This is a genomic window from Pedobacter sp. NO84 (genome assembly GCF_059703915.1).
Genome location: NZ_AP046575.1, coordinates 2,537,329 through 2,768,014, shown reverse-complemented (window position 1 = coordinate 2,768,014; position 230,686 = coordinate 2,537,329). Strand labels below are relative to the sequence as shown.

The 230,686-nt window shown below is 38.5% G+C and carries 213 protein-coding genes and 1 tRNA gene (2 of these 214 running past the window's edge); 130 read left to right on the top strand and 84 right to left on the bottom strand.

Annotation, left to right across the window (positions count from 1 at the left end):
* Nucleotides 1–360: the 3' portion of a hypothetical protein gene (locus tag AC6H0V_RS12120; protein ID WP_497560447.1), read on the top strand. It extends 888 nt beyond the left edge of the window; the window shows 360 of its 1,248 coding nt (coding positions 889–1,248); its start codon lies beyond the left edge, outside the window; its stop codon occupies nucleotides 358–360.
* A 123-nt stretch (nucleotides 361–483) separates the two neighbouring features.
* On the opposite strand, the gene AC6H0V_RS12115 is transcribed toward AC6H0V_RS12120, so the two are convergent.
* Nucleotides 484–981, bottom strand: a complete 498-nt coding sequence (locus AC6H0V_RS12115; protein ID WP_497560446.1) for a PRC-barrel domain-containing protein — start codon at nucleotides 979–981, stop codon at nucleotides 484–486.
* Between the two features lie 28 nt (nucleotides 982–1,009).
* Complete coding sequence (locus tag AC6H0V_RS12110; protein ID WP_497560445.1) at nucleotides 1,010–1,636, bottom strand: OmpA family protein; 627 nt, start codon at nucleotides 1,634–1,636, stop codon at nucleotides 1,010–1,012.
* Between the two features lie 171 nt (nucleotides 1,637–1,807).
* On the opposite strand from AC6H0V_RS12110, the gene AC6H0V_RS12105 reads away from it, so the two are divergent.
* Nucleotides 1,808–2,215, top strand: coding sequence for a hypothetical protein (locus tag AC6H0V_RS12105; RefSeq protein WP_497560444.1), 408 nt, complete (start codon nucleotides 1,808–1,810; stop codon nucleotides 2,213–2,215).
* 107 nt (nucleotides 2,216–2,322) lie between these two features.
* On the opposite strand, the gene AC6H0V_RS12100 is transcribed toward AC6H0V_RS12105, so the two are convergent.
* Nucleotides 2,323–3,141: a tetratricopeptide repeat protein gene (locus AC6H0V_RS12100; protein ID WP_497560443.1), complete on the bottom strand. Its 819-nt coding sequence runs from the start codon at nucleotides 3,139–3,141 to the stop codon at nucleotides 2,323–2,325.
* Nucleotides 3,142–3,437: 296 nt separating this feature from the next.
* Between AC6H0V_RS12100 and AC6H0V_RS12095 the strand changes: the two genes are divergently transcribed.
* The 11 genes from AC6H0V_RS12095 (at nucleotide 3,438) to AC6H0V_RS12045 (ending at nucleotide 17,477) form a co-directional block, all read left to right on the top strand.
* Nucleotides 3,438–4,685: an efflux RND transporter periplasmic adaptor subunit gene (locus AC6H0V_RS12095; protein WP_497560442.1), complete on the top strand. Its 1,248-nt coding sequence runs from the start codon at nucleotides 3,438–3,440 to the stop codon at nucleotides 4,683–4,685.
* A 108-nt stretch (nucleotides 4,686–4,793) separates the two neighbouring features.
* Entirely contained in the window at nucleotides 4,794–6,251 is a 1,458-nt protein-coding gene (locus AC6H0V_RS12090) for a TolC family protein (protein WP_497560441.1), read from the top strand.
* A 22-nt stretch (nucleotides 6,252–6,273) separates the two neighbouring features.
* Nucleotides 6,274–6,939: an ABC transporter ATP-binding protein gene (locus AC6H0V_RS12085; RefSeq protein ID WP_497560440.1), complete on the top strand. Its 666-nt coding sequence runs from the start codon at nucleotides 6,274–6,276 to the stop codon at nucleotides 6,937–6,939.
* Between the two features lie 8 nt (nucleotides 6,940–6,947).
* Nucleotides 6,948–8,183 carry an ABC transporter permease gene (locus AC6H0V_RS12080; RefSeq protein WP_497560439.1) on the top strand — a complete coding sequence of 412 codons (1,236 nt, stop codon included), beginning with the start codon at nucleotides 6,948–6,950 and terminating at the stop codon, nucleotides 8,181–8,183.
* Between the two features lie 24 nt (nucleotides 8,184–8,207).
* Nucleotides 8,208–9,392 (top strand): ABC transporter permease, encoded by a 1,185-nt coding sequence (locus tag AC6H0V_RS12075; protein ID WP_497560438.1) that lies wholly within the window; start codon nucleotides 8,208–8,210, stop codon nucleotides 9,390–9,392.
* 20 nt (nucleotides 9,393–9,412) lie between these two features.
* Nucleotides 9,413–10,786: a sigma-54-dependent transcriptional regulator gene (locus AC6H0V_RS12070; RefSeq protein ID WP_497560437.1), complete on the top strand. Its 1,374-nt coding sequence runs from the start codon at nucleotides 9,413–9,415 to the stop codon at nucleotides 10,784–10,786.
* Entirely contained in the window at nucleotides 10,770–12,047 is a 1,278-nt protein-coding gene (locus AC6H0V_RS12065) for a sensor histidine kinase (protein ID WP_497560436.1), read from the top strand. The genes AC6H0V_RS12070 and AC6H0V_RS12065 overlap by 17 nt, the downstream gene beginning before the upstream one ends.
* 248 nt (nucleotides 12,048–12,295) lie before the next feature.
* Nucleotides 12,296–12,811 carry a DUF2975 domain-containing protein gene (locus AC6H0V_RS12060; RefSeq protein WP_497560435.1) on the top strand — a complete coding sequence of 172 codons (516 nt, stop codon included), beginning with the start codon at nucleotides 12,296–12,298 and terminating at the stop codon, nucleotides 12,809–12,811.
* A 2-nt stretch (nucleotides 12,812–12,813) separates the two neighbouring features.
* The gene (locus AC6H0V_RS12055) at nucleotides 12,814–13,017 is read left to right on the top strand and encodes a helix-turn-helix domain-containing protein (RefSeq protein WP_497560434.1); all 204 of its coding nucleotides are present in this window, start codon (nucleotides 12,814–12,816) and stop codon (nucleotides 13,015–13,017) included.
* A 73-nt stretch (nucleotides 13,018–13,090) separates the two neighbouring features.
* Nucleotides 13,091–13,978 carry an ABC transporter ATP-binding protein gene (locus AC6H0V_RS12050; RefSeq protein ID WP_497560433.1) on the top strand — a complete coding sequence of 296 codons (888 nt, stop codon included), beginning with the start codon at nucleotides 13,091–13,093 and terminating at the stop codon, nucleotides 13,976–13,978.
* On the top strand, nucleotides 13,965–17,477 hold the full coding sequence (locus tag AC6H0V_RS12045; protein WP_497560432.1) for an ABC transporter permease/M1 family aminopeptidase: 3,513 nt from the start codon (nucleotides 13,965–13,967) through the stop codon (nucleotides 17,475–17,477). The genes AC6H0V_RS12050 and AC6H0V_RS12045 overlap by 14 nt, the downstream gene beginning before the upstream one ends.
* Before the next feature lie 37 nt (nucleotides 17,478–17,514).
* Here the strand turns inward: AC6H0V_RS12045 and AC6H0V_RS12040 are convergent, their stop codons facing one another.
* Together AC6H0V_RS12040 and AC6H0V_RS12035 are read right to left on the bottom strand one after the other, a co-directional pair.
* Nucleotides 17,515–18,348 carry a CE1 family esterase gene (locus AC6H0V_RS12040; RefSeq protein ID WP_497560431.1) on the bottom strand — a complete coding sequence of 278 codons (834 nt, stop codon included), beginning with the start codon at nucleotides 18,346–18,348 and terminating at the stop codon, nucleotides 17,515–17,517.
* 223 nt (nucleotides 18,349–18,571) lie between these two features.
* Nucleotides 18,572–19,657, bottom strand: coding sequence for a serine hydrolase domain-containing protein (locus AC6H0V_RS12035; protein WP_497560430.1), 1,086 nt, complete (start codon nucleotides 19,655–19,657; stop codon nucleotides 18,572–18,574).
* Nucleotides 19,658–19,795: 138 nt separating this feature from the next.
* On the opposite strand from AC6H0V_RS12035, the gene AC6H0V_RS12030 reads away from it, so the two are divergent.
* The gene (locus tag AC6H0V_RS12030; protein ID WP_497560429.1) at nucleotides 19,796–21,307 is read left to right on the top strand and encodes a sulfatase family protein; all 1,512 of its coding nucleotides are present in this window, start codon (nucleotides 19,796–19,798) and stop codon (nucleotides 21,305–21,307) included.
* Here the strand turns inward: AC6H0V_RS12030 and AC6H0V_RS12025 are convergent.
* Both AC6H0V_RS12025 and AC6H0V_RS12020 read right to left on the bottom strand, forming a co-directional pair.
* Nucleotides 21,304–21,852: a cupin domain-containing protein gene (locus AC6H0V_RS12025; RefSeq protein ID WP_497560428.1), complete on the bottom strand. Its 549-nt coding sequence runs from the start codon at nucleotides 21,850–21,852 to the stop codon at nucleotides 21,304–21,306. The genes AC6H0V_RS12030 and AC6H0V_RS12025 overlap by 4 nt on opposite strands.
* A complete protein-coding gene (locus AC6H0V_RS12020; RefSeq protein ID WP_497560427.1) occupies nucleotides 21,852–22,340 on the bottom strand; it encodes a hypothetical protein in 489 nt (162 codons plus the stop codon). The genes AC6H0V_RS12025 and AC6H0V_RS12020 overlap by 1 nt, the downstream gene beginning before the upstream one ends.
* A gap of 90 nt (nucleotides 22,341–22,430) precedes the next feature.
* Between AC6H0V_RS12020 and AC6H0V_RS12015 the strand changes: the two genes are divergently transcribed.
* The gene (locus AC6H0V_RS12015) at nucleotides 22,431–23,051 is read left to right on the top strand and encodes a TetR/AcrR family transcriptional regulator (protein WP_497560426.1); all 621 of its coding nucleotides are present in this window, start codon (nucleotides 22,431–22,433) and stop codon (nucleotides 23,049–23,051) included.
* 60 nt (nucleotides 23,052–23,111) lie between these two features.
* Nucleotides 23,112–23,888 carry an exodeoxyribonuclease III gene (xth, locus tag AC6H0V_RS12010; protein WP_497560425.1) on the top strand — a complete coding sequence of 259 codons (777 nt, stop codon included), beginning with the start codon at nucleotides 23,112–23,114 and terminating at the stop codon, nucleotides 23,886–23,888.
* A gap of 3 nt (nucleotides 23,889–23,891) precedes the next feature.
* On the opposite strand, the gene AC6H0V_RS12005 is transcribed toward xth, so the two are convergent.
* The 3 genes from AC6H0V_RS12005 to AC6H0V_RS11995 all read right to left on the bottom strand — a co-directional run bounded on the left by AC6H0V_RS12005 (nucleotide 23,892) and on the right by AC6H0V_RS11995 (nucleotide 28,466).
* Entirely contained in the window at nucleotides 23,892–27,269 is a 3,378-nt protein-coding gene (locus AC6H0V_RS12005; RefSeq protein WP_497560424.1) for a patatin-like phospholipase family protein, read from the bottom strand.
* Nucleotides 27,257–27,436 (bottom strand): hypothetical protein, encoded by a 180-nt coding sequence (locus AC6H0V_RS12000; protein WP_497560423.1) that lies wholly within the window; start codon nucleotides 27,434–27,436, stop codon nucleotides 27,257–27,259. Before AC6H0V_RS12000 ends, AC6H0V_RS12005 begins: the two co-directional genes overlap by 13 nt.
* A gap of 154 nt (nucleotides 27,437–27,590) precedes the next feature.
* Nucleotides 27,591–28,466 (bottom strand): helix-turn-helix domain-containing protein, encoded by an 876-nt coding sequence (locus AC6H0V_RS11995; RefSeq protein WP_497560422.1) that lies wholly within the window; start codon nucleotides 28,464–28,466, stop codon nucleotides 27,591–27,593.
* A gap of 101 nt (nucleotides 28,467–28,567) precedes the next feature.
* Here AC6H0V_RS11995 and AC6H0V_RS11990 point away from each other — a divergent pair, with 101 nt between their 5' ends.
* The 3 genes from AC6H0V_RS11990 to AC6H0V_RS11980 are packed head-to-tail and all read left to right on the top strand — an operon-like array spanning nucleotide 28,568 to nucleotide 33,093.
* Nucleotides 28,568–29,383 carry a phytanoyl-CoA dioxygenase family protein gene (locus AC6H0V_RS11990; RefSeq protein WP_497560421.1) on the top strand — a complete coding sequence of 272 codons (816 nt, stop codon included), beginning with the start codon at nucleotides 28,568–28,570 and terminating at the stop codon, nucleotides 29,381–29,383.
* A gap of 3 nt (nucleotides 29,384–29,386) precedes the next feature.
* Nucleotides 29,387–30,223, top strand: coding sequence for a sugar phosphate isomerase/epimerase family protein (locus AC6H0V_RS11985; protein WP_497560420.1), 837 nt, complete (start codon nucleotides 29,387–29,389; stop codon nucleotides 30,221–30,223).
* A 17-nt stretch (nucleotides 30,224–30,240) separates the two neighbouring features.
* Complete coding sequence (locus AC6H0V_RS11980) at nucleotides 30,241–33,093, top strand: glycosyl hydrolase (protein WP_497560419.1); 2,853 nt, start codon at nucleotides 30,241–30,243, stop codon at nucleotides 33,091–33,093.
* 54 nt (nucleotides 33,094–33,147) lie between these two features.
* Here the strand turns inward: AC6H0V_RS11980 and AC6H0V_RS11975 are convergent, their stop codons facing one another.
* Nucleotides 33,148–33,780 (bottom strand): 2'-5' RNA ligase family protein, encoded by a 633-nt coding sequence (locus AC6H0V_RS11975; RefSeq protein ID WP_497560418.1) that lies wholly within the window; start codon nucleotides 33,778–33,780, stop codon nucleotides 33,148–33,150.
* 191 nt (nucleotides 33,781–33,971) lie between these two features.
* Here AC6H0V_RS11975 and AC6H0V_RS11970 point away from each other — a divergent pair, with 191 nt between their 5' ends.
* Nucleotides 33,972–34,532 (top strand): arylesterase, encoded by a 561-nt coding sequence (locus tag AC6H0V_RS11970; protein WP_497560417.1) that lies wholly within the window; start codon nucleotides 33,972–33,974, stop codon nucleotides 34,530–34,532.
* A gap of 38 nt (nucleotides 34,533–34,570) precedes the next feature.
* Here AC6H0V_RS11970 and AC6H0V_RS11965 read toward each other — a convergent pair whose 3' ends face one another.
* On the bottom strand, nucleotides 34,571–35,203 hold the full coding sequence (locus tag AC6H0V_RS11965) for a hypothetical protein (RefSeq protein WP_497560416.1): 633 nt from the start codon (nucleotides 35,201–35,203) through the stop codon (nucleotides 34,571–34,573).
* 244 nt (nucleotides 35,204–35,447) lie between these two features.
* Nucleotides 35,448–35,861, bottom strand: a complete 414-nt coding sequence (locus AC6H0V_RS11960; RefSeq protein ID WP_497560415.1) for a hypothetical protein — start codon at nucleotides 35,859–35,861, stop codon at nucleotides 35,448–35,450.
* A gap of 184 nt (nucleotides 35,862–36,045) precedes the next feature.
* Between AC6H0V_RS11960 and AC6H0V_RS11955 the strand changes: the two genes are divergently transcribed.
* From AC6H0V_RS11955 to AC6H0V_RS11900, 12 genes are all read left to right on the top strand, one after another.
* The gene (locus AC6H0V_RS11955) at nucleotides 36,046–37,347 is read left to right on the top strand and encodes a peptidoglycan DD-metalloendopeptidase family protein (protein ID WP_497560414.1); all 1,302 of its coding nucleotides are present in this window, start codon (nucleotides 36,046–36,048) and stop codon (nucleotides 37,345–37,347) included.
* A 66-nt stretch (nucleotides 37,348–37,413) separates the two neighbouring features.
* Nucleotides 37,414–38,004, top strand: a complete 591-nt coding sequence (locus AC6H0V_RS11950; protein ID WP_497560413.1) for a TetR/AcrR family transcriptional regulator — start codon at nucleotides 37,414–37,416, stop codon at nucleotides 38,002–38,004.
* A 5-nt stretch (nucleotides 38,005–38,009) separates the two neighbouring features.
* Complete coding sequence (locus tag AC6H0V_RS11945) at nucleotides 38,010–38,234, top strand: hypothetical protein (protein WP_497560412.1); 225 nt, start codon at nucleotides 38,010–38,012, stop codon at nucleotides 38,232–38,234.
* A gap of 5 nt (nucleotides 38,235–38,239) precedes the next feature.
* Nucleotides 38,240–39,472, top strand: coding sequence for an MFS transporter (locus tag AC6H0V_RS11940; protein ID WP_497560411.1), 1,233 nt, complete (start codon nucleotides 38,240–38,242; stop codon nucleotides 39,470–39,472).
* A 155-nt stretch (nucleotides 39,473–39,627) separates the two neighbouring features.
* Complete coding sequence (locus AC6H0V_RS11935) at nucleotides 39,628–41,085, top strand: glycoside hydrolase family 30 protein (RefSeq protein ID WP_497560410.1); 1,458 nt, start codon at nucleotides 39,628–39,630, stop codon at nucleotides 41,083–41,085.
* 433 nt (nucleotides 41,086–41,518) lie between these two features.
* On the top strand, nucleotides 41,519–42,607 hold the full coding sequence (locus AC6H0V_RS11930; protein WP_497560409.1) for a sensor histidine kinase: 1,089 nt from the start codon (nucleotides 41,519–41,521) through the stop codon (nucleotides 42,605–42,607).
* A gap of 77 nt (nucleotides 42,608–42,684) precedes the next feature.
* A complete protein-coding gene (locus tag AC6H0V_RS11925) occupies nucleotides 42,685–44,655 on the top strand; it encodes a DUF1800 domain-containing protein (protein ID WP_497560408.1) in 1,971 nt (656 codons plus the stop codon).
* Nucleotides 44,656–44,660: 5 nt separating this feature from the next.
* Nucleotides 44,661–45,932 carry a DUF1501 domain-containing protein gene (locus AC6H0V_RS11920; RefSeq protein WP_497560407.1) on the top strand — a complete coding sequence of 424 codons (1,272 nt, stop codon included), beginning with the start codon at nucleotides 44,661–44,663 and terminating at the stop codon, nucleotides 45,930–45,932.
* A 145-nt stretch (nucleotides 45,933–46,077) separates the two neighbouring features.
* Nucleotides 46,078–46,995, top strand: a complete 918-nt coding sequence (locus AC6H0V_RS11915; RefSeq protein ID WP_497560405.1) for a hypothetical protein — start codon at nucleotides 46,078–46,080, stop codon at nucleotides 46,993–46,995.
* A gap of 619 nt (nucleotides 46,996–47,614) precedes the next feature.
* Complete coding sequence (locus AC6H0V_RS11910; RefSeq protein WP_497560404.1) at nucleotides 47,615–49,204, top strand: M20/M25/M40 family metallo-hydrolase; 1,590 nt, start codon at nucleotides 47,615–47,617, stop codon at nucleotides 49,202–49,204.
* A gap of 128 nt (nucleotides 49,205–49,332) precedes the next feature.
* A complete protein-coding gene (locus tag AC6H0V_RS11905) occupies nucleotides 49,333–50,850 on the top strand; it encodes a glycoside hydrolase family 10-like protein (protein WP_497560403.1) in 1,518 nt (505 codons plus the stop codon).
* A 2-nt stretch (nucleotides 50,851–50,852) separates the two neighbouring features.
* A complete protein-coding gene (locus tag AC6H0V_RS11900; RefSeq protein WP_497560402.1) occupies nucleotides 50,853–51,059 on the top strand; it encodes a hypothetical protein in 207 nt (68 codons plus the stop codon).
* Nucleotides 51,060–51,270: 211 nt separating this feature from the next.
* On the opposite strand, the gene AC6H0V_RS11895 is transcribed toward AC6H0V_RS11900, so the two are convergent.
* The 4 genes from AC6H0V_RS11895 to AC6H0V_RS11880 are packed head-to-tail and all read right to left on the bottom strand — an operon-like array spanning nucleotide 51,271 to nucleotide 57,734.
* Nucleotides 51,271–52,155, bottom strand: coding sequence for an N-acetylglucosamine kinase (locus AC6H0V_RS11895; protein ID WP_497560400.1), 885 nt, complete (start codon nucleotides 52,153–52,155; stop codon nucleotides 51,271–51,273).
* Between the two features lie 17 nt (nucleotides 52,156–52,172).
* Nucleotides 52,173–53,486: a TolC family protein gene (locus tag AC6H0V_RS11890; RefSeq protein WP_497560399.1), complete on the bottom strand. Its 1,314-nt coding sequence runs from the start codon at nucleotides 53,484–53,486 to the stop codon at nucleotides 52,173–52,175.
* Nucleotide 53,487: 1 nt separating this feature from the next.
* On the bottom strand, nucleotides 53,488–56,613 hold the full coding sequence (locus AC6H0V_RS11885; RefSeq protein ID WP_497560397.1) for an efflux RND transporter permease subunit: 3,126 nt from the start codon (nucleotides 56,611–56,613) through the stop codon (nucleotides 53,488–53,490).
* Entirely contained in the window at nucleotides 56,610–57,734 is a 1,125-nt protein-coding gene (locus tag AC6H0V_RS11880; RefSeq protein WP_497560396.1) for an efflux RND transporter periplasmic adaptor subunit, read from the bottom strand. The genes AC6H0V_RS11885 and AC6H0V_RS11880 overlap by 4 nt, the downstream gene beginning before the upstream one ends.
* 239 nt (nucleotides 57,735–57,973) lie before the next feature.
* Here AC6H0V_RS11880 and AC6H0V_RS11875 point away from each other — a divergent pair, with 239 nt between their 5' ends.
* From AC6H0V_RS11875 to AC6H0V_RS11815, 13 genes are all read left to right on the top strand, one after another.
* Nucleotides 57,974–59,806 (top strand): M61 family metallopeptidase, encoded by a 1,833-nt coding sequence (locus AC6H0V_RS11875; protein WP_497560395.1) that lies wholly within the window; start codon nucleotides 57,974–57,976, stop codon nucleotides 59,804–59,806.
* Nucleotides 59,807–59,987: 181 nt separating this feature from the next.
* Nucleotides 59,988–60,713, top strand: a complete 726-nt coding sequence (locus AC6H0V_RS11870) for a LytR/AlgR family response regulator transcription factor (protein WP_497560394.1) — start codon at nucleotides 59,988–59,990, stop codon at nucleotides 60,711–60,713.
* 296 nt (nucleotides 60,714–61,009) lie between these two features.
* On the top strand, nucleotides 61,010–62,779 hold the full coding sequence (locus AC6H0V_RS11865; protein ID WP_497560392.1) for an AMP-dependent synthetase/ligase: 1,770 nt from the start codon (nucleotides 61,010–61,012) through the stop codon (nucleotides 62,777–62,779).
* Nucleotides 62,757–64,469, top strand: a complete 1,713-nt coding sequence (gene ggt, locus AC6H0V_RS11860; protein ID WP_497560390.1) for a gamma-glutamyltransferase — start codon at nucleotides 62,757–62,759, stop codon at nucleotides 64,467–64,469. Before AC6H0V_RS11865 ends, ggt begins: the two co-directional genes overlap by 23 nt.
* A gap of 197 nt (nucleotides 64,470–64,666) precedes the next feature.
* Complete coding sequence (locus tag AC6H0V_RS11855) at nucleotides 64,667–66,373, top strand: DUF885 family protein (protein ID WP_497560389.1); 1,707 nt, start codon at nucleotides 64,667–64,669, stop codon at nucleotides 66,371–66,373.
* Nucleotides 66,374–66,725: 352 nt separating this feature from the next.
* Nucleotides 66,726–68,048 carry an OmpA family protein gene (locus tag AC6H0V_RS11850; RefSeq protein ID WP_497560388.1) on the top strand — a complete coding sequence of 441 codons (1,323 nt, stop codon included), beginning with the start codon at nucleotides 66,726–66,728 and terminating at the stop codon, nucleotides 68,046–68,048.
* 166 nt (nucleotides 68,049–68,214) lie between these two features.
* On the top strand, nucleotides 68,215–68,649 hold the full coding sequence (locus AC6H0V_RS11845; RefSeq protein WP_497560387.1) for a MarR family winged helix-turn-helix transcriptional regulator: 435 nt from the start codon (nucleotides 68,215–68,217) through the stop codon (nucleotides 68,647–68,649).
* On the top strand, nucleotides 68,649–71,054 hold the full coding sequence (locus AC6H0V_RS11840) for a 3-hydroxyacyl-CoA dehydrogenase/enoyl-CoA hydratase family protein (protein ID WP_497563378.1): 2,406 nt from the start codon (nucleotides 68,649–68,651) through the stop codon (nucleotides 71,052–71,054). The genes AC6H0V_RS11845 and AC6H0V_RS11840 overlap by 1 nt, the downstream gene beginning before the upstream one ends.
* A 91-nt stretch (nucleotides 71,055–71,145) precedes the next feature.
* Entirely contained in the window at nucleotides 71,146–71,496 is a 351-nt protein-coding gene (locus tag AC6H0V_RS11835; RefSeq protein ID WP_497560386.1) for a four helix bundle protein, read from the top strand.
* 58 nt (nucleotides 71,497–71,554) lie between these two features.
* On the top strand, nucleotides 71,555–72,733 hold the full coding sequence (locus AC6H0V_RS11830) for an acetyl-CoA C-acyltransferase (protein ID WP_497560385.1): 1,179 nt from the start codon (nucleotides 71,555–71,557) through the stop codon (nucleotides 72,731–72,733).
* A 182-nt stretch (nucleotides 72,734–72,915) separates the two neighbouring features.
* A complete protein-coding gene (locus AC6H0V_RS11825) occupies nucleotides 72,916–74,706 on the top strand; it encodes an acyl-CoA dehydrogenase FadE (RefSeq protein WP_497560384.1) in 1,791 nt (596 codons plus the stop codon).
* Between the two features lie 114 nt (nucleotides 74,707–74,820).
* Entirely contained in the window at nucleotides 74,821–75,291 is a 471-nt protein-coding gene (locus AC6H0V_RS11820; protein WP_497560383.1) for an FKBP-type peptidyl-prolyl cis-trans isomerase, read from the top strand.
* Nucleotides 75,292–75,298: 7 nt separating this feature from the next.
* Nucleotides 75,299–76,153 (top strand): FKBP-type peptidyl-prolyl cis-trans isomerase, encoded by an 855-nt coding sequence (locus AC6H0V_RS11815; protein WP_497560382.1) that lies wholly within the window; start codon nucleotides 75,299–75,301, stop codon nucleotides 76,151–76,153.
* Between the two features lie 45 nt (nucleotides 76,154–76,198).
* Here the strand turns inward: AC6H0V_RS11815 and AC6H0V_RS11810 are convergent, their stop codons facing one another.
* Complete coding sequence (locus tag AC6H0V_RS11810; RefSeq protein WP_497560381.1) at nucleotides 76,199–77,524, bottom strand: cryptochrome/photolyase family protein; 1,326 nt, start codon at nucleotides 77,522–77,524, stop codon at nucleotides 76,199–76,201.
* Nucleotides 77,525–77,542: 18 nt separating this feature from the next.
* Nucleotides 77,543–78,460: a TIGR01777 family oxidoreductase gene (locus tag AC6H0V_RS11805; RefSeq protein WP_497560380.1), complete on the bottom strand. Its 918-nt coding sequence runs from the start codon at nucleotides 78,458–78,460 to the stop codon at nucleotides 77,543–77,545.
* 256 nt (nucleotides 78,461–78,716) lie between these two features.
* Here AC6H0V_RS11805 and AC6H0V_RS11800 point away from each other — a divergent pair, with 256 nt between their 5' ends.
* The 4 genes from AC6H0V_RS11800 (at nucleotide 78,717) to AC6H0V_RS11785 (ending at nucleotide 85,150) form a co-directional block, all read left to right on the top strand.
* Nucleotides 78,717–80,000 carry a DASH family cryptochrome gene (locus AC6H0V_RS11800; protein ID WP_497560379.1) on the top strand — a complete coding sequence of 428 codons (1,284 nt, stop codon included), beginning with the start codon at nucleotides 78,717–78,719 and terminating at the stop codon, nucleotides 79,998–80,000.
* Between the two features lie 206 nt (nucleotides 80,001–80,206).
* On the top strand, nucleotides 80,207–83,005 hold the full coding sequence (locus AC6H0V_RS11795) for a 2-oxoglutarate dehydrogenase E1 component (RefSeq protein WP_497560378.1): 2,799 nt from the start codon (nucleotides 80,207–80,209) through the stop codon (nucleotides 83,003–83,005).
* Between the two features lie 76 nt (nucleotides 83,006–83,081).
* Nucleotides 83,082–84,329, top strand: coding sequence for a 2-oxoglutarate dehydrogenase complex dihydrolipoyllysine-residue succinyltransferase (gene odhB, locus AC6H0V_RS11790; RefSeq protein WP_497560377.1), 1,248 nt, complete (start codon nucleotides 83,082–83,084; stop codon nucleotides 84,327–84,329).
* A gap of 119 nt (nucleotides 84,330–84,448) precedes the next feature.
* The gene (locus AC6H0V_RS11785; protein ID WP_497560376.1) at nucleotides 84,449–85,150 is read left to right on the top strand and encodes a DUF2490 domain-containing protein; all 702 of its coding nucleotides are present in this window, start codon (nucleotides 84,449–84,451) and stop codon (nucleotides 85,148–85,150) included.
* 123 nt (nucleotides 85,151–85,273) lie between these two features.
* Here AC6H0V_RS11785 and AC6H0V_RS11780 read toward each other — a convergent pair whose 3' ends face one another.
* From AC6H0V_RS11780 to AC6H0V_RS11760, 5 genes are all read right to left on the bottom strand, one after another.
* Nucleotides 85,274–85,915, bottom strand: a complete 642-nt coding sequence (locus tag AC6H0V_RS11780; RefSeq protein ID WP_497560375.1) for a hypothetical protein — start codon at nucleotides 85,913–85,915, stop codon at nucleotides 85,274–85,276.
* Nucleotides 85,916–85,963: 48 nt separating this feature from the next.
* Nucleotides 85,964–86,587 carry a tetratricopeptide repeat protein gene (locus AC6H0V_RS11775; RefSeq protein WP_497560374.1) on the bottom strand — a complete coding sequence of 208 codons (624 nt, stop codon included), beginning with the start codon at nucleotides 86,585–86,587 and terminating at the stop codon, nucleotides 85,964–85,966.
* A 111-nt stretch (nucleotides 86,588–86,698) separates the two neighbouring features.
* Nucleotides 86,699–87,436, bottom strand: a complete 738-nt coding sequence (locus AC6H0V_RS11770) for a head GIN domain-containing protein (RefSeq protein ID WP_497560373.1) — start codon at nucleotides 87,434–87,436, stop codon at nucleotides 86,699–86,701.
* Between the two features lie 154 nt (nucleotides 87,437–87,590).
* Entirely contained in the window at nucleotides 87,591–89,249 is a 1,659-nt protein-coding gene (locus AC6H0V_RS11765; RefSeq protein WP_497560372.1) for a M1 family metallopeptidase, read from the bottom strand.
* 33 nt (nucleotides 89,250–89,282) lie between these two features.
* Nucleotides 89,283–91,160 (bottom strand): CocE/NonD family hydrolase, encoded by a 1,878-nt coding sequence (locus AC6H0V_RS11760; protein ID WP_497560371.1) that lies wholly within the window; start codon nucleotides 91,158–91,160, stop codon nucleotides 89,283–89,285.
* A gap of 155 nt (nucleotides 91,161–91,315) precedes the next feature.
* On the opposite strand from AC6H0V_RS11760, the gene lpdA reads away from it, so the two are divergent.
* Both lpdA and AC6H0V_RS11750 read left to right on the top strand, forming a co-directional pair.
* Nucleotides 91,316–92,722 carry a dihydrolipoyl dehydrogenase gene (gene lpdA, locus AC6H0V_RS11755; protein ID WP_497560370.1) on the top strand — a complete coding sequence of 469 codons (1,407 nt, stop codon included), beginning with the start codon at nucleotides 91,316–91,318 and terminating at the stop codon, nucleotides 92,720–92,722.
* A 123-nt stretch (nucleotides 92,723–92,845) separates the two neighbouring features.
* A complete protein-coding gene (locus tag AC6H0V_RS11750) occupies nucleotides 92,846–94,030 on the top strand; it encodes an MFS transporter (RefSeq protein WP_497560369.1) in 1,185 nt (394 codons plus the stop codon).
* Between the two features lie 132 nt (nucleotides 94,031–94,162).
* On the opposite strand, the gene AC6H0V_RS11745 is transcribed toward AC6H0V_RS11750, so the two are convergent.
* From AC6H0V_RS11745 to AC6H0V_RS11730, 4 genes are read right to left on the bottom strand one after another with little or no spacing between them, the layout of a single operon-like run.
* Nucleotides 94,163–97,573: an efflux RND transporter permease subunit gene (locus AC6H0V_RS11745; protein WP_497560368.1), complete on the bottom strand. Its 3,411-nt coding sequence runs from the start codon at nucleotides 97,571–97,573 to the stop codon at nucleotides 94,163–94,165.
* A gap of 40 nt (nucleotides 97,574–97,613) precedes the next feature.
* A complete protein-coding gene (locus tag AC6H0V_RS11740; protein WP_497560367.1) occupies nucleotides 97,614–98,705 on the bottom strand; it encodes an efflux RND transporter periplasmic adaptor subunit in 1,092 nt (363 codons plus the stop codon).
* A 20-nt stretch (nucleotides 98,706–98,725) separates the two neighbouring features.
* Complete coding sequence (locus tag AC6H0V_RS11735; RefSeq protein WP_497560366.1) at nucleotides 98,726–100,063, bottom strand: TolC family protein; 1,338 nt, start codon at nucleotides 100,061–100,063, stop codon at nucleotides 98,726–98,728.
* A gap of 8 nt (nucleotides 100,064–100,071) precedes the next feature.
* On the bottom strand, nucleotides 100,072–100,695 hold the full coding sequence (locus AC6H0V_RS11730; protein WP_497560365.1) for a TetR/AcrR family transcriptional regulator: 624 nt from the start codon (nucleotides 100,693–100,695) through the stop codon (nucleotides 100,072–100,074).
* A 332-nt stretch (nucleotides 100,696–101,027) separates the two neighbouring features.
* Between AC6H0V_RS11730 and AC6H0V_RS11725 the strand changes: the two genes are divergently transcribed.
* The 6 genes from AC6H0V_RS11725 to AC6H0V_RS11700 all read left to right on the top strand — a co-directional run bounded on the left by AC6H0V_RS11725 (nucleotide 101,028) and on the right by AC6H0V_RS11700 (nucleotide 105,214).
* The gene (locus AC6H0V_RS11725) at nucleotides 101,028–101,615 is read left to right on the top strand and encodes a TMEM175 family protein (RefSeq protein ID WP_497560364.1); all 588 of its coding nucleotides are present in this window, start codon (nucleotides 101,028–101,030) and stop codon (nucleotides 101,613–101,615) included.
* Nucleotides 101,616–101,683: 68 nt separating this feature from the next.
* Entirely contained in the window at nucleotides 101,684–102,700 is a 1,017-nt protein-coding gene (gene murB, locus AC6H0V_RS11720) for a UDP-N-acetylmuramate dehydrogenase (RefSeq protein WP_497560363.1), read from the top strand.
* Between the two features lie 156 nt (nucleotides 102,701–102,856).
* A complete protein-coding gene (locus tag AC6H0V_RS11715; protein ID WP_497560362.1) occupies nucleotides 102,857–103,381 on the top strand; it encodes an RNA polymerase sigma factor in 525 nt (174 codons plus the stop codon).
* Nucleotides 103,382–103,651: 270 nt separating this feature from the next.
* The gene (locus AC6H0V_RS11710; RefSeq protein WP_497560361.1) at nucleotides 103,652–104,329 is read left to right on the top strand and encodes a lycopene cyclase domain-containing protein; all 678 of its coding nucleotides are present in this window, start codon (nucleotides 103,652–103,654) and stop codon (nucleotides 104,327–104,329) included.
* Entirely contained in the window at nucleotides 104,329–104,562 is a 234-nt protein-coding gene (locus AC6H0V_RS11705) for a cytochrome b5 domain-containing protein (protein WP_497560360.1), read from the top strand. The genes AC6H0V_RS11710 and AC6H0V_RS11705 overlap by 1 nt, the downstream gene beginning before the upstream one ends.
* 214 nt (nucleotides 104,563–104,776) lie before the next feature.
* Complete coding sequence (locus AC6H0V_RS11700; protein WP_497560359.1) at nucleotides 104,777–105,214, top strand: SRPBCC domain-containing protein; 438 nt, start codon at nucleotides 104,777–104,779, stop codon at nucleotides 105,212–105,214.
* A gap of 242 nt (nucleotides 105,215–105,456) precedes the next feature.
* Here the strand turns inward: AC6H0V_RS11700 and AC6H0V_RS11695 are convergent.
* Nucleotides 105,457–105,533, bottom strand: a tRNA-Asn gene (locus AC6H0V_RS11695).
* Nucleotides 105,534–105,676: 143 nt separating this feature from the next.
* Between AC6H0V_RS11695 and AC6H0V_RS11690 the strand changes: the two genes are divergently transcribed.
* Nucleotides 105,677–106,600, top strand: coding sequence for a PfkB family carbohydrate kinase (locus AC6H0V_RS11690; RefSeq protein WP_497560358.1), 924 nt, complete (start codon nucleotides 105,677–105,679; stop codon nucleotides 106,598–106,600).
* Nucleotides 106,601–106,948: 348 nt separating this feature from the next.
* Here AC6H0V_RS11690 and AC6H0V_RS11685 read toward each other — a convergent pair whose 3' ends face one another.
* The 3 genes from AC6H0V_RS11685 to AC6H0V_RS11675 form a co-directional block, all read right to left on the bottom strand.
* On the bottom strand, nucleotides 106,949–107,881 hold the full coding sequence (locus AC6H0V_RS11685; protein ID WP_497560357.1) for a metallophosphoesterase family protein: 933 nt from the start codon (nucleotides 107,879–107,881) through the stop codon (nucleotides 106,949–106,951).
* Nucleotides 107,882–108,151: 270 nt separating this feature from the next.
* Nucleotides 108,152–109,324 carry an MFS transporter gene (locus AC6H0V_RS11680; RefSeq protein ID WP_497560356.1) on the bottom strand — a complete coding sequence of 391 codons (1,173 nt, stop codon included), beginning with the start codon at nucleotides 109,322–109,324 and terminating at the stop codon, nucleotides 108,152–108,154.
* Nucleotides 109,325–109,328: 4 nt separating this feature from the next.
* On the bottom strand, nucleotides 109,329–110,078 hold the full coding sequence (locus AC6H0V_RS11675; protein ID WP_497560355.1) for a hypothetical protein: 750 nt from the start codon (nucleotides 110,076–110,078) through the stop codon (nucleotides 109,329–109,331).
* A 201-nt stretch (nucleotides 110,079–110,279) separates the two neighbouring features.
* Here AC6H0V_RS11675 and AC6H0V_RS11670 point away from each other — a divergent pair, with 201 nt between their 5' ends.
* The 5 genes from AC6H0V_RS11670 to AC6H0V_RS11650 are packed head-to-tail and all read left to right on the top strand — an operon-like array spanning nucleotide 110,280 to nucleotide 117,926.
* Nucleotides 110,280–110,993 (top strand): hypothetical protein, encoded by a 714-nt coding sequence (locus AC6H0V_RS11670; RefSeq protein ID WP_497560354.1) that lies wholly within the window; start codon nucleotides 110,280–110,282, stop codon nucleotides 110,991–110,993.
* Nucleotide 110,994: 1 nt separating this feature from the next.
* Nucleotides 110,995–113,733 (top strand): TonB-dependent receptor, encoded by a 2,739-nt coding sequence (locus AC6H0V_RS11665; protein ID WP_497560353.1) that lies wholly within the window; start codon nucleotides 110,995–110,997, stop codon nucleotides 113,731–113,733.
* Nucleotides 113,734–113,735: 2 nt separating this feature from the next.
* Nucleotides 113,736–114,881 carry a DUF4249 domain-containing protein gene (locus AC6H0V_RS11660; protein WP_497560352.1) on the top strand — a complete coding sequence of 382 codons (1,146 nt, stop codon included), beginning with the start codon at nucleotides 113,736–113,738 and terminating at the stop codon, nucleotides 114,879–114,881.
* A 4-nt stretch (nucleotides 114,882–114,885) separates the two neighbouring features.
* A complete protein-coding gene (locus AC6H0V_RS11655) occupies nucleotides 114,886–117,243 on the top strand; it encodes a hypothetical protein (RefSeq protein WP_497560351.1) in 2,358 nt (785 codons plus the stop codon).
* 32 nt (nucleotides 117,244–117,275) lie between these two features.
* The gene (locus tag AC6H0V_RS11650; protein ID WP_497560350.1) at nucleotides 117,276–117,926 is read left to right on the top strand and encodes a GDSL-type esterase/lipase family protein; all 651 of its coding nucleotides are present in this window, start codon (nucleotides 117,276–117,278) and stop codon (nucleotides 117,924–117,926) included.
* 163 nt (nucleotides 117,927–118,089) lie between these two features.
* On the opposite strand, the gene AC6H0V_RS11645 is transcribed toward AC6H0V_RS11650, so the two are convergent.
* From AC6H0V_RS11645 to AC6H0V_RS11625, 5 genes are all read right to left on the bottom strand, one after another.
* Nucleotides 118,090–118,671: a hypothetical protein gene (locus AC6H0V_RS11645; RefSeq protein WP_497560349.1), complete on the bottom strand. Its 582-nt coding sequence runs from the start codon at nucleotides 118,669–118,671 to the stop codon at nucleotides 118,090–118,092.
* 138 nt (nucleotides 118,672–118,809) lie between these two features.
* Nucleotides 118,810–119,553 carry a LytR/AlgR family response regulator transcription factor gene (locus AC6H0V_RS11640; protein ID WP_497560348.1) on the bottom strand — a complete coding sequence of 248 codons (744 nt, stop codon included), beginning with the start codon at nucleotides 119,551–119,553 and terminating at the stop codon, nucleotides 118,810–118,812.
* Nucleotides 119,554–119,558: 5 nt separating this feature from the next.
* Nucleotides 119,559–120,623 (bottom strand): sensor histidine kinase, encoded by a 1,065-nt coding sequence (locus tag AC6H0V_RS11635; protein ID WP_497560347.1) that lies wholly within the window; start codon nucleotides 120,621–120,623, stop codon nucleotides 119,559–119,561.
* 264 nt (nucleotides 120,624–120,887) lie between these two features.
* Nucleotides 120,888–121,247 carry a response regulator gene (locus AC6H0V_RS11630; RefSeq protein WP_497560346.1) on the bottom strand — a complete coding sequence of 120 codons (360 nt, stop codon included), beginning with the start codon at nucleotides 121,245–121,247 and terminating at the stop codon, nucleotides 120,888–120,890.
* A 103-nt stretch (nucleotides 121,248–121,350) separates the two neighbouring features.
* Nucleotides 121,351–122,499 (bottom strand): fatty acid desaturase family protein, encoded by a 1,149-nt coding sequence (locus AC6H0V_RS11625; RefSeq protein WP_497560345.1) that lies wholly within the window; start codon nucleotides 122,497–122,499, stop codon nucleotides 121,351–121,353.
* Between the two features lie 359 nt (nucleotides 122,500–122,858).
* Here AC6H0V_RS11625 and AC6H0V_RS11620 point away from each other — a divergent pair, with 359 nt between their 5' ends.
* From AC6H0V_RS11620 to AC6H0V_RS11580, 9 genes are all read left to right on the top strand, one after another.
* Nucleotides 122,859–124,124 (top strand): alkaline phosphatase family protein, encoded by a 1,266-nt coding sequence (locus AC6H0V_RS11620; RefSeq protein ID WP_497560344.1) that lies wholly within the window; start codon nucleotides 122,859–122,861, stop codon nucleotides 124,122–124,124.
* Nucleotides 124,125–124,366: 242 nt separating this feature from the next.
* A complete protein-coding gene (locus AC6H0V_RS11615; protein WP_497560343.1) occupies nucleotides 124,367–125,959 on the top strand; it encodes a S10 family peptidase in 1,593 nt (530 codons plus the stop codon).
* 183 nt (nucleotides 125,960–126,142) lie between these two features.
* Nucleotides 126,143–126,316, top strand: a complete 174-nt coding sequence (locus tag AC6H0V_RS11610; protein ID WP_497560342.1) for a hypothetical protein — start codon at nucleotides 126,143–126,145, stop codon at nucleotides 126,314–126,316.
* Between the two features lie 5 nt (nucleotides 126,317–126,321).
* The gene (locus AC6H0V_RS11605) at nucleotides 126,322–127,185 is read left to right on the top strand and encodes an SPFH domain-containing protein (protein WP_497560341.1); all 864 of its coding nucleotides are present in this window, start codon (nucleotides 126,322–126,324) and stop codon (nucleotides 127,183–127,185) included.
* A gap of 109 nt (nucleotides 127,186–127,294) precedes the next feature.
* Nucleotides 127,295–127,861 (top strand): RNA polymerase sigma factor, encoded by a 567-nt coding sequence (locus tag AC6H0V_RS11600; protein WP_497560340.1) that lies wholly within the window; start codon nucleotides 127,295–127,297, stop codon nucleotides 127,859–127,861.
* 94 nt (nucleotides 127,862–127,955) lie between these two features.
* Nucleotides 127,956–129,014: a FecR family protein gene (locus AC6H0V_RS11595; RefSeq protein ID WP_497560339.1), complete on the top strand. Its 1,059-nt coding sequence runs from the start codon at nucleotides 127,956–127,958 to the stop codon at nucleotides 129,012–129,014.
* Nucleotides 129,015–129,188: 174 nt separating this feature from the next.
* A complete protein-coding gene (locus AC6H0V_RS11590; protein ID WP_497560338.1) occupies nucleotides 129,189–132,461 on the top strand; it encodes a SusC/RagA family TonB-linked outer membrane protein in 3,273 nt (1,090 codons plus the stop codon).
* 18 nt (nucleotides 132,462–132,479) lie between these two features.
* Nucleotides 132,480–134,057, top strand: a complete 1,578-nt coding sequence (locus AC6H0V_RS11585; protein WP_497560337.1) for a SusD/RagB family nutrient-binding outer membrane lipoprotein — start codon at nucleotides 132,480–132,482, stop codon at nucleotides 134,055–134,057.
* Between the two features lie 180 nt (nucleotides 134,058–134,237).
* The gene (locus AC6H0V_RS11580) at nucleotides 134,238–135,203 is read left to right on the top strand and encodes an acetyl-CoA carboxylase carboxyltransferase subunit alpha (protein ID WP_497560336.1); all 966 of its coding nucleotides are present in this window, start codon (nucleotides 134,238–134,240) and stop codon (nucleotides 135,201–135,203) included.
* A 134-nt stretch (nucleotides 135,204–135,337) separates the two neighbouring features.
* On the opposite strand, the gene AC6H0V_RS11575 is transcribed toward AC6H0V_RS11580, so the two are convergent.
* Nucleotides 135,338–138,478, bottom strand: coding sequence for a protein O-mannosyl-transferase family (locus tag AC6H0V_RS11575; RefSeq protein ID WP_497560335.1), 3,141 nt, complete (start codon nucleotides 138,476–138,478; stop codon nucleotides 135,338–135,340).
* A gap of 370 nt (nucleotides 138,479–138,848) precedes the next feature.
* Here AC6H0V_RS11575 and AC6H0V_RS11570 point away from each other — a divergent pair, with 370 nt between their 5' ends.
* Both AC6H0V_RS11570 and AC6H0V_RS11565 read left to right on the top strand, forming a co-directional pair.
* Nucleotides 138,849–139,790: a ribose-phosphate pyrophosphokinase gene (locus tag AC6H0V_RS11570; protein WP_497560334.1), complete on the top strand. Its 942-nt coding sequence runs from the start codon at nucleotides 138,849–138,851 to the stop codon at nucleotides 139,788–139,790.
* A gap of 86 nt (nucleotides 139,791–139,876) precedes the next feature.
* Nucleotides 139,877–140,458, top strand: a complete 582-nt coding sequence (locus AC6H0V_RS11565) for a 50S ribosomal protein L25/general stress protein Ctc (protein ID WP_497560333.1) — start codon at nucleotides 139,877–139,879, stop codon at nucleotides 140,456–140,458.
* 473 nt (nucleotides 140,459–140,931) lie between these two features.
* Here the strand turns inward: AC6H0V_RS11565 and AC6H0V_RS11560 are convergent, their stop codons facing one another.
* The 4 genes from AC6H0V_RS11560 to AC6H0V_RS11545 form a co-directional block, all read right to left on the bottom strand.
* Nucleotides 140,932–141,378 (bottom strand): VOC family protein, encoded by a 447-nt coding sequence (locus AC6H0V_RS11560; protein WP_497560332.1) that lies wholly within the window; start codon nucleotides 141,376–141,378, stop codon nucleotides 140,932–140,934.
* A 146-nt stretch (nucleotides 141,379–141,524) separates the two neighbouring features.
* Nucleotides 141,525–141,857, bottom strand: coding sequence for a hypothetical protein (locus AC6H0V_RS11555; protein WP_497560331.1), 333 nt, complete (start codon nucleotides 141,855–141,857; stop codon nucleotides 141,525–141,527).
* A 211-nt stretch (nucleotides 141,858–142,068) separates the two neighbouring features.
* Nucleotides 142,069–142,359 carry a helix-turn-helix domain-containing protein gene (locus tag AC6H0V_RS11550; protein ID WP_339580856.1) on the bottom strand — a complete coding sequence of 97 codons (291 nt, stop codon included), beginning with the start codon at nucleotides 142,357–142,359 and terminating at the stop codon, nucleotides 142,069–142,071.
* Nucleotides 142,349–142,702 carry a type II toxin-antitoxin system RelE/ParE family toxin gene (locus AC6H0V_RS11545; RefSeq protein ID WP_497560330.1) on the bottom strand — a complete coding sequence of 118 codons (354 nt, stop codon included), beginning with the start codon at nucleotides 142,700–142,702 and terminating at the stop codon, nucleotides 142,349–142,351. The genes AC6H0V_RS11550 and AC6H0V_RS11545 overlap by 11 nt, the downstream gene beginning before the upstream one ends.
* A 379-nt stretch (nucleotides 142,703–143,081) precedes the next feature.
* Between AC6H0V_RS11545 and pth the strand changes: the two genes are divergently transcribed.
* Complete coding sequence (pth, locus tag AC6H0V_RS11540) at nucleotides 143,082–143,642, top strand: aminoacyl-tRNA hydrolase (RefSeq protein ID WP_497560329.1); 561 nt, start codon at nucleotides 143,082–143,084, stop codon at nucleotides 143,640–143,642.
* Here pth and AC6H0V_RS11535 read toward each other — a convergent pair whose 3' ends face one another.
* The 5 genes from AC6H0V_RS11535 to AC6H0V_RS11515 all read right to left on the bottom strand — a co-directional run bounded on the left by AC6H0V_RS11535 (nucleotide 143,643) and on the right by AC6H0V_RS11515 (nucleotide 151,924).
* Nucleotides 143,643–145,229: a hybrid sensor histidine kinase/response regulator gene (locus AC6H0V_RS11535; protein ID WP_497560328.1), complete on the bottom strand. Its 1,587-nt coding sequence runs from the start codon at nucleotides 145,227–145,229 to the stop codon at nucleotides 143,643–143,645. It lies immediately after the preceding gene.
* A 15-nt stretch (nucleotides 145,230–145,244) separates the two neighbouring features.
* Nucleotides 145,245–146,099, bottom strand: a complete 855-nt coding sequence (locus AC6H0V_RS11530) for a CheR family methyltransferase (protein ID WP_497560327.1) — start codon at nucleotides 146,097–146,099, stop codon at nucleotides 145,245–145,247.
* Nucleotides 146,087–149,551: a hybrid sensor histidine kinase/response regulator gene (locus tag AC6H0V_RS11525; protein ID WP_497560326.1), complete on the bottom strand. Its 3,465-nt coding sequence runs from the start codon at nucleotides 149,549–149,551 to the stop codon at nucleotides 146,087–146,089. Before AC6H0V_RS11525 ends, AC6H0V_RS11530 begins: the two co-directional genes overlap by 13 nt.
* Nucleotides 149,552–149,639: 88 nt before the next feature.
* A complete protein-coding gene (locus AC6H0V_RS11520) occupies nucleotides 149,640–150,317 on the bottom strand; it encodes a LytR/AlgR family response regulator transcription factor (protein WP_497560325.1) in 678 nt (225 codons plus the stop codon).
* Nucleotides 150,318–150,406: 89 nt separating this feature from the next.
* The gene (locus AC6H0V_RS11515; protein ID WP_497560324.1) at nucleotides 150,407–151,924 is read right to left on the bottom strand and encodes a sensor histidine kinase; all 1,518 of its coding nucleotides are present in this window, start codon (nucleotides 151,922–151,924) and stop codon (nucleotides 150,407–150,409) included.
* A gap of 254 nt (nucleotides 151,925–152,178) precedes the next feature.
* On the opposite strand from AC6H0V_RS11515, the gene AC6H0V_RS11510 reads away from it, so the two are divergent.
* Nucleotides 152,179–152,526 (top strand): Spx/MgsR family RNA polymerase-binding regulatory protein, encoded by a 348-nt coding sequence (locus tag AC6H0V_RS11510; protein WP_497560323.1) that lies wholly within the window; start codon nucleotides 152,179–152,181, stop codon nucleotides 152,524–152,526.
* 59 nt (nucleotides 152,527–152,585) lie between these two features.
* On the opposite strand, the gene AC6H0V_RS11505 is transcribed toward AC6H0V_RS11510, so the two are convergent.
* The gene (locus AC6H0V_RS11505) at nucleotides 152,586–152,954 is read right to left on the bottom strand and encodes a response regulator transcription factor (protein ID WP_497560322.1); all 369 of its coding nucleotides are present in this window, start codon (nucleotides 152,952–152,954) and stop codon (nucleotides 152,586–152,588) included.
* A gap of 148 nt (nucleotides 152,955–153,102) precedes the next feature.
* Between AC6H0V_RS11505 and AC6H0V_RS11500 the strand changes: the two genes are divergently transcribed.
* The 5 genes from AC6H0V_RS11500 to AC6H0V_RS11480 all read left to right on the top strand — a co-directional run bounded on the left by AC6H0V_RS11500 (nucleotide 153,103) and on the right by AC6H0V_RS11480 (nucleotide 158,193).
* Nucleotides 153,103–153,816, top strand: a complete 714-nt coding sequence (locus AC6H0V_RS11500; RefSeq protein WP_497560321.1) for a hypothetical protein — start codon at nucleotides 153,103–153,105, stop codon at nucleotides 153,814–153,816.
* Nucleotides 153,817–153,956: 140 nt separating this feature from the next.
* Entirely contained in the window at nucleotides 153,957–156,209 is a 2,253-nt protein-coding gene (locus AC6H0V_RS11495; protein WP_497560320.1) for a M1 family metallopeptidase, read from the top strand.
* 188 nt (nucleotides 156,210–156,397) lie between these two features.
* Nucleotides 156,398–156,619 (top strand): VF530 family protein, encoded by a 222-nt coding sequence (locus AC6H0V_RS11490; RefSeq protein WP_497560319.1) that lies wholly within the window; start codon nucleotides 156,398–156,400, stop codon nucleotides 156,617–156,619.
* 56 nt (nucleotides 156,620–156,675) lie between these two features.
* The gene (locus AC6H0V_RS11485) at nucleotides 156,676–157,380 is read left to right on the top strand and encodes a carboxypeptidase-like regulatory domain-containing protein (protein ID WP_497560318.1); all 705 of its coding nucleotides are present in this window, start codon (nucleotides 156,676–156,678) and stop codon (nucleotides 157,378–157,380) included.
* Nucleotides 157,381–157,455: 75 nt separating this feature from the next.
* Nucleotides 157,456–158,193, top strand: a complete 738-nt coding sequence (locus tag AC6H0V_RS11480; protein ID WP_497560317.1) for a ThuA domain-containing protein — start codon at nucleotides 157,456–157,458, stop codon at nucleotides 158,191–158,193.
* Between the two features lie 19 nt (nucleotides 158,194–158,212).
* On the opposite strand, the gene AC6H0V_RS11475 is transcribed toward AC6H0V_RS11480, so the two are convergent.
* From AC6H0V_RS11475 to AC6H0V_RS11460, 4 genes are all read right to left on the bottom strand, one after another.
* Nucleotides 158,213–159,154, bottom strand: coding sequence for a hypothetical protein (locus tag AC6H0V_RS11475; protein WP_497560316.1), 942 nt, complete (start codon nucleotides 159,152–159,154; stop codon nucleotides 158,213–158,215).
* 5 nt (nucleotides 159,155–159,159) lie between these two features.
* Complete coding sequence (locus tag AC6H0V_RS11470) at nucleotides 159,160–159,471, bottom strand: MmcQ/YjbR family DNA-binding protein (RefSeq protein WP_497560315.1); 312 nt, start codon at nucleotides 159,469–159,471, stop codon at nucleotides 159,160–159,162.
* A 78-nt stretch (nucleotides 159,472–159,549) separates the two neighbouring features.
* Entirely contained in the window at nucleotides 159,550–160,455 is a 906-nt protein-coding gene (locus tag AC6H0V_RS11465) for a prohibitin family protein (protein WP_497560314.1), read from the bottom strand.
* 271 nt (nucleotides 160,456–160,726) lie between these two features.
* Nucleotides 160,727–162,223, bottom strand: a complete 1,497-nt coding sequence (locus AC6H0V_RS11460) for a hypothetical protein (protein WP_497560313.1) — start codon at nucleotides 162,221–162,223, stop codon at nucleotides 160,727–160,729.
* Between the two features lie 137 nt (nucleotides 162,224–162,360).
* Here AC6H0V_RS11460 and AC6H0V_RS11455 point away from each other — a divergent pair, with 137 nt between their 5' ends.
* Entirely contained in the window at nucleotides 162,361–162,543 is a 183-nt protein-coding gene (locus AC6H0V_RS11455) for a hypothetical protein (protein ID WP_497560312.1), read from the top strand.
* Nucleotides 162,544–162,691: 148 nt separating this feature from the next.
* Here the strand turns inward: AC6H0V_RS11455 and AC6H0V_RS11450 are convergent, their stop codons facing one another.
* A complete protein-coding gene (locus AC6H0V_RS11450) occupies nucleotides 162,692–163,867 on the bottom strand; it encodes a threonine aldolase family protein (protein ID WP_497560311.1) in 1,176 nt (391 codons plus the stop codon).
* Between the two features lie 551 nt (nucleotides 163,868–164,418).
* A complete protein-coding gene (locus AC6H0V_RS11445) occupies nucleotides 164,419–164,808 on the bottom strand; it encodes an RDD family protein (protein WP_497560310.1) in 390 nt (129 codons plus the stop codon).
* Between the two features lie 445 nt (nucleotides 164,809–165,253).
* Between AC6H0V_RS11445 and rpsL the strand changes: the two genes are divergently transcribed.
* The 4 genes from rpsL to rpsJ all read left to right on the top strand — a co-directional run bounded on the left by rpsL (nucleotide 165,254) and on the right by rpsJ (nucleotide 168,736).
* Entirely contained in the window at nucleotides 165,254–165,667 is a 414-nt protein-coding gene (gene rpsL / locus AC6H0V_RS11440) for a 30S ribosomal protein S12 (protein ID WP_012780770.1), read from the top strand.
* 16 nt (nucleotides 165,668–165,683) lie between these two features.
* Nucleotides 165,684–166,151, top strand: a complete 468-nt coding sequence (gene rpsG, locus AC6H0V_RS11435) for a 30S ribosomal protein S7 (protein WP_339577450.1) — start codon at nucleotides 165,684–165,686, stop codon at nucleotides 166,149–166,151.
* A gap of 18 nt (nucleotides 166,152–166,169) precedes the next feature.
* Nucleotides 166,170–168,284 carry an elongation factor G gene (gene fusA / locus AC6H0V_RS11430; RefSeq protein WP_497560309.1) on the top strand — a complete coding sequence of 705 codons (2,115 nt, stop codon included), beginning with the start codon at nucleotides 166,170–166,172 and terminating at the stop codon, nucleotides 168,282–168,284.
* Nucleotides 168,285–168,430: 146 nt separating this feature from the next.
* Nucleotides 168,431–168,736, top strand: coding sequence for a 30S ribosomal protein S10 (gene rpsJ / locus AC6H0V_RS11425; RefSeq protein WP_008244591.1), 306 nt, complete (start codon nucleotides 168,431–168,433; stop codon nucleotides 168,734–168,736).
* 384 nt (nucleotides 168,737–169,120) lie between these two features.
* Here the strand turns inward: rpsJ and AC6H0V_RS11420 are convergent, their stop codons facing one another.
* Together AC6H0V_RS11420 and AC6H0V_RS11415 are read right to left on the bottom strand one after the other, a co-directional pair.
* Nucleotides 169,121–169,882, bottom strand: coding sequence for a hypothetical protein (locus AC6H0V_RS11420; RefSeq protein WP_497560308.1), 762 nt, complete (start codon nucleotides 169,880–169,882; stop codon nucleotides 169,121–169,123).
* A gap of 41 nt (nucleotides 169,883–169,923) precedes the next feature.
* Entirely contained in the window at nucleotides 169,924–170,082 is a 159-nt protein-coding gene (locus AC6H0V_RS11415; protein WP_497560307.1) for a hypothetical protein, read from the bottom strand.
* Between the two features lie 82 nt (nucleotides 170,083–170,164).
* Here AC6H0V_RS11415 and AC6H0V_RS11410 point away from each other — a divergent pair, with 82 nt between their 5' ends.
* The 31 genes from AC6H0V_RS11410 (at nucleotide 170,165) to rplQ (ending at nucleotide 187,017) form a co-directional block, all read left to right on the top strand.
* Nucleotides 170,165–170,998: a sulfite exporter TauE/SafE family protein gene (locus AC6H0V_RS11410; protein ID WP_497560306.1), complete on the top strand. Its 834-nt coding sequence runs from the start codon at nucleotides 170,165–170,167 to the stop codon at nucleotides 170,996–170,998.
* Complete coding sequence (locus AC6H0V_RS11405; RefSeq protein WP_497560305.1) at nucleotides 170,998–171,393, top strand: DUF1634 domain-containing protein; 396 nt, start codon at nucleotides 170,998–171,000, stop codon at nucleotides 171,391–171,393. The genes AC6H0V_RS11410 and AC6H0V_RS11405 overlap by 1 nt, the downstream gene beginning before the upstream one ends.
* Nucleotides 171,394–171,575: 182 nt before the next feature.
* A complete protein-coding gene (gene rplC, locus AC6H0V_RS11400; protein WP_497560304.1) occupies nucleotides 171,576–172,193 on the top strand; it encodes a 50S ribosomal protein L3 in 618 nt (205 codons plus the stop codon).
* Between the two features lie 4 nt (nucleotides 172,194–172,197).
* Nucleotides 172,198–172,827 (top strand): 50S ribosomal protein L4, encoded by a 630-nt coding sequence (gene rplD / locus AC6H0V_RS11395; protein ID WP_497560303.1) that lies wholly within the window; start codon nucleotides 172,198–172,200, stop codon nucleotides 172,825–172,827.
* Between the two features lies 1 nt (nucleotide 172,828).
* Nucleotides 172,829–173,119: a 50S ribosomal protein L23 gene (gene rplW, locus AC6H0V_RS11390; RefSeq protein ID WP_131555068.1), complete on the top strand. Its 291-nt coding sequence runs from the start codon at nucleotides 172,829–172,831 to the stop codon at nucleotides 173,117–173,119.
* Nucleotides 173,120–173,139: 20 nt separating this feature from the next.
* Nucleotides 173,140–173,964 carry a 50S ribosomal protein L2 gene (gene rplB / locus AC6H0V_RS11385; protein ID WP_497560302.1) on the top strand — a complete coding sequence of 275 codons (825 nt, stop codon included), beginning with the start codon at nucleotides 173,140–173,142 and terminating at the stop codon, nucleotides 173,962–173,964.
* The gene (gene rpsS / locus AC6H0V_RS11380; RefSeq protein ID WP_055130480.1) at nucleotides 173,964–174,230 is read left to right on the top strand and encodes a 30S ribosomal protein S19; all 267 of its coding nucleotides are present in this window, start codon (nucleotides 173,964–173,966) and stop codon (nucleotides 174,228–174,230) included. The genes rplB and rpsS overlap by 1 nt, the downstream gene beginning before the upstream one ends.
* 7 nt (nucleotides 174,231–174,237) lie before the next feature.
* Nucleotides 174,238–174,600 (top strand): 50S ribosomal protein L22, encoded by a 363-nt coding sequence (gene rplV / locus AC6H0V_RS11375; RefSeq protein WP_497560301.1) that lies wholly within the window; start codon nucleotides 174,238–174,240, stop codon nucleotides 174,598–174,600.
* Between the two features lie 5 nt (nucleotides 174,601–174,605).
* Entirely contained in the window at nucleotides 174,606–175,460 is an 855-nt protein-coding gene (gene rpsC / locus AC6H0V_RS11370) for a 30S ribosomal protein S3 (RefSeq protein ID WP_497560300.1), read from the top strand.
* A 34-nt stretch (nucleotides 175,461–175,494) separates the two neighbouring features.
* A complete protein-coding gene (gene rplP / locus AC6H0V_RS11365; protein WP_090992924.1) occupies nucleotides 175,495–175,917 on the top strand; it encodes a 50S ribosomal protein L16 in 423 nt (140 codons plus the stop codon).
* A gap of 72 nt (nucleotides 175,918–175,989) precedes the next feature.
* On the top strand, nucleotides 175,990–176,202 hold the full coding sequence (gene rpmC, locus AC6H0V_RS11360; protein ID WP_497560299.1) for a 50S ribosomal protein L29: 213 nt from the start codon (nucleotides 175,990–175,992) through the stop codon (nucleotides 176,200–176,202).
* 13 nt (nucleotides 176,203–176,215) lie between these two features.
* On the top strand, nucleotides 176,216–176,470 hold the full coding sequence (gene rpsQ, locus AC6H0V_RS11355; RefSeq protein ID WP_497560298.1) for a 30S ribosomal protein S17: 255 nt from the start codon (nucleotides 176,216–176,218) through the stop codon (nucleotides 176,468–176,470).
* Nucleotide 176,471: 1 nt separating this feature from the next.
* Entirely contained in the window at nucleotides 176,472–176,840 is a 369-nt protein-coding gene (rplN, locus tag AC6H0V_RS11350; RefSeq protein WP_041878524.1) for a 50S ribosomal protein L14, read from the top strand.
* Between the two features lies 1 nt (nucleotide 176,841).
* Nucleotides 176,842–177,180, top strand: a complete 339-nt coding sequence (rplX, locus tag AC6H0V_RS11345) for a 50S ribosomal protein L24 (RefSeq protein ID WP_497560297.1) — start codon at nucleotides 176,842–176,844, stop codon at nucleotides 177,178–177,180.
* Nucleotides 177,180–177,746 (top strand): 50S ribosomal protein L5, encoded by a 567-nt coding sequence (gene rplE / locus AC6H0V_RS11340; protein ID WP_497560296.1) that lies wholly within the window; start codon nucleotides 177,180–177,182, stop codon nucleotides 177,744–177,746. The genes rplX and rplE overlap by 1 nt, the downstream gene beginning before the upstream one ends.
* Nucleotides 177,746–178,015, top strand: coding sequence for a 30S ribosomal protein S14 (gene rpsN, locus AC6H0V_RS11335; protein ID WP_497560295.1), 270 nt, complete (start codon nucleotides 177,746–177,748; stop codon nucleotides 178,013–178,015). The genes rplE and rpsN overlap by 1 nt, the downstream gene beginning before the upstream one ends.
* A gap of 157 nt (nucleotides 178,016–178,172) precedes the next feature.
* Nucleotides 178,173–178,571: a 30S ribosomal protein S8 gene (rpsH, locus tag AC6H0V_RS11330; RefSeq protein WP_131555078.1), complete on the top strand. Its 399-nt coding sequence runs from the start codon at nucleotides 178,173–178,175 to the stop codon at nucleotides 178,569–178,571.
* Nucleotides 178,572–178,589: 18 nt separating this feature from the next.
* Entirely contained in the window at nucleotides 178,590–179,147 is a 558-nt protein-coding gene (rplF, locus tag AC6H0V_RS11325) for a 50S ribosomal protein L6 (RefSeq protein ID WP_497560294.1), read from the top strand.
* A 5-nt stretch (nucleotides 179,148–179,152) separates the two neighbouring features.
* Nucleotides 179,153–179,506, top strand: a complete 354-nt coding sequence (gene rplR / locus AC6H0V_RS11320; protein WP_497560293.1) for a 50S ribosomal protein L18 — start codon at nucleotides 179,153–179,155, stop codon at nucleotides 179,504–179,506.
* Between the two features lie 18 nt (nucleotides 179,507–179,524).
* On the top strand, nucleotides 179,525–180,043 hold the full coding sequence (rpsE, locus tag AC6H0V_RS11315; protein ID WP_497560292.1) for a 30S ribosomal protein S5: 519 nt from the start codon (nucleotides 179,525–179,527) through the stop codon (nucleotides 180,041–180,043).
* A gap of 4 nt (nucleotides 180,044–180,047) precedes the next feature.
* Nucleotides 180,048–180,227 carry a 50S ribosomal protein L30 gene (rpmD, locus tag AC6H0V_RS11310; RefSeq protein ID WP_497560291.1) on the top strand — a complete coding sequence of 60 codons (180 nt, stop codon included), beginning with the start codon at nucleotides 180,048–180,050 and terminating at the stop codon, nucleotides 180,225–180,227.
* Nucleotides 180,228–180,330: 103 nt separating this feature from the next.
* Nucleotides 180,331–180,777: a 50S ribosomal protein L15 gene (gene rplO, locus AC6H0V_RS11305; protein WP_497560290.1), complete on the top strand. Its 447-nt coding sequence runs from the start codon at nucleotides 180,331–180,333 to the stop codon at nucleotides 180,775–180,777.
* Nucleotides 180,778–180,781: 4 nt separating this feature from the next.
* On the top strand, nucleotides 180,782–182,134 hold the full coding sequence (gene secY, locus AC6H0V_RS11300; RefSeq protein ID WP_497560289.1) for a preprotein translocase subunit SecY: 1,353 nt from the start codon (nucleotides 180,782–180,784) through the stop codon (nucleotides 182,132–182,134).
* A 54-nt stretch (nucleotides 182,135–182,188) separates the two neighbouring features.
* Nucleotides 182,189–182,974 carry a type I methionyl aminopeptidase gene (map, locus tag AC6H0V_RS11295; protein WP_497560288.1) on the top strand — a complete coding sequence of 262 codons (786 nt, stop codon included), beginning with the start codon at nucleotides 182,189–182,191 and terminating at the stop codon, nucleotides 182,972–182,974.
* Nucleotides 182,975–183,045: 71 nt separating this feature from the next.
* Nucleotides 183,046–183,264 (top strand): translation initiation factor IF-1, encoded by a 219-nt coding sequence (infA, locus tag AC6H0V_RS11290; RefSeq protein WP_008244555.1) that lies wholly within the window; start codon nucleotides 183,046–183,048, stop codon nucleotides 183,262–183,264.
* A gap of 84 nt (nucleotides 183,265–183,348) precedes the next feature.
* Nucleotides 183,349–183,465: a 50S ribosomal protein L36 gene (rpmJ, locus tag AC6H0V_RS11285; protein WP_010599887.1), complete on the top strand. Its 117-nt coding sequence runs from the start codon at nucleotides 183,349–183,351 to the stop codon at nucleotides 183,463–183,465.
* Nucleotides 183,466–183,536: 71 nt separating this feature from the next.
* The gene (gene rpsM / locus AC6H0V_RS11280; protein ID WP_497560287.1) at nucleotides 183,537–183,914 is read left to right on the top strand and encodes a 30S ribosomal protein S13; all 378 of its coding nucleotides are present in this window, start codon (nucleotides 183,537–183,539) and stop codon (nucleotides 183,912–183,914) included.
* A gap of 151 nt (nucleotides 183,915–184,065) precedes the next feature.
* Nucleotides 184,066–184,455, top strand: a complete 390-nt coding sequence (gene rpsK / locus AC6H0V_RS11275) for a 30S ribosomal protein S11 (protein ID WP_025145207.1) — start codon at nucleotides 184,066–184,068, stop codon at nucleotides 184,453–184,455.
* Between the two features lie 67 nt (nucleotides 184,456–184,522).
* On the top strand, nucleotides 184,523–185,131 hold the full coding sequence (gene rpsD, locus AC6H0V_RS11270; protein WP_497560286.1) for a 30S ribosomal protein S4: 609 nt from the start codon (nucleotides 184,523–184,525) through the stop codon (nucleotides 185,129–185,131).
* Between the two features lie 78 nt (nucleotides 185,132–185,209).
* The gene (locus AC6H0V_RS11265; RefSeq protein WP_090992908.1) at nucleotides 185,210–186,202 is read left to right on the top strand and encodes a DNA-directed RNA polymerase subunit alpha; all 993 of its coding nucleotides are present in this window, start codon (nucleotides 185,210–185,212) and stop codon (nucleotides 186,200–186,202) included.
* A 116-nt stretch (nucleotides 186,203–186,318) separates the two neighbouring features.
* Nucleotides 186,319–187,017 carry a 50S ribosomal protein L17 gene (gene rplQ, locus AC6H0V_RS11260; RefSeq protein ID WP_497560285.1) on the top strand — a complete coding sequence of 233 codons (699 nt, stop codon included), beginning with the start codon at nucleotides 186,319–186,321 and terminating at the stop codon, nucleotides 187,015–187,017.
* Nucleotides 187,018–187,080: 63 nt separating this feature from the next.
* On the opposite strand, the gene AC6H0V_RS11255 is transcribed toward rplQ, so the two are convergent.
* Genes AC6H0V_RS11255 through AC6H0V_RS11245 form a run of 3 tightly spaced genes read right to left on the bottom strand, consistent with a single transcriptional unit; the run spans nucleotide 187,081 to nucleotide 190,268 of the window.
* Nucleotides 187,081–187,872 carry a TIGR00266 family protein gene (locus tag AC6H0V_RS11255; protein ID WP_497560284.1) on the bottom strand — a complete coding sequence of 264 codons (792 nt, stop codon included), beginning with the start codon at nucleotides 187,870–187,872 and terminating at the stop codon, nucleotides 187,081–187,083.
* 23 nt (nucleotides 187,873–187,895) lie between these two features.
* Nucleotides 187,896–188,522: a gluconate 2-dehydrogenase subunit 3 family protein gene (locus AC6H0V_RS11250; protein WP_497560283.1), complete on the bottom strand. Its 627-nt coding sequence runs from the start codon at nucleotides 188,520–188,522 to the stop codon at nucleotides 187,896–187,898.
* Nucleotides 188,523–188,531: 9 nt separating this feature from the next.
* Nucleotides 188,532–190,268 carry a GMC oxidoreductase gene (locus AC6H0V_RS11245; RefSeq protein WP_497560282.1) on the bottom strand — a complete coding sequence of 579 codons (1,737 nt, stop codon included), beginning with the start codon at nucleotides 190,266–190,268 and terminating at the stop codon, nucleotides 188,532–188,534.
* Between the two features lie 139 nt (nucleotides 190,269–190,407).
* Between AC6H0V_RS11245 and AC6H0V_RS11240 the strand changes: the two genes are divergently transcribed.
* A complete protein-coding gene (locus tag AC6H0V_RS11240; protein WP_497560281.1) occupies nucleotides 190,408–191,595 on the top strand; it encodes a class I SAM-dependent methyltransferase in 1,188 nt (395 codons plus the stop codon).
* A 184-nt stretch (nucleotides 191,596–191,779) separates the two neighbouring features.
* Here AC6H0V_RS11240 and AC6H0V_RS11235 read toward each other — a convergent pair whose 3' ends face one another.
* Both AC6H0V_RS11235 and AC6H0V_RS11230 read right to left on the bottom strand, forming a co-directional pair.
* On the bottom strand, nucleotides 191,780–192,307 hold the full coding sequence (locus AC6H0V_RS11235; RefSeq protein WP_497560280.1) for a hypothetical protein: 528 nt from the start codon (nucleotides 192,305–192,307) through the stop codon (nucleotides 191,780–191,782).
* Nucleotides 192,308–192,341: 34 nt separating this feature from the next.
* Nucleotides 192,342–192,920: a murein L,D-transpeptidase catalytic domain-containing protein gene (locus tag AC6H0V_RS11230; protein WP_497560279.1), complete on the bottom strand. Its 579-nt coding sequence runs from the start codon at nucleotides 192,918–192,920 to the stop codon at nucleotides 192,342–192,344.
* Between the two features lie 586 nt (nucleotides 192,921–193,506).
* Between AC6H0V_RS11230 and dnaK the strand changes: the two genes are divergently transcribed.
* Nucleotides 193,507–195,414 (top strand): molecular chaperone DnaK, encoded by a 1,908-nt coding sequence (gene dnaK / locus AC6H0V_RS11225; protein ID WP_497560278.1) that lies wholly within the window; start codon nucleotides 193,507–193,509, stop codon nucleotides 195,412–195,414.
* 91 nt (nucleotides 195,415–195,505) lie between these two features.
* Here dnaK and AC6H0V_RS11220 read toward each other — a convergent pair whose 3' ends face one another.
* From AC6H0V_RS11220 to AC6H0V_RS11210, 3 genes are all read right to left on the bottom strand, one after another.
* A complete protein-coding gene (locus tag AC6H0V_RS11220) occupies nucleotides 195,506–195,985 on the bottom strand; it encodes a TlpA family protein disulfide reductase (RefSeq protein ID WP_497560277.1) in 480 nt (159 codons plus the stop codon).
* Nucleotides 195,982–197,076 (bottom strand): hypothetical protein, encoded by a 1,095-nt coding sequence (locus tag AC6H0V_RS11215; protein WP_497560276.1) that lies wholly within the window; start codon nucleotides 197,074–197,076, stop codon nucleotides 195,982–195,984. The genes AC6H0V_RS11220 and AC6H0V_RS11215 overlap by 4 nt, the downstream gene beginning before the upstream one ends.
* An 81-nt stretch (nucleotides 197,077–197,157) precedes the next feature.
* The gene (locus tag AC6H0V_RS11210; protein WP_497560275.1) at nucleotides 197,158–197,403 is read right to left on the bottom strand and encodes a hypothetical protein; all 246 of its coding nucleotides are present in this window, start codon (nucleotides 197,401–197,403) and stop codon (nucleotides 197,158–197,160) included.
* 207 nt (nucleotides 197,404–197,610) lie between these two features.
* On the opposite strand from AC6H0V_RS11210, the gene AC6H0V_RS11205 reads away from it, so the two are divergent.
* Complete coding sequence (locus tag AC6H0V_RS11205) at nucleotides 197,611–197,994, top strand: helix-turn-helix domain-containing protein (protein ID WP_497560274.1); 384 nt, start codon at nucleotides 197,611–197,613, stop codon at nucleotides 197,992–197,994.
* Nucleotides 197,995–198,003: 9 nt separating this feature from the next.
* On the opposite strand, the gene AC6H0V_RS11200 is transcribed toward AC6H0V_RS11205, so the two are convergent.
* From AC6H0V_RS11200 to AC6H0V_RS11145, 12 genes are all read right to left on the bottom strand, one after another.
* Nucleotides 198,004–198,726 carry a TMEM175 family protein gene (locus AC6H0V_RS11200; RefSeq protein WP_497560273.1) on the bottom strand — a complete coding sequence of 241 codons (723 nt, stop codon included), beginning with the start codon at nucleotides 198,724–198,726 and terminating at the stop codon, nucleotides 198,004–198,006.
* 20 nt (nucleotides 198,727–198,746) lie between these two features.
* Nucleotides 198,747–199,844, bottom strand: a complete 1,098-nt coding sequence (locus AC6H0V_RS11195; RefSeq protein ID WP_497560272.1) for a phosphotransferase enzyme family protein — start codon at nucleotides 199,842–199,844, stop codon at nucleotides 198,747–198,749.
* Nucleotides 199,835–200,734, bottom strand: coding sequence for a nucleotidyltransferase family protein (locus tag AC6H0V_RS11190; protein ID WP_497560271.1), 900 nt, complete (start codon nucleotides 200,732–200,734; stop codon nucleotides 199,835–199,837). The genes AC6H0V_RS11195 and AC6H0V_RS11190 overlap by 10 nt, the downstream gene beginning before the upstream one ends.
* A gap of 48 nt (nucleotides 200,735–200,782) precedes the next feature.
* Nucleotides 200,783–202,354, bottom strand: coding sequence for a helicase HerA-like domain-containing protein (locus tag AC6H0V_RS11185; RefSeq protein WP_497560270.1), 1,572 nt, complete (start codon nucleotides 202,352–202,354; stop codon nucleotides 200,783–200,785).
* Nucleotides 202,355–202,440: 86 nt separating this feature from the next.
* Nucleotides 202,441–202,950 carry a flavodoxin family protein gene (locus AC6H0V_RS11180; protein WP_497560269.1) on the bottom strand — a complete coding sequence of 170 codons (510 nt, stop codon included), beginning with the start codon at nucleotides 202,948–202,950 and terminating at the stop codon, nucleotides 202,441–202,443.
* Nucleotides 202,951–203,060: 110 nt separating this feature from the next.
* On the bottom strand, nucleotides 203,061–203,687 hold the full coding sequence (locus AC6H0V_RS11175) for a CatA-like O-acetyltransferase (protein ID WP_497560268.1): 627 nt from the start codon (nucleotides 203,685–203,687) through the stop codon (nucleotides 203,061–203,063).
* On the bottom strand, nucleotides 203,684–204,376 hold the full coding sequence (locus AC6H0V_RS11170) for an HAD family hydrolase (RefSeq protein ID WP_497560267.1): 693 nt from the start codon (nucleotides 204,374–204,376) through the stop codon (nucleotides 203,684–203,686). Before AC6H0V_RS11170 ends, AC6H0V_RS11175 begins: the two co-directional genes overlap by 4 nt.
* 150 nt (nucleotides 204,377–204,526) lie before the next feature.
* Nucleotides 204,527–204,913: a hypothetical protein gene (locus AC6H0V_RS11165; protein WP_497560266.1), complete on the bottom strand. Its 387-nt coding sequence runs from the start codon at nucleotides 204,911–204,913 to the stop codon at nucleotides 204,527–204,529.
* 179 nt (nucleotides 204,914–205,092) lie between these two features.
* Complete coding sequence (locus AC6H0V_RS11160; protein WP_497560265.1) at nucleotides 205,093–206,208, bottom strand: M42 family metallopeptidase; 1,116 nt, start codon at nucleotides 206,206–206,208, stop codon at nucleotides 205,093–205,095.
* Between the two features lie 167 nt (nucleotides 206,209–206,375).
* Nucleotides 206,376–206,795 (bottom strand): GNAT family N-acetyltransferase, encoded by a 420-nt coding sequence (locus tag AC6H0V_RS11155; protein ID WP_497560264.1) that lies wholly within the window; start codon nucleotides 206,793–206,795, stop codon nucleotides 206,376–206,378.
* Nucleotides 206,796–206,808: 13 nt separating this feature from the next.
* Complete coding sequence (locus AC6H0V_RS11150; RefSeq protein ID WP_497560263.1) at nucleotides 206,809–207,939, bottom strand: MFS transporter; 1,131 nt, start codon at nucleotides 207,937–207,939, stop codon at nucleotides 206,809–206,811.
* Nucleotides 207,940–208,122: 183 nt separating this feature from the next.
* Nucleotides 208,123–209,664 carry an acyl-CoA carboxylase subunit beta gene (locus tag AC6H0V_RS11145; RefSeq protein ID WP_497560262.1) on the bottom strand — a complete coding sequence of 514 codons (1,542 nt, stop codon included), beginning with the start codon at nucleotides 209,662–209,664 and terminating at the stop codon, nucleotides 208,123–208,125.
* A 309-nt stretch (nucleotides 209,665–209,973) separates the two neighbouring features.
* Here AC6H0V_RS11145 and AC6H0V_RS11140 point away from each other — a divergent pair, with 309 nt between their 5' ends.
* The 3 genes from AC6H0V_RS11140 (at nucleotide 209,974) to AC6H0V_RS11130 (ending at nucleotide 212,682) form a co-directional block, all read left to right on the top strand.
* Nucleotides 209,974–210,312 (top strand): hypothetical protein, encoded by a 339-nt coding sequence (locus tag AC6H0V_RS11140; protein WP_497560261.1) that lies wholly within the window; start codon nucleotides 209,974–209,976, stop codon nucleotides 210,310–210,312.
* Nucleotides 210,313–210,396: 84 nt separating this feature from the next.
* Complete coding sequence (locus AC6H0V_RS11135) at nucleotides 210,397–212,001, top strand: SulP family inorganic anion transporter (protein WP_497560260.1); 1,605 nt, start codon at nucleotides 210,397–210,399, stop codon at nucleotides 211,999–212,001.
* Nucleotides 212,002–212,007: 6 nt separating this feature from the next.
* On the top strand, nucleotides 212,008–212,682 hold the full coding sequence (locus AC6H0V_RS11130; RefSeq protein ID WP_497560259.1) for a carbonic anhydrase: 675 nt from the start codon (nucleotides 212,008–212,010) through the stop codon (nucleotides 212,680–212,682).
* Nucleotides 212,683–212,866: 184 nt separating this feature from the next.
* Here the strand turns inward: AC6H0V_RS11130 and pruA are convergent, their stop codons facing one another.
* Complete coding sequence (pruA, locus tag AC6H0V_RS11125) at nucleotides 212,867–214,501, bottom strand: L-glutamate gamma-semialdehyde dehydrogenase (RefSeq protein WP_497560258.1); 1,635 nt, start codon at nucleotides 214,499–214,501, stop codon at nucleotides 212,867–212,869.
* A gap of 96 nt (nucleotides 214,502–214,597) precedes the next feature.
* On the opposite strand from pruA, the gene lpxK reads away from it, so the two are divergent.
* The 3 genes from lpxK to AC6H0V_RS11110 are packed head-to-tail and all read left to right on the top strand — an operon-like array spanning nucleotide 214,598 to nucleotide 218,449.
* A complete protein-coding gene (lpxK, locus tag AC6H0V_RS11120) occupies nucleotides 214,598–215,665 on the top strand; it encodes a tetraacyldisaccharide 4'-kinase (protein ID WP_497560257.1) in 1,068 nt (355 codons plus the stop codon).
* A complete protein-coding gene (locus tag AC6H0V_RS11115; protein WP_497560256.1) occupies nucleotides 215,628–216,443 on the top strand; it encodes a purine-nucleoside phosphorylase in 816 nt (271 codons plus the stop codon). Before lpxK ends, AC6H0V_RS11115 begins: the two co-directional genes overlap by 38 nt.
* A complete protein-coding gene (locus AC6H0V_RS11110) occupies nucleotides 216,443–218,449 on the top strand; it encodes a putative porin (RefSeq protein ID WP_497560255.1) in 2,007 nt (668 codons plus the stop codon). Before AC6H0V_RS11115 ends, AC6H0V_RS11110 begins: the two co-directional genes overlap by 1 nt.
* Before the next feature lie 28 nt (nucleotides 218,450–218,477).
* Here the strand turns inward: AC6H0V_RS11110 and AC6H0V_RS11105 are convergent, their stop codons facing one another.
* Nucleotides 218,478–219,737: an asparagine synthetase B gene (locus tag AC6H0V_RS11105; RefSeq protein WP_497560254.1), complete on the bottom strand. Its 1,260-nt coding sequence runs from the start codon at nucleotides 219,735–219,737 to the stop codon at nucleotides 218,478–218,480.
* Nucleotides 219,738–220,036: 299 nt separating this feature from the next.
* Between AC6H0V_RS11105 and AC6H0V_RS11100 the strand changes: the two genes are divergently transcribed.
* A complete protein-coding gene (locus tag AC6H0V_RS11100; protein ID WP_497560253.1) occupies nucleotides 220,037–220,492 on the top strand; it encodes a peptidylprolyl isomerase in 456 nt (151 codons plus the stop codon).
* A gap of 66 nt (nucleotides 220,493–220,558) precedes the next feature.
* The gene (locus AC6H0V_RS11095) at nucleotides 220,559–221,116 is read left to right on the top strand and encodes a DUF5606 family protein (protein WP_497560252.1); all 558 of its coding nucleotides are present in this window, start codon (nucleotides 220,559–220,561) and stop codon (nucleotides 221,114–221,116) included.
* Between the two features lie 116 nt (nucleotides 221,117–221,232).
* Here AC6H0V_RS11095 and AC6H0V_RS11090 read toward each other — a convergent pair whose 3' ends face one another.
* The 3 genes from AC6H0V_RS11090 to AC6H0V_RS11080 form a co-directional block, all read right to left on the bottom strand.
* On the bottom strand, nucleotides 221,233–221,733 hold the full coding sequence (locus AC6H0V_RS11090; RefSeq protein WP_497560251.1) for a hypothetical protein: 501 nt from the start codon (nucleotides 221,731–221,733) through the stop codon (nucleotides 221,233–221,235).
* 184 nt (nucleotides 221,734–221,917) lie between these two features.
* The gene (gene rlmH, locus AC6H0V_RS11085) at nucleotides 221,918–222,391 is read right to left on the bottom strand and encodes a 23S rRNA (pseudouridine(1915)-N(3))-methyltransferase RlmH (RefSeq protein ID WP_497560250.1); all 474 of its coding nucleotides are present in this window, start codon (nucleotides 222,389–222,391) and stop codon (nucleotides 221,918–221,920) included.
* Between the two features lie 47 nt (nucleotides 222,392–222,438).
* Nucleotides 222,439–225,462, bottom strand: a complete 3,024-nt coding sequence (locus AC6H0V_RS11080) for a PKD domain-containing protein (RefSeq protein ID WP_497560249.1) — start codon at nucleotides 225,460–225,462, stop codon at nucleotides 222,439–222,441.
* A gap of 139 nt (nucleotides 225,463–225,601) precedes the next feature.
* On the opposite strand from AC6H0V_RS11080, the gene AC6H0V_RS11075 reads away from it, so the two are divergent.
* Nucleotides 225,602–225,838 carry a putative signal transducing protein gene (locus tag AC6H0V_RS11075; RefSeq protein ID WP_497560248.1) on the top strand — a complete coding sequence of 79 codons (237 nt, stop codon included), beginning with the start codon at nucleotides 225,602–225,604 and terminating at the stop codon, nucleotides 225,836–225,838.
* A 75-nt stretch (nucleotides 225,839–225,913) separates the two neighbouring features.
* On the opposite strand, the gene AC6H0V_RS11070 is transcribed toward AC6H0V_RS11075, so the two are convergent.
* From AC6H0V_RS11070 to AC6H0V_RS11060, 3 genes are all read right to left on the bottom strand, one after another.
* The gene (locus AC6H0V_RS11070; protein WP_497560247.1) at nucleotides 225,914–228,196 is read right to left on the bottom strand and encodes an aconitate hydratase; all 2,283 of its coding nucleotides are present in this window, start codon (nucleotides 228,194–228,196) and stop codon (nucleotides 225,914–225,916) included.
* A gap of 216 nt (nucleotides 228,197–228,412) precedes the next feature.
* On the bottom strand, nucleotides 228,413–229,342 hold the full coding sequence (locus AC6H0V_RS11065; RefSeq protein WP_497560246.1) for a hypothetical protein: 930 nt from the start codon (nucleotides 229,340–229,342) through the stop codon (nucleotides 228,413–228,415).
* 210 nt (nucleotides 229,343–229,552) lie between these two features.
* Nucleotides 229,553–230,230: a polysaccharide deacetylase family protein gene (locus AC6H0V_RS11060; protein ID WP_497560245.1), complete on the bottom strand. Its 678-nt coding sequence runs from the start codon at nucleotides 230,228–230,230 to the stop codon at nucleotides 229,553–229,555.
* Nucleotides 230,231–230,315: 85 nt separating this feature from the next.
* On the opposite strand from AC6H0V_RS11060, the gene AC6H0V_RS11055 reads away from it, so the two are divergent.
* Nucleotides 230,316–230,686, top strand: the 5' portion of a protein-coding gene (locus tag AC6H0V_RS11055) for a TolC family protein (RefSeq protein ID WP_497560244.1). Its footprint extends 1,000 nt past the window's final position; only the first 371 of its 1,371 coding nucleotides appear in the window; the start codon lies at nucleotides 230,316–230,318; its stop codon lies off the right edge, out of view.

Sequence of the window (230,686 nt, the reverse complement as noted above, 5' to 3'; positions counted from 1 at the left end):
GTAATGGCCATTATTTTCTTTTCTGTTGCCGAAACAGCAAAGAGCGCTAAAAATGACCTCCAGATCTGGGTACTTTTTTTATTATCTGTGGTAACTATAATAGTTAACGGCGTTGCACTTTCAGCCATCCTATTTAGGATTTCCGAACTGGGAATAACCCCAAATAGAGCTGCGGTTTTGGGGGGTAATATTTTAATTTTGGGCAATCTCCTTTTGGTAATGCTTAAGCTATTAAAGGTCCTTTCTAAAAAGGCAGGCATCATCGAAGTTGGAAAAGCAATTACTTCCTATTTGCCACTTTATGTGGTTTGGACATTCATCGTAACCTTTTTATTTCCTTTGATTTTCGGAGTTAAATAATATCCCTACACGTTTAATAGTTTTTTAATAGAAAAGCCGCCAATTTATATTAGCGGCTTTTCGTTTACTAGGTCTTTACAATTTAACGCACTGGCAAATAAGGAGGTGAAATATGATTATCCCTTAGTCGATAGTGTTTTCATCTGAACGATCACGCTTATAAAAACGATCCTTATTAAAATTTTGATGGGTGTAAAAATTGTTCTGATCAAATTCGTTGATCGATTCTTGAGAATCAATATCTGGATTTCCGAAGATGGATCTAATTTGCAGTTCTGTTTCTGCTCTAACCTCGCCGCGTTGATAGCTTGGAAGGGCACTAAACTGATCGATCAGAAAATTTTGAAAGACAACTTCATCTTCGCTGGTATGCAGATGGGCTAAGCCAATTGGGATCATAACCTTCTTCCGCTCATCTAGTTCGTTCTCTTCCAGATCTACGATTAAATAACGAACCGATCTGGTTTCAGGATCAAATAAGAGCTCATCTATTTTCCCCAGATAAGTGTCATTTTCACTTTTAACTTTCCAGCCAATGATATTTGGCTCTCCGTCTACGATCTTAAAATCGCTTTTAGATAGCTCTTGGAGCGATCTATATGTATTTTTTTGTTGTTCCATGTTTTTTAGGTTGATGTAGGGTTGCTTATTAACTTTTTGGAAAAACAACAATAGAAACATTGCGATTTTGTTGCCTTCCTTCTTTGGTTTGATTAGTGGCAACGGGCTCAGCTTCTCCGAGAGACTGCACCGAAATGGTTTCACCAGCAATATTTCCGCTTGTAGTTAGCCAATTTTTAACGGCTTCTGCACGTTCCTTACCAAGTTCTTTATTTTCATCTGCTGGTCCGGTTGAATCGGTACTTCCAAACACACCAATTGTTGCTCCAGGAAAGCGTTTGGCGATCACGTCACTGATCATTTTAAGTTTGTTCTGCCCTGTGGCCGATACATCATTTCCCGCTGTAGGGAACAAAATGTTTTCTCCTAGAGTGTAGATGGTATAGGTTCCGTTACCCCTGGTTACAATATCGCTATCGGTAATGTCTGCGTCTGTGGTGGCTGCAGAATTAAAATCAACACTGTTCCAATCGGGCATGGTTGCTGCAATCGCTTTTCCTGTCGAATCACTGGCGGTTGAGTCTGGCCCACTGCCTGTAGTTTCACTACCACATTTTTTAAACAATAATGCCGCGAGTGCGATGAGTACGAGTAATAATAAGAGCCATACCCACCAAGGGCGCGATGGCTTTGGTTCAACTTCTAGATGTGCCATTTTTAAATTAAGGTTAATGATTTTGAGTGCTTAATTGCAGTCTTTAAATACAACAGCAATACCGAACAATAGTTTTGAGTATTAATCTGGAAGCGGCCTAAAAAAAGACAAACAATCTATTTTTTGAGATGTTAGCTAGCTGCTTAATGATTAACATTTAATTAAACCCATATGTTTGAACAAATCTTAGATTTAGTAAAGGAGAAAATTGGCGGGAGTATTATCCCGGTTGAAAACGAAGAAGAAGTACACCAGGAAATTGCCGGACAGATTAAAACTGGACTGCAACAACATGCCGTAGAACAAGGGGGAGTAGGTGGGCTCTTGTCTTCGTTATCTGGCAGTCTTTCTGGCAGTCCTATTACCGGCGCAATTGCTGGAGGTATTGTATCTTCACTCGGAACAAAATTTGGCTTATCACCAGCAATTACGGGAGCCATAGCAGGTGCGATCCCAGGTATTTTAGAGAAATTTGCCCACAAAGCAAATGACCCAAATGATAACAGCATTACCCCAGATTCGATAACAAGTTCGCTAGCAAAGAGTGGCGGCTTGGGAGGTCTCATTAATGGGCTGTAAACTAGAACGGGATAAGCTTTAAAAGCTGGATATTGCCCAGCTTTTAACTAACCCAATACTAACAAGCGAGGTAACATTTCCTACTAAAGCCCTCGGCTTCCTCTCCTCTACTTAGCTATAAGTTTTTCCAAGGTCGATCTCAGGTCAAGTTTACTATCTGCCACTAGCATTGCACCCGCTCTTTCATGGGCAGGATTGTTAAGGCCTGCTATTACTGGCGCTGTTAGCGCTGTTTTTCCACCAAAGTACTTAGCCATGTCCCAGTTAATTTTAAACTTTACTTTGATGGGCGTTTTGCTTTTAGCTGATTCGCAAGAAAACACATCATAAGGTGCATTTTTTTCTTGCGTTAGTGCTTGGTTAATAACGAGAAGCGGTTCATCGTTTATGCGAATGGTTCTCAATATTAAATATTCTTCGGATATAGAATTTACTACATAATCTTCTCTAAGATTAGGGGATAGATAGCTTGGATCAAGTTGGTTATATTTGGTATAAAAGGACCAAAGGCACGCATCTTTTAATTTAGTGGCAATTTCCCTATTTTCTGGATAGGCTACTATAGCATCATATCCCGTTAAAAACGCTGCATCATAATTTTTCTGGTAAGTATAAGCGCTCATGATGCGGGATATTGCCATCTCTTTAGTATGGTTAACATTGTCAGTATTAAGCGAAATCGATTTCTTGAAATAAACTATAGCAGAATCAAGTTTATTGTCGGTAGAAGCAATTACCCCCAGAAAATGATAGGTGCCATAAAATGTCGAATCTTTCTGCAGCGCAATTAAAAATTGCTGCTTGGCGGTGGGATTGTTAGCACCCATGAGATTAAGACCTTTAAAGAACTCCTCGGGGGGACGTTGAGCATATACACTCGTGGTGATAAATGCCGAAAGAAGCAATAGATAAAAATTTTTGTACATAGCACCTAATTTAATTAAATCTAGTATTTTATTTTGAAAAATTAAATTATCCCTTACGCTATCATTACAAAGCACCTCACCTGCTCATTTCCAACCATAATGTTCGATATCGGGCATTTTTTACTTTTAAAATATCGGTAACTAACTTAAATATAGATAGTTAACAATGGCATCGCTCTTGCAAGGCTAGGATGACAAGAAGGATAGGATTGAAGGATAACTAAGTTTAACCGATCAATAGGATTACGTCAGGACTAAACCATAACGCTAAACACCAAACGCCAAACCCCGAACAAATGGATACACTTATTGAAGACGAAGTCATCAGCCAAAAAAGAAAAAAACGATTGTTGATCGCTGGTCTTATCATTATTTTACTTATCGCAACAATCTGGTTGTTCCGAACTTACTTTAAACCTTCATTAACTGCAGCAGATTTTACTACCGCGAAAGTTGAAGTTGGTCTTATAGAAAACACGATTAATGCTACCGGAGAAGTATTGCCAGAATTTGAAGAAATAATAGCAAGTCCCATTAATGCCTCAATAAAAAATGTATTAATGGATGCAGGTAACAAAGTAAACAAAGGCCAATCTATCCTTACATTGGATAAATCCGTTACTCAAACAGATTATGAGAAGTTGCGGTTCCAGATGGAATCAAAGGAAAATGAGATCCGCAAGCTAAAACTCGATCTTGAAAAGAGCTTTTTTGATATTAAATCTAATAATAGTATTAAGCAATTGCGCATCAGCAATCTAAAAGATGCGGTTTCTTCAGCTAAAAGATTACTCAAAGCTGGAGGAGGAACAAAAGAGGATGTAGAACGTGCCGAGCTCGATCTAAAAGTGGCAGAACTGGAAAAACTGCAGTTGGAAAACGAAATTAAGAGCAAGCAACAAACTATGAAGATCGAAATCAGGGAAGCAGAGATTGCTTTGGCCATTCAGGGCAATGATCTTAACGCACTCAAAAGAAAACTCGATCTGGCAGAAGTGGTTGCCACTAGAGCAGGGGTAATTACCTGGGTAAACAAAAATATCGGCGCCAGCATCCACGAAGGAGAAGCATTGGTACGCATTGCGGATCTGAGCGGATTTAAAGTGGCAGGAAGCATGTCTGATAATATGTTAGACAAAATTAGCAACCGAATGCCGGCCCTTGTAAGGATTGGGGATAAACTGTTGAGGGGCGCGATCGTTAATATCTCGCCAGCGGTAAACAATGGTATTGTTTCCTTTGATATCCAACTTAATGATAAGAGCAGCAAAGAATTAAGGCCAAACCAAAAGGTAGATGTGTTCTTGATTACCGAAACCCGAAATGAGGTTTTACGCGTAGCCAACGGACCCACCTTCAATGGATCCAATCTACAGGATGTATTTGTGATAAAGGACGGAATTGCAGAGCGAAGAACGGTAAAAACCGGCCTTAGCAATTTTGATTATGTAGAGATTCTGAGCGGTCTTAAAGCGGGGGAAGAGATCATCACCTCGGATATGAGTGCCTACAAGAACACTAAAACGATCACCATTGGACAGTAATAAATGATGGAAAATGGAAGATGGAAAATGGAAGATGGAAGATGGAAGATGCGCCGACTCAAAATGAAAAGGATGAACATATATTTTAAACGAGAATTATTAACTATAATGAAGAAATTTTTAGTTTTTGGTTTAGTAGTGCTAGGGGTTATAAACGTGCATGCCGCATCCATAGATACCTTAAAACTAACGTTACCAGAAGTGGTTGCCATGGCCAAATCAAATTCTATTGCAGCCAAACAAGCCATTACGGTTAAGGAAACCAAATATTGGGAATGGCGAACGTTTCGCTCTAATTATCAGCCACAATTGTCGCTACAGGGGATTTTGCCAGGTTATTCTAAAACCTATACCCAGGTGCAACAACCCAATGGTACCATACTTTTTCAACCTGTTCATAACGACAATTCATCGCTTACCCTCAACTTTAGCCAAAGTATTTCCGCTACAGGAGGCACCATTTACGGTACCACCCAACTGCAACGCTTTGATGATTTTGACCGAAATAATGTGCTTTATAACGGAATTCCGTATGGCATAGGCTATACCCAACCTTTATTGCAATTTAATGCGCTGAAATGGGATAAGAAAATTGAACCCTTAAAATACGATGAAAGCAAACAGGCATTTATAGAAACACAGGAAAAAATTGCCATTACTGTAACGGAGTACTTTTTTGATCTTCTCCTTGCGCAGGTAAACCTGAACATTTCTGAAACCAATTTTGCCAATACACAACGGATCCTGACCATTGCAAATACAAAGTTCGAATTGGGTAAAATCTCTAAAAATGAAATCCTACAATTGCAACTGGAAGTATTAAATGCCCAAAAAGCAGTAGGCACCGCAAAGCGTGATGTAGAGATTGCCACCTTAAATCTTCGTAGTTACGCGGGGATTGAAGGCGATGACAAAATTAAACTTACCATGCCCGAGGTAGTTAAACAAATGAATGTTGCTGCAGATAAAGTGCTACAGGAAGCTTTCGAAAACCGTTCAGATGCCATTGCATTTGTTCGCCGTTTGGCAGAAGCTAAAAGAGATGTGGCCAAAGCCAAAGGCGAAAATGGATTAACGGCTACATTAAGGGCAAACTTGGGTTACTCTAGTGCTGGTCCGAATATTTTTGATGTTTACCGATCGCCAAAAAATCAGCAGGCTGTTGAGCTTCAGCTTTCCATTCCGATTATGGATTGGGGAAGATCAAAATCAAGAACCAAAACTGCCTTAGCAAACGAGCAGTTTACCACCTATGCTGTAGAACAGGATAAACAGACCTTTAAGCAACAGATTATTACGCAGGTTACGCTCTTTAATATGATGAAAGAACAGATCCAGCTCACTGATGCTGCCGAAAGAATAGCTGCAGAAAAGTATAAGATTGCGAGCGAACGCTACGTGCTGGGCAACCTAAGCATTACCGACTTGAGCATTGCGTTTCAAGAAAATGACCGAGCAAAGCGCGATTATGTTTCTTCGCTCCGGGATTTTTGGGCGGCTTATTATCAGCTGCGCTATTTGTCGCTCTACGATTTTGAAAACAATAAAAAAATAACCTATTCATAACACTTAAATTAAAATTGCACAAATGATACGCTTACAGAACATAGAAAAAGTTTACCGAACAGATACGGTAGAAACGCTGGCCATAAACGGCATTAATTTAGACATTGCCAAAGGCGAATTCCTGTCGATCATGGGACCCTCAGGCTGCGGAAAAAGTACGCTGCTAAATATTATGGGACTTTTAGACGAGCCTTCTAAAGGTAAGATCAGCATTGATGAACAGGATCTCAGCAAGTACTCAGACCAGCAGTTAGCAAAATTCAGGAACCAAAAACTGGGTTTCATTTTTCAAAGCTACCACCTTATCAACGACCTTCGAGTATTGGATAATGTTGAGCTTCCGCTATTGTACCGTAACTCGTCGGCAAAAGAACGTAAAATGCTTGCTTCAGCTGCGCTAGAGAAAGTTGGATTAAGCAATAGGTTAAAACATTTTCCTACTCAATTATCAGGAGGACAGCGACAAAGGGTAGCAATAGCCCGAGCAATTGTGGGAAATCCACAGATTATACTTGCTGATGAGCCCACTGGCAACTTAGATAGCGGAATGGGAAATGAAATTATGGAAATCCTGATCAACCTAAACCGAAATGAAGGCACTACCATCGTAATGGTTACCCACGACGAAAACATGGCCAATAAAACCCACCGATTGGTTCGTCTTTTTGATGGTTCACAAGTTCAATAAGCACGATTATGTTAAAAAACTATTTTAAAATTGCTATTGCTGTATTGAAGCGAAGAAAGTTCTTCACGTTCATCAGCCTGTTCGGGATCAGTTTTACACTAACTATCTTAATGGTAGTTACCGCTTTTTTCGATAAAATACTAAGTGCCGATTATCCTGATTATAAACGAGACCGCTCATTATACGTGAGTACGATGGAATTAAAAAACACGAAGGAAAATTGGCTCAACAGAAGTGATGTTTCCTACTACTTTCTAAGCCATTATGTATCTAAGCTCAAAACTGTTGAGAAAATGGCTATTTCTTCGGGCGCCATCTCATCAAATGCCTATGTAAACAACAAAAAGATTGTGATCGGCTATAAATACACTAATGCAGATTATTGGAATGTGCTAGAATATAAGTTTTTAGAGGGAAAACCCTACAATCAATCCCAGATCTCAAATGCAGAACGTGTTGCAGTAATTTCTGAGCATACCAAAAAGGCTTACTTTGGGGATAAGGCAAATGTTGTGGGCGAATATATTTCGGCCGATAATGTAAACTACCGCGTAATTGGCGTAGTGGCAAACGTAGCCGAAAGCAGCGATAAACTATTTGGCGATATGTATGTGCCCTACACCCTTTCAAAAGAGAACTATGATAAGGTAGAACTAATGGGTTCATTTAATGCGGTACTTTTGGCTCGCACTAAAGGAGATGTGCCCAAAATGAAGAAGGAGTTTGATCAGATGATGCGTAAAGTGCCTTCTCCAAGCAAAGATTTTGATAAGGTGTACTGCAATGCAGATTACTATGCAGAAAGCATGAGCCGAAGAATTGCTGGTAGTGGCGAGGATTCTGGGCTGAAAGGTATTATTATGATTATCAGCGGTATGGTATTGCTTTTCCTTCTCTTACCCACCATTAACCTGGTAAACATTAACATCACGCGGATTATGGAGCGTTCATCAGAAATTGGCGTGAGAAAAGCCTTTGGTGCATCCTCGAAAACATTGGTGTACCAGTTTATTGTAGAGAATATCATCCTTACTTTACTAGGTGGGGTAATTGGACTTATTTTTACCGCCGTGGCCATTTATTTTCTAAATGAAGCCAATTTTATTTCCGATCTGCATTTAGAAATCAATCTTAAAGTTTTGGGCTATTGTTTACTCACCTGTTTATTCTTCGGTCTGTTTTCTGGAGTTTATCCGGCTTGGCGAATGTCTAGATTAAATGTAGTAAAAGCATTGAAAGCCTAATCAATTACTATTAAAAAAACTATTATGTTAAAACATTTATTTAAACTGATCTGGAACAAAAAGAAGCAAAACTTCCTGCTCCTTTCAGAAATCTTCGTTTCATTCCTAGTGATATTTGCGGTATTTTCTTTTCTGGTTTTTTATTACCAGAACTATAACTCGCCACTTGGTTTCGATTATAAACAGGTTTGGTCTATCAGTTATGATAATAGCCAACAAACAAGTAACACAGATACGCTGGATATCTTTTATACCAATCTTCGCAAATCTTTAAAGGCCATGCCAGAAATAGAGGAAGTAAGCTTTTCGAGCTCAAATTTCGCCTACTCAAATAGCATGTCGAGTACAGGATTAACCATGAAAGGCAAAAAGTACAATCGGGTACTTAGCTTTGTTGTTGATGAGGATTATCCAAAAGTTTGGGGGATGCAACTAATTGCAGGACGCTGGTTTAATGCCGAAGATGCAGCTTCAAAAGATAAACCAGTGGTGATTAACGTTAAACTAAAGGAGGCGATGTTTGGAAAACAAGATGCAGTGGGTAAGGAAATAGGAGATTATGATGCCAAACAAAAAATGAAAATAATCGGTGTGGTACAGGATATCAGAACCGATGGCGATTATTGGCCCGCAGAGAATAACTTGTTCAATCGCTTAGATACAGGTTATCTTGCCAGTACCAGTACCATTTTGTTAAAGGTAAAACCAAATACGAGTGCCACTTTCGAAAGCCAATTGTACAAGTTTATGACCAATAGTATCAAGGAGGCGAATATAAAAATAGAACATGTGGATGAAATGCGTGTTGCTAAAAACAAAGTAACCATCATTCCCCTCTTAATTTTCACCATTATTGCAAGTTTCCTGATCATTAATGTGGCGCTTGGCTTATTTGGGGTGCTGTGGTATAACATTAACAAAAGGAGAGGAGAAATTGGTTTGCGCAGGGCGATTGGTGCAAGTGGAAGTGCGGTATCCTTTCAACTGGTGTCTGAGGCATTGATCTTAGCAACTTTATCGCTGATCGTGGGCTGTTTCTTTGCCGTTCAGTTCCCATTGCTCAGCGTTTTTGATGTACCCACAAGTGTGTACCTTATCGCCATGCTGCTGGCCATTGTTTTTATTTACCTCTTGGTTTTTGCGTGCTCATTGTATCCTGGCAAGCAGGCCGCAGCAATTCATCCAGCAGTTGCATTGCATGAAGAATAATACTTATCTTAACTTCGCATATGATACTACTAGTTGATGATGATATCGCAGTAAGAACCTCCCTAACGCTACTTTTAAAAGGCGCTGGAAATGAGGTGGTCACGGCAAGTAATGCTGTTCAGGCTTTTGAGATTGTACAGTCTCAAAAGCCTGAACTTGTTATATTGGATCTCAATTTTTCTATCGATACCTCCGGGAAAGAGGGCATGAGCCTGCTTCAACAGATTAGGGCCATCCATGCAGTTTTGCCAATCATCCTGATTACAGGCTGGGCCAGCATAGACCTTGCTGTACAGGGCATGAAACTAGGAGCAAATGATTTTATCCATAAGCCCTGGAATAACGACTATGTACTTCAATCTGTGGCCACTCTCCTGCAATTGAACGGTAAGAAACCCTCTTCAAAAAACAGAAAAGAACTTGATCAAAAATATCAGTTTAAACAGATCATCGGAGAGGATGCAGGCTTATTAAGCATTCTGGAAATCATCGGCCGGGTGGCCAGTACCAACGCCTCAATTTTAATTACCGGAGAAAGCGGAACAGGAAAAGAGCTGATTGCAGAAGCGATCCACGAAAATAGTATGCGTGCAGCCAAGCCTTTCGTGAAGGTTAATTTGGGCGGTATTTCTACTTCATTGTTCGAAAGCGAAATGTTCGGTCATGCCAAAGGCGCTTTTACCGATGCCCGCTTTGATAGGATGGGCCGTTTTGAAATGGCGCATAAAGGGACCATTTTTTTAGATGAAATTGGCGACTTGGAAGCGAGCAGTCAGGTTAAATTGTTGCGTGTACTACAGGATAGAACCTATGAGGTCTTGGGCAGTAGCCGAACCAAGGTGGTTGATGCCAGGGTAATCTGTGCAACCAATAAAAACCTTAATGAAATGGTTGCCCTCGGCACATTTAGGGAAGATCTGCTCTATCGGATCAACCTGATTTCCATTCATTTGCCGGCATTAAGAGAACGTTCGGAAGATATCCCTTTATTGGTTAATTTTTTTATTGATAACCTTAAAGAAATATATAACAGACCTCACTTGGCGGTTTCAGCATCCGCCATGCGCTGGTTAAAAGCGTTGCCTCTGCCCGGAAATATCCGCCAGTTAAAAAACCTAGTAGAACGTACAGTGCTGATCACTGGAAAAGAAGAGCTGGGAATTGACGATTTTCACGGGCAAATGCATCTTTCGCCCTTAAAGAACGATAAAGTTAAACTCCCCGGAGTAGGAACCATTACCCTAGATCAGATGGAGGCCGAAATGGTAAAACAGGCCATGAGTTTCCATAAAAACAGGATCACTAAAGCTGCAGCCTCACTTGGCATAACCAGAAATGCACTTTATCGCAGACTGGAAAAGTATCAAATCCCATTTAATGAGACTGAAGACTAAGTATATCGCCTTTGTGGTGGGAATTCACCTGGTTTGTCTGCTGATGAGCTATCTGATTTTCGAACATGAAAAGATCTTTTTCATCCTTGCCGAAGCGGTTATCGTTGTCTCTATCGTTATTTCACTTAGTTTATACAAACAATTGATCAAGCCGTTGCTTTATTTAAAACAGGGGGTTAATGCCATAAAAGACCAGGATTTTAACATCAAGTTTTTAGCTACCGGACAAAAGGAGGTTGATGAGCTGGTAGATGTTTATAATCGGATGATAGATGAGCTGAGAACAGAACGTACCAAACAGCAAGAGCAGCATTTTTTTCTCGAAAAACTGATCCAAACCTCTCCTACTGGAATAATTGTTTTGGATTATGATGGAGAGATTAAACAGATTAATCCCAAGGCAAAGGAAATAATAGACGCTGATCCCGATTTTTTAACGGAGCAGGTTAACCCTATAAAGGTTGGAAGGGCCAAGATGATCAGGAGTGGCGGATTGCGCACTTATAAAGTTCAAAAGTCTAAGTTTATCGATCGTGGTTTTGAACGGATTTTTATTATGATAGAAGAGGTAACCGCCGAAATTTTTGAAGCGGAAAAGAATGTTTACAGCAAGGTGATCCGCATGATGGCGCACGAGGTAAACAATACCGTCGGACCAGTAAATTCTATCATCAGCTCTGCACTGGTTCATAAAGAGGCATGGATTAATGAAAATGATCAGCTTTTGAAAGGCGCCCTTCAAATAGCGATGGATAGAAACCAGAACCTGAATATTTTTATGCGAAATTTCGCGGATCTTGTTAAACTCCCAGAAGCCAATAAAAAACGGATCGATCTAGTTTCTTTATTAAATTCTGTGGCCGACCTGATGCGTTTTGCTGCACAAAATAAACAGATCCATTTTGAGTTAAGCCTGCCAAACGAACCTTATTATATCTTAGCAGACGCACAACAATTGGAGCAGGCCTTTATCAATATCGTAAAAAATGCGCTGGAAGCCATAGATCATACCGGAACAATTACGATTGTTTTAGATCCAATTAAGCGTAAGCTTATTTTCATCGATAACGGAAAAGGGATTGCCAAAGGCGATGCCGAACAATTGTTCAGTCCATTTTATAGTACCAAAAAGGATGGGCAGGGCATAGGATTAACCTTAGTTAGAGAAATTTTATTGAACCATGGGTTTGAGTTTTCTTTAGTAACAGAGGATCAGTTTACCAGGTTTGGGATTGGCTTAGGGAACAAGGTTATGGTATAAAATTCTGTAATTACCGCACTGTATGGTACAAATAGATCTTCACTAATCTTATCGAATACCATCAGGAATCCCAACAAAAAATGCCGTCTAGAGAAAATTAACACCATTTTAAGTATTAGATAAATTAAATTAATTGTCTCTCCAATGGGCCGATCAGGGGGGCATATTCGTAATTAATAAATAAATATTAATATTTTATTATCGTTATTCGATAATTAATTATACATTTGTTTATAAATTATTTAATTATGAAGACTGTACGATTAATTTCAACTATTTTCTATTATATAGTAACCGTAGCTGGCTTGCTATATTTGATCGTTGGATTTTATGCCACTCTTGCCGTTCTTGTACCTAGTTTAGGTCTGTATCGGGAGTTGGCCAATAAAACCTTTGAGATTTATTATCCATTTACCCATCAGCCTTTTCTCTTGGGGGATAGCACTGCTTTGTATCTAAGTGGCATGATGGGAGCGATTTTCCTCTATGGGATATTCTTAATCTTATTAGGAGAGGTATTTAATGCTTTTCGGAAGAAAAAATTATTTACACCTAAAAATGTAGCGCGGTTATCGTGGTTTTATAGAACAAATCTTATCATTCCGGGAATAGTTTTGCTGATCACTATTTCTTTAAAGGGAGAGGTTAAAGATGTGGCTATTCTTGCCACGTTGCATTTTATCATCGGTCTATTTGCCTATTTCATGACTGCTATTTTTAAAGAAGGAACTGTTTTACAAGAAGAACAAGATCTAACCCTATAATTATGCCAATTATTGTAAATCTAGATGTAATGTTGGCTAAACGTAAAATGCGCTCTAATGAGCTGGCAGAACGTATTGGCCTAACCACCGTAAATCTATCTGTGCTTAAAACAGGAAAGATCAAGGCCATCCGACTTTCGAGTCTCGAGGCCATCTGTAGGGAACTGGATTGCCAGCCTGGGGATATCCTCGAATACAAAAAATAGGTTATGAAATCTTAATCCTAACGGGACGAAAATCGTGCCGTATGGAATGCTATTGCTTAAAAAAAAATAAATTATGAACACATTAATCATCCAAAATCTAACTAAAAGATATCCAAATGGCGTAAAGGCGATGAATGGGATATCGTTGGAACTTACAAACGGCATGTTTGGATTATTAGGCCCAAATGGTGCTGGTAAATCCTCACTTATGCGCTCTCTGGCCACATTGCAACAACCTGATTCGGGCAGCATAACTTTCAACGGGATTGATATCCTTCGTAACCCAGTATTTATGCGGCAGAATCTAGGCTACCTTCCACAAGAATTTGGAGTTTATCCCGCTGTTTCGGCTCTTCGATTATTGGAACATTTGGCTGTTTTGAAAGGTATAACCAACACAAAACTACGTGATGCCCAAATTATGGGTTTGCTAGAACAAACAAACTTGGTTGAACACAGAAATAAGGCTGTTCACACCTTTTCTGGGGGTATGCGCCAACGTTTTGGGATCGCCCAAGCCTTACTAGGCGATCCCAAAATAATTATTGTAGATGAACCCACCGCTGGTTTGGATCCCGAAGAGCGCAATCGTTTTAACACTATGCTCTGTGAAATAGGCGAGCAACGAATAGTTATTCTTTCTACACACCTTGTTGAAGATGTGAGCGATTTATGCACTAACATGGCGATTATGGATAGTGGAAACGTATTATCGCATGGAAAACCTTCGGAACTTATATCGCAGATCCATGGAATGGTATGGGCTAAAGAAGTTTCAAAAAGTGAGGCAGCAACATATGCCGGTAAACATCAGGTGATTTCGCAAAAACTTCATTCCGGTAAAATCAAAATTCACATTATTGCCACTCAGAAGCCTGATGTGGGGTTCGAAACTAGGAGTCCGCAACTTGAGGATGTTTATTTTAAAACCTTATTAAATTATGGAAATGAAACAGTTTAACTATTTGCTGGCTTTTGAATTTCGTTACCAAACTCACAAACGCCTTTTTTATCTCATGCCCCTCGCATTTGCGGCACTTGGATTTTTGATGGGACAGGGCAGTGGAATTCTGTTTCCCAACGTATTCATCAACTCTCCATATAGCATCAGCTATTTAACAGGATTGCTTTCATTGGCGGTAGTTTTACCGATTACCATAATTGTGGCACAAAGTATCTTACGTGAAACTGATACAAAATTTGATGCCTTAATTTATGCTACCCCTGTATCAAAATTCAATTATTTATCTAGCAGGTTCCTAGCATTGGTTGCGCTTCCGATTCTAATACTTAGTGCAGCCACACTAGGTATGTGTTGTGGAAACCTTACCAATACTTTGCCCGCCGATAAAATCGGAGCGTTTAGGATGATCAATTACCTTTGGCCATTTTTAGTACTTGGAATCCCGAATATCCTATTATGCGTGTCGGTACTTTGTAGTGTAGGTTGGCTCACAAAAAATAAACTCATTATCTATATATCAGGATTGTTGATCTATATCCTTTATTTTCTTGCTTCCATGTTCTCTAACTCCCCATTAATTGCGGGATCTACTCCTGTAAGTAATGAAACCATGTCTCTTTTTTCTAAAGTTGACCCATTTGGGATGGCAGCATATTTTGAACAAACCCGGTTTTTTACCGCAATGCAAAGAAATACACTTCAATTAGAATTAAGGGATAATTTTTTATTGAATAGATTGATTTGGCTGGTATTTTCAATTGGTTTAGTAAGCTATGCTTACCTGCGGTTTTCTTTCAGAAAGATAAAACGGCGTATTAAACGTGAAAAAATAGAAATTGGTTACTACGTTGGGCCTATATCATACCATCCTGTAGTAACTAATGCAGGTTCCTTAACGCATAATCTCCAGGCCTTATCAAGTTTTATCAACCTCGAAATTTCTACAATTTTGAGAGGAATTCCATTGAAACTAATCGTAATCATATGGACAGCCTTATTGGGGATTGAGCTTTCTAATGAAATTAAGGGAGATATTAGAATTGGAGAAAATTTTGCAAACACAGGCTTGATCATTTCTACCATTTCTGGTTTGTTGCCAACCTTTTCGCTTCTCGTTATTCTGTTCTACAGCTCCGAACTGATATGGCGGAGTAGGGTTGTAAAATTTGATTCGGTTGAGCAGGCTACCCCAATAAATAGTTTAATCTCCTCTGGTGCTAAATTTATCTCGTTAGCCTTTATCCCTTTTTTACTTATCCTATTAAGTTGCTTTATTGGATTGGTCTTCCAGACCTTTAATCAGCCCGCAACCGTTGATATAAAGTTTTACTTAATGCTTTTTTATAGCATCGGAATACCTTTGTTGTGCTGTACCGCATTATCCGTTATGATCCAAAATGGGGTTAAAGGTAAATACAGTGGACTATTTGTTGCCAGTATCTTTTTACTGATCTCTAGTACTGCGGTTGGAAAGATGATAGGAATCAATCACCCACTACTTAGGTTTGGTAGCCCGATCGGAATTGAATATTTTGATATGAATGGGTTTGGTGCTTACCTCACTTCTTTTAACTGGTACAATTGCTATTATGCTGCAGCCATATTATTTTTTGTTATTGTATTTAACTACAAAAATTTTCGCCTCAAGAAATCCTATTTTAAAGCTGTTACCTTCTCTGCGGTGGTTTGGCTTGCGCTGGGCGGATATATTTTTTATCAAACTAATATCAAGTACGAATACCTCATTAGTGAAGAAGTAAATAATAGGAAGCAGGCCTACGAAAACAAGTACAAAAAATATGAAAGCATCAGTTCGCCTGTGGTTGCAACAGTTAAAATGAACGTTGATCTATTTCCGGGGACAAACCGTTATAAAGTTAATGGATCATATCTGATCGTAAACCATAGCAGCAAACCGATGGATAGTATGTTAATATACATTCATCCCTTAACACAGCTTTATCATTTAACCATTGAAAATGCCACCATTCATCTTAATGATAAGGAAAATCACCATGCTTGGTATGTTTTTAAGCAGCCATTACAGCCTGGAGATTCAACTCACATGAACTTCAGTTTTGGATCTGGTTGGTCGCCTTTTAAAGGACACACTCCTTTTAATTCGATCATAGAAAATGGCTCGTTTATGCGATTAAGTAATTATTTTCCTTCTTTCGGTTATAAGAACGAAAATGAAATAGGCAATACTATTGAGCGTAAAAAGAGGGGAATGAAGCCCCAAAATCCTATTCCAAGTTTAGAAGCTCCACTGCCTGATCCTTACGATGCAGAATTTATAAACTTTGATGCCGTGATTTCAACTTCTAATGATCAAACTGTTATCACCTCTGGAGACTTGATAGGTAAATGGACAAAAGCTGAGCGCAATTATTTTCATTACCGCACATCAGCGCCCATTCCTTTCAGATTTGCGGTTTCATCGGCCGATTATCAGATTAAAAAAACGAAATACGGGAATATTCCGATTGAGGTATATTATGATGTTAGGCATGGGGCTAATGTAAATGAACTATTAAATGAAGCAAAGCGGACATTGGCCTATTGCGAGGCAAATTTTGGTGCGTACCCTCATCATAGTGTCCGTTTTGCAGAGGTATCAGCATTTGCTGAAGGATTTGCCGCTACTGCGTATCCTGGAGTAATTTATATGAAAGAGAATGCAAGCTTTTATACCAAATTGCACGATAAGGAAATAAACGGTATTACCATGTTAGCCGGTCACGAACTTTCCCATCAATGGTGGGGCGCTGCTACTTTGGTGCCCGCGTATAAACAGGGTGGATGGATCTTAACAGAAACGCTTGCCAATTACACTGAACTTATGCTATATCGAGCCAAGTGTGGTAACGACATGGCAATAGCCGAAGTAAGAAAACATTTAAACCAATATTTAAGCTTGCGCAGTTTTTCTAAAGAGATGCCTTTATATAAAACCGGATACGATACACCCCATCTACCTTATGATAAAGGAATTGCAGTTATGCACCAACTGGTAACCCTTATTGGAGAAAAAAGACTTAATCATGCGCTAAAAAATCTTCTCTTACATCATTCTTATCCGTTCATTGCACCAACTTCGCTCAATTTATTGAACGAACTGTACGATATTTGTTCTACCAGCGAAAAAGTTAAGATAGATGAGCTATTTAAACAGATCATCACCTATGATTCGAAATTAACCAAAGTAAACTATCAGAAATTAAAAGACAAAAAATACGAGATTTACTTTGAGGGAACTTGTGATAAGTTTAGTGAAAATGGATTTGGTAAACGAACGCGGATTAAGATAGACCAAACCATCGAAGTAGCGGTGTATACCTCTGATCAAAAAAGGGTTATACAATCATTTCCAGTAATAAATTCTAAAATAAGCGGTAAAATAGTAATGCTACGCAAACCTGTTCGTGTTGTTATAGATCCTGATTTGAACACTATTGATTCATTTCCGGAGGATAACGAAAAGGAAATAAATTAAGGCGATCGGCGGTTGGCGGTTAAGCATTTTTTCACTGTTAGCGCCAACCGCTATACTTCTTAAAGAAATTTATAATTGCCACATTAGCTTCTGTAGGATAGGTATGCCCTCCTGGATGTATAAATAGAACCACTGGATTTCCACTTTCTGATTTGTACAATGTAGAGAAGTTATCTAGCTTTTCGCCCAGGGGAACACACTTGTTGATTTTAAGCACTGCGTTATAGGTGAGCCTTTGCCATTCGGGTTTTACTAAAGGATCGGTTTCTCCCATTAAATGAAACACGGGTTTTGGTTTTAATTTCCGTATTAATTTTGCCGCTGTAGTAGCTGTGGGGGCAACGGCGGCAAACACATCACCTCTGGTTGCCCAAAGTAAATAGGTAAAGCCACCTCCGTTTGAATGTCCGGTAACGAAAATTTGCTTAGGATCAATCTTATAATCAGTTTGAAAGGTTTTGAGCATGGCATCAAAAAAAAGAAGGTCTTGGTTTGAGTCTTCATCCGCCATTTGCCATCCTGATTTCTTTCCTTCAGGATCTGTTAGCATTCCTGGGGTGGCTAATCCTTGCGGACAAATAAAAATCGCCTCTGGCCAAAGTTGATCGAACCTCCTTGTATTGTACATGTTATTCATCGTACCTCCATGTCCATGAAAAGCAAAAATAACTGGCGTGGGCTTAATTTTTGCGGATTCAGGAATATATACTAGCGCTTTTCTTAATACCCCATTAACCGTCCACTCCATTACAATGGGCGCATTTTGCTTTCTTGCTAAAATATTTTTTGCAGAAATGAGGCTTATGGTAAGCACAACCAGAAAAATTAAGCTGGTTTTGAACTTTGTTGAGGAGATTAATTTTGTAAGCATTACGTATAGATGGTTAATTTGTGTTTTGGTTTAATTTTGAAAGAAGTTGGGCGTTTGGCGTAAAGCGTTTTTGGGTCTGGATGCAGATAGCATGATGCATAAAGATAAACCACAGATTAACACAGATTAATTTTTAATTGGTCAATTATTTTTCCCGCGGTTGCGCAGACTTTGGATCTGTGTTCATCCCCCTTATCTGTGGTTAACCTAGTAAAAATTAAAACTACTCCTTCAATACCGCCTCCACAATCTGATCTCCCACTTTATAAGGATCAAAATCGCCGGTTCGGTTGGTCAGGAAAATCATACCTAATTGCAGTTTGGGGATAAAAACGTGGTAGGTTAAGAAGCCTCTTGAACCCCCGGTGTGGCTGTAGATCTCTACATTATGCTTACGTGTTATCCGCCAGCCACAGGCATATCTATTAGTTGAATTAATATCAAATCCGTACCGATTTGCTTGTTCCAAAGGGTTTCCTTTGATCAGTTTATTTTTTAGCAGGGCATTTTCCCATTTTATCATATCATTTACCGAGCTATAAATCCCCCCATCACCAAGCACAAAGCTCGTTGAACTTTGGTCAGTTCTTTCAAATCGATTTCCTTTTTTAGTGTATCCATAGGCACGATTAGCGATTTCCATTTCGCGAATATTAAAAGAACTCTGATCCATTTTTAGGGGTTTAAAAATATGGGTCCTAATGTATTGTGCATAAGTTACACCACTTACCTTTTCGATAATTGATGCCAATAAACTGTATCCGCTATTGCTGTAGCTGTATTTTGTGCCGGGCACAAATTTGGTAGTGTCCTGTTTGGAGAGTAATTTTAACACATCTGCATCTACAACTGTTCCCTGATATCCCTCTACCAGGTCCTCATAATCTACCAAGCCAGAAATATGGTCCAATACCTGTTTAATTTTGATGTTTTTTGCATATGCGGGCAGACTTGGCAGGTATTTTTGAATATCATCTTCTACAGATAGTTTCTTGGCCTCGTTCAATTGCAATATGGCAAGCGCCGTAAACTGCTTCGTAACCGATGCCAATCTATAATTGGTAAAACGGCTTGCACGTTGCCCTGTTTCGGGATCACTGTAACCTGCAGCTTTTTCATAAATTACGCGTTTATTGCTGATCAGCGCCATGCTATAGCCCGGGCCCTCAGTAACCGCAAGTGCATTTAACAGACTATCAACCCTGTTTTTAGCGGTTATTGAAATTTGTTGTCCTAAAACAAACGTAGGTATAATCAAAACGCCCAATACGATAAATAAAAATTGTTGCAAATACCTTAATCTAACCATCGTTAAAATTGTTTATAAAATAAATTTAACTAATTGTTGCTATCGATATTAGTTTTAATAAAATAAATCGTTAAAATATAAAATCTACTGTAAATTAGAGTTGAGATCTTTCCCATATCCTATCTCTGATTCTTGCCCATGACCATTAAAAATAAACACCTTCTCTTTTTGTGCTGCGCGATGGTATGCTGTGCCACCTTAATGGCATTAACTACACGTAAATCAACATTTTATCCTTCGTCTCCACTCGTTGATGAAGTGCAAAAACCCAACATCGTCTATGTGCTGGTTGACGAATGGCGTGCTCAAGCCACAGGCTATGCTGGCGATTCAAACGTGAGGACACCAAATTTAGATCAGCTTGCCAAAGAGAGTTTTAATTTTTCGAATGCAGTTTCGATATTGCCGGTTTGCACACCTCATAGGGCGGCATTGCTTACCGGGCGTTACCCACAGCATACAGGTATGTTTTTAAATGATGCAGCCTTGCCGGAAAGTGAGATCACAATGGCAGAGATATATAAAAAGGCAGGCTACCAAACGGCTTACATCGGCAAATGGCACTTGGATGGTAATGGGAGGCAAAGTTACATACCAAAAGAACGCCGACAGGGATTTGACTATTGGAAGGTATTAGAATGTACCCACAATTATAATAGATCCAAATATTTTGCCAACGATGATACTACCGCACGCTTCTGGAAAGGGTATGATGCCTATGCCCAAACTGAGGATGCAAGCGCCTATATTAAAGCAAACTCACAAAATAAATCGCCTTTTATTCTTGTATTAGCGATAGGGGCGCCACATTTTCCACATGATACTGCTCCAGAAAATATAAAGAAAACCTATCCTGAGGCCTCAATTAAACTAAGGCCAAATGTGCCAGACAGTATGGCGAGCGAGGCAAGAAAAGAGGCCGTTGGTTATTATGCGCACTGTACCGCGATTGATTCGTGTATAGGCGTATTAAGAAAGGCAATTCAAGCTGCCGGAGTAGAAAAGAATACGATCTTTGTGTTTACATCCGATCATGGAGAGATGCTGGGATCCCATGGAGTACATCCCGAAGCAAAACAACGTCCATGGGATGAATCGATAAAGGTGCCTTTTCTGTTGTACTACCCATTGAATGGGACTAATGGGAAAAGGCAGATTACAATGCCGATCAATACGCCCGATATACTCCCTACATTATTATCCCTTTCTAAAATAGAAAAACCCTCATCAGTTGAGGGGGATGATTTATCGGCGGTGATTTTAAAAAAGACACAGGAATTTGACCGGGCTGCACTGATCATGAATATGGCACCTTTTGCAGAGAATTATGCAGGTAAAGAATTCCGCGGTGTCCGTACATCAAGGTATACCTATGTGAGAAATCTTGAAGGTCCCTGGCTTCTGTTTGACAATCAAACTGATCCCTATCAGCTCAAAAATCTTGTTAATTTGCCCAATTATGCTTCTTTGCAAGCGGATTTAGAGGCTAAGTTACAATCAAAATTAACAGCACTTAACGACGAGTTTAAGCCTCGGGCATACTATCTTAAAAAATGGGGCTTTAAAGTGAAGGCGAAAAATGGAGAATTACCCTATGGTCCAGGTCCATATAAAGGACAATATCCAGTATGGAATGGATTGAAAGACTAACCAATTAAGCCCCTCGGTGCGTCAGCAAATTTTAAGTGCTTTTTTCGAAGCTTTCCTAACCATCTTGCTAGTGGAAAAATTATTTTCTTAACGAGAGCAGGTATGCCTACCATGTCAAATTCGTTCCGGTAGCGGTGTAGCAGATAGGCTGTATCAAATAACTGCGGTCTGCCTTTTCCTTCGGCGGTAGATTGATAGATCTTTGACAAAAAGTATGCTACATTATTTGCGGGCGAAATATAGCCTGAGCATTTTAATAGGCTATCGCCCGCATTCCAAAAACGATGCGGAATGTTCCTGGCAAATTGAATGCTTTGGCCCGGATGTAATAAACAAGACTCTTGGCCAGCCACTTGCGCCCCTGCAAGGCCGCTAACAATGGTAATGCTTTCGTCCTGTAGAAAGTGTACATGCATCGGCGGTCCGCAATTGGGCTCGATGCTGTTTTCTACAAAGAGATATTCGATGCCAGCCCGTATCTCTAGGCCAAGAAACGTGAGCTGCTCTCCATGGCCGTTATCAATGGTGTAAGGGAAGCTGTCCATCAGCGATTTGAACTATTATGTTGCTCAGATTTGGTTAAGGCTATTAATAACACTACTGCCGTACCGATTAAAATAATAGCCCTAACGATATTCAAAATTTCCCAAGTATGTGCCTTCGCTGTTACGACCGCATCTGCATGGTCTTGATAAGGCATTTTTGTAATAGCCATTAGCTCAGGTACAAAATAGGTTGCAGTAATTACCAACATGCCGATATAAATACAGAAAGGCCACAAAATAAACTTTTTTCTAGGAGTTTTCCAGTTGGAAATTAGCGCAGAAATAAGGAGAATAATGGTTACGGGATGGATAGACATCCAGTAAAGTGCCGCATTGATGCCGTATTGCCCTTGGAACATCGTTAAGGAAGCTGGAGGAGCTGCACTCCATCTAGGCACCATCGCTATCGTTTCGTAAACGCCTGCACCTATCATCCCTATAAAAGCTATAGAGGCAACTATTAAAGTGTAATTTTTTAAATGTTTCATTATGCTAATTTTTTAAATGAGTTTGCTAATTTTGGTCACTGACCAAAAGTAAATAATTTAGGTCATTGACCAAAATATTTTTAAAAAAAAATGATCGACACTAAGGAGAAGATAGTGGTTAAAGCTATAGAACTATTTAATAATCAAGGTATTGAGTATGTAGGGATGCGAGAATTGGCAGCAGGCCTAGGAATGCGCATTGGCAATATTACTTATTATTTTCCGACAAAGGATCATCTGGTATATCATATCTCCGAGCAATATTCCTCATCTAACGCTGCCATACATCAAACATTTGCCATTACTAATTTGTATGATTTCTTGAAAAAGGACGAAGCCCTGTTCAAAAACGCGGTCAATTACAAATGTTTAATGTTAAGTATGGTGCATTTGATGCAACAAAACCCCATCATAGCAGAAAAATATAAAACGGTTGAAAGCACGAGAAGGAGCAAATTGGAGGCTGACTTTAAAAGCCTGGTTGCAAAGCGTTTGCTGAAACCACAAACACTAGAAGAACAATGGTTTCTGGTTTCGATAAACAGTTTGGTAAACCGGTTCTGGATGTCGGAAGCTGCCCTTACGGGTAAAAGAATAGACGTTGACGGCAAAGTAGGGCATTATTTAAAGATGCTCGCATTTTTGTTCAAGCCATACGCCACAAAAAAAGGCATGGCAGATATTTCGTTATTTTTAAATGAGATGTGCTAGCAAGACTAGTCTTTGGTGGTAATTTTGTAATTTGTAACAAAGAAAATTAAGAAAGAAACGATGAAAATAGCTACATATAATGTAAATGGTGTAAATGGCCGATTGCCTGTATTACTTCGATGGCTAGAAGAAACAAGGCCCGATGTTGTTTGCCTTCAAGAGCTGAAAGCACCTCAAGAAAAATTTCCGGAGCAAGCCATTAAGGATGCAGGATATAATGCTATTTGGCACGGACAAAAGAGCTGGAATGGAGTAGCTATCCTGGCTCGAAATAAAGAGATTAAAGAATTAAGGCGAGGTCTTGATGGCGATCCGGATGATTTACATAGCCGATACATCGAAGCCATAGTTGATGGAATTGTGATTGGGTGTTTGTATTTGCCCAATGGAAACCCCGCCCCAGGACCGAAATTGGATTATAAAATGCTTTGGTTCGAACGTTTAACTGCGCATGCCGCAAAATTGCTTTCTTTTGGTTTGCCAACTGTTTTGGTTGGCGATTATAATGTGATGCCAACAGAATTGGATGTTTATAAACCTGAACGTTGGGTAGATGATGCACTTTTTAGGCCCGAGGTTCGAGCTGCGTTTAAAAATTTGGTTGATCAAGGATGGACAGATGCCATTAGGAAATTATATCCCGATCAAAAAATCTATACATTCTATGATTATTTCCGCAATGCCTACGGTAGGGATGCAGGATTACGTATTGATCATTTCTTGTTGAGCAATGAATTGGATAAAAGACTAGTAAGCGGAGCGGTTGATCGCCACGTAAGGGGATGGGAAAAAACCAGCGATCATTGCCCCGTTTGGATAGAGCTAAAAGAAGAGTAATCGTTAAAGCTCCTTTTTATTTTCTATTGAATGATAACCAAGTTTTCGGTAACTCTCGAATTGTGTCTCATCAAAAAACTGATCACCAGTAGATTGCTGCGGAAAGTCTTCGTTATTCATTTGGTATTGACGGATATCCACATCTTCATTTCCTGTAAGATTGGCTTTGATATAGGTTATTTTTCCTGACGGCTTGATATCACCAGGATAATAAATCTTTCCATTATTAACAATGTGTTTTTGAGAATTAGAAGGAAGGTCTTTATCAATTATTGCATCAATATTTATATCAATCTCTACTCCAAAATCAATTCTGCACCTTCTAATTGCATTTGCCAAACCCTCGCAACTTGCATTATGGTCTTCTTCGGCATCACATAATAAAATATAGCTGCATTTTCTCCGTATTAGTTCATAGAGACCCATGTTATCAAAATGACCTCCATCAGAAAGGCATACAAAATCGCTATCGATATCAGAAGTGCCCACCAGGTCTCCAATTAGATAACCTATCCCCAATTCTGGATCTGATTTCTTCCATTGGTCTAAACGCGGATTTCCAATCCATCTTCCCAATCTCACATTAAAAATGGTTAGCATAAAGGCAGTAGGTGATGATGAGTGGTATCCCATATTTGGGTTTACTGCCGCCCCTGAAACGGCCATTGCAGTACCTAAAGATGGCCCTCCAATTTCTGAATACTCCTTGGTTGGTCGATATCCGTATTGGAATATGCCATTTTGCGCTTCCGAGGCAGACCTTACCGAACTAAAATCAAATCCGCAGTAGAGGGGAGAAAGGATAAAAGATTCTGCTTTCCGATCCTGCCTATCAAGTGCCGAAACGGTAGTAGCATTAAGGCAGGTGTTGATAATTGGATAAGGACCATTATAGTTTGGAGAGCAGAACTGATTGAGCTTAATGTCGTCCTTGCTATCAAAACCAGTAAATTTATTGGAAGTTTGGTCGCGGTCTGTTCTTCTTCTTGTTGCACCGAGATAGGCTCTTGTTAATCTATTCCGATAAAAATGATGTAATGAAAACTCATTTACGCCCACCCTCCAACTAATGATACATGTAGAGAATCCAAGTACAATAAACAGAAGGATGTAATTGGCGATCTGGTAGTACGTGCCGCCTAAATAATTAAGCAAGCTCCTAAAAATCATGGATCCCAATAACAGAAAACCCACCATAAAAAGATATGGGGCGAAACGGATAAATATTTCTTTGTAATTAATCGTTTGTTTTTTAGTGACACTAGTTTCATCTTTGGACGAGAAAGCAAACTTAATAGCAAGCCCGATTATTGCCGTCCAGCTTGCTGCAGCAGGGAGCAATACTTTAATTTTTTGGCTCCAATTTATCGATCTAAATAAATCGGGGAGTACTAAAGCACAAAAGCAAATAACCATCCAGATTAAAATGGTTCGATGTACAAGTCCCCCAATTCTTCCCCACCATTCTCTCCTTTCATCTGAAAAGAATTTGCCCATCAGTGCCATTCGGATCACCACACAAAAACTGATCGTTTCCAGAACCAATGGAACTCCGAACATAAAAGCACATTCTTCTCTGTATTTAACCAATACGGTATTATTGTACACCAAAGCCAAAACATACCACGCTACACCTAAAATAACAGCTCCAAATCCAGATGCTACAATAGACGAAAGTACCACAGTGAGTATTTTTTCAAAAAAAGTGGCTGATCCTTTTTGAAAAAAGTAACCTCCAAATGAAGCAATAATTATCATCGCAATAAACGTTGATGCAGTAAATGGAACGAAGGTGATAGTGATGTACTGACTCACTTCATGCATTTCCGAAATGTTTTTTGAAAGCCATAGGCTGATCAGAAATGAGGTTATTATCCCCCATATAATTAGCAAAAACGGGAGTTTTGGACTAGCTCCAAATCTTATTCTTGTAGATGGGTGTTGATCGCTATCGAAAACACTCATTCCTGCCGCAGTTAAAGCAGCTCCAACGCTAAACAATATCAAACTATAAAGAAACATATTGCTACAGCAAATAGAGGTGGGGATGAAACCAATATTTCTGAGTTCATAAAAGCATGTTATGCCAACTAATAATGTGCATAACAACAGAAAAAGTACAGATAAATTTACAATTGTATTTCTAACCCAGGTCATGCCTACGGTCCATGCATCACCAGACATGATCCCATTATTTGGTGAAAGATAGTTGCTGTACATCCTTAACCACCGTATTGGTCTAACTTCCTCGCCCATCGGTTCGGCAGAGATCTTGGGATTTAATCTTAGATTTACTTTTGAGAAAGATGAGCGATGGAACCAGGAAATGAGCCATGAACCAATATATCCCCCTCCTGATACTGTAGAGATGTAATCAAAACGTTTGAGCACATCCATTTCGGCAAGTTTTTGGATTACTCCCAAATTAAAAGTCGCCGATCTTATTCCTCCCCCCGAAAAAGCAAGTCCGTAGAGATTCATCTTTTCTGCTCGCTTTAGTGGATCTAGGATTTCGGGATAATTAGCTTTGGGAATAGACCATACGCTTTCTTCTTCAACATCTTTTAACTCTATTATCCTGCTTTCCCTACTTTTCTCTATTTCATTCAACTCCTCAACAAATAGCGTTTCAAAAGGTAATGAGATTTCGTTGATGTTGAGCCGGTTAATCAGTGCCTGATCATTGGTTAAAAAAAACTCTACATTATTCTTTCGTTTATAGGGCTCTAAATTTTGCGCATTTCTTTTTGCTTTACCGCCTACAACCAAAGTCAATTCATTGTCGTGGAGAAAAGGGGTATCCCACCATTTATCATATTTATTCCTTTCACTGGTGTATTGCGCAGCGGCAGATAGATTTCTTTTATCGCTACCATTTAATCTTTCCTTTCCTTCGCCCCATACTTGATACAAGCGTTTATTATATGCTTTTTCCTTTTTTCGCCCCATTGCCATAATTACCTGTATGGGCATATATTCGAGTGCATTGGCCAATGTCATTCTGTGCTCAGGCTTATCGTAGAACACATATTTCAAGCATCTGCGCCAATGGTAAGGACTGTCTTCATTAAATCGGCTTACTTCACAACCTTTCCTTCCTTCATGCATTACAGCGGCCAGAACTTTAATTTTTTCACCAAAATTTCCTAATAAAGCGTTATCTGCCGAGCCACATTTCCAGATCAGTTCGCCGATTAATCGATCAATGGTATCTTTACTATCGCTACTTAGTTCGTCTAAATTCAGATTCTTGAAATAATCGGTATTTTTGGTTACTATTTCAATACTTAGCTCCGTATCTTTTCCTGTAATTTTACAGATATCCTGATAAACAGATAAAAAAGAAATGGCATGAGCAGAAAGGTCGGTTACAACATCCATGGCTGATCTATTAAAGGGTGATGGGTCTGAAACAGAACGCTCATCGTAAAACCTTTAAAGATTTTTTTTGAAGAATGGAAATCTAAGCTGGCAGCATTTCGAATTTGAACCACAGCTTTTCCAGTCCACAGCAGTGGTACAGGGAGATTGTTTTGAGAGCGTTTCATAAATCCTTAATTGCCTAAGGTTAAGCAACTAACGTAAATATAATAAAAGAAATTAATATACAAATTATCAGTTGGCAGTTATCAGTTGGGAGTTGGCAGTCAACAGTTAAACAGTTAACCAATCAAACAGTTAACCTCCCGATAGTCAACCCCTCTACTCTAAAATCTCACTGCGGTAAATCTTGGGGCAAACCTTATTTTTCTTTTTAAAGATTTTTGAGAGATAGGAAACGGATTCGAAACCGGTTTGATAGGCTATTTCGCTAATACTTAGGCTGGTATTATTGAGGAGCTCTTTAACCTTGTCGAGCCTTAGGTTAAGCAAATATTGATTGGGCGATAGACCTGTGATTCTCTTGAAATCTTTCCGCAGCTTCGAGTAACCTGCGGGTAAGCTGTTCACAATCTGCTCTATCTTTGCAGTGCTTGATACGGATTCTCTCAATAGGAATTTAGCTTCTTCAACCAATTTCACATCGGCATTAACGTTAATTTCGTGGTATTGTACTACCGACTGTATCAAGCCAAGGATCTGAAGTGTTGTTCCGCTTATCATTTGATGATACCCAGGGGCAGCCTGTTGGATCTGCTCTATCAGGGTATGAAAAAGTTTGAGCAATTGATCGCTTCGGCCGGTTTTGATAAAGGGATTTGCTGGATCAAAGTTCTTCATCAATAGATCTGGATAATAGCCCTTAAACCCTACCCAGTATTCTTCCCATCCGCTTTTGCGATGCGGCTTATACCGATGCCAAACCTCTGGAAACAGTATAAAACAAGTTCCTTCTTTAACTGTGCAGGATGGGGTTTTGGCCGATTCGAAAACCCCTTCCCCCATGGAAATGAAAACGAGATAATAGCCATCTAAAATCCTTCCGCTATCCCAATTAAATTTATGCGTGTCTGGATGTTGGTTATTGAGTGGATAAGATTGGTTGCTGTCTGTTTTAGTGTAGCCAACCGTAGTAATGTAGAAGCCCCAATCTTCTTCAAGTTTGCCAGATAAAAGGTATTTACTGTAATTGTTCATTGAATACACAAATATATCAAAAAGTACAAATATTTAAACAGATATTCTACGTTTTTCAATGGGAGTGTTTATAAATTTAATTTACCAAATAATAAATACCTATGAACGCTGAACTTTCCCAAGAGCAGATCCAATTTTACCGAGAAAATGGTTTTGTAGTGATCGAAGATTTTTTAAGTGCCGAAGAGCTAGAGATCTGGCGAGAGGCCGTAATGGAATCCATCGCAGAGCGAAAAGGGTTGAAAATGCCCGGTAAAGACATCAACATTAATGAAGATGATGGAATAAACAAGGATGCTGCCTATTTTAATAATGTATTTGATCAATTGCTAAATCTTTGGCAAACCAATGATAAAGTTAAAGCGATTATGTTGGATGAGCGGATCGGAAAGATGATTTCGGAATTGGCAGGGGTAGATGGGGTGAGGATTTGGCACGACCAAGCACTTATCAAAAGGCCATGGGCCAATCCAACTTCATGGCATTTGGACACTCCATTTTGGTCGTTCTCTGATCGGAGGGCAATGTCTATATGGGTAGCGCTAGATGATGCCACGTACGAGAATGGCTGTCTGTTTTTTATCCCCAAATCATACAAAGAAACGACGTTCGAAAATCCAGGAATTGGTAAAAATATGGGCGAAATATTTAATTTTTATCCCCAGTTCAAAAACTCTAAATCTGTGGCTGCGCCTATGAAAGCCGGAAGTTGCTCTTTTCATAACGGATTAACGATACATGGTGCGCACGCCAATATGACTGCCGGTTTTCGCAGAGCGATGACCTGTGCTTATATGCCTGATGGCAATACTTTTAACGGTGAACCTAATATTTTGCCTGATCCTTATTTAAAAACTTTAGCTGTTGGTGACCTTTTAAATAATGAGGAGCAAAATCCGCTTATCTACAAGAAATAAGCAATGGAACTCGACATCAATTTCTATTATCCACGATGGGGGTCTGAAATCATACCTTGGAACCTGTTTTTAGATCAAGTGCAAGCGGCTGGCTTCGACGGTATCGAGGTGTATCCCTTGCAGAGCCCTCAAGACAAACCAGAAATGTTAGCCCTTCTGGCGGATAAAGGAATGGAATTTTCGCTATTACATGCCGAAATGGAAGAGGGCAAAAATGTTGAACGGTACCTAAAGGCGCTAGAACGAAATCTATATGAACTGGTTAACTACCAGACAAATCAGATTAAACCACAGTTTATTACTACGCAAACAGGCCGAGAGTATTATACCCAAGCGCAAATGGAAGAATGTTTCGTAATATGCGACCGGATCAGCAACGAAACAGGGATTCCTATTATTCAAGAAACACACCGCAATAAATGGTCTTTTGCCGCACATGTTGTAAAAACCTACTTAGAAAAGTACCCGACGCTTAAATTAGCATTGGATATTTCACATTGGATCTGTGTGTCTGAAAGTTTTTTAACCGACCAGCAAGAGGCAATGGACTTGGCCATTAGGCATACTGTGCATCTTCATGCCAGGGTAGGGCATACCCAAGGTCCGCAGGTTAGCGACCCTAGAACACCAGAAAATGAAGAAGCACTACGCTATCATTTGCAATATTGGGATCAATGGATAGCCCATCTTAAAGCTAGCAACATATCAAAATGTACAATAACTCCAGAGTTTGGGCCATACCCTTACATGAGCTATAAAAATAATACTATTGAACCTGTTGCAAGTCAATGGGAAATTAATTGCTATATGAAAAACCTGCTTAAAACCAGGTATTGTTAAAATCAAACCAACCAATTATGAAACTGCACAGAAGAAGATTTCTACAATTAGGATCCATCACACTTGCCGGAATTCCGTTTAGCAAGCTTACTTCTAACCCATCTTGGTACCGGGATTTGGATGTAATTCCAGCTCCCTCTAATTTATATGAGGCCTTTAAAAACCCCAGCGGCCAGGCCAGACCTTATGTAAGATGGTGGTGGAATGGTAACCGTGTGGTTAAGGCAGAACTTTTACGCGAACTCGACATGTTGAAGGCTGCGGGTATTGGTGGTGTAGAAATTAATTCGATCAGATTTCCCGATACTTCAAATCCGCTTAACTATAAAGAGATGGATTGGCTAAGCGACGAATGGGTTGATATGATCAAAACCGCAGTACAAGGTGCGAAAGAGCGGGGCATTGTTTGTGATATCATTATGGGTTCTGGGTGGCCTTTCGGTGCCGAATTCCTTAAAAAAGATGAGCAGACGCAGATGATGGCTCTAGGAACAAAAAACTTTACCGGGCCTCAAAACCTTCAAATCAAAAGGAGCGAGCTGCTTGAGCTGGTTGATCCCGCATTGGCCTCAAAAAATAAAACACCATTTAAGGAACTTAGCTTTTTAAGATTGGCACCGGCCGAGCTCTCTGATCCAAGTACTGCCATAGATCTAGACAGTAAGATTAATGAAGAAACCATAACTATTGAAATCCCGGCAGGGAACCATGTTTTATATTTTTTGGTGAAAATTACGGGTTACATGAACGTAATTTATGGTGCACCCGGCGCAAATGGTCCTGTATTGAACCATTATAACAAAAAAGCGGTAGAAATGTACCTTAATAAACTGTCTGATGCCATTAAGGCCAAACTTGGGCCTATGGGTAATTTGTTCAGATCGGTATTTGTAGATAGTTTAGAATTGCAGGGTGCCAATTGGTGCGATGATATGGAAGCTGAATTTGCTAAAAGAAGAGGGTATGCATTGAGACCTCATATTCCATTTATTCTTTTTAAAACGGGCACCCACGGCAGGCCGATCAATGAAGTATATGGTTCAACATATTCGCCTGTTTTGCAAGAAGCCGTAGAACGGATCCGCTTCGATTTTGAAACCACCAAAATGGAACTGTTTAAAGAGCGTTTTTTGGATTCGTTTTTAACCTGGTGCAAGCAGAATGGGGTACTGTCTAGGGTGCAGGCCTATGGCCGAGAATATCATCCTTCTGATTCGAGCATGAGTATCGATATCCCAGAATGCGAAACCTGGATGCGCAAATATATAGGCGAAGAACTAAAAGATTATGATTATACCCAAGGCAGAGCCTATTCGCCCGTAAATAAGTTTGTAGCTTCTGGCGCCAAATTAAGTGGGAAGAAACTAGTTTCTTGCGAAGAAATTACAAATACTGAAGTAGTGTTTAATGCCACTATGGAAATGATCAAATTAACTGGTGATCAAAGCAATATATCAGGGGTAAATCATAGCATTATCCATGGATTTAACTATAGCCCGCCTGATGCTCCATTTCCAGGCTGGGTGCGCTATGGCACTTTTGTGAATGAGGGTAATCCGATCTACCCGTTCTTTAAGTTATGGATTGCTTATAAGGCCAGACTGTCTACCGTATTCCAAGAAGCAGAAATGCGTTCAGATATTGCCGTAATGCATCCCTTGGCCGACCTATGGAGCAAATACAGCGTGCAGTGGGATCCTTTTCCCGAACGGGCTCATCCAAATTATGCCCATAATGTATGGGAAGCCATTCATCAAAATGGGGGAGGCTGCGATTATGTGAGTGAGCATGTGCTCCAAAATGCAAAGTTTGCAAGCGGCAAGATGACCTATGGGCCAAGGAGCTATAAAACATTGATTGTGGTAGAGGTAGAAACCATGGAAGCCATTACAGCCAGAGCTATAAGTGATTTTGCCGCCGCAGGAGGTAAAGTGGTATTTATAGGTAAACAACCGCACCAAGCTCCTGGCTTAAAAGGCAAAGCGATGGATAAAATGGTGTTCGATACCATAAACTTGGCTAAACAAAAATATCCCGCTAATGCGCTAACCTACCCGGCACCAACAGGCGAAATATTAACTTGGTTCAAAAACCTGCAGAATGAACTAAATATCAAGCCCTTTATTAAGATGGATAAATTGAGTTCGTCGGTAAGTCAGGTTTATTATAAGCAAGGAACAACAGATTGCTACTTTATCTCCAATTACAGCAAAGATAAGCCCCATGAATTTAATGCAGAATTTGATGTGCCCATAACCAAAACTGCATGGCTATGGAATCCCGAAAATGGATCGCGTTTGCTGTACCCAATCAACGGAGCGAAAAATAAACTGCACATTAAACTAGGGCCTGCAGAGTCAAAATTGATAGTTTTTGATACCAATACCAAAGGTGAAAGGTATCAGATTGCGAAGCCAGATCAAAAAAGTGCAATTACGCTCACCAATCCTTGGAAACTATCGTTAAATCACATGGACGGTTCGAAAAAGGAAATGAAACTGGATACTTTGGTTGATTTCAAGAGCGATGCTGATCTAAGCGTGTTTGGAGGTGTGGCAATTTACGAAAGCACACTGGCAGTAAAAGACGCAAGCAAGGCCAATTATTTAGACCTGGGCAAGGTGCATGGAGTTAGCGAACTGATCATTAATGGTAAAAGTTTGGGCGTAAAGTGGTATGGGGATAGGTTGTATCCCATTGCGGGGAAGGTTAAAAACGGAAATAATTCCATCATCATTAAAGTAACAACTACCATGGGTAATTATATCGGCTCCTTAAAAACGAACAAGGATTCCATTAAATGGATCAAGAACAAGAATCAGCCGGTATATTCTAATGGAATGTTGGGGCCAGTGAAGGTGATGGCTTAGAGAATGAAAGAATTAGAAAATAGGTTAATTAGCAAATGTGAGATACAATTCGACTTAGCTCAGATCTAATATTAGTTGTTCCTCCTTATACCCATTAAAAATAAAATCCTGAACGGGCTTGTAATTTCCTATAGGTTTTAGATCCATTGGGTCTAATTCCCTTTTAATTAAGTGTATCTTACTTACTTCAAAAGAGGCCAAAAATTCTTCTTTTTGCCATCTTTTCCAGGCCAGTTCATATTGGTTTTGGGTCATTCCCCGTGCAATGGTAAGATGAGGTTTGGTAATGAAACTAGGTTTTAATATTGCTGAAATCTCAAGTAGATTTTTAAATTTTGTTCTCATATCCTTTACAATTGCCACGACATCCATTGTAGAATCCAGTTTTGAATAAATGGTGTGCGGCTCAAAACTTCCAAAGCCATTTAATGCAATTGCGAAAGGGGTAACATTTTTCACGAACTTTTCAAAACAGTTTACAATCCTGAATTCTGCACTTTCATAGTGAAGAAATTTAATCATGGTTACATGCGGCTTTAGATGTGCAGCGTTTTTACAGCCGTATTCTTCACTAAAATAGGTCTTGATCTGGATGATTTTATTTCTAACTATTTCATCGGGCGAAATTATAAGTAGGTATTCAAATAATTTCTGTCCCTCAAAATGTTGATTTATCTTTTTTTTCATACTAAATATCTTAAGATTAACAAATTATGTAATTCAATATTACTAATATTTTTAGTAATACGCAATTAAAATTAACTGTAAATTAATTTGCAATCAGTTACGCAGAAAACTTTTTTCGGATAAATAAGCAGCCTGAATAGCTTTATTTAAGGACTATACAAACCTTTTTACGAATAATAGGTTGTGTAGGCATGAAGAAAATTCTTTTTTTTGGTGATAGTTTAACGGCGGGTTATGGGTTAAGAAATGCTCATCTTGATTCTTTTCCGGCATTGATCCAGGGCTTTATCAATGAGAGCGGTGCAGATTATCAGATTATTAATGCGGGGATTAGTGGAGATACCTCTGCAAGCGGGTTAGCACGCATAAACAAAACGATAGATCAGCCTATTGATGTATTTGTATTGGCTTTAGGTGCTAATGATTTGCTTCGGGGAATTTCTCCAGAAACTACTTTTACTAACCTAAAAGCAATTATTGACCGAGTTATAGCTAAATATCCACACGTTAAACTGCTCTTATTGGGAATGGAACTTCCAACCTGGGTGCCTGGAAAACGGGTAGATGATTTTAGAAATCTGTTCAAGAAGTTAGCAGAGGAATACCACATGGCATTCCTTCCGTTTCTATTAGAAGGCGTTGCTGGTTCAAAACAATTAAATTTACCGGATGGGTTGCACCCTTTGGCAGAAGGCTATCAGCTTATCGCAAAAAATGTATGGGCTGTGCTTAAAGATGTAATAAATAGCTAAGGGCATAGCGCATGGCGCAAGGAACAGTGGTTTCTAATCTATTTTGAGAGAGAGTTTATCAGTTTTATTACATCATCAGCCTTATTAAAATCTATTTTATTTTCGATTACAAATTGCTTAATTTCTTTGGTCTTACCCGGGTAGAATGCCGATACTGAATTCACATTTGATAAGATTACAAATTGGCTCCCTTTTTTCAGATATAGGATGTTTTTAGGAATAAACCGGTATCCGGGCAGATCAAAACTGTACATTCTATTCTCCACTTTAATAGCCGTAGTGGAGTGGACACTGGTTTGGGTAGTGCCTAATCCGGTATCAACTGGCGGTGGGATGGCTTTTGTGGTACGACGGATATAGAGCTGCCTATCGTTTAGATTTACAACTTGGTAAAAAACATTCTCAATGGGGATAAACTTAAGCTCCTTAATGTAAATGGTATCAATGCTTCCTGTTTCGGCAATAGCCAATGCGGTATTGCCACGGAGATAAATCATTTCTTCGGTAGCAATGTTATAGTTTAATTTGACGTTAACATTCGGACCAGTCTTAAACTTTACCAAAGCATCTTCATAAGTAGCAAAAAGATAATTGCTATTCTTCTCGTCCTGTGCTTCAGCACTAGTACCTACGGAAGCAAAAATTATAATTGCCAGTATTGCCTTTTTCATCAGAAAAAATTAAAATGATAAATGAAGATACTAAATTTAAGGCTTATCCCGATAATCTCACAGCGATTCCTATGGAGCTATCGGAGATTACTAATGACATCACGCTGTGACGAAATACTGCAAAAATCTACTAAACCATGATTTTAGCTAGATTATGGATTAACATAAGCTTATGCCAATAAAAAAAGCACCAACTATTGCTAATTGATGCTTTTCATTTGATAGGGATAAAAATATAGGCGATCTAACTATCCCTCTTGACAAGAGATGGAGATCTGTCTCTATCCTGAATTTTCTTTCTAAGATCATTCAATAATTTTTGGGGTGCCTTTGATATCAGTATGAATGCAGCAAGCGTTAAAATAATCTGTACAACAATGAGATAAGTGGCCAATGAATTCATGCCAATACTTTCGTGTGCATGAATTAATCTGTAAATATTTCTGAAAATTAATATCACCAGCAAATATTTTCCAAACTCAAAACGACGTCTAATCAAAATAACTGAAAAATAACGTAGCGATAAAATTAGTGCTGAAATTATCAAATCCGCAACTTCGTCTAACCCACGGATAAAAATAACTGCAATACCAATCACAAAGGTGATAAACACCAAATTGGACGCAAGTGCATGGTAATCGATAAATTTAACTTTCATGAGCACTATAAATCAGAGCATTACGATAATTGCAAATATCGCAATTTCTTTTTCTTTTTCAAAAAGAAAACACATAGAATGATAATTTGTTTAATTTATTAGAAGTTTCCATTAATTATTAAATCAAATTGGACACAAACATCCTCTTCTTTTATTTTGTTTAACTAAAATAAGTAGAGGTTAAATGAAACGTACAACTAGATCTTCCTGCTCTATCTTCGTCACACCGTTAATTTTTGGGTTGTTATTAAGCTGTAAAAGCGGACCATTTAATCTAATCAAACTTAGCTCTCCTCACCAACAATACGAACGAAAGATAACTGCCTCAGGGCTAGACCAAACAGCCATGGGCGCAACATGGATCAATAATGCGCAACAAAGTCTTCAAAAAGCACTCCCTATCAAGCTTCCCTATAAAGAAACCGGATACTTTGCGGCCGAGAAAGTAGAAGCAATCGCCTATAGGTTTAAATTAACCAGAGGCGAAAGGGTGCTCATAAAGCTGAATAGAACTCCAATCAAAGGTTTCAAAATCTACATGGATCTTTGGCAGTTAAACGATGGGAGCGATTTCAAATTTTTAGCTGCCGCTGATACCTTAAATGATGTGATCCAGCTTGATGCTGAATTAACAGGCGATTACATCATGAGGTTACAACCAGAATTATTAGGAAGCGGACAATACACCGTATCCTTAACTATAGGCCCTTCTTTAAGCTATCCTTTAAAAACAATGAACCATAACCAAATCCAAAGTTTATTCGGGGATGGGAGGGATGAATATACTAGAAAACATGAGGGGATAGATATCTTTGCCCCATTTAGAACTCCCGTTGTGGCTGTATCGGCAGGTACTGTTACCAGTGTAACTAACAATAATTTAGGGGGCAAGGTGGTTTGGTTTAGACCAGAAGGGAAAAATTATACGTTATACTATGCACATTTGGATGAGCAAACAGTGAGTCAAGGTCAGGTCGTATCCCTAGGCGATACCCTCGGTAGAATGGGAAATACAGGAAATGCAGCTAGTACACCTCCGCATTTACACTTTGGGGTTTATACCAGCAATGGAGCAATAGATCCCTTGCCTTTTATCAATCCAAAAATAGCAGAACCACCTAAAATAAATGCATTAACAACTAAGCTTAACACCACAATGCGCACAATTGGTCAAGTTTCAATTAATAAAAAACCGTTAAACATCCATACCATTGTAAGAATTACCGGAGCAACCGGTAACGAATATAGAATTGAACTGCCAAATGGTGATATTGGGTTTTTATCGGATAAACAGCTTTCTACAACAATAAAGCCCTTATCTAAACTGAAATTAAAAACCATACAGCCCATATTTGATAAACCTGATAGCTTAGCTGCCATAAAATCAAACCTCCAAATAGGCCAAACCGTAGAGTTGCTTGGCATTTACGGCGATTATCAATTGGTAATCAGTGCTGATCAGCAAACCGGATGGATCAAGCGTTAATCTCGATCACTTTTAAAAAATAAAAACTAATTTTTAAATGAATGAATATTCACTTATATTTGTTGCATGCGTGCTAGGGATGAGGATAAAGTAAAATTAGTTAAGCAAAAAGCGATAGAGAGCATCGTAAAAGATGGTTTTGAAGGATTTAGCATGAACCGACTTGCTAAGATCTGCGGAATTTCTGTGGCTACTCTTTACATTTACTATCAGGATAAAGACGATTTAATCATCAGTATCGCCAAAGAGGAAGGAGACCGGATGGGGGATATTTTCATTCAAGATTTTGATCCTAATCTCTCATTTGAAGAAGGTATGAGGGTACAGTGGATAAACAGGTATAACTATATCAAAGAAAATCCACTTTCCTATTTGTTTTTCGAGCAGCTGCGAATTTCTAGCTACCAAGTTAGGTTTTTGGAAAGCTTCATGCTCAAATTCCGTACAATAATTAGTGAGTTTATGCAGAACATAGTTGATAAGGGCGAAGTAAATCCAATGCCATTAGAGGTTTTCTGGTCTGTAGCCTATGCTCCACTCTATGCACTGGTTCGGTTTGATAAGGAGGGGCAGAGCATAGGGGGTAAACCATTTAAATTGTCTGATGAGGTTTTATGGCAAACTTTCGCAGTGGTAATAAAGGCATTAAAGAATTAGCGATAATGGAAAGTTTAGATCATATTTTAATATTCAAAACAGATATCAGTACTGAAGCCTATAGAAATAAATTACAGGCTCTCCTTGATGATCATGATGGAATTTTACAATGGAATATTGCCTTGGATGATCCAGATTGTATCTTAAGAGTGATATCCTATACGTTAAACCCTCAAGAAATTATAGAACTAATTACTCATCACGGTCACTTTTGCTGTGAGTTAATCTAAAATTAATGAAGCCACAACAAGAAATAATCCCTTTTACTGGATACCAGAAACTAGTTATCTTTTTACTGGCCATTACCCAGTTTACGGTAATTCTAGATTTTATGGTCATGTCGCCATTAGGCGATATGCTGATGAAATCACTTTCGTTAAAACCCTCTTCTTTTGGAGTAGCTGTTTCGGCATATGCGTTTAGTGCGGGCATATCTGGATTGCTTACTGCGGGATTTGCGGATCGGTTTGACCGTAAAAAGCTCTTGATGTTCTTTTATATCGGATTTATTGCCGGCACTATTTTCTGCGGCTTGGCCGATACGTTTATAGAATTAGTGGCCGCTAGGATTATCACAGGTCTATTTGGTGGGGTTATCGGATCTATCTCTTTGGCCATCATCACCGATATCTTTAGCTTGCAACAACGCGGCAGGGTGATGGGATTTGTACAGATGGGCTTTGGTGCAAGTCAGGTTTTAGGGGTGCCAATTGGACTTTACATCGCCAATTTATGGAATTGGGAGGCTACTTTTTGGATGGTTGCTTCGCTAGCTATTGTCATCGCTGTAATGATCACGCTGATGCTCAGGCCAGTTATATCACATCTTAGTGTGCAACGTGACAAATCTGCTTTTATGCATCTTTATCACACTGTGGCAAAAAAGAAACACCGTATTGGTTTCACGGCCACCGCTTTATTATCTATCGGTGGCTTCATGATGATGCCCTTTGGAAGTGCCTTTGCTATAAACAATCTCAAAATTACCTATTCCCAACTCCCTACGCTATTTATGATCTCTGGGTTAAGTTCTTTGGTAGTAATGCCCTTAATAGGGAGATTGAGCGATAGAATTAGCAAATTTAAAATATTTGCTGTTGCTTCAGTTTGGATGATGATCATGTGTCTAGTTTATACCAACCTTTCAGTAACTTCTTTCTGGATTGTTGTGTGTTTGAATATTCTAATGATGATGGGGATCATGAGCAGAATGGTTCCTTCATCTGCATTAACCAGTGCCATTCCTGATTTAGAAGATCGCGGTGCATTTATGAGCATCAATTCCTCTTTACAGCAGATTGCAGGTGGAGTTGCAGCTGCGGTGGCCGGATTAATAGTGGTACAAAAAGACAAATTCAGTCCGCTCGAAAATTATAACATCGTGGGCTACGTAATCATTGTAATTTCTGTAATCAGCATTTTTTTAATGTATAGAGTTAGTAAAGTGGTTGAAAGTAAAACCAATTAAAAGATTTTTTTAGATGTATAGTCGTAAATGTTGCAGGCATGCATCCAAGACTGACAATTGCAAACTGATATAAGGCAAACCTTTGCGTAGAAATAACCAAAGGTTGTTGCATTACGCAATTAAAATAAACAACTTGCATAACCAAATTCTTTAGAATGATGAACAGATATTCGAAAGCACTAATTTTTAGCCTAGTTCTACTTCAAATAAGCGCAGTTGCACAACAAAAAAAGCCGGTATCTTTTGCCTCCAAAAGAGTTACCGTTTTTACTACGGCTAAAGGAACCGATAAGCCTATTGAAGAAACGGGTGTGCTCACATTCAAAACGTTAAAACAGCCAACAGAAACACAAACCTTGGTATTTATAGACCCCACTAAAACCTTTCAAACATTTATCGGAATTGGGGGGGCAATAACGGATGCAAGTGCCGAAGTCTTTGCGAAGATGCCAAAAGCTGCACAACAAGAACTTTTGGATGCATATTACGATAAAAATAAAGGAATAGGTTACACAATAGCTCGCACCAACATTAACAGTTGCGATTTCTCGAGCGATACATACACCTATGTTGCAGATCATGATAAGACGTTAAAGACCTTCAATATCGATCATGACCGTAAATTTAAAATCCCATTAATTAAACAGGCAACTGCTGCGGCAGGAGGCAAGATAAATTTATTTGTTAGTCCGTGGAGCCCCCCAGCCTGGATGAAATCAAATAATAGTATGATAAGAGGAGGCACTCTAATGCCTGCTTTCATGCAGAGTTGGGCCAATTACTATGTTAAATTTATTCAGGCCTATGAGAAGGAAGGATTACCTGTTTGGGGTCTAACTGTCCAGAATGAGCCCATGGCAACCCAGCGATGGGAGTCATGTATCTATACTGCTGAAGAAGAAAGAGATTTCATCAAGAATTTTTTAGGCCCTACGTTACAAAAGAATAAGCTGGGCACTAAGAAGTTAATTGCATGGGACCATAACCGGGATCTTATTTTTCAAAGAGCATCAACGTTGTTAAATGATCCACTAGCCGCAAAATACATTTGGGGCATCGGCTTCCATTGGTATGAAACATGGACGGGAAGCTTACAGAACTTCGAAAATCTAAAACGGGTAAATGAGGCCTTCCCCTCTAAACAGCTCATTTTTACTGAAGGCTGTGTAGAAAAGTTTGATTTTGATAGGATTAACGATTGGACATTGGGCGAACGCTATGGTCTATCTATGATCAATGATTTTAATGCAGGCACAACCGCATGGACGGATTGGAATATTCTTTTAGATGAAAACGGGGCCCCAAACCATGTAGGCAATTTCTGCTTTGCACCCATACATGCCGACACCAGAACCGGCAAATTGCGTTATACCAACTCTTATTTTTATATCGGCCATTTTTCTAAGTTTATTAAGCCAGGGGCGAAAAGAATTAGCAGTGCTCCTAGTCGCACAATGCTTATCAGCACGGCCTTTAAAAATCCAGATGGTTCTATTGCCGTGGTTGTGATGAATAATACCGATCAGAAATTGCCCTACCTATTGTGGGTAGAAGGAAACGCCGCCGAAACCGTGAGTTTGCCCCATTCTATTAGTACATTGGTGATAAGATAATTAGCTGATTATCCAATTATCGAATGTGATAATGGCGAGGTGCCTATGCCCACATCGATCAACTAATTAGCTGATTATCCAATTAGCGAATGTGATAATGGCGAGGTGCCTGTGCTCCCCACTCATCAGCTAATTAGCTCATTATCCATTTAGCGAATGTGATATTGGCGAGGCGCCCTATGCTCCCAACTCATCAGCTAATTATCAAATCCACTAATTAGCTAATTATCAAATCAACTACTTCTCACCCCAAATCCCCATAAAACAAAACAAGCTGGTTTGTAATTTTTTAAGAATTTATGAATAAATAAAATTTCATTTATTTCGATTAACTATTTGATTTTTAAATAACTAAAAATGAACAAGATTTTTTAAACAGGCATAAGGCAATACTAATATCTTAGAAATAAGATTAAAAAATTAAGCAAAGCCTATGATAAAATCGATTAACGTCCTCCTCATCCCATTTCTCCTAATTTTTAACTTTTACGTTCATTTTACAACTTTAGTTAAAAATAATTACCGTGTCATTAAGTATTGTGCTTTTATCGAAAAAGCTAATTTTTGCTTTTCACACGTTGGAACTTCCAGACAAATTGGTTATTCAACTCCTAGCGTAGAAATTAAGTATAAAAATGACAAGAAAAATGACCTTGTATTTTCGAAAAAAAACGAACAGCTAAATGATAGTTATTTCATTTTTACTTTTGCCCTTGCGTTGATGGCAATTGGCCTTGAATTTAGGATGGCCAAAAGCGCTCGGATTATTAAGAAAAAAAATGAAGCACTGAGTATAAACAACAAAGTGATCCTTCAGCAAAATACTTTTCTTCAGAATGCATTGACAGCACTTGAAGAAAGCAATGTAGAAAATACAAGAATGCTTCAGATTATTGCGCATGATCTGAGAAGTCCGATGGCAGCAATTGTTGGCCTATCGAGCTTTATTATGGATGAAAAAAGGTTGCCCTCCGAAGATATGGAAGTGATCAGCCTAATACACACCTCCGGAATAGACTCTCTAAAATTTATAAACGAGATTTTAGATAAGGAAACCTCTGAAATCGAAATAAAACAGGTAGATATCTATCAGCTCTTAAGCTACTGTGTTACTCAACTCCAGTTTAAAGCAAATGAGAAACAGCAAAAAATCACTCTAGAAGGTAACTCCTTTATCTCAAGGGTAAACCGCGAAAAAATATGGCGTGTCATTACCAATTTACTGTCGAACGCTATCAAATTTAGTCCACCCCAAAGCCAAATAGCCGTTGCGTTGCAAGCTTTCGAAACAAAAATAGTGATCAGCATTAAGGATAGTGGGATTGGAATTCCAGGAAGTATAAGCGATAAAATTTTTACGCTAAATGCCCAGCGAAAGAGAACTGGAACGGCGGGAGAAAAATCTTTTGGAATGGGTCTAGCCATTGCAAAACAAAATGTTGAGGCCCACGGTGGATCGCTCTATTTCAAAAGTATAGAAGGAAAAGGAACAACTTTTTTTATCGAACTCCCAGCAACTTGACCCAATAAGTAAAGATTTTTTTGCTATGATTAATCCTTCTTTAGTTTAGCGTGTCATACAATTGTAATCACAAGCATATGAAAAGAATTCATCATTTTTATTTTTGCCTAATCGCCTTTTGTTGTGCACTAATTTTTTCTTCTTTCGTAAGAAATGAGATACCAAAAGAAAAATTTGTTCTGCCTTATAAACAAGCAGGCTTAACGAAGGAGCAAGCAGCAGCACATCTATTGAGTCGTTTTACTTATGGCGCTAAAACTGGTGATGTTGAACTGGTTGTGAAAATGGGACTAGAAAAGTGGTTCGAACAACAGTTGGAAGGTAATCAAGCAGATGCAAATCTTGATCAGATGCTTAGTCAGTATGATGCATTAAACCTAACAAATACTGAAGTTGAGAATATTTATCCTAGAAATGCGCAATTGATACGTTTTGCAGTTAAAGATGGAATCATCAATAAGGATTCTGTAAACAAAGCAAATGGTAAAGAATACCGTAACCAAATACAGGCTTACATGCAGCAAAAGGGATATAAGCCCCAACAAGAGCTGTACCGTCAATTTTTCAATCAAAAAATATTAAGAGCTGCATATACCAACAATCAGTTTAAAGAGTTAATGACTGATTTTTGGTTCAATCATTTTAATGTTTCTCTAAGCAAAAACCAATGTGCAACATATGTGCCTGCCTATGAACGTGATGTAATTAGGCCCAATGTTTTTGGCAAATTCGAAACCTTATTGGTAAGTACCGCAAAATCTCCAGCAATGCTGATGTACCTGGATAACTTTAGCAGTGCGGGCGATAATACGGCAATGGACAAACCTGGTGACGAAATGGCCATGGATAAAAAAGGAGGAAGGGGCGGCAATAGGAAGGGCCAGCTCGCTAAATTACAAGCTGCAAAAAACCAGGCGAAAAAGGGGAAAGCAGGTTTAAACGAAAATTATGCCCGTGAAGTTATGGAACTACACACCTTAGGAGTTGATGGTGGGTATACACAGAGTGATGTAACCCAAGCCGCAAGGGTATTAACTGGATGGACCTTGGCCCCGATGGGCGATAATGGATATGGGGCACCTATTAAAAAAATCATAGAAAAAGTAGGCGAAGATAATTTGCGGAAGCGGGGATTTGTTCACGAGGGCGACTTTCTTTTTGCAGTAAATCGTCATGATAATGGAGAGAAGGTTGTACTAGGTAAAAAATTTCCTGCCGGTGGTGGTTATGAAGAAGGTCTAGAGCTTTTGCATATCTTGGCCCAGCATAAATCTACCGCTAAGTTTATTTCGAAAAAACTTGCTGTACGTTTTGTGAGTGATAATCCACCACAAAGTTTAATAGATAAAATGGCAAAAACTTTTACCAATACCGATGGAGATATTAAAAGTGTGCTAATCACGATGGCAAGTTCGCCAGAATTTTGGACCACCAATGCATTAAGGGAGAAAACAAAATCTCCTTTTGAGTTGGCAATTAGTGCGGTAAGAAGTTTGGATGCCACTATTAAACAGCCGTATCAATTATACACATGGATAAATAAAATGGGACAGCAGATGTATTATTATCAAGCACCCACCGGCTTTCCGGATCGTGGTCAGTATTGGATTAATACTGGTTCACTGCTTAACCGGATGAATTTTGGACTCGCCTTGGCATCACAACGTATTCCTGGCATCACCTTTAATTTGGCGGCCATGAACAACAACCATGAACCTGAAAGTGCAGAGGCAGCACTTTTAATATATAGTAAATTAATTATGCCCGAGAGGGAATTGGATGCTACCATTGCTCGGTTAAAGCCCATGCTCAAAGATCCAGATCTTGAGGCGAATGTGGCCCGGGCTGCAGAGCAGAGTGCCCCTCCTAAACAGATGAATACCATGGCAAACGAAGATGCAAATCTTATGGATGGAGGAGCAGATGCCAAAGTTAAAGGCAAAAAAGCATTGTTAAATGCCGTTCCGCAACAAAAAACAGGCAATAATACCATGCTGGCACAAGTAGTAGGCGTAATTATAGGTTCACCAGAGTTTCAACGTAAATAGAAATCATGACATCAAGAAGAGGTTTTATCAAAGCTGGAGGATTGGCTTTATTCGGAATTGGTTTAGGCGGCATACCAGGCTTTTTAGCGGATGCTGTTGCAGGTACAACAACACCAGGTTTATTTAAAAAGAAAAAGATACTGGTATGTATCTTCCAACGAGGTGCGATGGATGGATTAATGGCGGTTACCCCGTTTACCGATGAGTATTTAAAATCTGCTCGCCCCACCTTATTTATGTCGGCAGCGCAAGGCGGAAGAAATAAGCCCTTAATTGATTTGGACGGAAAATTTGGATTGCATCCTTCGATGAGCGCTTTTGAACCCATGTTTCGTGATAAACGCTTGGGTATTGTACATGGAATAGGTTCTCCAAACACTACGCGATCGCACTTCGATGCCCAAGATTATATGGAATCTGGTACTCCATTTAACAAGGGGACCGAAAGTGGTTGGCTAAATAGAGCAGTTGGTTTATTGGGTCATGATGCAGCTACTCCGTTCCAAGGAGTGAGTTTAACTTCTTCATTACCAAGATCGTTCTACGGGATGAATCCGGCCGTAGCCATTAGTAACCTAGCCGATTTTAATATTCAATTGAGGGGAAATCAGGCGGGTGCCAACATGGCCTCTAAAAGTTTTGAGGATCTGTATGATCAAACTACATCTGGACTGTTAAAAAATACAGGTAAGGAGAGTTTCGATGCCATTAAAATGTTGCAGAAAACAGATACCAAAAATTATAGACCTGAGGCTAATGTAGTTTATCCGCCTACAGCATTAGGCAATTCGTTAAAGCAAATCGCCCAATTAATTAAAATGGATGTAGGAATGGAAGTAGCTTTTGCCGAATCGGGAGGCTGGGACACCCACTTTAACCAAGGAACCGAGAACGGGATTTTTGCTCGGAATGTAAACGATCTAAGCAACTGCATCATGGCGTTCTGGAATGATATGGCAAAATACCAGGATGAAGTAACCGTAATGACCATGACAGAATTTGGTAGAACTGTTGCTCAAAATGGAACTGGCGGTACAGATCATGGTCGTGCATCTTGTAACTTTATCTTAGGAAATGGCGTTAATGGTGGATTGGTACACGGTTTAATCAACCCATTAAGTAGAGAAAACTTGGAGGATGGAAGAGATTTAGCGGTTACCACAGATTTTAGAAGCGTGTTTAGCGAAGTAGCAGATAAACACCTGGGCATTAATAATGACAAAGTACTGTTTCCAGATTGGAGCGGGAAAAAGATCGGTGTAATGAATATGGTATAGTGCTTATTATCCTTATAAAATCAGCTGGAAGCTTAAATTAAATTTGGTGTTGAATGGGACATTTTATGTGTGTACCACATTATACTGCAATATAGTAGTGTACTATTTGGTAAAGCCTCCTATATTTACGGGATAATCGATCCCAATGAAATTTAACTCCATTTTCGTCTTTTTGTATATTATACTCGCTGGCAGCGTCTATGCGCAAACTAAAGACTCGATAGATATAGTGCCGTATTGGAAAACCAATGAGAGTTTCTTGGTAAATATCAAGAGTACTACCTATGATACATATAATGGTAAGAAAATAAATTATTTGTCTACATTTCAGGCAAATTTTTTGATCAAGGAAGCCTCAGATACTGCCTTTAAAGTTGAATGGAGCTATACAAACGCAAAATTGGCCGCAAACGACCCGTTGATCGAAAATCAACTCGCTGCAAAACTTCTAAATACTAAGTTGCTTATTAAGCTTTCACAGAATGGTCAATTTGTAGAGCTATTAAATTCTGTGGAAGTTAAAGAAATTGCCGATAAGGCCATTGATGAGCTCATTTCCAAAACTTCAAGCGATTTATCTATGAAATTGCTATTTAAAGTAACAAAAGAACTAATTGCTTCAAAACGAGGATTGGAAGCCGTGTTACTAAAGCAGATTAAATTCTACCATTTGTTATATGGCTTTAACTACAAATCAAATTTTGTCGAAACTCATCACGGTCAGATAGCAAACCCTTTTGGAGGAGAACCTTTTGATGCCGTGGAAAAAGTTCAAGTAACAAACCTCGATCGTCCTAATTCTGTATGCACCATTACCTCTAGTAAAACAGTTGATGGTAAAGCAATTAAAGACGTAGCACTTAAGTATATAAAAAAAGTTGCAAATCCTCCAGCACAAGTGATTATCGATATGAATAAAGCTAAGATGGAAGTTGCAGAAAATACGATGCATCAAATTGATTTGTCGAAAGGCGTTGTTCAGAAATCTGCTTTTCTAAGGACTTTAAATTTCGGCTTTCAATCAAGGCTGGCAATGTTAGAAATGGAAACTATAATCAAGTAATATAGAAAAAAGAAAAATTATCTGTAATCTTGCTTAATGTGCATCTTATAACCACATGCACTACATTTATATCTTTTATACTTATTCCAAAAGATGATATTCTTATATAAAAATGTACGGGGTAAACGTTGATCCAAAGAGCCAGTGCTACATTTGGGGCATTTTGTAAAAACTTTTTCAAACATTGACAATCAGATATTAATATACACGGTTAACCAAATCGGCATATGCCTGTTGTAACGGGATGAAATTACTAAGTCTGGTTTTAAAATTAGCTTGGTTTTACTTTAATGATACTCTCACTATTAACTTTCTGATTCCAATTTTTAGGCATAGTTTATTCACTCTAATTAACAAAGATTTGAGTTATTTAGCCTTAAATAGTAGATAAAGTTTTGAATACCAATTTGTTCTAATTCAAAAATAATTAAATATTTAAGATTTTAATAAAATTTTAATCTTTTAAAGATCGATGTTCCCAAGTCTCGTTTAGCGATTTATGAGCCTAAAATCTAAAGGGTTAAAAAATTATCCAATCGTATTATCCTTCTTACACTCCGGGTTTGTTAAAATAATGGTAAAGTCTTATCTTTCAAGCTTAACCTTTAAGACAAACCCAATGAAAATTTCACTAAAATTTACAGGTCTATTGGCAAGTAAACGTGCATCTGCCCTATTTTTTATTGCAGCAATGCTGATCAGCAGTTCAACTTTTGCTCAGACCAAAGAAGCATTTGTTGCTAATGCAATGAAAGAAGCCAATGAAAACTCTCAATTAGAAAATCTGGCCCATGAGTTATTTGACGTAGTGGGACCACGATTGGTTGGCACCCCGCAAATGAAACAAGCTGGAGATTGGGCGGTAAAGAAATACAGCGATTGGGGGATATCTGCCAAAACAGAACAGTGGGGCCAATGGCGTGGATGGGAAAGAGGAATCACCCATATTGATCTCGTGAGCCCGAGGTTAAGAACCCTAGAAGGTACCCAGCTTGCTTGGAGCCCGTCAACCAAAGGAAAAGGAATTAATAGTGAGGCAATTGTTTTGCCATTAGTGACTGATTCCGTTGCTTTTCAGGCATGGTTGCCCAACGTAAAAGGTAAATTAGTGTTGATTTCAATGCCGCAAATTTCGGGCAGACCAGATAAGAACTTTGAAGATTTTGCTACGAAAGATGGATTGGTAAAATTTAAGAAAGACAAAGATGATGCCGCAAAAGCCTGGAGAGATCGATTGGCTAAAACCGGGCTAAATGCAAAAAATTTAGCTCTAGCCATAGAAAAAGCAGGAGCCACCGGAGTAATCATCAATAACTGGTCGGCCGGTTGGGGAGTAGATAAGGTTTTCGGTGCCAACACTACCAAGATCCCAACTGTGGATCTATCCGTTGAAGATTACGGACTGGTTTACCGATTAGCAGAAAGCGGCAACAAACCCATGCTTAAAATCCAATCCGAATCTAAAGAGTTGGGTGTTGTTCCTACCTTTAATACCATTGCCGAAATAAAAGGTACCGAGAAACCAAATGAATATGTGATGTTATCTGCCCATTTTGATTCTTGGGATGCCTCTAGCGGAGCTACCGATAATGGCACGGGTACGATTATGATGATGGAAGCAATGCGCATCTTGAAAAAGTTCTACCCAAACCCGAAAAGAACAATTTTGGTTGGGCATTGGAGTAGTGAAGAGCAGGGCTTGAACGGCTCAAGAGCTTTTGTTGAAGATCACCCAGAAATTGTAAATAATTTGCAGGCCCTATTTAATCAGGATAACGGAACCGGAAGAGTGGTTAATATCTCTGGTCAAGGTTTTGCTAACGCCAAAGACTTTGTGCCAAGATGGTTGGCCGCAGTTCCAGATACCATTAAAAACCAGATTAAAACCAGTTTTCCAGGCTCACCAAGCGGTGGAGGATCGGATAATGCATCTTTTGTAGCTGCTGGCGCATTAGGATTGTCTTTGGGAGCGTTACCTTGGGATTATTTCAGCTATACATGGCATACCAACCGTGATACTTACGATAAAGTAGTTTTTGATGAGGTGCGGAATAATGTGGTTTTAGCTGCAATATTGGTGTACATGGCCTCCGAAGATCCAGAAAAAACGTCAACAGAGAAAGCCCCAATGACAGTAAATCCTAGAACTAACCAACCAGGCGTTTGGCCAGCTCCGGTAAAAGCCAATCGTAAAGGTGGACTTAACTAGACAATAGTCGATGGTCCATAGTCGATAGTCAGCTTGAATTCAAATAGCGATACCATTTGAATCCAGGCCATGGTCTATGGACTATTAGCTATTGACGAAAAGATTTATTTCATTACACCCATTCCCATATGAAAAAGCTGCTCTTATTTTTGATTTTCACACTAAGCCTCAATACGTTTATTGTTGCCCAAACGCCTAATGAAGCAATGAATAGGCCGCCCAAAGTAATGCAAGAGTTTAGGGCGGCATGGATAGCAACAGTGGCCAATATTAACTGGCCCAGTAAACCTGGCCTAACTGTTGCCGAGCAGAAGCAGGAAGCCATTAACCTGCTAAATCTATTGCAACGGCTTAATTTTAACGCTGCTATTCTTCAGGTTAGGCCTCAAGCAGATGCGTTATACAAGAGCGAGCTAGAGCCTTGGTCTTACTTTTTAACAGGCACAGAAGGAGTAGCACCCGATCCTTATTACGATCCATTAGAATTTTGGGTTGAAGAGGCTCACAACCGTGGTCTAGAACTCCATGTTTGGCTAAATCCCTATCGAGCCCACTCTAAAACTGCAGGAGAGCCAAGTGCCACTTCAATTGTAAAGGCTAAGCCAGAATTAGTAGTAAAATTAAAGGATGGGCAATATTGGATGGATCCCTCTAAACAAGAAGTACAAGACCATTCGGCGGCAGTTGTGCGGGATCTGGTAAAGAGATATGATATTGATGGGGTTCATTTTGATGATTATTTTTATCCCTATGCAGAATATAACGGCGGTGCAGATTTTCCCGACGAACAAAGTTGGACAGCATACCAAAATAGTGGGGGCAAATTAACAAGGGCCGACTGGCGAAGAGCGAGCGTAAATACCTTTATCGAACGAGTGTACAAAGAAATAAAAGCAGAAAAGAAGTATGTTAAATTCGGTGTTAGTCCTTTCGGGATCTGGCGCCCAGGCTACCCCGAATCTATCGAAGGATTTGATCAGTATGATAAACTATATGCCGATGCTAAATTATGGTTAAACAAAGGCTGGATAGACTATTTTAGTCCGCAGTTGTACTGGACCGTAAATGCCCAAAAGTTAAGCTTTCCGGTATTATTGGGGTGGTGGCAGTCTGAAAATACCAAAGGCAGGCACCTTTGGCCAGGGATGAATATTAGCCAGGGTGGCGATGATAAAAATGCCGATGAAGTGATCAATCAGATTATGATTACCCGAGGCATAACGCCTCAGAGCAAAGGAGCCATCCACTGGAGTATCGCAGGGTTAATTAAACACGAAAAACTAAGGCAAGGTCTATTGGATGGGCCTTATCAAAAACAGGCCATTGTTCCGGCAAGCGATTGGTTGGATAAAAAAGCACCAGATGCGCCCAGCGTAACGGTCGTAGCAAAAGACACATTATTGCAGATTAACTGGAGCCATGCGCAAAGAAGCGATGTATTTAGATGGGTAGTCTATTTTAAATATGGGGATAAATGGAATTATAAAATCTTAAATAGAAATGATTCGAGCATGGATATCCTAGCAGCAATAAGCAGGAGCCCAAATGGAACAAGCAAAACGACACTAAATGCGTATGGAGTTACTGCCGTTGATAGAACTGGGAATGAAAGCGAGTTTATAGAACGAAAAATTGGGAATAACTAAAGATGAAAAAATCTTCGGAATTATTAATAGAAGCTACTGCTAATGCGATAAAAGATCATTTTATCCCAACAAATAAAGACGAGCAATCATTTAGTTTCCATTTTACCATTCCGCCCTCATCTAACTATAAAGCAAGCTACGAGAAGGATTCTAAAGGGAATTGGGTGCTGAAAAGTTGCGAAGTCGACCCTTCTACAAGTTCGGAGTAAATTTTAGAAAGATCCCCTGAATCCATAGTTCATTTTAAGTAATTTCCATTTGGTTGTCAGTCTGAGCGTAGTCGAAGACCTCAGCAAATCTCTAGTTTGGCCTTTTAATCTACCCTTCGACTACGCTCAGGGTGACATCAAACAAGTTCAAAAGCTCACGATTGCGAAATCTTCTATTCGTCAACAGTTAACCAATTAACCAAAATTACACTTAGCCCTCTCCTTCAGGAGTTACCGGAATAGGTACTCTAATGCCCTCCCTTTTTAAAATATATTCAAAAATGCCTTCGATGGGTTTTTGTAGTATTTTACCAACTTTAATTCCATTTTCTGCAAATACGGCCTTTAGCTCGTCCTGATAATAATAAGAGATAGACCCTACAAAATTGCACTCCAGCGTTTTATAGGCTTTATAATCCTTTACATTAGTGTCTATAAATTCTTGAAATCCATCTTTTAAAAGTTGTTGGATAAACGGATGTGCTTTACGAGCGATCATAAATCGACTAAAAGAGGCCAAATAGGAATTGGGAAATGGTTTTTGATAAATGTTGCTAATTACGGTTTCTTTTTTAGCATCATAAGTTTGAGCAAAGATCTCCTGCAACTCTTCGGGCATGGTTCCATATAAATAAGAAACTAGAACTTTACGGCCAAAATAAGTACCAGACCCTTCATCGCCAAGCACATAACCTAAACCGTGTTTGCCATGATGCACCTCTTGGCCATCATAATACGCGATATTAGAGCCTGTTCCTAGAATACAGGTTAATCCTTTTCGATCGCCACAGGTAGCATAGGCAGATCCGATCAAATCGTGGTCGACACTAATAAATGCTTTGGTAAAGAAAGAGGAGAGACCATTAGAGATAATTTCATGCTTATCTGGAGAGGAGCAGCCTGAGCCAAAAAAGTAAACTTCCTTAATTGAATTAGCATAGGCTGATAAGTCCCGGTTCTTGGTTAGGATTTTAACCACATCAAAAGCATTTACAAAATAAGGATTGATTCCCTGGGTGCTAAAGGATAAAGTTTGATTGGGGCTATACGCCATCCAATCTGTTTTAGATGAACCGCTGTCTGCTACTAAAATCATGCACTAAAAATAGGAAATTAATAAATATTTATGGTGCCGCTTAACTCTTTTAATGATATTTCTGCCAATTTAGCCTGATATTGGATCTCCACATATCTACTATTGGCATCAATCGCATTTCTTTGTGCCTCGCGCAACTCTAAGGGAGCAATACTTCCTAAGCGATATTTCTCTAATGTGATATCTAAATTCTGACGGGCAATATCAACATTTCCCTGCTCCAATTTTACAAGATCAAGGTATGTGCTATAATTTTGATACGCTGTGGTAAGCTGTGAGTTAATATCCAACCTGGTTCTCTCTATGCTTAAATCAGCAGAATTTATTCCAATTTTCGCGTTCCTTTCATTCTGTCTTTGCAAAAAACCGTTAAAAATATTGATGCTTGCCGTTACCCCGTAGGTTAGCCCACTTGCCCTAAAATTGGTATTAAACCCTGTTGGCGTGGTGCTGCGGCTAATATCGTATCCTGTATTTAAACTAATTTGGGGATAACGGCCGGCCTTAACCTGCTTTAACGTTAATTCTGCTATTTTTTTGTTGATCAGTGCATTTTGTAGATCGGGGTTCAGTTGCAGCATTTGGCCAGACAATTGGTCCTTACTTAAGGATTGATCAATGCTTAAATTGTCATCAACCCTAAATTTAATGTTTACATCCCTCGCCAATAAACGGTTTAACGTTACCTGATAATTGTCCAGTAAATTTTTCTGCTGCAAATAGCTTGATGTATCGGTGTTGTAATCCACTTTCGCGGCTAACACATCCAACTTAGATCCACGTCCAATTTCTAGTTTGTTGTTGGCAATCCTTAAACGAAGGTTAGAAATGTCAATAGAGCTATCAGCAGCAACAACTAATTTTTGTTGTTTAACCAAATTATAATAAGCGGATACCACTTCTGTAACAGTAGTTAAAATCTGTGCTTTTGAGTTGATCCTGCCCTGTTCTTCTAATGCTTTCAATCGATCTAGCGTTGCAAACATTTTAAATCCGTCGAACACCGTCCAACCTAATCCAATTCCATAAGAAAGGTTGGTGCTCCGTGCGCCATCTGTTATTTTTTGCGTACCGGCTGATTGTGTTTGAACCGTGTTCTGCCTACTTCCGCCAGTGCTAAAATTACCTACAGCTACCGGTAAGATACCCGCATTACCCAAATTCACATTGTTTTTGGCAATCAGTTCATCATTGTTCACCAATTTGATATCATAATTATTTTGCAAAGCAATGCTGATTGCATCAACTAAACTTAGTCTTTCCTGACCGAAAGTTAGCGTGCTGCTGCCTAGCCATAGGGCGATAAAAAATAGATAACGCTTCATGTTCATCTTAGTCATTTAATTTGCGTTGTTGTTCCTCTTCAGCCTCTGCTGCTACTAATGAATCTTTAAGATCTTGGTTTACCTTATGTTCTTTAGACCAGAACGAGTAAATGGCAGGTATAACAAATAAAGTTAGGATCAATGAAAATAACGTTCCACCAATAATAACGGTACCCATGCTCATCCGGCTTTTTGCCGCTGCACCCAAGGCCATCGCAATAGGAAGTGCACCAATGGCAATGGCCATACTAGTCATTAAAATTGGTCTCAGTCTAGAAACAGCCGCCTCTCTGATGGCATCATGAACAGATTTTCCTTCTCTTTCCTTTAATTGGTTAGCAAATTCTACAATCAGGATTCCATTTTTTGTAACTAGACCAATTAACATAATTGTTCCGATCTGGCTAAAGATGTTCCAACTTTGCCCGCATAACCACAACGATAAAAATGCTCCCGCAACTGCCATAGGAACGGTTAAAATAATAATTATGGGATCTTTGAAACTTTCAAATTGTGCCGAAAGAATTAGATAAACCAATAGTAATGCCAGGCCAAATGCAAATAAGGTATTAGATGAGCTTTCTTGAAAATCTCGTGATTCGCCACTTAGATCCGTAGAAAACGATTCGTCTAAAACTTTAGCGGCAATCGCGTCCATAGCTTTTATCCCATCACCAATACTTTTTCCAGGAGCCAAGCCTGCAGAGACGGTTGCCGAAATGAAACGGTTGTTTCGGTAAAGTTGTGGGGGACTGCTTTCTTCTTTGGCACTTACTACGTTGTCAAGTTGGATCAGTTCATTCTTGTTATTTCGTACATAAACAGAACTTAAATCTAAAGGATCTTTTCGATCGCTTACATCAAACTGCCCGATTACCTGATATTGTTTCCCATTCATGAAAAAATAAGAAAAGCGCTGACCGCTTAGTCCCAATTGCAAAGTCTGCGCAATATCTACGATAGAAATTCCTAAGTTATTCGCTTTGGCTCTATCAATAGTTAAATTAATTTCTGGTTTATTAAATTTAAGGTTCACATCCGAGGTCGAGAAAGTAGGATCTTTTGAAACCTCATCCATAAACAATGGCACCTTTTCTCTTAACTTATCAAAATTCTGCGCTTGGATAATGTAACTGATCGGCAAACCACCCCTACGTCCAACAGAAATTGTTGGTTGCTGGTTAACCGTTATCTTACCTTCCGAATACTTTTTAGTAATCTTGGTTAACTTATCGGCAATTTCTTTTTGGCTTCGCTCACGGTCGCCTGGATCAACCAATCCCATTCTTAAAAAACCCGAGTTGGTTGCTCCGGCACCACCAAAACCTGGCGAAGTAATGGTAATCAGTACATTTTTTTCAGGAACAGAATCCGAAACCATTTTGCTCACTTTAGACATAAATCGGTCTGTGTAGGCAAATGATGCTCCCTCTGGAGTACTTAGGTTGAGATTTATCGCACTGCGATCATCATACGGTGCAGTTTCTTTGGGTAGCAAATTCCAGAATAACACAATTAATCCAACACAAACTAATATGATAGGGGCGGCTAACCACCTTCTATCTAAAAATTTATTGAGATTACTTGTATATGACTCGTTCAGTTTTACGAAATAAGGTTCTGTCCAATTGTAAAATTTAGATGGCTTATGACCGCCTTTTTTCATTAGATAGGCATTCAACATTGGGGTTAACGTAAGCGATACAAACGCTGAAATCAAAACCGCTGCACCAATTACTACCCCAAACTCTCGAAAGAGCCGGCCCACAAAACCCTGTAAGAAAATTACGGGTAAAAATACAGCGGCCAATGTAATGGAAATTGAGATAACTGCGAAGAATATCTCATTCGACCCCTTGATTGCGGCTTCAATAGGCGAGAGCCCTTCTTCAACCTTCTTAAAGATGTTTTCGGTTACTACAATTCCATCATCAACCACTAAACCTGTAGCTAAAACGATGGCCAATAATGTAAGTACATTAATTGAAAATCCAAAAATGTACATGATAAAGAAAGTGGCTATTAAAGAAACCGGAATATCTATTAAAGGTCTAAATGCGATTGCCCAGTCTCTAAAGAACAGGTAAATGATCAAAATCACTAGGATAAGAGAGAGCAGGATCGTTTCGGCAACCTCAGTTACTGATTTTTTAATGAACAAGGTCGAATCCAATGAGACTTTCAACTTGATATCCTTAGGCATATCGCTCTCCAGCTTATCAAAGCGCTTATAAAATTCCTTGCTTATTTCTAAATAATTGGCGCCGGGCTGCGGGATAATTCCTACTGCAACCATCGGAATACCGGATTCGCGAAGTACGGTTTCTTCATTTTCTGATCCTAGCTCGATCAGCGCAACATCTTGGAGTTTAACTACATTATTACTGTCTGCTTTAATGATAAGGTTGTTAAATTCTGTAGGTGTGGTAAGTTTACCTAAGGTCTTTACTGTCAACTCTGTTGATGCGCCTGTAAGTTTTCCTGATGGAAGTTCTACATTTTCATTGCCCAATGCGGTTACGATATCAGAAGAAGTTAATCCATAAGATGAAAGTTTATTGGGATCTATTCTTATGCGCATGGCATACTTCCGCTGACCTTGTATTTGTACGCTACTTACCCCGGGGATGGTTTGGATGCGGTCGGCAATTACGTTTTCAGCAAAATCACTTAGATCGGTTACACCACGTTTATCACTCTGTACCGTCATCGAAATAATGGCATCCGAGTTGGCATCGGCTTTGGTTACTGTTGGCAAGCCATCGATATCTTTGGGAAGGTTACGGGCAGCTTGAGAAACTTTATCCCGAACGTCATTTGCAGCCTCGTCGATGTCTTTCCCCAGGTTAAACTCAATGGTGATATTGCTTGATCCTTGGTTACTGGAAGAAGAGATATTCCTGATCCCATCTATCGAATTGATCGATTTTTCTAGAGGTTCTGTAATTTGCGATTCGATAATATCGGAATTAGCACCCGGATAAGAAGTACGAACCGAAACTACCGTGGGATCAATGGAGGGGTATTCCCGAATGCCCAAGAAATTATAGCCAATTACCCCGAAAAGAATAATTACAAGGTTCATCACAATGGCAAGAACTGGCCTTTTTATACTGGTGGTTGAAATGCTCATTGCTTAATTTTAGCCAATTTTACTTTTACTGGGGCATCTGGTTTTAGCGACATGGCGCCTGTGGTTAAAACGGTATCGCCTACATTTAGGCCAGAGGTAATAACCACGCTTTCAGCAGTACGTGTTCCTGCTTCTACCTTTACCTGCTTCGCTTTTCCATCTTTACTAATGTAAACTATTTTTCCTTTTAAGACAGGGATAACGGCCTCAGTTGGAATCAGAATGGCATTATCTAAAGTGCTCAGTGCCAATTTTATTTGTGCAAAAGAACCTGGTAGTAATTCTCCACTGGCATTAGGGGCTAGGGCCTTGATCTGTAAAGTACGGGTTTGTTGGTTAATGCCTGGCTCAATAGCAAATACTTTTCCTTTGTATCTTTTAGCAGATGCATCGGTATTAAAGGTAATTTCTGATCCAATTTTAATCTGGCCAACATATTTTTCTGGCACCGAGAAACTGATCTTAACTGGGTTGGTACTCAATAAATTCGCAATTGTAGTAGATGGGGTCAGGTATTCGCCAACCGAGATTGATCTTAATCCTATCTTACCACTAAACGGAGCTACAATAGATGTTTTGGCCAATTGTGCCCTGATCAGCTGTGATTGTGCTTTAAGCGACTGCAGATCTGCAAGCGAAGTATCGTATTCTTCTTGACTTATGGCCCCTTTTTGCAGCAATTGTTTAGCCCTATTTTCGTTGGTGGCAGAAAGCTTTTCTTTGGTGCCTGCTTCGCGCAGTTGTGCTTGGATATCCCTATCATTAACTTTTACCAACAAAGCACCTTTGCTTACATTGCTGCCTTCCTTAAAATAGATACCGGTAACCAAACCAGGAACTTCACTTCTTAAAACCACTGATTCGTTGGCTTCTATACTGCCCGAAATTTCTAAATTGCTATCAAAGGCAATGGTTTTAACCACAATACCCTCTACAGACATCCCAGGGGCTCCACCTCCAGGGCCACCTTTACCATCTTTTGCGCCTTTACCGCCTTTGCCTGCAGCGCCTTTTCCGCCAGCACCCTCAGCTTCAATTTTTTTGTTTTCCGAAATTCTATGGTAAACTAAATACACAATCCCCAATAAGAGAAGCGTATAAATAATATATCTTTTTTTCATGTATGGTGTTATGCTTAGTTAACGCACAAAAATATTTAATTGTTTGTCTTATCATTTGATGTACTAAGTATGTTACGAATATATTAGGCATACGCACGGAGCATGGGGCATGGTGCGATGCGCATACTCCATGCTCTATGCCCCATGCTTGTAAAATATCTGTGAAATCACCTCATAAATCTGTGAATTCAGTGCTTAAGTAAAATTAAATTATAAATTTGCTGCAAAAGATTTCAACTATGTTTATAAATAAAAAATCAATTTTCGGATTAGTAGTACTACTAACATTTACCATGGCCGCCAAATCTCAAGTTAAAATAGACTTCGAAGTGAGCTTTATAGAGCCACAAGCACATTATGCCGAAGTGCAAATGAATATTTCGGGTATTGCTACAAAAGCATTTGTGGATGTTAAAATGCCAGTTTGGACACCAGGCTCCTATTTGGTTCGCGAATTTGCAAAAAGTGTAGAGGGTTTTACTGCAACGTCTGCCGGAAAAATGATTAAAGCAGAAAAAATAAATAAGAATACATGGAGGGTATATAATGCTAAAGGTAATGCTGTGAAAATTAATTACAGGGTATATGCATTCGAGATTTCTGTGCGTACCGCATTTATTGATGCCTCACATGCATTTTTATCATCTGCAAATATCTTTATGTATCCAGCATGGATGATCAAAACGCCTAGTACAGTAAAGATTATTCCGTTTGAAGGATGGACCCAAGTAAGTACAAGTCTAGAGCCTGTAGCTGGTAAACAATTTACCTATACGGCGCCTGATTTTGATATCTTGTTTGACAGTCCTCTAGAAGTTGGTAACCAAGATGTGTTTGAATTTAATGCTGCTGGAGTAAGACATGAAGTAGCGATGTACGGAGGGGGAAATTACGATAAAGAGCGTTTAAAAGTAGACATGGCAAAAATTGTTGAACAAGCAACAGCAGTTTATGGCGAAAACCCTAATAAGCACTACACCTTTATTGTTCATAATTTTGCACAAGGTGGAGGTGGATTAGAACACCTAAGTTCTACAGTTTTAGGGGCTTCACGTAATGGTTATGGAACCGAGAGAGGATATACTGGCTTTTTAGGCCTAGTGGCACATGAGTATCATCACCTTTGGAATGTGAAAAGACTACGTCCAATTGCATTAGGTCCATTTGATTACGATAATGAAAATTACACCACAAACTTATGGATTGCAGAAGGATTTACTTCCTACTATCAAAACAAGTTTATGTTAAGAGCAGGCCTGATCAACCAAGAAAGCTTTATCAATGGATATATTGGGGCGATAGGAAGTGTGATGAACATTCCCGGAGCAAAAATAAATTCTGCCGCACAATCAAGTTTTGATGCATGGATCAATCCTGCTTATCGCCCAAGCGAAAACGCAAACAATACCTTCGTATCTTATTATTCTAAGGGACAGGTAGTGGGAAACTTAATGGATCTCGAAATAGCAAACGCAACTAAAGGAGCGAAAAGTTTGGATGATGTAATGAAAGCGATGTACTGGCAATGCAAAACACTGAAAAGGGGCTATACCGATGCCGAGTTTAAAGCGATGGTCGAAAAAATTAGTGGAATCAGCTTTACCAGTTTCTGGGATAAATATGTGACCGGAACAACGGATGTAGAGTTTGCCAAATATTTTGGATACGCCGGAATAAATGTAACTGCCGAAAATGCCACTCCAAATGTACCCTCTGCTGGAGCGGGGATAAGCAATGGTAGGGCGGTTACCGTGGCTAGCGTAAGCAGAAATTCGGCAGCGTGGAATGCGGGTTTAAATGTGAATGATGAAATAGTGAGCATTGATGGTGTGGCAATAGCCGATCTGATGAAAGATATCAGACCAGTTCCGGGCCTTTCGATGGATAACCTATCAGCTATCAATAAAAAGCGAATTGGAGATCAGGTAGTGGTTAAAGTAAGACGTGATGGGATTGAAAAAGATATTACCTTAACATTAAAAGAGAATCCGAATATTCGTTTAAAAGCAACACTGATTGAAAATGCAACACCAACTCAGCTCGCAGTTCGTAAGAAATGGATGGGAGTGTAGGCGCTAAGCGCTAAGCGTAACAGCGATAGACAAATAAAATTAAACCCCAGTAAGAGTGATCTTATTGGGGCTTTTTATTTATGGATAATCTTACCGCTTTACGCCTGACGGTCTTCGCCCCATGCGCCTTTCTTTTTTAATTCAATTTAATAGTTTAACTTACCTTTAGTAATTTTGTGCCATGGCTTTTAAATGTGTGGTAATCGATGATGAGCAGTTCGCCGCTAATGCATTGGCAAAATATGTGGCCGATATGCCAAATTTATCCCTATTTAATGTATTTACCGATCCTTTAGTAGCATTGGCAGAAATTAGTGAAGCAGATCAACTTGATTTTATTTTTTTGGATATTGAAATGCCAAATTTATCGGGTTTAGAGTTAGCAAAAAATTTAAGAAGCAAGTGTAAGTTTCTAATTTTTATTACCAGTCATTCCAAACATGCCTTATCCGCTTTTGAGGTCCAAGCTAACCAATACTTGCTTAAACCCATTACATTTTCAAAATTTGCATTAACCATAAATAATCTATTGAGCGCTGAAATAGCACCATCTGTACTCCGTAACCAAGGTAAGAACTTGAAGTTTATAAAAGCAGACCAAAAAAATGCTTACCACTTCTTAAATTCCAATGAAATCATTTCGGTTCAGGCTGCAAAAAACTATATCATTATATCTACTGCCAACGAAAAATTTATTACTCACCTTGGCTTAAACCACATCGAAGCCGCATTGTCACCTGATGAATTTATCAGGATCGGCAAATCGTACATCATTGCTAAGAATGAAATCAGAAAAATTGAAGGTAATCTTATCAAACTTAAAAATAATGAGATTTTTCAGGTCGGAGAAACCTACAAGCCCGCGTTTTTAAGATTCGTAAAGGAAAATATGTTGTCGACTAAATAGCAGAGCGTTTGGCGTTGAGTGCAAAAGCGTTTCCAACTTATCTGCTCTAAGATGTCTTACCTGCCTACCGGCAGGCAGGGATGGTGAAAAAAGCAAAGCGTCTGCCCACTGAGGTGTCTAAGGCGCCTTAGGTGGTGAAAAGTAATGCGTTCGAGGTGTCTTAACTAATGAAAAAAGGAGGAAATTAACACAACCGAAAATATTTTATTAGAAAAGATAATTTGTTAGATTTGAGAACAACAGTTATTACAATCTTTTAACTCGTCGTTTAATAGCTAGCCAAAAAAATTGCTTTCATGTCTACATCTATAACCAGAGTATTCGACTTATTAAAATATAACCTCGATAATTTCCCTAAGCAAGAATTTATTAGTGGAAAAATTAATGGTGTATGGAAAAAATATAGTACGGTCGGATTTTGTGAAACCACAGATAATCTTAGTCGTGGATTAACTACCCTGGGTATTTCAAAAGGATCTCGTGTAGCGGTAATGTCGGCAAATAGGCCCGAATGGAATGTGTGCGATTATGCCATTATGCAATTAGGGGCGTATCAAATCCCTTTGTACCCTACACTAGCGGAGCACGATGTTAAATTTATCATAGAAAACGCCGAAATTACCATCGTTTTTGTTAGTGATGAAGCTATCTATAATAAAGTAAAATCGGTAAATGCTAGCCTTAAAAATCCTGTCCAAATTTTCACCTTTAATGAGATTGAAGGTGCAATTTATTGGGAAGACCTGGTTAATATCGGAAAAACTACACAGATAGATTTGCAACACTATAGAAATGAGGTGAAAGCGGATGATATTCTAACCATCATTTATACCTCCGGCACAACCGGAACTCCAAAAGGGGTAATGCTTACCCATGACAACTTGGTCAAAAATTTCATGAAATCGTGTATCATCTTTCCAACAGAAATTAAAACCTCCATCAGTTTTTTGCCTTTATCGCATATTTTTGAAAGATTGATTTCCTATCTCTATGCCTATGCAAATGTGAGTGTTTATTATGCAGAGAGCATGGATACCATCGTTGCTGATATCCAAGAAGTTAAGCCCAATACCTTTTCTACAGTTCCGAGGTTGCTAGAAAAAATCTATGACAAAATCATGGAGAAAGGGAAGGAGCTAAGTGGAATAAAAAAAGCCATATTTTATTGGTCCTTGGCACTCGCCGAAAAGTACGACCTTAAAAACAGCTGGTGGTATGAGTTCAAATTAGGCATCGCCCGTAAGTTGGTATTTAAAAAATGGAAAGAAGCATTAGGGGGTAATATTGTGGTAATGGCTTCTGGTGGTGCCGCTTTAAATCCACGGTTAAACCGGATATTTTGGGCCGCAGGAATGCCTATTTTTGAAGGCTACGGGCTCACCGAAACCTCTCCTGTTATAACGGTAAACCATTTTGGTGCAACAATGTTCGGTACGGTAGGCACCCCAATTGAAGGGGTAGAAATAAAAATAGCAGATGATGGTGAAATCTTGACAAGAGGACACCATGTAATGAAAGGCTATTATTTAAGGGATGATCTAACCAAAGAAAGTATCGACAAGGACGGTTGGTTTTACACTGGTGATATCGGCGAAATCCTGCCTGGAAATTTTTTAAAGATCACCGATCGTAAAAAAGAGATCTTCAAAACGGCTGGAGGCAAATATGTTGCCCCACAAATGTTAGAAAACAGGTATAAAGAATCGCCTTTGGTAGAACAGATTATGGTATTGGGCGAAAATAGAAAATTCCCTGCCGCACTCGTTGTTCCTAATTTTTCGGCACTTAAAGCCTGGTGTGAGAAAAAAGAAATCCCTTACACTACCAATGGCGAAATGATCCGAAATGAGCAGGTAAATGACAAATACAATAGAATAATTGCCACTTTAGGTGCAGATTTTGGTAAATGGGAACAGGTAAAACGCATTGCCTTGCTCTCAAAAGAATTTAGCATTGACGGGGGAGAACTGACCCCAAAATTGAGCTTCAAACGTAAAGTAATCTTAGAAAAAAATGCTACAATCATCGAAAAGATATATAAAGATGCAGACAATTATAAAAGTTAAAATTACTGGCCTTGCTGCGGTAATTATTGCCACAAGCTTGTTTTTAAGCTGCGTTAGCCATCAACTAGGTAAAAATAACAGCGGAGAATATAGAAATGGAATGGTAGTTTCTGCCAATGAGATTGCCTCAAACGTTGGAGTCGAAATCTTAAAGAAAGGGGGAAACGCTGTTGATGCAGCCGTAGCGGTGCAATTTGCACTAGCTGTTGTTCATCCCAACGCAGGTAACATTGGTGGCGGGGGTTTTATGGTATATCGTTCTGCCAAAGGCGAAATCAACTCTTTGGATTTTAGGGAAAAAGCAGCTTCATCGGCAAGCAGAGATATGTATTTAGATGCTTCTGGTAATCCGATAACTGATAAAAGCCTTTATGGACAGTTGGCTGCTGGTGTACCTGGTTCGGTAGCAGGCATGGTCGAAGCCCATCAAAAATATGGTCGCTTAAAATGGGAAGAATTGGTTGAACCCGCCGTTCGTTTGGCTGGGGAAGGGTTTAAGATTTCGGCGCGCCAAGCAAGAGAACTTAACGGACTAAAAGCAAGATTGGTAAAATTAAATCCACTTGGTACCGCATTGGTAAAAGATACAAAATGGGACGAAGGGGATGTACTGGTACAAAAAGAACTCTCAACTACTTTATCCTTAATTAAAGAAAAAGGCAGAAGTGGGTTTTATGAAGGTGCAGTGGCCGACTCTATTGTAGCCGAAATGCAAAGAGGAGGCGGCATCATTACCAAACAAGATCTTAAAGACTACAAAGCAATTTGGCGTAAACCTGTTACGGGCACTTATCGTGGCTATCAGGTAATTACCATGCCACCGCCTTCAAGTGGCGGAATTGCACTTATCCAACTTTTAAAATCGGTAGAACCTTATCCACTAAGTAAGTGGGGTTTTAATACCGATTCAACCGTCCAGTTAATGGTTGAAGCAGAGCGAAGGGTGTATGCAGACAGAGCAGCCCATCTTGGAGACCCAGATTTCTATCCAGTGCCTCAAAGGAAGTTGATTGATGATGTTTACGTGAAGCAACGTATGTCTAGTCTAAATTGGCAAAAAGCAAGCACAAGCGCTGAAGTTAGTGCGGGTGAAATAGCGCCAACCGAACACGAAGAAACTACGCACTTTTCTATTGTTGATCGCGACGGGAATGCGGTATCGATTACCACCACGCTTAATGGTTCTTATGGAGCTGCCGTTGTTGTAAAAGGCGCAGGCTTCTTGCTAAACAACGAAATGGATGATTTTTCTGTTAAGCCAGGTTCTCCTAATATGTATGGATTGGTTGGAGGAGAAGCCAATGCAATTGCACCGCAGAAGCGGATGTTAAGTTCAATGACACCAGCAATTTTAGCAAAGGATGGAGAACTATTTATGGTAGTGGGTACTCCGGGAGGATCAACGATCATTACCTCGGTTTTTCAGACCATTTTAAATGTAATTGATTTTAACCAATCTATGCAGGCAGCCGTAAATGCCAAAAAATTCCACCACCAATGGCTGCCAGATCAGGTAGATATGGAAGACAAAGCAATAGATAGCCTAACCCTGATAAAGTTAACCGAAAAAGGATATAAAATGGTTCCTCGCGGACCGATCGGCAGAGTAGACGCAATCTTAAAAACCAAATGGGGATATTATCAAGGTGGCGCGGATCCTAGAGGGGATGATAAGGCAGTTGGGTGGTAGTTAGATGTAAAATGTAAAACGGAAGATGGAAGATGGAAAGCCAAAGTCCACAAGATTTATCAATAAGCTCCACTTTTTACGTTAACCAGCCCCTCTCCTTCAGGAGAGGCGGGGGTGAGGTAATCGGTGTAATCTTTTTCCCGATAGCTATCGGGACGGTGTAATCAACCGCGAAGCGTAACTATAAACAAATTCTCATGAGAGCTCTACTTATTCTTTTATTTTTTGGTTTTCTTCAATTATCGCATGCGCAAAGCAATGAAGCAAGCCTTATCGCGCCGCTTATTAATCAGTATCAGGCTGATGAACAGATGCTCAATAGGAAGTATACGCTTAAACGTTCTGTAGAATATTACAATAGGATGGAAGATTTCTATGCTACCTGGATCGCAAAGCTGAAGGAAGTGCCGTTCACAAAACTTACCGTAAATGAAAGGGTTGATTATATCTTGCTCCAACGTGATATTAATGCCGATAATAGAGATCTACAACAAGCCTATATCGAATTTAAATCCAATAATTTTACTATTCCATTTGCAAAAGCGATCGTGGATTTCGAACAAAAGAGACGGGTTGGCAAGCAACAGGATGGTAAATTTACCTCTCAAATCTTCGACACGTTAAGGGATGATATCAGAAATACCACTAAAGCAGTTAACAACTTACAGTTGGTGGTTAGTCCGGCACAGGCAAATTGGGCTCAACAAACGGTAAATCAATACCTGAATGTTTTCATGGAAGCGTATAAGTTTTATGATGGCTACGATCCGCAGTTTACGAAGGCCACAAAAATAGCTTACCAAAACGCAGTAGACGAAATGAGGGCCTATGTTACTGAATTAAATAAAACCGCTAAACTGTCTAATGTTAAGGATGATGGAAGTGGCATTTTGGGCAACCCAATAGGGCGTAAGGCTTTTTTAGAGCTGCTTAACGACGAAATGATTGCTTACACGCCCGAACAAATTGAAGCCATAGCCAACAAGGAATTTGCTTGGTGTGATGCAGAAATGATTAAGGCATCGCAACAAATGGGTTTTGGTAACTACTGGAAAAAAGCATTGGAAAAGGTTAAAACCGACTACCCTGAATTGGGCAAACAACCTGAATTTGTTTATCAATTGGCAACAGAAGCCATTGACTTTGTAGAGCAGAATAAGTTGATTGATGTTCCCGAGCTAGCTAAAGAAGGTTGGCGAATGCGGATGCTAACTCCACAAGAACAATTATTTGCGCCCTTTTTCTTGGGTGGCGAATCAGTTCTTATTGCCTACCCAACTTCAGACATGAGCGAAGATGCAAAAATGATGACCTTAAGGGGTAACAATCGCCATTTTTCTAGAGCCGTAGTTTTTCATGAGCTTATACCTGGGCATAACCTTCAATATTTTATGCAAAATAGATATAAAACTTATCGGAAGGGTTTCGGAACTCCATTCTGGACCGAAGGATGGTCGCTGTACTGGGAAATGCTTTTGTGGGACAAGAACTTCGCCAAAACCCCAGAGGATAAAGTCGGAATGCTTTTCTGGCGCATGCATCGCTGTGCAAGGATCATTTTTTCCATGAATTATCATTTAGGTAAATGGACCCCAAAACAATGTATTGATTTTTTGGTCGAACGCGTAGGCTTTGAAAGAGCTAATGCCGAAGCGGAAGTGCGAAGGTCCTTTACGGGAGGTTATGGGCCACTCTATCAAATTGGATATATGCTAGGAGGCCTAGAATTTAGGGCTTTACATAAAGAGCTGGTTGATGGGGGCAAAATGTCGAATGTGGATTTCCATGATCGAATTTTAAAAGAAAACAATATGCCTGTAGAAATGGTACGGGCTCTTTTAACCAATCAGGTGCTTCCAGAAAACTTCACCACTAAATGGAAATTTGCAGGAGAGATTAACTAGAGCATCTTTACTTTTACCACCCCAGATCGCGCTGGCAAGGAGATATCTAAAAAACTGAAGCGAATACGCTAAGGTGTGCTTTAGATGGTTAAAAACTATAATGCCATCTTATTCAAAACAAAAGGTAGGTTTCTTTGTTTCGGGGTGCCCCAACACTTTTATATATTTCTGTATAGCAAACCACACACTTTTTTAACACTTTTTAACATTCTAAAATAGTAAAAACCCATTCAATCACTTGTAGATAAGGGTTATTGATACTAACTGTAACTCTTTTTATAGATTTTGGTATAGGTATTGCCTATAGGCATTAGATAAGTATGAAAACGCTTAACCTTATAAAAATAATATTATGAAACTGAAATTTTTAAAATGTATACCAGTTGTTTTAGCTGGTTTATTTATTGGGAATGCCGCCTCGGCGCAAACCACAACCACAACCATGGAGCCTTTTAGGACATGGTCTATCGGTCTTAACGCTGGTACAACTATTCCAATTTCACCGCTGGGTGGAAGAAATGATTATTCTCATTGGGAAACAGGCTTTTCTTATGGGCTGTATATTAAAAAACAAATTACTCCATCTTTCTCGTTACGTTTAGATGGTTTTAGGGGTGCAACCAAAGGTGATAATACCCAGCCTTTTAATAGTGGCTCAACCGTAGGAGGCCCATTTAGCTCGTTCAGAACAGATATTAACTATGCAGGTAGCTTAAGTGCTGTTGCTAATGTATTTAACTGGAGCATGTTTAAACAACAAAATAATGCGCAGTTTTTTGTATCTGCCGGTGGTGGTTTTACAAATTATACAGCAACTACAACTTCTTCAGGTGCGGGAACATTGGTAGTTGAAAATCCAACGGTTACTAAAATTAATATCCCAGTTGGTTTAGGTGTTAAATTTCGTTTAACTGAAGCCATGAACTTAGACATTGGCGCAACAATGAATTATGTTGATGCTGATAACTTCGATGGTCGTGAAGCTAATGGAAACGATAAATATACTTATGGCTATGCAGGATTAGAGTTTGCATTAGGAAAAGGAAAACAATTAGCTTTCTTTAGCCCAACAGCTGCTACATATGATCAAGCAGTAGCTGCAAAAAATGCTGCTGACGCTTTGAAATCTGATTTAGATGCACAAAGAGCCGAAAATGCTAGATTGCGTTCAGAAATGGGTGATCTATTAAAAGATAGTGATGGAGATGGTGTAGCTGATAAATTAGACAAATGTCCAGGTACTCCTAGAGGAACAGTAGTTGATGGAGGTGGATGTCCATTAAAGGTTCCTGCTCCTCAAATTACCGAAAGAGTTGTAGTTACCGAGGCAGATCGTAAAGTTGTAGCAGATGCTATTACTAACTTAGAATTTGATTTTGGTAAATCAACCATTCGTGCTAAATCTTATCCTACCTTAAATAGAGTTGCTGCTTTATTGGTTGAGAAAAACTTTAGCTTGAAATTAGCTGGTCATACTGATAATGTAGGTAGCGATGCTGCTAATTTAAAATTGTCTAAAGATAGAGCAGAGGCGATTAGATCTTACTTAGTATCCCAAGGTGCTAACGCAAGCAGAATCGAATCTGTTGGATATGGCGAAAGTCAACCAATTGCTTCAAACAATACAGACGCTGGTCGTCAAAAAAATAGAAGAGTTGAATTTACTTTGTATTAAGTCAAATTAAATCTCTTAATCAGAAAGCGTCTCGAGTAATCGAGGCGCTTTTTTGCTGTAACACCAAACCTGTAAGATTTTTTGAAAACCTTACAGGTTTTTTTTCATTTTCCCCTTGCATCCTATTTTTTTTAATTATAAATTTGTTATGCAAGCATAGTAATTAATGAAGCAGAAAGAAACAGTAGATTATTTTCTGAAGGTGGTTTGGCAAAATGTTTCCAACACCTATAACCAAATTGCCTCGGGTTTTGGGATTACTCAGGCCATTGGGTATGTACTTATTAATATTGAGGCAGAAGGAACCGCCGTTTCGGCATTAGCAGCCTTACTGGGGGTTAAAGCTACGAGTTTATCTCGAATGTTGAACAATATGGAAGAGCTCGGTCTAATTTATAGAGAAACTGCCTCTGGTGATAAGCGATCGGTAAAAGTTTTTTTAACACCATTTGGAATTGAGAAGCGGAAGCTGGCCAGAAATGTGGTGGTATCTTTTAACGAATACCTTAATGAAAAAATGACTACAAAAGAAAAAGAGCAGTTAATTGCTGCATTAGAAAAAGTTAATCAGCTAACGTTGGCCTATTCACCCAAATTATGATGAACAAAAAGATAAATAAGGTTGCAGTATTAGGCTCGGGTATCATGGGTTCTCGTATTGCGTGCCATTTCGCCAATATCGGTGTAGAGGTACTTCTTTTAGATATTGCACCAAAGGAACTAAATACTGAAGAAACCGCTAAGGGATTAGCGTTAACCCATCCAATGGTTAAAAACCGTGTGGTTAACACCGCGCTTCAAACTACGGTTAAAACCAATCCATCGCCAATTTATTCGCAATCGGTGCTTAAGCGGATAAGTACGGGCAACTTTGAGGATGATATGCCTAAAATCGCTAATTATGATTGGATAATAGAGGTGGTGGTAGAAAATTTGGACATCAAGAAGAAAATCTTCGAACAGGTTGAACAATTTCGCAAAGCCGGAACGTTGGTCACTTCAAATACTTCTGGAATTCCGATCCATATGATGGCAGAGGGTAGAAGCGATGATTTTAAAGCCAACTTTTGCGGAACGCACTTTTTCAACCCGCCACGCTATTTAAGATTATTGGAAGTTATACCTACTTCCTCAACCAAATCAGAGATTGTAGATTTTCTGATGTATTATGGAGACAAATTTTTAGGTAAAACCACTGTTCTTTGCAAGGATACTCCCGCATTTATTGCCAATAGGGTTGGTGTATATTCGATTATGTCACTTTTGCATCTGGTAGAAAAAATGGAACTTACGGTAGAGGAAGTGGACAAATTTACGGGCCCTGCTTTAGGTAGGCCAAAGTCTGCCACGTTCCGTACAACAGATGTGGTAGGTTTGGATACCATGGTTAAAGTAGCCAAAGGTTTGTATGATAACTGCCCCAATGATAAAGCGCACCACCTATTTCAACTTCCGGATTACGTAAAAAAAATGGAGGCCAATAATTGGTTGGGCGATAAGACCAATCAGGGCTTTTATAAAAAGACCAAGTCTGCCGAAGGCAAAACAGAAATTTTGGCCCTTGATCTGAAAACGTTCGAATACCGGCCTCAAGAGAAGGTTAAATCGCCAACGTTGGAGATTACCAAAAACATCGAAAATGTAAAAGACCGGATGAAGGTTTTTGCGGAAGGAAAAGATAAAGCTGGAGAATTATTCAGGGCATCATTCTATGGCTTATTTGAGTATGTCTCTGATCGCATTCCAGAAATTGCCGATGAACTTTACCGAATTGATGATGCCATGAGAGCGGGTTTTGGTTGGGATTTAGGTCCATTTGAAGTGTGGGACGCGGTTGGAATATCAGCTTCGCTTGATGGAATGAAACGCTATGGACACGCTCCAGCTGCATGGGTTACCGAAATGTTAGGGGCAGGACATACCTCATTTTACAAGGTGGAAGATGGGATTAAAAAGTATTATGATATTCCTTCAAAGAGTTATAAGGCCATTCCTGGAACCGATAGCTTTATCATCCTCGATAATTTAAGGGCAAATAAAGTGCTTTATAAAAATGCTGGTGCCTCTATCATCGATTTAGGCGATGGCATATTGAATGTAGAATTCCACTCTAAAATGAATACTATTGGAGGGGATACCTTATCAGCCATTAATAAAGCAATAGATATGGCCGAAAAAGACTATCGTGGTGTGGTAATCGGCAATGATGGGGCAAACTTCTCAGCTGGAGCCAATGTGGGCATGATCTTTATGATGGCCGTAGAACAGGAGTGGGAAGAATTGAATATGGCAGTAAGGTTATTCCAAAATACATCAATGCGCATTCGATATTCATCAATTCCGGTAGTTGTTGCGCCGCATAATTTAACACTGGGTGGGGGATGCGAGTTCAGCTTACATGCCGATTTTGTGCAACTCAATGCCGAAACCTATATGGGTCTGGTTGAATTTGGAGTTGGTGTAATTCCAGGCGGAGGCGGTACAAAAGAATTTGCTTTAAGGGCATCAGACGAATATAGAGCAGATCAAATTGTGCAGAATACCATGAAAGATCGTTTCTTAACCATTGGGATGGCCAAAGTTTCGACTTCTGCGGTTGAAGCTTTTGAATTGGGTTATCTTCAAAAAGATAAATATGCAATTAGCATGAACAGGAGTCGCTTAATTGCAGATGCAAAAGAAAAAGCAATTGAACTGGCGGATGCAGGGTATACCAAGCCCATCCAACGGAAAGACATTAAAGTATTGGGCAAGCAAGGATTAGGGATTGTTTATGCCGGAGCAAATACCATGTTCTCTGGAAATTATATTTCTGAACATGATAAAAAAATATCTGAAAAACTAGGCTGGGTGCTATGTGGTGGAGATCTTTCATCGCCAACAGAAGTAACAGAGCAATATTTACTGGATTTAGAACGGGAAGCATTTTTATCACTTTGTGGAGAAAGAAAAACGCTGGAGAGAATCCAGTCGATTGTGACTAAGGGTAAACCGTTGAGAAATTAGTATAGCGTATTGCGATGTGCGTATTGGGACATATGTATTAAGCAAAAATTGACATACAAATCCTTATTGTGCAAAATTTAAATTTAAGATTATGCATGAAATTAAAAAATTAAAAATCTGGCAAAAGGCAATTGACCTAGCAGTTAACGTTTATAAAGTGTCTAGTAACTTTCCGACGGACGAACGTTTTGGATTGATTTCTCAAACGAGGAGATGTGCTGTTTCAGTTCCTTCTAATATAGCAGAAGGAGCAGGCAGGAATACAACAGGAGAGTTTAAACAATTTTTAGGCATTGCAAATGGTTCTTCTTTCGAACTACAAACACAATTGGTAATTGCTGAAAAGTTGGGATTTATGGATGAAATTATGTGTGAAAGGCTATTAGATAATATAGACGAATTACAAAAAATGAATTATAAGCTCCAGGCAGCTTTGAAATAACAGTGAACTGTAGGCATATTGTCCCACTACGCAATACGCACTACGCAATACGAAAAATATGAATGAAGCTTATATTATAGCCGGACTTAGAACCGCAGTGGGAAAAGCCCCACGAGGAGTATTCCGTTTTACCCGTGCGGATGAACTCGCCGCTAATGTAATCCGAGAATTGGTTGCATCGGTACCAAATTTAAACAAAGAGCAGATAGACGACGTGATTGTGGGTAACGCTACACCCGAGGCTGAGCAGGGTTTAAATATTGCCCGTATGATCAGCTTGATGGGACTAGACACCGATAAAGTACCTGGCGTAACCATTAACCGTTACTGCGCATCTGGTCTGGATACCATTGCAACAGCTGTAGCCAAAATTAAGTCGGGCATGGCCGATTGTATCGTGGCCGGTGGTGTAGAAATCATGTCGGGAATGCCATTTGGCGGATGGAAATTGGTGCCAAATCCAGATGTAGCTAAAACTAATCCCGATTGGTACTGGGGGATGGGACTTACTGCAGAAGCTGTTGCAAAAGAATACAGCATTAGTAGGGAAGACCAGGATGAGTTTTCTTATCAATCGCATAAAAAAGCAGTAGAAGCCATAAAAAATGGACATTTAAAGGCAGGTGTCTTACCGATTACTGTAAATGAAAATTACTTGGATGCCAATATGAAGAGGCAAACCCGTTCGTATGTAGTGGATACAGATGAAGGACCCAGAGCGGACACTACAGTAGAAAAACTGGCGAAACTTAAACCTGTTTTTGCTGCAAATGGATGCATTACAGCTGGCAATTCTTCGCAAACCTCTGATGGTGCAGCCTTTGTTTTGGTGGTTTCAGAAAAAAAAATGAAAGAATTGGGAGCCGAGCCAATAGCTCGTTTAGTAAGTTATGGGGTTGCCGGTGTACCACCACGAATTATGGGTATAGGTCCTATTGAAGCTATTCCGAAAGCCTTAAAACAAGCCGGACTAAAACAGGAAGATATAGAACTAATAGAATTAAATGAAGCTTTTGCTTCCCAATCGTTGGCAATTATCAGAACCTTAGGACTTGACCCATCAAAAATAAACGTAAACGGGGGGGCAATAGCTTTAGGCCATCCATTGGGTTGTACCGGGGCAAAACTCTCTGTTCAACTATTTAACGAACTAAAAAGACAGAACAAGAAATACGGGATGGTAACCATGTGTGTGGGCACCGGACAAGGGGCGGCAGGGGTGTTTGAGGTCTTTTAAGATATGAGATATGGTATTGCGTATTGAGACAGGCGAACTGCATGATGCAAATTCGCAATAGCATATAAATAATTAACCTAAATGAAGATAAGTAGGCGAAATACTCATTAACACAAGATAAAATTACTAGCGTAACGTTTGAACTATGTCTCAATACGCAATACGCATTACTCAATACTAAAATGGAAACTACAAGCAAAAAAACAATCAAGGGTGGTGAATTTTTAATTACAGAAACCCAGTTTCAGGATGTATTTATTCCCGAAGAATTTGATGAAGAGCAGCAAATGATTGCGCAAACCTGCCGTGATTTTTTAGCTATCGAAATCAATCCTATTTTAGATAGAATTGATAGCCAGGAAGAGGGACTTATGCCATCACTGATGGATAAGGCCGGTGAACTTGGGATTTTGGGCGTTTCCATTCCCGAAGAATTTGGGGGTTTTGGAAAGAACTTTAATACCTCAATGTTGGTAGCAGATGTTTGCGGCGCGGGACATTCATTCGCGGTCGCCCTATCAGCCCATACCGGGATTGGAACCTTACCGATATTGTATTATGGAAGTGAGGCGCAAAAAGCGAAATATATTCCAAAATTAGGCACTGGCGAATGGAAGGCCTCCTACTGCTTAACCGAACCAAATTCTGGTTCAGATGCAAACTCCGGAAAAACAAAGGCAAGATTATCTGCGGATGGAAAGCATTATGTGATTAATGGTCAGAAGATGTGGATTACCAATGCGGGTTTTGCAGACATTTTTATCGTATTTGCAAAAATAGACGATGATAAAAATCTTACGGCCTTCATTATAGAAAAAGAATTTGGTGGGATTACAATGAACCCAGAAGAACATAAAATGGGTATTAAAGGCTCATCGACCCGACAGGTATTTTTTAACGACTGCACTGTTCCGGTTGAGAATATGCTTTCTGACCGTGAGAACGGGTTTAAAATCGCAGTAAATATCTTGAATATCGGGAGGATTAAATTGGCTGCTGCGGCGATTGGCGGTTCGAAAGAAGTTTTAAGTCAAGCGGTAAATTATGCTAATGAAAGGATCCAGTTTGAACGACCGATTTCAAAGTATGGGGCAATCCGTTTTAAAATCGCGGAAATGGCAACTAAGATCTATGCAGTTGAATCAGCTAATTACCGTGCCGGACAAAATATTGACGATGCTTATGATGAGCTAGTTGCCAAAGGCACCGACGCTGGGAAAGCAAAATTAAAATCTACAGAACAGTTCGCTGTTGAATGTGCCATCTTAAAGGTTTGGGGTTCTGAAGTATTGGATTACGTTACCGATGAGGGAGTACAGATTTATGGTGGAATGGGTTTCTCAGCAGATGCACCAATGGATAGGGCCTATCGAGATGCCCGCATTAACCGAATATTTGAAGGTACAAATGAAATCAACAGATTGTTGACCGTAGATATGATGCTAAAACGGGCAATGAAGGGCGAATTGGATTTAATGACCCCAGCAACCGCGGTGGCGGCAGAACTAATGTCGATCCCAGATTTTGGAGAGGAGGATACCACCTTATTTGCTGCAGAGAAAAAAATAATCCAAAATCTTAAGAAAGCAACGTTAATGGTTGCTGGAGCCGCGGTTCAAAAATTGATGATGAGCCTTTCTAAGGAACAGGAGATCTTAATGAACATCGCCGATATGGCCAGTTATGTATATGTGGCCGAATCAGCAATGCTAAGAACAGAAAAATTAGTGAGCATGCGGGGAGAAGAGGCCTGCAAAGGTCAACTTGATATGATGAAAATCTATTTTGTGGAAGCAGTTGATGGCGTTCAGAAAGCCGGCAAAGAAGCACTATGGGCCTTTGCCGAGGGCGATGAACAAAGAATGATGCTTGTTGGATTGCGCAGATTTACAAAAATAGAGCCTTTTAACGTAAAGCAAGCCCGACAAAATGTTGCTCAACAGATCATAGGGGCTAATAAGTACTGCTTTTAGGCATAGTGCTGAGCGCTTAGGGCTGCCCTACTCCATGCCTATGCGCTAGACTTTATTTGTTAAAAATGGTTAAAAATTGTGCTATCGGCAATAAAAGCTTATTTTTGTGCAATTATGTTAAAAACTCGAATACTTTTAGGCCTTCTTTTAATAGTTGGGGCTTTCTCATCCTGTAAAAAAGAAGATTACGATGCTGATAAACAATTAAAAATAGATGATGCGCTGATTGTAGATTTTATTGCAAAAAATAGTATTGTTGCAGTAAAGCATAGTTCTGGAATTTATTATCAAATTATTACTCCAGGTTCTGGTAATGTAACGTTTTCGCCATCAACTAATGTTTCGGTGAATTATGAAGGTAGATTATTGAATGGAAATGTTTTCGATAAATCATCAACTACGTCTACATTTGCATTAGGGAATTTAATCCAAGGATGGCAAATAGGAATTCCGTTGATCCAAAAGGGAGGGAGAATTAGATTGATTATCCCTTCGAGCTTAGCCTATAAAAATACTTCACCTGGTGCTGGAATACCTGAAAATGCTGTTCTAGACTTTACTATCGATTTATTAAATGCACAATAATATACAAATGCTAAAAAAATTAACATTATATTCTGTTGCCTTTTTGGGCATATTAGTTCTTTTTAACTCTTGTAAAAAGGAATACGAATCAATAGAAAGTATTGATGATGCTAAAATTCAAGCTTACATCAAACAAAATAATTTAACCATGACAAAAGATCCTACTGGATTTTATTATCAGGTTTTAACCGTTGGCGCTGGAGCGCCATTATTAAATAAAGATTCGGTTTTCTATAAATTAGCTATCAAATCTCTTGATGGAACAGTATATTACACATCCCCTGCCTACGGCAATGAAGGAAATTATGTAGGATATACCTCTCCAGCTTCTTATAGAATTGCACTGGCCGGCATAAATAGAGGCTCAAAGGTTAGGGTTATTTTGCCATCTTACTTGGCCTACGGCAAAAACGGGAATACATCCGTACCTTCTAACGAGGTTATTGTATCCGAACTTTCAACCTATAATGAAACAGCGCAATGGAAGATCGACGATAAAACTATAAGCGACTTCTTGGCTGCTAAAAGTATAACGGCAGTTAAAAGTCCTCTCAGGGTTTATTATAACAGAAGTGTTATAGGTATTGGCAATGCGATAGATATCGGTTCTACGGTAACTGTGAAATATACCGGCCGTTTCCTTGATGGAACTGTATTCGATACTTCTGGAGATGCTACTTTTGTTTATCAGGCAACTGGAGAAGCAATAAAAGGATGGGATATTCTGTTAGGAATGACAGAAGGAACCAAGGTAAGATTTTTTGTGCCTTCAGATTTAGCTTATGGAACAGCTGGAAGAGGAAGCGTACCCCCAAATGCAATACTTGATTTTGATGTAGAAATTGTTAGCATAGCAAAATAGGCATTCCAATATATGAAATAAGGGCTCACGTTTGTTGGGCCCTTTTTACGTTAAGGCTTTTTTGTAAGCCTTGAGTGCACGGTCCCTTGCAAAGGGATGGTCAACAATTTGGAGTGGCTGAATGGTTTTATATTCAGGGGCCCATTTTAGCACATATTCCATTTTAGGATCAAATTTTTTAAGCTGCAACTCCGGATTAAAGACTCTAAAATAAGGTGCTGCATCATTTCCTGATCCACATGCCCACTGCCATCCACCTACATTGCTAGCCTGTTCATAATCCAATAGTTTTTCTGCAAAATAGGCTTCTCCCCATCGCCAATCTATCAGTAAGTGCTTACATAAAAAACTGGCTACAACCATCCGCACACGATTATGCATAAATCCTGTTTCATTTAATTGTCGCATTCCAGCATCAACAATAGGATAACCCGTTTTACCCTCGCACCATGCCATAAATTCAACCTCATCATTACGCCATTCAATTTGATCGTACTCTGGTTTAAATGCCTGATCCGTGATATGAGGAAAAAACCATAAAATCATCATGTAAAATTCTCTCCAAACCAGTTCAGAAAGCCACTTTTCAGCTTTGCGTTCTAAGGCCTCTTTAACTACTGCCCGTATACTAACCGTACCAAAACGCAGATGAACCCCAAGGCGTGTAGTGGCATCAAGCGAAGGAAAATCACGGTTTATATCGTAACCTTTAAGCTTCGGCTCAAAATTCGGGGATGGAATTAGTTGGTTAGACTTTTCAAATCCCAACTCCTCTAAACTTGGAATCGAAAGCGCCGGAGTTTGAAATAGATTGTTGAAATATTTTTGTGTTGGATAAGGCCTAATAGAATAGGAGTCTAAATTTTTTAACCAGAGGCGATAATAGGGCGTAAAAATGCTATATGGCTTTCCATCTGATTTAATAACTTCACTTTTTTCGAAAATAACCTGGTCTTTATAGGTTGAAAACTTAATTTTTTCACTCCTTAAATATTCATAAAAGCTATCGTCTCTTTTGGTGGCGTAGGGTTCGTAATCGTGGTTTGCATATACAGCACGTACTTTATATGAAGCTAAAATTTGAGGCCATACTTCTTCTATTTTGCCATATTTTACTAGTAAGGAAGACCCGTTCAAGTTAAGTTCGGCAGTTAATTTTTCTAATGCTGAGTGTATAAATGTTACCCTAGCATCGGCCTTGTTTGATAGTTTATCTAAAATAGTTTTATCGAAAATAAAAAGAAGCAGAACTGGATATTTCCCTTTTAGGGCATGGTATAAGGCAGATTGATCATTAAGGCGAAGATCTCTCCTTAGCCAACAAATGCTGATTTCTCTCTGACTTTCAATGTTTTTTGCTTCTGTTGCCATTCATTTTGCTATGAAAAGCTAAGAAGTTTGTTTCTTATAAATAGAGTCTAATGCCGCATCCAAGTTAACATACTCATATTTATACCCTGTATCCAATAACTTTTGTACCATTGTATTGCTGCTCATTAAAGGTAAAATGCTCATTTCGCCCATTGCAGCCCGCAACACAAATTTCGGAACATGAATTGGCCATACCGGGCGATTTAATTTTCCCGCAATGGTTTTAGTAAGCAATTTATTAGTTACAGGAAATGGCGCACAGGCATTATATGCTCCAACTAGTTGCGTATTTTCAACAGCTGTTATGAATATTTTTACTACATCATCCAGATGCACCCAAGGCATCCATTGCTTACCGCTGCCTAGTGGTGCGCCTATAAAAAACTTGATTGGTTTTTGCATGGCCGCTAGTGCACCTTCCTCTTTGCTTAATATTAGGCCTATCCGTATTTTTACTACCCTTATGCCCATTTCAATACCTTCATTGGCGGCTTCTTCCCATTGCACGCAGCAATCTGGTAGAAAACCGGTGCCGCTTTCATTGGTTTCCCTTAAGATTTCATCTTTTCTATCTCCGTAAAAACCTACGGCAGAAGCAGAAATGAAGCTCGTTACAGGTGCATTTGTAGCCCTAATTGTTTCATACAATAACTTTGCGGATAATACCCTGCTATCAATAATTTCTTTTTTTCTTTCCTCAGTCCACTTTTTATCGGCTATGCCCTCGCCCGCCAAATGGATAATGGTATCTATACCATCGAAAGCTTTTTTATCAATTGTTTGTTTATATACATCCCACAAATAAACTTTCACACCATAAATAGTAGTCTGTTTCCGTGATAAAATTGAAACTTCGTAACCAAGTGCCTGTAATGCAGGAACTAACATTTTGCCAACTAATCCGGTACCCCCGGTAATGAGAATTTTTTTCGACATACTTAATAAACGCGTAGAACTTTAATATGGTTTAGGTTTACAAGATAATGATTTTAGTAAACGCTTTGTAGTTAATATTGCTTTTTGCCTCTGAAAAAGGGTTATTATACTAGAAATAACCAATAATTACCGCGATTTGTTCATTTTAACTTTTAGTTATTTTAAAAATGTTAGCGCCATGTAAAAAATACGCCATTTGGACTGTAATTTGCTTCAAATTGTGCAAATTGCAAGCCAATATAAAAAGGCTACGGATATGAGCAAAAAGATTTTGGTTTGGTTTAGGAACGACCTGCGCTTGCATGATAATGAAATGCTGGTTGAAGCCATTACCAAAGCCGATGAGATTTTGCCCGTTTATTTTTTCGATCCCAGACATTACGAAGCCACCCGTTACCATACTCTTAAAACTGGCGCCCTTAGAAGTAATTTTTTATTAGAGAGTGTAGCTGCACTTAGAATAGCTTTTCAAAATTTAGGAGGTGATCTTCTTATCTTAAAAGGAAAGCCAGAAGATCATTTACCACAGTTGGTTGCCGATAATGAAATTTCAGAAGTATATCACCATCGGGAAGTGGCCAGCGAAGAAACAGCCGTGTCTACCCGTGTCGAAGATCTATTATGGAAGCAGAAAGTAAATTTAAAGCATTTTATCGGTCATACGCTTTACAATAAAGAAGATCTACCATTTCCCATTAAAGATATTCCAGATGTTTTTGCACAGTTCAAGAAAAAAACTGAACGTGATGCCATCGTAAAACCCTGCTTTTTAACTCCAGAGAAAATAAAATTTGTTGCTGTTCAATCATGGGGAAACTTGCCCAAATTAAGTGAGCTTATTACTTTGGACGCCCTTGATATTAAAATTAATACTGATTTTAAAGGGGGCGAACAAGAGGCTCTCAAGCATTTACACGATTTTTTGCATACAGGGGAAGGGATGGCACTTGCGAACGCCGCCCTAAAGAAGAACGAGATCGTGTCAAAGCTTTCGGCATGGTTAGCAATAGGCTGTTTATCACCCCGTGAAGTGTATTGGAAAATGAAGGAAGCGGAATCATCTTATGGACTAAAACCTTATTTTAATCAAATTATACTTGGGCTTTTATGGCGTGATTATTATCGATTTATGTTTAAAAAATATGGCAACACTTTTTTTAAACCCTCAGGTTTTAATACTCAATTAAAAGTTTTTACTTTAAATGATAGCGAAAGATTGCAATTGTGGAAGACTGGAAACACCGGCCATCCTTTAGTTGACGCGTTGATGAAGGAATTAAACACCACTGGTTACATTAACCATTCGGCCAGACAATTGGTGGCCACTTATTTGGTCTACGAATTAACCATAAACTGGGTAATGGGTGCGGCCTATTTTGAAGAACGATTGCTTGATTATAGTCCCGCAAGTAATTGGGGCAATTGGGCCAATATAGCCGGAGTAGGAAATGACGAGCGATTAACAACCAGCTTTGATTTCGAAAAACAACTTAAAATTGTGGATCCTAAAGGCATTTATGCACAAGCTGTGAGAGCCTGATTTGAGCTAATCAGTTAACTGTTTGTTAATATAGCTATGGGGAGGTTAACTGTCTTAACAACCAACTGACATGTCGATTTAACGACAAAGGCATCCCTTTGCGACAATTAACCAATTCGAACAATTAACCATTTTAATTGTGAAGTTTATTGCCATTTTTCAAGGTAAAATCCTAATTTTGCAATACTTATCGTAACTAATACACAATGGATAACTTATCTTATCTCAACGGCGCCAATGCCGAATATATAGAGTCATTATATCAAAGCTATAAACAAGATCGAGATTCAATTGAATTTGGTTGGCAGAAATTTTTTGAGGGCTTTGATTTCGGGAGAGGATCGGATGCAGCAAACGTTAGTGCAGAAGCTCCTGAGCATTTTTTAAAAGAAATTAATGTTTTAAATTTAATTAATGGATACCGCCAACGCGGACATTTGTTTACTAAAACGAACCCGGTTAGAGAGCGGAGAAAACATACCCCAACACTTGATATAGAGAATTTTGGTTTAGCTCAAACTGATCTAAATACTATTTTTAATGCAGCAGTGGATACAGGTATTGGTGTACCCGCAAAGTTGAGTGATATCATTGCCTTTTTAAAGCAAACATACTGCGTTTCTATAGGAGCGGAATATAAATATATCCGTACTCCTGAGATCTTACAATGGTTAGAAACCAAAATGGAAACCGAACGGAATACGCCAAAGTTTTCTATCGACGAAAAAAAACGCATTCTAACGAAATTAAATGAGGCTGTAAGTTTCGAAAATTTCTTAGGCACAAAATTCTTAGGTCAAAAACGTTTTTCTTTGGAAGGTGCCGAAGCGGTAATCCCAGCCTTGGATTCGGTGATCGAAAAAGGGGCTGCCCTGGGGATTGAAGAATTTGTAATTGGAATGGCCCACAGGGGTCGTTTAAATGTTTTAGCCAATATCATGCAAAAAACCTATATGGATATTTTTGCTGAGTTTGAGGGCAAGGGCTATAGCGCCGAATCGCCATTTGGTGGTGATGTAAAATATCACTTGGGTTATTCTACTGATGTTACAACAAACGGCGGCAAAAGTGTTCATTTAAGCCTGTGCCCTAATCCGTCCCATCTAGAAACTGTTAATGGAGTGGTTGAAGGCATGTCGAGATCTAAAATAGATTTCAAATATGCTGGTGATAACAGTAGATTAGCACCAATCCTAATCCATGGTGATGCTTCTATTGCCGGACAGGGAATTGTATACGAAGTAATTCAGATGGCAAACCTAGAAGGTTATAAAACGGGTGGAACTATTCACCTGGTGATCAATAATCAGATTGGCTTTACCACCAATTATAAAGATGCACGTTCAAGTACCTATTGTACTGATATTGCAAAAGTTACCTTATCTCCTGTTTTCCATGTAAATGGAGATGATGTTGAAGCGTTGGTTTATGCGATTAATTTAGCTATGGAATACCGTCAAAAGTATAAGAATGATGTATTTATAGATATTTTATGTTACCGCAGATTTGGTCATAACGAAGCAGATGAACCTAAGTTTACACAGCCCTTACTTTATAAAGCAATAGAAAAGCATGCAAATCCGCGTGATATTTATATTGAAAAACTTGCCAAGAGTGGCGAATTAGAGGCGGGTTTGGCCAAAGAAATGGAGAAGCAATTTAAGGGTATTTTACAAGAGCGCTTAAATGAATCAAAAGAGATTACCTCTACTTATAGCGATGTAAAATTTGGCGGTGCATGGTCTGATATGCGTATTGCAACTGCAAAAGATTTTGATACGTCGCCAGATACATCGGTTAAAGAAAAGACATTTTTAGAAGTAGCAAAGAGGATTGCCGCCTTGCCGAGCGATAAAAAATTCTTCAAAAAAATTGAGAAATTATTTGATGAACGACTTAAAATGGCCACAACCACTCATGTTTTTGATTGGGCCATGGGCGAACAAATGGCTTATGGTACTTTATTAGCTGAAGGAAAAAGGGTTAGATTAAGTGGACAAGATGTAAAAAGAGGTACCTTTTCCCATCGCCATGCGGTGTTAACCTTAGAAGATTCTGAAGAAGAATATACTCCATTGGCCAATATCTCAGATCAACAGGCACAATTTGATATCTACAATTCTCATTTATCAGAATACGGTGTACTAGGGTTTGAATATGGTTATGCCATGGCAAATCCTAATGCGTTAACCATTTGGGAAGCCCAGTTTGGCGACTTCTTTAACGGAGCACAGATTGTTGTTGATCAATATGTTGCCAGTTCGGAAACAAAATGGCAGAGAGAAAACGGATTGGTAATGCTTTTGCCACATGGGTATGAAGGCCAGGGACCTGAACACTCATCTGCCCGTATAGAGCGTTTTATGGAACTCTGCGCAGATTACAACATGCAGGTTACTAATTGCACCACTCCGGCCAACTTTTTCCATGCGCTAAGGCGTCAATTTAAACGCGATTTCCGTAAACCTTTGGTTGTATTTAGTCCTAAGAGTTTGTTGCGCCATCCACTGTGTGTAAGTCCATTGGCAGATTTTACCAATGGTAAATTTAAAGAAGTAATAGATGATGAGAATGTAAAGGCCACACAGGTAAAACGTGTTGTTTTTTGTAGTGGTAAAATCTACTATGATCTATTGGAAGCACAAAAAGCAAACCAGAAGGGTGATGTGGCTGTGGTACGTGTAGAGCAATTGTATCCTACTCCATTGGTACAGATGGAAGCAGTTTACAAACGCTATAAAAACGCTGCAGAAGCGGTTTGGGTTCAAGAAGAACCTGAGAATATGGGTGCATGGCCTTACCTATTGCGTAAACTGAGGAAAACTTCATTCCACAAAATGGATGTAATCTCTAGAGAAGAAAGTAGTAGTACCGCAACTGGTTATGCAAAATTGCATGCAAACCAACAGGCTTCAATCGTAGCCGCTGCATTTGAGGTTCCAGTAACAGAAAAAGTTAAAGAAATTGTTGCAAAAGCAACGAAGAAATTAGTAAATATAGACTAGCATAGAGCAAATTGCATAGAGTTTCAACCGCTCCGTGCCCCCTGCTCCATGCTTAACACATATAAAAGTACAAATCATGGGTTTAGAAATAAAAGTTCCGCCTGTTGGCGAGTCGATTACAGAAGTAGTATTATCTCGTTGGGTTAAAAACGATGGTGATTTTGTAGAAATGGACGAAATTATTGCAGAGTTAGAATCTGATAAAGCCACTTTCGAATTAACAGCAGAAAAAGCAGGAACTTTAAAAATAGTAGCCGCTGAAGGAGATACCTTACCAATTGGTGCGGTAGTTTGTTCAATTGAAGAAGGACAAGGTAGTTCTAAGGCCGAAGTCGTTAGTCCTAAGTCTGATTCTTCTAATGCGCCTATTCAAGAGGCACCAAAGACTTCCGACCCAGGACTATCGACTAAGGAATCGTATGCTTCTGGCACCCCATCGCCTTCTGCTGCTAAGATTTTAGCAGAAAAAGGAGTGGATACGGGCAGCGTAAAAGGAACCGGAGTTGATGGCAGAATTACCAAAGACGACGCCTTGAAGTCGGAGAAAGCAGAAAGTCCAAAGTCCTCGATAGCTACCGGTGCTGAAAGCGCTAAACCTACAGCAACTCCTGTAGTAGCGGGCTTAAGAAATGAGCGCAGGGAAAAAATGTCGCCATTGCGTAAAACAGTAGCCAAACGTTTAGTTACCGTAAAAAATGAGACAGCTATGTTAACCACATTCAATGAGGTAAACATGAAACCGATCATGGATTTAAGGGCAAAGTATAAAGATCAATTCAAAGAAAAGTTTGGTGTGGGCTTAGGTTTTATGAGCTTCTTTACCAAAGCAGTTTGTGAGGCGGCAAAAGATTTCCCTGCAGTTAATGCCCGTATAGATGGCGAAGAAGTGGTATATAACGATTTCGTGGATGTGTCTATCGCGGTTTCAGCACCTAAAGGATTGGTGGTGCCAATTATTAGAAACGCAGAGAGCATGAGCTTGGCCCAAATCGAAAAAACAGTGGTTGAGTTGGCTACTAAAGCTAGAGATAGTAAATTAACTATCGAAGAAATGACAGGTGGTACCTTTACCATCACCAATGGGGGGGTATTTGGATCTATGATGTCTACTCCGATTATCAATGCCCCGCAATCTGCAATTTTAGGAATGCACAATATTATAGAGCGTCCAATTGCCGAAAATAAAGAAGTGGTTATCCGTCCGATGATGTATGTTGCCCTTTCTTACGACCATAGAATAATTGATGGACGGGAATCGGTTGGATTCTTGGTGCGTGTTAAACAATTACTAGAAGATCCTTCGAGATTATTATTAGGCATTTAATTATAAATTTAATGGTAAAAGCCTTAACCCAGTAGTTAAGGCTTTTTTTTGCCCCATCACTATGTGTTAAATTAAAGTTAATACTTACCAGAATAAGTAAAAAAGATAACATCTCTTTAATGAAAAATATAAAATTAACTACCCTTTTTTTATTGATATCCATTTCTGCCTCAGCTCAAACCATAGTCCAGAACTCTGGCTGGTTAACCCTGGTAAATAATACTAAGATTAAAAATAGGGTAGGATTATCTTTAGATGTTCAACTACGCTCTGCCGATAATTGGGAGTATGTGAGGAATGTTCTGATCAGACCAGGAATAACCTATAACTTAAATAGTACGAACATATTATCTGCCGGTTACCTGTGGGCTTCAACAGAAACTAGAAATGGCATTAACAGCTCAACGCTTCATGAGCAACGCACATGGGAGCAATACCTGCTTAACCACAAATTTAAAGCAAATTTTGTAAGCCATAGGTTTAGACTTGAGCAGCGTTTTATTGAGCAAGCTATGGGCGAAAATCTATTTGCACAGCGTTTTAGGTATTTTATAAGAGTACTACGGCCACTACATGGTAATGAAGAAGTGTTTAAAAAAGGAATTTTTATTGCTTTGCAGGATGAAATTTTTCTCAATATTCAGAACAAAGAGTTATTAAATAATAGCTTTTTTGATCAAAATAGGTTTTATATTGCTGTTGGATATCGTGTTTCGAAGAAATTAGATATAGAAGGCGGGTACCTGAACCAATATGTGAAAGGAACCACTAGAAATACTTCAAATAGGGTTGCACAATTGGCTGTTTATACCCGCTTCTAATAAGTGATTTTTTTGGTAGTGACACTTTAGATCTATAGACTAGACCTTTCTTAAGCACTTCGTAGGATAGCTCGAGCGAAGGTGTGGATGAAATATCATGGAATAGCTAAATGCTAATGTGATCTAAATATTCTTGATGAGGAGGTTATCTAGCATCCATGCGGTTTTTGTACAATGTTGAAACCCAATCTCATTGCCAGGGACAGGATTAATTTTATTATTGAAAATGATTACATCATTAAAATAAATTAGGCATAAACCTCCTTCTTGGATTATTTTAACTGTATTGTACCCTTCCTTTTTTACTAAGTTATCATAATGTACGGGCTCGTGTGTCCATCGGTTAGATGGGGCCTCAAAAGAAGAAAAACGGTTGAAGCGGAAAGAACCTTCTGGAGAAAAAGAAAAGTTATAAAAAAGATTTTCCTTACCTAGGGTACCCCATGAAAAATCAAATTGATTAAAATCGTCATCAGCTTTGCTTATCAGAACATCAAACTGTATAGAAAAGTTGAGGTTTGCATTAAACTTCGGGATGGTTTTATGGTACCATAAACATCCATAATACTCTTTGTTTTTCCGAAATTTCTCAACATGAAATTTGCCATCCTCAATTTTAACCTCAAATACATCGGTTTTCTTTAATTCCCATCTGTTTTTATTGTTGCTAAACTTTTCTTTTAATAAAGGAGAACAGCCACATAACATGCATGCACTAAAAAAAAGCGTTATTTTCAGTTTTTTTATAGAGAGGAACTTGTGCATAAGGTATTTCTTTCAAGTAGGATGTAATTGGCTCGGTATTTCCACAAATTAAAGATCCTCAATTCCCATCTCCCCGTTAAACAACAATTGAAGCTCGTTAATATAGTTGTATTCTTTTTCTTTAAGCTCAGCAAAAAGCTCATCTCTTTCTTTATAACTTTTATTATAATGATAAGCTAAGGCTAAATTAGCTTTCGCTGATAAGAGTGTGGGATCAAGCTCTACAGCTTTTTCGCCCAGGGCAATCGCCTCTTTGATGTTATTTTTTTTGAGCTCAATCACCAACAGGCTCATATAGGCCTGAGCATAATTTGGCTTAATCGCTATCGCTTTATGATAAAAACTGGCAGCTTTGTTATAATTTTTTTCATGTCTTGCTAGCACACCTAGGTTGGTAAGTGCTTTGTAATCCTCCGGATTTAATTTTATTGCTTTTTGTGCAGCAATACTGGCTAAGGAGTCATGTTCGAGTTCTAACTCAACTGTTCCTAAAAAACTCCAGCCCTTGCTATCTTCTGGGTACTTCGTGGTATATGCTATCAATTTTTTTTCGCACACGGTAAGTTTGCCAAGCTTATAATCCATAATTGCAATTTGAAGGTCTCCGTCATTCCCTTTAAAGCATCCTAAGCTTAGTACAATGCCTAATAAAAACACGAGTTTAATTCTCATTAATCCTAATCTATGTAGACTAATATACAAATTCTACAGCTTATCTCCCTGTCACAAATAAAGCTCCCCGATCATCTCGAGGAGCTTGCGCTTTATTGTGTGTTAAAAGCGTTATACTTTTCTAATTCTTCCAGAGCCACTTACTCTTTGCTCCACTTCGGCATTGCCGCTATAGTTTACACTACCAGAGCCGCTAATTATAGCATTGATCTTGTCTTGGGCAGTGATATTAACAGAGCCTGATCCGCTAATTACAGTAGAAAGAGTGCCAACGGTAAAACCTTTTTTAGCGAAGTTTCCAGAACCACTAATAGTTATATTTGCCTCATCGGCTGTGCCAGAAATATTCAGAATTCCAGAGCCGCTCATCACACCAGCGAAATTGCTTACATCAACTCCTGCGGTGATGCTGCCCGATCCACTCAAGGTTGTAGCAAGCGACTGGCCTTTGATTGTGCCTTTTACTGTAATGCTCCCATCACCGCTCATTACCAATGCTTTAACTGTTTTTGCTGATACATAGGCTACTATCTTTTTATTCTGATACTTTCTGGCCCAACTTGTCCAGCTAATTTCAGGTCTGATGATCAATACATTACCCTTAACTTCTGTAATTAAGGTAGAAATGGCCTCAGCATCTCCTTCAAATCGTAAACTTTCGGTATTGCCTAAGGTTACAATTACCTGAATTGGTCCACCCGCTGTAATGGCATTAAAGTTCTTTACATCCCGATCTTCATTACTCAATTTAGAAATGCCCTTTAATATAGGATTAGATGCCATTATCGGCTGGAAGCCCATTCCTGCAACCACAAAAATTAAGCTTAATGATAAAATTATTTTCTTCATTGTTTTAGGGTTTTCTTATAAGACGATTGTTTTGGGTAAAACGTTGCATCAATATGAAAATATTGTTGTACCGATTGCTATCGTAATGTTCTATTGCTATATTGTTATCCGACATAACGGTTAAGCATTGCTAACGATACAACAATATAGCAATTTATGATCCTTTCTTCATAAACACATAAAAATTAGGATCAACCTTAAAGGTATCCATATTTATACTTTCATCAATTTTTATGGTTTTCCACTCATTAGTAGGTTTAATCAATGTATAGCTATCCGTTTTGAGCGAAACTTTAACCGGCATATCAAAATCTTTCACATCGGTTATCCAATGGTATGATAATGAGCCATTCGCAATTTTATATTCTAATACAGGAATTTTCGCATAGTGGAGATACTGATCAAAAACTTTGTCCAATTTTAGCCCACTTTCTTTAGAAATATAGGCTTCAACAGCTTTTGAGGTTGTGGTAGAATGATAAAAGGTTTTATTTAATCCTCGTAAAATCTGCCTAAATTTCTCATCATTATCTATCAACTGGCGGATGGTGTGGATCATGTTTGCACCTTTAGGATACATATCCCCATCTCCTTCTTTGTTTACATTATAGGGTCCGGTAATTGGGGATTTATTTCCGATGCCCTGTCTCAATCCCATCAAGTAGGCTTCCCCTGCTTTTTTGCCTTGGGTTGATTCGGTAAACAGCACTTCTGAATAGTTGGTAAAACCTTCGTGTACCCACATATCGGCAATATCTTTGGTGGTAATGTTATTGGCAAACCATTCGTGGCCACTTTCATGAACAGTAATGTAATCCCATTTGAGCCCATAACCCGTCCCCGACATATCGTAGCCCAAATAACCCTTTTTAAATTGATTGCCGTAAGCTACTGCACTTTGGTGTTCCATCCCCAGGTGTGGTGCCTGTACGAGTTTATATCCATCATTATACCAAGGATACGGTCCAAACCAATATTCGAAGGCTTTTAACATCGGTTTTACATCTGCGTCCCAATGGGGGCGGGCTTTAGCACTATCTTCTTTTAGCGACCAGAAATCAATACTCAATGGACCTTTTTCGCCCGCGTAGGTATCCGTCCAATGCGCATATTTACCTATTTGAAAAGCAATGGTATAATTGTTAATGGGATTACCTACAAACCAATTGTGCTGGCGATAGCCATCGGGCTGATCAACGATGCTGCGTAATCGCCCATTGGACACTTCATCTAAATCTTTTGGGGCCGAAATGCTGATTAGCATACTATCAACTTCATCACTTTGGTGATCTTTATTTGGCCACCACACACTTGCGCCTAGACCTTGGCAGGCCACCGATACGAAAGGATTGCCGGCTTTATCTTTACTAAAGATGAAGCCGCCATCCCAAGGTGGTCTTTTCGCAATAGGCGGATTTCCAGCGTAAAATACAGTGAAATTATCCTTGCTGCCCTTTTTAATAGTTTTTGGGAAGGATACAAACACTGCATTAAATTCTCGAGTATAGGGCAATGTCCCAGCTCCATAAACTATCTTCTCAATTTTAAGGTTAGCAAAAAGATCAAATTGTAGCTTGTTGAAATCTTCGGTAGCTGTAAATACAAATTTATTACTGCCGCTTACAGATTTATCATCAAGGTTAATTTTCACATCCAGGTGATAATAATTGATATCGTAACAGGTGCGCAAAGGTGTGAGCATTCCGCGTAGTGTATCTGCACGTGTGAAGCCTTTTTTTGATTCACCCAACTGTGCATCGGCCTGATGACCAAGCAGGATCAAAGCTAAAATTGATAAAAATAGTTTTTTCATGTTTGTTTTGGTTTCTAAAGGATGAGCATGTTGTTATGGCTTTAAAACGCTCAGGGTAATAAATGAGCTATTAAATGTATCGTGGTAAATTTTATGTGTTGCCTTTTGAAAGTCTTTCGGCTCTGCCTGATAGATATCCATGAACTTTTGTGGATTTCGATCGGCCAATGGGAACCACGAGTTCTGGATTTGGATCATGATCCGATGGCCTTTTTTAAAGGTATGAGCTACATCCGGTAGGGGATAATTTACTTTCGTAATTGCGCCCGGTACAAATGGTTCAGGTTTTTCAAAACTATTACGGTATTTGCCACGCATAATTTCTCCGCGCACCAACATTTCATAGCCCCCCATAAGTATATTTTTTGGGTTCGGAATTGGATTTGGAGTATTTTCTGGATATACATCTATTAATTTTACTACATAATCTGCATCGGTCCCTGTAGTTGATACGACTAAGTTTGCCAACACCGGTCCTGTAACGGTAATATCTTCTGTTAGCACGTCCGTTTGATAGGTTTTAACATCCGGTCTGCGGGCCGCAAAACGTTGATCGTCTATCATGTATTCTCGTGTACGTCTAGCTTGCACCCCGTCTTGGTAAGGAACCGGACTGGCGGGATCACTAACATATTCGTCCCAACTATCGGTTCTTCCAACTTTGGTAAAGGCCAGTTTACCATTGGGCTGAAGGTATAAATTCCGGTTTTCAGTCTCTGCAGGTGGCCACGATTTAAATCTCTTCCATTCATTGCTGCCCGTAACAAAGATATTTGCTTCGGCAGGATTAAAAGTGCCTTCGCCTTTTAGGTAATATTTAAAGAATGGAAGCTCAAAATTTTCTTGGTAATAGGTGCTTGTTGGCTGCCCGAATTGGATATCTCCAAAACTACTTCCATTGCTGCGTACCCAGCCCCCGTGAAACCATGGGCCGGCAACAAGAATAGCATTGGCTCCAGGATTTTGTTTTTCTATGGCTTTATAAGTGGCAAAAGTTCCATAGGCATCTTCCGCGTCAAAAAAACCGCCAACTACCATTACCGCCGGTTTTATGTTGGTAAGATGGGGCAGGATCAATCTCGCCTTCCAAAATGTATCCAGATTAGCATGTTTGGTTAAATCATTCCAAAATTTAATGCTATCACCAAAGTATTTGTCTTTTAAATTTTTAATGGAACCGGCTTCTAGATAAAAGCGATAATTATCCTGAATGGGGAAAGTAAAACCCTTAGGGCCTTTATCTGGAGTAATTGGCTTTGGACGGGGTACCCCGAAAGAACTCATGAAACTGAAGGCATCCATTAAAAATAAGGTGCCACGATGGTGAAAATCATCTCCTACAAACCAATCTGTTACTGGTGCCTGGGGCGACACCGCTTTTAAGGCCGGGTGAGCATTTGGCAGGGAAGTAGTAGAGTAGAATCCCGGATAAGAAATCCCGGCAATTCCTGCATTCCCGTTATTGTTCTGGATATTTTTTACTAACCAATCTATAGTATCATAGGTATCTGTACTTTCATCAATTGCTTTATTGCCTTTTTTAATGGTTTGGGGCCTGATATCCTCAAAAGTCCCTTCGCTCATCCATCTGCCCCGTACATCCTGGTATACAAAAATGAAACCTTCACGCATTAAGGCCGGAAAAGTACCCAAGCTTGTTTTAAACTTGTCTTCGCCATATGGCGCAACCGTGTAAGGGGTACGCGTAATTAAAAAGGGATATTTTTTGCTTTGATCTCTGGGGATGTAAATAGACGTAAATAATTTTATACCATCACGCATTACAATTTGTCTTTCTATCTTGGTATAATGATTTCTAACATAAGCTGAATCAGTTTCTTGAGCTAATACATCTATACCTGAACAAAGAAATGCAATGCAGCATCCCGTAAAAAAAATTAAACGTTTCATATCTGAGGTTATTTAAGGTAAATATAGAAATTGCAGAGTTTAAAAATAATACTCAATAAAGAAGTTACAATTAGTTGATATGTCAACAATAATTAGCTAATTGGCTAATTTGCTAATTAGCTAATTAGGCTTACCTTTGCAACAAATTCAGAATTATGCAATACGATGTAGTTGTTATAGGCTCGGGTCCGGGCGGTTATGTAGGTGCCATTCGCTGTGCCCAATTGGGTTTAAAAACCGCGGTAGTAGAAAAATATAAAACCTTTGGTGGAACATGCTTAAATGTGGGTTGCATCCCATCTAAAGCATTATTGGATTCATCAGAGCATTTTCATAATGCGGCACATACCTTTACAACGCATGGTATCAACCTAAAAGATCTGAAGGTGGATATGAACCAGATGATTGCAAGGAAAAATGATGTGGTAGCCCAAAACACCGCAGGGATAACCTATCTTTTTAAGAAAAATAAAATCGATGCTTTTGAAGGACTTGGGTCTTTTGTAGATAAAAATACCATTTTGGTAACCAAGGGTGACGGCAGTACGGAGACCATTAGCGCTAAGAACGTAATCATCGCAACAGGCTCAAAACCTACCGCTTTACCGTTTTTGCCGATTGATAAAAAACGAATCATTACTTCTACCGAGGCTTTAAACATTACTGAGGTTCCTAAAACCATGGTGGTAATAGGAGGGGGTGTAATTGGATTAGAGCTAGGGTCTGTATATGCCCGTTTGGGTACAAAAGTTTCAGTGATTGAATTTATGCCTTCAATTATTGCTACAATGGATGCTGGATTGGGCAAGGAACTTCAACGTGTATTAAAGAAAACCTTAGGCATGGAATTTTTCATGGGCCATAAGGTTACCGGAGCAACATCCAAAGGTAAAACGGTAACGGTTACCGCAGATAATGCCAAAGGCGAAGCGGTAAAATTTGAAGCCGATTATTGCATTGTCGCAGTGGGCAGAACGGCATATAGTGAGGGTTTAGGCTTGGATAAAATTGGAATTTCTCTAGAAGAAAGAGGTAAAAAAATTCCTGTTAATGCACATTTAGAAACGCCTGTTCAAGGTGTTTATGCCATAGGCGATGTAATTACAGGCGCAATGCTGGCCCATAAAGCCGAGGATGAAGGAATCTATGTTGCCGAAACAATTGCTGGCCAAAAACCACACATTAATTATAATTTAATTCCAGGGGTAGTTTATACTTGGCCTGAAGTTGCTTCTGTAGGGTATACTGAGGAACAACTTAAAGAAAAGGGCACGAAATATAAAACGGGATCTTTCCCCTTCAAAGCTAGTGGAAGAGCTAAAGCCAGTATGGATACAGATGGTTTTGTTAAAGTATTGGCTGATGAAGCAACAGATGAGGTTTTGGGCGTACATATGATTGGCCCGCGTGCTGCGGATATGATTGCTGAGGCCGTAGTAGCAATGGAGTTCCGTGCGTCAGCCGAAGACATTGCCCGAATTTGCCACGCACACCCAACTTATACAGAGGCCCTAAAAGAAGCGGCAATGGCTGCAACCGAGAATAGAGCGATACATATTTAAGCGTTTTGCGCTAAGCGAGTGGCGTTTAGCGTATTGACAAAGGTAGGGAGTAGGAAGAATAGAAGGTGCGGTATGCATCCAAACCGCCTTACGCTCGACGCCCTCCGCTCAACTGAATCAATTATGTCCGAAACTACTGCATCTCCACTCACTTCCTTTCAAGACCATCCTTATAGCAGAAAGAGAGTACGGCTAGCGGTATCGTTATTTTATTTCGGTCAGGGAGTTTGTTTTGCCTCATGGGCAAGTAGAATTCCCGATCTAAAATCTACATTACAACTTTCAGATGCTGCGCTCGGTAGTATTTTGTTGGCATTACCTCTCGGACAGTTAGTTACCATGCCGCTTTCGGGCAGATTAACCACCATCTTTGGGAGTAGGAGGATGTTGACCATAGCAACACCCTTATATGCTTTAGCTTTAACATTTTTAGGCTTGGCTAGCGCTGGATGGCAATTGGCATTTTGCTTATTCCTATTTGGCGTTTCGGGTAATCTTTGCAACATTGCCCTAAATACACAGGGAGTGGCTGGCGAAACGTATTATGGCAAACCTATCATGACTTCATTTCATGGAGCTTGGAGTGTTGGAGGCTTCTCTGGAGCATTAATTGGGTTGTTGATGATTAATCTGCACATTCAGCCGTTTTTCCATTATTGTATCATCGCCGTCTTAGCCTGGATCCATATTTCTATTAATTATCGATTTTTATTAGAATGGAAAAAGCCCACTGATACGGCGAAACCTAAATTATTTACTAAACCGCAAGGGGTATTGGTGCAATTGGGCGTTATCGGGTTCTGCAGTATGGCAACTGAAGGCGCCATGTTTGATTGGAGCGGTGTTTATTTTAAAGATATTGTAAAAGCGCCTCACACACTTGTAATTTTAGGATACACCTCTTTTATGATTATGATGGCCGCCGGGAGATTTTTAGGCGATAAAGTAATCCTTAGCTATGGTCGAAAACGCTTGTTGCAGGTTAGCGGAGTAATCATTTCAACAGGAATGTTTATATCGGTTATTTTTCCTTTCATCATTCCGGCAGTTCTTGGCTTTATGCTAGTTGGTATTGGCGTGTCTGGCATTGTGCCGATGGTATACAGCATTGCGGGCAGCAATACAAAAGTGGCTCCCGGTATTGCACTGGCAATGGTTTCTGGAGTAAGCTATTTTGGCTTTTTAATGGGTCCACCGCTTATCGGGTATATTTCTGCCTTATCTAGCCTTCGTTATTCGTATGCTGTAATTGGCTGCTTCGGATTACTCATTACGTTTATCGTAGCCAAAATCAGTGCGATTAAGTAGAGGGTAGGCGTTAAGTGTTGGCGGTGGCCATTGCTTATGCATAAAAACCCCTCTTTAATTTTTAAGTTAAAGAGGGGTTTGAAAGCAAACTTACGAAGTTTTAAAACTTCGTAAGTTTATTTAAAAGTAAGTTTATTTATTGGTTGAAAATTTATCTACTCGCTCTGGTTTTTTCTTAAACCAACCTTTGATTAATTTAGAGTTAACATCACCAAGTAAATACATACAAGGTACTAAAATCAAGGTTAGGAAAGTGGCAAATGCTAGACCGAAAATCATAGTCCATGAGAGTGGACCCCAGAAAGCAACATTATCCCCCCCAAAATAAAGATGTGGATTAAACTCTGTAAACAATGTGGTAAAGTCTATATTTAAACCTACTGCAAGCGGAATTAAACCTAACATAGTTGCTGTTGCGGTTAACAATACTGGTGTCATCCTCGTACGTCCAGCTTCAATAACGGCTTCCTTTACGCTCGTCCCTTGTTCGATCAGTAAATCGGTAAATTCTACCAATAAAATTCCGTTTCGAACCACAATTCCGGCCAAAGCCACAATTCCAATTCCACTCATTACAATAGACATTTCCATTCTAAAGATGGTAATACCTAGCATTACACCAATAATACTGAACAATATCTCGCTCAAAATAATCATTGGTTTACTTATTGAGTTAAATTGTGTAACCAAAATAATCAAGATTAATCCTAGTGCAATTAACATCGCTTTTCCTAAAAAAGCAGCTGTTTCCAATTGTTCTTCCTGCTCGCCGGCCATAACTACATTAACTCCAGCTGGCACTTTGAACTGATTAATTTCATTTTGGATTTTCGCAACAACCTCATTTGGGTTTGCAGTTGCCAAAACGTTTGAAGATAAAATGATTACTCTCTTCTCTTGTTTTCGTTTTATGCCACCATAGGTATTTACATAATCAATAGTTGCAAAAGATGATAAGGGCACCTGCCTGATAATTCCGCCCATGCCCATATCCCTATAGGTCATTTTCATATTTCTTAAAGCGTCCAGATTGTTTCTTTGATCTGCTTGAGAACGAAGTGTAATGTCATAATCTTCATCAACATCCCTAAATTTAGAGATATCCTTTCCGAAAATGGCAGTACGTAGATCACTTCCAATCTGACCTGATGATAAACCTTCTCTATTTGCTCTTTCACGATCAAGTTCGAAAACAATTTCAGGTTTGTTGTTCAAGAAATCTGACTTCAGCTCTTCTATTCCGTCGATCTTTTTAGAAACGATATATTTCTTTAAGTTTTCAGAAGTTTTAACCAGCGAATCCAGGTTATCTCCAGTAATTTCAATACTAATTGGTTTGGATGTTGGTGGTCCGCCTTGTTCTTTGGCCACTGTGATCTCTGCGCCAGGAACTCCCTTTACAGCTTTTCTGATCTTATCTAGATAAACTGATGTTTTTTCTCCCGTACGTTTACCATATTCAACAAATGCAACTGTAATCTTGCCTTTATTGGTATATTCTCCTTGATCTTCATCTTGGGGATCGGTAACACCAACGGTAACGTTAGAGATAATCGAAGACACATCTTTATTGTTCTTGCCTACAACTTCGGTTACCTTTTTCTCAAGGCCTTTAATTACTTCATTGGTATGTGCTTGATCTGTTCCCAAGGGAAGGTTTAAGTACACGTAAATGAAATTTGGATCACCCTCTGGGAAAAACACAACCTTAGGTGGCACAACCTTCATTAACGCAATAGTGAAAACCAATAATCCAACAGTGCCCCATAGCATTGCACGTGGCCAGTTCAAAGCCTTTCTTAATAGGCGCTCATAACTTGCTTGAAAACGAGGCCATAAATTATTTTGGAAGTTGATAACAGCTCCTTCAAGATAGAAGTGATTTAAAAGATACAACAGGATCATCAATACCATGAAATTTCCAACTCCAAATCCGATTAAATAAGCTAAGATGGTAATGCCTCCCATAATCAGCAATACCTTTTTAACTTTTCTATCAAAATGGGGTTTTGGTGCCTCATGATTTTCGATCTCCATAAAATCAACCGCAAAAACGGGATTAATAATATAGGCTACTACCAATGAAGCTAACAACGTGATGATTAATGTAACTGGTAAGAAGAACATAAACTCGCCGATTATTCCAGGCCAGAACAGTAAAGGCACAAAAGGGGCCAGTGTAGTTAAGGTACCTGAAAGTACCGGCATAAATACCTCGCCAGCCGCTGCTTTCGCTGCTTTTACAATGGGCACTTTTCCATTGTTAAAAATCCGGTGTGTATTTTCAATTACTACAATCGCATCATCAACCACAATACCCAATCCTAATAAAAAGGAGAAGAGCACTATCATGTTCAAGGTAAAACTGAAGCCAAATAATCCGCCTAAAAATGGCATGGTAATAAAGGCAATAAACATGGATAATGGTACCGAAAGTGCCACAAAAAGCGCATTTTTTACACCCATGAAAAACATTAGGATAATGGTTACCAAAATGAAACCAATGATAATGGTATTAATCAAATCGTGCAAAGTAACCCTGGTCTGATCCGATTGATCACCGGTAATGGTAATTTTAAGGTTTTTAGGTAATGAAGTTTCCTTCATCTCCTTGATCAACGCATTGATCTTATTTGATGCTTCAATTAAATTTTCACCTGAGCGTTTTTTAACATTTAGCGTAATTACATTTTTGCCAAACAAGCTTGCATAGCTATTTTGTTCTTTAAAACTGTCTTTAACTTCGGCAATGTCCCTTAAATAAACAGATTGGCCAGTTGGTGTCTTCACCGTTAAGTTGGCAATCTGATCAGCGCTTGTAAATTCTTTTTTAACATTTAAAGTTCTCTTAAGGCCTTCCATTGTAATATCACCACCCGAAATGGTCATATTCTCATATTTAACAGCATTTTCGATATCAGTAAACGATATTTTAGCAGCGCTCATTTTATTGAGGTCTACATTGATCTGGATTTCTTGCTCTAGCGCGCCAATAATATCAACCCCAGAGATCTCCTTAAAGCTTTCGATCCGATCCTCAAGATCTTTCGCATATTTCTTTAGACTTTTAAGATCGTAATCGCCAGAAAGATTAACGTACATAATTGGCATATCAGCCAGATTAATATCCGACACGGTAGGCTCATTTGGCATATCATTAGGAAGGTCGTCTTTGGCCTTATCCACTGCGTCTTTAACCCGTTGTTTCGCATCAGCAACATCTACATTGGTATTAAACTCTGCGGTTATGATTGAGAAATTCTGATAAGAGTTAGAAGTAACTTTCTTTAGCCCCTTGGTAGATTTTAATTCTTTCTCAATTTGTTTGGTTACCAAAACCTCCATATTGGCAGGAGACATTCCGGGAAAAATCGTAGAAACAAATATTTTTGGAATAATTACCTCTGGAAAATTTTCTTTTGGTAGACCAACATATCCAAAATAACCCATGATGGCAATGATAACCGTTAGCACATAAACTGCTGTTTTGTTATCTATGGCCCAACTTGATGGCCCAAATTCTTTTTTAAAGTCGTCTTTCATCTATTTTAAGATTAAGCATAAATTGTTTATGGAATAATTTTTAGAACTTAACCGCGTCGTCTTCGTTCAAATTTTGTGCACCAGCAGTAATTACTTTATCGCCAATTTTAAGTCCAGATAAAACCTCTACTTTGCCTTCATAAGCTTTTCCGGTTTTAATTATTGTTTTTTTGGCCTTTCCATTTTCGGCGATATACACAAAATCTCCATTCTCTGCCTTTTGAATTGATGAAACAGGTATTACAATTGCGCTTGGGTTTTGATAATCAACAATTTTTAAAACGGCCAACATATTGGGACGATATTTTTTGTTGGATGGTAAATTGATCTGCACCTCAAAACTTCTTGATGCCTGATCGATTGTTTTGGAGGCAAAGTTGATCTTTGTCTTTATACTATCCGGAATATCCGGAAAAATAACGTTTACCTCTCCACCTTGACTTACCCTACCCGCATATGTTTCAGCTACCAATGCTTTTGCTTTAAGTTTGCTAGCATTAATTACCCTAATACCAGACATGCCCGGAGACACAGACTGACCAACTTTCAAATCCATGGCGTCAATTGTTCCGCTAATAGGCGATTTGATTTTATACATCGATATTTGAGATCGCAATGTTGCAATGCGATTTTCTGCAGCCTCTTTTTGGGTTTTGGCATTGATAAATTGAACTTCTGTGCCGATCTTCTGATCCCAAAGATTTTTTTGCCTATTATATAAACTAGTTGCCAAAGTTAATTGAGTCTGTAATTCGTTAATATTCTGACGTAAAACCTTATCATCTAGTTGTGCCACAACTTGGCCTCTCCCTACATTTTGACCAACATTTACGTAAACGGCAGTAACTACACCGGGAACTTCAGGGTTGATCTGGATATTTTCTTCCGCATCAATTTTGCCTTGAATTTCCAAGTAATTTTTAAAGCTGGTTGTTGCTACTTCATAAATGGAAATATCTTTTGCTACTACTTTATTTGTATCCTTGGCATTTAGCTCGGTTTCTAATTTTAGAATTTTTCCGTCCAATTCTGTACGTTGTTTTTTAAGATCAGCTAATTCAGCTTTGGGATCTTTTTTCTGCGAACATGCCGCTAAAAGTGCAATAGCTGAGATGAATAATAATTTCTTCATTTTATTTTGATTATGTAGGGTTAATAATTGATGTTTCCTAAAGCTTTATCCAGATTTACCTTGTTAATTAGCATATCGTATAAAGAATTGATGTAATTGTTTTGGGCTTCTTTAAGCTCTGTTTCTGCACTGGTTACCTCTAAACTTGAACCAACACCTTGATCATATTTTATTTTGGTTACCCGAAGAACTTCTTTAGCAAGGTCCATATTTCTTCTTTGGTTCTCCAAAGATTTTTGACCATTAAAATAAGAGGTTTGTGCTTGTGCAACCTCTAGATCTATGCCATTCTGCAGATTGATCAAGTCGTTGTCTGATTTTTGGACCTCAAGTTTCGCATTACGCAACTGATACAATTTTTGGCCTCCGGATATCAAAGGAACTGATAACCTTAATCCAATAACCGTGGTAGGGAAACGGGTATCGTACAAGTTAGAAAATCGATCAGATTGGAAGTTGGACGAAGTAGACCCAAATGCAGATAATGAAGGGAGGAATAAACTTTTATATCGTTTAACACTTAATTCATTTAATTTCTTCTGGGTTTGCAATAAGGAATATTCTATCCTTTTGTTATAGACCAGATTATCAGTTAAAAGGGGTGTTTTGTTTACGTTCACATCAGTAATCTTATCGGTTAGGGTAAGCGAGCTGTTAATGGTCATCCCCATCTGAAATTTAAGCAGGTTTACATTTAGAGCCAATAACCTTATGATATTTTCGCGTTCGGTAAGCAAATTGTTGTTTAGTACACTTAACCTGTCTACATCTATCTTTTCGACAAAACCATTTTTGAACATTTGCTGGGTATCATTCAATGATTTTTTTAAACGTTCGATATTTGCATCAAGTAATGAAAGTTGTTCGTTATTAACCAAAACAGAATAGTAAGCTTTAGTTACCGCTACAGTTGTTTCAATTCTTGTTCTCCCCGTGTTTTTTACCGAAAGCTCCTTATATGTTTTTGAAGCTTGAAGGCCAACAAAAAAAGAACCATCAAACAAGAGTTGGTTCAGTTCCAATCCAACTCCAGAATTGTACTTCACCCCAAATTTAACAGGGATCTGTGTGCCAGGTGCACCAAAGAACTCGCCAGGCAATAAGCTGGTTGGTACTTTTAAGTAATCTTGGAAACTGGCGTTACCATTAATCTGGGGTAATCCTATTCCGAGAGTTTGTTTAACCGTATTAATGGCGATCTGCTCATCGATCTTAGCATTTTTGATGCTTATCTGATGAGCTTGTGCATACGAAATAGCTTCTTGTAAGCTAAAACTCGCTGTAGTGTCTTTTTGTTGCGCAAGGGCTGGGATAACTGAGCTGAAACAAAAGAGCAAAATGTAAATTGTACGTTTCATATATATAATTAGAGTTGCTTGTATTTTAGTTTATATGTTTTGATTAATTCCAATCCCTTTTCGTTACAGATGCCATATAAAAAATGCTCGGTGATCTCAACCATTACCTGGGCAATGGTATACTGGTTGTTAAGGGTGTAATTGCCGTGTTGTTGACTAAAAATTACATCTATTTGTTCAAGACGTAATTGAGTAAGAATGCCTTTTTTAATTTCTGGGCGATAAACCCCTTCCTTAACCCCACGATCAAGGTTCAAGAGAATTTTTGCACCCAATATCTTTTCTTTAAATTCTTTATAGGTCAGCCATGCTTTGGGATGGTATTTCTGTAAATCATAAAAAAGCTTTGGATTCATGGTGGTTAATAATTCGTTGATATTTGCAATTGCGAAAAAGAGTTCTTGAACCGCATTTTCTGCATTTACCTCGCAATCATGCATGTTGCAATCCTGACTGTTTAATTTTTCTCTGATTAAAATATTAACCAATTCATCTTTATCACTGAAATGCTGATAAATGGTTTTCTTAGACATGCCTAAATGTTTGGCAATGTCATCCATCGTTACACTTTTAAACCCAAACTGGCAAAAAAGTTTATCCGCTTCTTCAATGATGTATTCTTTTACTTCCAATGTATAACTCCTAAATTTGGAAGCAAAACTATGGAAACTTTTTTTAATCCCAAAGTTTCCTGATTAATATTTTTATTTCTTCGATCAATGTCGACTCTTGTTGTTGTATTTCCATGGTACAAAAGAGTAAATTAATGTGTTTCAAAAACAGGTCTTATCGGTGAAATACGGAATTAAGCAGGTGAATTGTAGAGTTAAGGGTTTGGCGTCGCGCGAAAAGCGTTCATGATGCCCAACGCAAGACGTCTAACGCCAGACGAAATTCTACATTCAAATTATAATAGGATTTATTTTTATCTTAGAACCTTAACCTCCAACAACATCAAATAACAATGAAAAAAGGAAGAATCGAAGCTTTCAGTGATGGTGTAATTGCCATCATCATTACCATTATGGTTTTGGAACTTAAGGTTCCCCATGCCACTGATTTTAAGAGTCTGTACGATTTATGGCCAGTTTTTTTAAGTTATGTATTGAGTTTTATATATGTTGGGATTTATTGGAACAACCATCATCACATGTTTATGGTAGTTAACAAGGTTAATGGTGCCGTACTCTGGGCCAATTTGCATTTGCTGTTCTGGCTTTCGATAATTCCATTTGCCACAGCGTGGATGGGAGAAAACTACTTTGCCCCATTACCAATTGCACTGTACGGTTTTGTATTATTAATGAACGGGATTGCTTATACCATCTTAACCATTTCGCTTATTAAACATCACGGGCACGAATCGGTACTTTATAAAGCCATCGGGAGTGATTTTAAAGGAAAAATATCTTGTGCATGTTACATTATAGCCATTCCATGTGCATTTTTACAGGTATGGATTTCAGCCGCTATTTATGGTATAGTTGCCTTAATCTGGCTCATCCCTGATAAGCGGATTGAAAATGTGATAATTGATGATCAAAATAATTAGCTTCCCGATAGCTATCGGGATAGCAAAACCAATTAGCTAATTAGCTATCTTTGGAATTTAAACTAGTTATGTCCCTAATCAAAGAAAACGTTTCCTTAAAATCCTATAATACATTTGGCATAGCGGTAAATGCAACATATTTTGCCGAGGCCAAAAGCGAAGCTGATCTGAAAGAAATCTTTAGCAATCCGCTTGCAAAAAACCAGCAACTTTTGGTATTGGGAGGGGGAAGCAATATGCTGTTTACCAAAGATTTCAATGGATTGGTAATTAAGGTAAGTATTCCTGGTATTACATACAGGGTGATGGAGAACAATATTGAAGTTGCTGCAGGCGGAGGTGTTGTTTGGAACGATCTGGTTAATTATTGTGTTGAACATGGTTTTGCTGGAATAGAAAACTTAAGCCTGATTCCCGGCACTGTTGGGGCATCTCCCATCCAAAACATTGGCGCATATGGGGTCGAACTGAAGGATGTATTTTCATCGTGTGACGCTTTCGAAATCGCCACCGGTAAGATGAAAACTTTTACATATGCTGATTGTAGGTTTGGCTATCGCGATAGCATATTTAAAAATGAATTAAAAGATAAGTATATCATTACTCGTGTAAACTTTCATTTAAGCAAACAGGCGATCCTTCAAACCAATTATGGAGCCATTACTGCGGAGCTTGAAAATAGGTCGATCACTGAACCAACCATTGCTGATATTTCGAAAGTGGTTGCTGATATCAGAGTAAGTAAATTGCCCGATCCGAAAACAATTGGAAATGCAGGGAGTTTTTTTAAGAACCCCATAATTGACCGTATACAGTTTAAAGAATTACTAAAAAATTTTCCGGATGTAGTAAACTACCCCACCTCCGATGATAAAATCAAATTAGCCGCAGGATGGTTAATTGAGCAATGCGGCTTTAAAGGAAAAGTAGTTGGCCAAACAGGTACTTGGAAAAATCAGGCTTTGGTGTTGGTAAACCATGGCAACGCAAGTGGACAAGAGGTGTACATTTTTTCGGAACAAATTATAAATACGGTGTATACTAAATTTGGTGTTAGGCTCGAAAGAGAGGTAAACATTTTGTGACACTACCTTTTTTTACTGTTCAGCGCATATTTTCTTAAAAAAAACCAAATCATGATATTTTTGGTATCATAGTTGTATAAGTTTTAACAACTATTAAGAACAGTAGCTAGACCACATGAGCTCTGTTTCTTTTCTAAAACTTAAAACTTAAAAACTATGACACAGTTACAATTTAACCACCAATTGCACGACTATTCTGGATCATTACAGTCATTTGCTTTAAATTTTACTAAAGATGTGGAAGATGCCAACGACCTCGTACAGGATACCATGTTAAAAGCTGTAACTTATTACAGCAAATTTAAGGAAGGTACGAACTTAAAAGGGTGGTTATTTACAATTATGCGCAATACGTTCATCAACAACTACAGACGCATGGTTAAAACTAATACATTAATTACGCAGAGCGAAGATATTTCTTCTGCAAACCTACATTATAGCGCTACTCGTAATGCAGTAGAAAGCAAATTTGTAATGGGAGATATCCATAAAGCTTTGGCTACATTACAACCAGAATACTATGTTCCATTTATCAAATATTTTGAAGGTTACAAATACCATGAAATAGCTGATGAGTTAGATATTCCAATCGGAACAGTTAAAACACGCATCCACGTTGCTCGTGGCATTCTTAAAAAATATTTAAAAACCTATGCCAAAGATCTATCGGCATCAGAATAATTTAACCTAACGTTAAAAAATATAGTAAGTCTCGATAATAAATCGGGACTTTTTTTGTGGGTTAACATTTCAGATACTGGCAGATTTTATATGGTTATCAAACTCCAGGCTAAAAGGTAATTTTATTAGCCACACCTGCCCGGCAGCTAGGCAGGGATTATTTAGGTTTAACATTCAATAATCTTCTTATTCTGTGGCTTTCATTTTTGATAAGCACGTTTGCGGCTTTTTCGCTCCAAAACCCTACTTTTGGCAAAGACATAATAGCAAATGACCTATACTTATCTAATTATAACAGCTTTTCTTTTCCTTATCCCCTTTTGTTTTGCAATAGACAGTAAAGTTTTCGAGTTAACACAACTGAAAGCTGCGATTATACCATCAATTCTAGCGGCAGTGGTTTTTTCGATCGTGGCTATCTTCTTTACCATGCATAAAGTATGGGTATTTAATCCCTCTTATCTTTTAGGTATTTATTATTGGGCTTTCCCCCTAGAAGGATTCTTGTTTTTAGTTGCTTTCAGCTTCGCTGGATTAGGAACATACAGTTATCTGAATGCTAAGTTTCCAAACAATGAACTACAGAAATATAGTTTGGCATTAAGTAACCTTATCCTTGGCATTTTAGTCGCCGTTTTATTTTTCGCACATAGCAAATGGTTCCCACTAATTTCGGTCTCGATAGTATTTGTGTTATTACTAGGCATAGAGTATGTAAATAAACTAAGGTTTATGTATCAATTCTATCGGGCTTTTTTGGTGTTTTTAATTCCATCTTACATCGTTTATGGGCTGATCGGCAACCTTCCGATAATTTCCTATAGCAAGGTAGAAAGTATTGGAGTTAACCTTGTTAATATCCCTTTTGAAATCCATTTTTATATGATGGGCATCTTGTTATTAGGTGTATATCTGTTAGAATTTTTCAACTACCGGACAGCCAGATAATGGAATTACCAATTTACACAAAGCAGCAGTTGGCGCTTAGAAATGGTCAGGATAAGCCTGAAGTTTGGATAGCGTATAAAGGGAAGGTCTATGATGTAGGGAGCAGTCGATTGTGGAAAGATGGTAAACATTACGAGCATTGGGCCGGACAAGACCTCACTGGAGAGCTTCCGGATGCTCCCCATACTGATGCTGTATTTGAAAAGTTCGATGTGATAGGGGAATTGAGGTAGGTTTAACCTAAAACTTCTCAGACTGCAGAATAATTAAACCATATAAGACACATATGAAATTGAACCTTGCAACCTTTGCGGTTAATTTACTTGTCATTCACAGCCGTTACACCATATAAGCCTTTGGGGTCCTTTGGCAACCTTTGCGGTTAGTGTTGGACTTAGCAAAAACAAACAGTCATATTCATCCGTTTTAACTCTAAAATTAAGCGAAATGAAATACGTGGTTAAAAAAAGCATTGATATTGTTTCCAAACCTGCGCAGGTTTGGGATGCATTAACAAATCCAGAAAAGACCAAAAAATATTTTTTTAATGCTAGGGTAATCTCCACTTGGAAAAAGGGCAGTAAGATTACGTTTAAAGGAAAAATGTTCTTTTTTATAAAGTTTAAAATGACAGGTAAGATCTTGGAAATTGAACCGGGAAAACGATTGAAATATACACTCAGTAATACGGGCGATAAAGAGAATGGTTCGTTTTCTACAGTAACCGATCAGCTTGATTATAAAAATGGAATTACAAAGCTTACCATTACCGATGATGTTGGACAGGGTAGTGGAGCCGAGAAAAGGTTTAAACGCTCAGAAAAAGGATGGGATAAAATACTTAAAGGTCTGAAAGAACTTGTAGAAGGTTCCCCATCCTCCTGAAGGATAGTAAGATGTGGATTCCTGCCAATCAAACCATGACTAATAACTCTTATAGCTCCCTTCGCTACTGCCTTCCGAACAGGCTGTTGCTCTGGATAAACTTCTCGCCGGGGTATAAAATAAAAAAAGCCACAACTTTCATTGTGGCTTTGGCTCCCTCTGCTGGGCTTCCTTCGCTCCGCTCTGGATAAACTTCTCGCCCGGGTATAAAATAAAAAAAGCCACAACTTTCATTGTGGCTTTGGCTCCCTCTGCTGGGCTCGAACCAGCGACCCTCTGATTAACAGTCAGATGCTCTAACCAGCTGAGCTAAGAGGGAGTACTGGTTAATCCTAAAACGCCATTTTGACAATGTCAAGAACATAATGCCTTGTTCGTTTTGGGAATGCAATATTAGGGCTTTTAAATTATTTATGCAATATTTGTAGAGAAAAAATTCAAAAAAAATATAACCCAATAGATATGAGCCTGATAATCATAGGTACTGTGGCTTTTGACGCCATTGAAACCCCATTTGGTAAAACCGACAAAATCGTTGGTGGCGCCGCAACATACGCAAGTTTAGCCGCATCCTATTTTTATGACAAAACAAAAATTGTTGCCGTAGTGGGCGATGACTTTGAGAAAGAAGACATCACTATGCTAAACAACCATGGTATTGATACCGAAGGCTTACAGATTAAAGAAGGTGAAAAATCGTTCTTCTGGAGCGGTAAATATCATAATGACATGAACAGTCGTGATACTTTGGTAACAGAATTGAACGTACTGGAGCATTTTGACCCCATCATTCCCGCGAGTTACCAAGATTGCGAGTACTTAATGCTGGGCAATTTAACTCCTCAAATACAGCGAACAGTAATTGAGCGCTTAAAAACCCGTCCAAAATTAATTGTATTGGATACCATGAATTTTTGGATGGATATTATGATGGATGATTTACTGGAGACCATCAAGTTAATTGACGTACTTACGATCAATGATTCTGAAGCACGCCAACTTTCTGGCGAATATTCATTAGTTAAGGCAGCAAATAAGATTTTAACTATGGGTCCGAAATACCTGATCATTAAAAAAGGTGAACACGGAGCGTTGTTGTTCCATGAAGATAAAATTTTCTCGGCCCCTGCGCTTCCTTTGGCTGATGTTTTTGACCCTACTGGCGCCGGAGATACCTTTGCTGGTGGATTTATTGGGTATTTATCGCAAGTTGGAACAGTAAATTTCAATAATATGAAAAATGCACTGATTTATGGTTCTGCGCTTGCTTCATTCTGTGTAGAAAAATTTGGAGTAGAGCGATTATTAGAGTTAGACAAATCAACAATTGCTAAACGATTACAGGAATTTGTAAGTTTAAGCAGCTTTGAAATCACGCAAGATTAAGTAAACAAGTTGAAAAAGAATCTGTTGTAAATCTTAAACCCAACGAGCAGAAGTTAGAAGATGATGGTGTAAAAAAAAACGTACAACCACAGATTTTAAACTTTTTTATGCCGAGTGAAATCTAATCTCTATCTTAGAGCAGATTTTGATTAGCTACATAAAATTAAAGATATAAGCGCTGCAATTTCTTAAATCATCCCTACTTGTCTATAGGATATCCGAACAATATCCATCAAAATATTCAGCTAGCGGAAGAAATTGATTCTGATTGAGCACGGATTCAGTCGCTTTAACCTCTCGGCTTACACTGAGAGGTTTTTTTATGCAATACTGAATCCTAAACTACAGTTATTTCCAAGGGTAAGATACTATTTCCCGTTTACAGCTACCATCATCAAAGAAGTCGAATATCGCATATGCAGGATCAAATTCTTGAAAGGCCCCATTCCACCAATTTCCAGAAATAGCGCCATTGCAATAATAATCTACCTCGTGGTAATTAATCTCATCCTGTAAATGGATGTGGCCACTTAAACATACCTTAATATTTGGATGCTGATTAAATAAGGTTTTAAGGGTAAAGAAATCTGAATGCATTAAGTTGCGCTTGATCATCAGATCGCCATTTGCTTCCGTTTTATTAAAGAAAAGTCCCGCGCAGATAGATAAAATCGGAATATGGGATATGATGCATATGAAACCATCTGCAGGTATTTCGTTCAGTTTGTTTTTTAACCAGACCAATTGTTCTTCATCAATTTTTCCAATATAACCCCCCGCTGGATTATTCTGTGTACTGTCTAAAACAATAAAATTCCATTTGCCTTTCTTAAAATGATAATAGCGGTTAGACATTTCCAGCTCCTTAACCGCCCAGTTTTTTCCAAACAACGGATCGGTAGGATCTGGGTTTTTTTGAAACCATCCATATACATCGTGGTTGCCTATGCATGGGTAAACAGGTAATCTGTTCTCCCTTTTCATTATAGAATGATAGAGACTCCATTGGGTTTGCACTGACTCTTTTGTTGCTGCCAGTGCATCCATGATACAATCTCCTCCATTAACGATAAAGTCTACTTTGGGCGTCAAACTATTGATATGCTTTACTGCTTTTTCCATGCCAAGTTCCGGGACGGCGCCAGGTTTAACATGGATGTCGGACATAAAGGCAAAGCGAAGAGATTTTTTTGCTTGAGGATCCTTTGATAAAATCACTTCTGGTACAACAGTAAGCCCCGCTGCGATAAAACCGGATTGAAGAAATTCTTTTCTTTTCATGGATAATAAAAATGGACGTAGTTATTTCTGATGTAAGTTAACAAGTTTATAGAAAAACTGAAAGTATTTAACGGAATAGGATAAGACAGTTGGATAAACCTGATTGATGAGAAAACCACCATGGAACCCTAATTTTGTAAGGTGCAAACCATGACCTTGCAACGAAAGCACCAAAGGAGAGCCCATTTGGGGCAGGACTGGCTGGGGCAATGGAATGCTGGAACCTACATTTCTATACTGATAAGGACTTGCATACTATGGTTTATACAGCTATGAAGTTGCCTTTCCAGCGTCTCTATCCTTAACCAAAGCCATTATCCCAACAAAAGGGCCCAAGGCTAATAGCATATAGATGTAATTAGCATTTTCATTAGTCCGCAGTGCGCTTATTAATTGTATAGATGCAATGGTAATGGCAAAGCCGATGCATACCACAATGGTTAGCGCAGTTCCTTTTAGCTCGGCAACTGCGTTTTGTGCAACTAGAGAAGAAAATAGGGGAGAATCGGCTACTATTGCCATCCCCCAGATAAACAGGAAAACCAGCAGAACGGTGGGCGAACTAGTTAACAGGATCGGCGAAAGCAAACAGCAGGAACAAGAGGTGCCCAATGCAAGTGTTGCAATTTTCTTTGCGCCAAACCGTTGAGCAACCAAGCCACTTATTGCACATGCAATGGCGCCTGCAGCAATGATCAGAAAACAAAGAAGAGGCACATTAAAATCCACCTGCTGATGTTGGCTTTTATAATGCGATAAAATTAAGGGTAGAAATACCCAAAATGTATAAAGTTCCCACTGGTGTCCAAAATAGCCCATGGCAACCACATTAAATTTTTTGTGTTTAAAACAAGCCAGAAAAGAGCCCAGCTTTAATTTCTCGCCCGCCTTTCTAAAGGGTCCATCGGGTACCAAAGTTCGTATCGCCAGGCCTCCACAGAGTGATAAAATGGAAGTTGCAAAAATAACATCTCGCCAAGGTAAACCCCCAATGCTCTTTAGCAAAAACGGAAACCCCGTTCCCATCACTAATGCTCCTACTAAAAAACCCAATGATTTTCCAAGTGTTTGCGGATAGTGATCAGCTGCAATCTTCATTCCAACGGGATAAATGCCTGCCAAGAAAAAGCCAGTTAAAAATCTACAGATTACTAAAATAGGCACATCAATTCCGTTAATCGCAATTGACATATTAACGAGGGCAGCCAGTATTGCGCAGGCAAAGAAAACTTTCGATGGCGAAAATCGATCTGCTATGGCAAGTAATGAAAATACCAAGGTTCCAACAATAAATCCAAATTGAACCGTACTCGTTAATAAGGCTAAATAACTAGGGTCAAGTTTGAAACGTAGCGCAATATCGCCCATGATTGCATTACCTGCGAACCATAATGAAGTACAAAAAAACTGGGCAATGACTAGCGTAGGGAGAATTTTTTTCATCTACCTAGTTTCGCCAATGCCATGACCCGAATTTATCAGGATTAAAAAAATCTGGGTTTAAAGGTACATCGATCTTAAAATCTGAATAAGTTTCTGTTTGGACTAACTTATTGCCTACAAAGATTTTAACAAATCCCTCGTGCCAAATTTTGCCCACTTTCTCGTGATTTTCGAATTGGCATTCTAGCCGGGATTTTTCTTCTTGTTGGATCATTCTCACCAGATAATGTTCTTTAGAGTCGTACCATAATTGACTTTTAGTAGTATCTGGGACTGAGACCCCAAATACCTCAACGTCATGGCCCTTCCATGTAGTTTTAAAATTCTTACTCAAATCAAAACTTGCTGATTTTAATTTTTGTTTAACCTGTTCGATAGTTTCAAAAAACATTCCACCTAATAAATAAACCAAGATATTTGGATTTACAGCAGGTTTAAGCTTTTGGGATTTTCTGAAGTTATATGTCGAATCTCCTCTGTAAATAATAGCGTTACCATCTTTGGGATCTCCAATGTCAATTCTGAAAAGATTAGGAAATATCCCTGCCTCATACCAAGTCTGGGAGCGGAAAAGCGTATCGGCACGATAATTATTTGTTTTTTGAACGAATGTTATTGTTTTGGGCCACTTGCCATAAAACTGTTGATGGATAGCTTTAAATTTCGGATGTACATCTTGAGCTACCGCAAAAAGTGCAGTTAATACCAATAACCAACTACAGGTTAATTTTTTGATCCTAGATGATGATTTCATTTGAATTATTTTATACAATATACGGGTAGTGGGCGTAATGACAAAACAAATTATCAGGCAGCACTAATTTTTTACTCAAGTAATCGATACGAATTAATTTTCTTCTAGAAAAAGGTAAACAACAAGATAAAATTTTTTTATTATAAGATTTAACTATCGTTTTATTGACTTAATATTTTTATATTGGGATAAATTTTTTTTATGAGGATTGGTTTAAAATTATGCATAATTCTGAATTTAAGTGCAACTGCGATTTTTGCCCAAGCAACCACCGACCTTGAGGCCCATCCTTCAGAAAAGGCCGCAATTGCCACTTTTGTAAGTTTAATTAATAAACAATCCCGCATCTTCAATGGCACCACTTATTATTCTTATGGTACTAATGTTGGTGGCTCGTCTACTTTTCTTGATACGACATTAGTTAGAGGAAGATTGATCTATGAGCATGAGGTATATGATGGGGTTCCTTTGATGTATGATCTATATATTGACAGATTAGTCTCTACCAATGACCGTGTGGCATTTAGTTTTATTAACGAAAAGGTTAATGATTTCTATATCAACACCCATCATTTTATATATATGGATATGTCTCCCTATAAAACACAATTAAAAAACGGCTTTTATGAATTGGCCTACGATGGAAGGAATAAGGTTTTGGTTAAAAGGTCTAAAAAACTAAAAATTTCAACTAACCAAGAGATGCCTTATTATTTTAAATCTGCTGATGAATATTTTGTGCTAAGGGGAAATGAGATTTTCGAAATCGGTAGTGAAGGTGCATTGCTATCTTTATTTAAGGATAAGAAGGATGAAATGAAAAAATATGCGAATCGCGAAAAAATAAAGTTCAACACTGATCCTGCAAAGGCAATGGTAACCTTAATTACTTATTACGAAAGCTTATCTAATTAATATGCGGCTACTTTCACTCTTATTCTTTTTTGCTTTTTTGTTGGCCACAGCTGCTTTTGCACAAGATAAAACAGAAAAATTGTACAGTGTCGATGTTCAACAAGCTACAATTAGCAAAATTGTTGATGATTTAGAGCGTCAAAGCAACTACCATTTTTATTATGATCCACAACTGCTGGATAGCCTGACTTTTACTGCTAAAATTAATAATAAACCTTTCTCAGTCTTGTTGCAACAGCTTTTCGAAGGCTCAACTGTTAATTTTTTAGTGTATAAGAATGATGTGTTTTTAACAAAAAACAGCCAACCTTTATTGAGCTTGCCGCAGGCCTATCAAACCATTACAACAAAAGGAGATCCTGCTCCAACCAACTCAACAGTAATTATACAGGAAGCTACCACTCCAAACAAGCGTTACGAGATTGGTATTAAAACCAACGAATTAAAAAAGGGAACGGCAACTCTTTCTGGTTACGTTAAGGAACCTACCACTAACAAGCCTTTGCCCGCCAAAATCTCGGTGTATGAATTGGGCATTGAAACTAACGCAAACCAAAATGGATATTATACGCTAACCTTACCCCTGGGTATGCATATCTTATCAATTAGTAGTCCGGGAAAAGGAGAAACTACACGGCAACTGATGGTATATGGCGATGGAAGTTTAAACATCTATCTTAGAGAGCAAGTACTTACCTTAAAAGAGGTGCAAATTTTAGCTAATAAAGCTTCTAATGTAAAAAGCGTGGAGATGGGCGTTAATAAAATCGATGTTAAAACGCTTAAAAAAGTACCATCGTTATTTGGTGAGCCCGATGTGTTAAGGGTAGTTTTAACATTGCCGGGTGTGCAAACCGTAGGCGAGGCCAGTACGGGATTTAATGTTCGTGGTGGATCAACTGATCAGAACCTGATCTTGTTAAATGGTTCAACAATTTATAATCCTTCGCATTTCTTTGGATTTTTCTCTGCCTTTAATCCGGATCTGGTAAAAGATGTTCAATTGTATAAAAGTACCATTCCAGAAAAGTTTGGCGGCCGATTATCCTCTGTTCTAGAAGTAACCAATAGAGAAGGAGATAAAAAGAAATTTACTGGTTCGGCAGGTATTGGGATTATCACCAGTAGGTTTAATATTGAGGGACCAATTGACAGTGGCAAAACTTCTTTCATTTTTGGCGGAAGAGCAACCTACTCAAATTGGCTGCTGAAATTGCTTCCGGATTCGTATGAGAAAAGCAAAGCTGCTTTTTACGATTTTAATTTAGGAATTGATCATCAATTTAACGAAAAAAATTCGCTCTCTATTACTACTTATTACAGCAAGGATAATTTTAAATTAAATAGTGATACCAGTTATAAGTATAGCAATAAAAATGCTGCCGTTAAATGGAAACATATTTTTAATCCGAAATTAAATGTGGCATTTGCCATTGGAACAGATCTATATGATTATAGCATCGAGAGCGAGTCTAATCCTGTTAATGCCTATCAGCTTAAGTTTAATATCAATCAAACTAATTTTAAAACTGATTTTGTCTATGGCTTAAGCCCTAAACATACACTTCGATTTGGCCTTTCTACCATTTATTATCAGCTTAAACCAGGATCATTCCAGCCCATCGGCAGCGAGTCATTAGTTGTGCCAGATGTGGTCGAATCTGAGCGGGCATTAGAAAGTGCAATCTATTTGGGCGATACCTATGATATAACCCAGGATTTATCGATCAATGCAGGTCTTCGTTTCTCTAATTACAATTATCTAGGAGCGCATACGCTGGCAAATTACGCTCCAAATCTCCCGATTATCGAAAGCAACCAAGTGGGCACGTCTACATATGGTAAAAATAAGGTAATTAACACCTATCAGGGGCCAGAAGTAAGATTTGCGGCAAGGTATAACCTCGCTTCAGACCTTTCTGTAAAAGCTTCTTATAATACGTTAAGACAATACATTCATTTACTATCAAATACCACCGCAATAGCTCCCACAGATATTTATAAGCTCAGCGACCCCAACATCAAACCTCAATTGGGCAATCAAATATCATTAGGGTTATATAAGAACTTTTCTGCCCAAATATTTGAAACCTCTGTAGAAGTATATTATAAAAAACTAAAAGATTATTTGGATTATAAAAGCGGAGCTGATCTGGTATTGAATCATCATATTGAAACAGATGTGGTAGGAACACAGGGCAAAGCATATGGACTGGAATTTTTTGTGAAAAAAAATGCCGGAAAATTAACCGGATGGATGAGCTACGCGTATTCTAGAATTTTACTTAAGGTAGATGATGCAAATGGTGAAACACCAATAAATGGCGGAAGCTATTATCCTGCAAATTACGATAAGCCCCATGCATTTAATTTTACAGGCAACTATGCCTTTAAGCAACGTTATAGTTTATCGTTAAATGTTACTTATAGCACTGGCCGGCCTATTACCTTACCTACAGCGAAATATTATTACGCGGGAAGTGAGAGGGTATTCTACACGGAAAGAAATGCCTATCGCATTCCTGATTATTTTAGAACAGATCTGTCATTTAATATTGAAGGAAATCACAAGTTGAACCAAACCTTTCATAATTCTTTTACGATGGGCTTGTATAACCTTACTGGAAGAAAAAATGCTTACTCTATCTATTTTACGAAAGAAAACAATGTAATATCTGGGTATAAATTATCAATTTTCGCCTCTATATTACCATTTATAAGTTATAACATAAGATTTTAGCTATGGGAAAAGTATTTAAAACATATGTATTAGTTGTTGGCTTGCTTTTTTTAGGCTGCAAAGAAAAATTTAATCCAGAAGTTACCACCTCTAATAGTAATATTCTGGTTGTGGAGGGATTTATTAATTCAGGTGCCGATTCAACAATTATTAAATTGAGCAGGACAGTTGTAATTGCAAAAGAGAATACCATTAACCCAGAAACAGCAGCCACGGTAACGGTAGAAAGTGATGCCAATGACATCTATACCTTAGGAGAATTGGCCCTTACCAAAGGCACATATGCAGCTTTGGGATTAAATTTAAATCCAAGTAAAAAATATCGTCTTAGAATTAAAACCACCAAAGGCGGAATATATCTTTCTGATTTTGTTGAAGTTAAACTAACTCCCCCAATTGATAAGGTAGGATTTGACATTAAGGGAGATGAGGGATTAGACCTATATTTGAATACACATGATGCTACCAATAAAGCAAGATATTATAGATGGGAATATGATGAGACCTGGATCTTCTATGCCAGCTTTAGATCTACCTTATTTTGGGATGGAACCAAGCTTGCTCCAAGAGACATGGTTAATAACAATATTCATAAATGCTGGGGAAATTTCAAATCCAGTTCAATTTTATTAGGGTCATCAGTAAAACTTGATCAGGATGTTATTTCTAAACAGCCACTTACTTTTATTCCATCTTCATCAGAAAGGCTTTCCGAAAGATATAGCATTTTAGTTAAGCAATATGCTTTAACCAAGGAGGCATATGATTTTTGGCAAAACCTTAAAAAAAATACAGAAAGCTTAGGTTCTATATTTGATGCCCAGCCTTCCCAATTAACAGGGAATATCCACAATGTAAGCGATGCGGGAGAGTCGGTAATTGGATATATTAGTGCGGGGAGTGTTCAACAACAACGGATTTATATCAATTTTGACGAATGGCCAAGAACATATAGGGTAGCTGTACACGGAGAGTGTTTTCCAATAGGTGAGGCCACCCTTAAGCAACCAGGAGATGATAAAGCTTATTTTGGTTCAGGATTCAATATTCCGATCGACTATACAGCAACCGGAGTGGCAGCTTCTAGCAGACAATGCGCTGATTGTACATTAAGGGGAGTAAATAAGAAACCAGCATTTTGGCAATAAACGTATGACTAAGATAATTAATAGATTCATATTGATTTTTTTATTAACGGTAGTTCATCTAACCGTTAAGGCTCAACTTTTACCGAAAGTAGAGGGTAAATTTGCGGCCTATCAGCAGAATTTTCAGGAAAAGCTGTTTGTTCATACAGATAAGGAATGCTATGTTGGTGGAGAACTGTTATGGTTAAAGATCTATACGATAAATACAGTTACAGATAAACCCACTGCTGTAAGCAAACTTGCCTACATAGAGCTATTAGATCAAAATAATAAACCTCTTCTACAAGCCAAGATTTCCTTGGTAAACGGAAGTGGCAATGGCTCGTTAGTTATCCCCTCTGATTTGAAAAGTGGAGTGTATAAATTTAGAGCCTATACCAATTGGATGAAAAATTTTGGTCCGGATTTGTTTTTCGAAAAACAGATTACCCTCTTAAATGGGAAATATACACCTGAGAAAGTTAATATAGAAAAAAATAATATCGACCTGCAATTTTTTCCAGAAGGAGGAGACCTTGTAGAGGGGATTGCTACAAATGTTGGATTTAAGGCAACAGGAAGCGATGGTAAGGGAGTAAATGTGAATGGTGCAATCTTAAATCAAAAAAATGATACTGTTGCTAAATTCAACAGCTTCAAATTCGGGATTGGTCAATTTAAATTTATGCCGCAGGCCAATACCACCTATCGGGCTGTAATTGTATCGGGCGGAAATCCAATCAGTACTTCATTCCCTGCCAGTAAAAAACAAGGTTATGTGATGTTGGTTACCGACCATGGGACATCGTTGCAAGTTGATGTAGCCACAAACCTAAATTCAGCAAAGGTATATCTATTCGTTCACAATAAGGGAGTAACATCCTCAGTAACGCTCGCTAATATTGTTGGGGGGAAGGCTACATTTCAAATTGAACAATCTAAGCTTGGGCATGGAATTTCACATATAACCTTATTTAACGAACAGGAACAGGCTGTTGCCGAACGGTTATATTTTAAAGAAGCAACTACAATTTTAAGTGTAGATGCCAAGCCTTTGCTTAGCTCGTATTCGCTTAGAAGCAAAGTAAATGTGTCTATTTCAGTAAAAAGTGAAGTACAAAATTTAGATGGGTTAGATTTTTCACTTTCAGTTCGAAAATTAGATTCCCTTCAAGAAGTGGGCGAAGGTAATATAGAAAGTTACCTACAGCTAAGTTCGGATCTAAAAGGAAATGTGGAATCTCCAAGTTATTATTTCAATAAGACTGCAGAAGCGAGAACAGCGCTAAATAACTTATTAATTACTCAAGGTTGGAGAAGATTTGCTTGGGATAAAGTATTGAATGAAACGCCTCAAATTAAATTTTTGCCTGAATATAATGGGCATCTAATAAATGGTAAAATTGTAGATAAAAACGGCAAAGAATTAAGTTCTGCCCATGTTTATTTTGGTGTTGCAGGAAGGAGAATTCAATTTTATGAAAGCTTAAGTGATGCGGATGGCAACTTTCTATTTAATACAAATGATTTCTATGGCGATAATGAAATTGTAGTGCAATCAGATCAATCGGATACAACTTCTACGCTCTCCATTCTTAGTCCTTTTTCAGAGCAATATACCTCTCCTCTTTCTTCGCGATTTGTAGTTGATAAGAACCGTTTGAATTCTTTTGAGCTCCAAAGCCTTGGAGCCCAGGTGCAAAATAGTTACATGTCCAATAAGACAAATAAATTTTTGCGGCCAGCAATTGATAGCCTATCATTTTATGGCAAATTATTTCGGACGTATGAATTAAATGATTACACCCGCTTTAGAACAATGGAGGAAACGCTGAGGGAATATGTGAAGGAAACGATGGTATCTAAGTCAGATAAAAATTTTCATATCAATATTATCAGTCAAGATATTAGTTTAACTGATGATCCATTGGTGCTGATAGATGGGATTCCTTATTTTAACATTAACAATGCAATGAATATTGATCCAAATAAAATAGAAAAGTTAGAGGTAGTTGTGGAAGGTTTTTATCTAGGTTCTTCCAAATTTGAAGGGATTCTTAGCTTTTTTAGTTATAAACCTAGTCTGGCCAATATTGATCTAAACCCCAAAGCCGTAGTATTAGATTATGAGGGCATGCAACTTCAGCGAGAATTTTATACACCGGTATACGAAACAACCTCTCAGTTAAACAGTAGATTACCAGATTTTAGGAACGTACTTTATTGGTCGCCAACCTTAAAATTTGATTCAAATGGATCAGGGACGGTTAATTTTTACAGTTCTGATTTACCGGGCACGTATTTAGGCACCATCAATGGTTTGGATAAAAATGGCAATCCCGCATCAAGCACGTTCAGCTTCCAAGTTAAAGCTGCCAACTAATTAATCTAGGTGTAGGATCTATTGAATATAAAATGAAAAAACTTACGTTAATTCTTGCATTCTTAATTACGTTTTCAACGTTAAATGCGCAAGAAGCTCCCTTCGCCAAAGAAATACAACACTTTAAGAAGCTAGACAGTATCAACTTTCCACCAAAGAATGCAGTTCTTTTTATCGGCAGCTCTACTTTCACCAAATGGACAGATGTACAAAACTATTTTCCAAAGCATGTAATTATTAACCGGGCTTTTGGTGGATCGTCATTACCTCACCTCATCAATTATGTTGGGGATATCGTTTATCCTTATCAACCTAAACAAGTTGTAATTTACTGTGGTGAAAATGATTTTACTGAAAATGGGATAACAGCTCAGATTGTGGTGGATAGGGTTAAGAAACTTTTTGAGCTGATTAGAATTAAATACCCAAAAGTTTATATAGCCTATATTTCCATTAAACCCAGTCCCTCAAGAGAGAAATATTGGCCTCAGATGATCGAAGCAAATAGAACTTTAGTTGAAATAATTGCTAAAATGAAACGCACAACGTTTATAAATACCTTTGATTCGATGTTTGATCCTGATGGATTGATTAAAAAGGATATTTTCTTATCGGATAATCTGCACATGAATGCTAAGGGATATGAGATTTGGAAAGGAATTATGGAGCCTTATTTGAGGTAATAACCTTATAGCGAATTGATATCCATCAGTAAAAACAAGTTGGTTTAGCGCTTTTTTGTCTTATCAATACTAAAAGTATTTTCATACACGCCTCTGTAACTCGTAACCTCATTGATTTTCAATAGCTCCACCTTTAATTCATAAACCCTTATTTCTAGCGCATTTATTTTAGCTCTAACTCGTCCACTTTCTGCTCTAATGAATCCATTCTTAGCTTAAGTGCCTCCACTTTAAGCTCAAGAATATCCAATCTTCGCTCGAGTGCATCCATTCTCAGTTCAAGCATCTCCATTCTCTGCTCAAGGGCATCCATTCTACGTTCAAGCACCTCCATTCTCTGCTCAAGGGCATCCATTCTACGTTCAAGGATATCCATTCTTTGTTCGAGAGCATCCATCCTTTGTGCGAGAACTTCCATTCGTTTTTCGAGGACTTCCATTCGTTGTTCGAGGACTTCCATTCTCTGCTCGAGGACTTCCATTCTCTGCTCGAGGACTTCCATTCTCTGCTCAAGGACTTCCATTCTCTGCTCAAGGACTTCCATTCTTTGATCAAGGATCTCCATCCTTTGATCAAGGATCTCCATCCTTTGCTCGAGGACTTCCATTCGTTGTTCGAGGACTTCCATTCTTTCTTCAACCGCCTCCAATCTCTTATTAATGGCTTCAAAACCAGTTTGAATAATATCCATTAATAAGCCCAGTTTTTTATCAATTTCTACAACAGCAACTTCTAAACTTTCCATCAGCATCAGTATTTAATAGTCAAATATAAATCATTCATATTCAATTGGTTGAATATAATAATTAATATATTTTAGGTTAAATTTTTTGCTTTTTGATTAAAGATTTTTAAATAAAAGTTTTATTAATCAACCAGGTGATTAAATATCGAATCTTTGCCTTAAAGCCTCGCTGTTAGATCTGCTCGAAGTGATACGGGTTTCATTGGCATTATTAAGTACAAAAATCAATGCACCATTAAATCCCTTCCTGATTTCTTTAATATAATCCGTATTGATCATCTCGCTTCGGTGAATCCTTAAAAATTCATCAGGGAGTTTTTCTTCAAGGGTTGTTAAGGTAAAGTCTGTAAGATGTTTTTTCCCATCCACCGTGTGCAAGAAAACATATTTATCTTCTGCCTGCACATGCACAATATCTGAAAGTTTAATGAGCAGAATTTTATCACCCAACTTAACCGTAAGTGTTTTTAGTATTTTTTTACCGTGTATTTGTTTAATAAGCTCTTCAATGGCAATGGGATCTGCTGCCAGCTCGGTTTGCCTTAACTTTTTTATGGTTTTTTCTAATCGCTCAAGTTCAATGGGTTTTAACAGATAATCAACAGAACCTTCATCAAATGCTTTAATGGCATATTGGTCATAGGCAGTGGTAAATACAACTTTTGGGTAATGGCTCAGTTTGCTAAGCATTTCAAAGCCATTTAAAATAGGCATTTCTATATCTAAAAAAATGAGCGCAGGTTTGAGATCATCGATCAACTTTAAACCTTCAACACCATTTTCAGCTTCTGCTACAATCTCGATTTCTATATATGTTGCCAATAACCGTTTCAAACGTTGACGGGCCAGTTTTTCATCATCTATGATAATTGTTTTCCACATATCTTTTAATGTAAAGGGATTGAAATTTTGATGTGTTTCTTAGGGGAATTGTTGAGTTGCAGCTCATAATCATCCTTGTATAAAAGCTGAAGCTTATCATAAGTGCTTTGCAAACCATATCCAGCTTCAATTGCTTCGGGAAAGGGTTCTCCATTATCAGAAACGATAAGCTCTATGCGGTTGTCTTTTTGAGCAATCAAAACCTCGAGCTCCCCATGTTCAGGAATGTCTTTTAAACCATGTTTCAACGCATTTTCTACTAGAGGTTGCAATAAAAAGCGCGGAATTAATTGGTCTTCTATTCCATTAGGATGATTTATTTTAAAGTTTATCCGATTGCCAAACCTCACTTTTTCAATTGCCAAATAGGTGTTTAAAATCTCAACTTCTTCTTTAATAGAGCAAAAATTCTCTTGCATCGTGTTAATGCTGTACCTAAATAATTTGGAAAGTTTAATGGTCATTTCCTCAGCTTTATCCGCATCCTCATGAATAAGGCTTACAATGGAATTTAAGGCGTTGTATAAGAAATGGGGGTTGATTTTAGACTGTAAGGCCTGTAACTCAGCCTCTGTTTTTAGCTGACTTAATTTTACCAGTTCCATTTCTTTTTCTTTTAGTACCGCTTCAGCATTTACGCGCTGAAAATGGTACAATAGAATTAAGGTGCTAATGATCAAAGTTATAAATGTGGTAAACTTATATTCGCTCAGGTGACTGAAAAAATCATAATGACTATTAAAGATCAACGAAACGATGAAATAAGAGAACTCAATTCCAATAACCATTCCCGCCAGGCTACAGCTATAATATAGGAGAATAAATCGCCAAAAATTATAATTGGTTGGTTCAAAGAAGCATAATACCAGCCCAATCACATTGGTAATACTTAATGTGATAAAGAAACTGAACAGAATATTTAGAAGTACATTTTGGAGATGCATATAATTTGGATTAAATATGCCTCCGAACAAGCTCATCACTATTCCAACAACAATACCAATGCCTGCATACTTTAAATTGGTACGCATCCAGCCTTCTTTCCTAAAAGGTAACTTCCTTTCTATCATGTAGGGTTAAATTACCTTTTTAAATCGAACAAATACGATAACTTAATCCCATTTTACGTTCTAGGTAATCTTAGGCTCAAATTTGCAAAACTGAAGCTGTTTATTAAAGATAAATCCGCCAAAATGTAGCAAACAATGGATGAACGGCTATGAATTAGAAATATTTTATAACCTCCAATCTGATCGGGAATGCTTAATTGTACTGGGCGAGAAAATAGGGTGTATTTTATATGTCAAATAGCCAAGCGCTTTCCCTACAACGTTTTATACCAGCAAAGCTATTTTCTCTAAGAGAACATCGATCTCGAACGGCTTTGCTAAAAAATCATCAGCTCCGGCAGTTTCCGCAGATCGTTTTAGATCATTGCTGGCAGAAATCAAGATTACAGGAATATTTTTGGTTAGGTCTTCGGTTTTTAATTGCTTACATAACTCTCGCCCGTCAGAACCAGACATCCAAATATCTAATATATAAATATCAGGTAGTGGAGTTTGGAAATCGAGGACTGTATTTCCATTTAAAGTAGCATTTACCTCGTAGCCTTCCATCTCGAGCATCATGCCCACCGCATCTAAAATGCCGGGATCATCATCTGCAACAGTAATTCTTTTGGGTTTATTCATTTGGGACAACTCTCTACAAAAGCTAATGAAAGGAATTTATGCACAATTAACAAATTAAATAGTTAATTGTTAAACATTTTCACTCCAGATAGAGGAATGAACCCTATGAAAGTTGCGTAATTTTAACCTTGGCAGTTAGGATACAAGGAACTGGACTTACTGCCTGTTGCTGATAGGCTTCTTTGCCTAATTTTCTTAACATCCGATAATGAGAAGCCAAAGCACTCATAAAAGTAGGACTTTCGATGTAAGGAAGATTAAACTCGATGGCCGTATCCTTCACAATTTTACCAATCGCAGGATAGTGAATATGACAAATTTTAGGAAATAGATGATGTTCAACCTGCCTGTTTAATCCGCCACATAAGAACCCCGCGACCTTGCTATTTACCGCAAAATTTGCTGTCGTCATCATTTGATGTGCTGCCCAAGCCTCTTCAATATTTCCTTCCTCATTAGGATGTGGGAAACTTGTACCTTCTACAACGTGTGCTAATTGAAAAACCAGTCCCAAAACCAGTCCTTGCGCAAATTGCATGGCCAAAAAGCCAATTATAAATTGCCACCAAGCAACATCAATCACAATTAACGGTAAAATGATAAAAAGGAAATAGTAGATAAATTTAAAAAAGAAAAGGTTGAAATATTCGATTTTAGGATGATTCGCAACTTGGCATCCAATTTTAGTTTGAAAAAACTTTTTGTAATCCTTTCTAAAAACCCATGATAGCATCGCTAAACTATATAATCCGAAGGCATAGAAATGTTGAAAACGCTGAATTTTGTTTACGGGCTCGTTTTCGCAAAAGCGGATTAATCCCGGAGCAACGTCTATATCTTCATCGTGACCCGCGATATTCGTGTAGGTATGGTGAACAATATTATGGCATATGCTCCAAACGTAGGCACTTGCTCCCACCAAACTAAATAATATACTAAAAGATTGATTGATGATAGGCTTGTCTGAGAATGCTTTGTGAATAGCATCATGACAAATGTTAAAACCCACAAACGCACCGAACATTCCCAAAAGGATAGCCATACCCATCATTACCAAAGGGCTAAAATTGCCCAATAAAATTAAAAGGTATAAAGTAATAAAACTCCCTAAGAAAAAAAATGTCTTGAACCACATTGCACCATTGGCATGTACACTTAATTGCTGATCTTCAAAATGAGCGTCAACACGCTTACGTAAAGTGGCATAAAAGGTAGATTTATTGGCATTGGTGAATTTGACTTTCTTTGTCATAATTTGTGTAGAAGAGCGTTTGAACAGTTTTTATATTTTAGCTAAAGTAACTTTATTAATGTGTTATCCTACATTAAAACAATTTTATTTTGCAACCCCTTTAGCTCTATTTACGAATATTCTTAAGGAGTAGATGTTGGATACGATTAGCTAATTTGAATTCGTTTGAGAAGTTGATCAGACCGAAGTGTGTCTTGAGAGGAGAATTATTTATTCTTCGTGTTATATAGAACAACTCGAATTCAATTTAGTTTCGCTTTTCTTTAAAAGCCCGATTAAAATTTTCTAATAAAAACAGGGATTAAAATTACAGTTGAAATCTCCCTCATAAATCCACAATATATCAGTATTTTTGATTCATGGCCAGCTACACGAGATTTTTAATACTTGTCGTTTTTATAAGCTTAAATTGCGTTAGGGTTAATGCACAGGATACCACACAAAGAGTTGTTCCAGATAGAGCAAATAGTAAGGAGCAACAGGAAAAGCCTTATGTTATTCTAATTTCTATTGATGCTTTTAGATGGGATTTGGCTGATAAATACCAAGCAAAAAATCTCATTAAGCTAAGAGAAAATGGGGTACAGGCCGCTTATCTAAAACCCTCGTTTCCTTCGTTAACCTTTCCTAATCACTACAGCATTATTACAGGTCTGTACCCCTCGCACCATGGAATAGTTGATAATATTTTTTATGATAAAACTAGGTCAATTATTTATAGGAAATCGGATAAAAAAATGGCTGTTGATAGTTCCTGGTATGGGGGCAAGCCACTTTGGGTGGTGGCAGAACAACAACACTTATTAACTGCTATTTTCTATTGGCCCGGATCAGAAATTTCGATGGATGGCATCAGACCAACCTATTTGTATAACTATAACGAGGTTATTCCAATTGATAGAAGGATAAGCATCGTAAGCGATTGGCTAAAATTACCAGCAGAAAAAAGACCGCATTTTATAGCATTGTATTTCCCACAAGTTGATAAGGCAGCTCATAATTACCAAGTTGATTCTGAGCAGACTAAAGCCGCTGTACAACTCGTTGATGAGGCCATTGGGAAATTGGTGGCAGCAGCCCAAGCCTCGGGATTGCCTGTAAATTTTATTGTGCTCTCCGATCATGGTATGACAACCATTGATAGGGAAAATACCATCGCTATGCCAAAATCAATAGATCTGACCCAATTTATAGTGCCGCCAGGCAATTCATTGCTCCATGTATATGCAAATGAAAAGAACAAAATAAAACCAACCTATCTTTCCCTAAAAGAGGAAGCCATTAACTACGACGTGTATTTAGCAAAGGGTATTCCCAAAGCATGGCATTACAATAAAAATGAAGATCATTACCAGAGAGTGGGGGATATTTTATTAGTGCCAAAGCTGCCGAACGTATTTAATATCAATGGCGTTAAGCCGGATATCGGTCAACATGGCTTTGATCCCTCCATAACAGATATGCACGCTACATTTTATGCTTGGGGACCGCAGTTTAAAGAACATTTGAAAATAGAGGCATTCGAGAACGTAAATATTTATCCCCTGATTGCAAAGATTTTAGGTTTAAAATTCTCCAATAAAATTGATGGGAAGGCAAGGGTATTAAGGCCCATCTTAAAATAAGAGCTCAAGACAATTGCTAGATTTTTTTATTGTTAGATTGTGTGTAACAAAATCTTAATAATTTGGCGCACCACACCTTTCTACCCCTTAGGCAGGGGTTTAAATGGATCAAATCTGTTTAATCTGTGGCTAACAAATTGATAGGAAAGTAAAAGTTCTGCGACGTACCTTAAAATTAGCTAATTGGCTAATTCACTACTTAGCTAATTTGTATATTTATCCAACCATCAAACTCTTAACCAATGAAGAAGATCTTTACCACTGCATTAATTGTTTTAAGTTTTGTTAGCATTGCGCAGTCACAGCAGCGTCAACAAGGTCAAAATGTTCAACGTACAACAACTACACCGCCTTCTGGGGCAACTACAACTACCACGGTAGTTAAGGAAGAACCCATGGCCCGTACCCCAAGTACGCAATCACGTACCATTGTGCCCGAAAGTTCGGTTATAACCAATCATACGGTTACAATTAAAGGAAGATCCATTCCCTATAAAGCTACAACAGGAACTTTACCTGTTTGGGATGAAGAAGGCAAACCAATCGCTGGTTTATTTTACACTTACTACGAGCGCTCTGACGTTCAAAATAGAGAAAACAGACCATTGGTGATCTCTTTTAATGGTGGTCCGGGCTCGGCTTCTGTTTGGATGCACATCGCTTATACGGGTCCGGTGGTACTAAATATTGATGATGAGGGATATCCCATCCAACCCTATGGTTATAAAGAAAATAGTTCCTCTATTTTAGATGTTGCCGATATCGTGTATATCGACCCCGTAAATACAGGATATTCTAGGCCAACTAGTAAAGATGTACCAACCAATAAATTTTTTGGAGTAAGAGCTGACATCAAATATCTCGCCGAATGGTTAAATACATTTGTAACCAGGAATAACCGTTGGGCATCCCCAAAATTCTTAATTGGCGAAAGTTATGGTACAACCCGCGTTTCGGGCCTGGCCCTAGAATTACAGAGTAATCAATGGATGTATTTAAATGGTGTAATCCTGGTATCGCCTACAGAATTGGGTATGGAAAGAGGCAATGTCATGGATGCTGCACTGCATTTGCCTTATTTTGCCGCCACTGCATGGTACCATAAAATGCTTCCCGCTGATCTGCAGAGCAAAAAATTGACAGATATGCTTCCAGAAGTAGAGAATTTTACCGTAAATGAACTTATTCCCGCAATTACCAAAGGTGGATTTTTGCCAATGGCCGAAAAGCAAAAAATAGCCGCGAAAATGGCCAGATTTTCTGGAATTTCCGAAAAAGTAATCCTTCAAAATAATCTTGATATATCAACAAATCTCTTTTGGAAGGAACTATTGCGCGATAAAGGATTTACCGTGGGCAGGTTAGATTCACGTTATAAGGGCATCGATAGAGCTGATGCGGGTGATGGGCCTGATTATAATGCAGAGCTAACCTCTTGGTTACATTCTTTCACTCCAGCTATAAATATGTACATCAGAAATGAACTGAACTATAAAACCGATCTGAAATACAACATGTTTGGCCCAGTAAATCCTTGGGACAATACCGGCGATAGAACTGGAGAAAATCTCCGCTCGGCAATGGCGCAAAACCCGTATTTACACTTATTGGTACAATCTGGCTACTACGATGGTGCCTGTGATTATTTCAATGCCAAATATAACATGTGGCAACTTGATCCTAGCGGGAAGCTAAAAGATAGGATGAGCTGGGAAGGTTATGAAAGTGGACACATGATGTACCTGCGTAAACCTGATCTAGCCATGGGAAATGAGCATATCAGAGAATTTATTCAGAAAGCATTGCCAAAACCTGGAGTGCCAGCGAAGTTTTAATTGGTATTTTCTCTAGGCTAAAAAATGCGCTATACTTTGCCTCTTTGATTCTTCCATCCAAATATTTATCATTACAGGAGATAAGAGTTGGCCTAAAATTGATCGGCGAAATCTTATAATTACTGCCTGCAGGCAAGCAGGAGTGAATTATCCTCGGTGCGTAACGAACAACAAATTGTAACAATGAATCAAATTATTATTCTAATCCGGGTAATCGCAGCCATCATCTTTATCACTCTGGGCGTAGATAACATCAGCGAACCGTCTAGCCTAAAAGTGGTTATTGGTATAGTAGAAGTGCTCTTAGGAATTGCGATTGTATACAACCCCATCATTTTATTATTTAAAAAACTTTAACGCTTATGGAATTTCAAGATTCAGACAGAGGGCCTTTAATTAAGAAAATAATCAAATATACGGCGGGATTGGTTTTACTGATTCTGATCTATGCGATACAGCCTTTTACTTATGAGAATATTGACGCAGGAAATGTGGGAATTAAAATAAACCTATATGGTTCTGATAGGGGCGTTGACAACATTACCATTGTTACGGGCAGGGTTTGGTACAATACATGGACAACCAAAATTATCGAATTTCCTACGTTCACACAGTCTGTAGATTACGAACCTTTTGTTGTAACTACAAAGGATGCTGCCGAATTTAAGGTCGATCCTAAGTTAAATTACCATGTAAATGCTTCAATGGTTCCACAAATCTATCGGCAATACCGTAAGCCTTTAGGGGAGATTGAACAACAATTTATGCGAAATACGATTTATGATGCGTACCGAATAGTAGCAAACTCGTTCAGCTCAGATTCGGTGATGAGCAATAGAGAAAAATTTGAAGACAGGATTCAAATTATACTAACAAAAAATCTAAGTAAGGATGGATTTGTATATGACCAATTGACATCGGCCATCACACCACCAGAAAGCTTAAGACAGATGATCGACGAGAAAAATGCCTCTATCCAAGCCAGACTTAAAGCAGAGAATCAAGCCAAACAAGCTGATGCCGAAGCAAAAGTTAAGGTGGCAACGGCAACGGGCGAGGCTCAAGCCTTATTGGTACGGGCAAAGTCTGAAGCTGAAGCTAATCGTTTGAGGCAGGCATCCCTAACTCCTATGTTGATCCAGCAAGAATGGATTAAAAAATGGGACGGTAAGCTACCCACAACCCAGGCTGGAGGCAGTACAAGTTTGATGATGCCGATTAAGTAAAGGGTGTGGCGATACGCGTTTGGCGTTAGGTAAGTACTCATCGCTCAACAAGTTATCTGCCAACGCTTACCAAAATTTTAGTTATTATTGTTCTCCTACTAACCAAATTATGGATCATAAACTTGCGCATCATTTACTTTGGGAACGACTGCGTATGGGAGATAAAGACGCTTTTTTCGATCTCTACAAAACACTCTATTATCCTTTGGTTAATTTTGGCATTCGCGTTTGTGCTGATGCAGACAGCGCAAGTGAGGCTACGGATCTGGTTTTTACAACCATTTGGGATAAACGCACCACACTTCAACGGGTTGATAACGTAGAGGCGTATCTTAGGACCTTTCTAAAAAGGAAGTTACTTAGAATTTTAGATCGTCGCCGAAAAATAAATGATGCACTTTTTAATGCTGGAGCTGATGGCGAATGGATTGAAATGAGCTATGAAGAATTTATAGTGAAGGTGCAAAGCGATGAGCTGGTTCAGTACAAATTAAAAATTGCGTTAGAAAAACTAACGTTTAGACAGAAACAATTGATCCATCTTAAATTTTTCGAAGGCCTTACTTATGAGCAAATTGCCGAGCAAACACATCAATCTATAAAAACTGCCTACAATACCATTTACGATGCCTTAAAAATTTTGCGGAAAGCGCTAAAATCCGATGAACTCAGGTAATAGAGGTTTAAAACATCCTATGTTAAAAAAAAGTTAAGATTTCTTTAGGAAAAAAAGAAGTATTTAGGCACTGTTATATAAAAGGCAATTTATAATGACAGATAGAAGTAAGTTTGATGCCGAAGATTTCCTGATTGATAATACTTTTCAGCTTTACTGTTCAGGAACAGATGAGCGGTGCACAGCCTATTGGGAAAAATATGTTCAGGCACATCCAGAGCAACAACCTACCATAAAGGAAGCACAAAGATTATATCGAATATTGAGTGGAAATAAACGGCAATTAAATAAACAGACTGTTACTTTTAAACAAAACTATTTAGTTGATACCCCAATTCTAAAGACAAGCAAATTTGGCTGGTTAAAAATTGCTGCAGCAATAATTATTATATCTGGTATTGGTTTTTTTCTTAGCTACAATTTAAAAAAGGCCAATACGGTACAAACAGCTGCACTTCATTTTAGCACCAAAGCTGGCGAAAGAAAGAAAGTTAACCTTCCAGATGGTTCAACGGTATTTCTAAATGCAAAAAGTGAACTTTCCTTAAGCAAAGATTTTAACTCGAAATGTAGAGAGGTTACCCTAAACGGAGAGGCTTTTTTTGATGTGGTACATGATAAAAACAAACCTTTCAAAGTACATACTAGTGCTTTTAATATCAATGTTTTAGGTACTGCTTTTAATGTTAAAGCATATGCGGATGAATTACAATCCGAAGCTACGTTAATTCGAGGTTTGATCACTATGGAGTCTACTACTGGAGATGGAGGGGTAATTACGTTGAAACCCAGTCAGAAAGTAACGTTTTATAAAGCAGAACTTCCAGTTGCCAAAGAAAAGGTGGTTAAAGCCATTAAGGCTAAGCCAGAGATATCTATCAATCACTACACCCTGGTTAAAGACAGTACAATCGTAGAAACCGCTTGGATCCAGAATAGGATTGAAATTTACGATCAAGATTTTGAAGAAGTTCGGGAGATACTAGAGAAATGGTATAATGTAGAAATCAAGTTTGCTAATCCTGGGCTTGAGCATTATCGCTTTACCGCTACATTTAGCAATGAGAATATTAAACAAGTATTAGAGGCCTTACAAAAAGTAGAAAACTTTAAATATGAAATAAAAAACAACCAAATACTTATCTCCAAATAGAAAAGGACGGTGTTGACGCACCGCCCTTTTAATTTTTTGATCAGTCCCTGGCAGCTCATGCGCTAACAGTTTTACTGCCAAATAACCTTGTAACCAAAAAACAAAAATATGATTTATTATTACTTACCGCAAGAGCGAAATAGGTATAAATCGCTCTTAAAATTCATTTTGCTAATGAAGTTAACCTGTATATTGGTTTTCGTGGCTTGTTTGAATGTTTCAGCATCGGTATTTTCTCAAGAGAAAATCTCTCTCGATGTGCGAAAGACCAAGCTGGCAAAGGTATTACAGCTTATTGAACAGCAAAGTAGCTATCATTTTGTGTATAGCTCATCGTATGTCCCAATAAACAAAGATGTAAGCATCACCGTAACCAATATGCCCGTTATCGACGTACTAGCTACATTGCTAAATAAAATTAACCTAAATTATTCGGTTTCAAATGAAGGTTTAGTGGTGATTAGCAGAAATAAGGAAGTTCCTATTTCAGGGGTAGTTAAAGATAATCTTGGAGGAATATTGTCTGGAGCGAGCGTTAGGGTAAAGGGAACTGCAATAGGGGTTTCAACGGATGTGAATGGTAGATTTACCTTAAATGCGCCCGAAAACGCAACTTTGGTTATTTCTTATGCAGGTTTTCAAAGCCGGGAAATAGCCATTGGTTCTCAAACCACTTTCGAAATCTTATTGGTAGAAGATACTAAGCAGCTAACCGAAGTTGTAGTTACTGCTTTGGGAATTAAAAGGGAGCGAAGAGCCTTGGGATATTCAGTAAGCCAAGTTTCAGGAGAAACCTTAACACAAGCTAGAGAAAATAACATCGTAAATTCTTTGGTTGGTAAAGTGGCAGGTCTAGACATCAGCTCAACATCGGGTGGTGCAGGAGCAGCTACCAGTGTTACCATTCGTGGCGTATCTAGTATCAACCAAACCAGTCAGCCGTTATATGTAATCAATGGTGTGCCAATGGAAAATAAACCAGTGGGCATCAATAATAAAAATCCCTCGGGCAACTCAGGAGGTCAATACGATAATGCTCCCGATCTGGGTGATGCTGTAGGGAATTTAAATCCTGATGATATCGAAAGCATCTCCATCCTGAAAGGTGCAGCTGCCTCGGCCCTGTATGGATATCGCGCTAAAGCTGGGGTAATTCTAATAACCACAAAAAGTGGAAAGGGGAATAATATTGAATTCAATAGCAACTATGTTGCCGAGCAGGTAATGGATAGAACAGATTGGCAGTACATCTATGGTCAGGGAGCCAATGGTGTGAAGCCTGCAGACGCTACCTCAGCGGCGCAAGTAGGGGGTTCGAGTTGGGGAGCTAGATTAGATGGCTCAAGTGTTCCCCAATTTGATGGTATTAGTAGGCCGTATATAGCGCAGAAAGATAATGTGAAGAATTTTTACCGCACGGGTGGGAGCTGGACCAACACGCTAGCTTTTAACAAAACTTTTGAAGGTGGGGTAGTACGGGTTTCGGCCAGTAACCTAGATAATAATTCGGTAGTGCCTAATTCTGGCTTGAACCGTCAAAATTTTAATTTATCGGGAACTGTAGATGCGATCAAACGACTAACAATTGACGCACGGTTCAATTATATTTTGGAACAGGCCAAGAATCGCCCAATGCTCTCAGATGGTGCAGGAAACGCCAATTATAACGCGGTTTTTTTACCCACTAGCGTTGATATATTAAACCTTCAGCCCGGTAAAAAAGCCGATGGTAATGAATTGGCTTATAATACGGGGAATACGTATGCAACGAATCCTTACTTTGCTGCATACGAGTTTGTACACAATACCAAAAGAGAACGGTTAATTAGCTCTTTTAATGCCAGGTACAATTTCGAAAATGGCCTTTTTCTTCAGGCACGTGCCGGAAGGGATGCTTATAATGATAGTTATACCGCTGTAACACCTTCGGGAACTGCTTATAATGTAAATGGGGGTATGACCGAACAAACTACTAAATTCTCTGATATAAATATTGATGCCTTGATGGGCAAGAGCTTTACATTAAAGGATTTTTCCATTACCCCGAATTTAGGAGGAAGCTATCGGCGTACAAGTTCCAGTCAAACCACAAATAACGGAGGCGAGTTTGCCATATTTGGGATTTATAACCTTACCAATACTAAAAATAAATCTCTGGGCTTGTCTCAGGTAAACTCAGAAGTACAATCCGCTTATGGAACGTTAGAGCTTGCCTATAAAGACATTTTATATGTAACTGGGAGTGGACGTATCGATTGGTTTTCTACACTTGCGACGCCGAATAAAGACAACGACCTTAATGTAATTTATCCGTCGATTAGTGGATCGTTTGTGTTTTCTGAGCTATGGAAACCCAAATTCTTAAGCTTCGGTAAGCTAAGAGCAGGTTATGCAAGGGTGGGTCAGGCTACAGATCCCTATCAAACACAATTGTACTATAACCTAAGAAGCGAATCATTAAATGGTAAGCCAATCGGAAATATCGTAAATGAATTTATTCCAAATTCTGCTTTGATTGCCTCAAAAGCAAGTGAGTTCGAGATTGGTACAGAGATGCGCTTTTTTGGCGATCGACTTAATCTTGATCTAACTTGGTACAATAAAAAATCGAAAGACGAGATCATCAATGTCACTACTTCTACAGTAACTGGATATAGTGGAGCGGTTTTAAATGCCGGCGAAATGAGAAATAAAGGGATTGAAGCTTTGGTGTCGGGCGTGGTGTTAAAAAACAAGAATTTTAGTTGGACGTCTAGCATTAATGGTTCTTATAACGACAACCAGGTGCTTTCCTTGGCTGAAGGAACCATGTCTCAGCCCATTGCAACGTCAAGAACTGGAGTAGGGTTTCTGCAAAATATTGCAGGTAAGTCTGCAGCACAAGTAATGGCTTACGATTTTAAATATGATGCTAGCGGTAATATCGTAAAATCAAACGGCATCCCAGAAAGGGGAGAATTGATGGATTTTGGCTCGGCATTTAATAAATATACTGCAGGCTGGAACAACGAATTCTCTTTTAAAGGGGTTAATTTATCGTTCCTAATCGATGGTAAATGGGGAGGAAAAATCTTCGCTGCTACCGATTACTACGGTTATATTTTCGGTCTGCACCAAGCTACATTAGTAGACCGTGATGCTTTAGGAAACGGTGCAGCTACCTACTATAGCACTTATGCTAACAATGTATCAAAGCAATTCGTACAAGATGCGAGCTTTATCAAATTTAGACAGTTCACATTGGGCTATAATTTTCCTTCAAAAATGTTCAATAATAGAATAAAGGGACTTAACGTAAGTTTCGTTGGTCGTAATTTATTTATTCTGATGAAGAAAACCGACAATATTGATCCTGAATCTAGTTATAATGCTACTTTCCCAGGATTGGAGTTAGGGGGCGTTCCACCGGTTCGCACCTTCGGTTTAAATTTAAGTGTGAAATTGTAATCTTTAAAAGAATTGAAAATGAAAACGATCATAAAACTATATCTACCGTTTTTTACAGCCTTGATATTGATAACAAGCTGTACAAAAGATTTCCAGGAAATTAACACCGATCCGGTATCGGTAGGACAAGAACAATATAACCCCAATTATCTCTTATCAACCGCACAGCTTACTTATACTGGGAGCACTGACTTTGCATATGAAACATGGAGGGGCAATCTAATTTATGCCTCCACCATGATGCAGGGTTTGTCTTCTGTAATCAGCTATTGGGCCGGAGATAAATATATGTTAAATGAAGGTTATACAGCGGCTTATTGGGAAAAAGCCTATCCAGATCAGGTAAAATATGCCGCCGATCTGGTTGAGTTTACCAAAGGCAAAGCGCAATACAATAATATTCATCAAATGGGCAGGATTTGGAAGGCATTGATTTTTGAACGAATAACTGATCTATATGGAGACGTTCCCTATTTTGATGCGGGCAAGGGTTATTATACTAGCGTTTTATATCCTAAATACGATTCGCAACAAGCTATCTATGCTGATTTGCTCAAAGAATTAGATGAAGCAGGAAATGCATTAAATACCAGTGGTGATGCCGTAAGTGGTGACGTCGTATATGGTGGAGATATCGGCAAGTGGAAGCGTTTTGCTGCGAGCTTAATGTTACGGACGGCAATGAGGCTAAGCAAGGCTGATGCCACCTTAGCACAAACCTATATCACAAAAGCTGTTGGTAAAACAATGACAGCGGATGCAGATAACGCCATGATTAAACATGATGTATCGGGTGGCAGGGTAACCCAAAACAGGAATAGTCAGGTTTTGGCAGGAGATGGAGGTCAGGAAAACTTCTATACCAGATGGAGCAATACATTTATTACCTTCTTGAAAACCAACAATGACCCGCGCTTGGGTAAAGTAGCGGTTACCAAATTATTTTTAACCGATGGTACGAAAATCCAGAATGCTGCTTTCGACGCTACTCCTGCAGCACAAAAAGGAATGCCAAACGGAAAGGATCTAAGTGGTATTGCGGGCAGGGATGTTCGTCAAGATGCCTCATTTACCGCTTTTATAGATTATTCTTCTCCTCATCCAGGTATGATAAAAAAAGATGGCAACACCTTTATTTTAACGTATGCAGAAACTGAACTGATTTGGGCAGAAGCTGCACAACGTTATAACATTGGCGGTACCGCCATTTCACACTATAATGCTGGGGTTACCGCGGCCATGACTTTTCTTTCGCAATATGATCCTGCAATGGCCATTAACTCGGGAGATGCAACGATATACTTGGCAGCCCATCCCTATGTTGCGGCAAATGGTTTAGAAATGATTTCCCAACAATATTGGGCGCACACCATTACAATGCTAGATTTTTATGAGACCTGGTCAAATTGGAGAAGAACGGGCTTTCCGGTACTAACACCCATTATTTATCCAAATACAAACACTGGGGGAACTATTCCTCGCCGTTTTCCATACCCTTTATCAGAAGGTGTTTCTAATGCCTCTAATTATAAAGCAGCTGTAGCCGCAGTTCCTGGAGGCGATAAGCTTGTCGGAAAGGTATGGTGGGATAAATAAAAAATTTGTTTGTTGATTTAAGTCGATATCATTAATTTGATATCGGCTTTTTTATGCAAAGAGCAGAGCGGGCAGAGTCTAGCTGAACACTTTACGCCCAGGCTTCATGCTCTTCGCTCCGAGCCCGTTGCTATTTTATCTTTGTTCCTCAAATTTTTTCGTTATTTTTACAGCCCGCTTATGGAACAGATAAAAACATCATTCGATTTTGAGAAACCTTTGGCTGATTTAATGCAGCAAATAGAAAAGGTAAAACAAGTGGCTGATAAGACTAAAGTAGACATGTCTGCAACTTTAGAAGAACTCGACGAAAAGGTAGCCACTACCAGTCAGAATTTGTATAACAATTTAACTGGTTGGCAAAAAGTTCAAATGTCTCGCCACGCAGAAAGACCCCAAACATTAGATTATATCAGTATGATCTGTGATGACTTTATTGAAATGCATGGCGATAGAACCGTGAAAGATGATAAGGCTATTATTGGGGGCTTCGCAACCATCGAGGGTCAAACGGTGATGATTATAGGGCACCAAAAAGGAAAAAATACAAAGGAGCGCCAATACCGTAATTTCGGAATGGCAAACCCTGAGGGATATAGAAAAGCCCTTCGCTTAATGCGTTTGGCAGAAAAATTTAATAAGCCTGTAATATCTTTCATTGATACCATGGGTGCATTTCCAGGTTTAGAAGCTGAAGAACGCGGACAGGGAGAAGCGATTGCAAGAAATTTATTGGAGATGTCTATTTTACGGGTGCCTATTCTATGCTTTGTAGTGGGCGAGGGGGCCTCTGGAGGGGCATTGGGCATTGGCATTGGAGACCATGTGTACATGCTTGAACATACCTGGTATTCTGTAATCTCCCCAGAATCGTGTTCTTCTATCTTATGGAGAAGTTGGGATTATAAAGAAAAAGCAGCCGAATGCTTAAAGCTTACTTCTGATGATATGTTTAATAACCACCTAATTGATGGAATCATAAAAGAGCCTCTTGGGGGTGCACATCAAAATCCGGAATTAATGGGGCAAACATTAAAACAACAGATCTTAAAAGACCTTGAAGAGCTTAAAAGCGTAGACACAGATACATTGATCGCAACAAGAATTGATAAATTTTGTGCGATGGGCGTGGTAAACGAAAATTAAGAGTCATCGGATGATTTAAATCATCCGATAACTGATTCATAAAGAAAGCCTCTCGATTATCTCGAGAGGCTTTCTTTATGTTAACTAAACTGAAAACCGATAACTGAAACTGCAAACTGAGAACTCCCAGCTGCTTACTGTTGCGGTCCGAAGAACTGACTAAATCTACTGTATAGTTCATTGTACTGTTTATCGATGTCTTGCGCAAGCTTAGCTTGACCAAATTTGCCAGCTATTTTTCCCATTGGTTCTAATCCATACATTAAACCAATTTGTACATTCTGCCCACCCACCAGTGTTTCTTTGCTTTTAGAAACATCAGCTAAATAGGTTACTTCTTTCTTAATATAAGCTGCTGATTTTTTGATCAGTTCATTCGCTCTGTCGGTATAGCCTAAAATATAGAGATTTTGCGCCATCGTTGGTACACCCATCATGATGCGGATTCCATAAATTTTGGTCGGCATCACTTCGTAGTACTTTTCAACTACTTTTTTAGCGTCTTCAATTCTTCCGGCCTTAATTAATCCAGTAATCAGACTATTAAACATATTGTTGAAGATCGAAACATCATCTGCCGATTGCGAATCCAAATAAGAAGCTTTTTTGATGTTTCCCCATTTAAATTTGTTCATGATATGATTATACATCGGCTCAAGATTTATTCCCTGCTCGCCTGTAGAGGCTGCTGCAGTATCAATCTTTAAAGGCAATAGTCGGTAAGCCAATCCTTCGTTGTATAAATAGTTATCTAATCCATTAAATTGCTCATTCGGTACCGTGGTACAGAAATATACAGGTCTTTTCCAATTGTTATGCGCCAAAATATCGAGCATAGCCAATGTTCCCTTCGTTACATAGCCCTTATTGAATTTCCATTCCATCACCGGCGCAATTTTTCCAGCCTCACTCGCAGGAACTGTACCTGTGCTAACTACATCTTGCGGATTAACCGTTAGCTTAAAGTTCTTAGTTGGAATAAAATTGGTCTTGTTTCCATCATTTAGCGGAATTTTATCGGCTGGGTTCTCTGACAACAATAAGTCAACGATATCCTTCAATTCTACACTGCCCTCGATATTCATCTCTTTGTAATACATCACATCTCTTTCGCCCGTAACATACTGGGACTCTTTCATTGTAATTGGCAGTGGATCTGATTGATGCACTCTTTTTCGCATTCCGTTAATGTACCAATCGGTATCAAATAAGCTAAGGTTTACTAAACGAATGTCTGGACGAACTCCTTCAACCTCCTGAATATACCAGAGCGGGTAGGTGTCATTATCACCATAGGTGAAAAGGATAGCATTTGGGGCACATGATTCCATATAACTTACGGCGATATCATGGGCAACCATCTTCTCAGAGCGATTGTGGTCATCCCATCCTTGGCTTCCCATTAACACCGGGGCACCGACTAAAGCGATTGCGGTTGCACTAATTGCTGCGGTTTGAGCATTAATCTTACCGAATACCCATTCTTTTATGGCCAGTACCGAGAGCCCGATCCATATGGCAAAAGCATAGAATGATCCTACATAGGCATAATCACGTTCTCTAGGCTCGAGGGGCTTTTGGTTTAGGTAAAGCACAATTGCAATACCAGTGCAGAAAAATAACAATCCAATAATTCCACCATCTTTAGGGTTACGGGTAAAGTGCCATATCATACCTAATAAACCTAATATCAAAGGCAAGAAAAAGAAACGGTTATAGGATGTACTTTCGGTTATAGATGGAGGTAAGTTGGTTTGATCACCTAAGTTTATGGCATCAATTGCTTTGATACCGCTCAATGACCTGCCTTCGTAATAACTTCCCTGACCTTGATCTTCATTTTGTCGTCCAACAAAATTCCACATAAAGTAGCGCATGTACATCAACCCTACTTGATAGCGGGCAAAAAAGCCTACATTATCTGCGAAATCTGGCGAATACTTGTCGTTATCATAGCTAACCGTATTCCCCATTTTATCGGTTTTATTTTTATCGATATAATCCTTGTAGTAATTTACGTGCCTTCTTTCTTCGCTGTACATTCTCGGAAAAAGAACCTCGTGCTGCAGATTACGGATACTATCAGGCATGTCCGGATTTTCACTATATTCATTATGGGTTTTTATACCGGAAACTTCATATTTAGTTTCGCCTTTTCGGTAAGTCTTGCCTCCTTGAATGGTTTTTGGTTGCGATAGATCACTTTCATACAGGGGAACCGAGTTGTAATTCGGGCCTTTTAATAAGGGCCTATCTCCATATTGCTCGCGGTTAAGATAGCTTAGAAAAGAAAAGGCATTATCAGGATTACTATTATTTAAATTAGGTTTTGCCTGCGCCCTGATTAAGATCATTGCGAATGAACAATAACCGAAGATGATTAGGGTAGTTGATAACAAAGCAAGATTTAAAATCTTTTTATTGTGTTTTATAGAATATCTGATCCCGAAAACCAGTCCACTAACCAAAAGGATAATAAAGAACAATACACCGGTTCCGAAGCCTAAACCTAGCGTATTAACAAAGAAAAGGTCAAAATAGGCGCCAAAGGATACAAGGTATTGAATAATTCCATATTGCACAATGCCTAGGATTAGGCCACCAATGGCGATGGTTTTAAACATCCCCGCATAGTTGGGCTTTTCGGTTTTTCTGAAATAGTAAACAAAAGCCATCGCCGGAATGGTCAATAAGTTTAGGATGTGGATCCCTATAGAAAGCCCCATAATGTAGGCAATAAATAAGAGCCATCTATCAGCACGAGGCTCATCAGCCACTGCTTCCCATTTCAATATTGCCCAAAATACAACTGCTGTACATAGTGATGATAGTGCATATACCTCAGACTCAACCGCCGAAAACCAAAAACTATCGCTAAACGTATAGGCTAAAGCTCCAACTAAACCGGCTCCCATAATACTGATGAGATTTGCTTTGCTCAATTGTTCGTTACCTTTGATTAAAATCTTTTTAGCTAAAGCGGTAATGGTCCAAAATAAAAACAATATTGTTGCTCCACTGGCAATGGCCGAACCAACATTCATGAAATAAGCAACTTTGGTATTATCACCAAGCGCAAAAAGAGAGAAGAAGCGTTGGATCATTAAGAAAAGTGGTGCACCTGGCTGGTGTACAACCTGCATTTTTAACGCTGAGGCAATAAACTCTCCACAGTCCCAAAAGCTTACCGATGGTTCAAGGGTTAAAATGTAAGTAGTAGTTGCAATGAGGAAGCAAATCCATCCTACGATGTTATTTATTTTAGAATATTTCATTGTATAGGAGTAATAATTTGGTATTGACACATAAAAATGCTGCCGAAAATAAAGAAATAGATTGATATTAGTATAAAAAATCTAGTGCATTTAACAAAAATTAACCGTTTATTTTAGCCTTGGATAGGCTTTTGAAATTATTTGAACTTTTTTTGAATTCGGGCTTGCAGCTAAAAAAAATAAACGTAAATTTGCATTCCATTTCAGAACAACGTTCTAAACGGGAGATTGTCCGATAGTATAAGGGTAGTACAACGGTTTTTGGTACCGTTTGTCTTGGTTCGAATCCAGGTCGGACAACAAATTTTTTTCGGATTGTGACTAAAACCGCAATCCGATTTTTTTTAACCAGCATTGATACCCGCGAATCATGCCATTGCAATTTAACCCAGTTAAGATTTTTGCCGGAAGCGGTACAAAAGATTTAGCGAATAAAATTGCCGAAGATTACGGCAAGCCACTCGGAAGTGTTACTTTAAGTAGGTTTAGCGATGGCGAATTTCAGCCTTCTTTTGATGAATCTATAAGAGGAAGCGATGTATTTTTGGTTCAGTCTACTTATCAGCCCAGCGATAATTTAATGGAACTGTTGCTTATGGTTGATGCGGCTAAAAGAGCATCAGCACATTACATAACTGCTGTAGTTCCGTATTATGGTTTAGCTAGACAGGATAGAAAAGATAAGCCTAGGGTAGCAATAGGTGCAAAACTGGTGGCTAATTTATTGAGAGCTGCTGGAATACACCGGATCATGACGATGGATTTACATGCGGCACAGATCCAGGGTTTCTTTGATATTCCGGTAGATCACTTAGATGGATCGGTTATTTTTGTGCCTTACATCAAGAGCTTGGGCCTAAAGAATTTAACCATTGCTTCACCAGATATGGGGGGCTCATATAGAGCTCGTACTTTTGCAAAGTTTTTTAACGCAGAAGTGATTATTTGTGATAAAAGGCGTAAGCGTGCCAATGAGATCGAATCTATGTCGATTATTGGTGATGTGACTGGGCAAGACGTAGTATTGATAGATGACATTTGCGATACGGCTGGAACATTGGCCAAAGCAGCAGCGCTGATTATGGAAAACGGCGCAAGTAGTGTGAGAGCGGTTTGTACACATCCGGTTTTATCTGGAAAAGCGTATGAAACCGTTCAGAACTCGGTTTTAGAAGAATTGATCGTAACAGATACCATTCCGCTAAAACAAGAGTGTGAGAAAATAAGGGTACTAAGTACATCCAAGTTGTTTGCAAAGGCTATTGCCAATGTAAACGAACATGGTTCAATTAGCGACCTTTTTAGAGTTTAAGCAGAGCGCAGGGAGCAGAGAGTCACCCCATGCCCCATGCCCGATGCTAGAAAAAGAGTTTAATTACAAATTAAAATAAATAGAAAATGAAAACAATCGCAATTAGCGGTTCTCCAAGAGAGAACGTAGGGAAACGCGATGCTAAAGAGCTTCGCTATGAAGGTAAAGTTCCTGCAGTATTGTATGGTGGTAAAGAGCAAGTGCACTTTGCAGTAACAAGTACAGACCTAAACGAAGCTATTTACACTCCAGAAGCTAACTTTTTAGAAATCAACATCGGTGGTACTAAAACTAAAGCTATCATCAAAGACGCACAATATCATCCACTAACTGATTTATTGTTGCACGTTGATTTTCTTCAACTGTTTGACGATAAAGAAATTACCATGGAAATTCCTGTTAAATTGGTAGGAACTTCTCCAGGTGTTAAAATGGGTGGTAAATTGGTTCAAAAACTACGTAAATTACGTGTTAAATCATTGCCTAAAAACATGCCTCAAGTAGTTGAAGTAAGTATTTCGAAAATGGAAGTGGGAAGTTTGTTCCGCGTACGTGATTTACAAAAAGGTGATTTTGCTGTAACGAATATCCCAGAAGATACAATCGTTTCTGTTGGAATGTCTAGAGCATTGAAACAAGCAGAAACAGAAGCAGCTAAAGGAAAATAAGCAGTTAACAATTAACAGTTGGCAGTTTCAGTTGCTAAAACCTAAGCGGTACAGAAGAAATTTTGTACCGCTTTTTTTTAAGGTGATTACACCGATATTAAGTGATTACACAGATTTAGACGATTACACCGATTAACCGGTCGTCCTTGCGGGGAGGCACGGTTGCGAGAAACGAAGCAAAGCAATCTCCTTTGGGTTTTACAATACAATGATATTCGCTGAAGGATAAGTTCGATCCTATGGTAACCGATAGCCGTTTATTTAGGGTTTTTAAACTTCTTTGAAGCGCAGGGGCAGTGCCAAAAATTAAAGGCAGTCCCGCCATCTACTCCAATCTTTTTGCAACCTCGTAGGTTCTACAGAACCTACGAGGTTGCAAAAAGTATTTCCGTGTCTGTCGGGGCTAGTTGGCAAAGGCAATGCAATTATTTAAGGTTGCAGCGTTGCATAGGGTTAGTCCTCTTTATTAAATGCTAATCGAGCTTTTCTGCTAAACCCACCAAAATTCCCTCGGTTCCTCTAATGTAGCACAACCGATAGATCCCCTCATAATTAACGATTTCTCCAACAAGTTGGGCGCCCATTTTGATAAGCCTGGCTACCAATTCATCGATATCTTTTACATTGAACATCACTCGTAAATAACCCAGGGAATTTACAGGAGCAGTTCTATGGTCGGCTATAGTGGCTGGAGTAATAAACTTCGAAAGTTCAAGGCGACTGTGGCCATCAGGTGTAACCATCATGGCAATTTCTACAGATTGATTACCCAGTCCGGTTACCTGCCCAGCCCATTCTCCCTCTACCATGGCACGTCCTTCGAGCTTCAGCCCAATTTCTGTGAAAAATAAAATGGCATTATCAAGGGATTCTACAACGATCCCAACATTGTGCATTTGGAGTAGGTTGTTTTTTGGCATGGTTTAGGGGTGAAGGTTTTTTATAAAGTTAAATTTTCCCATCTAAGGGTAGGTTAAATCACTAATGCAATATAGGAGGTGAGGATGAATTTTCCTCTACCTTTACCAAACTGCTTGTTACCTGTAGGTTTTGCATTGCCTATACATCATTTTGCATTTATTGCTTTGATGTTCGTGTTGTTTGGGAGGTTTCGAATTTCTGTCCAATATTCTTCCCTTACATCTTCGTCAATGTGAATTGGGAGTCTTTCTCGGTAGAGCCTATCCTCCCCGTCTTTTTTGCAACCTGAAATCCAGTACTCTTCTCCCGTCTCTACATCAAAATAGTTGGCCTTAAATCCCCGTCCACCTAACGTTTGAAAGGTTTTTCCATTGTAGTGAATCGATTTGCCAGTCTTAGAAAATTGTACCCTTCCGATCCTAGCCTCACCTGTCAAGCTCTCACCTTTAAATTCAATATACATTATTCTTGTTTTCATATCGATGGGTGCTTTAGTCTTTCATTTTTGCACTGTCTTTGTTACTTGCACATAACGTTAAGAATTTTTATGTCGTGACGCTCTTCGAGTTGTAGAAGTTCTTTGATTATTTCATCTTTCATTTTTACAATTTTCAATAGGCTCACTAAAGCCCCACTACTTGCGATGCCAATAGTTGTAAATTTTATAAGGCTATTAGTGCTATCCTGGGCTATAGTTCAATAGAGATTTTAACTTTTCCGCCAAGTCCCTTTTCTACAATGTCAAACAAGGTTTTTAAAGTTAGGTTACTTCCATTGTTTTCTATCCTAGAAATATATTCGCGTTTCCTGTCTACAAGTTCTCCAAGTTCGCTTTGGGTTAGGTGTTTGTCTTCCCTTGCCTTGCGCAGCATTAGTCCGATTTTAAAACTCGCAAAATCTCTGTCAAGTTCGTCGCGTCTTTCCGTTCCCTTTTTTCCGTATACGGTATCTTTGACTTCTTTCCAGCTTTTAGTTTCCATTTTTCTTATTTTTTTGTTCGTAGTACTCTGCCATTAGGCGCAACCCCTTTTCAATTTCGTTTTTTGGTGTTTTTTGTGTCTTTTTCTGAAATCCGTTCAATAGGATAATCAATTTATCATTATCGAAGAAACAAAACACTCGCCAAATATTTGAACCCAGTTGGATTCTTGCTTCGTAAAGGCCATCTGTACCAACAAGAAATTTCAGATAGTTTGACGGCACACGTTCAAGAGTTTCAATAGCTTCGATAATTTTGAATATCTTATCCTGAACCTTTTTAGGTTGTTCAAGTAGGAATTTTTCAAAGTAATCCTTAAAAGCTATAACTTCTCTTACCTTCATGAACAAAGGTAACTTATAAGTTACTACGAAACAAATTTATTTTCGAATGAAAGGTGGGAGTGGGTTAGGCGTTTTGCATTGCCACTAACTCTAAAATAGGCGAAATAACCTATTTTTTCAATTTTAACGTAAAAATCTATTTTTCAAGTAATTAGCTGCAATATCATATTTCGTATTTTATGTTGTTTATTCGTGCATAAGCGTTTAATAATGATAGTTACATCTACAGATCCAAAGTTGTAGTCCAACTTCATGATGACTTATGGCCTGTGAACTTATGGACTATTGGACTATTGGACTTTTGGTCTTTTGGACTATTGGCATTCATCTTCGGACTCTTGGACTTCCCGACTCTCGGACTTTTTTTTATCTTAGCAAAATGAAATTCCTTATCGTTGGACTGGGCAATATTGGTCCAGAATATGCAAATACACGACACAACATCGGATTTAACATTGCAGATGAATTGGTAGAAAGCCTGGGTGGTAGCTTCGAGTTACTACGCTTGGCCTATTATGCCGAAGTAAGCCATAAAGGAAAAAAATTACACGTGATTAAGCCCACTACGTTTATGAACTTAAGTGGGAAAGCGGTTAATTACTGGATGAAGGATCTCAAAATCGCCCCAGAAAATGTACTTGTGATAGTTGATGATCTAGCCCTGCCACTGGGCAAATTAAGGATGAAATTACAAGGGAGCAGCGCCGGGCACAATGGACTAAAAAGTATCGAAGAAGTGTGTGGTGGACAGAACTACGCCCGCTTACGTTTCGGGATAAGCGATAATTTTAGAAAAGGAATGCAGGCTGATTATGTGCTGGCCCCATTTGACAAAGACGAACAAAAGGAGCTCCCAACTTTAATCAATAGGGGAGTTACGATGATTAAAAGCTTCGTAACCATTGGTGCAGCCCAGACGATGACACTTTTTAACAAATAGTTAAGCTTTGTGGTAAAATTCAAGTTTTTGGTGCAACACATTTACATCAAAGGGCTTACTTAAAATATCATCGGCACCTGCCTGTATAGATGGTTCTCTTTCGATATCTATAATTCCTGCCGTAAAAGTAATGATAGGAATATTTGCCTTTCCTTCAACCGCACCAGCCCTAATTTTTCTGGTTGCATCTAGCCCATTCATACCAGGCATATAGGTATCCATTAGGATCACATCAAAATCATTATCTGCTAAAACTTCGAAAACTTCAAGTCCGTTTGCTACGAATTTAGTGTCAATTTCCCATTGTTTTAGGATTTTTTGAATCAGGAATTTATTGATTACATTGTCTTCTGCTACCAAAACCCGCATCCCTTTCAATGGTGATAATTTAATTATAGGTTTAGCTTCCAATTTCTGTTCCTGCTCTACATACTCATACCATTTAGTGAAACAAAATTTACTTCCTTCCCCTTCCTTGCTTTGGAGATGAAGTTTGCCGCCCTTTAATTCGGCCAGTTTTTTTACAATAGAAAGTCCTAAACCAGTACCTCCATGTTGTGAGGTGCTATGCTCTTCTACCTGCTCAAATTTGTCGAAGATCTTAAGTTGGTCCTCGGCAGAGATGCCAATTCCGGTGTCGGAAATCGAAAATTCGATCTCAACTGTATTGCTTTTTTTATTCAATACCTCCGCTTTAAATACGATGCTTCCTTTTTGGGTAAATTTGATCGCGTTACTCAAAAGGTTCATAAATATCTGGTTCAGGCGTAATGAATCGGCCATGATAGTTGTTGGAAGTTTTTCATCGATTTCTAACCTCAACTCAAGATTTTTTTCTTTCGCTCTTATATTTAGCAGATTGGTAGCTTGAGTTAATACTAAACGGATATTGGTCTTAGCATAGTTGATTCTGAATTTGCCCGCTTCGATCTTTGAAATATCAAGGATATCATTGATAACCCCAAGCAAGGATTCTGATGATGATTCCAAAAGTAATAGCATTTCTTTCTGTTCAGTAGTTAACTCGCTTTTGTTTAACAGGTGTACCAAACCGATTATCCCGTTGATAGGCGTTCGAATTTCATGGCTCATATTAGCCATAAAGCTTTCCTTTGCTTTTTTGCTCTGTTCTGCGTCTTCTTTTGCTTTTATTAGCTCCTTTTGGAAGCTTTCTAATTGCAGGTTTTTTTGCTTAATTTCCCGCTGGTTGCGTACAAGTTGAATAAAAGAGTCAACTTTAGCCGAGGTGATGTAAGGATCTAGCGGCTTATAGAGATAATCGATTGCACCTACATTTAAACCTTTAATAGCATATTTTGCCTCCAAAGAAATAGCAGTTACAAAAATAACCATGATTTCTTGGGTGCGTGGATTGTTTTTTAAGATCTCTACCAATTCAAAACCGTTCATTCCCGGCATTTGAACATCAACCAAAGCGATGGCAATATCTTTTTCCCAACAAATCCGCAAGGCCTCATTAGGTGATGTGGTAGTGATAATTGAAATATCGTGTTGGTTCAAGAGCGCTTCAAGCGCTACTATATTCTCAGGTTTGTCGTCTACTATCAAAAGATTAAGTTTCGGCATGTTGGACATAGCTGGTTAGTTTATTTTTTGATATATGTTTAGTTTTTTGTCGATTATTTTAAATTTTTTAGCAAGCTCTAAATCCCTAATTGATTCTTTGCTCCCCAAGCAGAGGAATCCAAAGTTTGCCAAGCTATCGTAAAATAACCGGATTACCCTAGATTGAAGATCCGAATCAAAATAGATCAATACATTTCTACAAAAAATTAATTGAAATTCGTTAAAAGGACCATCGCAAACCAAGTTATGCGTAGAGAAAAGGGTATTTTTTTTAAGCTTTCTACTGATCAATGCCGCATCGTACTTAGCGGTATAGTAGGCAGAAAGTGAATTTTTCCCTTCGATTTCCATGAAATTTTCAGAATACTGCTTCATTTTTGCCAAACTATAGATCCCTTCCTTCGCCTGCCCCAAAGCCTCTTGATTAATGTCTGTGCCATAGAAAAAGCATCGCTCATATAAATTTTCTTCGGTAAATAGGATCGCCAAAGAGTAAAGCTCTTCGCCTGTTGAACAGCCACAACTCCATAGTTTAACATGTTGATATGATTTTAGATAAGGAATGATTTTCTCCTTTACGGCTTTAAAAAATAGGGGATCCCGAAACATTTCGGTAGTATTAACCGTAACCTCCATCAAGAAATAGTCGAAATAATCATGATCATTGATCAAATGGTTACTCAAATCAAAATAACTCATTTGTTTTAAATCCATGATTCTTAAAATGCGCCTCTTTATCGAAGCTTGGGTATAATTTCCAAAGTCGAAACCATGCACCTTTTTAATAATAAGTAACAACTGTTCTAATTCCTTGTCGGTGATGATTGAAGCAGAGAATGGAACCTTATTTTTCATTTCTAACTTAGCCATACACGTAACATCGACAATAATTTATCTACATCCACCGGTTTCGAGATGTAATCGTTGGCGCCAGCTTCAATGCATTTTTCTCTATCATTTTTCATCGCCTTTGCGGTGAGGGCAATAATCGGCAAATTGGCATGCTGCTTTTGGGCTCTTATTTGACGCATCGCTTCGTAGCCATCCATCTCTGGCATCATGATATCCATTAGCAGTAAATTGATTTCAGGATGCATTTTTAATTTTTCGAGCGCCTCAAATCCATTATTAGCGATTAAAATATTGATTTCATAAGTTTGCAATGCACTAGAAAGCGCAAAGATATTCCTCATGTCATCATCAGTAATTAAAATAGTTTTATCCTTTAATGCCTGTTCTAAGGTATTCACTTGTATGTTTTTCGAGGCATGAACGGGTACATACGGATAAACCCCTTTGTCTGGTTTTTTAAGCTTGTGCATAAAGAGACTTACCTCATCTAACAGCCGTTCGTTAGACTTGTCTGTTTTTAGCACCATGGCCTCCGTATATTGCATAATATGAGCCATTTTATCGCGCTGCAGCTCCATTGCAGTATTGATAATTACTGGGATATGCTTAAACTTTTCCTGGGATTTGATTTGGTCCAATAGATCAAACCCAGAGATATCAGGAAGTTTCAGATCCAATATGATACAATCAAAATGCTGGTTTTCCAATAACAACAAGGCTTCTTTTCCCGTATAGGCTTGGGCTACATTTATCCCTTTTTGGATCAATTGTTCGGTTAAGTTATTACTGTGTAATACGAGATCTTCTACAACCAGTACATTTTTGAAGGGGTAGCTTTGGTTCATGTTCAAAAGATCAAATGCCTCATCCAATTTTTCCTTTTCGATGGGCTTTTTAAGGAAACCTATGGCACCTTCATTCTCGGCCAATGTACCTTTTTCATTATCGGCCGACATAAGATGCACGGGAATATGTTTTGTTTTAGGATCTGATTTCAGTTTTTTGAGCACGGTCCATCCATCCATTACAGGCAGCATAATATCAAGTATAATGGCAGAAGGAAGGAGATCTATAGCCATTTCGAGCCCTACATCCCCACTATGGGCCAACACAGGATCGAAACCTTTCTCGATGGCATACGATTTTAGGATTTCCGCAAAATTGATATCATCCTCAACAATCAACAATAGATTGCCCTCTATTTTCGGTTGTGGCTCGCGGATGAGTATTTCTTGTACATGATTGCTAATGGGCAATGGAGTAATAACTTCTCGGTCAACAGAAACCGAAAGATTTTCTGGAATGAAAAGGGTAAATGAACTCCCCTCACCTTGTACACTTTCGATATGGATTTCGCCTCCCAAGAGTTGGGCCAATTCTTTACTTATCGATAAGCCAAGTCCAGTACCCCCATATTTTCTGCTCGTTGAACCATCTTCTTGCTGGAACGCTTCGAAAATAACCTCCTGTTTACCTGCAGCTATCCCGATGCCAGTATCACTTACCTTAAATGATAAAATGGTATCTCCACTTGCCACAAGATTGGCATTTTTGGCAACTGCCGAATCAGTTAAGGCTATTTCGACACTAATTTTGCCACTTTCTGGTGTAAATTTAAAAGCGTTCGATAATAGATTTTTCAGGATTTGTTCCAATCGGCCCTGATCTGACACAAAATCAACTGGCGAATTAGGGGCGAGTTTCACTTGGAAATCAATTTTTTTATGGTTGGCGAGCTCTGTAAATAATGATTCGATATTGTTTGCTATTTGAACTGGCCTGATCTTTTCTATGTGCAGATCTATATTTCCCGTTTCGATTTTTGAGAGGTCTAGGATGTCGTTGATGAGCGTTAAGAGATCATTACCCGCATTTTGGATTACACCCGCATATTTGATCTGTTCTTCTGAAAGGTTATTGTTTTTGTTATCCTTTAATATCCTGGCCAAAATTAAAATACTATTTAATGGCGTTCTCAGTTCATGACTCATGTTGGCCAAAAACTCAGATTTATATTTGCTGCTCAATTCAAGTTCTTCGGCCTTAAGGCTGATCGCTTCCTTGGCCTCATTAATCGACGCATTACGCTCTTCGAGTAATTGGGCCTTTTCTTCCAGTTCGACATTGGTTTGCTGCAATTCTTCTTGCTGCACTCTCAATTCTTCTTCAGAAACCTGAAGCTCTTCTGTTTTGTGGAAAAGTTCTTCGTTGGTAGTGCGCAATTCTTCTTGTTGGCTTGCTAACTCTTCAGCCTGTTGTTGGGTTTGCTCAAAAAGATCTCTCAATTGCAGGTGCGCCAGAGCGCTATTTAGAGCGATCCCAATATTTTCGGCAATGTTACCGATTAACTGCAGCTTATTTTCTTGTGGTTTCAATAGAAATCCAAGCTCTACAACAGCTATGGTATTATGTTCATAAATAATAGGAACTAGATACAGAAAAGATGGACTGGTGTCTCCCAACCCAGAATTTATCCTGACATAATCTTTAGGGATATCACTAATAAGTTTGGGTTTCATGTCTAGTGCAACCTGGCCAACTAGTCCTTCGCCTAAACGAAAAGTATTTTTTGGTTTCCCAGGATAGGCATAGGATCCCATTAATTTAAGGATGTTCGACTTATCATCCATCAAAAATAATGCTCCAATAGTAGCATCGATATAGTTGCTTAATTTAGCGACTATATTTTGGGCCAGGTCTTCCATTTCCTGTTGCCCTTGCAGGGCTTCATTTACTTCGGCAGCGCCAGAAAGCAACCAGTTATTGTGCTCGTTCAGGGCCGATAGTTCCGCAAGCTCTGCATTGCTGCTTAAAATTTGTCGCTCTATTCCTTTCTGCTGATCAAACGTACGGCGAATGTAACTGAGCAAAAATAAAATGAGAATAAAAATACATGCCGAACTTAACAACACAATAAGGATGGTTTGTTTACTGTTCTTGTTGTTAGAATTTTTTCTCTCTTTAAGCAGCGATAGTTCAGTATTTATAAATTTATTGGTGATGCGCAAGAAATTAACTTTATAGCGCTGCCCTTCATTGGTTAAGATCGCCTGTTTGGCTGCCGCGAAATCCGAACCTGTAGCTTTAGACATGATCTTTTTCATGTCATTTACTTTATGTATAGCATAAAATTCTAAGCTGTCTGCTTGTTGCGTCTGTTTGGGGTTGTCCTGAACGAGTAGCTTAAGGGCGTTAATCTGCTGCTGTATTTGATTGATGTTGTTATCGTAGGGTGTTTTGTATGAATCTTCTTCGGTAATGATAAAACCTCTCAACCCTGTTTCGCAATCTATCAAGGCTATTTTAGCCTTCTCGGCAGTATTAATTACTTCGTAGGTATGTTCTACCCAACTAGAGCTATCTGTAAGTGATCGGATGCTGAGATAAGAAAAGAAAGCCGAAATAAAAACAAATAGTATAGAAATGGCAAATCCAGTGAGGACCTGCTTCTTAAATGACAGTTTAAACATCTAATTGATTTGCGTGATTGAGCGCACTAAGATAATATTTAAAACAAATAAGTAAGCATTTACTAAAAGCAAAGGTTAAGCGGGGAGGTTAAAATTTTAGATTTTGCAGATAACTGTTCCCAATGGGGATGCCTTTTCCATTAATCCAAACTTGCGAACGGTCATATTTGCTAATTTTATCTTTTGCAATAATATATGCCCGATGGATCCGGATAAATTGTTTAGCGGGTAGGAGCTCAGCGAGTTCATTAATAGTGATTCTGGTACTCACTAATTTATCGTCAGTTAAATTAAGTTGGGTATAATTCCCGGAAGCCTCGATATATAAAATGTCGTTTAATATAATTTTTACCTGCTCATATCCATCTTTAACAAAAATAAAATCCGCTTTGTATTCGGCAGAATTATTTCTTAAGTCAAAAAGTTCTTTCGCCTTATTACAGGCTTTTAAGAATCTAGAAAGCGAAAAAGGTTTTAACAAATAATCAACAGCATCTAGCTCAAAACTTTGAACGGCATGTTCACTATAGGCCGTTGTAAAAATCACCAATGGGGGTTTTGTTAATGCTTTCAAAAAATCTATCCCACTAATATCAGGCATCTTGATGTCCAAAAAAATGAGATCAACTTTATGCTGCTGTAAATAGGTGATGGCCTCAAATGCGTTTGTAAATCTTTCCTTTAAATCGATAAACGGAACTTTATTGGCATGCGCCGCCACAATGTCTAAGGCTATTGGTTCGTCGTCTATGGCTATTGCGATCATTTTAAAAGATGGTTAATCGTTGAAATCGGTTAATTGCATAGTTAAGCAATTAACTCAGTTAACCAATTAATCAGTTAACCAATTAACCTTTACAATTCAAGGGTTAAATGTATGAAAAATTCTTTAGCACTCTCCCTAATGATCAGCTCGTGCTTACCGGGATACAAGAGGGCCAGTCGTTGTTTAACATTCGCTAAGCCGATTCCGCTTTTTAACTTTTCTGGATCATTATCCGGTTTAACATGGATGCTGTTGTGTACATCAAAATATAAGGTATTTTCTTTGGTTTGTAGGGTGATTTTAATGTGTGAGGGATGTTGTAGGCTTATTCCATGCTTAAATGCATTTTCAACAAAGGGAATAAGTAACATTGGTGTAATCTGAAAATTATTTAACTGTTCGTCAATTTGGGTTTCTATCACGATCTCTGATGATCTGGAAGTGCGTAGTTTTTGCAGAGCGATATAATTTTCCAGATAATCAACATCACGCGTAAGCGAAATTTTATCCTGCATATTTTCATGTAACATGAAGCGCATCATATCTCCCAATTTTTGAATTCCTTCCCCGGTCCGGTCTGCGTTTTCCTGCAAAGCTGTTCCATATAAGGTATTTAGGGCATTGAATAAAAAATGAGGGTTAATCTGGGATTGCAGAAAGCTTAAACTGGCATCCGATTTTCCTAATTCTGTTCTTAAATTGGTAATTTCGTTGCGATTTTCTGTTCTTTTTTTGTATAGATACCAAGATAAAGGGGCACTAATTATTAATTGGGTAGGCATGTGAAAGAAGAAAGTAACAAAGGCAAACTCTTCCCGCTCATAGAAGAAGAAAAGGCCAATTAAGCTCATCGGAACGGCCAATAACAAGGCGATAAGCACTATCTGCCAAAAATAGTTCTTGAAAGTTTTTTGTTTCGCATACAATGATGGCAATAAATAATAGATGGAATAAATGATAATGCCGATAGCGGAAAATATAACCAATGTCCACACCACAGTAATTTCAAAAGGGGATCTTGTGGTAAGCCACAATAACAATCCAACTAGCCAAAATGCAAGACCAACGCCAATATCAACCTTCATTTGATACTGATTTAGGGAGTTTTTATGTTGACCCTCAATTAGATAGATAATTAACTTTTTAATTAGTACGTAGGCCGCTATTAAGATTACAAGCCAAATTGCATAGCTAAAACTTTTAAAAAACATGTAGTTATAGGCTTCTTGTAAGTTATCGAATGAAATTAACCTATAAGCTTCTGCGTAAGTTTTGCAAATCCCGGTGATTGAACCCACGACAATGATTAGAATGCAAACCAGAAAATAGTTGAGTAGTTCGTTTCGCTTATCGATAAGTGCTGGTATCAGATAAAAACTGAGAAGAAGGAAACTAAGATAAATTAGGGAGACACGAAAAATTTCTGGCACAAAATAATTCGAAAAATAGGAGTAGGAAATATGATTTGCTATAAAATAGTCTACTGCATTATTGAAATGATAGCCACTACTCCCGTCAATAGTATTTGAGGTAATGGTAATTCCAGCAATTAAAAATAATATGGTCGAAATCCAGAACTCGGCTCTTTGTAAATCTTTTAATTTCATAAAGTTAATTTGATACCACAATGTTAACGATGATCATAAGAGTACGAAAAAAAATGTGATAGACCCATCAGAAAATGTGATGAACGAGAGATTTGATTAACTTTGAAGATGAGTTTTTGGCAAATAGGTGGCTAATAGTTCATGGTTCATAGTAGCCGTGGCGCCTAGCTATGAATCCAATATATCAACCATGAACCATCAACTATGAACCACGAACCCTCAACCATGAACCATCAACCCTTTACTATATAGCTATGACACTCTACGGCATCCCAAACTGCAACACTGTAAAAAAAGCACAAGATTGGCTTAAAGAAAACCATATCGAATTTGAATTCCATGACTTTAAAAAGAAAGGAATAACTGCCGCCAAGTTAACCGAGTGGTTTGATATTTTTGGTTGGGAGAAAGTGATCAATAAAAATGGATTAACCTTTAAGAAATTAACTAGAGAAGAACAAGCACAAATTAACTCTCCCGAGAAAGCAATTACTTATCTGCTCCAACATACCAGCGCCATTAAGCGGCCAATTGTTGAACAAAACGACAAGGCTGTTCTCTTAGGTTTTACAGAAAACGATTACAGGAATAGGTTGACCTAAATTGTTTTTTGGTTAACTGTTAATTGATTAAAGATGGAGTTTCTGACTAGAACTAATAATTAATGCAAATAATGATCAACCTTCTTTACTAAATCATTGATGTCAAAAGGTTTGCTGATAAATCCTTCGGCCTCGCATTTAGGTTTAATCTCACTAAGAGAAGCATGAGCAGACATCATTAAAACGGGAATATCATGGGTACGTTTATTTGATTTCAGCTCATCACAGACATCAATTCCGTTGCCGTCTGTTAACATCACATCCAAAATAATCATATCAGGGCTTGCAAATGCCATTTCATTTTTGAAAGATTTTACCGTTGGATATCCCTGCACATTATAGTTTTCTTCAATCAAGAGATATGCTATCAATTCTCTAATATCATCGTTATCCTCTAAAATGTAGATACATTTCTTTTTCGCTTTCATTTGTATATCAGTTTGATAAGCATTATGCTTTTGATTAAACTAACCTTTTAAAACATTCGATTGTTTTAAATACAACCTAAAAGGGTACTAATTTTGTTAAATTTTGTTAAAAGCCCACACTTCACCCAAAAGAGATTTAAATTTGAATATGCTTAAAAAGTTAATTATAATTATTCTGATTACGCTTCCGTTTAAATTATTGGCACAGAACAACACTTTAACGGGGAATATTTTCGACAACGATAATAGAACTATAATACTACAAGGTGCTACCATTAAGAATTTGAACACTAAAAATGTGGCCTTGACAGATAAAGACGGCCATTTTGCAATTGGTGCCAAAATAGGAGATCTCATCTCATTTGCCATGGTAGGATATAACACCGATACGCTTTATTTGGTGAATTTATTTCCTAAAAATATTTTTTTAAGGTTGGTAGTCAATAATTTGAAGTCGGTAGATATCACTAACGTAAAAATTTCACCCTATCTAGACCTTAAAGATCCTAATGCCACACCAGCACGTCAGGTTGATTATAGCAAAGAACGTGGTGGCCTACGATTAACCTTAGGGTACGGTAAGTACCGAAAAGAGCAGGCGAAGATCCAACAATTAGAAGAAAGAGAAAGATTCCAAGAAGAAATCAATAAAAATTTTAACGAAGAATACATTAGATCGCTCGTTAAATTTGAAGGACCTGACATTAAAGATTTTATGGGAATGTATCGCCCAACGGTGGAAGAAGTTAAGGCAGAGAGACCCTTCAACTACGTTTATTATACCATTAGTGCTTATAGTGCTTGGCAGAAATTACCAGCCGACCAACGTAAGTTGCCCCCTCTAACTAAACCTAAAAATTGAGTTTGGAGTTTGGAGTTGAGAGTTAGCTCAACTCAAACTCCAAGCTCCCAACTCCAACTCCTCCCCAATGGCGTAACAATCTTGCATATTAATTTGAATTTATTCAATTACAATTTACCTTAGCGAAAAAATAAATCAACATGCTTAAACACAAATCCTTTTTATGTGCGGTATTGGTTTGTTTGTATAGCTTAACCAGCTTTGCACAGCAAACGCCGCCAACTACACCTGCCACCAATTATGTTTCTGGCGATGCTTTCGGGCCATTATTCTATACTCAAAATGGAAACGAATATCGTTCTGCAAACGGGGCTCCTGGTGCAAAGTACTGGCAGAATAGAGTAGATTATAACATTACCGCAACTTTAGATGAAACAAAGAATAGGGTAAGTGGAACAGTTACGATCACCTACAAAAATAATAGCCCTGATAAATTGCCATATTTATGGCTACAATTAGATCAGAATACGTTTAAAGAAACGTCAAGGGGTTACGCGGTTACGCCTGTTCGTAGTCGTTATGGTGCCCAGGGAGAGAAATTTGAGGGTGGCTATAACATCCAGAATATAAGTGTATCGCAAAAAGCGGCACCAGTTAAATTTACTTCCCTGGTTGAAGATACAAGAATGCAGATCCGTTTAGACCAGCCATTGGCGGCAAGTGGTGATATCGTTACCATTAAAATGGATTATTCTTATATTGTTCCAAAAGAAGGTTCAGACAGAACCGGACATTTAACTACCAAAAACGGAGAGATTTTTGCCATTGCACAATGGTTTCCACGCATGTGTGTATATGATGATGTGTTAGGTTGGAATACGTTGCCATACTGGGGTGGCGGAGAGTTTTATTGCGAGTATGGCGATATCAACTACTCGGTAACTGCACCTGCATCTCATATTGTAATGGGCTCGGGCGAATTGTTAAATCCACAAGAAGTATTTACGGCAGAACAATTGAAAAGATGGAATGCTGCTAAATTGAGCGATGCAACGGTACACATCCGTTCAGAAGCTGAGGTATTAGATCCATCTTCTCGCCCTGCGAAAGATAAATTAACTTGGAAGTTCAGAATTGTAAATGCTCGTGATGCAGCTTGGGCTTCATCAAAATCTTTTGTGCTAGATGCAGCACGTATCAATCTGCCAAGCGGAAAAAAATCGCTCGCCGTTTCTGCACATCCTGTAGAAAGCAATGGAATGGATAGTTATGGTCGTGGTGTAGAATATGTTAAAAGTACAATCGAACATTACTCGAAAATGTGGTTCGAATTTCCGTATCCAATGGCTGTAAACGTAGCAACCAACATTGGCGGAATGGAATATCCCGGGATCGTTTTTTGCGGATGGACAGCCAAGAGGGGTGGTGCATGGGGTGTAATTGACCATGAGTTTGGCCATACCTGGTTCCCGATGATTGTAGGTTCAAATGAACGTAAATATGGATGGATGGATGAAGGTTTCAACACTTTTATTAATGGTATTTCTTCGCAGAACTTTAATAATGGAGAGTATAAACAACGCCCCTCTAATATGAATTCGATCGGAAAATCGAGTATTGGTAATCCACGTACAGAAAATATCATGCTTATGCCCGATGGAATGGCCGAAAATAATATCGGGATCAATTTATATAGCAAACCAGGTTGGGGATTGAATATTTTAAGAGACCAAATTTTAGGCAAAGATCGCTTTGATTATGCGTTTCGTCAATACATTAAAAACTGGGCATTCAAACACCCAACTCCAATTGATTTCTTCCGCTCTATGGAAAATGGATCTGGTGAAGACTTGGCTTGGTTTTGGAGAAGCTGGTTTTTGAACAACTGGAAAAGTGATCAAGGATTGGGAGAGGTAAAATCAGTAATGAAAGATGGCATGATCACAGGCTATACCATTCGAGTAAACAACCTCGAAAAAATGCCAATGCCAATTATTCTCCAGATTAAAACAAAAAGCGGTAAAACCGACATCATTAAAGTTCCTGTTGACGTTTGGATGAAAAATACATCGTGGTTAGTGCGCTATCCTACAACTGAAGAAGTTACCGAAGTGCTTATAGACCCTGATAAAGTATTGCCAGATGGTAACCCAGATAATAATTCATGGTTAGCAGAGGGAGCAACAAAAGCAGTGGCTACTCCTCCGGCAAATTTAGATGTGTTTGCAGGTTCTTACGGTTCTCCAGAGATTCCAGTTAAAATTATTATCGCTAAAGCGGATGGTAAGTTAACCGCACAAATTGGAACAAATCCATTGATGAATCTAACTTTTGTTAGCGGTAATAAATTTGCTTATGAAGCAAATGATTTGGAATTTGAGTTCAACCCTACTAAAAATGAATTGACGTTAACAGCACAAGGTCAAAGCTTTGTACTTACGAAAGGCAAATAAGCATTATTTTATTTATAGATTAAAGTCCCGATGCAAATCGGGACTTTTTTTTGCGGTTACGTTGATGTAAGATGTAAGAGGTAAGATGGAATAGATGAGATGGAATAGGTGAGATGGAGTGTGACGGTCGCTTCATTACATCTTCCATATTACATCTTCCATTTTCCATTTTTCCTTATCTTTGAACAATGGACAAGCAACCCCAAAAAAACAATCCGCTTCATGGCCTAACGCTTGAATTTATTTTAAAGCAATTATTTTTCCATTATGGGTGGGAGGAGTTGGGTAATCTGGTTAATATTGCCTGTTTCAAAAAAGATCCCTCTTTAAAATCAAGTCTTAAGTTTTTGCGCAAAACAGACTGGGCGCGTAAAAAGGTAGAGAAATTATATCTGAATACTTTTCATTAAAGTTAAAAAGAGTTAAAAACTAACTCGCCATTTCTCAATTGATTATCTTCAATATTATGAGATGGAAAAACTTGCCTTTCGTTTTTGGATTGCTATTTATTTTTAGTGGCGCTAATGCACAAACCAGTTTGGAAGGATTGATTTTGGATCAGGTTAGCAATCAGACCTTAGATCAAATTCACATCATCAATCTGAGTAATAAGAAAGAAACCGTTAGTAATGCAAAGGGTGAATTTAAGTTAATGGCCCAAATTAACGATCGGCTCATTTTTAGATGCGTAGGGTACCAAACAGATACGGTTTTATTAACTAGTTTAAATTTTCACAAGCATTATATGAAAGCTGATGCGAATATGCTAAAAACCGTAAGCATAGCAAAAAAGGTGGATATCAGAGAACAATATGCCCAAACATTTAACCTAGCAAACCCTTACCTGCTTAAACCAGGTCGAGGCTTTTTATTTTATCCATCTGCTTATTTCAGCAAAAAGGGTAAACAGGCTCGAAAGTTTGTTCGTTTTATAAAGAAAGAACAATATGAAACTAAGATTGATCAACGTTATAATCTTAAAACAGTAGGGGAAATACTACCGATCAGCGGATTAGCATTAGATGCATTTATGGTGTTGTACCGACCGAGTTATGCCTTTGTAGTAAAAGCAACTCCCGAAGAATTTACGTATTATGTAATGGATTGCTATAGTAAGTATAAATTATTGCCTCCAGAAAAAAAGGTGCTAAAACCATTAAAGATCGATTAATTCATAGGCAAATAAGGTATTCACAGGTTAATTTTATATATTTAATTTAGTAAATTTAACAAACCCGATATTCCCTTGAAAATTCATTCTAAACTTATCCCATTTTTCCTAGCCATCATCCTATGCTTTAGCTTCAAAGCTGACGATAGATCGCATGCCAAAAGAAAATCCGTGCTGATTTTTTCTTTAACCAAGGGCTTTCATCATGTTTCTATTGCCGATGGGATCATTGCCATTAAAAAATTGGGCGACGAAAATAATTTTGATGTAGACACCACAACAGATGTTAATTTGTTTACGGCAGAGAATCTGAAAAAATATAAAACACTTATCTTTTTAAGTCCAACAGGAACTAACATCTTTAACGATGCGCAAAAAAGCGCTTTTATGCAGTACATTCATAACGGTGGAGGTTTTGTAGGGATCCATGCCGCAACGGATGTAAATTATGAGTGGGAATGGTACGGCCGATTGGTGGGTGCATTTTTTGAGAAACACCCTAAAATCCAAAACGCGAAATTGGAGATCATTTTACCAAAAAACAAGATCAATAAAGGTTTGCCACAGCCTTGGATGCATACAGACGAATGGTATAATTTCAAATCTGTATCGCCAGAAATCAAGGTATTAATTAAGATAGACGAAACCTCTTATACTGGTGGAACGATGAATAATAACCATCCAATTAGCTGGGTCCACGAATTTGAAGGAAGTAAGATTTTCTATACCGCCCTTGGCCATACGAAAGAATGCTATACAGACCCCTTGTTTTTAAGGCATTTATTGGCAGGGATAAATTGGACAATGAATTAAACTAAAGGCATACCCCATATCACTTCCTTTTGAAAGTGCCTATTACTTTTTTAATATCATTTAGGGCCTCTGCATTTCCCGTTAAATAAGTTCCCACAAATAAGTAATATCCTCCATTTTCAGGATATAAAATAACTTGACAGATTTCTTCGCTCTTATTCTTGTTGGTGGCATAGATCTGATAACCCTGTAAGCCATTGATTTCTACTTCTCCAATACGAACATTTGTTAAAGTGTCGCTGTCTTTTTTAATTCCCTTTATTCTGTTTAATGCGAAATTCTTTTTGTCTGGAACAACTACTTGTGCGAACGATTTATCTGTAATAAGCGAAGCCTTATCGGGACTTTGGGTAGGCGTTTTTCCATCACGATTAAATAAAAATCCATTGCCCATTACACCGAGGAACTTAAATTTACCTACAGTTTCATCCATTTGATAGTCAAGCGAAGCTCTTGGATCTGCTACCATCGAATTGTCAACATATACTGTTTTTATGGCATTTAAAACGTCTATTCCTATATTGCTTCCTTTTAGATAGACACCATTTACCATCGTGGTGGATTTCGAATCTCCAAATACCAGAATATTCTTGGTAAACGTACGCCCATTCGATGTTTGGTCTATAGTAAGGAGCAGAGAACTAGCTCCATTTAACATCACCTCTTTTCGGTCGATCAGTTCCATGCCTCTACTTTTAAGGTTTTCGGCAGTAAATCCCTTATAAATCTCCTCAAAAGGAGCGGGGAGTTCTGTAATCAAGATCATTGTTGCGGGATCTATCGGATTCTGGAACCCTTTAAAATATTTGCTCTCAAGGAAGTTTATGGGAGGGATAAGGTATAGTCTTGTACCACTAACCAAGCGATGGGTTTCGGTTGCTGATGTAAAGTTATTTAGCTGTTGGGCCATTAAACTACACGTCACAAAGGCTAGTAAAACTGTAGAAAGAAGTTTTTTCATCTATATTATTTCTTAATGTGTTGATAAGCAGTAGTTAGTGCGTCTGTAAACAAATCTTCACGCACCGTAGTCAGGTTAAAAAACGTCCATCCTTGTTTGCCCCACTTGTTCGGAACGGGAAAAATAATTGAACTATCAAATGCAGAAAAAACCGATTGGTCAATTTCGTTTAACTTTAAACAAGCCTGGTTATTCTTGCTATCGTACGTAGCAAAAATCTTTTTCCCGACTCTAAATGAAGGCTTTTCAAAATGGCTCTGTTCATTAGCGTCGGGAAAAGATAGTGCGATTTGCTTAAAAGTTTCGAAAGTTACCATGTTTAAATTTAAACTATTTTCCAAGATAAACTAAACTTCCAACTGAAAACTCTTAACTCACAACTGACAACTGACAACTCAATTCCCTCCTAAAATTATCGGAGCTCCTTTGCTGTTGCCCATAATGATCACTTTCGTATTAGGCGAAGTTGCAATTTCTTTTTGGGCAAGGATAGTTTCATATTGAAGCTGCTTATCGCTCAGCCCTGTTGATAGGATCTTTTGATAATCGGCAATACCTTGTGCCATCACCCTTTTTCTTTCTGCTTCCTGACGTTCTTTTTGGAGTACAAATGTCATTTTCTGCGCATCCTGTTCTGCATTGATCTTGGATTCGATACTTGCTTTTACTGATGCTGGTAGGGTAATGTTACGTACTAACAATTGCTCCAATTCTAAACCTCTTTTAGCAAAACTTTTATTAATGGTGGCAAATATTTTTGCCTGAAACTCATCCCTCTTGCTCGAATATAGGGCAACCGCATCATAAGCGACCGCATTGTCTCTAATGGCCGTACGGGACACGGGACGCACAATCTTTTCTAGGTAATCTGTTCCAATCTCTCTTAAAATGGTTGGAGCAGAACTAGCTTTAACCCTAAAGAGAACAGAAAGGTCAACCACTACTTCTAGTCCATCTGCAGAAAGGATCCGTAGGGCATCATCGCCCTCCTTATCACCTTCGTCATGAATGGCCGACATGGTATAATTCTGCGTTTTTACGTCAAAAGTGGTTACCTCGGCAATCGGATTGATTACGTTTAAACCACTGTACAAAACATCGTTATCAACTTTCCCGAAAACACTTTTAACACCAACCTGTCCGGCATCAATTACCTTGAACATAGAGGTAAGCGCCCCAATTAGTACAATGGCAACACCAACAACCCTTACAATTTTCCCATAGCGTGCGGCTAAATTTTCTTGTTTTGAAACAATAAAACCTACAATAAAAATGATAAAACCTAATGAAATTAAGAACATGATTTTGAATTTAAATGAAATTAAATAGGGCCGATTGCCGACCGATGAAGTGAATGAAATATTTCATTACTAAAGAATATCACATAAGACAACATGCTCATATGTATGTTACAAGATTTAACATAAAATTTAAAAAGGAAATTTCGGAGTTACCCCATTTCGTTTAACGATAGAAATGTATGGAATTAGGTAAGGCTTTTCAGGGGTAAAGAACGGTGATAAATCTTTCAATCCTTAACGCATAGGCCAATGCAAGAACATAATTTTTGTATTACTCGACTAAAAGATAGCAATATTTATCTTTAGACATGCTTGTGGTATAAAACGCTAACTTTTTAGGCGCTACAAATAGTGACATATTGATTACTGGAATGCCCTGTAGTTCAGGTTTACTTGCGATTACCTTTCGTTCTACGTTTCCTTTTGCATCAACACTTGCCATAACCAGATCTACATCCGGAACATTTCCCAAAATAGCATACAATTTTGTCTCATTAGCTTTCTCAGTAAGGGGTTCGGTTAGGTTTTTTGCTCTGTCATTATAAAAGAACAGTAATTTATCTTTATACGGCACCGCTTTAAAACTGATGCCGAATCCATAGACTGATTTTTGCATTTTCGGAATTCTGGACACGATTTGGGTGCCATTTTTCTTTAAACTGATATCAATGATATCGCCAATATTGATGTAAGGTACAGTGCGGGCATATTCTAAGATAAAATCCTCATCTCCATTTTCTCGTTTAGCATATTGAACAACATTAAATGAATTGGAAATGCCTGCATCTTTATCTTTAACATTGGCGAGATCATTGTCGTTATCCCTTAATTGCTGCAATAGGGTAAGCGGAAAGCCGCTGGCAATGTGGGTTATCTTTTGGGTGCCTAAGTTAATTTTCGAAACGAGATAACCATTGGCAAAACCATCAAATTTGGATCTGTACAAAGAGAAGAAGGTCAATCCCTCCTTGCCGTCATCGCAAAATTTTAAGTCTGTTATTAATTTGGTTCCTTCGCTTAGCTTATATTCTTGCGGAGCTGCACTGTCTTTACTATAAACCATCAATTTACTGGTGTACTCTTCAGCAACATCTTTCTTCATTTCCGTTACGTTCCATAAATTAAGTACCAATAGACCATCATTGGTTACAAACTCGGTGGCTTGGAGAACTTTCTCTTTTTTAAAGGAGGTAATGATATTCTTTTCCCATAATTTTTTCATATCCTGATCGAATATGCCAAAATAATGATGTGCTGCATCAGTTTTGTCGTTAACCGTTTCGGTGTGCATCAGTATTTTAGTCGAATCTTTCGAGAACGAATAACGAACTTTTGGAAGGTTCTTGGTGAGATCACTAAAAGTACCAAGATTTAATCTTGGACCTAAAGCGGTGAAAATTTTAGGGTCTACATACTGGCAATAATAAGTGGTTTGATCTGCTTTTCCATCATGTGTTTGGGTAAAAAACAGCAATTTTTCTTTTAGTCCTAAAAATCTAACAAACGATGCTCCCTTGGCATTGTTGAGAAACGCCAAACTGTGCTGTTTTTCCAACTCTTCATCATACCGGGTAAAAACGGGCTCACTGCCCGAACGCGTGTCCTTAAAGCAGAACTTAATAAGATCACCATCTTCGCCTTTGGCAAAGGTAACGAACGAAAAATTCTCGGGTTCGCCTTCTGATCCCCAGGTTAACGTAACCTTTTGAGCCTTTAGGCTGATGATGCATAAAAAAAGTAGGAGGGTTGAGCGTATTTTTTTCGACATAGGATAATTTTTACCTAAACTATTATTTAATCTTAAACAAAACAACATTGATGTCGAGTTTTAATTTTAAAATAAGCAATTTTGTTAACGCTTATCGCCAAACGCCATACGCTTAACCCAACCGCCCACCGCTTCCCATGATCAGAATAAACGACGAAACCTCTATAGAAACTTTACAGGATATCAAAATTGGCGACCTGGTTACCGACGGCTTTAGCAAGACCAGTTTGGTTGATCATATTGATGTTAGTGATGATGGTCTGTATCGGGTATACGAGTTCCATTTGATAACGGGAAGGGTGATCGTAACGAAGAGGTAAGAGGTAAGAGGGAAGAGGTAAGATGGAAGATGGAACCAAGAAGGCGCAGAGTGGGTGATTGGGGGCATTAAGATAACCCAACTCCTTCCCCTTCATAACGAAAGTGGGATGAGGTACTGATCGGTGCAATCGTTTCTAATCCGTGTAATCAACTCATACTTTTCTTAAACGCATCAATTACATACTCAGCATTTTGATAAAGGAGGGTTTCGTTAATCGTTATGTTTATGTGATTTGTGGCATCAGCCATAGGAATTTTAATGTTATACTCTGCGCTGAGCTTTTGCTGTAGTTTCCTGCCATCTAAACCCTTTGGCAATTGCATGCTGTAAATATTGGTCCCTCCATCCAACTTTTGGATCTTTAGACCGGGGATTTTATTTAAGGCGCTAAAAATTTCTTCTGATCTTGCTATTGCATTTTTTAACCTGGCTTCAAATCCCTCAAGTTTGTACAAGGCCATTGCTGCGTTGGTCCAATTGCCGTACATCGATCCACCATGTACTTTAACCAGATGAACCATTTTATCGATAACTGCGGCATCGCCACAAAGCATCGCTCCCGCACTTGCGCCTAGGTATTTGTATAAAGAGATATAAATGGTGTCAAAATGAGCCGCATACTCCTTGATAGAAACGCCAGTCCATGCAGACGCCATGTAAATTCTGGCTCCATCTAAATGAAGTTTAATGTTATTGCTGCGGCAATACGCACTAATTTTTTCGATTTCTGCTAATGGCACATACTTGGCTGAAGATCTTCTCACGGGATTTTCTATGGAAACGGCTCCCACACCGCTCTCAAAAACTTCATCATCTTTTAAATGATCTATTGCTTCTTTTAACTGATCGGCTGTAAAAAAGGTCTCATCCTTAGCTAGGGGCATCAATCTTTTTTGGAAGATGGTTTGTGCGGCATCGGCTTCGTCACGGTAAACGTGGCTGGTATCCTGTACAAAAACCTTTGCTTTTTCGCCGCTCAATACGGCGATGGCCAATTGGTTGGAGAGTGTTCCGCTTGGCATAAACATAGCCTTCTCCTTCCCGGTAATTTCGCAGAATTTCTTTTCTAAAGCGGCTACCACGCCACCCACCCCGTATCTATCTTTGACGATCGCCGTAGTGGCATGTGCTTTTTGCAGTTCGTTGAGGTAATCTCCAGGTTCAAACATTTCGCCATCGCCAAATAACTTAATGATTGGAGCAGTGGGTAGTGGGTTCTCTATTTTAGCCTTATCGCCTGCTAAGCCAGAGAAAGGAATAAATGCTGGTAATAAACCAATACTGGATTTTTTAAGGAAACTTCTGCGGTTGAAAGGTGCCATTTGGGTAATTGATAGGGTTTCAACTAAGATAGGATTTTATTTTTCTTAAAGAATGCATCCAGCTTGAATCCGGACTATGTTTTAACTATTAAGAGATTTAGGAAGTTAAAACAATGGTAGATATTTTAACCACGAATGCACGAAGACACAAAGAATGCACGGAGTGGGGGGTTTAAATCCTCTTCTCTTTGCGTACTTGGCGCAACCCTTCGCGTTCTTTGCGTTTAAAATGTAAGACAATTCTTAACCACGAAGGCACGAAGAATGCACGGAGTGGGTTTAATCCTCCTCACTTTGCGTACTTGGCGCAACCCTTCGCGTACTTTGCGTTTAAAATGTAAGACAATTTTTAACCACGAAGGCACGAAGACACAAAGACTGCACGGAGTGGGTGTTTAATACTCTTCTCTTTGCGTACTTGGCGCAACCCTTCGCGTTCTTTGCGTTTAAAATGTAAGACAATTTTTAACCACGAAGGCACGAAGACACAAAGAATGCACGGAGTGGATGTTTAATAAAATGCCTTTGCCTTCTTTCGTGGAAACTGTAATTTATATTTTAATCATCACACTCCCAGCAATTAGATCGTGAATGGCGCGTTTTTGAGCATTACTGTGGATAGTTAGAAACGAAATCCATCCTAGTGCAAATTTAAAGGGATACCTTAAAATAGCCTGAAAAATGCTGATCCGCTGTGAAGTATCTTCCACTTTCCGAACTCTGATGCCCAGTATAAAGTTACCGAGTGTAAAGCCGAGCGAAGTACAAAGCGGTTCGTAGGCAACAAAAAGGAGAACAAATAAGCTTATTCTAACCCAGTTGGGTACCGCTGTAAAACTATCTAGCACCATAGAAAAGACAAACATTAATATAATGATTAAGAGCGTGTCTATAAAAGTTGATTGTAATCTTGAAACTAATGCGGGATATCTTTCTTCCATGAGCGATAATTTTAGATAAATATAATAATTGTATTAAGATGTAAGATATGAGATGGGAGATAATCTACATTCAAACTTTGCAACGTTTCAACAATTTATATGTGGAAAGCCTCTCGATATCTGATGTCACTAGCTTGGAACATTAGCGGGGCAGGTGTTGCCATTGGCTCTGACATTCGTTTTCTAATGGCCAACTTTTAATAGTATGCTAGGATAAGAGTACGGCATTTAGTTTATAATCTTTAATTTAAAAGGAGGAATTTAAAAATTAACATGCTTTCGCCTTTTATCTTTCTGCTTTTAGCTCAGATATAAAATTTTTCTTTCAAGCCCTTGATTATCACAAATAAAGTACCTACTTTTGCAGTCCCTTAATGTGGCCTTGTTATAGGCTGACCATTAGTGGAGTTTTTTAAATTAAAATAGCAAAAACAAAAAGCAAGAAATGCCAACCATTCAACAATTAGTTAGAAAAGGTAGAGTAGCACTGGAGTTCAAGAGTAAGTCTCCGGCGTTGGACAGCTGTCCACAGCGAAGAGGTGTATGTACACGTGTATATACTACTACCCCTAAAAAACCAAACTCAGCAATGCGTAAAGTTGCCCGTGTACGTTTAACCAATGGAAAAGAGGTGAATGCCTATATTCCTGGAGAAGGCCACAACTTACAGGAGCACTCAATCGTGTTAATCCGTGGCGGTCGTGTTAAAGATTTACCAGGTGTACGTTACCACATCATTCGTGGAGCATTAGATACATCAGGTGTAGCAGGCCGTAACCAACGTCGTAGTAAATATGGTACCAAGCGACCTAAACCAGGACAAGTAGCAGCGGCACCAGCAAAAGGTAAGAAAAAATAATTAGGAGGAAACAGACATGAGAAAATCAAAACCAAAAAAGAGAATTATTCTTCCTGATCCTAAATTTAACGATGTTCAGGTTACAAGATTTGTAAATAATATGATGTTCGATGGAAAAAAATCTATCGCATATGCAATTTTTTATGATGCCGTAGAATTAGCTGAGAAAAAAACTAGCGAGAACGGATTAGAGGTATTTAAACGTGCTTTAGTAAATATCAGCCCAGCTGTAGAGGTTAAATCTCGTAGAGTTGGTGGTGCAAACTTTCAGGTTCCTACAGAGGTAAGACCAGACCGTAAAATTGCTTTAGGCATGAAATGGTTAATTACTTACGCTCGTAAACGTGGTGAAAAAACGATGAAAGAAAAATTAGCAGGTGAAATTATTTCAGCAGCTAAAGGTGAAGGTGCAGCAGTTAAAAAGAAAGAAGATACGCACAAAATGGCTGAAGCCAACAAAGCGTTCTCACATTTCAGATTCTAATAAGAGAAATCATTTAAGATGTCAAGAGATTTAAAATTTACAAGAAATATCGGGATCGCTGCTCACATTGATGCGGGTAAAACCACTACAACAGAGCGTATTCTTTATTACTCAGGTGTTAGTCACAAAATTGGTGAGGTGCATGAAGGTGCGGCAACAATGGACTGGATGGCACAAGAGCAAGAGCGTGGTATTACCATTACTTCTGCTGCTACAACTGTTAACTGGAAATACAGAAACCAAAATTATCACATCAATATTATTGATACACCCGGACACGTAGATTTTACCGTAGAGGTAAACCGTTCGTTACGTGTATTAGATGGTTTAGTGTTTTTGTTCTCTGCAGTTGATGGTGTTGAGCCTCAATCTGAGACCAACTGGCGTTTAGCCAACAACTATAATGTTGCCCGTATTGGTTTCGTTAATAAAATGGACCGTTCTGGAGCAGATTTCTTAAAAGTTGTAAAACAGGTTAAAGATATGTTAGGTAGCAATGCAGTTCCATTGCAGTTGCCTATCGGTGCTGAAGATTCATTTACAGGTGTGGTTGATTTGATCAACAACCGTGGTATCGTTTGGAATGAGCATGATAAAGGTATGACCTTTACCGAAGTGCCAATTCCAGAAGATATGTTAGATGAGGTTGCAGAGTGGAGAGAAAAATTACTAGAATCAGTTGCTGATTACGATGAGTCTTTAATGGAGAAATTCTTTGAAGATCCGAATTCAATTACCGAACGTGAAATTTTAGATGCTTTACGTGCAGCAGTTTTAGACGCTAAAATTGTACCGATGGTTTGTGGTTCATCTTTCAAAAACAAAGGTGTTCAAACTATGCTTGATTACGTGATGGAATTATTGCCATCACCTATGGATAGCGAAGGTGTTGTGGGTACTAACCCTGATACTGGTAACGAAGTTTTATTAAAACCATCAGAAAAAGAACCTTTTGCAGCTTTAGCATTTAAAATTGCAACAGATCCTTTTGTTGGTCGTTTATGTTTCATCCGTGTTTACTCAGGTAACCTAGAAGCTGGATCATACGTATACAACACCCGTTCTGAAAACAAAGAACGTATTTCTAGGATTTTCCAAATGCATGCTAACAAGCAAAACCCAATTCCTAATGTAGGTGCTGGTGATATTGCTGCGGTAGTAGGCTTCAAGGATATCAAAACTGGAGATACACTTTGCGATGAGAAACACCCGATCATCCTTGAATCAATGAACTTCCCTGAGCCGGTAATCGGTTTGGCAATTGAGCCTAAAACTCAAGCAGACGTTGATAAATTAGGTATGGCTTTAGGTAAATTAGCTGAGGAAGATCCAACATTTAGAGTTCAAACAGACGAGGAAACTGGTCAGACTGTAATTTCTGGTATGGGCGAGCTTCACTTGGATATTTTGATCGATCGTTTAAAACGTGAGTTTAAAGTAGAAGTTAACCAAGGTGCACCGCAAGTAGCGTATAAAGAGGCAATTTTTGGAACAACCCAACATCGTGAAACCTATAAAAAACAATCTGGTGGTCGCGGTAAATTTGCGGATATCCAAGTTGTTATTTCACCAATTGACGCTGATTTTGAAAAAGGTGGTTTACAGTTTGTGAACGAAATTACAGGTGGTTCAATCCCACGTGAATTTATCCCTTCTGTAGAGAAAGGATTTGCATCAGCAATGGCGAATGGTGTATTGGCAGGTTACCCACTTCCTGATATGAAAGTTCGTTTAATTGATGGTTCATTCCACGCGGTCGATTCAGATGCATTGTCATTTGAGCTAGCAGCTAGAATGGCCTACCGTGAAGCATTGCCTAAATGTAAACCAACGTTGATGGAGCCAATCATGAAAATCGAGATCCTTACCCCAGAAGAAAACATGGGTGATGTTATCGGTGATATGAACCGTCGTCGTGGTCAATTATTAGGTATGGATACACGTGCAGGTTCTCAGGTAATTAAAGCAACTGTGCCTCTTTCTGAGATGTTTGGTTATGTAACCCAGTTACGTACCATTACTTCAGGTCGTGCAACGTCTACAATGGAGTTTGATCACTATGAAGCTGCTCCTAAAAACGTACAGGACGAAGTAATCGCAAAATCAAAAGGAAAAGTTAAAGCGGAAGACTAAAAGAAGATTACACAGATTGAAGGAGATTACACCGATTAGTTTATTGCCTATCGGTGTAATCTTCTAAAATCGGTGAAATCATATTAAGATAAACCGACTTCACGTTATAAATAGCTCTAACCTGAAGTCATAATTTAAACAAGATCATGAGCCAAAGAATTAGAATTAAATTAAAATCTTACGATTACAACTTGGTAGATAAATCTGCTGAGAAAATCGTTAAAACTGTAAAACCTACGGGTGCAGTAGTTAGCGGACCAATTCCGTTGCCAACAGAAAAGAAAATCTTCACCGTTTTGCGTTCACCACACGTAAACAAAAAAGCACGTGAGCAGTTTCAATTGTGTGCTTATAAACGTCTTTTAGATATTTATAGCTCTAACTCTAAAACGGTTGATGCCTTGATGAAACTTGAATTGCCTAGCGGTGTTGAAGTTGAGATCAAAGTTTAATTATTAGACTTACGAAGTCGTAAAGACTTGGTAAGTATTTATAAAAAAGCCCTTGGATTAAGTTCTAAGGGCTTTTTTTTGAGATGAGATTTGAGATAGGCGACTGATGGGGAGCTTTTTCGGTTTTGCGAGCTTTTCGCGAATCAATCTCCTTACCGCATAACACCGCCAGGAAGGGGGATCACTTCGAGCGGTGAAGTACAGCCCTCGCAAAGACGACCTCCCTAACCGACCGAAAGTAGTAGTAGGTAGCTAAAAGTAATTTTGTTTTACGATACCTTTCTCTTGGTTTAGATCATCGGACTCCGGACTTTCCGACTCCTTAATGCCCTTCTCTCTTGGTTTAGATCATCGGACTCCGGACTTTCCGACTTTCGGACTCTTTTAGAATTTATTACTATTCCTCATCTCTTCCACGATATTTCTCTCGTCTTGTAATTCTCTGGCTAGTTTGCGTTCTTTCTCTGTAGCTTTAGCTTTGTAGGTTTGGAATTCGGCGGTAATCTCATCGTAAAGTTGGGTTCTATGTTTTGCCTCCAAGATATTTTTAGCTGATCTGGCAATTACTACAAACAAAGAAATGGCTAACACCCCAATAATGCTCCATACGATGATGTTGTAGGTGTTTTTATTAAGGGAGATCCCTAGGAAATTGATCTCATCTATTTTGGCATTGGTATTCGTAACTATAGTTTCGTTGCCCTTAACTTCACTTTGTAAAATACCGATCGTCTTAGTCTGTTCGGCAATTTTCACTTTTGCTTTAGTTAATTCTACCCGTTCTTTTGAAAGTGTATCAAGGGCACTTTTCCAAACTGTAGACAAACGGTATGGGTTTACTAATTTATAGCCATTAATGCTTCTGGACCTAGAAAGTAGGAACTGATACTGGCCGCTTAAACTGAAGTCTTTATTTTTAACGGTATCAACGTTTGGAAGAACCGTCTTAGCAACGCTTTGTTTAACTGTTGTTGGAACCTGGATCTTTATCGGCAGTCGCTTTTTTTGTGTGGGAGGGTTGTCTTTAACTGGAGCCTGTTGCGTAGTAGCTACGGGCTGTTGTGCATTGTGGGTGGTTTGGGCTGCAGTATTTTGTAAGAACAGTGCCACACTTAAAATGGGGATCAGAAATAGCTTTTTTTTCATAACAATAGGGGATATTGATTAACAAGTATAGTAAAAATAGTCTAAAGTCCATAGTCGATAATCTGGAGTCCATACTCCATGATCTGGATGTCTACGGGCAAGTTGCGCATTTTCCCATTCCATCTTCCATTTTCCATTTTCCATTTTCCATCTTCCCTGCCTCCGGCAGGCAGGCATTTTACCTTTTCTACATCTTTCATCCATTTTCCCCACCGATATTGTCGTTTACTTAAACCAAATATTTTTAGGTTATGCAGTACCTAGTAACTTATATTTGCAGCCATGACTGTGCTGGCATTTACCCTAATCGTACTACTTGGCGCATTTGCCGCTGGATTACTAGGCTCGTTAACCGGCTTAGGCGGAGGGGTAATTATTATTCCCCTGCTAACCTTATTATTAGGAGTAGATCTTCATTATGCTATTGGGGCTTCCATTATCTCTGTAATTGCAACTTCATCAGGCTCTGCTGCTGCATATGTGAAAGAAGGGATTACCAATATCCGAATTGGTATGTTCTTAGAAATAGCAACCACCATCAGTGCAATAGTAGGGGTAGTAATTGCTACTTATATTAAGGCAGATTATATTATGGTGATTTTTGGCCTGATCTTATTGTTTTCGGCCTATTCGATGCTTAAAAAGAAAATAGACCATTCTAACAACGAAAAAACGAGTGTACTTGCCAATTACTTTAAATTAAACGGGAGTTATCCAACAGAAGGTGGCATAAAGCAATATGCGGTTCATCACGTAATGGGGGGGTTCGCTATGATGTTTGTGGCAGGCGCATTATCAGGGCTGCTTGGCATTGGCTCTGGCGCACTTAAAGTAATAGGGATGGATAACATCATGAAAATCCCATTTAAGGTCTCCACCACCACGAGCAACTTTATGATGGGGGTAACCGCTGCAGCTAGTGCGTTGGTATATTTGCATAAAGGGCAGATAGATCCCGCTATCGCGATGCCGGTTACCTTAGGTGTAATAACAGGAGCTACCATAGGGTCAAAAATTTTGATCAGAACAAAAACCGATAAATTAAAAGTGATCTTTGCAGTTGTAGTTACTTTTTTGGCCTTTCAAATGATATATAAGGGGTTAACTGGTAACTGATGAGCAAGATAATTAAACATTATTTAGGCGACAAGGATGTACAGTTGATCCTAGGAACGCTATTGCGTGTAGGCGTGATCGTGGCTACATCGGTGGTATTGTTAGGCGGCCTCATATTTTTGTACAAACAGCATGGTCAGCATGTTTCTTTTCATGATTTTAAGCCCGAACAAACAAAATTTTCTTCTATTGCTGAGATTTTAAGAGGGTTAAAATCGCTAGACGGATTGGCGATTATTCAATTTGGTGTGTTGTTGCTCATCTTTACACCCATAGCTCGGGTAATATTTTCTGTTTTTAGCTTCCTAATGGAAAAAGATTTGATGTATGTTCTTATTGGGATAATTGTATTGTGTGTGATTATCACCAGTTTATATTTAGATATTGCGCATTAATACTCGTTTTAAAGCTATTCAGCTGATGCTTAGAAAAATAATCTCAATTATTTGAAATTATTTTTAGCTAACTATTTGAAGATTAAGAATAATTTCCTATTTTTGCCGTCCCTTAGCGGGGATGTATATCCACCTTGAACGAAGCCCTACTGCTTCGATGGGTGTTAAATTAAAAATAGAAAATGTCAGGTATTATTGGAAAAAAAGTAGGAATGACCAGCATTTTTGACGCCGAAGGAAAGAACATTCCTTGTACGGTGATCGAAGCTGGACCTTGTGTTGTAACACAAGTTAAGACCGAAGAAAAAGATGGTTACGTTTCAGTTCAACTGGGATACAGCGAAGCCAAAGAAAAAAACACTACTCAGCCTTTAAAAGGTCACTTTGCGAAAGCAAACACAACTCCGAAACGCAAGTTGGTAGAATTCCCTCAGTTTCCAGAGTCACTTAGTTTAGGTGATACTGTAACTGTTGATGTATTCGCTGAAGGCGATTTTGTTGATGTTGTAGGTACTTCAAAAGGTAAAGGATTTCAAGGTGTAGTTAAGCGTCATGGTTTTGGTGGTGTGGGTGGTCAAACTCACGGTCAGCACAACAGATTGCGTGCACCAGGTTCATTGGGTGCTGCATCCTATCCAGCTCGCGTATTTAAAGGTATGCGTATGGCAGGAAGAATGGGTGGCGACAGGGTAAAAATTCAAAACCTACAGGTATTGAAAGTTTATGCTGAGCAAAACCTTATTGTAGTTAGTGGTTCCATTCCAGGAGCTAAGGGTTCTTACGTAATCTTAGATAAGTAAGCAGATGGAAGTTAAAGTAAAAAACATTTCAGGAAAAGAGACTGGTGCCAAGGTGCAGCTCCCTGAGTCGGTATTTGGTGTTACACCAAACGACCACGCGATTTATTTAGATGTAAAGCAGTATTTGGCTAACCAACGTCAAGGAACTCATAAATCTAAGCAACGTAACGAGATTGCAGGTTCTACCCGTAAATTATACAAACAAAAAGGTACAGGTGGTGCACGTGCCGGAAGCATTAAATCTCCATTGTTCAATGGTGGTGGTCGTGTTTTTGGTCCACAACCGAGAGACTATAGTTTTAAATTGAATAAGAAATTAAAATCATTGGCACGTAAATCAGCTTTATCGTATAAAGCAATTGATAACAACGTGGTTGTGTTAGAAGATTTCACTTTCGATAGCATTAAAACTAAAAACTATATCAATTTGGTTAATGCATTAGACTTAGCCGGAACGAAAACGTTATTGGTTTTGCCTGCACAAAATAATAATATCTATTTATCAAGCAGAAATATTCAGAAAGCTAAAGTTACTACCGCAGATCAGTTAAATACATATGATGTATTAAACGCAGGTACACTTTTGTTCACTGCAGATTCGCTTAAAACATTGGAGGAGGCATTTGCCAAGTAATATGGAAATTTTACAAAAACCAATATTAACCGAAAAAGCTTCTGCGTTAACCGAAAAAGCAAACCGTTTTACTTTCAGAGTAGATCATAGAGCTAATAAGTTGCAGATTAAATCGGCCATCGAAAAAATGTACGGTGTTAACATTATTGCCTTAAATACTATGGTAGTTGTAGGTAAGTTAAAATCAAGAAACACTAAAGGTGGTATCGTATCGGGTCGTAGCCCGAAATACAAAAAAGCTATTGTTACATTGAAAGATGGTGAAACAATAGATTATTACGCAAATATTTAATACAGAATATAATTATAACTATGGGCTTAAGAAAATTTAAACCAGTCACTCCCGGAACCCGCTTTAGGGTAGGCGCAAGCTTTACGGAGATTACAGCAACCAAGCCCGAAAAATCATTGGTTGTATCTTCTAAGAAATCGGGAGGTCGTAACAATACAGGAAAAATGACGATGCGCTACATGGGCGGTGGTCACAAAAAATCTTATCGTTTAATTGATTTTAAACGCGATAAGTTTGACATTCCAGCTACAGTAGCTACTATTGAATACGATCCAAACCGTACCGCACGTATTGCACTATTGCATTATGTTGATGGCGAGAAGCGTTACATTATTGCACCAGAAGGGTTGCAAGTTGGAACAACAGTGCTTTCGGGTGACACAGCTACTCCAGAAGTAGGTAACACTTTGAAATTGTCAAATATCCCTTTAGGGTCTATTGTACACAATTTAGAAATTCATCCAGGTAAAGGTGCGCAATTGGCACGTAGCGCAGGTGCTTATGCACAGCTTGCAGCTAGGGATGGTAAATATGCAACGATTAAAATGCCATCAGGCGAGGTAAGATCTATCTTGGTTACCTGTTTAGCAACAATCGGAGCTGTTTCTAACTCTGATCACGCTAACGAAGTACTTGGTAAAGCAGGTCGTAGCCGTTGGTTAGGTCGTCGCCCAAGGACTCGTCCGGTAGCGATGAACCCAGTAGATCACCCGATGGGTGGTGGTGAAGGTCGCTCTTCAGGTGGTCAACCTCGTTCAAGAAACGGAGTTTACTCTAAAGGCTTCAAAACCCGTACATTGAAAAAATACTCAAATCGTTTCATCATAGAGAAAAGGAAGAAATAATGGCTCGTTCGATAAAAAAAGGACCTTATATTGACCATAACGTAGAGAAAAAAGTAGTCTCTATGAATGATTCAGGCAAAAAGTCTGTGATCAAAACTTGGTCTCGCAGATCAATGATATCACCAGATTTTGTTGGTCATACATTTGCAGTACATAACGGTAATAAATTTATACCGGTATACGTAACAGAAAACATGGTTGGTCACAAACTAGGAGAATTTGCTCCAACCAGAACATTTAGGGGTCACTCTGATAAGAAAAAATAATTAAGAGATGGAAGCACTAGCGAAATTAAACAATTGTCCAACCTCACCACGTAAGATGCGTTTGGTTGTAGATCTAATCAGAGGTGAGCGTGTAGAGAAAGCTTTACATATTTTAAAATTTACCAATAAAGATGCAGCAATAAGAGTTGAGAAACTGTTATTATCAGCCATCAAAAATTGGGAATCGAAAAATGAAGGCTCTCGCCCTGAAGAAAATCAATTATACGTGAAAACGATAATGGTAGGCGGTGGTCGTCAGTTAAAAAGACTTAGACCAGCTCCTCAAGGCCGTGGTTACAGAATACGTAAGCGTTCAAACCACGTTACCCTAATAGTAGATAGTAAAAACGTTGAAACTCAAACTAATTAACAGAAATGGGACAAAAAGCACATCCAATAGGTAACAGGTTAGGAATCATCAGAGGTTGGGATTCTAACTGGTTCGGTGGCAACAACTATGCTGATAAATTAGTTGAGGACGAGAAAATAAGAAAATATCTTTCTGCACGTATTGCAAAAGGTGGAGTAGCTAAAGTAGTAATCGAGCGTACGTTAAAACGTATTACCGTTACTATCCATACTGCTCGTCCTGGTATTGTAATCGGTAAAGCAGGCGCTGAGGTTGATAAAATCAAAGAAGAGTTAAAGAAATTGACTAAAAAGGAAATTCAGATTAACATTTTCGAGATTAAACGCCCTGAGCTTGATGCACAATTAGTTGCAGAAGGTGTTGCAAAACAACTAGAGGCTAGAATCTCTTTCCGTAGAGCAATGAAATCTACTATCGCATCAACCATGCGTATGGGTGCTGAAGGTATCAAAATAATGACTTCAGGTCGTTTAGGTGGTGCTGAGATGGCTCGTAGCGAACAGTATAAAGAAGGAAGAATTCCTTTGCATACATTCCGTGCAGACATTGATTATGCATTAGCAGAAGCTTTAACTACTTATGGTAAAATAGGTGTTAAAGTATGGATCTGTAAAGGTGAGGTTTACGGTAAACGTGATCTATCTCCAAACATCGGTGCTGCGAGCAATGCTCCAGGCAAAGGTGGCGACAGACCTCAAGGTGCTTTTGGCGGCCGTGATGGCGGTAGAGATAACAGAGGCGGTGGCGACAGAAGGAATGACAAACGCCCTGGTGGTGGTGGTCGTCCGGGTCAAGGCGGCCCTGGTGCGGGTGGAAGAGATAATAAAGGTGGTGGTGCCAATAGAGGTCCACGCAAATAGTTAACAGATCGTTTAACGATAATATTAAAATAAAATGTTACAGCCAAAAAGAACGAAGTTCAGAAAGATGCAAAAAGGCAGAATGAAAGGTTTAGCAACTCGTGGTGCTGAATTGTCATTCGGTTCTTTCGGGATTAAATCTCTAGAGGCCACTTGGATTACAAGTCGCCAGATAGAAGCAGCCCGTATTGCGGTAACTCGTTTCATGAAACGTGAAGGTCAAGTTTGGATTAGAATTTTCCCGGATAAACCGGTAACTAAAAAACCAGCTGAAGTACGTATGGGTAAAGGTAAAGGTGCTCCAGAATATTGGGTAGCTGTTGTTAGACCCGGACGTATTATTTTTGAAGCAGAAGGTGTGCCTTTAGAAATTGCTAAAGAAGCATTAAGATTAGCCGCTCAAAAATTACCTATTCAAACAAAATTTGTAGTACGTAGAGATTACGTAGAAGCATAAAAAAGTTTAGGGATCAATGTTGTAAATGACTTGTTGTTATAACCGCTAGACCCGAACATAAAAATTAATAAAATGAAGAACTCAGAAATCATAGGGCTTTCAAAAGAAGAACTAGTAGCTAAGATTGCAGAAGAAAGAGAAAACTTGGTAAAGTTAAAATTTGCACATACAATTTCGGCTATAGAAAATCCAACTCGTATTACAAGAGTTAGAAAAGACATTGCCCGATTAAACACTGAATTGACTAAGCTTAACAATGCTGAGTCTGCAACTGAAACTAAATAACTTTAGAGTCGAAATGGAAAGACAATTAAGAAAAACAAGAACCGGATTGGTAGTAAGCAACAAAATGGAAAAATCTGTTGTTGTGGCGGTTGAACGTAAAGTGAAGCACCCAATCTATGGTAAGTTTGTTAAGAAAACTACCAAATTTATGGCTCACGACGAGAAAAACGAATGTGGTATCGGTGATACGGTATTGATACAGGAGACTCGTCCTCTGAGTAAAAACAAGAACTGGAGATTGGTACAAATTTTAGAAAGAGCTAAATAAGATGGTACAACAGGAATCACGATTAAACGTAGCCGACAATAGCGGCGCAAAACAAGTATTGGTTATCCGTGTACTTGGCGGGACTGGCAAAAGATATGCTTCTATAGGCGACAAAATTGTTGTTACTGTAAAAAGCGCTTTGCCATCTGGTAACATTAAAAAAGGAACAGTTTCTAAAGCAGTTGTAGTAAGAACGAAAAAAGAAATCAGACGTAAGGATGGTTCTTATATTCGCTTTGACGATAATGCAGCGGTATTGTTGAATGCTCAGGATGAGCCACGTGGTACACGTATTTTTGGCCCGGTAGCAAGAGAACTGCGTGAAAAACAATTCATGAAAATTGTATCATTAGCACCGGAGGTATTATAATATGAAAAATAAAGTAACACAAACCAAAGCAAAGATCCGTAAAGGTGATTTAGTAAAGGTTATAGCTGGCGATTCAAAAGGCCAACAAGGTAAAGTACAAGAAGTACTTGTTACCAAAAATAGGGTGGTAATTGAAGGTATCAATATGGTATCAAAACATACTAAACCAAACGCTGCAACACCAAATGGTGGTATAATTAAAAAAGAGGCTGCTCTTCATATTTCTAATGTACAGTTAGTTGATCCAAAATCTGGTAAAACTACCCGTGTTGGCAGAAAATTAAATGCTGACGGAAAATTAGTAAGAGTTGCTAAAGTATCAGGGGAGGAAATCAAATAATGGCATACGTACCAAGATTAAAAAGCAAATATAAAGAGGAAATTGTGGTTGCTCTTAAAGATAAGTTCAATTACAAAAGCATCATGCAGGTTCCTAAATTGGAGAAAATTGCCATCAACCAAGGTGTTGGTCGTTATTCTGTAACTGATAAGAAAGTTATGGATAGCTCTATCTTAGAAATGAGTACCATTGCTGGTCAACAAGCAGTAGGAGCGAAATCTAAAAAAGATATCTCGAACTTTAAGTTACGTAAAGGAATGCCTGTTGGTGTTAGAGTAACTTTACGTGATAATAACATGTACGAGTTTTTAGATCGATTAATTTCTGTAGCTTTGCCTCGTATCCGTGATTTCAAAGGTATCAATGATAAAGGATTTGATGGAAAAGGTAATTATACTTTAGGTATTACTGAGCAGATCATTTTCCCAGAGATTAACATCGATAAAATCAGCAAAATTTTAGGTATGGACATTACATTTGTAACGTCTGCTGCTACTGATGTTGAAGCATTGGAACTTTTAAAACAATTTGGATTACCATTTAAAAATCAAAAAACAGAGCAATAATGGCAAAAGAAGGTGTAAAAGCTCGCGAAATTAAGCGCCAAAAAATGGTGGCTAAATATGCAGATAAACGTGCAGAATTAAAAGCTGCAGGTGATTACGAAGGATTAGATAAGTTACCAAAAAACTCATCGGCTGTGCGTTTACACAACCGTTGTAAATTAACTGGTCGTCCTCGTGGATATATGCGTACTTTTGGTATCTCAAGGGTGATGTTCCGCGATATGGCTTTAGCAGGTAAAATACCTGGAGTTAGAAAAGCTAGCTGGTAATAAACGAGTTATAAGTTTGGAGTTATAAGTTGTAAGTTGTATTTTTGCAGCCCTTACAACTTATGGCTTTTTAGCGCATAACAATAATCAGAATTTAACCGATAGAAGGTCCAATCGCCGGGTGGCAAGCGGATACCACTATCACAAAACAATAATAATGAATACAGATCCAATCGCAGATTATCTGACAAGAGTAAGAAATGCTATCAAAGCAAATCACAGAATTGTTGAGATCCCTGCCTCAAACCTTAAAAAGGAAATTACGAAAGTACTTTTTGACAAAGGTTACATCGCAAACTACAAGTTTGAAGACACTACCACTCAAGGCGTAATCAAAATCGCTTTAAAGTACAATGCAATTACTAAAATCTCTGCTATCCGTACGTTAACCCGTATCAGCAAACCAGGTTTAAGACAATATGCAGGCGTAGAAAACATGCCAAGAGTATTAAATGGTTTAGGTATCGCAATCTTATCTACTTCTAAAGGTGTAATGACCGATAAAGAAGCAGCCAAATTAAACATTGGTGGTGAGGTATTGTGTCACGTTTATTAATTAAAGGAGGATAGCACAATGTCAAGAATAGGAAAAAATCCAATCAACGTACCTGCTGGTGTAACGATAACTGTTTCTAATGAGAATTTAGTAACTGTTAAAGGACCAAAAGGAGAGTTATCTCAACAAGTAGATGCAGATATCACAGTAACACTAGAAGATAGTGTTTTAACTGTTGTACGTCCAACTGAACAAAAAAGACATAAAGCCCTTCATGGCTTATATCGTTCTTTGATCAACAATATGGTTGTTGGTGTTACAGAAGGTTATAAAATAGAACAAGAATTAGTAGGTGTGGGTTACCGTGCTACTAACCAAGGTAATACCTTGGATCTGGTTTTAGGTTATTCTCACCACTATGTATTCCAATTGCCACAAGAAATTAAAGTAACCACCACATCTGAAAAAGGTCAGACTCCTAAAATTATTTTAGAGAGTATCGATAAACAATTGATCGGCCAAGTAGCAGCAAAAATCCGTTCGTTACGTGCACCAGAGCCATATAAAGGTAAAGGTATCAAGTTTGTTGGTGAAGTGTTAAGAAGAAAAGCAGGTAAATCAGCTTCTAAAAAATAATTAAAATGGCAGGAAAAAAATTATCTCGTAGAGATCGTATCAAAAAAGGTATCAGAAAAAGACTTACTGGATCTGAAAACCGTCCACGTTTATCAGTTTATAGAAGTAATAAAGGGATTTATGCTCAAATTATTAACGATGTAACTGGTAACACAATAGCTTCAGCATCATCTTTATCTAAAGATTTTACTGGTAAAGGAAACAAATCTGAACAATCTGTAGCTGTAGGCAAGTTAGTTGCCGAAAAAGCAATTGCAGCTGGTGTGAAGGAAGTTGTTTTCGACAGAAATGGGTATTTATACCATGGTCGTGTTAAATCGTTGGCAGAAGGTGCCCGCGAAGCTGGTTTAGTATTTTAATCTAAGAAATAGGATAAGATGTCAACTATCAATATAAAAAGAGTTAAGACTAGCGAAATCGAATTGAAAGATCGTTTAGTTAGCATACAACGTGTTGCCAAAGTAACCAAAGGTGGTCGTACTTTCAGCTTTTCAGCCATTGTGGTTGTTGGAGATGAAGCAGGTGTTGTTGGTTATGGTTTAGGTAAAGCGAAAGAAGTTACGGAAGCGATTGCTAAAGGTATCGATGATGCAAAAAAGAACTTGGTAAAAGTTCCAATTTTGCACGGAACGGTGCCTCATGAGCAAATCGGTAAATTCTCTGGCGGTTTCGTTTTGATTAAACCTGCAGCTGTAGGTACCGGTGTAATTGCTGGTGGTGCAATGCGTGCGGTATTAGAGAGTGCTGGTATACATAACGTATTGGCAAAGTCAAAAGGTTCATCAAATCCACACAACGTGGTAAAAGCAACAGTAGATGCTTTAACCAAAATGCGTGATGCTTATACAGTAGCACAGCACCGTGGTGTAGATTTAAACAAAGTTTTTAACGGATAAGATCATGGCTAAAATTAAAATAACCCAAATCAAAAGCATTATCGATAGAAGCGAGCGCCAAAAAAGAACAATGAAAGCATTAGGTTTAACTAAAATGAACCAAAGTGTAGAAGTTGAGGCTAACGCTGCCATTATCGGAATGGTGAGAGCAGTTAATCACTTAGTAGCGATTGAAGCTATATAATTAGTAAGAAATCTGTTCTGAAGATTTATTTTCTGAACAGATTTTATTTATTTATCGTTGATCCTGATTAGTGAAAGCGAAGGACAACACAACAAGTTTAATAATGGACTTAAGTAATTTAAAACCCGCAAAAGGTTCTACAAAAAAAATAAAAAGAATTGGTCGTGGTCAAGGTTCTGGTCGTGGTGGTACTTCCACTCGTGGTCATAAAGGAGCTGGTTCACGTTCTGGTCATAAAACGAAAATAGGTTTCGAAGGTGGTCAAATGCCACTACAACGTCGTGTGCCTAAGGTAGGTTTCAAACCTATTAACCGCACTGAATATGTTGGGGTTAATTTAGATGTACTACAAGGTTTAGCAGAGAAATTTAGCTTATCAAGCATTGACTTTGCCGCTTTACAAGAGCATGGTTTAGCTTCTAAAAACGACCTGGTTAAAATCTTAGGCCGTGGTGAAGTTACAGCTAAATTAGAAGTTACAGCTCATGCTTTTTCTGCAACTGCACAGAAAGCCATCGAAGCTGCTGGAGGCTCAATCGTAAAATTGTAAATTAATGAAGAAGCTATTTACTACTTTAGGTAATATTTGGAAAATCGAAGAATTAAAGACCCGTATTTTATTTACGGTTATGATTCTTTTGATCTACAGGTTCGTTTGTCAAGTGGTTCTACCTGGTGTAGATCCTGCTCAGTTAGTTAATACTCAAGCAAAAACAGGTATTTTAGGCTTGTTGGATATGTTTGCAGGTGGAGCTTTTTCTAAAGTATCTATTGTAGCATTAGGTGTTATGCCGTATATCTCAGCCTCAATTGTTGTACAGTTGTTGGGTATTGCAGTGCCTACTTTCCAGAAAATGCAAAAAGAAGGAGAGAGTGGCAGAAAGAAGCTAACACAAATTACACGTTACCTAACCGTTGCTATCACATTGGTGCAATCTGTAGGATATGTTAAAACTCAGATTTTAACCCCTCACCCAGCCGCAAGATTGATAGAATCATTACCATTATTCTATATTTTAACCGCGTTTGTGTTAACTGCCGGTACATTATTTGTAATGTGGTTAGGTGAGAAAATAACCGACAAAGGTATTGGAAACGGTACATCATTAATTATCATGGTGGGTATTATCGCCCGTTTACCAACAGCAATGATGCAGGAGATTTCTTCGCTTTTTGCTGGGAACGACGGACAATTGATTAAACTGGTACTTGAAGTGGTTGCGTTATTTGCCGTAGTAATGTTTACTATTCTTATTGTTCAAGGGGTGCGTAAAGTGCCTGTTCAATATGCAAAAAGAATTGTGGGCAACAGACAAGTTGGTGGTGTTAGACAATATATTCCTTTAAAGGTTAACGCCGCTGGGGTAATGCCTATCATTTTTGCTCAGGCCTTAATGTTTATCCCGAGCGCATTGATCGGAATGTTTCCTGATCGATTAAGTGATACATTTTTGCACAACTACCAAGACATCACATCAGTAACCTATAGTGCGACATTTGCATTTTTAATTATTGCCTTTACTTTTTTCTATACGGCAATTACGGTTAATCCTACGCAAATGTCTGATGATATGAAAAAGAATGGCGGTTTTATTCCAGGCGTTAAGCCAGGTTTAGCCACTTCATCTTTTATTGATGATGTAATTTCTAAGATTACTTTCCCTGGATCTTTATTCTTAGCTATTATCGCTATTCTTCCTTCATTAGCCGTTAAGTTTGGTATACAGAATGAATTTGCACACTTTTTTGGGGGTACGTCACTGCTAATTTTAGTGGGTGTAGTTTTAGATACCTTACAACAGATCGAAAGTTATTTATTGATGCGTCACTATGATGGTTTGATGAAAACCGGAAGAGTTACTGGCCGTACAGGAATTCCTGCTGCCGGTAGTGGTGCAGCACTTTAATTAGTCACAAAGTGATGCCTTTGGCACTAATTAACAAATTGACTAATTGATACTATGTCTAAAATTTATTATAAATCTCCGGAGGAGGTAGAATTAATAAGAGAAAGTTCTTTACTTGTTTCGAAGACACTGGCAGAGGTTGCGAAAATAATTGAGCCGGGGATAACTACCCTTGCGTTGGATAAAATGGCCTATGAGTTTATTAAAGATCATGGTGCAATACCAGCTTTTTTAAATTATGGAGGATTTCCCAATTCGTTATGTATTTCTCCTAATGATCAGGTTGTCCATGGATTTCCAAATGATTATGTCATTAAGGAAGGTGATTTGATCTCCGTAGACTGTGGAGTGATAAAGAACGATTTTTTTGGAGATTCAGCCTATACATTTTCTATTGGAGAGGTTGATGCCGAAAAGCAAAAACTAACCAAGGTTACACAGGAATGTTTAAGCCTTGCGATAGAAAAGGCAGTTGTTGGAATGCGAATTGGTGATGTGGCATTTGCCGTACAGAACCATGCAGAAAGCAATGGCTTCGGAGTAGTTAGAGAATTAGTAGGACATGGTGTGGGGGTTAAGCTCCATGAAAAGCCCGAAGTACCAAATTATGGTAAACGTGGTCATGGAATTAAATTAGAAGAAGGAATGGTGATTGCTATCGAACCTATGATCAATGCAGGAACAGCTGCCATTAAATTCTGGAATGATGGATGGACAGTTACCACGAGAGACAATAAACCTTCGGCACATTTTGAACACACGGTTGCGATCAAAAAAGGGAAAGCGGATGTTTTATCAACCTTTTCATTGATTGAAGAAGTTTTAGATAAAAAAAGATAAAAAATTAAAAATTTTTATTTAATTTTGCAACCCTGTTTAATAGCAGCTAATTAAGTAAAAATCAATATAATATGGCTAAACAAGCCTCAATTGAACAAGACGGAGTAATAAGAGAAGCATTATCGAATGCGATGTTTCGAGTTGAACTCGAGAACGGTCATGAGATTATCGCTCATATTTCTGGAAAGATGAGGATGCACTACATCAAAATTCTTCCTGGAGATAAAGTTAAATTAGAGATGTCGCCTTATGATTTATCAAAGGGCAGGATTACATATAGATACAAGTAAAAGTGATTTATCATGGGCTGAGGCTTATGATAGCCCCCAGAGGGTTCATTGGAACTTCATTACCAAAGAAAAAAACAAAAAGCAATGAAAGTTAGGTCATCAATTAAAAAACGTAGCGCTGATTGTAAGATTATTCGCCGTAAAGGTAAACTTTACGTAATTAACAAGAAAAATCCTAAATACAAACAACGTCAAGGGTAATTAAAGAATTTGTAATATACCGTACAACGGTGGCCCGCCGTTCGGAGTTACTAAAAAAGATAAATATAAATATGGCAAGGATTTCAGGTATAGATTTACCAAGAAACAAAAGAGGTGAGATCGGATTAACCTATATCTACGGAGTAGGTAGATCTACTGCTCAGAACATTTTAACTGAAGCAGGTATAGATTTCAACAAAAAAGTACAAGATTGGTCAGACGAAGAGTTGTCTGCTATCCGTACAATTATTAATGATGGCATTAAGGTAGAAGGTGCATTACGTTCGGAAGTTCAATTGAACATCAAGCGTTTAATGGATATCGGCTGCTACCGTGGTCTACGTCATAGAAAAGGTTTACCTGTTCGTGGTCAACGTACCAAGAACAATTCTCGTACTCGTAAAGGAAAGAGAAAAACCGTTGCTAACAAGAAAAAAGCTACTAAGTAATAATTGATAGATATGAGATATGAGATACGAGATGTGTTAAACATCTCAGAAATCTACTCAAATCTGGAATAAAGGATAATAATAAAGGTATTGAGTGCCGAGGTAGGGTTAATCTTATCTCACTTCTCATATCTCAAATCTAAAAGAAAAAATGGCTAAAAGTAAAAAAGTTACCAAAAAACGTATTGTTGTTATTGAGTCTGTAGGTCAGGCGCACATCAATGCTACGTTCAACAATATCATTGTTACCCTAACAAATAATAACGGTCAAACTATTTCATGGTCTTCTGCAGGTAAAATGGGATTTAAGGGTTCTAAAAAGAACACTCCATACGCTGCTGGCCAAGCTGCATCTGATTGCGGTAAAGTAGCATTTGATTTAGGTCTGCGTAAAGTAGAAGTATTTGTTAAAGGTCCAGGTTCAGGCCGTGAGTCTGCAATCAGAACTTTACAAGTTGCGGGTATTGAAGTGACCTCTATTAAAGATATCACTCCACTTCCACACAATGGTTGTCGTCCCCCTAAGAAAAGAAGAGTTTAATTATTTATTTTTTAAAGCTAAGAGTCACCCGATACAGTTGGGATGATACTTTAAAATCACAAACAAAATGGCAAGATATACCGGACCCAAGTCCAAAATCGCCCGTAAGTTCAGAGAGCCTATTTTTGGCCCTGACAAAGTACTAGACAGAAAAAACTATCCCCCTGGCCAACATGGCGCTTCGAAAAGAAGAGGAAAGCAATCTGAATATGCAGTACAGTTAATGGAAAAACAGAAAGTAAAATACACTTATGGTGTGTTAGAAAAACAATTCCGTAACTTATTTACAAAAGCTTCATCTCGCGAAGGTATCACTGGTGATAACTTATTGCAATTATTAGAAGCACGTTTAGATAATACAGTTTATAGATTAGGTATCGCTCCAACCCGTTCAGGTGCACGTCAATTGGTTAGCCACAAGCATGTAACTGTTAATGGTGAGGTAGTAAATATTCCATCATATCAATTAAGAGCTGGAGATGTAATTGCTGTACGTGATAAATCTAGATCATTAGAAGCCATCACTAATTCTGTAGCAGGAAGAATGATCAATAAATTTAATTGGTTAGATTGGAATGCAAGTGAGTTAAGCGGTAAGTTTTTAGCTTATCCTCAACGTGATGAGATCCCAGAAAATATTAAAGAAAATCTTATAGTAGAGTTATACTCTAAGTAATAAAACTTGTTAAAGCCCTCGTGGCTTTAACTTTTTCACGTTACACATTATTTATATAACGATCTAAAAACATTATAAATGGCAATTTTAGCATTTCAGAAACCCGATAAGGTAATCATGCAGAAATCAACTGATTTCGATGGTCAATTTGAATTTCGTCCTTTAGAGCCCGGTTTCGGTGTAACAATTGGTAACGCCTTAAGAAGAATTCTACTTTCTTCTTTAGAAGGTTTTGCTATCACTAGTATTCGTTTTTCTGGCGTTTCTCATGAATTTTCTACCATGAAAGGTGTTGTAGAAGATTTAACTGAAATCATCCTTAACTTAAAACAAGTACGTTTTAAAAAAGTTGGTGATTCTGGAGATTCAGAAAAAGTATTCATCATTGTTAACGGTCAAGATCAGTTCTTAGCCGGTGACATTACAAAATTCTCTAACAATTTCGAGGTGTTAAACCCTGATTTTGTAATCTGTAACATGGAGAAATCAGTTACTTTAGAGGTAGAATTAACTATCAATAAAGGTCGTGGTTATGTTCCAGCAGAAGAAAATAAAATTACTGATACCGTAGTTGGTGTAATCGCAATCGATTCGATCTTTACTCCAATGAAAAATGTAAAATATACGATTGAAAACTATCGTGTTGAGCAAAAAACGGATTACGAGAAATTAATTCTAGATATTTCTACCGATGGATCTATCCACCCGGAAGAAGCATTGAAAGAAGCAGCTAAAATCTTGATCCAACACTTTATGTTATTCTCTGATGAGAACCTTGTATTAGAATCTCAAGCTAAAGAAGAAACTAAAGAAGTGGACGAAGAAATTTTGCATATGCGTAAAATCCTTAAAACCGAATTGGTAGATCTAGATCTTTCTGTTCGTGCTTTAAACTGCTTAAAAGCAGCGGATATTCGCACTTTAGCTGATCTAGTTTCTTACGATGTTGCTGATATGTTAAAATTCAGAAACTTCGGTAAAAAATCTTTAACCGAAATCCAAGAATTGGTAAAATCTAAACAACTATCGTTTGGAATGAACCTTTCTAAATTTAAGTTAGACGAAGAATAGACTCGCTAAGCGCTAAGCGCCATGCGCCATGCGTTGCGAAAGCAACTAATTATTCACTGTGTATAATTCCCTCAGATTAAGTTCAACGAGACGGTATACACTTTATAAAACAAAAAATGAGACACGGTAAAAAACACAACCATTTAAGTAGAACAACTTCGCACAGAAAAGCGATGTTGGCTAATATGGCTTCATCACTAATCAAACACAAGAGAATTTCAACAACTTTAGCTAAAGCAAGGGCTTTACGTGTGTATATTGAGCCTATTATTACAAAATCTAAAAACGATACAACCCACTCTCGTCGTACCGTATTTTCATATTTACAAGATAAAGAAACTGTTACCGAATTATTCCGTGACGTTGCCGCTAAAGTTGCCAACCGCCCAGGTGGTTACACTCGTATTATCAAATTAAACAACCGTTTAGGTGATAATGCCGAAATGGCCTTGATCGAGCTAGTTGATTATAATGAAATTTATGGTAATGATGCTGCAGCTGCAGAAAAGAAAACTACACGTAGAGGTAGAAGCAAAGCGAAAAAAGTTGATGCTCCTACTGCTGAAGCAAAAGCGCCTAAAGCCGACGCTGTTGTAGAAGATGCTACAGTTGTTGAAGATGCAGTTGTTGAAGAAGCTCCAGCGAACGAAGGTGAAGCTGTTACCGAAACAGCTATTGAAGAAGCTCCAGCGAACGAAAGTGAAGTTGTTGCCGAAACAGAAGTTGTTGAAGAAGCTGTAGAAGAAACTCCAGAAGCACCTGCAAGCGAAGGCGAAACTACTGCTAAGGAAGATCCTGAAGCTCCAAAAGCATAACTAGATTATAAGATCTTAGGATTAAAAGCCCTTTAGAAATTTCTAAAGGGCTTTTTTGTGGTTCTATCTGCCATCTCCATCCAGCAAATTGCCTAATCCTCCTAGCAAACTACCTTCTTCTCGTCTAGATCCCGTAGAAAATGATAGGATCCTACTAGCTAAACGACTAATTGGAAGAGTTTGAATCCATACTTTTCCCGGACCTCTTAATGTAGCAAAAAATACCCCCTCACCGCCAAATATTGTATTTCTTATGCCCCCAACAAATTGAATGTCATAATTAACCTCTTTGGTAAAAGCTACAATACAACCAGTGTCTATTTTAATTAATTCTCCAAATTGTAATTCTCTTTCGAGAACATGGCCACCGGCATGAACAAAAGCCATTCCATCCCCTTCTAACTTCTCCATTATAAAACCCTCTCCGCCAAATAGACCTGTACCCAATTTCCTTTGAAATTCGACACTGATGGAAACTCCCTTTGCCGCACATAAAAATGCATCTTTTTGACAGATGATTTTTCCGCCAAGTTTTAAAAGATCTAGTGCGATGATTTTTCCAGGGTAGGGAGAGGCAAAACTTACTCGTTTTTTACCTTGAACAACATTGGTATAGGCAGTCATAAATAAGCTTTCGCCCACTAATAATCTTTTACCAGCGCTAAACAGCGTCCCTAACAATCCACTTTGTTGTGGGCTTCCGTCGCCAAATATGGTTTGCATCTGTATGCCATCGTCCATCATCATAAAGGCTCCAGCTTCTGCTATTGCCGTTTCGTTAAGGTCTAATTCTATTTCTACATACTGCATCTCCTCGCCGAAAATGCGATAATCTATTTCATGGTTGCTTATCATGATTATTATTTTAACAATTAATCTTACACTTTTACATTTTCCATTCCATACTGTTTTAAGACATCGTTAGGAACACCCGCCCACTCATTCGGTACATTGCCCACATAGCCAATATCTTTCACTCCAATTTCGCTAGTATAAAATCCGGAAGCAGTTAAGCTTCTCATTCTATTAAAAAAAGCTACGCCCGCTTGCATTTCGGGCTTTGCCTTTTTAGGATAAGCAATTTCATCAATTATGGTTAATTGTTCTTTAGCCGAAGCTTCAACAAAAGATTTATTAAATCGATTAAAAGATTGAATGTCAAGCCATTTAAGTCCGCCACGCATTGGAACCTGATGGTCTGGTATATCTTTTACGATAAACTCGATAAAATCTGGCACTTTCGCCTCGGATGCACTTCCAGAAAAATCATCTTTTGGGATGATAATATCAGCCAACACTGTAATTGTGGCCATTTCATGCTCGGTGAAAAAGGTTTCTGATGTTAACTTTTTATTCCGGTCTATTTCCCATTGCTCTCTTCCCGCTTCTTTCTCGGCTTCTTTAGTTGGGGCAACTTTTTCTTTACTGGGTTTACACGCTCCAATAAGCACTGTTGTACTTAATGCGGTTAAGCCTATGGCTTTTAAGGAATCACGTCTATTCATAATTTTCCTTTAAATGTTTTGTTTTTTCTTTTCTGATAGGATATATTCAGCAGTTCTCATAGAAAGCGCAAGGATAGTCCAGGTAGCATTTTTATCACCCTGTTGCACAAAAGGTGCAGCATCAACCACAAATAAATTCTTACACTCATGGGCTTGGCAATATTTATTGAGTGCAGATTTATTGGGATCATCGCCCATTCTAATGGTTCCTACTTCGTGAATGATTTTTCCGGGAGCCTCTAATCCATAATTGCTTTCAGCTCCCTCAATTTTAGAGGTAACAATACCGCCCATCTCTTTCATTATCGATAAGAAGGTCTCTTGCATATGCTTAGCTTGAAGAATCTCTTCTTTCGCCCATTTGTAATGAAATCTTAATACTGGAATGCCGTATTTGTCAATCATATCCGGATCAATTTCACAATAATTATCTGCTCTGGCTATTGCTGTGCCTCTACCTGCCATATTTACCCCAGTGCCATAAAAACGGCGATAATCATCTTTTAATGACGCTCCATATCCACCAGCTTCCTTTGTTTTCCCATTTCTGTCGGGTACCATCCCATTCATAGTAGTAACACCACCACCAAAACCATAGGATGGTATGCGCATTCCGCCACCATATTCGATATGATAGCCCCGCGGGAAATCAAGTTTCTTATTATCTAGCCACCAAGGCGAATAGATGTGGACACTTCCTACACCATCTTCGTTATACCGTTTTCTATCCATTAATTGGGGAAGGAAGCCAGACACACTCGCGCCAGTAGAGTCGTGAAGGTATTTACCTACAACACCGCTGCTATTGGCTAATCCATTTGGGTGATGGGAGGATTTCGAATTGAGAAGTATTCTTGCCGATTCGCATGCACTAGCTCCGAGAATTACGAGCTTTCCATTTACCTGATATTCTTGCAGATCCTTTCGGTTAACATACGATACGCCTTTTGCTACTCCATCCTTATCTACCATAACTTCTCTAACCATAGCATCGGTAATTACCGTTAAGTTACCCGTTTTTACCGCCGGGATAACCAAGCACGATGAGGCAGAAAAATCTCCGTACACTTTGCAGCTCCGTCCACACTGTCCGCAATAAAAACATGGCGCCCGATCATCATTCCCCTTAATAGCCTCTGTCATTACCGCACCCCTACCTGCAATTACCGGAACGCCAGCTTTTTGGGCTCCTTTTTTAATGAAAAGTTCATTTAAACGAGGTTTAGGTGGTTTCATAAAAATCCCATCGGGTTCACTTTGTATACCTTCAACCGTACCATAAATCCCGATCATCCTGTCTACTTTATCGTAAAAAGGTTTAAGATCCGCGTAGGTTATTGGCCAGTCGTCCGTTAATCCATCAGTAGGCTTAAAATCTTCTGGCCCCATACGTAACGAAATTCTTCCCCAATGATTGGTACGACCACCTAACATTCGCGACCTGAACCATTCGAATTCTGTTTTATCTTTAGTGGTATAGGGCTCGCCATCCAATTGCCAACCTCCATATGAAGCATCAAAATCTCCAAAAGGTCGAGTAGTTCCTGCGCCTCTACGGGGGGATTCCCATGGCCATTTTAACTGTTGAGCATCAATTCGTGGGTCGAAATATTCCCCAGCTTCTAGCATTAAGACTTTTTGACCGGCATTTGCCAATACATAGGCGGCCATTCCACCTCCAGCTCCTGAGCCAACAACAATGGCATCGTATACCGTTGTAGATTTTTTGATTTGGAAATCATTCATTATAAAATGTATAGAGTGTTTAGTTATCCTAATTTAAACTAAATTTTGTGAAATGAAAGAATTATACTCATCGGATGAGCAACCGGGTGAGTAATCGTTTTGATTTAATTTGATGTATTTTTGTAAATCAACACAGATTATGGGCAATAGTGAAACACTAGCAAAATTTAAAGATATGTTAATCGAAGTGATAACCACTGGTAGCTTTGTAAAGCTTTCTTTAGGTAACTATCATGGCAATGATAAAGCGCTTAAAAATCTGTACATAAAGCCTGTGAAAATTAAAAGGATGGATATGCTTTCCTTTAATTATCGATATCAAACCAGGGATATCTTTAAGAACCTTCCTATCATTGAAGGTGTTGATCTATTAACCAATCTCTTGAGCAACGATTTCAAAATCGGCACTCTTTTTACCAGGGATAGGGAAGTGATCATCGAACATAATAAAAAAAATATGATTGGAATCCGTGAGAGAAATTTGAATGAAAAGCTTCAGCCAACTTTATCACACGATAAGGAAAAGAAAAGGATAATCAAGGGCGTTGGAACGTCTTATTTACACGCTTTGAGAATTACTGATGATGCAGGAAATGTATATAAAAATGCTCAGGACAAATACAAGCAAATTAATCAATATATCGAGATTTTAAGTTCGCTAATCAGGGAACTCCCAGAAGAAACGGTAAAGAACGTAGTGGATATGGGATCTGGTAAAGGGTACTTAACCTTTGCTCTGTATGATTATCTGCATCAGCAGCTCAACTTAAAAGCTACCGTTACCGGTGTCGAGTTTAGAGAAGACCTCGTATCACTCTGTAATGATATTGCCAATCAAGCTAACTTTGGGCAATTAAAGTTTGTGCAGGGTACAATTGAGGATTATCCAGTTAAAGACATTAATCTACTCATCGCTCTGCATGCCTGTGATACTGCCACTGACGATGCCATTTACAAGGGTATTAAAGCAGGTGCCGAATTAATTGTAGTTGCACCTTGCTGCCACAAACAAATTAGAGGGGAAATCGAAAAACACAAAGTGAAAAATGAGGTTACTTTTTTAACGAAATATGGGATTTTCTTAGAGCGCCAAGCCGAAATGGTAACCGACGGGATAAGAGCACTGATTTTAGAGTATTTTGGGTATAAAACCAAAGTGTTCGAATTTATTTCCGACGCGCATACTCCAAAGAATGTTCTTGTTGTGGGAGTGAAAGGTAAGGAGCAAAGGGCGGGGAGCAAAGAAGATATATTACTTAAAATTAAGGATACAAAGGCTTATTTTGGAATTGGATACCATCATTTGGAGAAGTTACTAAATCTCTAACGCAAAGGTTTAAGACTTGGCTATTCTTATTAAATGCAGAGAACACAGAGATTCCGCAAAGAACGCGGAGGCGATGGTGCCCGAGACTTAGTATTTAAGATGTTTAACCTGCCTCCCAGGCTGCTATGACGGTAAAAATAATTAACCGCAAAGAGTTAAAGAATGTAAACTAAGGGGTAAGTTATTACTCATCGTCAACGTTTTTATTTCCTGTTTGCTTATTAATAAACTGAACAACTAATTTACTATTTGTCATAAGAAAAATGCCTATAATCGTTTTAACTAGATCAAATATGATCCATCCTGATGATTTGCCTTCGATAAACAATTGGCTTTGTTGAAGAAATAGAAACAACTGTCGGCAAAGCTGAGGCAAAGCATCAACAACTATTATCCCACCAATAACGATTGTTGCTATAGCCAATAATGTCGAGGCCTGTATACTAAAATCTAATTTATCTTCAATGAAGCCCTTATCGAGCCTAAGCTTGTCGATTAACCAAGTTGTTTGGAATATCAATAAAAAAAAAGTTAGAAAATAAATTATAAGTATTAATAGTAATGGAATGATTGAAAGAGTTGAACTATCCATCTCAATTGTACTTGCATAAAAGATTGGGTATAAGAATGATGGAATTACCGTTAAACTACTTAACAATAACCATATTCCTAAAATCTTTAAAAAAATTGTCCAAAAGGTTCGTATTGTCATAGCCTGTTTTTTATACAAAATATAAAAATATTATTTAATTATATATCCAAAGCAAAACAGCTTTCTTTCTGGTCTGTAAAAGCTTGTCTATTTTTGTCATTCCCGCATCTGCTATAACGGGGCAACCGGCACTCTGTCCGAATAAAGTTTGTGGATAAATTTCGTGATCTGGCACAGGTGTGTAGGAGTGGAGTACCACAATCCTTTTATAGGCATTGCTATTGGTTTTCTCCAATCCGTACATTTTGTAGTGGATATGGATGCCCCAGTTGCTGTATGATCTTCCTTTAACTTTGTATTTGCCTAGAGAAGTGCAATAACTACTTTCCCTATTACTGAAAACTGGCTTTGTAGCCGTACTTCCGCCTCCAACGCCGTGTGCGCAAAGACCTTCGATGAGAATTTGCTTGGTTTTAAAATCATAAACAAACATCCTGTTTTTCCCAGAAGGGATACTCATATCAACAAAAAGAACCATTGAAGAGTCCATGTTATTCTTTTTAACAAACGTCAAAGCCTCACTAATTTTCGAGGGATCGATTTTATTCTGAGCATAAACAGTGGACTTAACAAAGCCAATAAATACCAAGCATATGAGGATTGATTTTTGCACTATCTAATGTACTAAATCTTTAGTTGATAATCAAACTCCCATTAATTTAAAAAATTCTTGAATAGCGATCCCTCCAACTTTGTCCTTTCTTCGTGTCTTTGTGCCTTCGTGGTTTAAAAGCTCATAGGAAGAGGGCATAAGTTTTTTACCACAGAGCCACGAAGGAGAGTTATCGACTTAGCTGCTCTAAGATGTCTGGGATGGTGAAATAGTTTGACGTTCGGCTGTGGGGTTAAACGGTTGGTAACTCAGCTGTTCAAGATGTCTAAGATGGTGAAATAGTTTGGCGTTCGGCGGTGGGAGCAAAGCATTTGGCAACTTAGTTGTTCTAAAATGTCTGAGATGGTGAAATAGTAGAGCGTTTGGCGGTGAAGCGTAAAGCCGTTGGCAAATTAGCTGTTCTAAGGTGACTGAGGTGGTGATCACATGATGCACAACCAATTCTGCCAAGGTGTCAGCCATTTTATCCTTTATTTTTTACATTTTAACAGGCTTTTTGCCGTAATGCCTGCCAAAACCTAATTGGCACATTGCTTGTTATTATGCATATAAACAATAAAAAATTAACAGAAAAATATATAATAAAATGGGAAAAATAATTGGTATAGACTTAGGAACAACAAACTCTTGCGTTTCTGTAATGGAAGGTAACGAACCTGTAGTTATAGCCAACAGTGAGGGTAAGCGTACTACACCATCTATTGTTGCTTTTGCAGAAAATGGGGAGCGCAAAGTGGGTGAGCCGGCTAAACGTCAGGCGATAACGAACCCAACAAAAACAATTTATTCTATTAAACGCTTTATGGGCAGCAGTTATGCTGAAGTTGCTAAAGAAATTTCTAGAGTACCTTATAAAGTAATTAAAGGTGATAACAATACACCTCGTGTTGAAATAGACGATCGTAAGTATACACCACAAGAGATTTCTGCAATTATTTTGCAAAAAATGAAAAAAACTGCTGAAGATTTCTTGGGTCAAGAAGTTACTGAAGCGGTAATTACCGTTCCTGCATATTTTAATGACGCTCAGCGTCAGGCTACAAAAGAAGCCGGTGAGATTGCTGGCTTAACTGTAAAGAGAATTATCAATGAGCCAACTGCTGCAGCATTAGCGTATGGCTTGGATAAAGCACACAAAGACATGAAAATTGTGGTGTTCGACTGCGGTGGTGGTACACATGACGTTTCTGTTTTAGAATTAGGTGACGGTGTATTTGAAGTAAAATCAACTGATGGTGATACACACTTAGGTGGTGATGATTTTGATCATGTAATTATCGATTGGTTGGCTTCAGAATTTCAAACCGAAAACAGCATGGATTTAAGCAAAGATCCAATGGCGTTACAACGTTTGAAAGAAGCTGCTGAAAAAGCCAAAATCGAATTATCAAGCACTACCTCAACAGAAATTAACTTGCCTTATATCACTGCTGATGCAAGCGGTCCGAAACACTTGGTTAGAACGTTAAGCCGTGCCAAATTTGAGCAATTGGCTGGCGATTTGATCAAACGTACCATTGATCCTTGTAAATCTGCATTGAAAAATGCTGGATTAAAAGTTACCGATATCGACGAAATCATTTTAGTAGGTGGATCAACTCGTATTCCTGCAATCCAGGATGCTGTTAAAGCTTTCTTTGGTAAAGAGCCAAGTAAAGGTGTAAATCCTGATGAGGTTGTAGCTATCGGTGCTGCTATTCAAGGTGGTGTTTTAACTGGTGAAGTAAAAGATGTATTGTTATTGGATGTTACTCCACTTTCTTTAGGTATCGAAACTATGGGTGGTGTAATGACCAAATTGATCGAAGCAAATACAACTATCCCTTCTAAAAAAGCAGAAACTTTCTCTACCGCCGCTGATAATCAGCCAAGTGTAGAAATCCATATTTTACAAGGTGAGCGCCCAATGGCCGCTCAGAATCGTACGATTGGCCGTTTCATTTTAGACGGAATTCCACCAGCTCCACGTGGCGTGCCGCAAGTAGAAGTTGCTTTTGATATTGATGCCAATGGTATCTTGCACGTGAGCGCTAAAGATAAAGCTACTGGTAAAGAGCAAAAAATTCGTATTGAAGCTTCATCTGGTTTAACCGACGAAGAAATCAAAAGAATGAAGGAAGAAGCTGAAGCCAACGCAGATGCAGATGCCAAACAAAAAGAAGAAGCAGATAAGATTAATGGTGCCGATGCGTTGATTTTCTCTACTGAGAAACAATTAAAAGAATTTGGCGATAAATTATCTGACGACAAAAAAGCGCCAATCGAAGCTGGTCTGCAAAAGCTAAAAGATGCTCATGCAGCTAGAAACTTCGCTGATATTGATGCTGCACAAGAAGAGCTTCAAAATGCTTGGAATGTGGCTTCTGAAGAAATGTATAAAGCTGGTCAGGATGGTCAACCTCAAGAAGGAGCCCCTCAAGCTGATGCTCAACAAGGTGGCGATACCGTTACTGATGTTGATTTTGAAGAAGTAAAAGACGAAGAGAAGAAATAGTTTTAATCATCGGATGACTTAAAATCATCCGATGAATAGTTAAAAAGCGTCGCGATCAAAATCGGGACGCTTTTTTATTGACATTCATCCGCTAAAATTTCAATTGGTTAATATTCTTATAATTTTCAACTTCCTGGACAAATTTACCAGAACTGTCGTATACTAGGATGGTTGGTGTTCCATAGATCATGCCTAGTCCAAAATCAGCGGGGAAGCTATCCTTGTTATCAATTAAAACAACCGGTGTAAGTTCATCCACTTTGTTTGCCTTTACAAAATTACTAACCACTTTAGTGCTATTTTTACTGGAAACAAATATATAGTTGATTGATTTGTACACTCGATGTAGGTTGGATAATTCTACTATTGCTTTTTCGCAGTAACCACAATCTGGGGAGAAATAGATAAATAAAGTAGGATTTTTTGTTAATTCTATATTCGTATGGTATTTACCATCAAGGCCCAGGTAATTATATTGAGGAATGGTACTTCCGGAAGCGTACATCCTAAAGGTTTGTATGCTTAAGAATAAAATAAAGCAAATTCCTATGATTATAAAAGCCTTTTTCATTTGTATTCCCAACTATACATGTTAAAATTTTTCAAATACTTATCTATAAAATCCACAGTTTTTTCGACCTGAATAGTAGAAATAAAAGAAATGTTTTTTAGATCTCCGCTATCATCAATGAAAATTGTGCTTTTAGTACAGTTGTCCAAAATATATCTATCGTTTTGTTTAACATATTTGAAACGATAATTTTCTACTATTACTTTAAAGTTAATCGGTTTTGAATTACTGAAATTTATTTCCCGTTTAAAAAAAGGCTTATTATCCAGTAATTTTGACTCAAACTCGTAAATCCCATAATCGAATTTATCTATGATCAGGTATCCTTCAATATTCGAAAAATTCGATTTTTTCTTCTGTTTAAATACTAGCTTATAATAATTCTCGTCTTCCTCAATTTTGTAGTCAAATAAATCTTGGTGATAGAAAAAGTTTGTAAACTCGGTGCTATTGTGTATGCCAAGTGGGGTTTGTGCGCTTAAGACTGAAAAATTAGCAGATTTCCCTTTCCAGGAATAACTTTGATAAATATTTTCATTAGTCTTAATGGTCTCAAATTTTTTGATGATTTTATTTTGAATATTTATTTTAAAATTCGATCTATCAACGGTAAACCTATTGTTCAAATAATGGAGGGTATCATTATTTGCCATAAATTGGTTAAAAATCTGTATGTTGCGTGGCAAGCTGTAATTTGATTGGGGTTTTGGCAATCCATTTTCATCTTTACTCTTCATAAACTCAGCTATTTTACTGAGTAGCATCGTAGGATTAATTGGGGTGATCTTAACTTCTCTTAATACAATAACATCGTTTGCAATAAGTTCCACAAATTCGCTCAACTGGCTAACTGGTAAGCTATAGTCTTGAAATCCATTTTTAACGAAAGTGATACTGTCAATTCCGTTTGGTTTTAAGGTTATTTTTCCGAATATATCTGTTTCTCCAAGAACTTTTGTCTTAAAATAGACCAAAACGTTAGGGACTGGTTTGTGATCACTTTGCGATAAGATCGTAACCGTTTTAACCTGAGATCTTACACTATTAGAAAGGATTAGCAAAAATAAGATCAAATAATATTTTTTTCGCATATGATCAATTTGTTATTCTATCCATCTTACTTAATTGAAAAGCTGCCGTTATCCTGGCAGCTCTCCTTTATAGAAAGTAGACTATTCCCAGAACCAATCCCAGGTGCCGCCGTCTTCTCCACAACCAGTGGTGTAAGTATACGTATTTCCATACATGTCTTCGGCCGTGTACGTTTTCTCGCCTGACCACACTCTAACGATTCCGAAGAAATTAAAGCTTAATTTACACGTGTTTTTTACCAGTTCATCAACCATGGCAAATGAAGATGTTGTTAGTAATAAGCACAATCCTAATATTAAGGCGGCTTTTCTTGTCGTTTTTTTCATAAAACAATTTGTTAAGGAATGAATTAATTTAGTTATTTGTAACAATTGTGTTTCTCGAGAACATTTTTGTTACATAAAGCTTAGTTTTTAATTGTATAAAAGCGAAGCTAAAATGTCCGTTTTTCTTGCTGAATTTGCATCGGAAAATAGTGATTGATTTTAATTTATAAATTATTAATGCCACATCCCCATTAAAAATTACATATTATGCATCATGAAGTGATAAAAAAAATTAGGCGACTTCGTATCTCGAAAGGGCTATCTACCCAACAAATGTCAGAGAAATTAAATATAGATGTTTCAGCATACACGCGCTTGGAATCTGGCAAAACCTCTACATGGGCCAAATACTTACCAGAACTTTTATTGATTTTTGAGAGTGACCCAGTTTCATTTTTTGGAGACTTAGCACCAACCTCTAAGCCCATTTCTCCGATCAACCAAAATGCGAATAAAATCCTCGTTGAAGATTCAACCGCAGAGAACAAAGAAAAAGATAAGAAGATAGAATTCCTTTATCAAGAAAGGTTAAAAGATAAAGATATGATTATTGCGCAATTGGAAAAAATTATAGAAAAATTGACGTCTTAGTTAGAAAATCTACTTGTTTTCTTGCTTATTAATCGTAAATTCTAGTTCGTTTTTCTTACCGAAATGTTTATTCAATATTATTATAAACGGCCAAATTAACATTGGTGTCATCCTACTTAAGAAATTAATGTTCCAAGGGAGTACTGCGGCCAAAAAAATAGCAAAGAAAAAAATCATAGGAACCATAAGTGTTCTCCATCTGGCTAGCTGCCTTGCTTTTGGATCATCAAATCCATCAGAAATTCGCCCCTTATGTTTAATGATATAAGATAATAAGGCATAGTTTAACAGTCCTGTTGCAGCTACATTTGCACAGTAAAAATAATAAGGGATGTTATACATCATGTTTTCACTATAATAAGCCGAACTAAATGGCATTAAAATAATGCTGAATAAAAAGAAGAAATTGAGCCAGATTAGTTTGTCGTCGTAGTTTTTAATAAAAGAAAACAAACGATGATGAGAGCGCCAGTAAATAGCAATTACAAAAAAACTGATAAAGAAGCCAAAAAAAAATGGGAAAAGATGCAATAGCTGATTAATTACCTGTTCGTTTGTGGGATATTGTATAATTTCTTTTGTGAGATTGTTAACAATTGCAAGATGATCCACAATCGGGGGTTTAATTTCAATAACCAAAAGTGTAATTGCGATAGCAAAAACCGCATCCGTAAAAAGGATCATCCTTTCGATCTGAAATTCTTTTTTTATTTCATTTGAAACTTGTGACATAATAGAGCATTAATTTAACCTCAAGATAAACATTCTTCAATTATACCTTGAAGAATGTTTTCATTTTTGAACAATTCACTTAAAAGCTTGAACTGATTTTTGGCCCGATCCAAATTTTGGGCGGGATAAGAAATCGGATAATACATACTGCCATTTAAATAATCAGTAAGAAAACGTAAGGCCTGCATGTATACCATATACTTGCCAGAAAATAAAATAAGCTCTTTTTCAGTAGAAGTTAAAATGATGGCCATTTCAGAAAGATAGCCTTCGATCATTGCCTTAAAATAGGGTATTCTTATCTTAATCTTACTCAAATCGGTTTCATTTTCAGAAAAAGCACATAAATAGGTCCGCATCATATCCCCCAGATCGGAGATAAATTTGCCAGGCATTAACGTATCCAAATCGATTACACAAACTCCACCATTATCATCTTCAGACAAAAGGACATTGCTTATTTTTGTGTCGTGGTGCATTACACGGTCTGGAAATTCTCGTTTCTCGGGCACTCTTTCAGAGCTATGTAAGAAAGAATTATAATAAGATAAGATAAATTGATGATGTAAGGCCGTTTCGATCTCGGGCTTGGCAGGCGCAACTAACTCCGGTACCGACTGGTTTAACGCGAAGGTAAATTGTTCGTAACGCCACCCTAAATCATGGAAACCAGCAATAGTTGGTTTTAGAAGTGAAGTGTCAAATTTATCAAGTAACCTACTTAATTTTCCAAATTGCTTGGCAGCCTCAAAGGCTTGTTTCGGATCACTTAACACATCAAAGGCGATGGTATTTTTTACAAAGGGAAGTAAACGCCAATAATCACCCTTATGGATTGCCATTGGCTCTCCATTTAAGGTTGGGATAGGTGCAGGAAAAAGGTAATCAGGATAATTCTGCTTCAAATAGAAAGCTATTGCACTGAGATTTGTTGCAATGGCCTGTGGATCTTTAAATACCTGAATATTTATATGCTGAAGAATGTATTGTTCTTTTCTATCAGTTACAGAAAGCAAAAAAGTACCATTAATATGCCCAGCGCCTATCGGATGTACTGAAATCGCCTCTGGCAAAAACCCGTACGATTTTAGTATATCCTGATCAATAGTTAGCTCCACAATTTTTCAGGATACATTCCATCCTTTACCAACTGATTAATGCTTGCCTGTACAAATGGCTTATCTTCTTTATAGGTAACGCCAAACCATTGACTAGCAGTTGGAACCACTTTAAAGGTAGCAGTGTTGCTTTTAACTAAACTTTCGCCTATCAGGGGAATAAAAAATTCGGCCTTAGGCTTATCTTTATTTTCGAGAGCAAAATCTTTGAATAATCCTTCAGTAATTTTAAAAACTGCAGGAGTAAAGCCCCAAAAGTTCATCGATACTGGAGTTTCGAAATCTAAGGGATATTTTTTATCATCCTCTTCGTAGACAATTACGCCATCCTCTTGGTAAATTTTTGTACGTTCGATAATTTCATCTAAGTTTCCACTTTCGTCAACTTTACATACACCACGAGAAACGGAACCAAAATCCGATAAGGTTTTCCCTAGTTGATAGCCAATAATCGAATAATTGCTATCATTTGCTTCTTCGGTTAAAAAATCCACCATTTTTTTGAAGGCCTCAAATCCATAAAAGTCGTCGGCATTAATTACACAAAATGGTTCTTTAACCACTTTTCTGCCTGATAGGATGGCGTGTGCAGTACCCCATGGTTTTTCTCTATAAATTTCTTCCTCAATACCAAACTGCTTAAGGTCAAAATTTTGAAACACATAGTCAACTTCAATCTTTCCTTTGAGCTTAGGCTCAAAGATGCTTCTGAAATTTTCTACAAACTCTTCCTTAATGATAAACACTACTTTACCAAAACCTGCTTTGATGGCATCATAAATAGAATAATCAATAATGGTTTCCCCGTTAGGACCAAATCCATCTATTTGTTTCATACTTCCGTAGCGACTTGCCATTCCGGCAGCTAATATTAATAAGGTAGGTTTCATTGAAATTAATTAAAAATGATTTTACTAAAAAGTTTCCAAATGTAAGTTTTAAAAGCCGAAAATACCACCTCTTCCTGCTCTTGGTTTTTTTCCGGTGAGCATGCCGAAAAGCCCGCGTACGATCTCTTTACCAATTTGGCGGGTAATGGTTGCACCCATTACTTTTTCGACTATACTTTTTTCTCCGGTACGAGGTTTATTTTCCTGTTCCTGGCGTTTTTGTTCTTGGGCAGCTATCGCTATTTCGTTATCCTCGGCTAATGTTTTATTGATCCTATCCGTTAACATTTCGTAAGCGCTTACAGGATCGATTTGTTTTTGATATTTCGCATATAAGGGGCTGGACTCCATCAGCTTTTCGCACACTGAAGTTGCCAATGGGCCCATTACCGCTCTTGGTGGGGTGAGCATCGTGGCTACCACTTCGGTAGGGATGCCCTTCTCATTTAATACGGTAATCAATGCCTGTCCTGTTCCTAAGGTGGTTAAAATTTGGTCAATTTCATAGAAATCAGATTTCGGATAGGTCTTAACTGTTTTTTTAAGTGCATCCACATCGTTAGGTGTAAATGCCCTCAGCGCATGCTGTACTCTATTTCCTAATTGCGCCAATACAGTTTCTGGAATATCCATAGGAGATTGTGTACAGAAAAATACCCCTATCCCTTTTGATCTGATCAAGCGAATAGTGGTGTTTATCTGGTCTAAAAAAGCTTTCGAAGCATCGTTAAATAACAAATGTGCTTCATCAAAAAAGAATACGAGTTTTGGTTTGTCTAAATCGCCAACTTCGGGCATAGCATGAAAAATTTCGGCCAGCAAGCTTAATAAGAAGGTCGAGTACAAAACAGGTTGATTTTGGACATCAGCAATATTTAAAAGGCTGATTACACCCTTTCCATCAATACGGTTAAAAAGATCTTCAATATTAAAGGATGTTTCTCCAAATAGATTACTTAGCCCCTGTTGCTCAATGGTTACTATTTTTCGTAATATGGTACTGGATGTTGAAGTGGAGATAGAACCATAACTGCTTTTTATTTCTAGCGCCCCAAGACCTTCAGATAGGTAACCCAGCAATTTTTTTAAATCATTTAAATCTACGATCGGCATTTTGTTGTCGTCGGCATATTTAAATATAACGGCTAAAACCCCTGTTTGAGTTTCATTTAGTGTTAATATCTTAGCTAACAAAACTGGCCCGAACTCGGTAACTGTTGCCCGCATTTGTGCCCCAGTTTTTCCGCTCAGCGAGTAAAGTTCTACGGGAAAAGAACTAGGGATAAAAGGTTTGTTAAGCTGTTTTGCTCGTTCTTCAATTTTAGGATTGGTAGTACCAGGTTCATATAAACCAGAAAGATCCCCTTTAACATCAAGCATAAAAACCGGCACATTGGCTTCCGAAAGTTGCTCTGCCAACAATTGGAGGGTCCTGGTTTTTCCGGTTCCTGTTGCGCCCGCAATTAAGCCGTGTCTATTCATCATGCGCAAGGGCAGGTTAACCTCTGCTTCGCTAAGTACTTCGCCATCTAATATGCCCGCGCCTAAATAAATTGATTGGCCCGTAGGGGCATATGATGCTTTTATTTTTTCTATAAATAAAGCTTTTTGACTACCCATTTTTTGTTTGATTTCATTAACAACAAACTGAAATGAGGCTAGTTTGATAATTTATTATTTAACCACTTATTTCTAATGAAAGTATTTCAGGGAAGTCTACTTAAAAATAAATCCACTTCATCTTTTTTCTCCTTACTTAATGGCTGTTCATCCTCTGTAAAGTAGATTCGTGGTTTATACTCCATTTCTAAATAAGCAGAGGTTAATTTAAAGGGCATTTCAAAACCATCAGGCAGTTCTGGATCTGTCCCTATCGCAATTAAAGATGTGGTTTTACCCTTTAATGTTCTACCAATATCTTTTCGCGTGGTAACCAGATCAGTAAGTCTATCAAAGAAATTTTTCATTACCCCACTCATGGAATACCAATAAACAGGTGTAGCAAAGATTATGGTTTGATGTGCTAAGAGCTCAATTATAACAGAATCGAACCGATCGTTAGCATCATATACGCCTTCGTAGTTATAAGGAGAGATGTGATATTCAAGCAAATTAATTTCTTGATGGTTAATATTTTTGAATACCTCAGTTACAAAACGCTGCGTATTGCCATTTGATCTTGCACTTCCGATAATTATTAAGGGGCTATTTTCCATTTTATCCAGTCTTTTTGAACAACAGTTAATGCAAAGGTTTTGATTTCCTTAATATTAATTAGGCTAATGAAAAAGAGGATAGAGTTACCCGAAATGATTATAGGATGGTGCTAGGATAGATCCATTCTGCGCTGAAATTCATCCACAAACAAGCTTACATGATAACCATCCATTAAGGCATGGCTTACATGGATAGACACAGGCATTAGCTTTTCGCCGTTAACTTCGGTCATCTTCCCAAATGAAATTTTGGGGCAGCTATCTTTAAACGAAAAGCATCTTGCATGCGATAATGCGGTGAATTTTAACCATGGCATAGCGGAAATATGAATAACATTATCCCCTGAACCTGCAGGTACCAATCCTGAGCTATTCCGAACCCTATCTATTTCTTTATTGGCAATTACTTTAAATTCTTCAAAGCTGACCTCGTAATCTATATAAGAGAACCCAAAGGTATGATCGGGCCTATTTATTACGGCTGATGCATGCACCTTATCATAACAGTAGATTTGGCCATCCTCAATACGCAACTTAAATGATTCGATCGCATTTGCCGCAGCTAAACATTGATGTAAATAATACAAGAAAAAGCCGTTGCCTTCCTTTTTACACTTCCGATAGGCTATCGTGCAGTTAATTTCTACACACACGCCAAAAAACGGTTCTTCAAATTTATTGAAAAAGTTAAAATGGTCTTTTCGGGGCCAATTGCTCAAATCTACAAGCTGTTTCATTTTCTTAGTAAAGGCAAAATCTCTGCGAGTGAATTAATAGATGTAAAATTTATATGCTCTACATTGTTTTCTACCACCTCGTGGGCCCAAGTGGTATGGTAAGGCACATGAATTGCATTTCCACCAATGGCTAATACGGGGAGGATATCCGATTTTAAGGAATTTCCAATCATTAAAAAATTTTCGGGCTTACAATCCAAATGCTTCAGCAATTTTAGGTAGTCACGTTCTTGTTTATCGCTCATAATTTCGATATGGTGAAAGTAATGCTCAAGATCTGATTTTTGTAACTTTCTCTCCTGATCAAGCAAATCACCTTTGGTTGCCACTACAAGCTTGTATTCTCCTTGCAGCGCCGAAAGCACTTCATCAACACCATCCAATAGCTCTATCGGCTTGTTTAATTGTTCTTTTCCATATTCGATGGCTTTGTTAATCATTTCAAGTGAGGCCGTACCCTCGGTAACCTCTAAAATGGTCTCGATCATCGAAAGCATGAAACCCTTAATACCATAGCCATACAATGGAAGATTTCTGATTTCTGTCTTAAATAATTCGTTTGCAACACTATGTAATGGCAGGTAATCTTCCAATAATTTGCAGAATTTCTCTTCCGCTTCCCTAAAGTAGGGCTCATTTACCCACAAAGTGTCATCAGCATCAAATGCGATAACGTTGATGTTATTCATGAAGCAAAAATAGATAATTGTTTTAAGGTTTGTACCAAAGGCATCCCTTTGGGAGAAAGTTTTAAAGGTTGTTGTAAAAGGCATCCCTTCGGGAGAAAGTTGGAGGTTGGAAGGGATTTGAACCAGACCTGAGACACTGGTGTTGGTGTACTAAATTAGCACTGGTAGCGCGAATAGGATCGTGCCTACAATAAACAAAAAGGTTAACACATGCACCATGGTGTTGTTTATCCTTAGAAAGATAAACTGCTCAATAGTTCTGCCCAGACAAAATATTGAAATTCCTATCATAAACCAATTGCCAAGTTTCGTTTCTACCAAATCTTTTGGGAATACAAAACAGATGCTGGCTACAAACAAGAAAAAGTAGATTAGTCTTAAATTGGCGATCTGGATAATTGCCCTGTTCGCTAAATTTATTTTTTTGAGGTCATTTTTCCAATCAAACAGTTTCCAAAAGAAGAGATGAAAAATGGCAAACCCTACCGCATAGAGGCCACATGCATAAATAAGGTATTGAATTGTAACAGTGAGCATTTATTATTAATAATTTCCCATTTATCAATCTAATATACAGCTAATTCTGATTTAATAATGCGGATTGTATCCCGATAACTATCAGGACCCTCAATGGTCGAGAGAGAATTTCTCGACCAACCACATAAAAAAAGCCCGAGAATTAATCCCGGGCTTAAGTTGCTTCAGTCTTTCAGTTCTTATTTAAATTCCCTAAAATCCTGGTCGGCCTTAATATTTAACAAACTTTGATAAATTAGGCTAATTACGTTATCAACATCTTCTTTGTGCACCATTTCTACCGTAGTATGCATATAGCGTAGGGGCAAAGAAATTAATGCCGAGGGTACCCCACCATTCGAATAGGCAAATGCATCGGTATCGGTTCCCGTAGAACGAGACGATGCCTGGCGCTGGAAAGGAATTTCGTGCTGCTCGGCTGTTTTAATTAATAATTTATTTAAGTTGGTTTGTACGGCCGGGGCATAAGAAACAACGGGTCCTTTTCCGCATGCTAAATCGCCCTGCGTAATCTTACTGATCATTGGTGTCGTGGTATCATGGGTTACATCGGTAACAATAGCTACATTAGGCTTAATGCGTTGTGCAATCATCTCAGCACCCCTTAAACCTATTTCTTCTTGCACCGAGTTAACGATATATAAACCAAAAGGCAATTTTTTCTTGTTTTCTTTTAATAAACGGGCAACTTCAGCAATCATAAATCCACCTGCACGGTTATCTAAAGCCCTACCTACATAATACCTATCATTTAAGATCATAAATTCATCCTCGTAGGTAATTACACAACCTACGTGGATTCCTAATTCCTCTACCTCTTCTTTAGTTGTGCATCCACAATCTAGAAAAATATTTTTCAATTGCGGCGCCTCTTCTTTTTCGCCGTGACGGGTATGGATAGCAGGCCAACCGAAAACCGCATTAACCAAGCCTTTTTCGGTATGGATGTTTACACGTTTAGATGGTGCTATTTGATGATCTGAGCCCCCATTACGAATAACATAGATCAAGCCATCACTAGTAATGTAGTTTACATACCAAGAGATTTCATCGGCATGTGCCTCAATCACTACTTTATAAGGGGCTTTAGGATTAATTACTCCAACCGCAGTTCCATAATTGTCTACAAAATGCTCGTCGATATAGGGTTTAAGGTAGTCGAGCCATATCTTTTGCCCGCCCCATTCATAGCCTGTAGGAGCGGGATTGTTAATGTACGCTTCAAAAAACCGTACTGATTTATCGGTTACTACCGGGATATGTTTTTTCTTAGTTTCTTCTTTCTTCTTTGCCATAATATGATTACACCGATGTTTATGATTACACCGATTTTTTTATTTCTATTTCTTTGTGATCTTAGTGCCTTTTTGGTTAATCATTACGATTTCGGTAAAAATATAAATATTGTTGTAACTATTATTATCTTTTCTTGCGTAAGGCGTAAAGCGTTTGGCGCTAAGCGTTAGGTGCGCATTTGCAACTCCATCCTCACAAACTCAAATCCAGCTGCAGTATATGTTTGCTTCGTTTCCGTAAAACCCAGTCTGAAATAGAATTCTTTCGCATTTGTTCGGGCATTACACCAAAGCATGCTTATTTGTTGAACGGTACAAAAATCGATCAGGTAATGCATCAATTGTGTGCCCAACCCTTGATTTTGAACTTCTGGCAAAATGGCAAGTTTTCGGAATTGCCCAACATCACCGTGTGTAAATAATGACACTACGCCTTTCAATTCATCATTGAAATAGATTCCGAAATGGGTTCCATCAAAATCATTTTCTAATTTAACAAATTCAATAGGATGCTCGGGGTACATAGCACGGTGCCTAATGCGCCAAGTTAATGGTGGAAATATTTGTTCTACAACTGCTGTTGCCATAAACGACCTGCTATTACTTATTTTTTCTACTGTAAAATTGATAGATTAAGATATTAACTAGGATGATGGCGGTAATGCCATAACAAAAAACATCCCATCCACCCAAATCCCACAGCCATAGCCCTAATGCTGAACCACAACTAGCGCCGATAAAGCTTACCGACATAAAAATAGTATTTAGCCTGTTTCTCGCTTCAGGTATAAGGGTATAGATTTTGGTCTGGTTGGTTACGTGGATAGCCTGCTGACCGATATCGATCAATACGATACCTAACACGAAAAAATAAAGATAGCTTCCTGTAAAGTAAAACAGGGCAACACTAATTAGCTGGAGCAAAAATCCTATCATTAAGTTTTTACGCGGATTATTGCTGTCGCTAAGTTTGCCCACCAATGGGGCAGCCAATGCTCCCGCCGCGCCGGCAATGCCGAAAAGTCCGATTTGTAAGGTTTGGAAGTTAAAAGGGGGATTAGCTAAAAAAAGCACCATGGTAGTCCAAAATGCACTAATGATAGCAAAAGCTAAAAAATTAATGATCGAAGCTTCTCGTAAAGCGGGCTGCGATTTGATGTAACTAAACATCGATGTCATTAATTGTTTATAGGTGCCTTTAAAAGCCGGGTAGCTTTGAGGAAACCGCTTAGCCATTAAGCCTATTAACAGTAAACATATGCCAGCGGCGATGAAATACATCGCTCTCCATCCTAGCCAAAAACCAATGCTTCCGCTTACTGCTCTAGAAGCTAAGATCCCTACCAATAGGCCGCTCATGATTATACCAATGTTATGCCCACGATTCTCATCGCTACTTAAATTGGCCGCCAGTGGCAGAATTAATTGGGGCACAATAGAACAGGCACCAATACATAGGCTTGCTATCTCTAAAAGCAAGAACGAGGGAGAAAATGCCGCAGCCAATAAAGCAAAAATGGCTAGGCTTGTAATAACGAGAATCTGCTTTTTGCGTTCAAACATATCGCCCAATGGCACCAGAAGAAATAACCCAATGGCGTAACCAGCTTGAGTAAGATAGGTAATCCGTCCCGCATCAGTTTCTGAAAGCTTAAATTCTCTAGCCACAAGGATAATTAAAGGTTGGCAATAATAAATATTGGCAACGATTAAGCCCGTGCAAAAAGCCATAAGGAGAGTGTCTGAACGTTTTAAGCCCATGTAATAGGTAAAAGGTAAGAGGTGAGATGGAAAATGGAAGGGCGAATCCCAAGACACATCGTCCGTCTTTCATTTGCCCGGAGGAGGCAAGATAGAAAATGGAATGGAGAATTGCTAGACACATCTGCCATCTTCCATCTCACATTTTCCATGTTATAAAGGGATATTCCCATGTTTTTTTCTTGGATTATTTACCACTTTGTTTTCTAGCATTTTGAATGCTTTAATCAATTTTATTCGGGTTTGTGACGGTTCAATTACTTCATCAACAAAGCCGCGTTCTGCCGCACGATAAGGGTTCGCAAAAATATCGGAATAAAGCTTTTCTTTTTCGAGCCACTTTTCCTGTGGATTTTCTGCAGAAGAAATTTCTCGTTTAAAGATAATCTCTGCTGCACCTTTTGCTCCCATCACGGCAATTTCTGCACTGGGCCATGCATAGTTTAAATCGGCTCCGATGTGTTTCGAGTTCATTACATCATAGGCCCCCCCATATGCTTTCCTGGTGATTACTGTAATTCTTGGAACCGTTGCTTCGCTAAACGCGTACAACAACTTCGCCCCGTTGGTAATTATCCCGTTCCATTCCTGATCGGTACCAGGTAAAAAGCCGGGTACATCCTCAAAAACCAAGATAGGGATATTAAAGCAGTCGCAAAAACGAACAAATCTTGCCGCTTTTACAGAAGCATGGTTATCAAGCACTCCTGCTAAATAGGCGGGTTGATTGGCAATAATCCCAATGCTTCTTCCCGCTAAACGAGCAAAGCCCACCACTATATTTTCTGCATAGGCAGCATGTACCTCTAAAAAACTATCCCCATCGGCAACAGCTCCAATTACATCCCGGATATCATAGGGCTGGGTTGCATTTTGAGGTAGGAACTCGTTTAAGGCAGGTCTGCTTTCTTCGCCCATTTGATAGGGTAAATTGGAAGGTGTTTCTTCACAATTTTGAGGCATATAGCTCAACAACTTTTTAACGTGACTGATCGCATCCAACTCATTGGCACAGGCAAAATGTGTTACACCAGATTTTGTAGCATGGGTTATTGCTCCTCCCAATTCTTCAGAACTAACTTCCTCATGGGTAACCGTTTTTACAACATTCGGACCGGTTACAAACATGTACGATGTATTTTCTACCATTAAAATAAAATCGGTTATTGCTGGCGAGTAAACTGCGCCCCCCGCACACGGTCCCATAATTGCCGAAAGTTGTGGTACAACCCCCGATGCCTGTACATTGCGGTAGAAAATATCTGCATAGCCTCCTAAAGAAACCACACCCTCCTGGATTCGGGCACCTCCACTATCGTTTAATCCAATAATTGGAGCGCCATTTTTCATTGACATCTCCATTATCTTACAGATTTTTTCGGCATGGGTTTCTGATAAAGAACCTCCAAAAACGGTAAAATCCTGCGAGAAAACATAAGTTAATCTGCCATTAATGGTTCCATAGCCTGTAATCACTCCATCCCCAAGGTATTTTTCATTTTCCATGCCGAAATCGGTACTGCGATGGGTAACCAGCATGCCTATTTCTTCGAAACTCCCTTCATCCATTAAAAAATGGATGCGCTCCCTTGCAGTAAGTTTGCCTTTTTTATGCTGACTTTCTATTCTATGCTTACCGCCCCCTAAATGCGCTTCCTGTACTTTATCCTGTAGCTTTTCAATCTTATTTTTCATCTGTTAGATTATTGATGAGCATTTAAAGCGCTTAAATTACATTTAATCTGTTGCTTTTTTGTAGTTGAGTTAAAAAAATTAAGGCTCGGCGTTTGGTGATAAGCGCAAAGCGAACTAACCACTTTACGCCAATGCCAATCGCTCAGCTCATTTAAGGCTCAGCGTATTGCGATGAACGCTAAGCGAACCCAATGCTTTACGCCCAACCCAATCGCTCAGCACATTTATTACAATTTAATTACTAATAAATTAAACGATCTGATATTTTTGGAGCTATTTTTGAAGCTTGAACAAAAAAATGATCATTTTATGTTTTTAAGAAAATACTATTTACTGATAGTGGTTGTCTTTATGGGCATCTTTACTGCTAAAATGGTAATTTCTGGTGCACCCATTTTGTTTGCCCACATGGACAAAGACTTGATGAATGCTGTAATTATGCAGCTAGAGCATGAAAATAATGGGGATGATACCTCTAAAGAGAATGTGAAATTTGCAGATCATAAATTAATGATCCATCGCTACGATCTAACTTATGTGCCCATACTTATTAGTATCGGGATTAACAATAGTTTTATCGACCACTCCCGGCGACATGTAGATCCGTACCACCCTTCTGTTCCCACACCGCCACCTAACTTTTCTTAGTTTTTAATGAATTAAAAATGAACTGTAAATATCCATTTACAGGCATTGCCATATTTAAAAATTAATAAAATTTAACGCACCGTTATGGAAAATAGAAATTCGGCCACATTCAGGTTCGAAGTAAAAAAATATATCTTAAAAAAGAACCTACAGCGCGATATTCCATCAAGTCTAGTGGTATTTTTAGTAGCATTACCCCTGTGTTTGGGTATTGCATTGGCTTCAGGAGCACCACTATTTGCAGGTCTAATTGCGGGTATTGTTGGTGGTATTGTGGTAGGTTTTTTGAGTGGTTCGCAATTAAGTGTAAGCGGACCGGCAGCCGGATTAACGGCCATTGTATTAAGTTCAATCGCCAGTTTGGGCAATTATCAGATTTTCTTGCTTGCGCTAGTTTTAGCTGGCGGACTTCAGTTGGTGCTAGGCCTAATTAAAGCAGGAACCATAGGGAATTACTTTCCGTCAAGCGTTATAGAAGGGATGCTGGCAGGAATTGGTGTGCTGCTAATCCTGAAACAATTGCCCCATGCCGTTGGAGTAGATAAGGACTTTTTTGGAGATGAAGGTTTTTTTCAAAAAAATGGAGAAAACACATTCTCGGCTATCCTTAGTTCAATTAGCGAATTCAGTTTAGTTGCCGTAATTATTAGTGTAGCATGTCTGCTGATACTAATTTATTGGCCTAAAATAAAAAAGCTAAATGCAGTGCCTGCACCATTTTTAGTGGTGGCTTTAGGTATAGGATTGGCCTTGGTTTTTAAAGGCACCTCGTATGAATTAAAAGGCGATCATATGGTAAATATCCCCACTTTTAACGGATGGAGAGAATTTACAGGCTTGTTTACCAGTCCAGATTTTTCAGCTATTGCCCGTTGGGATGTATGGTTGGTGGCCGGAACAATAGCCGTAGTGGCAAGCCTTGAGACTTTATTGGGGGTTGAAGCAGTTGACAAGCTCGACCCTATTAAACGGGTTACACCAACTAATAGAGAGCTCATTGCCCAAGGCGTTGGTAATATCACTAGTGGTATGTTGGGCGGGTTGCCCATGACTTCAGTTATTGTGCGTAGCTCGGCGAATACTAATGCTGGGGCAAGAACGAAAATGTCGTCTATTTTTCATGGAACATGGTTGCTGCTTTCGTTGATTTTCATCCCGAATTTGATTAATATGATTCCATTGGCCTGTTTAGCAGCTATTCTGTTGTTTACAGGTTACAAACTTACCCGTATTTCATTGTTCAAACACATGTACCATAAAGGATGGGATCAATTCATTCCGTTTGTGGTTACCGTAGTAGCGGTTGTGCTAACCGATTTGTTAAAGGGTGTAGGTATTGGAATGGCATTCTCCATATTTTATCTATTAAGAACCAATATGAGAAATCCATATTTTTACAAGATACAGGAAGAAGGCGATAAGAAACATATCAGAATAAAATTGGCAGAAGAGGTTTCATTTTTAAACAAAGCGGCAATTCAAGTGCTTTTAACGGGAATTCCGAAAGAAACAAATGTTATTATAGACGGTTCAAATTCCCGGTTTATCGATCCAGATGTGTTGGAAACGATATTTAATTACAAGCACAATGCATATACTAAGGGCATTATTGTAACTTTAGATCATATTAAAAGTCATTACACTGTGCCAAAATTAAACACCAAGATTGTAGAAGAAATTAATCATTAAGAAATTATGTGCGCAAAATCAATAGAAAATTATAATCAGCAAACCATTACTTACGACAGTTTATTGCAGGGCAACAAAGATTGGGTTGCCGAAACATTAAATGTAGATCCCGAATATTTTAATAAACTATCTGCCGGCCAGAGTCCGCCAGTGCTATGGATCGGCTGTTCAGACAGTCGTGTTCCGGCTAATCAAATCACCAATACCAATCCAGGCGATATCTTTGTTCATCGTAACATTGCCAATGTAGTAACCCATACCGATATGAATTTACTGAGCGTATTGGATTATTCTGTAAATGTGCTGAAGGTTAAACACATCATCGTATGTGGTCATTACGGCTGTGGTGGAATTAATGCTGCTCTGGGAAATACCCAGGTGGGCCTGATAGATAATTGGTTAAGGAATATTAAAGATGTGATCCGTATCCATGATCGTGAAATGGCAACAATCAAAGATCCTGAAAAAAGAAGCAACAGATTGGTGGAGTTAAATGCTATTGAAAGCGCTACCAATGTAACCTGTACTTCAATTGTTCAAAATGCATGGGCAAGTGGTCAGGAACTATCCGTTCATGCTTGGGTCTACAACCTTAAGACTGGAATTATTACAGATCTGAAGGTAAGTACATCTAGTGCAGAAGATATTTTGCCAGTTTTTAAAATGAAGATCGATAAATAAAAAAGCTTGTTCAATAATGCATTTTTTAGCGCCACCTCGTAGGTTCTACAGAACCTACGAGGTTTTTCTGTCAAAAAGGTAATTTAAAAGTTTTTTTTGTCAAGTTTAAAGACTTTTTCCCTCCAATATTTAAGATAATGCAAAAAGCCACAAATTTTCATCTGTGGCTTCTTTTACTAAACGCTTAATCGTTTCCTAAAAAAGGATATCTATAATCTTTTGGTGGATCGAAGGTTTCTTTGATCGTACGTGGAGAAACCCAACGTAGTAGATTGATCATTGAGCCTGCCTTGTCATTTGTTCCGCTTCCTCTGGCACCTCCAAATGGCTGTTGGCCTACAACCGCGCCTGTACATTTATCATTGATATAAAAATTTCCTGCCGCATTGCGTAAGCGCTGTGTTGCTTTTTCTATTGCATAGCGATCCTGAGCAATTACGGCACCCGTTAGCGCGTAAATAGAAGTGCTATCAATAATATCCAGTGTTTTTTCGAAGTCGTTGTCGTCGTATATAAATACGGTAAGTACTGGGCCGAATAACTCTTCGCACATGGTGGTGTAGGATGGATCATCAACTACCAACACCGTTGGCTCGATAAAATAGCCTTTACTTTTATCGTAATTGCCGCCCGCAATAACTTGTACACCTTTATCTTTTTTGGCAGCATCAATATATTTAGCTAGGCTATTAAAAGATTTCTCGTCTATTACAGCATTGATGAAGTTGCCAAAATCTTCTGTTCCGCCCATCTTAAAGGTAGCAAGATCACGAAGCATAAATTTTTTCACTTCTGGCCAAACACTCTTTGCGATATAAACTCTGGAAGCTGCTGAACATTTTTGCCCCTGATATTCGAAAGCCCCACGTATGATAGCGGTACTTGATACCTCAGCATGAGCTGAACCATGAATTAATATAAAGTCTTTCCCACCAGTTTCGCCAACAATGCGGGGATAGGTTTTGAATTTATGGATATTGTTTCCAATTGTTTTCCAAATGCCCTGGAAAACACCGGTGGAGCCTGTAAAGTGGATCCCTGCAAAATCGGGATGCGAAAATATCACATCTCCAGCATCTGGGCCAGAAACATATACAAGATTGATTACACCATCAGGCAATCCGGCTTCGCGGAAAATCTGCATCAATACATTTGCTGCAAAAATTTGCGTATTTGCTGGTTTCCAAACAACCACATTGCCCATCATAGCAGCTGAGGTAGGCAAGTTCCCTGCAATTGCAGTAAAGTTGAATGGCGTGAGCGCAAATACAAATCCTTCTAAGGGACGTTGCTCTACACGGTTCCAACTGCCACGAGGCGATACAGGAGGCTGCTGTTTATAAATTTCGCACATATAACTTACATTGAACCGTAAGAAGTCTATCAATTCGCAAGCTGAATCAATCTCTGCCTGATAGGCATTTTTACTTTGGCCCAACATGGTTGCTGCATTTAATTTATAGCGGTAAGGCCCCGCAATAAGATCGGCAGCTTTAAGGAAAATGGCTGCTCGATGTTCCCACGCTAAGTTTTCCCAATCGGCTTTTGCCGCCAAGGCCGCATCTATGGCCAAACTCACATGGTCTTTATTTCCTTTACTAAAATTAGCCAATAAATGCTGATGATCATGCGGAGGGGTAACTTTCCCGGTTTCCTCTGTAAAAACTTCATCTCCGCCGATGTACATAGGAATGTCTATTACTTTTGAACGGGCATCGGCCAATGCCTCTTTTAATAATTCGCGTTCTTTACTTCCCGGTGCGTAACCCAAAATGGGTTCGTTAACAGGTGTAGGTACGTTAAAAAATCCTTTTAGCATAAATTATATTCTAGTTTCTGCAAAGATAAGGACTAGGATTTTAAGTTTGCAGGATTATAGGATTAATCTTGGTATTTTTGGTTATTTTTGAGGGGAATGAATAGTTACCTACGCCTCTTATTATATCCTTTTTCATTGATCTACGGTTTTATCATCCTGTTAAGAAATAAAGGGTATGATTGGGGTATATTCAAATCTGTAAGTTTTGATCTGCCGCTAATCTGCATTGGTAACCTGGTTGTTGGCGGTGCCGGAAAGACACCAACTACAGAATATGTCGTTAGGCTTTTATCAGCTTACAAAATTGCAATTCTAAGTAGGGGATATGGGCGTAGAACGAAAGGTTTTATCTTGGCTGATCCTGCTGCCACTGTTCAAACCATAGGTGATGAGCCGCTACAATATTATCAGAAGTTTCCCCAGGTAACGGTTGCCGTTTGTGAAGATAGGGTAGAAGGGATTCGTCGTTTAAAGGATCGCCATGATGTGATTTTACTGGATGATGCATATCAACATAGGGCGGTTAAGCCCGGCTTCACTATTCTGCTTTTCGAATTTGAAAAGTTGCTAAAAAGGCAATTATTATTACCAGCGGGAAATTTAAGAGAACATTTATCCAATTATAACAGGGCAAATGCAGTATTAATTACAAAAAGTCCTAGCCCCGTAAATATTGTAGATCAGATCGAAATTAGGCGCAAGATAGATGTGACGCTCGATCAACGGATTTCCTTTTCCTCTATCAGCTATGCTACGCCTATTCATGTATTAAATGGCGAAAATATAACAAACGAAACACTCGGAAACAGAACTATTTTTGTGCTCACTGGTATCGCTAATCCGAAACCCCTGCATGCTTATCTAGAGAAGTATTCAAACAACATTCATAAATTTGAATTTCCTGATCATTATGATTTTAAAGTGCAGGATATCGTGCGGTTAATTAAAGCTTTTAATAACCACCCTTCAAAGGAAAAAATTATAATTACAACAGAAAAGGATAGTAAGCGTTTATTAACAGGTGAGATAAAAGATTTACTGTTAAATTTGCCAATATTTTATTTGCCAATTGAGATTGAACTCGCATCAAAAGATAAGCTTATCTTTGACCAAAATATAATAAACTATGTTGCAAACGCTAAAAGAATCAATAGAATACCTTAAACGGAAAATAGGAAGTTTTGAGCCAGAGGTTGGGATTGTGCTAGGTACTGGACTTGGCGGTTTGGTAAAAGAAATCGATGTTTTGCATAGCATTATGTATTCGAGCATTCCCAATTTTCCGATATCAACCTTAGAGTTCCATTCGGGAAAACTGATATTCGGAACATTAAAAGGTAAAAAAGTGGTTGCGATGCAAGGCCGATTGCATTTTTATGAAGGCTATTCTATGCAACAGATTACTTTTCCGATTCGGGTATTGAAAGAGCTTGGTGTTAAACATTTATTGGTTTCGAATGCTGCAGGATCTTTAAATCCGGCTTTTAAGAAAGGGGATCTAATGATTATCAATGATCATATCAACCTTCAATCTGAAAGTCCGTTGCGTGGTATCAATGATTCTGATCTCGGACCCAGGTTTCCCGACATGAGCGAACCCTATAAAAAGACATTAATTGCCGAAGGTCTGAGAATTGCAAAGGCGGCAAATATTACTTGTCACCAGGGAGTTTATATTGCCGTAACCGGCCCGAATTTAGAAACAAAAGCAGAGTATAAATACCTTAGGATTATTGGTGGTGATGCTGTAGGAATGAGTACCGTACCAGAAATAATCGTTGCCAACCATATGAGCTTGCCTGTTTTTGCTATTTCTGTTTTAACAGATGAAGGCTTTCCTGATGAACTTAAACCTGTTAGTGTAGAAGAAATCATCGCTACGGCTACAAGTGCCGAACCCAATATGACAGCCATACTTAGTGAGCTTATTTCTACTTTATAATGCGTAAGATTAGAGTATTCCTGATTTTTTGCTGTCTTTTGCTAGGCATAACGAATGTCTTTGCGCAAGATCTCAAAACAAATGTAGGTAATAATAAAGAACTGGATTCGCTGAGAAAAAAAGAGGAAAGTGCTGGAGATTCGGTTGTTTTTAATTCTAAGTACATCAGGTATACCACATTGCGATTAACCAAGGATAGTATCCAAACCATCCCCATTGATACTGGGTTAACAGGCATACAGAATTTTAGCATTATAGTGCAGCCCCGAAATCCTAGAATAAGTACAGGTTTATTAGGTTTGCCAACTATGTCTCTGTTGTTTGAGCCTGTAAAAACAATTGGTTTCGAAGCTGGCTTCCATTCCTTAGAACCCTATGCGCTAACTCCTGATGATATTAAATATTATAGGGCAAGAACACCATATACAAATCTATATTACGTAAGCGGGTCTGATAAGGAGCAAGTCCTTAAGCTTACTCATACACAAAATATCAAAAAGAACTGGAATATTGGAGCCAACTTTAACCGGATCGGTTCTAATGGCGATTATACGCATCAACGTGGTGATCACTTAAATGGTGTGTTTTTTACATGGTACCAATCCCACAACAAAAGATATAACTTATGGGCCAATGCAATTTTTAATACGTTAAAAGCAAACGAAAATGGATCCATTGTCAAAGAAAATATCTTTGAAGATAGTGCAGGGACCTTGGTAGATAAGAAAGCCGAATCTGTGCGGCTTACAACGGCAAGGCAACTATGGCGAAAAAATACGTTTATGCTAAAGCAAAGCTATTTTGTTGGCCGAATAGATAGTACAACTACAACCACTTCGCAAAGTATTTTACCTACAAATAAAATTACGCATACATTAACCTATAATAAAGATTCGTACTCTTTTCGAAAAGACGAAGTAGACACTTATCTGGTTTTGCCGAAAAACGCTATTGATACCACCTTTACTAACGATTCTACTAGCGTTAAGCACTTGCAAAATGAATTTGTATATACCTTCTTTCTAAGAGCGAAGGGCAGTTCTATCATAAAAAATGAGCTCAAAATTAATGCAGGAATTAGGCATGACGTGTATAATTACGAGCAAACCGGGAAGTACAGGGATACCACTAATTTTTACAGGTATACTTCCTCATTTCAAAATCTAACTATGTTAGGGACATTGGGATATCGTTTTAGCAATCGGGTAGATCTGAACCTCGATGTACAGCAGATCTTCCAAGGTAAACAGGCTGGGGATTTCCTTTATGAAGCCAAAAGCAATCTACTTTTGAGTAAAAAAGCCGGGCGAATTGTGTTGGGTACCTATTTGCAGAATAAATCTCCAGAAGAAATCTATAGTCGTTATTTTGGAAACCATTACAATTGGGATTTGAGTAAGGACCTGGAACGTACAAAAACAGCAAATCTGTCATTCAGCTATTTAAATGATCGTTATAACATTGATGCATCTGCCAATTATTACCTGATTACGAATTATCTGTACTTTGATGGAGATTCATTGGTTAAGAGCAATATCATTCCTACCCAAGAAAGTGACGCGATAAGTTTATTAAAGATTAGTGTGGGTAAAAGATTCGCTTATCGTTCTTTTCATTTGGACAGTTATGTAGTTTATCAGAAAACGGATCATACTGATGTGTTAAGAACTCCGGTATTTTATACGTTCAATAGTATTTACAAGGAGCAGACCTTCTTTAAGGCCTTTAAAACACAGATTGGTGTAGACATAAGGTATAATTCAACTTATAATGCGCTGTCTTACTCGCCAGCAGCTAGTCAGTTTTACAACGGCAACATTGTTAAACTTGGATCGAAGCCAGTGGTTGATGTTTGGGTAAAAGCGGGATTACGTAGGACAAACTTATTCTTAAAGTACGATTACGCAAACCAAGGCCTTTTTAGTGGGGGCTTTTATACCGTAAACCGATACCCCATGCCAGATCGTATCTTGAAGTTTGGGGTAAGTTGGAGCTTCTATGATTAGACTTACGAAGTCTTAAGCGTCCATGAGTCTAGGTTTTCTGCGGTTTTTTCTTAGCGGCAGGAAAGAGCACATTATTTAATATTAAACGATAGCCTGCAGAATTTGGATGTAGGCTTAAGTCTGTCGGTGGATCATTAACCTGATGCTGATAATCTTCAGGATCGTGCCCGCCATAGAATGTAAATTGTCCTTTGCCGATTTCGCCGTGCAGGTAGCGCACCTCGTTTCCACCTTTGTTCTCCCCTAAAACCGTAACATTTGGTTTAACAAGACTTTTCCTAAAAGCAGTAGTTTGTCCCATAAAACCTTTGATTACCTTCTCATGGTCTTGGGTTAACATGGTTGGTACCAAGTCCCACTTTGCAGAAAAATCGAACAAGGTAAAATAGTCGTTTGATTCGTTAAAGTTTCGGGTTTGGGTAACATCGATATCAGAGAATTCATAACGATCCGGGTTCATATCCAGTCTAAAATCTTTAAACGCTACGCAATTATTATAGTTTAGTTTTCCTTGGGCATTTGCATCGGTTCCATCGCCGTCGAACATGCTTTCGGCAATATCTACTCCATCGGCTGCCAAAGCGATATCAAAACTATCGGTGCCAGAGCACATCGCAAAAAGGAATCCGCCCCCGGCACAAAATTCTTTAATTCTTTTAGCTACAGCGAGTTTCATATCCGAAACCTTGGTGAAACCGTTTCTTTTGGCGGCAGCCTCTTGGTATTTTACATCTTCGCGGTACCATGTTGCATTTCTGAATGATCCCCAAAAGCGCCCATATTGCCCGGTAAAGTCTTCATGATGAAGGTGTACCCAATCGTAACTGGTTAATTTATCCTTCAATACTTCATCATCATAAATGATGTCGTAAGGGATTTCTGCATAGGTTAAAACTAGGGTTACGGCATCATCCCACGGAAGTTTGGTCTTAGGGGTATAAACAGCAATCTTTGGTGTTTTTTCTAACTTAACCATTTCCATGTTTACATCTGGATTATTGATTTCGTTTAAAATGGCATTCACTTTTCCATCAGCAATAATTTCATAAGAAACACCCCTAATTTTACATTCGTCCTCTACAGTTTTAACATATTTGATTAAAAAACTTCCCCCTCTATAATTTAAAAGCCAATCAACATCTGCCTGTTGTTTAATACTCCAATACGCAATGCCATACGCTTTTAAATGGTTCTTTTGATCCTCATCCATATAGATTAATATAGATGAAGCTTTTGCAGCCATTGCGAGTAGCAGGAAACCTATTAAAAAAATATATTTTTTACCCATTATGTTTACATCTCCTATTTCCCTACCATCCTATACGAATGTATATTATTGGATGACGATTGTAAAATTTAATATGCTCTTTAAAACGTTAAATTAAAACAATTGATATGTGATAATCATTTCTTGTTAGGAAATATACGCAATGTGTAGCGCTAATCGATGTAATTTACTAAATTTACCCCCGCAAATCTTCATGAGTTTCGGTAAGAAAAAGCAAATAATAACTCATGATAGCCTCAAGGGGATTCCTTTGGCGCTTCTTAACCTTTGAATAAAAATTACTAAAGAAAATTATTACAATGAGCAAAGCAATAATAAAAACTGAAAAAGGTAACATGACGGTTGAATTCTATGATAAGGATGCACCTAAAGCAGTTGCGAATTTTAAAAAGTTAGCCGGTGAAGGTTTTTATGATGGAATTACTTTCCATCGTGTAATTCCGAACTTTATGATTCAAGGAGGCTGTCCAAATTCAAAGGATGGAGCTTCTGGTATGCCAGGAACTGGTGGCCCAGGCTATAAAATAGACTGTGAATTAGACGGAGAAAACCAATTCCATGATCGCGGTGTTTTATCAATGGCACATGCCGGAAGAAATACTGGAGGGTCACAATTTTTTATCTGTCATAGCAGAACCAATACCGCTCATTTAGACCGCAACCATACTTGTTTTGGTAAGGTGATCGAAAATGTAGATATTGTAGACGATATTAAACAAGGAGATAAGATTCTTGGTATCGAAGTAATAGACTAGCGTTAAGCGGCTAGGTTAAGCGTCTAAATGCTTTACCCCAACCGCCAAGCGCCCAACGCACAACATATGAATTTAAGAGGAATAGTAGCCGTATCGGGCAGACCAGGTTTATTTAAACTTGTAGGACAAAATAAAGCTGGCTATGTTTTAGAGAGCTTAGACGAGCAAAAATTAAAAATTATAGCTAATATTTCTACCACTAAACTAGCTTCATTAGAAGATATTACAGTTTATGGAGAAGATGCTGAACTGAAATTAATAGATGTTTTAACCAATATTGCTGCGGTTAAGGAAGAAGTGCCCACCGCTAGCAGCGATGGAAATGCATTAAAAAAATTCTTTTTAGAAGTGGCTCCTGGGCACGACCAAGAAAAAGTTTATACTTCAGACATGAAGAAGATTTTAACATGGTACCATCTAATTAAGGACATGCCCTTATTTACAGAGGCGGCACCTGGTAGCGAACAAGATGCCGAGAGCGGAAAATCTGCCCCAGCTATAGGAGCTGAAGGTTCAAAATCTAAAACCACGGCCCCAAAAGCGAAACCTAGCAACGCAAAAGCTCCAATAGCTAAGTCGGCACCTGCTAAAAAAGCAAGTATGACGAGTAAGAAAGGGGTTTAGTTGATAGATCATGGTTGATGGGCAATGGCCTAGAGGTATAAGCAAACGCTAACTTCATTAACCAAGAACCAATGCTATATACAAAAAACACCAGTCAGTTAACGGCTGGTGTTTTTTTATACCTTCGATTTAATATCCTTAAGATCTATTTTGTTCATTTGTTTACCTACGTCACCAAAGGCAATTCTTTTCTTATAATCTACGGGAAGCCAATAGGTGCCACAAATGGAAATGAAATAATCGCCTGATTTTTCTTTATGCTCTTCGCTATTCCAATTTGATGAACCGAAAAAAGCGATTACATAATAATCGTTCAGTTTAAAACTAGAAAGATATGGCCTACACAAGACTCCGTTATCTCCCCAAATGGTGATTTTTTTTCTGGTCTCAACCCCCTTGTAAACTAAAATTACCTCCGCTTCCATGTTCATGGGAATTTGCTGATCATATATCGGCTTAAACGAAAGATATTTAGTGATTTTTACCAAGGCGACCAGGTTGGTTTTAGGGGCAACCGTTAGAAATGAACCTTGCGGCTCGCAGCTACAAGCACTAGCGATGCTTGAAGTCCCTAAAAGAACAAAAAGCAATACGATCATCCATTTAAATTTTATCATCTTGATCAGTTTATTAGAAACCAAAGAATAATAATGATAATGACAGATACGATTAACGATATATTCAGGTATTTTCTCTCTTTTGATGTATCTGATCTAAATCTGTAGTTTCTTTTATAATCATTTGGTGTTTTCATGATTTCTCCTTTTTGTTATGATGAAAATTGGTTGTTAATTCCATAAACTATGCGTGATGATACGGTTCATTTTTTAAAATAGTAAATGCCCGATACAATTGTTCAACAAAAAACAACCTCACCATCTGGTGCGAAAATGTCATATCTGAGAGCGAAATACTGCCATTTGCTCTTTTGTAGATACTTTCATCAAAACCATACGGCCCGCCAATGATAAAAACAAGATTTTGGACACTCCCAATCATTTGCTTGTTTATGTAGTCTGCAAATGTAATAGAACTATGTTTTTTGCCTCTCTCATCTAAAAGAAGCACAACATCTGTTGGATTAACTTGTTTACTGATCAATTCCGCTTCCTTAACTTTTTGTTGGGCTTCACTTAAACTCTTCGTGTTTTTGATGTCAGGAATAATTAACATGTTAAAATTGATATAGTGCTTTAATCTGTTGAGGTATTTTTCTATTCCTTCGATCAGATATTTGTCTTCGGTTTTGCCAATGGCGATTAAGGTAATTTTCAAGTTTTTTTTATATTAGTCATCGGATGACTTAAGTCATCGGATGAGGATTATCTGATCAGGGTTAGCGATCCCGAATATTTGACATCTTTATCATAAACATTGGTGCCATAAATTACGTAGTAATAAACTCCAACGGGAACTTCTTGGTTTTTAAAGGTTCCTTTCCAATTTTCAAATATATTACTGCTTTGATAGAGATTTTCGCCAGCACGATTATAGATATAGATCTTGTATTTTTTTAAATTTAATACGGTTACCACAAATTCGTCATTTACACCATCCCCATTGGGCGAAAAGGTATTAGGTACAAATAAAGAAATATCCTGGATCAGTAGATCGCCGATATCTACACTATTAAAACAACCCTCATCCGCAAATGCGGTAAGCTTAATCTTATATTTTCCAGGTTGGATAAAGGTATGGATAGGATTGACCTCTGTAGAAGTTGTACCATCCCCAAAATCCCATAAATAAGTATCAGCATCCTTGCTATTGTTTTTGAAAGTGATGGGAAAAGGTGCTACATATTTGCCGGTATAGATGGGATCTGTTCCAAAACTCGCCACCGGTACTTTGGCAATGGGAGGAATAGTGATACTTACAAGATCACTGGTGCATTCTCCAATTTCTAAGAGGATTTGATAGGTGCCCGCCACATTAAAATCTTTGACAATAATTTCAAAAGCTGGCTGATCTGAGGTGAAATTATTGGGACCAATCCATTTATATGTTACACCCGGCTGTGAATCGATGGCTATTTTTATCGTATCTCCCAAGCAAAATTTAGGTCTATTAATACTTATAACTGGGGTAAGTGGTTTTAGCTGCACCTCAAACCTATCTACTGCTGTAGATACACAACCACTCGGACTGGTTACTGTTAACAAGATATCTTTTACGCCATTGGTATTGTAAACTACGGTAATATCGCCATTTGTTGCTGTAGTAGTACTGCTTATGCCTGTGCCAAAATCCCAAGTAATCGTTTGGTAATTTTTCGACCCATTTTTAAAGGTATAGCTTTGGTTAGCTTGGCATTTATTATTTGGTACAACAACAAATATGGCCTCTGGTTTTAAATCTATCGTGGGTACATTTATTATACCTGGATCGCTCATGCAACCACCTACCTCAACTATTAATTGATAATTGCCAGAATTTTCTGGGCCAGTAATTACAACGTTCGGATTTTGGTCGCTAGAAGTAAAATTGTTAGGGCCGCTCCAATGATAGATGGCATTAGCTACCGGATCAGTGCTTAAGGTTACGTCGTTGCCCGGGCAATATTTAACGGTATTTGAAGTGATGATTGGCGTTACGGGTTTAAGTTGAACAATCAGCTGTTGGACACTGATGTCTTCGCAGCCTGTTGGACTTTTAACCGTTAACTTGATATTTTTTATTCCACTGGTGCTATAAGTTACCGTTTCATCTCCATTTGGTTCAGAGGTTACCATGCCGCCATCAAAATCCCACGTAAGATCATCGTAATTAGAAGTGCTTTTAAAGGTAAAACTGAGTTTATTTTCGCATGGAAAATTAGTGTTAATGGTAAAGCTTGATGTAGGTTTGATGTCGATAGGAGGGATTTTCAAGGTAATCACATCGCTTTTACAGGCATTAACCTGAACATATAACTGGTAATCTCCTGAATTTTCAGGGCCGGTTATCGTAATCTGAGGGTTTTGTTCGGTTGATGTAAATCCATTTGGTCCATCCCAATGATAGGTTGCCTTATCTACAAATGGAGTTTGTAAAGTAAGCGTATTTCCGGGGCAAAGCTGTTGTGTGATGTAGGTGGCTGTTGGTAAGGCAGGTTTTAAAGTTACCGTAAAAGGAATGGTTTTTACCACATTGCAGCCGTTGGAGCTTTTTGCTTCCAATACAACTATCTTATCTCCAGGTGTACTGTATGTAATAGTATAGGGGCCTTCTCCTGTGGCAGTGGCTATGCTGGCCCCTTCGCCGAATGTCCACTTTAGCGAATTATAGTTAGTAGACAGGTTGGTAAACTGGAAGCTTTGCTGAGGAAGGCACTCGTCAATTTTGAGCAATGAAAAATCGGCCACTGGTCCGGCAAATGATGTAGTACCCCCAAATTCGATATTAAAGCCATTGTTGCCACTAGAAAAGTTGTCTACTAATAAAGCGTAATTGTGGCCCGCAATCATGTCAACATATTTTACAAGCCCATCTTGGCCACTCCCACAGCCTGCAGGTTCACTAAAATCAGTAGCATCCATGCTTAACCCGGTAACAAAATATTTGATATCTGTGCAGCCAACTCCATTTCCCGCTGCACATCTAATGGCGGTTGAAGCCTTTACATTGCTACAATCTCCGCCAGGCCCTAAATCGTATAAAATCCAATCGATATCATTAGTGGTTACCGTTGGCGTAATTAAAAAAGTAAAAGTTCCGCTTGTCGCGGCTGTCCATTTGTACCAGACCGAATTAGATTCTGTGCCCAGGCAAGTACCTGCACTTTCGGTATTGCTAGCCCCTGTGCCCGTAACGTTGATCTGTGTAAATTTCTCCATGCTACACAGCACAGAGAACGAACTGCAATCCTGTCCGGGAGCCAGGGGAGGAAAGAAGTTGTCTACACAGAGCTTAAAAGATCCCTCATTATTATTTGCGGCGCTGATCCTAATGTAATAAACTTGCCCAATAGTAAGCGCTCCCTTGTAAAAACTCGTAACGTTATTGGACGTAAGCAAGGAGCCCGGGATTTCGGTAAGTCCATTGGTTGCGATATCCCGGGTATAAATGGCTACCAATGGATTTAACATCGTATTTGCGCTTGCGGCATTTATTTTTCCACTAACACTAACACTTAGGTCGAATTTTAGAGCGGTAAACTTAAACCAGACGTCTTTACCCACCTGCCCGCTCCACAGTTGCGACGCACCATTAATGCTTGTGGCCCCAATATTATTAAATGCGGCATCGGCCGAACAAAAAGCATCAGGATTGGTTATTGTTATGGCATTATCAATTTCATCATTGGCAGGTGCTTGTGCACGAGCTTGTAAAGTGATAAAAATGAAAAGAAAAGTTAACCAACGCATACAGTAAATGTATAAAAAAACTACATCAATATGAATGATAGAATCAATGAATGAGAGACTTAGTGAATTTGGGGATCCAATTCAATCATTGCATACCAGTCATTCTATGATTTAAATTAGTTAATTTTGTTAGCACGATATGGAAGATAAAATCATTGTTCATAGTAGCCATTATAGTCCGATAGAGGCTAATATTGTTAAAACCAGACTGGAAGCTAATGGGATTCCCTGTTTTTTAACAGACGAAAATGTAGGTACCATCCATCCATTGTACAATTTATCCGCGGGAGGGGTTAAACTTCACGTATTTGAAAAAGATGTAGAGGCAATTAATGCCATATTAGCCGAGGATGTAAGTCTTGACGATGAACTTTAGAGAGCATGGGGCAAGGTGCAAAGAGCAAAGAATTAGCTATCGTTTACTAAAATCTTTGCTCTTTTATCTTTGTTCTTAAAGTCCAGCTGCTTTTAATGCTGCTTCTCTTCTGATAATATTTAAGGCACCACCAGCTTTAAACCATTCTATCTGTTGTGCATTATAGCTATGGTTTACCGTAATTGTTTCTTTAGAGCCATCGGCATGATGTAAAACCATTTCTAGCGGTACATTGGGCGCAAATGTGGTTAAGCCGCAGATATCAATGGTATCATCCTCAAGAATTTTATCATAATCATCTTTATCGGCAAAGGTTAAACCTAACATCCCCTGTTTTTTCAGGTTGGTTTCGTGAATTCTTGCGAACGATTTTACCAAAACTGCACGAACGCCCAAATGACGCGGCTCCATAGCTGCGTGCTCACGAGACGAGCCTTCGCCATAGTTTTCATCACCCACTACTACAGAACCTAAGCCAGCTGCCTTATAATCCCTTTGGGTTGCAGGCACTGGACCATACTCGCCCGTTAATTCGTTTTTAACAGTATCTGTTTTATCGTTAAAGTAGTTAACTGCTCCAATTAACATGTTGTTAGAAATATTATCCAAGTGACCACGAAATTTTAACCAAGGTCCGGCCATTGAAATATGATCTGTGGTACATTTTCCTTTGGCTTTAATCAATAATTTTAATCCTTTTAGATCAGTACCTTCCCATGGAGTAAAAGGGTCTAACAACTGTAAACGATGTGAAGTTGGAGATACCAATACTTGAACCCTAGAGCCGTCTTCGGCAGGGGCCTGATATCCAGCATCTTCTACAGCATACCCGTTTAAAGGAAGTTCATCACCCACTGGGGCATCCAATTTAACTTGTTCGCCTCTATTATTGGTTAATGTATCTGTGAGAGGATTGAAGCCCAGGTTTCCGGCAATCGCAATAGCTGCAACAATTTCAGGAGAGGTTACAAAGGCATAGGTGTTTGGATTCCCATCGGCACGTTTAGCGAAATTTCTGTTAAACGAGTGAACGATAGTGTTTTTTTCCTGTTTTTCTGAGCCAACCCGATCCCACATTCCAATACATGGACCACAGGCATTGGTAAAAATGGTAGCATTTAGATTTTCAAAGGTCCCTAATAAGCCATCGCGATTTGCGGTATACCTTACCTGTTCGGATCCTGGATTAATTCCAAATTCTGCTTTAATGGTTAGGCCCTTATCTATGGCCTGCTGTGCTATTGAGGCAGCACGAGACAAATCTTCGTAAGAAGAATTGGTACATGAACCTATTAGACCCCATTCTACTTTTAACGGCCATCCATTAGCACTGGCCACATCTTTCATTTGAGAAATTGGGGTGGCTAAATCTGGTGTAAACGGACCGTTTAAATAGGGTTCTAACTCATCAAGATTGATTTCTATTAATTGATCAAAATATTTTTCGGGAGAGGCATATACGTCTGCATCACCTGTTAAATGTTCTTTGATCTCGTTGGCGGCATCAGCAACATCGGCTCTATTAGTAGCACGTAAATAACGTTCCATACTAGCATCATAGCCAAACGTAGAAGTAGTTGCGCCTATTTCGGCACCCATATTACAGATGGTACCTTTACCCGTACAGCTTAAATTTTCTGCTCCATCACCAAAATATTCAACAATAGCACCCGTACCACCTTTAACCGTTAAGATACCGGCAACCTTTAGGATTACATCTTTGGCAGAAGTCCACCCGCTTAATTTTCCCGTTAATTTAATTCCTATTAATTTAGGGAATTTAAGCTCCCATGGTAATCCAGCCATTACATCGCAGGCATCAGCACCACCAACGCCAATTGCAACCATACCTAAACCTCCAGCATTTACGGTGTGACTATCGGTTCCGATCATCATCCCGCCTGGAAAAGCATAATTTTCTAAAACTACCTGATGAATAATGCCAGCGCCTGGTTTCCAGAAACCTATACCATATTTGTTCGATACTGATGCTAGGAAATCAAAAACCTCCTTGCTTTCTGTGTTGGCTTGAGGCAAATCTACTTCAGCACCATTTTTTGCGGTAATTAAGTGATCGCAATGAACTGTAGAAGGCACTGCAACTTGTGGCCTTCCAGCCTGCATAAACTGTAATAAAGCCATTTGTGCAGTTGCATCTTGCATAGCTACCCTATCCGGGGCAAAATCAACATAATCGGTACCACGCATAAACGCAGTGTTAGTATTGCCATTCCAAAGGTGTGCGTATAATATTTTTTCTGAAAGTGTTAAAGGTCTGCCTACTACTTTGCGAGCCGCATCAATACGACTACTAAAGTTTGCATATACCTTTTTTATCATTTCTATATCGAATGCCATTGATATCTTTTTTAAATTAATCTACTGTATAATTGGAAGCGAATTTACAAAAAAAACGGGCGTAACGCTATCATCTGTATCTCATTATATTATTTGGAATAGTTTTAAATAATTGTCGCTTATATTAATGTGAATGTCAAAGTTAGATGGACAATACATTAATAAGCAATATTTTAATCTCAAAAGTTTTAACTATAGGGCTATATTTACGACAACTTATTTCTTCTCTAAGTTCTTTATCTCCTTTTTGGTCATTTCTTTTTGCACTATTTCTGGGGTAATTGCAGCCGTGTAGTATTGTTGAGTACTTAAAATACCATTTAAATTTTCCACAGTGCAGAAATAAGGAGTGATAAAACCATACAAACTTTTGGATTCCTTTAAATTTTTAGGGTTTTCAAAATCCACAGATTTTAGATAGGTAAGCATTAACGAAATACCATATCGTTCACTCGTAATGCTGTTTATACCCAATGCCGTTCCGGGGAATACGGTTTGTCCTTCTTTTACGAAAATACCCTTTTTAAATCCTCTGTAAGTTGCTAAAGACCCATCTGCGTGTTCAACAATTACAACGTTTACTTTGCTAGTATACGACACCGTCTTATTGTCTTCATCGTATAAATCAGAAACACTAACCACAGTTCCTTTTCTAACAGATGTAACCGTATCGGCTTTTTCTGTAAAAAAACGATAGACCTTCCAATCATCAGGGGTAGTTGACCCAAAGTAAGTGGCATTTATAAAACTAGATTCTGCTACCCTTACTTTTTTCCCATTGGCATAGGGAATAGCATAGAGAAATTGAGCATTATATTTAGGCTTAAGTTCGCCCCGTATGTATCTGTAGGTATATGAATATCCAATATTTTGGTCTTTATTTAAGGGAGATAGCGTCAAGAAATTTTCGGTGCTGTTTCTAATTTTATAAATAGGTTCACTTGTTCCTGAAGTATTGGTTAGCTCTCTAAAATTTAATACTACTGTATAGGCACCTGGGGAACGTTTTTCTGCTGAAAAGTCTACACTTCTATCTGTATTGATTTTAGTTTTAACCTCAAGTTCTTTTACCTGTGCAATTGCATTGTTACCCAAGAATTGTATACCAATACATAAGGAGGATAATAGGAATGATGTTTTAGTCATAAATTGATCGGTTTTAATGCCGAAGTTATAATAATATTGTCTATCAAAGAATAGTATTGGCCAATTTGTTACCCCATAAAAATTGTACGCTATTGAACACCTTAGTGCGTTAATGAACAGTTAATAATTTTTTAAAAAGTTAACTAACTGACTATTAGAATATTAAAATTCAATTTGATATTGGCACAAACTTGGTGTTTTTGAGCAAAGTTAAAGTGTTCCAAATTGGTAACCTTTTTCAACTAAGTAGTTGAGGGCCAAGGGAAGGGCATATTGCAAACGGTCAAAAGCCTTTAAACTATCGTGAAATACAATTATTGAACCATTTTGAGTATTTTTGATCACGTTTTGAAGGCATTTTTCTGGTGATAGCTGGGTATCGAAATCTCCACTTAGTAGATCCCACATTACGATTTGCAGTTGGCTCCCGATAGCTATAGGGATATCAGTTGGGAGTTGTGAATTGAAAACTGAAAGCTGAGAATTGAAAACTGATTGGAGACTTTTGATCTGACTTTTCTTAATCCTACCATATGGTGGCCGGAAAAGGTATGTTTGGGTAAGTTCTTGACACTTTAGGAAATTATTTGTGTAGATTTCATCATCGGTTTCCCATCCTTTTAGGTGGTTATAGGTATGGTTACCAATAGAATGGCCATCTTTTTTAATCTGCTCAAAAACGTCAGGATGCTTATGAATATTATGTCCGATACAAAAAAAAGTGGCTTTTGCCCCATGGCTTTTTAAAGTATTTAATACAAAGTCTGTAACATTGGGTATAGGTCCATCGTCAAAGGTTAAATAGACAATTTTATCCTTGCGAGGTTTATTCCAGATTAAAGACGGATAAAACCACTTGAGTAAAAGTGGTGATTTAACTAGGTACATACCCAAAAGTAAACAAATAAAGGGTGTACTTAAAAATTTACAAAATCAATTTAATTGTTTATTTAATATTGTGAAACTAATTTTTATGAAACAAGTTGCCAATTTTAGCTTTTTAACCAAGCTCTCTTTAATCTTTACGCTAACAGCTGTTACTTTTTTTACACAAAATGCCAATGGGCAGCAGGTTATTACCATTCAACAAGCTGTAGACAATACGCTAAAGAATAATCTAACAATTAAACAAGCAGAATTCAGTGCAGCTTTAACTAATGAGGATCTAATTAGAGCAAAGGATGCGTTGTTGCCAACCGTAAACGCTAATATTGGTCCAAATATAACATTCGGTAGGGGTCTAGATCAAACTACTTTTCAGGTAACCAACCAAACCTCTCTTTATACAAGTGGTGGAATAAGCGCAAATGTGGATCTATTTCAAGGCTATTCGAAGATTAACCA

Excerpts from the sequence above, each read along its gene's own strand:
- AC6H0V_RS11255 (WP_497560284.1), bottom strand. The coding sequence starts at position 187,872 with ATGATAAGCAACCATGAAATAGATTATCGCATTTTCGGCGAGGAGATG.
- AC6H0V_RS11420 (WP_497560308.1), bottom strand. The coding sequence starts at position 169,882 with ATGAAAAAAAAGCTATTTCTGATCCCCATTTTAAGTGTGGCACTGTTC.
- lpxK (WP_497560257.1), top strand. The coding sequence starts at position 214,598 with ATGAATAGTTACCTACGCCTCTTATTATATCCTTTTTCATTGATCTAC.
- rpsC (WP_497560300.1), top strand. The coding sequence starts at position 174,606 with ATGGGACAAAAAGCACATCCAATAGGTAACAGGTTAGGAATCATCAGA.
- AC6H0V_RS11745 (WP_497560368.1), bottom strand. The coding sequence starts at position 97,573 with ATGAAAGACGACTTTAAAAAAGAATTTGGGCCATCAAGTTGGGCCATA.
- AC6H0V_RS11845 (WP_497560387.1), top strand. The coding sequence starts at position 68,215 with ATGAAGCAGAAAGAAACAGTAGATTATTTTCTGAAGGTGGTTTGGCAA.
- AC6H0V_RS11940 (WP_497560411.1), top strand. The coding sequence starts at position 38,240 with ATGAAGCCACAACAAGAAATAATCCCTTTTACTGGATACCAGAAACTA.
- AC6H0V_RS11780 (WP_497560375.1), bottom strand. The coding sequence starts at position 85,915 with ATGCACAAGTTCCTCTCTATAAAAAAACTGAAAATAACGCTTTTTTTT.
- dnaK (WP_497560278.1), top strand. The coding sequence starts at position 193,507 with ATGGGAAAAATAATTGGTATAGACTTAGGAACAACAAACTCTTGCGTT.
- AC6H0V_RS11685 (WP_497560357.1), bottom strand. The coding sequence starts at position 107,881 with ATGAAAAGAAAAGAATTTCTTCAATCCGGTTTTATCGCAGCGGGGCTT.
- AC6H0V_RS11830 (WP_497560385.1), top strand. The coding sequence starts at position 71,555 with ATGAATGAAGCTTATATTATAGCCGGACTTAGAACCGCAGTGGGAAAA.
- AC6H0V_RS11655 (WP_497560351.1), top strand. The coding sequence starts at position 114,886 with ATGACTAAGATAATTAATAGATTCATATTGATTTTTTTATTAACGGTA.
- AC6H0V_RS11890 (WP_497560399.1), bottom strand. The coding sequence starts at position 53,486 with ATGAACATGAAGCGTTATCTATTTTTTATCGCCCTATGGCTAGGCAGC.
- AC6H0V_RS11965 (WP_497560416.1), bottom strand. The coding sequence starts at position 35,203 with ATGAAAAAGGCAATACTGGCAATTATAATTTTTGCTTCCGTAGGTACT.
- AC6H0V_RS11080 (WP_497560249.1), bottom strand. The coding sequence starts at position 225,462 with ATGCGTTGGTTAACTTTTCTTTTCATTTTTATCACTTTACAAGCTCGT.
- rplR (WP_497560293.1), top strand. The coding sequence starts at position 179,153 with ATGGCAGGAAAAAAATTATCTCGTAGAGATCGTATCAAAAAAGGTATC.
- pth (WP_497560329.1), top strand. The coding sequence starts at position 143,082 with ATGAAATTCCTTATCGTTGGACTGGGCAATATTGGTCCAGAATATGCA.
- AC6H0V_RS12040 (WP_497560431.1), bottom strand. The coding sequence starts at position 18,348 with ATGCTTACAAAATTAATCTCCTCAACAAAGTTCAAAACCAGCTTAATT.
- AC6H0V_RS11750 (WP_497560369.1), top strand. The coding sequence starts at position 92,846 with ATGTCCGAAACTACTGCATCTCCACTCACTTCCTTTCAAGACCATCCT.
- AC6H0V_RS12045 (WP_497560432.1), top strand. The coding sequence starts at position 13,965 with ATGAAACAGTTTAACTATTTGCTGGCTTTTGAATTTCGTTACCAAACT.
- AC6H0V_RS11880 (WP_497560396.1), bottom strand. The coding sequence starts at position 57,734 with ATGAAAAAAAGATATATTATTTATACGCTTCTCTTATTGGGGATTGTG.
- AC6H0V_RS11555 (WP_497560331.1), bottom strand. The coding sequence starts at position 141,857 with ATGAAAACAAGAATAATGTATATTGAATTTAAAGGTGAGAGCTTGACA.
- AC6H0V_RS11700 (WP_497560359.1), top strand. The coding sequence starts at position 104,777 with ATGAAATACGTGGTTAAAAAAAGCATTGATATTGTTTCCAAACCTGCG.
- ggt (WP_497560390.1), top strand. The coding sequence starts at position 62,757 with ATGCAGACAATTATAAAAGTTAAAATTACTGGCCTTGCTGCGGTAATT.
- AC6H0V_RS11895 (WP_497560400.1), bottom strand. The coding sequence starts at position 52,155 with ATGATTTTAGTAGCAGACAGCGGTTCATCTAAAACAGATTGGATGGCG.
- AC6H0V_RS11825 (WP_497560384.1), top strand. The coding sequence starts at position 72,916 with ATGGAAACTACAAGCAAAAAAACAATCAAGGGTGGTGAATTTTTAATT.
- AC6H0V_RS11835 (WP_497560386.1), top strand. The coding sequence starts at position 71,146 with ATGCATGAAATTAAAAAATTAAAAATCTGGCAAAAGGCAATTGACCTA.
- AC6H0V_RS12110 (WP_497560445.1), bottom strand. The coding sequence starts at position 1,636 with ATGGCACATCTAGAAGTTGAACCAAAGCCATCGCGCCCTTGGTGGGTA.
- AC6H0V_RS11785 (WP_497560376.1), top strand. The coding sequence starts at position 84,449 with ATGAAAAATATAAAATTAACTACCCTTTTTTTATTGATATCCATTTCT.
- AC6H0V_RS11645 (WP_497560349.1), bottom strand. The coding sequence starts at position 118,671 with ATGGAAAGTTTAGAAGTTGCTGTTGTAGAAATTGATAAAAAACTGGGC.
- AC6H0V_RS11955 (WP_497560414.1), top strand. The coding sequence starts at position 36,046 with ATGAAACGTACAACTAGATCTTCCTGCTCTATCTTCGTCACACCGTTA.
- AC6H0V_RS11660 (WP_497560352.1), top strand. The coding sequence starts at position 113,736 with ATGGGAAAAGTATTTAAAACATATGTATTAGTTGTTGGCTTGCTTTTT.
- AC6H0V_RS11505 (WP_497560322.1), bottom strand. The coding sequence starts at position 152,954 with ATGAAAGCGAAAAAGAAATGTATCTACATTTTAGAGGATAACGATGAT.
- AC6H0V_RS12075 (WP_497560438.1), top strand. The coding sequence starts at position 8,208 with ATGTTAAAACATTTATTTAAACTGATCTGGAACAAAAAGAAGCAAAAC.
- AC6H0V_RS11565 (WP_497560333.1), top strand. The coding sequence starts at position 139,877 with ATGAAAACAATCGCAATTAGCGGTTCTCCAAGAGAGAACGTAGGGAAA.
- AC6H0V_RS11550 (WP_339580856.1), bottom strand. The coding sequence starts at position 142,359 with ATGGAAACTAAAAGCTGGAAAGAAGTCAAAGATACCGTATACGGAAAA.
- AC6H0V_RS11070 (WP_497560247.1), bottom strand. The coding sequence starts at position 228,196 with ATGGCATTCGATATAGAAATGATAAAAAAGGTATATGCAAACTTTAGT.
- rplD (WP_497560303.1), top strand. The coding sequence starts at position 172,198 with ATGGAAGTTAAAGTAAAAAACATTTCAGGAAAAGAGACTGGTGCCAAG.
- rpsH (WP_131555078.1), top strand. The coding sequence starts at position 178,173 with ATGAATACAGATCCAATCGCAGATTATCTGACAAGAGTAAGAAATGCT.
- AC6H0V_RS11640 (WP_497560348.1), bottom strand. The coding sequence starts at position 119,553 with ATGTGGAAAACAATTATCATAGATGATGAAAAACTGGCCCGTCAACGT.
- AC6H0V_RS11265 (WP_090992908.1), top strand. The coding sequence starts at position 185,210 with ATGGCAATTTTAGCATTTCAGAAACCCGATAAGGTAATCATGCAGAAA.
- AC6H0V_RS11450 (WP_497560311.1), bottom strand. The coding sequence starts at position 163,867 with ATGGCACCTTTCAACCGCAGAAGTTTCCTTAAAAAATCCAGTATTGGT.
- AC6H0V_RS11690 (WP_497560358.1), top strand. The coding sequence starts at position 105,677 with ATGAGCCTGATAATCATAGGTACTGTGGCTTTTGACGCCATTGAAACC.
- AC6H0V_RS11405 (WP_497560305.1), top strand. The coding sequence starts at position 170,998 with ATGAGCAAGATAATTAAACATTATTTAGGCGACAAGGATGTACAGTTG.
- AC6H0V_RS11590 (WP_497560338.1), top strand. The coding sequence starts at position 129,189 with ATGAAGTTAACCTGTATATTGGTTTTCGTGGCTTGTTTGAATGTTTCA.
- AC6H0V_RS11110 (WP_497560255.1), top strand. The coding sequence starts at position 216,443 with ATGCGTAAGATTAGAGTATTCCTGATTTTTTGCTGTCTTTTGCTAGGC.
- AC6H0V_RS11935 (WP_497560410.1), top strand. The coding sequence starts at position 39,628 with ATGATGAACAGATATTCGAAAGCACTAATTTTTAGCCTAGTTCTACTT.
- AC6H0V_RS11605 (WP_497560341.1), top strand. The coding sequence starts at position 126,322 with ATGGAATTTCAAGATTCAGACAGAGGGCCTTTAATTAAGAAAATAATC.
- AC6H0V_RS11870 (WP_497560394.1), top strand. The coding sequence starts at position 59,988 with ATGGCTTTTAAATGTGTGGTAATCGATGATGAGCAGTTCGCCGCTAAT.
- AC6H0V_RS11805 (WP_497560380.1), bottom strand. The coding sequence starts at position 78,460 with ATGTCGAAAAAAATTCTCATTACCGGGGGTACCGGATTAGTTGGCAAA.
- AC6H0V_RS11185 (WP_497560270.1), bottom strand. The coding sequence starts at position 202,354 with ATGGGTAGTCAAAAAGCTTTATTTATAGAAAAAATAAAAGCATCATAT.
- AC6H0V_RS11475 (WP_497560316.1), bottom strand. The coding sequence starts at position 159,154 with ATGAAAAAACTTCTTTCTACAGTTTTACTAGCCTTTGTGACGTGTAGT.
- AC6H0V_RS11995 (WP_497560422.1), bottom strand. The coding sequence starts at position 28,466 with ATGAACAATTACAGTAAATACCTTTTATCTGGCAAACTTGAAGAAGAT.
- rplQ (WP_497560285.1), top strand. The coding sequence starts at position 186,319 with ATGAGACACGGTAAAAAACACAACCATTTAAGTAGAACAACTTCGCAC.
- AC6H0V_RS11970 (WP_497560417.1), top strand. The coding sequence starts at position 33,972 with ATGAAGAAAATTCTTTTTTTTGGTGATAGTTTAACGGCGGGTTATGGG.
- AC6H0V_RS11980 (WP_497560419.1), top strand. The coding sequence starts at position 30,241 with ATGAAACTGCACAGAAGAAGATTTCTACAATTAGGATCCATCACACTT.
- AC6H0V_RS11135 (WP_497560260.1), top strand. The coding sequence starts at position 210,397 with ATGGAAAATAGAAATTCGGCCACATTCAGGTTCGAAGTAAAAAAATAT.
- AC6H0V_RS11210 (WP_497560275.1), bottom strand. The coding sequence starts at position 197,403 with ATGAAAAAAACGACAAGAAAAGCCGCCTTAATATTAGGATTGTGCTTA.
- infA (WP_008244555.1), top strand. The coding sequence starts at position 183,046 with ATGGCTAAACAAGCCTCAATTGAACAAGACGGAGTAATAAGAGAAGCA.
- rpsK (WP_025145207.1), top strand. The coding sequence starts at position 184,066 with ATGGCTAAAAGTAAAAAAGTTACCAAAAAACGTATTGTTGTTATTGAG.
- AC6H0V_RS12050 (WP_497560433.1), top strand. The coding sequence starts at position 13,091 with ATGAACACATTAATCATCCAAAATCTAACTAAAAGATATCCAAATGGC.
- AC6H0V_RS11560 (WP_497560332.1), bottom strand. The coding sequence starts at position 141,378 with ATGCCAAAAAACAACCTACTCCAAATGCACAATGTTGGGATCGTTGTA.
- rplW (WP_131555068.1), top strand. The coding sequence starts at position 172,829 with ATGGAAATTTTACAAAAACCAATATTAACCGAAAAAGCTTCTGCGTTA.
- AC6H0V_RS11105 (WP_497560254.1), bottom strand. The coding sequence starts at position 219,737 with ATGGGTAAAAAATATATTTTTTTAATAGGTTTCCTGCTACTCGCAATG.
- AC6H0V_RS12005 (WP_497560424.1), bottom strand. The coding sequence starts at position 27,269 with ATGGATGTTGTAACCGACCTTTCTGCTCATGCCATTTCTTTTTTATCT.
- AC6H0V_RS11600 (WP_497560340.1), top strand. The coding sequence starts at position 127,295 with ATGGATCATAAACTTGCGCATCATTTACTTTGGGAACGACTGCGTATG.
- xth (WP_497560425.1), top strand. The coding sequence starts at position 23,112 with ATGAAAATAGCTACATATAATGTAAATGGTGTAAATGGCCGATTGCCT.
- lpdA (WP_497560370.1), top strand. The coding sequence starts at position 91,316 with ATGCAATACGATGTAGTTGTTATAGGCTCGGGTCCGGGCGGTTATGTA.
- AC6H0V_RS11415 (WP_497560307.1), bottom strand. The coding sequence starts at position 170,082 with ATGAAAGATGTAGAAAAGGTAAAATGCCTGCCTGCCGGAGGCAGGGAA.
- AC6H0V_RS11915 (WP_497560405.1), top strand. The coding sequence starts at position 46,078 with ATGAAATTTAACTCCATTTTCGTCTTTTTGTATATTATACTCGCTGGC.
- AC6H0V_RS11530 (WP_497560327.1), bottom strand. The coding sequence starts at position 146,099 with ATGGCTAAGTTAGAAATGAAAAATAAGGTTCCATTCTCTGCTTCAATC.
- rplF (WP_497560294.1), top strand. The coding sequence starts at position 178,590 with ATGTCAAGAATAGGAAAAAATCCAATCAACGTACCTGCTGGTGTAACG.
- AC6H0V_RS11170 (WP_497560267.1), bottom strand. The coding sequence starts at position 204,376 with ATGAATAACATCAACGTTATCGCATTTGATGCTGATGACACTTTGTGG.
- AC6H0V_RS11770 (WP_497560373.1), bottom strand. The coding sequence starts at position 87,436 with ATGAAGAAAATAATTTTATCATTAAGCTTAATTTTTGTGGTTGCAGGA.
- AC6H0V_RS11615 (WP_497560343.1), top strand. The coding sequence starts at position 124,367 with ATGAAGAAGATCTTTACCACTGCATTAATTGTTTTAAGTTTTGTTAGC.
- AC6H0V_RS11705 (WP_497560360.1), top strand. The coding sequence starts at position 104,329 with ATGGAATTACCAATTTACACAAAGCAGCAGTTGGCGCTTAGAAATGGT.
- AC6H0V_RS11470 (WP_497560315.1), bottom strand. The coding sequence starts at position 159,471 with ATGGTAACTTTCGAAACTTTTAAGCAAATCGCACTATCTTTTCCCGAC.
- AC6H0V_RS11865 (WP_497560392.1), top strand. The coding sequence starts at position 61,010 with ATGTCTACATCTATAACCAGAGTATTCGACTTATTAAAATATAACCTC.
- AC6H0V_RS11245 (WP_497560282.1), bottom strand. The coding sequence starts at position 190,268 with ATGAATGATTTCCAAATCAAAAAATCTACAACGGTATACGATGCCATT.
- AC6H0V_RS11100 (WP_497560253.1), top strand. The coding sequence starts at position 220,037 with ATGAGCAAAGCAATAATAAAAACTGAAAAAGGTAACATGACGGTTGAA.
- AC6H0V_RS12020 (WP_497560427.1), bottom strand. The coding sequence starts at position 22,340 with ATGAAACATTTAAAAAATTACACTTTAATAGTTGCCTCTATAGCTTTT.
- AC6H0V_RS11460 (WP_497560313.1), bottom strand. The coding sequence starts at position 162,223 with ATGTCGAAAAAAATACGCTCAACCCTCCTACTTTTTTTATGCATCATC.
- AC6H0V_RS11815 (WP_497560382.1), top strand. The coding sequence starts at position 75,299 with ATGCTAAAAAAATTAACATTATATTCTGTTGCCTTTTTGGGCATATTA.
- AC6H0V_RS11630 (WP_497560346.1), bottom strand. The coding sequence starts at position 121,247 with ATGAATAAACCCAAAAGAATTACTGTTGCAGATGATGATCCCGGCATT.
- rpsG (WP_339577450.1), top strand. The coding sequence starts at position 165,684 with ATGAGAAAATCAAAACCAAAAAAGAGAATTATTCTTCCTGATCCTAAA.
- rpmD (WP_497560291.1), top strand. The coding sequence starts at position 180,048 with ATGGCTAAAATTAAAATAACCCAAATCAAAAGCATTATCGATAGAAGC.
- AC6H0V_RS12070 (WP_497560437.1), top strand. The coding sequence starts at position 9,413 with ATGATACTACTAGTTGATGATGATATCGCAGTAAGAACCTCCCTAACG.
- AC6H0V_RS11710 (WP_497560361.1), top strand. The coding sequence starts at position 103,652 with ATGACCTATACTTATCTAATTATAACAGCTTTTCTTTTCCTTATCCCC.
- AC6H0V_RS11680 (WP_497560356.1), bottom strand. The coding sequence starts at position 109,324 with ATGAAAAAAATTCTCCCTACGCTAGTCATTGCCCAGTTTTTTTGTACT.
- AC6H0V_RS12100 (WP_497560443.1), bottom strand. The coding sequence starts at position 3,141 with ATGTACAAAAATTTTTATCTATTGCTTCTTTCGGCATTTATCACCACG.
- AC6H0V_RS11515 (WP_497560324.1), bottom strand. The coding sequence starts at position 151,924 with ATGAAATTAAAAGATTTACAAAGAGCCGAGTTCTGGATTTCGACCATA.
- AC6H0V_RS11725 (WP_497560364.1), top strand. The coding sequence starts at position 101,028 with ATGAAAAAAGGAAGAATCGAAGCTTTCAGTGATGGTGTAATTGCCATC.
- AC6H0V_RS11925 (WP_497560408.1), top strand. The coding sequence starts at position 42,685 with ATGAAAAGAATTCATCATTTTTATTTTTGCCTAATCGCCTTTTGTTGT.
- AC6H0V_RS12085 (WP_497560440.1), top strand. The coding sequence starts at position 6,274 with ATGATACGCTTACAGAACATAGAAAAAGTTTACCGAACAGATACGGTA.
- AC6H0V_RS11855 (WP_497560389.1), top strand. The coding sequence starts at position 64,667 with ATGAGAGCTCTACTTATTCTTTTATTTTTTGGTTTTCTTCAATTATCG.
- AC6H0V_RS11820 (WP_497560383.1), top strand. The coding sequence starts at position 74,821 with ATGTTAAAAACTCGAATACTTTTAGGCCTTCTTTTAATAGTTGGGGCT.
- AC6H0V_RS12105 (WP_497560444.1), top strand. The coding sequence starts at position 1,808 with ATGTTTGAACAAATCTTAGATTTAGTAAAGGAGAAAATTGGCGGGAGT.
- AC6H0V_RS11220 (WP_497560277.1), bottom strand. The coding sequence starts at position 195,985 with ATGAAAAAGGCTTTTATAATCATAGGAATTTGCTTTATTTTATTCTTA.
- rplX (WP_497560297.1), top strand. The coding sequence starts at position 176,842 with ATGAAAAATAAAGTAACACAAACCAAAGCAAAGATCCGTAAAGGTGAT.
- AC6H0V_RS11060 (WP_497560245.1), bottom strand. The coding sequence starts at position 230,230 with ATGTACCTAGTTAAATCACCACTTTTACTCAAGTGGTTTTATCCGTCT.
- AC6H0V_RS11180 (WP_497560269.1), bottom strand. The coding sequence starts at position 202,950 with ATGGAAAATAGCCCCTTAATAATTATCGGAAGTGCAAGATCAAATGGC.
- AC6H0V_RS11200 (WP_497560273.1), bottom strand. The coding sequence starts at position 198,726 with ATGTCACAAGTTTCAAATGAAATAAAAAAAGAATTTCAGATCGAAAGG.
- AC6H0V_RS11485 (WP_497560318.1), top strand. The coding sequence starts at position 156,676 with ATGAGATGGAAAAACTTGCCTTTCGTTTTTGGATTGCTATTTATTTTT.
- AC6H0V_RS11235 (WP_497560280.1), bottom strand. The coding sequence starts at position 192,307 with ATGACAATACGAACCTTTTGGACAATTTTTTTAAAGATTTTAGGAATA.
- AC6H0V_RS11090 (WP_497560251.1), bottom strand. The coding sequence starts at position 221,733 with ATGATAAAATTTAAATGGATGATCGTATTGCTTTTTGTTCTTTTAGGG.
- AC6H0V_RS11760 (WP_497560371.1), bottom strand. The coding sequence starts at position 91,160 with ATGAAACGTTTAATTTTTTTTACGGGATGCTGCATTGCATTTCTTTGT.
- AC6H0V_RS11850 (WP_497560388.1), top strand. The coding sequence starts at position 66,726 with ATGAAACTGAAATTTTTAAAATGTATACCAGTTGTTTTAGCTGGTTTA.
- AC6H0V_RS11410 (WP_497560306.1), top strand. The coding sequence starts at position 170,165 with ATGACTGTGCTGGCATTTACCCTAATCGTACTACTTGGCGCATTTGCC.
- rplP (WP_090992924.1), top strand. The coding sequence starts at position 175,495 with ATGTTACAGCCAAAAAGAACGAAGTTCAGAAAGATGCAAAAAGGCAGA.
- rplC (WP_497560304.1), top strand. The coding sequence starts at position 171,576 with ATGTCAGGTATTATTGGAAAAAAAGTAGGAATGACCAGCATTTTTGAC.
- AC6H0V_RS11945 (WP_497560412.1), top strand. The coding sequence starts at position 38,010 with ATGGAAAGTTTAGATCATATTTTAATATTCAAAACAGATATCAGTACT.
- rplV (WP_497560301.1), top strand. The coding sequence starts at position 174,238 with ATGGAAGCACTAGCGAAATTAAACAATTGTCCAACCTCACCACGTAAG.
- AC6H0V_RS11520 (WP_497560325.1), bottom strand. The coding sequence starts at position 150,317 with ATGATCGCAATAGCCATAGACGACGAACCAATAGCCTTAGACATTGTG.
- AC6H0V_RS11885 (WP_497560397.1), bottom strand. The coding sequence starts at position 56,613 with ATGAGCATTTCAACCACCAGTATAAAAAGGCCAGTTCTTGCCATTGTG.
- AC6H0V_RS11205 (WP_497560274.1), top strand. The coding sequence starts at position 197,611 with ATGCATCATGAAGTGATAAAAAAAATTAGGCGACTTCGTATCTCGAAA.
- AC6H0V_RS11990 (WP_497560421.1), top strand. The coding sequence starts at position 28,568 with ATGAACGCTGAACTTTCCCAAGAGCAGATCCAATTTTACCGAGAAAAT.
- AC6H0V_RS12095 (WP_497560442.1), top strand. The coding sequence starts at position 3,438 with ATGGATACACTTATTGAAGACGAAGTCATCAGCCAAAAAAGAAAAAAA.
- AC6H0V_RS11490 (WP_497560319.1), top strand. The coding sequence starts at position 156,398 with ATGGACAAGCAACCCCAAAAAAACAATCCGCTTCATGGCCTAACGCTT.
- AC6H0V_RS11465 (WP_497560314.1), bottom strand. The coding sequence starts at position 160,455 with ATGTTCTTAATTTCATTAGGTTTTATCATTTTTATTGTAGGTTTTATT.
- rplN (WP_041878524.1), top strand. The coding sequence starts at position 176,472 with ATGGTACAACAGGAATCACGATTAAACGTAGCCGACAATAGCGGCGCA.
- AC6H0V_RS11950 (WP_497560413.1), top strand. The coding sequence starts at position 37,414 with ATGCGTGCTAGGGATGAGGATAAAGTAAAATTAGTTAAGCAAAAAGCG.
- AC6H0V_RS11775 (WP_497560374.1), bottom strand. The coding sequence starts at position 86,587 with ATGAGAATTAAACTCGTGTTTTTATTAGGCATTGTACTAAGCTTAGGA.
- AC6H0V_RS11215 (WP_497560276.1), bottom strand. The coding sequence starts at position 197,076 with ATGCGAAAAAAATATTATTTGATCTTATTTTTGCTAATCCTTTCTAAT.
- AC6H0V_RS12000 (WP_497560423.1), bottom strand. The coding sequence starts at position 27,436 with ATGAAACGCTCTCAAAACAATCTCCCTGTACCACTGCTGTGGACTGGA.
- AC6H0V_RS12080 (WP_497560439.1), top strand. The coding sequence starts at position 6,948 with ATGTTAAAAAACTATTTTAAAATTGCTATTGCTGTATTGAAGCGAAGA.
- AC6H0V_RS11115 (WP_497560256.1), top strand. The coding sequence starts at position 215,628 with ATGTTGCAAACGCTAAAAGAATCAATAGAATACCTTAAACGGAAAATA.
- AC6H0V_RS11510 (WP_497560323.1), top strand. The coding sequence starts at position 152,179 with ATGACACTCTACGGCATCCCAAACTGCAACACTGTAAAAAAAGCACAA.
- AC6H0V_RS11525 (WP_497560326.1), bottom strand. The coding sequence starts at position 149,551 with ATGTTTAAACTGTCATTTAAGAAGCAGGTCCTCACTGGATTTGCCATT.
- rpsS (WP_055130480.1), top strand. The coding sequence starts at position 173,964 with ATGGCTCGTTCGATAAAAAAAGGACCTTATATTGACCATAACGTAGAG.
- AC6H0V_RS12015 (WP_497560426.1), top strand. The coding sequence starts at position 22,431 with ATGATCGACACTAAGGAGAAGATAGTGGTTAAAGCTATAGAACTATTT.
- AC6H0V_RS11900 (WP_497560402.1), top strand. The coding sequence starts at position 50,853 with ATGAAAAAATCTTCGGAATTATTAATAGAAGCTACTGCTAATGCGATA.
- AC6H0V_RS11535 (WP_497560328.1), bottom strand. The coding sequence starts at position 145,229 with ATGCCGAAACTTAATCTTTTGATAGTAGACGACAAACCTGAGAATATA.
- AC6H0V_RS12065 (WP_497560436.1), top strand. The coding sequence starts at position 10,770 with ATGAGACTGAAGACTAAGTATATCGCCTTTGTGGTGGGAATTCACCTG.
- rpsJ (WP_008244591.1), top strand. The coding sequence starts at position 168,431 with ATGAGCCAAAGAATTAGAATTAAATTAAAATCTTACGATTACAACTTG.
- rpsE (WP_497560292.1), top strand. The coding sequence starts at position 179,525 with ATGTCAACTATCAATATAAAAAGAGTTAAGACTAGCGAAATCGAATTG.
- AC6H0V_RS11585 (WP_497560337.1), top strand. The coding sequence starts at position 132,480 with ATGAAAACGATCATAAAACTATATCTACCGTTTTTTACAGCCTTGATA.
- pruA (WP_497560258.1), bottom strand. The coding sequence starts at position 214,501 with ATGCTAAAAGGATTTTTTAACGTACCTACACCTGTTAACGAACCCATT.
- AC6H0V_RS12030 (WP_497560429.1), top strand. The coding sequence starts at position 19,796 with ATGACCATTAAAAATAAACACCTTCTCTTTTTGTGCTGCGCGATGGTA.
- AC6H0V_RS11740 (WP_497560367.1), bottom strand. The coding sequence starts at position 98,705 with ATGAAGAAATTATTATTCATCTCAGCTATTGCACTTTTAGCGGCATGT.
- AC6H0V_RS11920 (WP_497560407.1), top strand. The coding sequence starts at position 44,661 with ATGACATCAAGAAGAGGTTTTATCAAAGCTGGAGGATTGGCTTTATTC.
- AC6H0V_RS11635 (WP_497560347.1), bottom strand. The coding sequence starts at position 120,623 with ATGATAGAAAGGAAGTTACCTTTTAGGAAAGAAGGCTGGATGCGTACC.
- rpsN (WP_497560295.1), top strand. The coding sequence starts at position 177,746 with ATGGCAAAAGAAGGTGTAAAAGCTCGCGAAATTAAGCGCCAAAAAATG.
- AC6H0V_RS11575 (WP_497560335.1), bottom strand. The coding sequence starts at position 138,478 with ATGAAATATTCTAAAATAAATAACATCGTAGGATGGATTTGCTTCCTC.
- AC6H0V_RS11910 (WP_497560404.1), top strand. The coding sequence starts at position 47,615 with ATGAAAATTTCACTAAAATTTACAGGTCTATTGGCAAGTAAACGTGCA.
- AC6H0V_RS11240 (WP_497560281.1), top strand. The coding sequence starts at position 190,408 with ATGGGCAATAGTGAAACACTAGCAAAATTTAAAGATATGTTAATCGAA.
- AC6H0V_RS11160 (WP_497560265.1), bottom strand. The coding sequence starts at position 206,208 with ATGGCAAAGAAGAAAGAAGAAACTAAGAAAAAACATATCCCGGTAGTA.
- AC6H0V_RS12060 (WP_497560435.1), top strand. The coding sequence starts at position 12,296 with ATGAAGACTGTACGATTAATTTCAACTATTTTCTATTATATAGTAACC.
- odhB (WP_497560377.1), top strand. The coding sequence starts at position 83,082 with ATGGGTTTAGAAATAAAAGTTCCGCCTGTTGGCGAGTCGATTACAGAA.
- AC6H0V_RS11795 (WP_497560378.1), top strand. The coding sequence starts at position 80,207 with ATGGATAACTTATCTTATCTCAACGGCGCCAATGCCGAATATATAGAG.
- AC6H0V_RS11500 (WP_497560321.1), top strand. The coding sequence starts at position 153,103 with ATGCTTAAAAAGTTAATTATAATTATTCTGATTACGCTTCCGTTTAAA.
- AC6H0V_RS11155 (WP_497560264.1), bottom strand. The coding sequence starts at position 206,795 with ATGGCAACAGCAGTTGTAGAACAAATATTTCCACCATTAACTTGGCGC.
- AC6H0V_RS11625 (WP_497560345.1), bottom strand. The coding sequence starts at position 122,499 with ATGACAAAGAAAGTCAAATTCACCAATGCCAATAAATCTACCTTTTAT.
- AC6H0V_RS11595 (WP_497560339.1), top strand. The coding sequence starts at position 127,956 with ATGACAGATAGAAGTAAGTTTGATGCCGAAGATTTCCTGATTGATAAT.
- secY (WP_497560289.1), top strand. The coding sequence starts at position 180,782 with ATGAAGAAGCTATTTACTACTTTAGGTAATATTTGGAAAATCGAAGAA.
- AC6H0V_RS12115 (WP_497560446.1), bottom strand. The coding sequence starts at position 981 with ATGGAACAACAAAAAAATACATATAGATCGCTCCAAGAGCTATCTAAA.
- AC6H0V_RS11975 (WP_497560418.1), bottom strand. The coding sequence starts at position 33,780 with ATGAAAAAAAAGATAAATCAACATTTTGAGGGACAGAAATTATTTGAA.
- AC6H0V_RS11455 (WP_497560312.1), top strand. The coding sequence starts at position 162,361 with ATGATCAGAATAAACGACGAAACCTCTATAGAAACTTTACAGGATATC.
- AC6H0V_RS11665 (WP_497560353.1), top strand. The coding sequence starts at position 110,995 with ATGCGGCTACTTTCACTCTTATTCTTTTTTGCTTTTTTGTTGGCCACA.
- rplO (WP_497560290.1), top strand. The coding sequence starts at position 180,331 with ATGGACTTAAGTAATTTAAAACCCGCAAAAGGTTCTACAAAAAAAATA.
- AC6H0V_RS11130 (WP_497560259.1), top strand. The coding sequence starts at position 212,008 with ATGTGCGCAAAATCAATAGAAAATTATAATCAGCAAACCATTACTTAC.
- AC6H0V_RS11650 (WP_497560350.1), top strand. The coding sequence starts at position 117,276 with ATGAAAAAACTTACGTTAATTCTTGCATTCTTAATTACGTTTTCAACG.
- AC6H0V_RS11670 (WP_497560354.1), top strand. The coding sequence starts at position 110,280 with ATGAGGATTGGTTTAAAATTATGCATAATTCTGAATTTAAGTGCAACT.
- rpmC (WP_497560299.1), top strand. The coding sequence starts at position 175,990 with ATGAAGAACTCAGAAATCATAGGGCTTTCAAAAGAAGAACTAGTAGCT.
- rpsM (WP_497560287.1), top strand. The coding sequence starts at position 183,537 with ATGGCAAGGATTTCAGGTATAGATTTACCAAGAAACAAAAGAGGTGAG.
- AC6H0V_RS11250 (WP_497560283.1), bottom strand. The coding sequence starts at position 188,522 with ATGAATAGACGTGATTCCTTAAAAGCCATAGGCTTAACCGCATTAAGT.
- AC6H0V_RS12090 (WP_497560441.1), top strand. The coding sequence starts at position 4,794 with ATGAAGAAATTTTTAGTTTTTGGTTTAGTAGTGCTAGGGGTTATAAAC.
- AC6H0V_RS11765 (WP_497560372.1), bottom strand. The coding sequence starts at position 89,249 with ATGAAAAAACTATTTTTATCAATTTTAGCTTTGATCCTGCTTGGTCAT.
- rpsQ (WP_497560298.1), top strand. The coding sequence starts at position 176,216 with ATGGAAAGACAATTAAGAAAAACAAGAACCGGATTGGTAGTAAGCAAC.
- murB (WP_497560363.1), top strand. The coding sequence starts at position 101,684 with ATGTCCCTAATCAAAGAAAACGTTTCCTTAAAATCCTATAATACATTT.
- AC6H0V_RS11580 (WP_497560336.1), top strand. The coding sequence starts at position 134,238 with ATGGAACAGATAAAAACATCATTCGATTTTGAGAAACCTTTGGCTGAT.
- AC6H0V_RS11875 (WP_497560395.1), top strand. The coding sequence starts at position 57,974 with ATGTTTATAAATAAAAAATCAATTTTCGGATTAGTAGTACTACTAACA.
- AC6H0V_RS11620 (WP_497560344.1), top strand. The coding sequence starts at position 122,859 with ATGGCCAGCTACACGAGATTTTTAATACTTGTCGTTTTTATAAGCTTA.
- AC6H0V_RS11190 (WP_497560271.1), bottom strand. The coding sequence starts at position 200,734 with ATGAAACCTACCTTATTAATATTAGCTGCCGGAATGGCAAGTCGCTAC.
- AC6H0V_RS11610 (WP_497560342.1), top strand. The coding sequence starts at position 126,143 with ATGAATCAAATTATTATTCTAATCCGGGTAATCGCAGCCATCATCTTT.
- fusA (WP_497560309.1), top strand. The coding sequence starts at position 166,170 with ATGTCAAGAGATTTAAAATTTACAAGAAATATCGGGATCGCTGCTCAC.
- AC6H0V_RS11930 (WP_497560409.1), top strand. The coding sequence starts at position 41,519 with ATGATAAAATCGATTAACGTCCTCCTCATCCCATTTCTCCTAATTTTT.
- AC6H0V_RS11840 (WP_497563378.1), top strand. The coding sequence starts at position 68,649 with ATGAACAAAAAGATAAATAAGGTTGCAGTATTAGGCTCGGGTATCATG.
- rplB (WP_497560302.1), top strand. The coding sequence starts at position 173,140 with ATGGGCTTAAGAAAATTTAAACCAGTCACTCCCGGAACCCGCTTTAGG.
- AC6H0V_RS12035 (WP_497560430.1), bottom strand. The coding sequence starts at position 19,657 with ATGGTTAGATTAAGGTATTTGCAACAATTTTTATTTATCGTATTGGGC.
- AC6H0V_RS11570 (WP_497560334.1), top strand. The coding sequence starts at position 138,849 with ATGCCATTGCAATTTAACCCAGTTAAGATTTTTGCCGGAAGCGGTACA.
- AC6H0V_RS11175 (WP_497560268.1), bottom strand. The coding sequence starts at position 203,687 with ATGAAACAGCTTGTAGATTTGAGCAATTGGCCCCGAAAAGACCATTTT.
- AC6H0V_RS11735 (WP_497560366.1), bottom strand. The coding sequence starts at position 100,063 with ATGAAACGTACAATTTACATTTTGCTCTTTTGTTTCAGCTCAGTTATC.
- AC6H0V_RS11145 (WP_497560262.1), bottom strand. The coding sequence starts at position 209,664 with ATGAAAAATAAGATTGAAAAGCTACAGGATAAAGTACAGGAAGCGCAT.
- rpsL (WP_012780770.1), top strand. The coding sequence starts at position 165,254 with ATGCCAACCATTCAACAATTAGTTAGAAAAGGTAGAGTAGCACTGGAG.
- AC6H0V_RS11960 (WP_497560415.1), bottom strand. The coding sequence starts at position 35,861 with ATGAAAGTTAAATTTATCGATTACCATGCACTTGCGTCCAATTTGGTG.
- AC6H0V_RS11065 (WP_497560246.1), bottom strand. The coding sequence starts at position 229,342 with ATGACTAAAACATCATTCCTATTATCCTCCTTATGTATTGGTATACAA.
- AC6H0V_RS11715 (WP_497560362.1), top strand. The coding sequence starts at position 102,857 with ATGACACAGTTACAATTTAACCACCAATTGCACGACTATTCTGGATCA.
- AC6H0V_RS11150 (WP_497560263.1), bottom strand. The coding sequence starts at position 207,939 with ATGGCTTTTTGCACGGGCTTAATCGTTGCCAATATTTATTATTGCCAA.
- AC6H0V_RS11140 (WP_497560261.1), top strand. The coding sequence starts at position 209,974 with ATGTTTTTAAGAAAATACTATTTACTGATAGTGGTTGTCTTTATGGGC.
- AC6H0V_RS11095 (WP_497560252.1), top strand. The coding sequence starts at position 220,559 with ATGAATTTAAGAGGAATAGTAGCCGTATCGGGCAGACCAGGTTTATTT.
- AC6H0V_RS11075 (WP_497560248.1), top strand. The coding sequence starts at position 225,602 with ATGGAAGATAAAATCATTGTTCATAGTAGCCATTATAGTCCGATAGAG.
- AC6H0V_RS11495 (WP_497560320.1), top strand. The coding sequence starts at position 153,957 with ATGCTTAAACACAAATCCTTTTTATGTGCGGTATTGGTTTGTTTGTAT.
- AC6H0V_RS11985 (WP_497560420.1), top strand. The coding sequence starts at position 29,387 with ATGGAACTCGACATCAATTTCTATTATCCACGATGGGGGTCTGAAATC.
- AC6H0V_RS11800 (WP_497560379.1), top strand. The coding sequence starts at position 78,717 with ATGAGCAAAAAGATTTTGGTTTGGTTTAGGAACGACCTGCGCTTGCAT.
- AC6H0V_RS11810 (WP_497560381.1), bottom strand. The coding sequence starts at position 77,524 with ATGGCAACAGAAGCAAAAAACATTGAAAGTCAGAGAGAAATCAGCATT.
- AC6H0V_RS11905 (WP_497560403.1), top strand. The coding sequence starts at position 49,333 with ATGAAAAAGCTGCTCTTATTTTTGATTTTCACACTAAGCCTCAATACG.
- AC6H0V_RS12055 (WP_497560434.1), top strand. The coding sequence starts at position 12,814 with ATGCCAATTATTGTAAATCTAGATGTAATGTTGGCTAAACGTAAAATG.
- AC6H0V_RS11165 (WP_497560266.1), bottom strand. The coding sequence starts at position 204,913 with ATGCTCACTGTTACAATTCAATACCTTATTTATGCATGTGGCCTCTAT.
- AC6H0V_RS12025 (WP_497560428.1), bottom strand. The coding sequence starts at position 21,852 with ATGGACAGCTTCCCTTACACCATTGATAACGGCCATGGAGAGCAGCTC.
- AC6H0V_RS11445 (WP_497560310.1), bottom strand. The coding sequence starts at position 164,808 with ATGGAAGAAAGATATCCCGCATTAGTTTCAAGATTACAATCAACTTTT.
- AC6H0V_RS11675 (WP_497560355.1), bottom strand. The coding sequence starts at position 110,078 with ATGAAATCATCATCTAGGATCAAAAAATTAACCTGTAGTTGGTTATTG.
- rpmJ (WP_010599887.1), top strand. The coding sequence starts at position 183,349 with ATGAAAGTTAGGTCATCAATTAAAAAACGTAGCGCTGATTGTAAGATT.
- map (WP_497560288.1), top strand. The coding sequence starts at position 182,189 with ATGTCTAAAATTTATTATAAATCTCCGGAGGAGGTAGAATTAATAAGA.
- AC6H0V_RS11545 (WP_497560330.1), bottom strand. The coding sequence starts at position 142,702 with ATGAAGGTAAGAGAAGTTATAGCTTTTAAGGATTACTTTGAAAAATTC.
- rpsD (WP_497560286.1), top strand. The coding sequence starts at position 184,523 with ATGGCAAGATATACCGGACCCAAGTCCAAAATCGCCCGTAAGTTCAGA.
- rplE (WP_497560296.1), top strand. The coding sequence starts at position 177,180 with ATGGCATACGTACCAAGATTAAAAAGCAAATATAAAGAGGAAATTGTG.